Below are 185,561 nucleotides of genomic sequence, written 5' to 3'. Positions count from 1 at the left end.
CCCGCCACTTTGCGGTGTAAAAAGTTGACCACAGCGCCGGGGCTGTAGTGGTTCAGCGAAGCGTGCGGCTCGCCATCCACCTTCGCAAGGGAGGCATCCTCTGGCACACAGAGGACTCCGGCAAGTTGTTGACCATGGTCTGGCTGGAGCGCTGGATCCGCGAGCACGCGCCCGGCGTCGGCGCGCGCAGCGTTTTGCGTCTGCTGATGCTGCTGTATCGGTTTTACGCCCTCCCTCGTGCGCAGGGAACCGCCAAACAACTCGTCGCCTTTCTCGGCCTCGACCCTGTCCCCATCGCAGTGGCTCGTAAGATTCTGGTTGGGCGTGGACGGTCTTTCGCTCCGGTTGACCTTTCCAGACCGCTCTTAAACCCCTTCCTTGAATCTTACTCTCTTGACTTTCACGAGAGAATCTCCAGGTCGCCAGAAGGTTTGTGAAATTCCTTCTCGCTTCCCGAAAGGCTGCACTCTACGAGAAAGCGTCATCGAACTGCGTAACGTGAGTTATAAAGTTGTGAGCGGATCGACGTCGATGCGCCACCCTAGGGGGATGTCAAGCCCGCGCAGCACGGCGGAAGGGTCTGGAGCGCGCAACAGGAGCTGCCACCGGTGGTAGCCGCGGTGACGCTCGAAGAACGCAGGCGCAGGACCGAGCAGGCTGGAGGCCTCTCCCTCCAACCCCATTGCCTTCAGACGATGACGCAGTGCGGCCGCCATGCGTTTTGTCTCCTGTTTAACGCGCTCCAGGCGTTTATCCCAGTAGATCAGGCGCGCCATTCTGCGCAGCGGCGGATAGCCGTGTTCGCGGCGAAAAGCCAGTTCGCGCGCATAAAAACCGTGGTAGTCATGCCGCGCCGCCGCCTGAATGACGTAGTGCTCCGGCCTGTATGTCTGGATGATCACGCGACCGCCGCGCTGACTGCGCCCCGCCCGCCCCGCCACCTGCGTCAGCAACTGGAAGGTGCGCTCGCCGCTGCGAAAATCCGGCAAGAAAAGCCCGATGTCGGCGGCGACGACGCCCACCAGCGTCACCAATGGCAGGTCGAGGCCCTTGGCAATCATCTGCGTGCCGATCAGGATGTCCGCCTCGTGGTTGGCGAACGCCGCCAGGAGCCGCTCGTGGCTGTCTTTGCCGGCGGTGGTGTCTGCATCCCAGCGCAGGATCCGCGCTTCGGGCAAAATCTCTTTCACCGCCTCCTCGATCCGCTCTGTGCCGGCGCCGAAGAAGCGGATGCGCTTGCTCTGGCAGCTCGGGCACTGCACGGGCGTCGGATAGGTCTGATTGCAGTGGTGGCAGACCAACCGCGCAGGGCGCCCTCCCCGTTCGGCGTGATAGGTGAGCGGCGCCGTGCAGCGCTTGCACTCCTCGACGTGGCCGCAATCTCGACACATGACAAAGGTGTGCGCGCCGCGGCGATTGAGAAAAAGGATCGCCTGTTCATGCGCCGCCAGCGTCTCCATCAACTGTGAAGCTAGGCTGCGGCTGAAGAGGCTGCGGTTGCCGGCGCGCAGCTCCTGACGCATATCGACCACTTCGATAGGAGGCAACTCCATATAAGGCGCCCCGTGCGTCTTTCCATGCCCCATGACCCGCTGCGCCATTTCCAGCAAGATCACTTCGCCTTGTTGGGCGGCGTAGTAAGTCTCCAGGCTGGGCGTCGCCGAGCCAAAGATGAGCGGGCAGCCGACCATTTCCGCCAGACGACGCGCCACGGTGCGGGCGTCGTAGAAGACTTTGTCGCCGCCCCACTCCTCTGCATCCTGTTTGTAGGTCGCCTCGTGCTCCTCGTCGATGACGATCAAGCCCAGGTCGGCGACAGGCGCAAAAAGCGCACTGCGGGGCCCGATGACAATGGCGTAACGCCCCTCGCGGACGCCGCGCCAGACGTCGTAGCGTTCGCCTTGACTCAACCCCGAATGGATGACCGTCACCTGGTTGGGAAAACGAGCGGCGAAACGGGCCACCGTCTGCGGCGTAAGGGCGATTTCCGGCACCAAAACGATCGCTCGCCCCCCACGTCGCAGCGTCTCTGCGATGGCGCGCAGATAGATTTCCGTCTTGCCGCTGCCGGTGACGCCATGCAAAAGAAACGCAGCGCCGCCGGGCCGCTCAAACCCTTGCGTCAGGATCGTTCGCCAGACCGCCTCCTGTTCGCTCGTCAACGCAGGCGGCGCATCGCACGGAAAGGTGCGCCCGAGCAATGGATCGCGCACGAAGATCTCTTCCTGCATCGTAATGACGCCTGCTCGGAGCAGATCGCGCAGCCAGGGCAGCGGTGCGTTCGTTTTTGCGCTCAGCTCGTGGCGCCAGACCGGGGCGCCGGCCTCCGCCAACGCCTCCACGATCGGCGCGTATTTATCGGCGCCGCGTATATTGAGCAGGGCTGCAGTCGCTGCCTCCCGGTCGACGGCGAGCGCCGCCTGGCCTTCTGCAATCTGAACGACGCCGCGTTTGGCAAGGGCGCGAATTGCGCCGTCACTGTGCAACCCGCATTCCGTTTGAAGTTGAGCCACGGCGACGGAGCCCCCCTCGTGGTCGAGCAGCCATGCCAGCGCCCTGGCCTGGCCGCTCTCTCGCCCCAGCGTCGTCAGCCGACGCTGCGCCGCCGCCGGCTCCAGCGCCAACGCAATGCGCCACTCTCGACGGGCGCGCGCGCCGCCGGCGGCGCCTGCACGGCTCAATAACCCAGGCGGCAAGAAAAGCCGGATCGCTGAGGCGAACGGGGCTGCATAATAGTCGGCGATCCAGGCCGCCAGCGCAATCTGCGTTGAGGTGAGCACCGGCTCCGGCCGCGCCAGGCGCAAGATTGCCTTCGTAGGCACCGGCGCGGCGGCGCCGCGGCGAATCACGATCGCCTGGATTTCTTGCGAACCAAACGGCGCCCAAACCAGGTGTCCGGGCTGAACGATCTCTTCCAGTTCAGGCGGCAGATGATAGTGAAAGGTCTGAAGCGCCTCGTCGTCTTCGAGGGGCGGGGGCGGCTCCTCGCGGCGATGAAAGGAGCGCCGGATCGGCGCATTGACGACGGTTTCAACGATAACCATGTGAATCGAAAAGTTTCACGGCGATCACCGCACGCCGTACAACCATTCCTGAATCAACCCGAGCGCAAATGCGAGAACGGCCGGCGCCGAGCCGATCCACAGCGCCTGGGGGTCCAGACCGCCGAAGATGCAGACGACCGCCCAAAGGATTGCAAGCATCGTCCCGAACAGGCTTCCGAGAAGCGGCAAGATCAGGCCGCGCAACCCATATTTGCGGTCAAAATACCCATATTCCTTCGCTGCATGACGTTGCATATTATACAAAGCGCCGAGCGCTGCGCCCAGCGCGCCGGCAAAAGCGGCGCCGATCCACATCGGGACGAACTGCACCCAGACCGATTCCTCGCTGCGCCAAAAGAGCGTCTCCAGCAGCGCCAGCAGGTCGGATTGCAGCCAGTAGCGTGCGACCAAGACAGCGGCCGCCAGCGCCGTCCATCCACTCAGATAAATTGTCAGTCGCCGGCGATACAGCGCCGAGTCATTCTGCATCTGACGCGTGCGCTGGACGATTCGCCTGACCTGTTGCAGATAATAATCGACTTCGGCGGTGCGCGAAGGTTCTTCCTGGAGGATATGTTGCGCCTTCTGGAGCAGATGTCGGCTGCGCTGGGCGGCTTCGTGGCCTGCCGGCAGCGCTGCAGAGATCTCTGCCAGCAGCGCCTGGATTTCCTGTTGCGCTTTCTCGGCGTCCGTCTCCAGCTCCCGCGGCAACAGCAGCGAACGCGCCCCCAGACGCCCGCCCACCGTCATTGTGCTTGCCAGCGAGGTGGATTGTCGTCGCACCGGGCTGGCGGATGCGGACGACCGCATCGCCCCGTTGAGGGAGGTCGCCGCTTCCTCGGCGGAGGCGCGTCTGGAGCTTTGCGCATACCGCTGCTCCGCCGGGATCAACGTCGGCTGCTGCGCAGGTTTGGCGACGCCTGCTTCTGCGAGCCACCGCCTATCTATATCTTTCTCCGCATCTCTAGGACTCGTCGAAGATGAAGAAAGGGAAGACGCAGCCTCCGAACGATGCACGGCGAGACGAGCCTCTGGCATCAAATCGCGCCGCGTCAAATCCCGCTTTGATCGGTCTAAGTCGGGGGAGCGCTTCAGCTCGTCGGCGGAAACGCTGTTGTCTGCGGCGTCGATGGCCGATGAAGAAGTTTCATTTTCGATAAAGCCGTTGTTTTCCAGGGAACCATCGTTCCCCGCCCAACCTGCGTCTCCGAAGTCGAGGCCGCCGAGCAACATTTCATCCAACAAGGCGTCGGCGCGACGAAGCAACGCTTCACCGCCTTCGTCGAGAGAGGTGTGCATCGATAGACGCCGAAAATTTTTGCCCGATGGGTCGAGAATCGGAATATCCGTTCTGTTCAAAAACTTCGTCTCCTCTGTTCGGCTGGACGCCTCCAACCCTTAGCAACCAACATAAAGATAGTACCATGCAATCGATCTGCTTGCCAATACAAAAGCAAATTTTTACCACACGAAATCTCGGACTATTCGACAACAAAGCATCGGCGATTGGGCTTCGTTCGATTCGCGCCGGGGTGTAAATAGAGAGAAGCCGCGCCGTTGAACCTGGCAATCGCTAGAGCGGATGGGGCAAACAGGCGGCGCTGATGGATACAGAATTGAAACGCCGAAACTCTACAGCGGATTTGACAGCGCCAAAAGTCGACGCGTATAATGCCGTTTTGACGCAAACGCAAGTGAGTGGACGGAGAATGCTCAGTGCGTCTGGAAGCGGTCATCCATTCGCTTATGCGTTGGCCGGAAAGATCTATTTCTGCGACTGATTACTTAACCTGATCGGTCGCAAAAATGCCTGGCGCCAATGGCGCCACTGGGTTTGAGCAAAAAACGAGTTTGAACAAAAGCATCGAATAGAGAGTCCTGTCTTTGCGTTGGCCGGCGACCCTCTGATCGGATGCTTCCATCGACTTGAGACAGGATGACTTGAAACAGGAGTAGATAAGAAATGGCCACCAAACGAACCTGGCAGCCTAAAGTTCGCAAGCGACTGAAGACGCATGGCTTTCGCATCCGCATGTCCACTCCAGGCGGACGCAAGGTGCTCAAGCGACGCCGCCTGAAAGGCCGCGCCCGTTTAAGTGTACAGCTGAGCCATCGCAAGGCAATCTGATCTTGAGAAGGATCAGCCTGATTTTGGCTGCAGGTGAGGAACGCAATGGCTTACCCGCGGTCGCCAGGCAAGACTGCACACCGTGAAACGACGCTATCGAATCCGCAGCAACGAGCGCTTTCAGGAGGTTCGGCGTCGCGGTCGCTCGTACGTCAATCATCTGCTTGTGCTGTGCGCATTGCCCAACGACCTGCCTTACAGCCGGTTTGGATTCGCCGTCAACAGCCGCATCGGAAGGGCTGTGCAACGAAATCGCATCAAGCGACGCCTACGCGAGATCATGCGCTTGCAACAGCACCGCATTCAACCGGGGTGGGACATCGTCTTGATTGCAAGGCAACCGATCTGCAGCGCGGACTATCACGAAATGGAAGCCGCCTGCGCCCGCCTGCTAGGGCGGGCGCAACTATTCCAGGCGGATGCCGCCCATGCGTCGGCTGTGGCTGAAGCGCCAGAGCAAGTTTCGGAGAGCGATTCTGAACACAACGCTTGAGTTCAAACAAGTCCAGTAGAATCAAGATGCGGCAACTGACGCTTGCGCTCATTCGCTTCTATCAAAAGTTCGTCTCTCCGCTCTTGGGCAACAACTGCCGATTCTATCCGACTTGCTCTTCGTACACCTATCAAGCCATTGAAAAATATGGCGTCGCCAAAGGCAGTTGGATGGGAATGAAACGCATTCTGCGTTGCCATCCATGGAACCCAGGCGGGTATGATCCGGTTCCCTGAGGCCGGGAGGAAAAACCCGCGTAAGGAGAAACCTCGTGAAGTCAAAACACTGGATTGTCCTTGCCATTCTGCTGTTGATTCCACTTGTATTGACGGGCTGCGGCGTCCCTTATGAGGGCGTGGACGTCACCACCACGCCGCCGGAGGGCTTCTGGCAAACCTTCGTCGTCTGGCCGCTCGCCAACATCTTGATCGGGCTGGACTCCATGCTCGAAGGGATGGGCGTGCCCTACAGCTGGGGCTGGTCCATCATCCTTTTCACGCTGATTATCAAGATCGTCACCTTCCCGCTCAATTTGAGCCAGATTCGCGGCATGCAGGCGCAGAAGGAGCTGCAGCCGCTGCTCGCCGAGCTGCAGAAAAAATACGGCAAAGATCGCGAACGCCTGGCGCAGGAGCAGATGAAGCTGTATAAGGAGGCGGGCGTCAACCCGCTCAGCGGCTGTCTGCCGCTTTTGATTCAGATGCCGATCCTTTTTGGACTCTACGCCGCCCTGGTGGCCGTCGGGCCGATGCTGGAAAACTCCGGCTTTTTCTGGATCCCGGATCTGAGCTTTCCTAATTTCGCCCTGGGGCTGAGCTGGATCGTCGACCTGTGGTCCGCAGGCGAATATGGTCGACTGCTCGCCTACCTCATCTTGCCGGTTCTCCTGGTCGTTTCGCAAATTTTTATGCAGAAGTGGATGACGCCATCCACAGGCGATTCAGAACAGGCCAAGATGATGCAAAACATGAGTCTGCTGATGACGCTGTTCTTCGGCTACTTCACGCTCCAGGTTCCCGCCGGCCTGAGCCTCTACTGGGTGACCAGCAACCTCTTGCAAATTCTGCAGCAATGGGTTGTCACCCGCTTCTTCCTGCAAAAGCCGCAGGTGGCGCTGGCGACGGCGACCGCCGGCGACATCAAGGCCGGCGACGTTAAAACAGCCGACATCAAAGCGGCCGACGTCAAAACGGCCGACGTCAAGCCGCAAAGCTCACAGCCCGTAAAGTCGACCACACCGGCGTCCACCACTCCGAAGCGCAGCAGGCAGAAGAGGAAGTAAATCATGGCAGATGCACAGATCTTCACCGGCAAGAACGTCGAAGAAGCTATCGCCGAGGGGCTGCGCGCCCTTGGACTCAATCAGGCCGAGGCGGAAATCGAAATTATCAGTCGGGGCAGTCGCGGCATCTTTGGGCTAGGCAGCGAACCGGCGCAGGTGCGCATCAGGCCGCGTCAGGCGAGTGCGGCGCCCCAGTTTGAGGCGACCACCGTCTCCGCTCCACCTTCCCTGGAAGCGCCTCAACAACACGACGCCGGGGATCGCCCTCCCGCCGTGAGCAGCGCTGAGTCGATTTCTCAATCCCTAAAAGCTGCTGATGTTGTTTTCACGACTGCGGAGGCGGAGGGCGCAGAAGAGTTCGAGCAAGCTGAGACGGTGGAGCCGTCCTCCGCTGAAGAAGAGGAGCAGTTGGCGCAGCTCGCCAGCGAGCTGCTCGGCAACGTCGTGCGCTTGATGGGTTTCGAGGCCAGGGTCGTCGCCGAGTGGCGAGAACCGGACGCCGACAACGAACAACGGTATTTATTGCTCGATTTGCACGGCAAGGACCTGAATCCCCTCATCGGTCGGCGTGGAGACACGCTCAACAATCTGCAATATCTCGTGCGCCTGATGGTGAATCAGCGCCTTCACCGTTGGAAGAACATCGTGGTGGACGTCGAGGGCTATCGCCGGAGGCGCATGGAGCATCTGTCACAGCTCGCCTTGCGCTCTGCACAGCAGGTCGCCCAGACCGGACGTGCGTTGGCGCTCGAGCCGATGCCGGCCAGCGAGCGTCGCATCATCCACCTCACCCTGCGCGATCACCCCGACGTCATCACGGAAAGCAGCGGCGAAGGGGAGCGGCGCAAAGTGCACATTCTTCCTCGCAAATCGGCGTGAAAGAGAGCCGGAATCTGGGCGGCGCCTCCTGCCCCCGATCGCTTTCACCGCCCCGGCGTTCGCCCGATGCGCAGACGGCCCTCGGGTGAATGTTTGTAGGATGCCCAAAATTGATAGGGTTGCCATGACTCAGGAAATTTCTTCTCGCCTCGCAGTGGACATTCTGTTGGTCGGCAACGTCACCCGCGACCTGATCGATGTCCATCATTTCGACGCCTATCGTCTGGGAGGCACGGTCACTTTCGCCGCCGTCGTGGCCGACCGGCTCGGCCGACGTCCGACGGTGATCACGCGCGCGGCGCCGGAGACCGATCTATCGGCCATGCCTCCGTCGACGCAACTGATTGTCCTGCCTTCCCCCTCGACCACCACTTTCGCCAATATTTACACGCCTCACGGTCGCATTCAATACTGTTTCACGCCTGCGCCGCCCATCCGCGCCTCCGACATCCCTGTCGCCTGCCGACGCCCGGATATGGTGCTGCTCGGCCCTATCGCCGACGAGATCGAGCCGGACGTCGCTGCGCTCTTCCCGCAGGAGACGCTTGTCGCAGCGGTCCCGCAGGGTTGGATGCGTCGCTGGGACGTCGATGGCCGGGTGCACAGCAAACCGTGGGAAAGCGCAGAGCAGATTCTTCCACATTTGGATGCGCTGGTGTTGTCCCTGGAAGATATTGACTATGAATGGGAGCGATTGGCCCCGGCGTTCGAGCATGTGCCGCTGATCGTGGTCACGGAATACCGCGATGGCTCCACCGTCTTTCAACGACAGCCGGACGGCGGCATTCTGGAGACGAAGATCCCCCCGCGTCCGGCCGTGGAGGTCGACCCGACGGGTGCAGGCGACATTTTTACGACTGCATTTCTGATTCGTCTCGAAGAGACGGGCGACCCGATCATGGCGGCGCGCTTCGGCAATGTGGCGGCCTCGATGAGCGTCGAACATGTGGGGACGACCGGCATTCCCACTCGTCAAGCAATCCTTGCATACATGGAGGCGCACCCCTTCGAGCCGACGTTCGTGGAACAGACGAAGTTCTGAGCGCGCTGCAATGACCGATTGCATGAAATGCCATGAGATGCATTAATATTCCTTTGCTGAAGATTGAGCTGCAACGCAGTGCGCTGCACGAAGGAGACGCAACCGGCCAACCATGACGGCGCGTATCTACTGCTTTGCAAATCAAAAAGGCGGGGTCGCCAAGACGACGACCGCCGTCAACCTGGGCGCCTATCTGGCGGCGAGCGGACGGCGCGTCCTGTTGGTCGACGCCGACCCGCAGAGCAACGCGACAACCAGCCTGGGAATCAACCCGCGCACGCTGTCGGTGAGCCTCTACGACGTCCTGATCGATGGTCGTCCCGTACAGGAGGCGTTGACGCTCACGCAGTGGATGAACCTCGACCTGCTTCCTTCAAGCACCGACCTGGCCGGCGCCGAAGTCGAAATGGCCGGCGTGATGGCGCGCGAGCGCCTGCTGGCCCGCGCACTGGCGCCCATCGTCGAAAAATATGACTACATCTTCATCGATGAACCGCCCAGCCTGGGATTGTTGACCATCAACGGACTCACCGCCGCCACCCATGGGGTGATCATCCCGGTGCAGTGCGAATATCTGGCGCTGGAAGGGCTGAGCCTGCTGCTCAACACCATTCGTCAGGTGAGAGAGATTCTCAACGAACGGCTTGTGATTGCCGGCGTTCTGTTGACCATGTACGACGCGCGCACCAATCTGGGACAGGAAGTGGTGGAAGAGGTGCGTCGGTTTTTCCCCAAAGAAGTGTTCCAGACGATTATTCCTCGCAACGTGCGCCTGAGCGAGGCGCCCTCCCATGGGCAAACCATCCTGAGCTACGCGCCGATGAGCGCCGGCGCCATGGCCTACCAGGCGCTGGCGCAGGAATTTCTGCAGCGCGTCGAAGGCGTGCGCGTCCAGATTTCGGCTTCATCGCTGCAACGCGTGTCATAAAACGCGTGTCGTAAAGTCGTACAAGATGGAGGCATACGATGGGTGCTGAAGCAAAAAGGCGCGGGCTGGGACGGGGCCTCGGCGCCCTGATCATGGACACCGCCGTCACGCCGGTTGCTCCGGAAGTGGCGGCGCAGGCGGAAGCAGGCGGCGTCCAGCTGATCGACATCGACCGGCTGCTGCCGAATCCGCGGCAGCCGCGCACCTCTTTCGACCCTGCTGCGCTGGAAGAGCTGGCCGCATCGATCCGCACCCACGGCGTCATTCAGCCCCTCGTCGTCACAGCAGCGGCGGATCAGCCGGGGCGCTACTGGCTGGTCGCCGGCGAGCGCCGCTGGCGGGCTGCCCGCATCGCAGGACTGAAGGAAGTCCCCGTCATCGTCCGGGAGGCGACTCCGCAGCAGCTCATGGAGTGGGCGTTGGTCGAAAATGTCCAGCGCGCAGATCTGAACCCGATCGAGGAGGCCACCGCCTTCCAGACGCTCATGGCCGAGTTCGGGCTGACGCAGGCGGAGGTCGCCGAGCGCGTCGGCAAGAGCCGTCCCGCCATCGCCAACGCAGTGCGTCTACTCAGCTTGCCTCTGGAGGCGCAACAGGCGGTCATCGACGGCCAGATCACGGCAGGACATGCGCGGGCGCTGCTTGGACTTTCCGACCCTGAGGCGATCCGTCGCGCCCTGTCCGAAGTGATCCGGCGCGAGCTGTCCGTGCGCCAGACCGAAGCGTTGGTGCGGCGTATGAGCGAGCCGCCGGCCAAACCGGCCTCGCCCGAGGTCGAAGAAGACCCGCAGCTGCGGAGCCATCTGCGCTACATGGAAGACCGCTTTCGCTCGGTCTTGGGGACCAAAGTCAGCCTGAGCCGCAATCCAGATGGCGCAGGCAAGCTCGTCGTCCATTTCTACAGCGACGAGGATCTCGAAGCGATCTTTCGATTGATCACAGGCGAAGAGGATGGCTGACGCACCGGCTCCCACGCTTGCGCTGCGCAGGCTCGATGAACGCTCCGTGGGATTTCTGATCGCGGGCGCCAGCCGGGTCGCCGCCCGCTGGATAATTCCTGCCATTCAACAACAGCCGCCTGCCGTGGGTGCGGCGGATGTCATGAGCGCCTACGTGGCCGCCGTCTACAGCTATAATTTGCGGCGGGCGCAACATTTCGCTGCGATGCACGGCGTCGTTCATGCCGGCGACAACCTGACCTCGTTGCTGGAGCGCCGGGAAGTGCAGTGCGTCTATGTGGGCAATCATCCTCGTCATCACGCGGAGACCGTGCGCGCCGCCCTGATGGCCGGCAAACACGTGTTGTGCGAGCCGCCGCTCAGCGACGATCTCGATGAAAGTCGCGAACTCGAACAGCTGGCGCGTCACCGCAGCGTGGCGCTGGCGGTGAATTACGCCTGGCGGGCGACAGGAGTGGTGCGGCGGCTGCGCGATCTGCTCCAGGAAGACGCCATCGGTGCGGTGCTCGGCGTGCAAATCGACAACACGGCGCTGCCGCCGCTCGATGAGAGGGGCTGGCGCCTCCGTCGGCCCTTCGGCGGCGTTTTATGGGACCGCCTCTTGCACGACATCGACCTGTTGGCCTATCTTTTGCTGAGCGACCCGGTGGAAATCCAGACGCATTCTCTCCAGAATCTGCTGGGCGGTGAGAGCGCAGAGGATGCGCTCAGCGTTGTGCAACTGCGCGGAGGGGCGCCGGCGATTGTTCATGACTCCTTTGTGCTGCCGCACGCGCCGACGCGCATCACCATCTACGGGGAGACCGGCTGTTTAACTGCGCTGCGCTGCCGGCCCGACGACTCGCACAGCCACCTGACGCTGCAGCGCGGCGAACAGATGCAGCCTCTACCGGTTGACCGGATCGATCCATATCGAGCGAGCGTCGCTCGATTTTTGGCGGCTGTCCGTCTCGGCGAGGCGCCGCTTGCCGCTGCGGCGGACGATCGTCGCGCCGTGGCGAGCGTGTTGGCGGCGCAACAATCTTTGCACCATCGAAAGCCAGCAGTTCCGGCGACATTTCGATAAGTCGATGGACAATGAACCCTGTCTCTCAAGGGTTCGGCGTGACCGCGAAGGAGGAAAGCTTTAATCGTTACGTAAACTTCGGCCGAATTGCTCAATCCTAAAGACCGTGCTAAGATTGTAAAAAATCAGTACAATACCTATGCTATAAGCAGCGCGTAGAGCAACGGCGAGCATTGCATGGAAACAATGTCATCTTCGTCGGCGCTGGAATTTTTGACGCAAAAAGAGAACATCAAAAAACTATCGGAAACGAAGGTGAAAGGCGTTGTGGGTGCATCGATACGACTGAGCGATTATTCAACCACTCCGTTATACAACATCAAAGCTGTTGTGCAATCGACCAACATCAGCCCCAGCACGCTGCGGGCATGGGAGCGGCGCTACAACATGTGTCGCCCGCAACGTTCGGAGAGCGGATATCGTCTCTATTCTGATCGAGACATCGCCATCATCCGCTGGCTCAAGGCTCAGGTGGACGCCGGCATGTCGATCAGCCAGGCGGTCGCCTGGCTGCAAACGATCATGGAGCAATCGAACGCAGACGAGCAGGCGACGCTGCCCGATCCGACCGGTCGCGCGGTGGAATTGCAACCGCTTCCGGCGCCCTCGCGCTTCGATCTGGAGAACTTCGCCAACCTTCAAAAGGCGCTGCTCGACGCCCTGCTCAACTATCAGGAGGACGAGGCGGAGGCCATCCTGGCGCGCGCGTTCGCGCTCTATCCGGTCGAACATGTGGGCGAGTACATTATCATGCAGGTGTTGGTGGAGATCGGTGAGCGCTGGCATCGAGGCGAACTCAGCATCACGCGTGAACATTACGCCACCAATTATCTGATTCAACGACTGGCGGCGATCCTGCGCGCAGCGCCCAATGCAACGGATCGTTCGCTGATCTGGGTGGGTTGTGCGCCCGGGGAATTGCATGAAGTCGGCGCCCTGCTCCTGTCCATCTACCTGCGTCGCGCAGGTTACACCGTTCGCTACCTGGGTCAAAACCTGCCGATCGAAGATCTGGTGGCGGAGGTGAAAGCGATCAAGCCGGATATGGTGCTCTTGAGTGCAACGACGGTGGAGGCTGCGCTCAGCCTGCAGCCGCTGTGCGAAATGCTGGCCAGCATCGATCCCCCTCGCCCGATCATCGGCTACGGCGGCCGCGCCTTCAATCTGCGCCCGGAGCTGCGAAACGAGATTGCGGGCGTTTATCTGGGCGCCACCGCTATGGAGGCGGTGGAGAGCATCGATGAGCTGCTTTCGGAGCAAACTCGCTCCTTGCCCAAACAGAATTCTTCCCTCTCAGGTCGCCAAACGACCCCCCAATCCGATCGATGACAACGCTTGGTCGACGACAATGTCTGGTCAATGACAACGCCGCTGTAGAAAAGAGCCGCCATGGACAAAACAAACGTTGCCCTTCAGGAATTAGAAGCGGAGCTCAAGGAGGTGGAGCAAACTCTGCACGAGGCGTTGACGGAGCTGTTTCCGCCCTTCAGCCAGATGGTGGCGCAGGAGCTGCGTCGCACCTATCCTCTACAGCGGGGAGCGCTCGTCCTTGCCGCCGGCATGCCCGCTCAGGACGATGAGGCGGCGCGCCGACGGCGCATCGATCTGGCAGCCGCCCTGGAAATGCTGCATCTGGCGATCAACGTCCATATCCGGCTCGGGGAGGCGGATCGAGGAGGAGCGGCGTATTCATCCGTGCTGGGGAGCACGATCTTAGCCGGCGACTATTGCTTCAGCCGGGCGGCGGCCCTGGCAGTGCGCACCGGCGAGCGGGTCGTGGTCGAAATCTTTTCAGACGTGCTGAAACGCATCAGCGAAGGGCATCTGCGTCAACTGCTGGAGGGCGGCGACGCATCGTTCGACGAAGATCGGGAACTCTTCATCGCTGGCGCCGATGCAGCGATTCATCTGGCGCAGAACGCCCCTCCGGTGCGCACCATGGCGCTCCATCTGGCCGGATTGCTTGCGACTCATGAGGCGTCCGAGCAAGCGGCGCCTTTTTGGAATCACGCCCAGAAAGAACTGCAACCTTTGCTGACGCCCACCCAGTCCGCCCGGTGGAAAGCTTTTCTGGACTGGCGACAGTCCATACAGTAAAGGGAACTCCTCGATCTCTATCCATCTGACCTCACATATTGCACAGCTTTTGTGCAAGATAGATTCGCATCACACCGGATTCAACGCGTTTGTTTCTCCAATCACTAATCGATCGCAAACAATTCTCCAATACCTTTTTAATCTTTATAGCGTATACTTTGTCGGGATCGGGAACCAGGCAAAGCCCTTGGAAAAGAGCCGCCTGCAAGTTCTCACGCGATCCCCGCTTCGACTGCGGATCGATCTCCCGCCGAAGTGAGCCGACAACAGACGCGGCAACCAACAAAAATGAGAAAATTTTAACCTTTAGGGGCTGGACAAATTCGCCAAAGTATGGTTAAATAATTGCAAAGGTTTTGCACCAGACAAATACTCGAAACTGGTGCGCGTTTGCAGGCGGCCAGCCTCTGTCCAACAAATATCCATGTCGGACTGGTTGGCCTGAAACATCCAGAAGAAAATCTCACCGAGCAACAGGCGTTTGCATACAGAGGAAAGCAATGATGAAAACCAATCTGAGAGAACTCCAAAAATCATCCGGCGGCGTTCAAACAGGTGCGAATACAGCGATTCCAACCAATCTGCGCATGACCAGCATGCCGCAGATGCTGACGGCCTTGCGCGAAGAAGATCCCGCGTTCGACAAGGTGATCACCGTGCAGCGGGTTGAACGCGGGGAGGTGGTGGCCTCCCCAGAGGCAATGGCGTCGCACATGTATGTGTTGATGAGCGGCAAGGTGAATTTGCTGTGCACCAACAATGAAGGTCGCCGCCTGGTGATCGCCACCCTCGAACCGGGCGCAATTTTCGGCGAGGGCGCGCTCAATGGCGTCAGCGACCCGAACGTCTTCGCAGAGGCCGCTGAGGATTGCCAGGTGTGGGTGATCCCACGCAGCGAGGCTCGCAACATGACCATGCAATATCCAATCCTGGGCTGGGGCATGTTGCAAACCTATGGCATGCGGCTGATGCAGGTCGAAAACAGCCTTGAAGACGTCGCCTATAAGAAGCTGCCTGAGCGGTTGGCTGCGCTCCTCATCGAGCTGGACGAGGATGGCAGCGGCGTGATCAAAGGCGTCAGCCATCAAGCGCTGGCGGATCGGCTGGGAACCTATCGGGAGACGGTGAGCGCCATCCTGCGCGACTTCAAACGGCAAGGGCTGGTCGAATTGGGCTATCGGCGCATCAAATTGTTAGACGTGGAGGCGCTGCGCGAGATCGGCGGCGTCTGGGAGTGGTGAAACGCTTGCACTCCAAAACTCCGGCATATCGCCTTTGCAGGGCGGGGATTGCAGACAAAATCAGCAATCTCCGCCCTCTGCTTTGGGCTAAAGCGACGCCTCCATTATAATTAAGTATTTGAGTGAGTTGACGGCGAAGCTTACTGTTGATATAATAATAACAGATTCGGGGATGACCCTCTCGCTGGGATTTTCCACTTCCCTGAGTTGTTTCCCTAGTCGTCTGCATTGTCAGTCGTCCACAAGGAAAGACCTGATTACTCCCACCGTAACGCAGCGTTGCTTCACATAACTGCCTTTAGCTCGACGTCCTCTCTCCAGAGGACCGAAATTCGCATCGCGTTGACGGGGAGTGGTTGCGGCAGACGTCGAGCTGTGAGCTCCACAGAATCTGCAACGCTCTGCGACTCGTTATTAGAAACAGTGCACACCGTCAACCGTCGCAAAACGAACGCATAAATAAATTTATACGTTGGGTGTTATCACCCTCACCGGTATTCCATAGTTACATAGAAGGATGAAAGTATGCTGGATACAAGCATTCCACTGGACCAATGGACCATTGGACAATTAGAAGAATTGACCCTCGACGAACTGCGTGAGCTTGCGCGTGCAGCAAACGTGACCGGATATACGCGGCTCAAGAAGTATGACCTGATCATGCGCTTATTGCGCGCCAGCGCAGAACGCGCCGGCTACATCTTCGGCGGCGGCATTCTGGAGATCGTCCAGGATAACATCGGTTTTCTGCGCAGCGACCACCTCTTGCCCGGCCCCGAAGATGTATACGTGAGCCAGAGCCAGATTCGCCGCTTCGGCCTACGCACAGGCGACTTGGTGATCGGGCAGGTGCGGCCGCCGAAAGAGACGGAAAAATATCACGGCTTGCTGAAGGTGGAAGCTGTCAACGGCCTGGACCCCGAGGAGGCTAAGAATCGCCCGCTCTTCGAGAAGCTGACCCCGATCTTTCCGAACAAGCAGATCATCCTGGAAACGCGGCCCAATGTCATTTCCACGCGCATGATCGACCTGCTTGCGCCGATCGGTCGCGGTCAGCGCGGCCTGATCGTCAGCCCTCCCAAAGCGGGCAAGACGACGGTGTTGAAACGCATCGCCAACGGCATCACGACCAACTACAAGGACATCCACCTGATGGTCGTCCTGATCGGCGAGCGGCCCGAGGAAGTCACCGACATGGACCGCTCCGTCGAGGCCGAAGTCGTCAGCAGCACCTTTGATGAACCGGTGCAGAACCATGTGCGGGTGGCGGAGATGGCGCTAGAGCGCGCCAAGCGACTGGTGGAAAGCAAGCGCGACGTCGTGATCCTGCTGGACAGCATCACCCGGCTGGCGCGCGCCTACAACCTGACGGTGCCGCCGTCCGGCCGCACCCTGTCCGGCGGCATCGATCCGGCTGCGCTCTATCCACCCAAACACTTCTTCGGCGCCGCGCGCAATCTCGAAGAGGGCGGCAGCCTAACGATTATCGCCACCTGTCTCGTCGACACCGGCAGCCGCATGGACGACGTCATCTACGAAGAGTTCAAGGGCACGGGCAACATGGAGCTGCATCTGAGCCGCAAGCTGGCGGAGCGCCGCATCTTCCCCGCCTTCGACATCGAGCGCAGCGGCACCCGCGCCGAGGAGAAATTGCTCGACGCCGAAACGCTTTCCAAGGTGTACACGCTGCGCCGCATGATCGACGCCATGGGCGGCGGCAGCGAGGCGATCCTGCCGATCATCGAGCGCATGAGTCGCACGCGCGACAATCGCGAGTTCCTTGAAACGCTTACGAAACGCTGATCGTCAAGATTTTTAATCTACGAAAAACCTACGATTGGGCGACGATCCTTGCACACTTTGCGAGGATCGTCGTTTTTCCCCCTCAAAATAGCCTTTCGCCGCTTGTCGCGCCGCGTACAAAGTGCTAGAATCTTTTTCTGTGCGGCTGTTGTTCTTTTGTCAAAAATGAGCCGCCGATCAGCCGATGCTTGCATCATCCGGCTTAACTCAAAGCAGGTTCAGTCGACGCAGAATTGACGATGCTCACCGGGGCGCCATAAGCAATCCGAGCAAATGCAGCCGACCGGCCTGAACCTGACTCCATGGAGAGAGCATATATGACGAATGAAGCTGGTGTTGGTTTTGAGCAGACCCATCCAAACGGCGCCAGGCATCGCCCAAACAGCGCACAGAACAAAGAAGATTTCTCTCTACTACAACAGCACCTCGACTACCTGACAACCACCCCCGCTTCGACCAATCTGGTTTCCACACACCGAGAGCCCTCCTCTTCGGCGGGTTATACAGCTCTTTCTTCCTTTCCGAACGTGCGAGTCGCTCACCTCAACGCACTTGAACAGGCGTTGCAACGAGTCAACGACCAGATGCAGCGCCTGTTGACCCATCAGGTCACGCCCTTGCGTCTGGCGGGGCATCTGTCGGTGCTGGCGGTGGCAGCGGTTGTCCTGATTCTCAGCCAGGTGACTATACCCGAATGGGAGCTGCGCCTGGAACCCACCCCGCCCGCCCAGTCATTGGGTGGCCCCGCCTCTGAAGCAGGTCTCGCCGGTCAGGCAAATCTCGCTTTTGATTACGGAGGCGACTCGCTGCGTCCCAATATGGTTTGGGGGTTTGTAGAGAGGTCGCCGAAAACGAACGCTCAGGAGTCTGCTCCCGCCACCACCATTTCCTACTACACCGTGAAGGCGGGCGACACCGTGCTGGGCATTGCACAAAGGTTCGGCCTCCAGCCTGAAACGCTCATGTGGTCGAACGACTTTATCGAGCAAAATCCAGACCGGCTGCGCATTGGAGACCAGGTGCGCATCCTACCTGTAGACGGCGTTTTGCACGTCGTCCGACGAGGAGACACGCTCTCGGGCATCGCCAGCCGATACAAAACCGATATGCAGGCGATCGTCGCTTTTGCGGGCAATGGCATCAAGAGCATCAACGATCCTTTGCCCATCGGCAAGGAGATCATCGTGCCCGGCGGCGTGAAGCCGTATGTAGCCCCCGCTGCAGGCGCAGCAGCCTCGACGGCTTATTCCGTCCAGCGTCCTCCCGGCGCTCCGGCCGGTTCAGGCAACTTCAGCTGGCCGGCAGCCGGCTACATCAGTCAGGGATACTGGCGAGCGCATCCCGCCATCGACATTGCCGGCCGGTTAGGTGCGCCGGTGAGCGCGGCCGACTCCGGTTTTGTGGTGACGGCCGGCGGCGGCTGGAACGGCGGTTATGGCAATCACGTCATCATCGACCATGGCAATGGCTTCACGACGCTCTACGCCCATTTGAACTCGGTCTTCGTCAAGCCCGGCGAGACGGTCAGCCGCGGCCAGCAGATCGGCACGATGGGCAGCACCGGCAACAGCACCGGCCCTCACTTGCACTTCGAGATTCGCTACAACGGCGTGCCCTACAACCCGGCCAATTATCTCAAGTAAGATGGCCAGGCGGCTCGGCGACAGCGCAAACAAAAAAGCTCCGGCGTTCACCGGAGCTTTTTTGTTTGGATAGACGCCCTCTATTTAGTCATGGATGCCACCTTCGGTCAGCGCGCGCGGGTCGAGGATGCGGTCCAGCTCCTCCGGCGACAGGTCGGTTTCCTCCAGCGCAACTTCCTTGAGCGAACGCCCCTCGGCGTAGGCGCGCTTGGCGATCTTTGCGCCTTTCTCATAGCCGATGACCGGATTGAGCGCAGTGACCAGGATCGGATTGCGCCCCACCAGGCTGGCGATGCGTTCTTCATTGACCGTAAAGCCGGCGACGGCCTTGTCGGCCAACACGCGGCTGGCGTTCGCCAACAGCGAAATGCTCTGGAGGAGGTTGTAGGCGATCACCGGCAGCATCACATTGAGCTGGAAGTTGCCCGATTGTCCGCCCAGGGTGATGGTGACGTGGTTGCCCATCACCTGCGCGCAGACCATCAGCACCGCCTCCGGGATGACGGGATTGACCTTGCCGGGCATGATGCTGGAGCCAGGCTGCAAGGCGGGCAGCGAAATCTCGCCGAGGCCGGCGATAGGGCCACTGTTCATCCAGCGCAGGTCATTGGAAATTTTGGTCAGACTGACGGCGACCGTATTCAACTGCCCGCTCAGCTCCACGGCGGCGTCCTGCGAGCTCAGCGACTCGAAGTAGTTGGAGCTGGTCACGAAGGGCAGCCCGGTCCATTCAGCCAGCTTCGCGGCGAACCTGCGGCCAAATTCTGGGTGCGCATTGATGCCGGTGCCGACCGCCGTGCCGCCCTGCGCCAGCTCCGCCAGCCGGGGCAGGGAGGACTCCACGCGCGCGATGCCGTGTTGAATCTGACTCGCCCACCCGCCGATGATCTGCCCCATGCGCACCGGCATAGCGTCCATCAGATGCGTGCGGCCGGTGGTGACAATGTGATCGGTGGCGGCGGCTTTGTCCAACAGCGTCTGATGGAGGTGCGCCAGCGCCGGCAGCAGTTGATCATGAACGGCCAGATAGGCGCTGACGTGAATCGCCGTCGGAATCACGTCGTTGCTGCTCTGGCTCATGTTGATATGGTCGTTGGGATGCACCTTGCGGCCCAAGCGCGCGCTGGCGAGCGTCGCCAGCACCTCGTTGGCGTTCATGTTGGTGCTGGTGCCCGAACCCGTCTGGAAAATGTCAAGCACAAACTGATCGTCGTACTTCCCCTCCGCCACCTCTTTGGCGACCGCCTGGATCGCTTCAGCCATGTCGGCCTCCATCAGCCCCAGGTCGTGGTTGACGGCGGCGGCCGCCGCCTTGATCAGGCCAAGCGCGCGGACAAACATGCGCGGAAAACGCAGGTCGCTGATCGGGAAATTCTCCACTGCGCGCTGCGTCTGAGCGCCGTACAGGGCGTTGGCCGGAACCCGAACCTCCCCCATGCTGTCCCGTTCGATGCGATACGCTTGTTCAGTCATAGATTCGACTCCTTTTTTGGGTTTTCGGAATGGCGAGAATCATTTTGCTATGCTTCAAGCGGCTGTCGCCTCTACGGGCGAGCCCTGCAGCCGCTTTCATCGACTCCTCACATCTGTCCAGCGCCCGCTTCGATTGTAGCACCGACCTGTAGACAAAAGGAAAAGCAAGCGTATCAGGGGGAAAACAGCGAATGATTTGACACGCCTCTCAGGCTTGTCTACAATCGAAATGATAGATTCATTCGATCCTTCTTTTGGAAGCCGGATATGGGTGAGCGCATTCTCGTTGTTGAAGATGACCGTCGCATCCGCGATCTGCTGCGTCGCGGCCTGATCTTTGAAGGATACACCGTGGACACCGCCGAAGATGGCGAGACCGCGCTGCGCGTGGCGCGCGAGACGCCGCCGGACGCCGTCATCCTCGACATCATGCTGCCCAAGATGGACGGTCTGGAGGTCTGTCGTCGTCTGCGCAGCGCCTCCAATGTGCCGATCTTGATGTTGACGGCGCGCGATTCGGTGCCGGACCGCGTCACCGGCCTGGACGCCGGCGCCGACGACTATATGGTCAAGCCCTTCGCATTCGACGAGTTGCTGGCGCGGCTGCGCGCGCTCTTCCGTCGCCATCGCATGGAGAACGCGCCGGAGGTCTATCGCTACGCCGATCTGGAGTTGAATCCACGCACGCGCCAGGTCTTCCGCGGGGGGCAGTTGATCGAGTTGACCGCCAAAGAATTCGACCTGCTCGAGCTCTTTATGCGTCATCCAGGGCAGGTGCTCACGCGCGAGATGATTTACGAGCACATCTGGGATTACGACTTTGGCGGCGAGAGCAACATCATCGAAGTGTACGTCCGCTATCTGCGCAGCAAGCTAGAGGCTGGCGGCAAACCGCGTCTGATTCAGACCGTGCGCGGCGTCGGCTATGCGCTGCGCGAAAGTTGAGGGAGGGTCGTAGAACGGCGCAGAGGGGAAATGCGCCGGTTGTTCGCCGATAATACTCCACATGACCATACGCTTACGTCTGACCCTCTGGTACACCGCGCTGTTGGGGATCACGCTGATTCTCTTCAGCGTCACCGTCTACTCTGCGCTGGCCGCCAACCTTCGCTATCAACTTGAACAGAGCGCAGCGTTGCAAGCGCGCAACATCGCCGCGGCTGTGGCCCAACAGTTTCAAGGCGATGTGCTCGTCTTCCGCAGCCGCGCCGGCAACGTCTTTTTTCCTCAGGTGGAGCTTTTCGCCTCCTCCGTGGGCGCCCAACTGCTCGACACCGAGGGCAACGTGCTCAAACGCAGCGAAAATCTGGGCGACATTCTCATTCCTCATCACACCGAAACGATGGCGCGCATCAACGCCGGACTCGACGATCGCTACTACTACATTTCGAGCGACGGCGCGGCGTTCCTGGTCTACACGGTGCCGCTCTTCGTCAACAATCAGTTGATGGGCGCCGTTCAGATCATCCAACCGGTCACGACGGCGCTGACGGCGCTCACCCAGGTCAACCGCTATCTGATCCTGGGCACGACGATCAGCATCGTGTTGGCTGCCATCGTGGGCGCCTTTCTGGCGCGACGCGCGCTGGCGCCCATCGACACCATCACCGAGACGGCCAACGCCATCACGCGCGCCCACGACCTGAGCAAGCGCATCGACATCCGCGACAACGCCAGCGAAGTCGGTCGGCTGGCCGCCACCTTCAACGCCATGCTCGACCGCATTCAACAGCTCTTTCAGGCGCAGGAGCGTCTCATCGGCGACGTCAGCCACGAGCTGCGCACGCCGTTGACCACCATTCAGGGCAACATCGAGCTGCTGCAACGCATGGCGGCTGCGCCGCACGGCAACAACAGCCTGAGCCATGCGGAAGTCGCCGAACTCTTGCAGGAATCGCTGAACGAAGTCAAGGCCGAATCCGAGCGCATGAACAAAATGATCAGCGATCTGCTGTTGTTGGCGCAGGCGGACAGCGGCGCGCTGCAGATTCAGATGGCGCCGGTCGAGATGGACACCTTGTTGCTCGACGTCTACCGGCAGACGCGGCGTCTGGTGGAGCACTACAAGGGCAGGCCGGATGCGCTCGAAGTGCGGCTGGGCAGCGAGGATCAGGCGCTGGTGCGCGGGGATCGCGAGCGGTTGCGTCAGGTGTTGATCAATCTGGCGGAAAACGCCGTGAAATACACGCCGGAGGGCGGCGTCATCACCTTCAGCCTGGAGAACCGCGAGGGCTGGGTGCGCATCAGCGTGAGCGACACCGGCATCGGCATCAGCGAGGAGCAGCAGGCCGCCATCTTTGAACGTTTCTATCGCACCGATAAGGCGCGCAGCCGGGAAATGGGGGGCAGCGGCCTGGGCCTCAGCATCGCTCAGCGCATCGCCCAGGCGCACAACGGCAAGATCACCGTCGTCAGCCAGCTCAACCAGGGCAGCACCTTCACCCTCTGGCTGCCCGAATGGCAGGAAGCGCCCTCCGAGGCGCCGATCAACCTCAAGAATACGGTGATTGCGGGGACGTAGCCGACGAGAGCGTGCTTGTTCGAGCGAAGGCGCTCATGCTCTCTATCCACAACAGCGTCCCTGCACCGGCCACGGCCAGGCTTCCCCACGCAGCGACGTGAAGCCACCCCAACATCGGCGTTCCCAGGTGCGGCGCCAACCCGAGCCCCAGCAGCCCGCCGACCATCACGAGCGCGCCGGCGCTCCATAGCCGGTTCACCCAGCGTCTCAGAAAAACAGAACTCGCTGCATCGATGCGTTGCACCTGTCCGATCAGCGCCGTGCTCACCCAGACCAACAAGAAAAGATGCAGATAGAAGACGCGCATCTGACCGCCCGCGAAGTGCTCCCAAAGCCCCGGCCAGAGCGACAGAAAGGCGATGACCAGCACAGAGGCCAGTCCGCTCAACGCCAGGCCTGTTAAGGGGGGCAGAGCGCGCCGTCGCCGCCAAAGCTGGAGGCCATGGACGCCCAGCGCCAGCGCAGCGCCGGCGTTGGCCAGCGCCGCCACCCAGAAGAGCGCCGAAGGCAGCAGGCTCGGCGAGACGCCCAGCAGAAAAGTCGGGATCAGCAACAGCGCCAAACTGAAAACCGGCGGACGAGCTTGCCCCGAACCCGGCAGATTCGCCCAGAACAAACCGAGCAAGGCCAGGTTGAACCATCCCACGGCGAAGAGATCGAGGAACTGATGTAAAAAAATCTGCTGGAGAAGCGGCTCGCGCACATTCGCCATCACCATGCCGACCAACCCGAGCGCGCCGACCGAGGCCAGCCCCATCAGCGCCAACGCCCAGTCCCACAACTGGATGGGGAGCGGGCGCTCGCGCAGCCCGCGCGTGGCGCGCACATACAGCGCAATGAAGAGAAACCAGGTCAGCCCGTTGAGCGTCGCCGCCATCGAACCGAGGGGCAGCCGCGCGTTCCCGATCGCAGTCAGCCCGTAGCCGTTGCTCCAAAAGGCCGGAAAGCTGAGCAGCGCCAGCACAGCCGTCACCGTCATCTGGCCGGTCACCCCTCGCGGCAGTGGACGCCCGGTCAGCGCAGGCAGCTCCGCCCAGATCAGCGCCATCAACGCCAGCGTCACCCAACCGAAGTACATCAGATGGCTGTGGGCATGGCGCACGGCGCCGAAATTCTGCGCCCACGCCGGCATCCCGTAGATCATGCCAAAACGCATGAGCACGCCCGTCCAGGCGGCGAGCGTTAAAGCGGCCAGAGCGATCGACAGAAAGATGCGCACGTGTGAACGAGACATTGTCTGCAAACCTCATCTTTCCCTATGGACAGCCTATCCAGGCAGGCCACCCCACCGAGAGCGGAGCCTCGCCTGCTGGGCTGCGCCTATCTTCTGCTTCAGGATACCGATGCGGAGGAGAGAGGGTCAGTGACAATTGTCACGTGGTGTGTGGTCCGTCGCTTACACGGCAATCAGCACGATGGCGGTCAGCGCTGCGGCGACGCCCACCATCTGCGGGCGGTTGAGCCGTTGCCCCAGCAGAGCCCAGGCCAGCAGCACGGTTGCACCCGGATAGAGCGAGGAGACGATTGCGGCGACATCGAGCCGACCGGCCAGCGCCGCCAACGCAAAGAAGAGGTTGCCCGCCGCGTCCAGGCCGCCGGCCATGAGGTTGAGCGGCAGCGCGTCGAGTGATGGCCAGAGCGGACGCCGGGTCGCCAGCACGACGGCCAGCAACATGACGCCGCCAGCGGTGCGCGCAAAAGCTAACGTCCAGAAGACGCCGCCCGCCGTCGCCTGATCGATGAGCACGAAGTAGAAGCCGAAGCTGACGCCGGCGAGCAAGGCGTAGCCCAACACCCGGCGGGTGATCACCCCTTCTGCGCCGCCTGTCAGCAACCAGACCGCCGCCAGCGCCGCCATGAAGCCGGCGAGTTGCACGGCGGAGGGCCAGCCGTCGATCCAGACCGCCGCAGCAATTGGGACGACGCCCGCAAGCACCGCCGAAAGGGGCGCCACGACGCCCATGTGCCCCAGCGAGAGCGCCCGATAGAGCGCCAGGAGTCCAACTGCACCGACCAACCCGCCGGCGCCCGCCCACAGCAAGGGTTCGAGGGCGGGCGCCGCCTCCTGGAAGACGAGCGCCAGCGTCGCCAGCCCCACAGCGCCGACAAATTCGGCCACCAGCACCACCGTGTAGGCGTCGGCGCGTTTTGACGCCAGGCCGCCGCAGAAATCGCCTCCGCCCCAGCTCAGCGCGGCAAATAAGCCAAACAGGATGGCGGGCAACTCCACCATATACAGCTCACCTTTGCGCCCTGCGCGATTTGCGCCGCGCCGTCCGGCTCATCTGCAAAATTTCATCCGGCGTCTTGCCCTGCTCCAGCAGCCACTCGCGACGCGGCTTGAGCGCGCCCGTCGGGCAGACGCCCACGCACTGGCCGCAGAAGACGCAGGTCGTCTCCGGCATCGGCAGGTCGAAAAAGGTGCCGATCTGGGTGCGGAAGCCGCGGCCGTCGAAGCTGAGCGCAAAGGTGTATTGGGCGTCTTCGGCGCAGACCTGCACGCATCTCCAGCAAAGGATGCATTTGGCGTAGTCGCGCACGTACATCGGGTTGTCGTCGATGACGGGCGGCGTGCGCCGTTCTGCGCCGGGGAAACGGTTGTGGTTAACGTTGTACTCGGCCATCTGCGCCTGAATTTCCGGCGCATCGGAGAGATCGACGGCGGAGTCGAGCATCTCCAGGATCGTGCGTCGGCTGCGTTCGACGCGTTCGCTGCGCGTGTGCACGACCATTCCCTCGCGCACCTGGACAACGCACGCCGGCTGCAGAAGCCGCTGCTTTTCCACCTCGACCACGCACATGCGACAGATGGCGTTGGCCGTGCACGCTTCATGATAGCAAATGGTAGGGATGTGAATCCCGATCGCCTCCGCAGCTTTCAGGATGGTCGTTCCTTCCGGCGCAGTGACCGTTCGACCGTCGATGGTGAGGGTGACTTCAGGCATGGCGGGCGCTCCCGTTTGTAAAAAGGTCGGGCCAGTGTTTCATGGCGCTCAGCACGGCGCTGGCAGCCGTCTGCCCCAGGCCGCAGAGCGAGGCGTCGGTCATCGTCCAGCCGACGTCCTGCAGGCGGATGACATCGCCTGGAAGGGGCTGTCCTTCGGCCAGTCGATCCAGGATTTCATATTGACGCTGTGTGCCCAACTGGCAGGGATAGCACTTGCCGCACGATTCGTGGGCGAAAAAGCGCGCCAGTCGACGCAGGATGTCGCGCAGGTCTCGCTTGTCGTTGAAGACCATGATGGCGCCGGAGCCGAGCGTCAGCCCCGCCGCGCGCAGGCCCTGGAAGGTGATGGGTGTGTCCAGCTGTGCAGGGGTGGCGAATGTCCCCGCCGCGCCGCCGATCAGCAGCGCCTGCAGCTTGCCGCCGACCACCCCGCCCGCCAGGTTTTCGATCAGATGACGCAGCGTGACGCCGAAGCCGATCTCATACAGCCCCGGCCGCACCACGTCGCCCGAGACGCAGAGCAGCTTCGGCCCGGCGGAGTCGGCCGTGCCAAGGCGGAGAAACGCATCGGGGCCCTGGTTGATGATGTAGGGCGTCTGCGCCAGCGTCTCGACGTTGTTGATGGCCGTCGGCTTGCCAAAGAGACCGTGTGTGGTGGGGAAGGGCGGCTTGACGCGAGGGAAGCCCCGTTTGCCTTCGATCGACTCGAAGAGCGCCGTCTCCTCGCCGCAGATGTAGGCGCCCGCGCCGCTGCGCACCTCGACGTCGATGCTGAAGTCGGAGCCGAGGATGCGTTCCCCCAGATAGCCGGCCTCGCGCAGCTCTTGCAGCGCAGCTTCCACGCGTTCGATGGCGAGGGGATATTCGCCACGGATGTAGATGTAAATGCGGCCGGCGCCGATGGCGTATGCGCCGATGATAGCGCCCTCCAGCACGCGACAGGGGTCGCCCTCGAGCAGCACGCGATCTTTGAAGGTGCCCGGCTCGGACTCGTCGGCGTTGATGACGAAATATTTGGGCTGACCGGGCGCTTTGGCTGCGCCCTCCCATTTGGCCCACGTCGGGAAGGCGGCGCCCCCGCGGCCCAACAGCTCTGAGCGGCGCATCGTCTCGATCACCTGCTGCGGCGTCATTGAGCTTAGAACCTTGCGCAGCGCCTGCATCCCTCCGACCGCCTCATACTCAAAAAGTTTGGTGCGCCGGCCGCGGCCACAGAGCGGCGTAAGGATGCACAGGTCGCCGCCGACGTAGTCTTCGCTCCAGAAGTCGGCGGTCGTGCGCCCGCGGCCATCGACGAGATCGCCCACTGTCTCGGGCGTGACGTGGGCGAAGGTGATATTGCGCACCGGTCGTCCGAAGGAGACGTTGACCGAAACGCCTGAATTGCAATGGCCGAGGCAGGGCGAACGCTCCACCGTGATTGCGCCGTCGGCGGAAGTTCCGCCTTCTTCCACTCCGGCCAGGGCGCAGGCGGCGTGGAGGACCCGCTCTCCGCCGCGCAGCGCGCAGGCCGGGTCGGTGCACACGCGCAGCACGGTGCGGCCGACCGGCTCGTTGTAGAGCAAGGCGTAGAACTCGATCATGCCGTGCACATCCGCCAAGGGAACGCCGAGCGAGCGGGCGATTTCGGCGGCGACGGCGGGCGGGATGTAACCGTAGTGCGTCTGCGCCTCCAGCAGCGTGGGAAGCAGTCCGCTCCGTCCCTGGGGCGCCAAGCGCGTCAGCACAGGACGCAGCGGCGTCAGATCGACTGATTCCTGGGTTTCGACTGACATAGGATTTCAGGCCATTCTTGCCAAAGGTTCGAACAAGTCGCCCTCAGTATATCGAAGACTGGGCCATCCTTCAAGGGAAGCAAAACTTACTCACTCTCAAAGCCGATCTCGAACATGCTTTCCAGATCGTGGCGCGAAAAGACCTTGAAGGCGATCAACGTCTCCGAGTCCAGGATGCCGTCCACCTGCAACATTTCGTTGGTGACGAGATTGGCCAGCGCTTCGTTGGTGCGCACGCGCAGGATCGCCACCAGGTCGTAACGCCCCGCCACGGAGAAGACTTCGGAGATGCCTTTGAGATCGGCCAGCGTCTCGGCTACGGCGTTGATCTTGTTGCGCTCGCATTTGAGCAGCACGACTGCAGAAACCATAGTGCGTCCTCCTTGATGAGATGTTGAATGAAAGAGAAACGTGTTGCGTGTTGCTTGTTGCGTGATGTGTGTTGCGTGACGCGGAAGCGTCGCATGTAGGCGCCCCAGGCGCTTAGGTGACCGTGGCGCGCCCGCTGGAATGGCGCATGTAAATTCGTTCCTCCACCGCGCGTTGCAGTCGTTCGGCGGCAGCGTACACATCGATGAAGGAGGTGTAGAGTGGCGCCACGCCGAGCCGAATGTTGTCGGGCGCGCGAAAGTCGGGCAACACGCCCAGGTCATGGATCAGCGCCTGGTTGATGCGCCATCCCTCTGGATGGCCGAGCGAAATATGGGAACCGCGCCGTTCCGCCTGCCGCGGCGATTTGAGCGTGTATCCCAGCGGCGCCAGTCTCTCCTCCCAAAGGGAGATCAAAAAGGAGGTCTGCTGCACCGATTTGGCGCGCAGCGCCTCCAGGCCCGCTTCCAGCAACAGATCGACGCCCGGCTCGATCATGGCCAGGGAGAGCACCGGCGGCGTGCCGGTTAAGAAGCGTCGGATGCCGACCTCAGGCGCGTAGTCGAGCGCAAAGTCGAACGGCGCGCGCTGCCCCATCCACCCGCTGATCGGATTTTGCAGGCGCTCTTGCAAGTCTCGACGCACGTAGAGAAAAGCCGGCGCGCCCGGCCCGCCGTTGACGTACTTGTAGGTGCAGCCAACCGCCAGGTCGGCCCCCGCCGCGTTTAACGCCACGGGCGCGCTCCCGACCGAATGGCTCAGGTCCCACAACACCAGCGCGCCGACGGCGTGAACAGCCTCGGTGATCGCACGCATGTCGTACATGTAGCCGCTTTTGAAGACGGTGTGAGAGAGCACGACTAGCGCCACGTCCTCGTCCAGCGCCGCCAACAGCGCCTCCACCGGCCCATGCACGCCGTCCTCGGAGTGCACGATCTCGAGCCGATGGCCGGCGTCGAGCATCTCGACGATTCCCTGTAGAATGTAAACGTCGGACGGGAAGTTGAGGTCATCCGTCAGAATCCGCCGGCGGCTGCGCTGAAGGCGCAGGCCTGCGACCGCCAGCTTAAACAGGTTGATCGAGGTCGAATCCGCCACAATCACCTCATCCGCCTGCGCGCCGACCAATTGCGCCAGCTTGCCGCCGACTCGCTCCGGCAGCGTGAACCAGCCCTCGTTCCAGCTTCGGATCAAGCGTTCGCCCCACTGTCGCCTGAGGAGGTCGGCCATCGATGTTTCAGCGCAAAGGGGGAGGCGTCCCAGAGAGTTCCCGTCCAGGTAGATCATCTCCGGGTCGGCGATCAGAAATCGTTCACGAAAATGCGCCAGAGCGTCGGCGGCGTCCAGCGCACGCGCCTGTTCGAGCTTCGATGACATCTTTACGCTTTCTTGTTTCTCTCTGCGCTTTCTTGTCTATAATGGTGAAGAGGTTTCAACCTATGCTGGCTAGACTATCGCAAAAAATTCTTTCTTTGTCCAATGTGGAGCGAATATGATCATCGAGTTCAACGGTGTGCGCCCCAAGATTGCGGAAGACGCCTACATTGCCCCGACCGCAGTGCTGATCGGCAACGTGACGGTCAAGGCCGGGGCGAACATCTGGTTCGGCGCCGTGCTGCGGGGAGATACAGGCGAGATTGTCGTCGGCGAACGATCCAGTATTCAGGACAATGTGGTCATCCACGTCAACGAACGGGAAAACACCGTCATTGGAAACGACGTCTTGATCGGGCACGGCGCAGTGCTGGAGGGGTGCACGATCGGCGACGGCGCGCTGGTGGGGATGGGTGCCGTCGTGCTCAGCGGCGCCGTGGTCGGCAAAGGGACGCTGATTGCTGCCGGTGCGGTCGTGCGTGAAAACACCCGTATTCCGGATGCCGTGTTGGTTGCGGGCGTGCCCGGCGCCGTGCGCGGCTCGCTCAGCACTGCACAGAACGCCCGACTCGACGAGGGGCCGGTGCATTATCAGCGACTTGCGGAAATTTATAAGACGCGGGCGACCCTCGTGGAGACATAAAACGCTTCGTCGATACAAGTCAGCGGTTTCTCTTCCAGGAAGCTCCAAGCTTCCTGGAAGAGAAAAGGGCGTTTAAATCAATCGAAGAGGAGCTGGTCTTTCAAATTTTTCTAGAGTTCTACTTTTTCACAACCAGCGCCAGCGGCGTGTTCGCCTCGACCAGTCGTTGCTCCAGACGTTCAATATCGCCGAAGAAGGCGCGGTTATAGGTCTTGCCGTCGTAGTCGCCGGTGTAGAGCCAGCGTTTGATGTAGTTCAGGTAGACCAGCATGCCGGTGTTGACGTCGTGACAGGTGTTGCCCTGGTAGACGGTTGTCCAGCCGCCCCCTTCTGCGATTTCGACGGAGTGCAGCCCTGAGCAGAAGACCTGAACGCCTTCGCGCTCATTGAGCGGAAAGACGCCGATCGCCTGGCCCGGGTTAGCGCCCAACCAGTAGCCGTAGAGGAAATTCTGCTCCGCCTCGCCGGTGCGCTCCTTGCCCGTCATCTGATTCACCTCAAAGGTCCAGGCGTCGGTGGAGAAGCAGGCGTCATCCCAGACGACGGTGTGCTCGATCGGCAGGAAACTGCCGCTCGGCTGGCGATTGACCGATGCGCTCACCTCGGCGTTGCATTCTTTAATCTGACAGCGCTCCGACTCGCATTTCCAGTGCACAGCCCATTTCACCGCAAGGTCTCGATCGAGGAGCGGCTCCGTGGGAACGTTCGCCACCACCGGCGCCTCCCCTTCGCCGGCGATGCGCACCAGCTCCGCCGCCACCCAGCCGCTTTCGAGCGGCTGACCATCGACGCCGGGGATATTGGCTGCGATCTGATACCAACGCCCGTCTTCGCTCTGGCCGATCACGTCGAAGGTGAGGCCTGGATTGGCCTTGCCAACAATTTCAAAGGATGTCGATGGCCCGCTGCGAATGTTGGCGCGCACCTGACTGACGATGGTGACGCGCAACGGGGCATCCCCTTCTGGCGTAGGGGTGGGCGTCGGCAGGGGGGATAGAGTGTCTTCGTTCGGGGAGCGATAGGCGTCGAGCGGTTCGATGACGGTGTTGATGGCGGGAGGGAGCGCCACTTCGCCGATGGGAGCCGCCGCCGGCACGGTCGCCGCCGAGGCCGCGCATCCGGCGAGCAGCGTCGCCACGACGAGCAACGGCCAGATCATCCACTTTGAAGGCAGAAAGGGCTGCCTGCTGCGGGTCAAACAAGTTTGGGTCGAACAAAATGTCTTGTTTCGCATTTTCCTGTTCATAAACCTTAACTGAACTCAAGCAATCCTGACAAGACAGAGGCGTAAAATCCAGTATAGCATTGAAAATCGGGGACGGAGAAACGAGGGGGACGCGTTGAACTGCGCAATACAACCCAACGGATAAGCAGAAATCGATGGCATTGGTTGTCTCGACCTGAACCGCGTCCTCATTGCAACGTCACCAGGAGCGTCTCCAGCAACCCCATTTCATCCAGTCCTTCATAGGCGTAGGTGCGAACCAGGGGATTGGGGTCGTTCAGCAGCGCGTACAGGATGCTCGCCGCCTTGCGGGTCGCCATCTTGCGCAGCGCGCCCGCCGCGCGCGTGCGCGCGCCTTCGTGACGTTGTTCAAAGAGAACGCGTGCAAGCGCCGGTGCGGCGTCATCGCCGCACATTGCAAGGGCGTCCGCTGCGATTTGACGCACCATGCCCTCTTCATCGGCAAGGTGCGCAGCCAACGGGTCGAGGAGAGGCGTCACTTCCGCCGGGTGGCGCCGGTGCAGGTGCGCCAGCGCCAATGCCGCCGCAGCGCGCACGGCGGGAGCCGGATCGTCGAGGCCTTTGGCGACGGGAGCGACTGCGTTCGCCGATCCGCAGGCCGCCAGCGCGCGCAGCGCCCACCACCGCTCATTTTCCTCAGGCGAAGAGAGAAGTTCGATGAGGGCAGGCTCATCGGCCGGCGTCAGCTTCAAGGCAAGTGGTTCGGTGCGCTCGTCGTCATCTGCGGCAATGGCGGAGCGAAATGCGTCGAATTGTGCGGTCGGGTTCATGGCTTGCGTATGCGAATCGAGTCGATCAGGATGGTCGCAGGCTCCGCTCCACCTGTCTCGGCGCCCACGCCAAAGGAGAGCGTCGAAGCCGGCTCCACCTCGATCCTGTCGAGAAGGACGCCGTTGGCCAGGAAGCGCAGCGCTGCGCCATCGTCCTCCAGGCTGAGGCGATTGGCGAAACCGGCGGGCTGAATCGCCGACAGGGGCGTCGGTGGGCGCAGCGTCGTCTCCACGCCATCTTGGTGAAGCGCCACGGTGAAGCGCCCTCGCCCATCCACCGAAAAAAGGTAAAAACGATCTTCATCCTCGAAGCGTCCAAAAAGGGCGATCTTTCCGTTCGGCGTCTGGACATCGACGATTGCATCGACTTCCAAACGCAGCGGCGGAGCTTCTGCGACGGCGATACGGGTCCACGCCAGATACGCAGGCCAGACGTCGATGCGATAGACGCCTTCAGATGGAACTGCTTGCATTGATGCGACGCCGGGTTTGATGTATGGGATGAAGGTCCCGTCGTCAACGGTGAAGTCTACGAAAAAGCGTTCCGCAGAGAGGGTCGCCGGGACGCTGCGATCGAAAAACGCCAGCGCGTCGCGCCACGAGAGGTCCGCCGGCAAGGCGCGCACGAGCACCAGGGCGCCAACGGTGAGCAATAAAACGCACAGCCAGAAGACCAGCCACCAACCGGATATGCGTCCGCCTGCCTCCGGCGGACGCTGCACCGTCTCCGGCGCCGTAGGACGCCGCGGCGACAGACCGATCGAGGTGCGTTTGTTGAAGGAGGGGTCATCGTCAGGAGATGGGTCTGTCTGCTGTGCGTGGCTTGACGCCATGGTTCGCCTCCGACTTCAGATCAACGGGTTGTTGGGCGTGTGATGTCCTTTGCGCAGCTGCTCCATATCTGCATCCACCATCAGGCGCACCAACTCGCGGAAGGTCACGGTCGGCTCCCACCCCAGCTTTTTCCTGGCTTTGGAGGGATCGCCGACGAGCAGATCGACTTCCGCCGGTCGATAATAGCGCGGGTCTTGCACCACATAGCGCCGCCAGTCCAGGTCGAGATAGCCGAACGCCTCTTCGACGAACTCCTGCACGCTGTGCGTCTCGCCGGTGGCGATCACGTAGTCGTCCGGCTCATCTTGTTGAAGCATCATCCACATGGCGCGCACGTAGTCGGCGGCGTAGCCCCAGTCGCGGCGCGCCTCCAGGTTGCCGAGACGCAGCTCCTTGGCCAGCCCCAGCTTGATGCGCGCAGCGCCATGCGTGATCTTGTGCGTCACGAACTCGAGCCCTCGCCGTGGGCTTTCATGGTTGAAGAGAATGCCGGAGCAGCCGAAGATGTTGTAACTCTCCCGGTAGTTGACCGTAATCCAGTGGCCGTACACTTTGGCGACGCCGTAGGGGCTGCGCGGGTGGAAAGGCGTCGTCTCGCGCTGCGGCGTTTCGACGACCTTGCCGAACATCTCACTGCTGGAGGCCTGATAGAAGCGAATTTTGGGATCGACGATGCGGATCGCCTCGAGCATGCGCGTGACGCCCAATGCCGTGAACTCGCCTGTAAGCACGGGCTGGGTGAAGCTGGTCGGCACAAAGCTTTGCGCCGCCAGGTTGTACACTTCGTCCGGGCGATAGTCGTGCAGGATGCCGATCAGGCTCATCTGGTCGAGCAGGTCTCCCTGGACGATCTCGATCTTATCCTGAATATGCTTGATGCGGTCGAAGTTGATCGTGCTGGTGCGCCGCACCATGCCGACCACGTTGTAGCCTTTTTCAAGAAGAAAATCGGCGAGATAGCTGCCGTCTTGTCCGGTGACGCCTGTAATCAGTGCAGTTGGCATAAAATCTGCTAGCTCCTCAATCTGTTCGCGTCTTCAACCCCGCAGCGCAGGATGAAAACCATAATGCCATCATTAGCCGCTCCTGACAAGATTAGCCGCTCCTGACAAGAGTAGTGTTGTTGATGTTGCGTGTTTCGTGCTTCATGGAAAAAGCGCGACGCATCCCCAACGCGCGCTGCGTTTGCGTGCTGCAATGCGCACACGGTCAACGCACACGGTCAACGACGGAACGTTCGGCGGAACAACGCCAGGAAAGGCATTTGACATATTCCGACGACCTGCGATAATGAACCTCTGCACCTCTGCCCGGTTCATCGGAGGTGCGAGGCGAACATGCCATCCTCCACGCTGAGGCTCCGCGATTTTGATTTGCAGATCGACGTCGGCGACGGCAGGCGCTACGCCGTCGCGGTGCTGAGTTCTCCTGCCGGGGCCGCCCGCGGAAGCATGACGTTTCCATTCGACGCCGCAACGTTCGCCGCGTATCTGGCCGGCCTGGAGCAGGCGCTGCGCAAGCCGACCAACGGAGGCGTCGACGTCGCGCAGGAGTTTGGCGCCGCGATCTTTGACGCGCTCATGCAAGGGGACATTCTCGCCGCCTATGATCGCAGCCGCCAGCTCACGGACGCGGCGGATCAAGGGCTGCGCATCAAGCTGCGCATTCTGGCGCCGGAGCTGCTCACTTTGCCCTGGGAGTTTCTCTATGACGCGCGCGCTCAGGCGTTCATTGCGCTCTCCAGGCACACGCCCATCGTCCGCTACTTGGAGTTGCTGTTGCCCGACCCCGACTTCGCCGTTGCGCCTCCGCTGCGGGTGCTCGGCGTAGCGGCGTCGCCGAGCGATCTGCCCGCGCTCGATGCGATGCGCGAACGCTCTGTGCTGGAGCAGGCGCTTCGTCGCCCTTTGGAGCAGGGGCAGGTGGAGCTGACCTGGCTGGAGCGTGCGACCTGGCGCGAGCTGCAGGATATCCTTCAACAAGGGCCGTGGCATATTTTCCATTACAGTGGCCACGCCTTCTTCGACGCGCGCATGGGCGAAGGCGCGCTGGTGATGACCGATGAGCAGGGCGCCTCCTGGCCGGTGAGCGCCACCCAGCTCGCTCGCCTTCTCGCCGACCACCGCAGCCTGCGATTGGCGGTGCTGAATGCCTGTGAAGGCGCGCGCGGAGACGAGCAATCGCCTTTCGCCAGCGTCGCCGCCGCACTGGTGCAACGTGGATTGCCCGCCGCCATTGCCATGCAATACGCCATCAGCGAGGCCGCCGCCGTCGCCTTCGCCGATCAATTCTACGGCGCGCTGGCCGATCGTCTGCCCGTCGACGCCGCCGTGAGCGAAGGCCGCAAGGCCATCGACCAGGCGTCGCCCGGCTCGGTGGAATGGGGAACGCCCGCACTCTTCAGCCGCGCCGCCGACGGCGTCATCTGGCAGCTCGTCACCGAGGCGGAAACCCATCCGGAGCGCACGTGGATGCGCCGGTTGCTCTATCCGCTTCTGGCCATTTTGCTCGTCGTGCTGGCGATCGCCGGCGCCCTCGCCTATCCTGCGCTGGAGCCGCTCTGGAACGTCTGGCCGATGAAGGGCGACTTCAACATCGCCGTCGCCGAGATCGGCGCGCTTCAGGCGGACGGCTCGATGCTGCCTTCTGAATTCGGCGCGCAGATCAGCGCGGCGCTCTACCGCACGCTGGACGACGCCTACAGGCAGGCGAAGGAAGCGGGGATCTTCGATCGGAATGTGTTGATCTGGCACGACTCGCTCGGACGCGAAAATGGCAAGAATCTCACCTTTGGCGCCATTCCGGGAAAAACGTTGGGTGAGCGCATCGCCAACGCCCGCGCCCTGGCGCGCAAGGTCGAGGCGCAGATGGTCGTCTTCGGCCACCTCACCGACGCCACCGACCCGGAGAGCTTGCAGCTTGAGTTTTTCTTCGACGGTCAGGAGCGAGCCGGAGAGCCGAGCGCGCTGTGGGGCGGCTATCTACTGGGCGAGCCGCTGCAACCGGCGGTTTCCTATCGCCTCAACCCAGATGCAGCCAAACTGACCGTCTCCGAAGCGCTGACCCCGCGCAGCCGGGCGCTTTTTTGGATGACGCAAGGGCTTTCCTATGGCTTGGCCAATTTGCCCGAGCGTGGGTTGGCGATCCTGCAACAGGTGGAGCCGACGGTGGACGCCTGGCCAAGGAGCGAAGGCAAAGAGCTCTTTTATCTTGTGCTCGGCGACCTGGCGCAGAAATCGCGTCAATTCGACGTCGCCATCGAGGCGCTCGACAAGGCGCTGGCGCTCAGGCCGGATTTCACTCCGGCGCTGTTGACGCTGGCCGGCGTCTACTTCGATCGCGCCCAGTTGTTTCCGTATCGCAATCAACCCGTTTCTGCTGAGCTGCAAAACTGCATCTCCCTCGCCAACATCGAAAATGCATCGCCTACATTGGCGGCGGCGATCGAGGACAATCAAAGGGCGCTGGCATTGGCGCAGAGGGCGGCGGCGCTTGCGCAGGCGCAGCCCGGACAGTTCGCCGACCGCAGCCTCCTGCTCTTGGGGCTGGTGCACCGGGGCGACGCTGCGCTGCATTTTTTGCAAGGGGACGTCGCACAGGCCGACCGCGCGCTGGACCAGGCGGAGGCCGCATTGCAGGAGGCGCTGACGAGGCTGAACGCTGCAGACGATCCCGTGTACTACGCCTGGGCGCAGGTGGCGATGGGCACCGTCGCTCGACTGCGCGCACACAGCGCCGCCATTCGACAGAGCCAGGCGAACGACGCCGAAACCCGAACGGCTGCAACCGCCGAGGAGATGCGGTGGCTCAACGCCGCCATTGAACACTATGACGCCTGCCTTGCGCTGCGCGAACGCACGGCGGGCAACGCGCTCTTCCAACAGCGCGTGCTGGGCTGTAGCTGCGAGCCTTTTGCACAGGAGGCGCGTCAAACCTTGAGCAGCCTGCAGGGGGGAGAACCATGAATCGAACATTTACAGGGCAACGGACTCCAGTGCAGCGGACGGCTGCAGCGCTCCTATTGGCGGGAGGATTGCTGGCTGCGCTGTTGCTTTTCACCGTCGCTTTCGCCCAAGATGGTCGCCCGCTCGCTCCGGGCGCGTCTGCGTCCGGTCAAGTCCTCAGCGCAGCGGGAGAAGAATGGACATTGTATGCGTGCGCCGGCGATCAGGTGACCATCACGATGATCAGCACGGCGTTCGCGCCCTACCTGAGCGTCTACACGGATGTCCTGCAGGCGCCTCTGTTCGAGGCGCTTGCGGAGGACGGCGAGCGCGCCCAGGCGCTGTTGACCGTTGAGGCAAGCGGCTTCTACACCGTCGCCGCGGCCGGAGAACGGCGCAGCGACCGGGGGCCTTACACGATCACAGTGGATTTTGGCGATCTTCCGGAGTCGATGCGCAACGAGGCGGCGGGCGTCCTGGTTCACAGCGGCGTCGTCACCGGCGCCGTGCGCTCCAGCCTGGGAGAGCTGTGGGCGTTGCGCGGCTGTGCAGGCGACGTCCTCACCGCCGCCGTGCAGAGCGACCGGTTCACGCCCTTCATCGAGTTGGTCGGGCCGCAGTCGGTGGAGGCGCTTTCCACCAGCGTTCAAATCGATGAGAAAACAGCGCTCATCGGGGGCGTTGCGCTGTCCACCACCGGCGTGTATGAGCTGCTCGTCGCCGGCGCGCGGCGCAGCGACCGCGGGCCGTACACCCTGACCGTGCACACGCTGAACGCAATGGCGGGCGCCCTCCCGCTTGCACCGGACGCCACAACAGCGCGGGCGCCCACTGCAACGCCGACGCCCCAGAGGCTTTGCACGGTGCGCGCGGCGCCGAACCTCAACCTGCGCAGCGGGCCGGGGACGGTCTTTCCGGTGATCGACGTGCTGCCGGTCAATACGCAGCTGCGGCCGTTGGGGCGCAACGCCGACGCCTCCTGGGTGGAGGTGCAGCCGCTGCCCGATGGGCGCATTGGCTGGGTGGCGGCCGCTCCGCGCTTCATCGAGTGCACATTTGACTTAATGACATTGCAACTCGCGGCGTCCCCGCCGACGCCTCGACCGACGGCCACGCCCTCTCCCACACCGACGCCTTCCCCGACGCTGCCACCCGTGGCGGTTCCTACGGCGCCGCCGCCGACCTTGCCGCCGGTCGTGGTGCTGCCCGGTCCGGCCCCGGGCGATGCAAGTTGGAGCGGAGCCTTGGTGACCAGCTTCAACCTGGCGAATCTGAGCGACGGCGTCGCCGTGTTCCGCAATCGCATCTTCTTCCGCGCCGAGATCGAGCGCACGCCCAACAATCAGCGCATCGAGCGCGTTGATTTTCGCATCCTGGATGCCCTGGACGAGGAAATCTATCGGCGCACGGAGCGCGTCTCCGGTTACTGCTCGTTCGGCGGCGGCGAGCCGACCTGCAATGTGCTCGAAATTCGCCGCGGCGCGCGTTGGCCGGACACAGAGCGAGCGTTGTGCAACGGCGATTTCACCGTCGCCGCCACGATTGTGCTTGAAAACGGCGACGCGGCCACCTGGCGCAGCCCGTTCAGGATCGAGCATCCCGACCTACCCCTCTGCGGGCAGGAGACTCCGCGCCGCGAGCTGGTCGTCAGGATTGCGCAGACCGGACCAGACCACGTCGCCGACGTGGTCTACGGCGCTCTGGTCTTTCAGGTGGAGGCGTACGATCCGACGCGCGGCGAAGAGGATGGCGCCGGCGTTCGCAGCGTGGACTTGCGCATCTTCGATCCCGATGGCCGAGAGGTCTATCAGCGCACGGAGCGGAACGCCGCCTACTGCGCCTTCGCAGGCGGGGAGCCGGACTGCAACGTCTGGCGCTTTGGCGAACACGGCGACGCCTGGCCCTCAGGCGAGCCGGTGCGCTACGGCGAACCGCACCGACTGCGCGCCGTCGTGACTGCGGAAGATGGACGTTCGGCCAGCATAGAAATGACGGTGACGATTCAACCGTGAAGCGGAGCAGACGAAGGGCGCATTGGTTTCATCTGGACGGCTGTCCGGCGGGCGGCAGAAAGATTGTCCCGCGCCAGACGCCCTGGATAGTGCGAAGGAGCGTCGCCACCCAGAGGACGAGCAGGCCGATCAAGGTTGCCAGGCCGATCCATAGGAAGAAAAGGACAGGCATAGCCTGATAAAGCATGCCGCTGGCGACGGTGAAAACGCCCACAGGGAAGATGAACGCCCACCAACTCAGCGCAAAAGGCAGCGGAGTCCTGCGATGCGTCTCGAGCGTTGCCAACAGCGCCAGCATCATCCAAAAGAGTGCAAAGCCCCACAACGCTGCGCCGCTGACCTTCGCCAGCAGTGAAAACGTTTCTGCGACCTGCTGGCTAACTGCGAGGTGGCTTTGCACCGGCGCCACGATGCGCAGCGCAACGATTGTAAGAATCGAGGGCGGCGCAACGCCCACCCACAACGTCGGCGCCAAAGGGGCAGGCGGCGGCGCGTAAAAAATGGAGCGCGTGAAGACGGTCGCCATCATCAGCAGAAAGAGCAGGCTGCCTGCACCTAGAAAAAACAGACTGGCGTAGAAGGCGACCTCTCCCCACAGCGCTCCGGCGTAGCGCATTGAAAGACTCAGCCCCAAAACAGGGCTGAGCAACATCGAAACCGGCGGAATCAACCAACCCAGCGTCGAAGCTTCCCAACGAATCTCGGTGTGATGAAAGAAGATAGTTAGAATAACAAGCGCAAAGATCAGAATAGCAAGGGAGCCAATCGCCCACAGCGTCAACAGCAGGGGCCACAGTGCACCCTCGGGCAAAAAGGGCAACGGCGTTTTTTCCAGCGCAATCCCGATGACCAACAGTGAGATGGGCATCGTCGGAAAGAAAGCCGCCGAGACGGGATGCATCAGGTCGCGGCGCACTGCCTGCGGATGCTTGAGCCAGCGGATGCTCCAGGGCGCGAGCAGCACTCCAAAAAGCACCACCGCCAGTGTCAAAAAGATCACCTGCAACGCACCGGCGAAGGGCACGAAGTTCCGCAGCGCAAAGATAGCGACCCCCGTCGCCGCCGTGCCCATGACCGAAGCAAACCAACCCGGCGCAAAATGCTCGACAATTTCCTGAAACGTGATAGGATGACGAGCCATTGGAACAGGGTCAGATTTAGATTGAGACCGGATCATCCAGGAAATCCTTTCTCACCGCTTTCTCAAAGCTTCGCACAACCCACGTGCAAAGGATTGCACCCAGGCTGCTGTTGAATTAGATGCATGGGGAGCAGGTTCGTTACAGGGAGACTTTACGGAGCTATGCCTTTGCGGCTCGGCTGTGCGAGGTAGAAACTGTTTGTCTATTCATTTCATCCAGGTTGAGCAGGTTCGATCCAGTGCGTTTCAGCCTCTGGCCAGCGCGCCAGTGCAAGCCCCAGAAGGTCGGCGCGCACCACCACCAACGCCTCGTCGTAAGCGCGCGTCTCCACGGCGGCAAGCCCTGCCGTCCATCCACGGCCTTGTTCCATCTCCAGCGGACCCAACTCATCGACGACGAGCAGATCGCACGGCGTTGCGGCTGCAAGCGCCTGGTTCGCCCACGCCAGCGCCTCCGGCTCAAAGCGCCAACGTCGAGTGTAGACGCCCTCGCCTGGCCCCATCTCTTCGACTGTGCGCAGATGGGCAAGAGGGCGCCGTTCGCCGCTGCGTAGGTCGACGACGTCGATGCCGGTCTTTACGCCCGCTTCAAAGCGCGCAGGCGACAACACGCCGGCGACGTCTGCTCCGCTGCGCTGCATCTCTTCAACGCGTCGACGGCAGTAAGTCGTCTTGCCGGCGCCAATCGCGCCGGCGACCAGAAAGATGCGCCCACGCCGTTTCATGTCCACAACACCTGGAGACGTCCGTCTACCTGCACCAGACGGATCGGGAGACGGTGGATGCGGCTCAACGCCGCTTCGGTGAAGACGCTTTCAAGCGGGCCGAACTGCGGCGGCTGGCCAGCCTCCATCAGCAAGACGTCGTTGGCGACGGCCAGCACCACCTCCGGTTCGTGATTGGTCATCAGCAGCGTGCATCCCTGGCTGCGCAGATCGCGCATGATGCGGATCAGCTGCGCCTTGTTGTGCAGGTCGAGATGGGCGGTCGGCTCGTCCAGTAACAGCAGCTTCGGCTGTTGCGCAATGGCGCGCGCCAACAGCATCCGCTGTTGTTCGCCGCCGCTGAGCTGCGGCACAGGACGCTCTGCAAGCGCGGCAAGCCCGACCTGCTCGACCGCGCGCAGCGCGATGGCATAGTCCGCCGCCGTCGGCATGCCCAGAGGCGGGAGATGGGGCGCGCGGCCCATGAGCACATACTCCAGCACGGTGTAGTCGAAGGGTGTGTGTTCGCTCTGCGGTGTGAGCGCCAACCAGCGTCCTCGCTCCGCACGGCTGTATTTCTCCAAAGGGCGGCCCGCCAGCTCGATTTCGCCTCGCCAGGCCCGCTGCCACCCCAGGGCGAGCGAAAGCAATGTCGTCTTGCCGGCGCCGTTCGGCCCGACGATCGCCAGAATGCGGCCGGCTTTCAGGTCAAAAGTGACGTCTTTGAGCACGGGAGGCCTGTCCCGGCGGTAGCCAAACCAGACGTGACGAAACGACAGCAAAACGTTGCTCATGATTTGGTGCGATATTGTTGCAAAGTCATCAGGCCAAGGAAGGCTACGGCGCCGAAGAGCGATGTAAAAATGCCCAGCGGAATTTCACCCGGCAGCAGCGTGCGCGCCAGATTGTCGCAGGTGATGCTGGCCAGGCTTCCCAGCAGCCAGAAGGTGATCTCCGGAAGTCGTGTGAGCGGGTCGGCCACGTATTTCAACAGCCCCACGCCCGCCGAAAAGAGCGCCGACACCGCGATCGGTCAAGACGACGCGTTCCGGCGGACGCAGCAGCGTCACAGTGCGCCCTGAGGCGCCGGTCACGACGATCGGCTCGGTGGCGGGGGCGCTTCGGAAGATGGAGGCGATGCAGAGGGTTGGACAGGCGTGCAGGCGCTGAGGGGCAAGAGCAGCGCCATCAACAAAAGAAGGACGCGCGAAACGGTAAAACGTTGAGACGAATCCATATATTTTCTTCTTTCCAAAGATGAGGAGGTCAGGGAGTTTCCTCCCTGGCCCACGACAGAAACCAATTCCTGTCCCGTGGTCTATCCACGGCTTTTGTCCCCAGAAACCTTGGACTTTTCGAATGGCGCTTTTCGCCATGCCATTACTCTGCGAAAAAGTCCATCTCATGTACAATAAAAGACATGAAGCGGACAAAGCATGTCAGGGCGCCCGCCGAGACCACCGTCGTCGTCGCCATGTCGGGCGGCGTGGATTCATCCGTGGCGGCGGCGCTGTTGGTCGAGCGTGGCTACAACTGCATCGGCGTCATGATGCGCCTCTGGGCGGAGGTCGGCGTGGGGGAGGGCTCCACCAATAAATGCTGCAGCCTGGAGAGCGTCCATGACGCGCGCCGCGTGGCCGACGAGCTGGGCATCCCGTTTTATTTGATCAACGTCGAGCGGCCGTTCAAAGAGAAGGTGGTGGACTTTTTCATCGACGGCTACAGCCGCGGGATCACGCCCAACCCTTGTCTCGAATGCAACCGCCACATCCGCTTCGACTATCTGCTCAACTACGCGCGGCGGCTGGGCGCCGATTATCTGGCGACCGGTCACTACGCCCGGCTGCGCTACGCCGAAGATGGCAAGGTGCACCTGCTCAAAGGCGTGGACGAGGCGAAGGATCAGAGCTACGTCCTCAGCGTGCTCGGCCAGGACGAGCTTCACGACGTGCTCTTCCCGGTCGGAGAGTATCCCAAGTCGGAAGTGCGCCGCATGGCCGCCGAGCGCGGGCTGCCGACCGCCTCCAAGCACGACTCGATGGACCTTTGCTTCATCTTCGACGACGACTATCGTCGTTTCCTGCGCACCTGGGCGGCGGAGGCGATGCGCCCCGGGCCGATCGTGGATCGTCGCGGCAGGGTGTACGGTCAGCACAACGGCCTGCCGGGGTACACCATCGGCCAGCGCAAGGGATTGGGCATCGCCGGCGCTGCGGAGCCGCTTTTTGTGCTCGAGTTGGACTATCGCAACAATGCGCTGGTGGTCGGCACGGCGGCAGAATTGGGGCGAGACCGGCTGATCGCCGAGCGCGTCAACTGGACGCTGGACGAAGCGCCGCCGGCCGGCGCGCGAGTGCAGTGCAAGATCCGCTACAAGGCGAAGGCAGTGGAGTGCACCCTCTTCCCGATCGGGGCGGATCAGGTGGAAGTGCGTTTCGACGCGCCGCTGCGCGACATCGCGCCAGGTCAGGGCGCAGTGTTCTACGACGGAGACCTCTGCCTGGGGGGCGGCGTTATTGCCCGCGCGGAGGAGCCGATGAAGACAGAAATCAAGGAGTGAAGCGTGATGGGCGCCGTACGCGATCTGTTGATCATCTTCCTGGCGTTGACCAGCATCGTCGTCTGGGTCTTGCTCGGCATTCTCATCTGGCAGATCTGGCGGCTGACCCGGCTGGTGCAGCAGGAGCTGAAGCCCATGATCGCCGACACCAAGGAAACGATCGCCACGGTGCGCGGCACAGCCCAGTTTATGAGTGAAAATGTCGTTGCGCCGGTGATCCAGACGAGCAGCAAGATGGCGGGTTACCGGCGTGCGATGCAGGCGCTCGTGGGAAATGGCTCTGCACGCAAGGCGACGCCTCCTCGCGGCGCCGCCGCAGCATCCGCTTTCACCTCGTCCGAGTCAACACCTTCCTCCCAGACGCCTCCCTCTGCATAGGTCGCAATGCATCGATTTCTTGAGAAGTCACCCAGTTGAACCTGACCATCGATAGAGTGAATTGAGCAAATAGACGGCAGTGGGCGTAGGTGCGGCTCCCAGCCGCGCAGCCGGCGAAAGACCGCCGGAGGCGCCGAAGAGCAAAAATCCGACGCTGTTCACTCCATCCGAAGAAGGGTCGACAAACAGGTTGAGGATTCTGCGAACGTCCACTGGGCAGAGGGGCTGCCTAGCGCCCTTCGTCGACGTCGCCCAATGCGCGACGCAAATTCTCCTCGGTCTCGCTGTCCAGCGTGGTCTGTAGGACGCGACCGTGATAATTGCGCAACAACGCCAGCGCCGCACTTTCGTCGGCGTCGCGCACGATCAAGAAGAGGGCCGAGGAGTCGGGCTTCAGGCTGTCTTTGACTGCTTTGACGAATCCGCCGTCCACACCCAACCCGGTCAGAGCGCCGACCCCCGCGCCGCCGAGCGCGCCGAGCGCCATGCTTGTCAGCGGGAAAAAGAAATTGCCGAGCAACAACCCCAGCAAGGCGCCCACGCCTGTGCCGATCATGGTGGCGCGACTCACTTCATTCCTGACATGAACTCTGCCTTCCGCATCCCGACTGACGATAGCGGCGTCGTCGAGCGCAACCAGCCCCTGCTTTTGTTGTTGACGAATTGCCTCGCGCACCTTCGCTGCTTCGTCTGCGCCATCGAACGCCAATACAATTAGATGAGACATGTCCACCATTCCCTTCTGTAAAGAAAAAGAATAAGAACATTGTTGAATATTTCAGGTTTTCGGCAAGGGAAGAGATTCTCTGCGCTGCGTTCGTTGAATATTCTGCCTGTGGGGAGATGAACTGTCAAGCGAAAAAAATTTGGTCGCCGGTGACCATCCCACAAATAGCGAGGAGAGAACGCACACCGACAACCTTCGCATGTCGGCGGCCTTCTCCTCCTTGTGGTGTATGGATCGGCGAGCTGTGAACTCCCACAATCTTCGCATGTGGGCAGCTCTCCGATAGGACGAAGGTGTACAGCGCTTCGTCGAAGATTTCGTTATGCAGGATAGACGGGAGACGTTAACGGTCGATGGTTGCAACGTTATGGTGTGTTTAACGCCGCGTCAACATTCAATCCGGCAGCACTGCGATGCAGTCGACTTCGATCAGCATCTGCCCGATCAAGCCGCTCTGCACGGTGGTGCGCGCAGGATAGGGTTCCGGCACAAATTGCCGATACACCTCGTTCAGCTCGGCGAAATCAAGCACATTGGCGAGATAGACGTTTACCTTTACGACGTTCCGCCAGCTTGCGCCGGCCGCCTCGAGGATCAGCTCGATGTTGCGGAAGGTGCGTTCGGCCTGCTCGCGAAACGTCCCGGGCTGGAAAGTGTTCGTGACGGGGTCGAACGAACCCTGGCCGGAAACGTAAAGCATACGTCCGCTGGCGACGATCGCCTGTGAATAGGGAGCGGAGGGGATGACTGCCTTCTCCGAGAAAATCACTTCACGCATGATGAGCTCCTTTTTTTGTCGTCTTGCAAAGTTCTCTGTAAAGGAGATAGATTGCACCGAAGCTTATAGCCGCTTTTCGTGCGTTGTCAGTTGAATAGCGCCTTCTTCGGTGATCAGAAAAGCGTCCTCCAGCCGCACGCCGGTTTCTCCCGGAAAATAGATGCCCGGCTCCAACAAAATCACCATCCCCGGCGCTAAAATTTCCTGGCTGTATGGAACGATGCGCGGGGCTTCATGGCCGGTGACGCCGACGCCATGGCCGGAGTGGTGCGGATAGACGGGATAACCGGCGTCGGCGATGAAGCGCCGCAATTGCCGATCGATTTCTCCGGCGACGGCGCCAGGCCGCAGCAGGCTGGCGCCGAACGCCAGCGCCTCGCCGACCACCTCATGGATGGCTTGCTGGCGCGGCGTGGGCGCGCCGGCGACGTAGGTGGCGCAACTGTCGCTCCAGTAGCCATAGCGAATCGTGCTCAGATCGACGATGATGGAGTCTCCAGGGCGCAACGCATGGTCCAATGGCCATCCGCCGATGTTCTCGGCGCGATAGCCGACGACGCAATCGTTCCCCATCGGCACGCGACAGCCGGCCGCCGCCTCCACCGCCTGCCGAGCCGCCAACCAGACGTCGATCTCGCGAGCGCCCGCCCTCACGGCGTTGCGGGCCGCCACATGGCCGATGTCCGTCAGTCGGAAGTTCTCTCGCAGTTTTTGCACTTCCTCCTCGGTTTTGACCATGCGCAGAGGCGCCAGCCAGCCGTCAATCGGAATCCACTGGACAGCGGCGAAAGGACCGTCGGACAGCGCATCGCGCAGCGCCGCCGGGGCCGCCCAGCTCTCCAGACCGATTCGCCGAAAGGTTCTCGTCACGCTGCGCCCCTCCCAGAGGTTACGCAGCGCTGCACTCAAATGCGTCGCACTGTCGATGGGCGCCTCGATCGTATAGCCCCGGTACGCAAGGACGTCGCCGTCCGGCTCCGCGGCGAAGGACGCCGCCGCCCCCGCCAGTCCGTCGACGACGATCAGAGTGAAGCGCTCACCATCCCACCAGACGAGCGGCGGCGCGGCGGCGAAAGGATGCGGACCGGTCTGGATCGGCGGGGCAAAGCCGGTGAGCCAGGTCACGCTGGCGGGGCTGGCGAAGAGGGCGGCGTCGATTCCTTTCTCGTGCAGTAACTCGCCGGCGCGCTGACGCTGTTGTTCGTGCATGGCGCTTCCTTTCAAGGATGGATCAAGACATGAACATCTTCAGTATACCAAACGGGTGGACATCGCAACGAACGGGGTGGAGGCAGGGGGATTTTCAGGAGTGATTTCGGGGTGGATTCGTTTCAAACGACAAAGCGCCTCTGATGCACAGGGGAAGGTCCCGCCCTGGGCTGGCGCCAGAGCGGGACGGCGTTCCCGGCCGCGTCCGACATCGTTGTCGATCAGGCGGCGACTGGGAGCTTCGCTGTTGCAGAAGGCTGCTTGGCAAGCTGGCGATGAATCGCCGCCGTCAGTTCTGAAACATCCGGGGCGTATTCTATCTCCTCGCTTCCGCTGCGGTGCACTACAAACTCCCATGGCGCTTCGGCGTTGACCCGCCAGGCTCGAATGACAAAGACACAGTGTGCGATCGGTCCCGATTGGCCTGTCATGCGCTTTTTCACCTTCCCATGTTCTGATCCGCGCCTTGATCTGTCATGTGGATTTGTTGCTCATTGTACTCAAAATTCGTCAGCGAATCGTCAAATCCCCTCTTCACTTTTCTTTCCCTCTTCACTCTTCTTGTGAAAGGAATTCTGGGTTTTCCATAGGGGAAGGCTACAATAGAAACAAGGGAGTTCGCTGAAACCAGTTCAACCAAGGCCCAGAGATGTTTGAGCTGCTTATCCGCAATGGAACGATCGTAGACGGACAAAATCGGCCGCGGTACGAAGCCGATATCGGCATCGTGCACGATCGCATCGCCGCCATCGGCCAACTGGGCGATGCGGAGGCGCAGGTTGTCATCGATGCAAGCGACAGGGTGGTGGCGCCCGGCTTCATCGACGTGCACACCCACTCCGACGCCATTCTGTTGTCGCAGCCGCATCTTATCTCTAAGACCCTGCAGGGGTTCACCACAGAGTTTTTGATGCTCGATGGGATTTCGTATGCGCCGGTCAATCGGCGAACTGTGCATGGCTGGATTCACTATTTGCGCTCCCTGAACGGTCTGCGCTTCGAGCAGTATACGGGCTGGGAGAGCATCGGGGATTTCATGAGCTTGCTGGACGGCAAGACGGCGCAAAATGTTGCAACCTTCATCCCATACGCCAACGTGCGCACGCTGGCGATGGACCCAGGCGAGCAGCGCCCGAACGACTATCAGCGGGTCGATCTGCAGAATCTGGTGCGCCAGGGCATGGCGGAGGGCGCGTGCGGCCTCTCCACCGGCCTGGACTATGTAGAGCAATGCTTCGCCTCGACGGACGAGCTAGTTGCGGCGTGTCAGGGGATGCGCGCAGCGCAGGGCGTCTACGTCACCCATGTGCGCTATGCGCTCGGCACGCTCGAAGGGGTCAAAGAGGCGGTGGAAATCGGTCGCCGCGCCGGCGTGCCCGTGCATATCTCCCATCTCAAAGGGCGGAATGAGGAGGAAGTGGAGGCGCTGATCGATTACATCGACCTGGTCGCCGTCAACGAGGTCGATTTCACCTTCGACTGCTACCCATACCTGAGCTCCTCCACGATGCTGCAGTATCTGCTGCCTCAAGAAATCTGGCGCGACGGAGTGTTCGGCGCCTTTGCCCGGCTGACCGATCCAACCCTACGGGACCGCTTTCAGCGCCGACTGGACACGCTCGACCTCTCGTCGATCACCTTCGCCTGGATGCCGGGGCGCCAGAATCGCCAGCTTGCCGGCATGACGCTGGAGCAGTACGCGCGACGAACGAAACGTCGCCCTGCGGACGCGCTGTGCGACCTCTTGATCGAGGAGAGCATGGCCGTGTTGCTGGTCTTTCACAGCGAGGAGCGCGGGTTGGAAGCGGAATTTCTCGCCCACCCCTGCTCCATGGTGGGAAGCGACGGCATCTTTTTCGCCGAGGGCAAGATTCACCCGCGGCAGTACGGCTCCGCCGCGCGAGTGCTCGGCCATTACGTCCGGCGCAAGCGGCTCTTCTCCCTGGAGGAGGCCGTTTACAAATTGAGCGGCTTTGCCGCGGCCCGTTTCAAACTGAAGAATCGCGGCGTGATCCGCAGAGGCGCCTACGCCGATCTTGTGGTCTTCGATCCGGAGACGATCGCCGACAACGCCACCTTCGACGACCCGCACCAGCCGGCGACCGGCGTCGAGCATGTGATCGTCAACGGCGCACCGATCGTGATGCACGGCAAGCCGGTGAGCAGCGCGCTGCCGGGACGTTATCTGCGATTTGGCGCCGAATAGGGCGCTTGGATGAAGCGATTATTTTTTAGGAACAACAGGAAAGGACGCAAAAGAAGATGAAACGTTCTTTGATGGTCTGGGGCGGCTGGGAAGGCCATGAGCCGCTGCAGTGCGTGCAAATTTTTGCGCCGTTGATGGAGGCGGCCGGCTTCAGCGTGGACATCGTCAATTCGCTCGATATTTACACCGACGTGGAACGGCTGCGCAGCTACAACGTCATCACGCAGGTCTACACGATGAGCACGATCACGCCGGAACAGGAGAAGGGGCTGCTCGACGCCATCGAAAGCGGCGTAGGCTTCGCCGGCTGGCACGGCGGCATGGCGGACGCCTTCCGCAACAATCCCAACTACCAGTTCATGGTGGGTGGCCAGTGGGTGGCCCATCCCGGCAACATCATTGATTACACGGTCAACATCATCAACCACGAAGATCCGATCACGGCGGGTCTGTCCGATTTTCAGATGCACTCCGAGCAGTATTACATGCACGTCGATCCCTCCAACGAGGTGTTGGCGACGACGACCTTCAGCGGCGAATATTGTCCCTGGATCGAAGGCGTGGTGATGCCGGTGGTCTGGAAACGCCGTTGGGGCGCCGGTCGGGTTTTTTACGCGTCGGTGGGGCACGTCGCAGCCGACTTCGACGTGCCGGAGGCCAGAGAGATTGTCCGCCGCGGTCTGTTGTGGGCCGCTAAAGAATTTTGAGGCGTTTTATGAGCGAGGTTCAACCTGTCTCCGTAGGCGTCATCGGCTGTGGCAACATCAGCGGCGCCTACATGCGCATGTTGAAAACCCTTCCCATCGTGCGGGTGGTCGCCTGCGCCGATCTGCGGCCAGAGGCCGCTCAGGCGCTGGCCGAGCAATATCAGGTGCCATGCGTGCTCTCCGTCGAAGCTTTGTTGGCCGACCCCCAAATCGAGATCGTGTTGAATTTGACCGTGCCGCAGGCGCACGGCGCAATCGCCATCGCCGCTCTCGAGGCGGGCAAATCAGTCTACAACGAAAAGCCGCTGGCCCTCACGCGCGAGGAGGGACGCCGCATGTTGGCATTGGCGGCGCAGAAGGGGCTGCGCGTCGGCGGTGCACCGGACACCTTCCTCGGCGGCGGGCTGCAGACCTGTCGCGAGCTGATCGACGCCGGCGTCATCGGTGAACCGGTGGCGGCTACGGCGTTCATGATGAGTCGCGGTCACGAGCACTGGCATCCCAACCCGGTCTTTTATTATCAGAAAGGCGGCGGCCCGATGTTCGACATGGGGCCCTATTACCTCACCGCCCTGGTGAGCCTGCTGGGGCCGGTGCGTCGCGTCACCGGCGCCACGCGCATCACGCGGCCGCAGCGCATCATCACCAGCCAGCCACGCTACGGCGAGGTCATCGAGGTGGAGACGCCCACGCACGTCGCCGGGCTGCTCGACTTCGCCGCCGGCCCGATCGGAACGATCATCACCACCTTCGACGTGCAGGCCTCCAACCTGCCCTGGATTGAAATCTACGGAACAAAAGGCACGCTGGCTGCGCCCGATCCCAACACCTTCGGCGGGCCGGTGCGCGTGCGCCTCGCCGGCGACGACGCCTGGAAAGAAATTCCGGTGACGCGACCGTACACAGAGAACAGCCGCGGATTGGGGTTGGCCGACATGGCGGAGGGAATGCGCACAGGGCGACCGCACCGCGCCAGCGGCGAGCTGGCCTACCACGTGCTGGACATCATGCACGCCATTCACGAAGCTTCGGACGAAGGGCGCCACATCGTGCTGGAGAGCACATGCGAACGGCCTGAGCCGTTGAATGTTGCGTAATCCGTGGGGCGTGGTGCGTGGTGTGTGTTGCGTATGGAGCGGAGTGCACTCTCACGCAATATGGAGCGGAGTGCACTCTCACGCAACACGCACCACGTCCCTTTTCGCGTCTCTATCCCAATCCCAGACAGGACGCCAGCTCCTCCATCGAGGCGTTGCCGCCGCTCAAAATCAGGGCAATGCGCTTGCCCACAACCTGATCTCGAAGCCTCAGCGCGGCCGCCAGAGGCGCTGCGCCCGCCGGTTCGGCCAGCGTCTTCGCCTTTTCCAGATAGACGCGCATGGCCTGGAACATTTCGGCGTCTTCGACGAGCACAAAATCATCGAGATGCTCCCACAAGATGGCCTGCGGCATCAGAAACGGCGCGCCCGTGGCTAAGCCGGCGGCGCGCGTGGCGATCGGCGCCGTGCGTTCGTTGCGCGCCTGCCAGGTGAGAAACGCCGCCGGCGCTCCCGCCGCCCCGACGCCGATGACCTGAATCTGCGGGTTGAGCGTCTTCGCCACCAGACATGCGCCGGCGCAGCCGCTTCCTCCACCCACGGGGACGAAAATCATCTCCACATCGGGCTGGCTTTCGAGAATTTCCAGCGTATGGGTGGCGACGCCGGCGATCAGCAGCGGCTCGTCCCCAGAGGAGATGAACCGCAATCCCTGCTCCTGTTCCAGCGTCAGACAATGGCGTTTGCTCGCCTCGAAATCGGCGCCATGAAAAACCACCTCGGCGCCGTAGGCGCGCATGGCGTTGACCTTGACAGGATTGGCGCCTTCCGGCACGACGATGACGGCGCGCACGCCGAAAAGCTGCGCTGCATAGGCGATGGACTGACCATGATTGCCGGTGGAGGCCGTCACTACGCCGCGTCGTCGCTCTTCCGCCGTCAAATGCGCCATGAAGTTGATCCCGCCGCGCACCTTGAACGCCCCGATCGGCTGGTAGTTCTCGTGCTTGACGTACACCGTGGCGTTCAGCAAAGCGTCCAGTTGAGGATAGTGATGCAGCGGCGTCGGCGGCAGATGCGCGGCGATCACTCTGCGCGCGTGAAGCACATCTCGAAAAGTAGGCGACATTTGCGCTTGAATCATATTGGTTCTCGGAATGGATGGATGATTTTTGGGTCATTCTCTTGAAGTTGAGACATTGCAGAGGATCACGGCGAACGGCGGATTTGTCAAGTCATGCAGAGGCGCAGCGAGAGACGCCGTCGCATCGCTGCAGGGGGCGCCATCAGTCCGGTGAGCATCAGACGAGCAGACGCCGGTTCAAAGGCAAGGCCAACCAGAAAGGGGCGGCGCACAGAAAGCGAGTTGTGAATCGCCTCGAAATGCAGTACAATAGAAAGCAGCCGGCTTGTTGGATTTTTCACAATTTGGATTTTTCATAATGCGGAGGCGCCCTTCATGAGAGACATGACGGTGCTCGAGGCGAAGCGCTACGGCGTCATCACGTGCGGGCCGCATCAAAAGTTGCTGGCCGCCGCCTGCACCATGCAGGAGCACAACATCAGCGCGCTGGTCGTCGTCGACGAAGAGGGGTATCTGATCGGCGTCATCACGCGCACCGACCTTGTGCGCGCCTGCTACGAACGGATGGACTGGGAGCAACAGCCGGTGCAGGCCTATATGAACCCCGACGTCGCCACCGTCTTTCTGAACGACTCCTTGCTGAAGGTGATGGAACTCCTGCTCAACCGCCACATCCATCGCGTGGTCGCCGTCGAGGCGGTGGATGGCCGACTCAAGCCGCGAGGCGTCCTGTCGGCGGCGGATATCGTCTACCATATGGCGCGCTGTCATTCTTGATCGAGCATCCGCCATTGGGCGCAAGGATTTTCCATTCAAGGGAACTGACCGTTACTCTGGCCCAGCCCTTTCGTCTTGATCGATAGAGACAAAAAACCCCGAACATGGTGAAACCCGTAGCGTCGTGAGAGAAGACAAGGTTTGCATCTCGATGCAAGGAAGGAGCAGTGAAATGACAAGGCGCAGCGTACTATCGTCTGGCGTGCGGGCTGGATCGCTGCTGTTGGCGTTGGCGATTGTGCTGGCTGCGGCGTTGACGCCGGCTATTGCACGCGCCGCTCCACAGGAAAGTGCGCCCGCCGCCGTGACGGCGAGCGGAGGATGCGTGGCGTATCATTACGTCCGCCCCGGCGAAAACCTGACGCGCATCTCGCGCATCTACGGGGTGAGCGTCTGGCACATCGCTCAGGTGAACGGCATCCGCAATCCCAGCTTGATTTATGTGGGGCAGGTGCTGTGCATTCCCAGCACATACCACCCGCCGGCGCCGCCCCCGCCTGCTTTTTGCGGTCAATATTACACGGTGAAATTGGGAGACACCCTTAGCAGCATCGCGCGGCGCTGCGGCACCACCGTGCGTGCGTTGGTTTACTTGAACGGCATTCCCAACCCGAATTACATCCGGGCGGGTCAGGTGCTGCGCATCTACTAGAGCGCGTCTCGTCCGCAAGAAGCAAAGAGCGTCCCAACCCCCGCCGCAACCCTCTTCCAGGAAGCGTTGGCGCTCCCTGGAAGAGGGTTGCCTGAATCATGTGCATGCGCCGTTGCCATCGGCGAGTGCGTCGCATCCCTGTCAACGTGGACTGAATCATGCGCATCGTCATCACTGCCGACCTGCACTATCGCCCCGCCCATAGACGTCGATATCTTGCTTTCGCCGAACGTATCGCAGGCCAATGTCCAGATTGTCTGATTCTGGCCGGCGATCTCGGCCATCCATTGCGACTCTTTCGACGTGCGTTGGAGCTATTCGAGCCGTTGAGTTGTCTCAAGCTGTTGGTGACGGGCAACCACGACCTCTATTGCAGCGAGCACGACAGCCGCACCTTGTGGGAATCGGTTCTGCCGGCGGTGATTCAAGACGCCGGTTTTCTGTGGCTGGAAGAAGAGACGGTGCAGCTCGGCGATCTGGGCGTCTGCGGCACCATGGGCTGGTATGACTATTCGACCAGCGAGCCGACGCTCGCTCTGCCAGACGCAGCCTATCCGCTGCTCAAGACCCTGGTGAACCACGACGCCGATTACATCGACTGGCCCTGGAGCGATCGCGCCATGGCGCGCTATCTGGCGCGCAGCTTCGAGCGCCGCCTGGCCGACCTGGAGGCGAACCCTTCCATCCGTCGCATCCTGGTGGTCACGCACATGCCGATTTTCGACGAAGCGATTCCTTCGCATCCGGAATGTGAACGGCTGAGCCTTCTGCGCGCCTACATGGGCAACCTGGCGCTGGGCGAAATGGTGCGCTCCTCAGCCAAGGTCACCCACGTGGTGAGCGGCCATCTTCATCGCAGCGGCCGCTATTGCATCGCCGGCGCCTATCGGGAGATCGACCATCGCGTCATCGGCGTCTGTGACGGATTGCCAGAAACCGTCATTCTCAGTTTTGATTAACCCTCGCGCCAGCCCGAGCAGCAGTCCATGTTTCACTTCCTCAGAAGCAGCTCAGACTCCGTCGCAGCGAGAAAGGCGTCGACGGCCTCATAGGCGACGCGCTTCATGCCCCTTCGCTATCCGCCATCTCCCGGTCGTACAAGATCATGTCCAGGTCGCCGGGAGAATGGCCAAGCTGCGTCAACACCTGGGCGATCTCGGCGCGATGCTGCGTGCCGTGGTTGACCACGTGCACCAGAATATGCCAGAGCGTGCTCGAAAACGGACGACCGGCTGTCGTGACGTAGGCCAGCGGTTGCGAAAGGTCATCCTCCGTCAGCGAAGCCAGATAGGCGCGCATGGCGTTTTCCTCTTCGGCCCAGCGCGCTGCGATGGATTCCACCGTAGGAAATTCTCGAGGGTCCAACATGGCGCTGGGCGAACGATGCTCCTGACAGCGGATGCGCCAAAGCCACTCTGCGCCCATCATGTGCACCAGAACATCACGGATGCTCCCCCAGCTCAGATTCTGCGGCGCCACCAATTCTTCAGGAGACAATTGCGCGGCCGCCTCCAGAATTCTGCGATTGGCCCAGTAGTTGTAGTCGTAAAGCGTCATGAGGTCGGAAACGTTCATCAGGAAGTCCTTTCGCCGAGCGCCGGGTTCAATAGGATAGCTCTTTCAGCCACCAACGCCCCTCGCGCAAAACAAATTGCCAGCGGTCGTTGCCGAGCGTCGCCGTCGCCACATCGCCATCCACATCCACCACCGGTTCGAGCGGCTCCGGCAAGGGAGGCGGCGGCGATGGAAAGACGGCCAGCAGATAGCGATCCAGGATAGCGTCTCGCCCCTGCCAGATGTAGGCGGCGGCGGGATCGTCGGATCCTCGGCGGTCGATGATGCGCGCGTCGTCCGCCCACAGCTGCGCCAGCGTCGCCAGGTCGCGCGCCCGGGCGGCATTGCGCTCCGCCAGGATCAGCGACGCCGCGATCTCTTCGATGGCGCCGCCCTCTGCAGCCATTATAACCGACGACAGCAACTGTTCTTGCATCGATGGCGGCGGAAGATGAGCGTCTACAACGGCGGGAAGCGGAGCCGGGGCGCGAGTGCACGCCGTCAATGCGCCGGCGGCTGCAAGAAGCAGCCATAGCATAAAGGCTTTTGCATTTTCTTTCGATGCAGACTATACTAGGCACCTTGGAGCGGCCTTTTAAGCCCGAATGGTGTGAGTTCGGTGGGATTTTCATTGTTGGCGACGCCGTCAAGACATGGCGCCGATGTGAAAAACATGACATAGAAAAGAGCGCATGTATGAACCCGGTCATCTTTCAATGGGGCCCTTTTTCTTTGCACTGGTATGGCGTCTTTATCGTCGGCGGCGCCGTGTTGGCAGCCTGGATTTCCGGCCGCACCGCCGCCAGAGCCGGTTTGGATTCCGACCATATCTGGAACATGCTGGCCTGGGCGCTGATCCTTGGCATCATCGGCGCCCGGCTTTACCACGTCTTCAGCTCGCCCGCCAACGGCGTCGGCTTCAGCTATTATATGCAAAACCCACAGGATATTTTTAACTTCTGGAGCGGTGGGTTCCGCGGCCTGGGCATCTACGGCGGCCTGATCGGCGGCCTTCTGGGAATTGCGATTTACGCGTGGCGCAAAAAACTCGATCTTGTGATGTGGCTTGATTTCATTGCCCCAAACGTCCTGCTCGCCCAGGCGATCGGTCGCCTGGGGAACTGGGTCAACCAGGAGCTCTATGGCCCGCCTACCAATCTCCCCTGGGCCTTTCACATCAATCCGGAATTCCCCTGCCAAGACCCGCCGAACCGCCCGCTCTCCGTGCAGCCCTGCGGCACCGGCCACCTGCAACCCTTTGACCAGCAGTCGCTCGACTGGTACGCCAGCAACGGCTTTCATCCCACCTTTTTCTATGAAGCGCTGTGGAATCTCTTCGCCTTCGCCCTGTTGACTTTTCTGTTCCGCCGCTATGGCGAGCGCTTCCGCAAGGGCGACGGAATTCTGCTCTACTTCATCGCCTACCCGCTCGGTCGGTTCTGGGTGGAGATGTTCCGCCCGGACGCCTGGGTGATGGGCACGCTGCCGACGGCGCAGTGGATTGCGCTCATCAGCATCACGGTCAGCGTCATCGGCCTCATCGTGCGCCATTGGGGGTGGGACTGGCGCGCAGATCGCGCCGGCTCGATGGCCTATATGCAAGGGCCGGTGGAGCCTGTCGCCGGCAAAGCGGCCACAGCATAAGCAAGTTCAAAGTTCTGGATAGGCGCTCTCCAGGGAGCGTTTCAGCCTGAGCACGCCTTCCTGCAACAGCTCGGGCGCGTAATAGGCGAAGCTGATGCGCAAACAGTTGCGCAGGTCGCCGCAGCCGGAGAAGCGCACCCCAGGCCGAAAACCAACTTTGTGAGCCAGCGCTGCGCGCAGCAGATTCTCTGCATCGACCGTCTCCGGCAGGCGCAGCCAAAAAAAGTAGCCGCCCGTCGGCCTCGCATAGTCTACAACGCCCTCGAAATGTTCCTGCAGGGCGCTGTCCAATGCATCGATGCGCTGGCGGTAGACCTCGTGCAGGTGATTCAGATATGCATCCTGCCAGCCTTGCTCCAGAACCACGCGCACCAGGCCGGAGGTGAAGGGGTTGAGGCCGCCGCCGCTGTCGAGCAGGCCGGAGGTCGAGAGGCGGTGCATGTGCTGAGGCGCAGCCTGAATCCAGCCAAGACGCAGCCCCGGCGCCAGAATTTTGGAGAACGAGCCAAGCCCCAACACCCGGCCCGTGGCGGCGAAGGAAGCCAGCGGCGGAGGGGGCGCTGCATCGTAGCTCAGCAGATGATAGACTTCATCGGCGACGATCAAAAAATCGTGCGCTTCCGCCAGCTCCACCAACCGTTGACGCCGTTCCAACGGCAGCGTGAAACCGGCCGGATTCTGATGCGTCGGAATGGTGTAGAGCAGGACAGGACGGTGACGTTGCAGCGCCTCTTCCAGCGCATCGACGTCGAGACCGTCGGCGTCGGTGGGCGCCGGAACCACGGTCAGGCGATGGTCGGCGAAGATGCGCAACGCCAGAAAGTAGGTCGGCTCTTCGACGAAAATTACATCGCCCGGCTGCGTGTAGAGCGTGCAAATGAGATCGAGCGCCTGTGAGGCGCCTGCGCTGACGAAGAGATGCTCCATCTCCACCGGAACGTGGTAGCGACTGCTTAAAAAGTTGGCCAATGCATGGCGGAAATAGCCGTCGCCTTGCTCCCATCCATACTGAAGCAGCGAAGCGTCTGTTTGCGCAAGGCGCAACGCCGCCGCTTCCTGGAGGATGGCGCGCGGCAACAGCTCGTCTCCTGGATGACCCAGGCCAAAGTCAATGACATCCGGATCGGCGTGCGATTGGGTGGTTTGAAATTGCATTTTCATAGGCGCTTATTGTGCCGCAGATCGTCGCCGAGCGCCAGTTGTCACAGGGATAGAAGCGGCGCAGCCAGCCCGCCTCTCTTTCACAAGAAGCTTGGAACTTTCTGGAACACGCCGTCGAGTCGCAAACTGACGCACAAATTGATCAGAATCTGCGCACATTTTGCGCTATACTACGGAAAACACCCGGCTACAGCGCCCTGTTCACAGGAGTCGAACCATGCGCAACCCAATCAATCTCTTATCGCCCGTCTGGACGCACCTGACCCACGTGCAGCCGGTGCGCGGGGAAGGCGTCTATCTCTACGATGCAGACGGCGTTCGCTACATGGACTTCACCTCCGGCATCGGCGTCACCAACACCGGCCACGCCCATCCACGCGTGGTGCAGGCGATTCAGGAGCAGGCGGGCGCCTTGATCTTTGGCCAGATGAACATCGTCATCACGCCGGCGGCGCTGCGGTTGGCGCAGAAGCTGGATGAAGTGACGCCGCCTTCGATTGAACAGTTCTTCTTCTCCAATAGCGGAGCCGAGGCGGTGGAGGCGTCGGTCAAGTTGGCGCGCATGGCGACCAAACGGCGCAACCTGATCGTGATGCAAGGCAGTTTTCATGGCCGCACGCATCAGGCGATGGCGATGACCACCTCCAAATCCATCTATCGCTACGATTATCAACCGTTGCCCGGCGGCGTCTTTGTCACACCCTTCCCCTACAGTTATTATTATGGCTGGAGTGAGGAAGAAACGACGCACTTTTGCCTGCGTCAGCTTGACCAACTGCTCCATAGCCAGAGCGCACCGGACGAGACGGCCGCCATCGTGATCGAGCCGGTGTTGGGTGAGGGCGGCTATGTGCCGGCGCCGAATGCTTTTCTGCGTGAACTACGTTCGCTCTGCGATCGACATGGCATTCTGCTCATCATCGACGAGGTGCAGAGCGGCTTTGGGCGCACCGGCAAGTTCTTTGCGTATGAACACGCAGGCGTCGAGCCGGACATCCTTGTGATGGCCAAAGGGCTGGGCAGCGGCATGCCGATCTCCGCCATCGGCGCGCGGGCGGAGCTGATGGCGCGCTGGAAGCCAGGCACGCACGGCGGCACCTACGGCGGCGGCAACGCCGTCGCAGCCGCCGCGGCGGCTGCCACCATCGACGTCATTCAGGAAGAAGGGCTGGTCGAAAATGCAGCGCAACAGGGCGCGCGGCTGCTCAAAGGCTTGCGCGAAATCCAGGCTGAGCATCCTGTCATCGGCGACGTGCGCGGCCGCGGCCTGATGGTGGGGGTGGAATTCACCGCCCCGGATGGACGCCCCGCCGCCGAGACGGCGACGCGTGTCCAGGCGGAATGCCTGCGCCGCAACCTGCTTCTGCTCACCTGCGGCGCCTACGGCAACGTGATCCGTTGGATACCGCCGCTGGTCGTCGCCGCCGACCAAATCGACGATGCGCTGGCTATCTTCAACGAGGCGATGGCTTCCGTTGGGAAGTGAGCGTTCTTTTGAACAAACCAGAATTATTTTAAGAGGAGTGTCGTATGAAAAAGCACATTGTGATGTCGATGCTGTTGATTGCAGCGCTGTTGGCGCTCAGCGCATGCACGGCGGTGCAGCCCGCTGCACAACAACCCGGCGCTGCGCCGGCGGAGGGCAGCGGCAAACTGGCGCAGATCAAAGCCGCAGGCAAGATCGTCGTCGGCACCTCGGCGGACTATCCCCCCTATGAGTCGATCGACGCCGACGGCAACTTTGTCGGCTTCGACATGGACCTGATCCGCGCCATCGGCGAGCGTTTGGGCGTCGAAGTTGAAATCCAGGACATGCCCTTTGACTCTTTGATCGCCGCCTTGCAGGAAGGCAAGCTCGACGCTGTGATTGCAGCCATGCAGGCCACCGCCGAGCGAGAGGAAAAAGTGGATTTCACGATTCCCTATCGCATGACCAAAGACGCCTTCGCTGCGGCGCAGAATTCCACGTTGGTGATGGAAAAGCCCGAAGACGCGGCCGGCCACAGCATCGGCGTGCAGACCGGCACCGTGCAGGAGCGCTGGGTGCAGGAAAATCTGGTGGCGACCGGGCTGACGCCTGCTGATAAGGTTTTCAGCTACGAGCGCGCCGATCAAGCTGCGCTCGACGTGGCCAACGGACGCATCGAGCTGCTGTTGATGGACGCCGAACCGGCCATGGAGCTGGCGAAACAGACCGGCCTGAAAATTCTGTTGATCACCGAATCCACCGCGGAAGGCGGCAAGAGCATCGCCATTCCCAAAGGCGCCAGCGACCTCAAGGCGGAGCTGGATCGCATCATCCAGGAGATGCTCGAAGACGGCACGATCCAGCGCATTCAGGAGGCGAACGGCCTGCCGTAAGGCTCTGCGATGGACTTTGTTCAAAATCTAGTCACCACCTTCAACTTTATTTTGCAGGGCGTCTGGGTCACGATCGGCGTCACGCTGGTTGCGCTGTCGGTTGGACTGGTCTTCGGCGTGGCGATGGCGATGGCGCGCGTCTACGGCAATTCCTTTCTTCAGGCCGTGGCTGCGGTCTACAGCGTCATCGTCCGCGCCGTGCCGGTGGTCGTGATCATCTTCATCCTGTTCTTTGTGATCGCCCGCTTCGTCAACCTGTCGCCTTTTTGGGCCGGGTCGCTGGCGTTGGGCTTTGCTTCGGGCGCGTATCAGAGCGAAATCTTTCGCGGCGCCTTTCAGGCGGTGCCGCCCGGTCAGATGATTGCAGCCCGCGCCATCGGCATGAGCAAGTTGCAGGCGATCCAAAGCATCATCCTGCCCCAGGCCGTGCGGTTGGCGTTGCCGGCCTGGGGCAACGAAGCGACGCTGGTGCTCAAGGATTCGACGCTGGTCTTCGTCGTCGGCGTGCCGGAGATTTTACGCCGCGCGCAACAGGTCAGCGCCCGCACCCTGGAGCCGTTTATGGCCTTCAGCGTCGCCATGCTGCTCTATCTCATCCTGACGTTGGTGACTACGCAAGTTCTGCAATGGTTCGAGCGCCGCTATCGGCTGCAAATGTAGGAGCGTCCCTTGTCCACAGCCACGGCACCTATTTTGCGCATCGAGAACATCCACAAATCCTTCGGCGAGACGCGTGTGCTGACCGGCATTTCGCTCACAGTGCAGCCCCAGGAGGTCGTCGTCCTGGTGGGGCCGAGCGGCTCCGGCAAGAGCACGCTGCTGCGTTGCATTAACCTGCTCAGCCCGCCCGACTCCGGTCGCATCTGGCTGGAAGAGCAGGAAATCACGGCGCCCGGCGTCAATCCCGACAAGGTGCGCCAGCGCATCGGCATGGTCTTTCAAGACTTCAACCTCTTCAATCACCTGACCGCGCTGGGCAACGTCATGATCGGGCTGACGAAGGTGCGCAAGATGTCCAAGAAAGAAGCGCACGACCTCGCCATGTTCGAGCTGGAGCGCGTTGGGCTCGTGGATCGAGCCCATCACTATCCGGCGCAACTGTCGGGCGGGCAGAAGCAGCGCGTCGCCATCGCGCGGGCGCTGGGCATGGACCCGCACATGATGCTCTTCGATGAGCCGACCTCTGCGCTCGACCCGGAGCTGACGGGCGAGGTGCTCGAGGTGATGCAGCAGCTTGCCAGAGAAGGCATGACGATGATCGTCGTTTCGCACGAAATGGGCTTCGCCCGACAGGTGGCCAGCCGCGTCGTCTTCATGGAAGGCGGGGTCGTCGTTGAGGAGGGAACGCCGACGCAGATGTTCGAGCAGCCGGTGCATGAACGCACGCGCGTCTTTCTACGCAAGATCGCCGACATGGACAGCGGCGGCCGTTGAGGGAGCGACGATGGAAGCGTTTGTGCAGCTGTTGAACAACGTCTTGCCCTCCCTGTTGCAGGGCGTGGGGGTGACGCTGCAGATTGCAGCAGTTTCCCTGCTGCTCGGCATGGCGATCGGTTTGCCGGTGGGCGTGGGGCGCGTCTATGGGCCGCGTTGGCTGCAGCGCGCGTTGGCGGCCTATATCACGCTTTTCCAAGGCACGCCGCTGCTGATCCAGCTCTTCTTGGTCTATTATGGCTTGCCGGACCTGGGGTTAACGTTAGGACGCATGGAGGCGGCCTTTCTGACGCTGGGCCTCAACAGCGGCGCTTACCAGGCCGAGTACCTGCGCGGAGCGTTGCAGTCCGTAGGCGAAGGGCAAATGACCGCCGCGCGCGCCATCGGCATGAGCAAATGGCTGGCCGTGCGCAGCATCATTCTGCCGCAGGCGCTGCGCCTCGTCCTGCCCGCCTGGTCCAACGAGGCGATCGCCATGCTCAAGTACACAGCGGTCGTCTTTCTAATCGCCGTGCCCGACCTCATGGGGCAGGCGAAGATTCTCTCCAGTCGCTACTTTGCGCCGATCCCCATCTACATGATCGTCGCCGTTTTTTACATCGTGTTGGTCGGTGCAACCTATCTGCTTCTGCGGCAACTGGAGCGTAAGCTCCACATCCCCGGCTTGACCGGCGAAACGCACTGACATGGACACATCACCCACGCCTCATGGTCTTTCACAAAATCATCCGACAATCCTCGTAGGTGCGGCTCTCAGCCGCACATCCTCCGCAGACCACAAGATTTTGGATGATTTGAGCAAGCGCAGCTTCTGACAGACCTCCTTCGTCACGCCTCTGGCGCGACCTAGGGCAAACGCTCTATGAAGTGCAACGCGTTCACCGCCGGAGCGTCAATGCGGCTATAGGCGCCGTCCGGCCAACGAATCTCCAGGGCGCGAGGGAGCGCGCCCGACGGGACGCCCAAATGGATACGCGGCGCGTCGCCGCTCAGGTAGCCGCTGCCCACGCGCACATCGCGCATCATCTCCCCTTGATCCGTGACCAGCCGCACCAATGCGCCGATGGCGAAAGGATTGGATGAGCCGGGCTGCCGCAGATCGATAAGCATCGGCGCGCCGCCGCGGCAGAGTTGATTCTCAAAGAGTCGCGCCGGCCCGCGCAGATTGTTGACGACGATGTCGAGATCGCCGTCGCCGTCGAGGTCGGCCATCACCATGCTGCGCCCGCTGTTGAGCGAGTCCAGCCTCCAGCCGGGCATGCGTTCAAAGCGGAGCCCCTGTTCATTGCGAAAGGCCTGGTTTTCCTCCACCAGCTCGTGGTCGGGCAGATGGGCGAAGAGCCGCTCTTCGATCATGCCGTTGACGACGTAGAGGTCTACGTAGCCGTCCAGGTTGAGATCGCCGAATTTGCTGGACCACGCCCAACCTGCGCCGTCGACGCCCCAATCCGGCGCGTGATTCCAGTAGCGGCCATCCGCGCCGCGCACAAGCAAGACATTCTCCATGATCTGCGGGTCGGCGGCGACGCGCGCCTGCACCATGCCGACCATCATGGCCTCCATCATCGGCGTCCAGCCGGCCATCGCCTCGCCCGGATAGGGCTTCATGTCGGCGGCGAAAATCTCGAAGACGCCGTCGTTGTCGACGTCGGCCTGGTCGTAGCTCATGGTGCTGTGCGTCATCGAGACGAGCAAGTGCGTCGCCTCTTGCCAGCCGGCGTCATGGCGCACCCAGGCCATATCGGGCAGGTCGAAGTCATTGCCGACCAGAATGTCCGGTCTGCCGTCGCCGTCCAGGTCTGGGAAGAGGATGGCCAGCGCCTGGGCGGTGGTCGCCAACGCAGTCATGCGGAAACGCCCGCCGATATTTTCGTAGTAGAAGACCCCGCGGCTGACGTCGCCGACGATGTATTCGTTGCCGCGGTCGGTGAGCAGACCGGCGTCGTAGCTGGCGGCGACCAGGTCGAGATCGCCGTCGCCGTCCAGGTCCGCCCAGTTGACGACGTAGGCGGGCGCCGAGACCCCCGGCAGCACGCGACGCGCGAAACGGCCGTCGCCCTCGTTCTCGAAATAATTGAGCGCGCCGGTGTTGCGCGTCAAGACGATGTCCGGCCAACCGTCTGCGTTCACATCCACGATCTTGACGTCGCGCGTTTTTCCTGCAGAGAACGGCTCTTTGCGGAAGCGCAGCCCGCCCTCATTCCAGAAGATGGCGTCGTCGCCGTCGTGATTGCCGAAAACGAGATCGAGATCGCCGTCGCCATCGAGATCGCCCACCGCAAGGCCGGCGCCGTTGGCCTCGAACATCTGCACTACGCCGCTCTCCACTACGGTGACGTGGTCGAGCGTGTGCGTGATAAAACGGTCGGTGCAGCCCTCCGGCTCAACAAGCGAGATGAAGCGATGCGCAACGGGGCGGAGCGAATCCTGCGAAGTCGCCTGAGATGGTGGAATTCCCAGCCACAGCGATCCCACAACAAGAAACGCCAGGAAAGCGTTGCGCCGGCGGCGAAAGCGCCGATTTTCTGAACATGGCTTGAGAGGCGCAAAACTCATGGCGCTATTGTATCATTAGGGGTGGAATGCGCACAGAGGCGCAGAAAGGTAATTTCTTTCAGGACGTTTCGTTTTCATGCAAAGGAGTCGTTTTCATGCAAAGGAGCATACCGCAATGACGCACCTAACGCCGATGACCATGGGGCAACAGTTCGGCCGCCGTTCGTGGGCCGAACCGTGGAAGATCAAGATGGTCGAGCCGATCCGGCTGCTCGATCGCGCCGGCCGCGAGCGCGCCATCGCCGAAGCGGGCTACAACACCTTTTTGCTGCGCTCGGAGGATGTCTACATCGATCTGCTCACCGACAGCGGCACCAACGCCATGAGCGACCGTCAATGGGCGGGCATGATGCTCGGCGACGAAGCCTACGCCGGCAGCCGCAATTTTTATCACCTGGAAGCGGCGGTGCAGAAGCACTACGGCTATAAATATCTGGTGCCGACGCATCAGGGGCGCGGGGCCGAGCACCTGATCAGCAAGGCGCTGATCAAGCCGGGCGACGTCATTCCCGGCAACATGTATTTCACGACGACCCGGCTGCACCAGGAGCTGGCGGGCGGAACCTTCGTGGATGTGATCATTGACGAGGCGCACGACCCCGCCAACCTGCACCCCTTTAAGGGCAACGTCGATCTCGGCAAACTCGAAGACCTCATCAAACGGGTCGGGCCGGAAAAGATCCCCTACGTCAGTCTGGCGGGCACGGTCAACATGGCGGGCGGGCAGCCGGTGAGCATGGCCAACGTCAAGGCGCTGCGCAGCCTGTGCGACCGCTACGGCGTTCGCATCTACCTGGACGCCACCCGCCTGGCGGAGAACGCCTGGTTCATCCAGCAGCGCGAGGAGGGGTATCGAGACAAACCCATCGCCGCCATTGTCAAGGAATTCTGCTCCTACACCGACGGCGCATGGATGAGCGCCAAGAAGGATCACCTGGCCAACATCGGCGGCTGGCTGGCGATGAACCACGAGGACCTTTACGAGACGGCGCGCAATCTGGTTGTCATCTACGAAGGGCTCCACACCTACGGCGGCATGGCCGGCCGCGACATGGAGGCGCTCGCCATCGGCATCGAGGAGGCGCTGCAAGACGACTATATGAGCGCGCGCATCGGTCAGGTGCATTATTTGGGCGAGCTGTTGAGCGACTGGAACATCCCGATCGTGAAGCCGGTGGGCGGCCACGCCGTCTTCCTCGACGCGAAGGCCATCTACGCCCACATTCCGCAGGATCGCTTCCCGGCGCAGACGCTGGCTGCGCAGCTCTATCTGGACTCCGGCATTCGCTCGATGGAGCGCGGAGTCGTCAGCGCCGGCCGCGATCCGGTCACCGGCGAGCATCGCTATCCGAAGCTGGAGCTGGTGCGGCTGACCATCCCGCGTCGCGTCTACACGCAGGCGCACATGGATGTCGTCGCCGAGGCGGTGAAGGCGGTCTACGACGAACGTGAGAAGGTGCGCGGCCTGCGCATGGTCTACGAGCCGAAGTATCTGCGCTTTTTCCAGGCGCGCTTCGAGCCGCTCTGATCCGGATCGACGACGCTCGGCGCCATCTCCTGAAGTCGCCACACCCCACAGCCAGTCGATAGATTGAACGCTCTCATCCTCCAGGAAGCCCAGAGCTTCCTGGAGGATGACGCCCCAAATCTGTGCTCGCGAGAAATTAAGAGGTCTGCTCCCCGATGCGCGACCACGCCCAGTCCATGAAGTCCTCCAGATCGCCGCTGAGGCTTGCCAGCAGGTCGAGCAGGCGCCGGTGCATCTCGTCGTCGGCGTTCCACAGCCCGCGCTGGATCGCCTCCAACAGCCGCCGGACGATCTCCCGCAGCGCCCAGGGGTTGCTGCGTCGCAGGAAAGCCTGCATCTCGGCGTCGAAGGCGTAACGCTCGGCGACCTCGGCGTACATCCAGTCCTCCACGACGTCGGAGGTGGCGTCGTAACCGAAGAGATAATCCACGGTCGCCGCCATCTCCAGCCCGCCTTTGTAGCCGTGGCGAGTCATCGCCTGCAGCCACTTGGGGTTGACGACGCGCGCGCGAAAGACGCGCGCGGCTTCTTCCTTCAGGCTGCGCACGCGCACGCGCGCCGGATCGCTGGAGTCGCCGAAGTAGGCGAGCGGCGGCTTGCCGCTCAGGGCGCGGATGGCTGCGATCATGCCGCCGTGATACTGGAGGTAGTCGTCGTAGGTGAAAAGGTCGTGTTCGCGGTTGTCCTGATTCTTGACCGCCGCCTGGGTGGTGCGCAGCGCCGCAGTGAAATCTTCATAGGCGATCGCCCCATCTTCCCCGCGAGTGTAGGCGTAGCCACCCCAGGCCACGTACGCGCGGGCGAAGTCTTGCACATCGCGCCAGTTGCCTGCCTCGATCAAGGGCAAGATGCCGGCGCCGTATGCGCCGGGCTTGCTGCCGAAGACGCGGTAGCGCGCCCGTCGATCGGCCTCCTGCGGCGGCGCGCCCTCGCGCATCAATTCCGCCCTGCGCTCGAGGTAGAATTTGCGCGGAAAATTCTGCTCCAACGGCTCATCGAGGTCGATCACCCGCTGAGCAGCTTCGTCCAGCAGAGAGACCAGATGCGGGAGACCATCGCGGAAAAAGCCGGTGATGCGCGGGATGACGTCCACGCGCGGGCGCCCCAGCTCCGCCAGCGGGATCACCTCCAACCCGATGACCCGACGATTCTCCTGGCGCCAGACCGGCCGCACGCCGAGCAACGCCAGCGCCTGGGCAATGTCGTCGCCCTGGGTGCGGATGGCGGTCGTGCCCCAGACGCTGAGGCCCACCCGTTGCGGATACTCCCCGCGCTCGCTGTGGTAGCGCTCGATCAGCTCTTCCGCCAGCCGACGCCCCACCTCCCAGGCCGTCGGGCTGGGCAAGCCGCGCGGATCGACCGTGTAAAAGTTGCGGCCGCTGGGCAGAATGTGCGCCATGCCGCGGGTCGGCGCGCCGGCGGGGCCTGCGGGGACAGGAGCGCCTTCGAGCGCATCGAGCAAGTTCAGAATTTCACGGTCGGTCTGGCGCAACGCAGGCGCCACCTGCTCGCAGGCGAAGCGCAGCGCCTGGACCAGCTCGGCGTGATTGTCGGCCTCGGGGAGGGCGCGGCTCACGATGCGCCCCACGCAGGCGGGGTCGAAGTTTGTCTCCGCCAGCTGGTGAAGCAGACCCATGGCCGTCTCCTCCACGCGACGCTCCTCCTGCGTCTTGCCGCGGCGCCAGTCGTCGGTCAGCTCCACGCGCAGAGCGCGCGCCACCGCTGCGCGCAGCCCCGGCGCCGCAAGGTTCGGCAGCCGCAGCAGCGCGTAGAGCATGTCCACCAGCGCCTTCCCTTGCGGAGCCTCGCCGAGGATATGCAGGCCGGCGTGAATTTGCAGACTTTGCAGCTCGCACAGATAGCCGTCCACGTCTTCGATCATGTGGGCGAACTCCGGCCCGTTGAACTCGACCACGCGCACCGGAATGCCCTCCGGCGTGAGGGTTTCGTCCCAGGCGTGGCTATGTTTGGCGTTCTGCCGTTGGAGAATTGTTGCAATTTCGCCGTCTAACCGGGTGCGGCGCACCAGCTCCCAAATCTGCGCCTGGAGCAGCGGCAGCTTGTCCGGGCTGGTGGCCTCACAGGCGTAATATTCGGTCACCAGTTGATAGAGCTCGGCCAGGTCGCCGTACAGCTCGGCGTTCGTCTGCGGCGGGGGCAGGTGGCCGATCAACACGGCGTGCGTTCGCCGTTTGGCCTGCGCGCCCTCGCCGGGGTTGCTCATGATATACGGATAGAAAAAGGGGACGTCGCCGATGAAGGCGTCCGGGAAGCAGTCGGGCGAGGGGCCGACGCCCTTGCCGGGGAGCCATTCCAGCGTGCCGTGGGTGCCCATGTGCACGATAGCGTCCGCACCCCAACCGCCCTCTTCCTGTGGAGTCGTCAGCCAGCGGTAGAAGGCGTGATAGTGATAGGTCGGCGGCAGCTCCGGCGCATGGTAGATGGCGTCCGGGTCTTCGCCGTAGCCGCGCGGAGGTTGGAGCGCCACGAGCACATTGCCCAGCTCCAGGGTTGAAAAAAGCAGGGCGTTGTTGTGCACATAGGCGGGGCCGGGCGGGCCGCCCCAGCGTTGGTCCATTTGCTCTCGCTGGAGCCAGGTGAGGCCGTTGCGCCAGGCGGCGTAGGTCTCCATCGGTGCGCAGCGCGCCTGAGCGAGCTGGAAATCGGCCAGGAAGTCTTTGTCGTAGCTGCCGCGGGCGATGATGGCGTGCATCAGCGCGTCGGGTGTCTCCGGCGCGTTTTCCAGCCGATAGCCGCGGCGCTGCATGGCGTCGAAGATGCGCAGCAGCGAAGCCGGCCCGTCGAGGCCGACGGCGTTGCCGATTTTGCCCGCCTTGGCGCTGCTATTGGTGAGGACGAAGGCGATGCGCTTTTGCGCGTTGGGCTTGCGGCGCAGGCGGATATAGCCAAAGGCCAGCCGCACCACGCGGGCGATGCGTTCGGCGTCGGGTTGGTAGCGGCGCTCCTGCTTGAAGCTGATCGGCGCGGTGATGACGCGTCCGTCGAATTCGGGCAACACGACGTTCATTGCGGTGTCCAGCGGGCCGAGGCCGCGGATGGCGGCCAACCATTGTTCGCGGCTCTCCCCGCTGGCGATGGCCTGGAGGATGGGGAAGCGCGCCTGCGCCGCTACGTCGGAGGCGAGCGTGAAGCTGGTGGTTGCGATCAGGACGTCGAGCGGCTGCGTCTCGCCCAGGCCGTATTGTTGGATGAGCGTGGCCAGGTCGTTGCGACTGCTGACGAAGAAGGGCAATGCAACTGCACCCTGCGCTTCGATTTCGGCGATCAGCGCATCTACGAAGGCAGTGTTGCCGCTGAGCCAGTGCGCCCGGTAGAAGAGCACGCCGATCACGGGGCGCTCCTGAGGCGCCGCGGCGCCGCTGCTTTTCCCCGGTGAGGCGCAGCGACTGAGTGCACCGCAACAGTCGGCGCCGCTGTGGCCGGCTGCATAGGCTTGCCAGTCGGCGAATTCACAGCGGCCCCCCAGCGCGGGGTGATAGAGGCCCAGTTTGGGCTGAGGCTGCGGCGCCGCATAGCCATAGCCGGTGGCGAAATAGTGGTCGCTCAGGAAGAGAAGCAGTTGCGTCAGGTTTTCCACCCCGCCCTCTTGGAAATAGGCATAGACGTCGCGGGCGATGACCGGATCGGTGGAAAGCGCGTCGAGCTGTGGATCGGGGCCAATGGCGGAGACGCAAAGAAAGACGCGGTCGGTTTGCCGACACACCTCGGCGATGCGCCGAAGCTGGGGCGCGCTTTCGAGCCCGCCTTCCACGCGGGCCAGAACCAGTTGGGCGTCGCGCAATTCGTTGCGCTCGAACGCACTGAGCGCCTCGGGCTTGCGCAGCGGCTCCAGCGGCAAGCCGCGCACCGTGGGGAAATCTTCCGGCAGGCGCTCGCCGATGCGTTCCAACGCCAGCAGGTCGGTGTCGGCGTGAGAGAGCACCAAAATCGGCGCCACAAAATCGTCAGGCTGCAGTCTGACGTCTGCAGCGGCGGAGGGCTGAAGGACCTGCGCGAGCTGCTCTTGTTGCCAGGCGTAGAAATTAAAGACGAAGGGCTGGAGCGTCTCCGGCACAGGCAGCAGCGCATTGGCCTCCACCATCTGCTCGATGTAGTCGTAGAGGGCCAGCACCTGCCATTCGGTGTTGAATGACTGGAACCAGATGGAGGTTCCGTCGAACATCAGCATCACGACGTTAGAGAGCGAGCACGGCCCCAGGCAGCCGCCCAGCGTCAGGTGCACGCGATGGCGCAGCTTGCGCCGCTCCCATTCGTTGTGATAGAGCTCCTCCGGCACGGGCGCATGGCCGCGGTCGATGAGGCCGCAGCAGCAGCCCTTGCAGCAGACGAAGAGGTGACCTGTTTTTAGAATGACGTTGATGTACTTGCCGTCGCTGCGCAGAACGCGCGTGTGTGGATATTTGCTCATCGCTCAATACTCGATTCCCGGTTGGGCGCGGATGCCCTGGTCTCGATAGGGGTGCTTGATTTCGCGCATCTCCGTCACCAGGTCGGCGAATTCGATCAGCGCTTCAGGTGCGTCGCGTCCGGTGATGATGACGTGCATCAGCGGCGGCTTGTGGGCGCGCAGCCACTCCACCACCTCGTCGGCGCGCAGCCAGCCGAAGTGCATCACATAGGTGAATTCGTCCAGCAGAAAGACATCGTACTCGCCGCTGGCGATCTTTTGCTTAGCCACCTCCCAGCCGTGCAGAGCTTTGGCCTGCGTCTCGTCGATGTCTTTGCTCGTCCAGGTGAAGCCGTCGCCCATCGGCGTCAGCTCCACTCCCATTTTGGCGAGCGCCTTCAACTCGCCATACGAAGCGTTTTCGTGTTTGAAAAACTGCACTCCGCCGACGCGCAAATTGCGTCCCCAGGCTCGCAGCAGAATGCCGAGCGCGGCGGTCGTTTTGCCTTTGCCTTTTCCGGTGTTGACGATCACCAGCCCCTTGGGTTGATGACTCTGTCGCGCAGCCTTGCGTTTGGCCGCGCGCTCCGGATCGCCGCGGAGCGACGTATTGGCGCGCTCGATGCCAAAGCGATCGACGGTGGGTTGGGTGTCTTCGGTGGGCATGAATTATCTCCGTGTTGAATCTTTTCAAAAAACCGGTGAAACGTCCATATCATGCCAGGTCAATCACCGTAATCTCTGGGCCGAAGCGACCAGGGCGCACTTCAGCCTCCACGCCATACACGCTGCGGAGATTGTCCGTCGTCAACACAGAAGAGGGCGGCCCGCTGGCGAAAATCCGGCCCTGTTCCATTAGCAAAAGTCTATCTGAAAAGCGGGCGGCCAGCGCCAAGTCGTGAAGCACAAGGACCACCAGTTTGCCCTGATCGTGCGCCAGTTTCTGTACAAGCGAAAGCACTTCCAGTTGGTGAGCGATGTCGAGCGCAGCGGTCGGCTCATCCAGGAAAAGCGCAGCCGGCTCTTGCGCCAACGCTCGCGCCAGCATCACTTTTTGACGCTCGCCGCCGCTCAGCTCTGTGACCGGTCGATGCGCCATCTCTTGCAGGTTTAGATAATGCAAGATGGACTCGATGACCGCAAAATCGCGGGCGCGTGGGGCGAATCGAATGTAGGGTTTACGTCCGAGGAGGACCATTTCCATGACGCTTATGCGAAACGTGACGACGGCTTGCTGAGGCACGTAGCCTTGCAAAGTCGCGCGACGCTTGCGTCCAATGGCGCGGATATCGGTTCCTTCCCAGCGCACCTGACCTCGCCGAGGTTTCAGAAGCGCCAACATGCACTTCAACAAGGTGCTCTTACCGGCGCCATTGGGGCCAAGGATGCTGATGACTTCTCCTGGCTGCATTGTGCAAGTGACGCCCTGTAAAACAGGTCGACGATGATAGTGAAAGTGCAGTGAGTCCACCTCAAGACTCATGGCTTTTTCTCCGTCAGCTCCACATGCCCTGCTCGCGCGTGACCAGAATGTACAGGAAAAAGGGTGCGCCAAAGAGTGCAGTGATGATGCCCACCGGAATTTCGGTGGGAGCGATGAGCGTGCGTGCGATGGTGTCGGCCGCCAGGAGCATGAGGCCGCCCGTGAGCGCCGAGCCTGGAATCAAATAGCGATTGTCGGCGCCGACAAAGCTACGGGTGATATGGGGAGCCACCAGGCCGATAAAGCCGATGACGCCGCTGAAGGCAATCGCCGCAGACGCCGCCAGCGTGACGGTCGCCAGCGTGACCAAATGCACCCGCTTGACATGGACGCCCAGCGTCTCCGCCACCTCTTCGCCGCTGCCGATGGCGTTCAACTCCCAGGCGTGGAACATCAAAACGGCCAACGTCAGTAAGGTGATAGGCGTCAGAATCGCCAGCGCGCCCCAGTTGACGCCCCAAAAGCCACCCATGAGCCAGACGGTCAGATTGCGCAGCGCTTCGTTGTTAGAAAAATAACTCAACGCTGACACGCCCGCCCCGAATAAACTGCTGAGCGCCACCCCCGCCAACAGCAGCACGGTGGTGGATCCTTCCCTGAGCTGCGCCACAGCGTATACAAACGCCAAGGAGAGACAACCAAACAGAAAAGCGTTGATTGCGATCAATGTTTGTCCGGATTGCGCGAGCCTCACGCCGAACAAAGAGGTTCCCAGCACGATGGCCAAAGCGGCGCCGAACGCTGCACCGCTGGAGACGCCCAGCGTGTAAGGGCTCGCCAGTGGGTTGCGAAAGATCGCCTGCATTATGACGCCTCCCATCGCCAGCGCCACGCCGGTGATCACAGCCGCCGCAATCCTCGGCAGCCGAATCTGCCAGACAATGTAATGATTGAGTTCATAGTGGCCCGAGGCGTCTGAAAAAACTTGTCGCCAAAGGATGGCGAAAATTTCTGCGAGCGAGATCGAGACGGTGCCCACGGAAATAGCATAGAAAATCGCTGCGCACAACAATAACACCAACACAAGGAGGATAAGCCGTTTGCTGCGGCCAGCGCGTTGATAGGCGGTTCGAAAATTAACGATTGTCGAGGATGTCTGAAGCGTTTCGGTCATAATTGCGTTTTATCAATCTCTAGAGCATACCATTCTGCACCAGGAAGCTTGATGATGTTCAACAAAGTCTCTGGCAAAGATGGTAGCCGCACGTTCTCACCAGACTGCAAGGTCTTGGAGCCTTTGAAAAAGTGCAACTACGGGTAGCGCCTCCAGATTTATTTGCCTGGTCCCATCAAGCTTCCTGGAAGATAGTGCAACGCCTCTCTTACTGCATATTCTTCAGGCTGAAGTGCCAGACGCCTGCAAACGGCGTTTTCAGCCATTCCTCAAAGTACTGACGATGATAGGCGTCCACATCGACGTCGGCGAAGCGATCCGGGTATAGGTACTTCGCAAGCTGCAAGACGCCGATGAAGTTGCGCGCAGCGCCCAGAAAGTCGGTGTGGAAGATATACACATCGCCGGTGTCCACTGCTTGGATTTGGGGCAGCGATGTTGTATTCAGAATGTTGGCCATCACTTCACGGAACTGCGAGTCATCCTCCGCTTTGTAGCCGCCCAACCAGGTGCCATGCAGCGTCACCACCTCTGGGTTCCGCTGAAGTACGTACTCTGGCTCGACCAAAACGGTGGTGCCAGACTGCTCTGGCGGCCAGACGATGTCGGCGGCGGCGTCGATGCCGCCTGCCAGGATGGTGGCGTATCCTTCGCCTGGCCCCATCGAGCCGTCCGCCGAGCGGCTTGGGAAGACGCGATACCCTCCCTGGGAGTTGAGAAAGCCCACGGAGAGCGCAATCACCGTGCGTCGCTCTTCCTCCGTCAAACCGGCCAGCCGCTCTTTGCGTAAGGACTCAAGCGATTCCTGCCAGGCGATGAACTTTTCAGCGCTTTCCTCAACGTCCATGATTTTGGCGATCAAGCGCAGCTCATCTTTCTGCCGGTCAGGGCGGTAGTAGTCGGCGCGAATCACCTGGATGCCTGCAGGCTCCAATTTTTCTTCCAGAATTTCGACGTCGCGGTTCGTGTGTGCAAAAACGATCTCCGGCTGTAGACTTAGGATCAGTTCCAAATTCACCTCGCCCGTCTTCCCTACGTCTGGCAGCCCCGTAAACGGCAAGAACGGATTGTTCTCGATCGTCGTGTCGCCGGTGCCGACGACGCGTTCGTGAGCGCCGAGCAGCGTCAACGCTTCGGAGATCTGGCGATTAAGCGAGACCACGCGGCTGACAGGACGCTTGATGGTGAACTCTCTCCCTGTGGAGTCGACTACCTGAATGACGTCCGCAGCGCCGCTTGCACTTGCTCCCACGCTGGCGGCCGTCGGCGTGGCAATAGGCTCGACGACAGGCGCCACGCAGGCGCTCAAGACCAACAAAGCCCCAAACAGGGTTGCCAAAATTCGTTTCATGGATCCCTCCGAAATTTAGCCAATGGATACAGGTTTCTCTTCTTGTCTATCTCTGAACTCACTCCGCACGAGCGTCTTTGCAGTGAGGAGCAGGCTCATTCAAGAACAGGGTCGAGCGCATCCTCCTGGCGGTGGACGATCAGCCCGGCCAGACCCACCTGAACGTAGGCGTAGTCCTCGCCCATGCGCTGCAACTTTGGTCGAAGCAGCGCAGTGAAGCGTCTGATCTCCTCCGGCGAGGCATGTTCAGGAGCAAGCTTGCGCGCAAGCGTTTCCACAACCTTGGCTCGATGACAAACTATTTCACGCACCACAAAAGCTTCGGCGTTTAGACCGACCTGGTGCATGACGCCTAGAATATAGAGGTACGCCGGGAATGCGTCTTTGGGTGGAAGATTCCAGATTTTTTCCATCAAAGGGCGGTGCGGCGGCGTGTACGGATGCCCTGCCACGATGATCAGGAGCCGGCGGGCAGCCGCCGCCAGACGGCGCAGCGTTGCGGGCAAGTCCAGTTGACGATAGAGCGACCAAGCCGCCAGCACAACATCGTGCTCCGGCAGCGGGGCGCTTTCCATTGCGCCGTGAAGCAATTGGACGTTAGATACGCCTTGCGCTTCGATTTTTTGCGCCAGCACGCGCAACATGTCCGGTGAATCGTCCAGCGCCGTGACCGAGGCCACTTGGGCGGCGAGAGGGAGCGTGAAGCGCCCCGTGCCTGCCCCTACATCCAGCAGCGTGTCGGACGGGCGCAGCCACCGACCGATCATTTCCAGAGTGCGCTTGCAAGAACCTGACGCTTCAATCTGGCGATCATAGTCGTTTGCAATCGACGCCCAGAATCGGCGGTCGATTTCTGGGTCTAGACGCCCTTTGGGATTGTCCGCAATCAAGCGCTCTCTCCAGACTTTGGCAAAATCGACGGATGGCAACGGCTGTATCTGCGCACAGGTGACTTGCGTTTGCTCTTCAGCGACCAGTTCCACGACAGCTCTCCTTCCTCGAATGATTACTGCGCTCGAGCGCCATACTCGACGCACGCCTGCACGAAGCGCTGCGCCATCTTCGGCATGGCGCCGAAGTGTAGATGCACGTAGGAGGCCAGCACGTTTCCCTGGGCGAAGCCCTCTCGTCGCGTCGCCTCTGCATTCCTGGGGCGAATAGCGTAGGCGGCAGGCAGATCGTCCGGCCGCTCGACCCAGTCCGAATAATGGAATTCATGGCCGCGCACCGACTCGCCTGCCTGCAGAAGCAGCGAGTCGCGCACGGCCGTGACTTCGCGGTAGCCCAGGGTCAACCGACCGACCATCACGGCGCGCCCGGGGGCTACGCCGAGCATGGGATGCGTCCTACCTTCCAGGTCGGTGATGCTCTCGGTCAACACCATCAGGCCGCCGCACTCGGCGTAGGTGGGCATGCCGGCGTCGATGGCGCTGCGCAGCGAACGCATCATGCTCCGGTTGGCGGCGAGCCGCCCTGCATACAGCTCCGGATACCCGCCGCCCAAGTAGAGGCCATGCACGCCCTCCGGCAGCGCAGCGTCGTGCAGCGGGCTGAAGAAAACCAACTCGGCGCCGGCCGCGCGCAGATGGTCGAAGTTGTCTTCGTAGTAGAAGCAGAACGCCGCATCCTGCGCCACGGCAATGCGCACCGGTTTGGCAGCCGCGGGAGGCGCCAACGCTTCCGGGATGACCAGCGTCGAGGCGCTGCGAGCAATTTCCCATATTCGGTCAAGGTCGATGTGCTGGCGAACCACTTCCGCCGCGTTGTGCAGAAACGCAGTCGCTGCTTCGAGGCGCTCCACCGCCGTGTGCAGGCCGAGGTGCCGCTCCGGCGTCTTCAGCGCAGGCGTGCGGGGCGCGCAGCCGAGCACCGGCAGCCCGGCGGATTCGACTGCCTGGGTCACCCAAAGCGCATGATTTGCGCTCGCCACGTTGTTGCAGATGACTCCGGCCAACCGGACGTGCGGATCGAACATGCGGCAGCCCAACGCAATTGCGCCGGCGCTGCGCGCCATCTTGCTCACGTCGATCACGAGCACGACCGGCGCGTCGAGCAATTTGGCAACCTCGGCGGTGCTGCCTGCCTCCGAGCGGCCGTCCACACCGTCGAACAGCCCCATCACGCCCTCGACGACGGCGATGTCCGCATCGCTCGCCGCGCGGGCGAAAATGCGCAGCACTTCATTGCGCGGCGTCATCCACGCGTCCAGGTTGCGAGAGATGCGGCCGGCGGCCAGCGTATGATAGCCGGGATCGATGTAATCCGGCCCCACCTTGAAGCCTTGCACATTGTGCGTCTGCGCCAACGCCGCCATCAGGCCGCCGGCGATGGTGCTCTTGCCGCTGCCGCTGTGAGGGGCTGCGATGACCAACCTGGGCGTTGCAAGCATAGTGCGCTCCTCAGTCCAATTTTTGATGGTGGAAGGGTCCTTGCTCGGGAAGCAGCCGACCCAGCATCTCAGTGATGCACAAGGTGACAAAACCACCTGTTCGAGAGCGGCCACTGCACAGAAGCGTCCAACAGCTCGGTGCGCAGCAGCGCCGACAGACGTTGCGCCTGCTCGAACGACGCACGCGCCGCGCACTCGGAGAGAAGCCCCAGCCCGCAACTTGCCGTGATCAGGCTTTGCTGAGCCAGTGCGTTGGGTTCGCTGCTTGCCGTCGCCTCTTGCCAACGGCGAAAGAGCGCTTCTACCGAGACCTCCAGCGGATCGGCCAACGTAGGGATCAGCCCAAACGCCATTCCGCCGCCTTGGGCCAAAAAACGCGGCGCCCCCGGCGTCGCCATGTAAACTTCTAGCTCGCTGTAGGCGTCGAATGAAATGACGTCCGGCGCCGCCTCGAACAGCGCAGACGCTGCGCCGGAGGCGCAACAATGCACGCCAGCGAGCGCGCCGGCCTGACGGATGGCCTCGAGCACGCGGCGCAGATAAACGATCTGCTGCGACGTTGAGAGCGCCGGCGAGAGCGCCGGTTCGTCGACGAAGAGCATCACCGGTCGCCCAAAGCGCGCCAGACGCTCCACCTGCCACACGGCGAGTCGGGCCAGATAGTCGGTCAGGTCGTTCATCAACGCCGAATCGAGCATCAGCGGTTGCGGTCGTTCATCTCCGATGAACAGACAGCGCCCCAACGTCAGCGGGCCGGAAAGTTGCCCTTTCAAGATGCGTGCGTTGTCGAAAAGGCCGGCGGCGCAGCCCTCTTCAAAGGCGAAAAAGCCCGCCGCGCTCGACGCGTCGAAAGCGGCTTCCGCGGTGCGCAGTCGCCTCTGAAAGAGTGCGCTTGACCGAACCTCGATGCGCGCCGCAGATTTGGACTGCAACAGATCGAGCAAGGGCGTCATCATCTGCAAAAGCATGTATTCGCCGGCGTTGCGGCGAGGTAGCTGCGGCCAAAAAGGAATTTCCGGGCAAAGCTCTGCGATGAAGCGCACCGCTTCCTCGGGGTCGGTGTGCGGCAGGCTGCCGATGCCGGTGACGCCCGCCTGGAATTGTGCGATCGCACCCAATCGACTTTGCATAGCCGCAATTGCGCCGAGCGACGGCGAATGATTGCAATCAGAGTTGGACATCTTTTCACCTTATCCGTTTGTGATGCGATGCATCTCTTGTAGCCAGGAGGGATCTCTGTTTAAGATGTAACAGAGACATAGGAACAACTTCTGCATCAGACGGCGATTTCGTTTTTTCATTCCATCTTTTTTACGGACCCACTCAATTGTTGGATACAAAAAATGCGATCCCGTGGACGCACGGGATCGCATCGAAGCAAAAAACCCGCCGAACCGGCGGGTCGAGCGCAAAGTAGTTGCTACAATGCGTTCGCCCTCCTTTGTCCACGAAGGTGGTCACGAACCCGGCCATGCGATCTACATGGCCCGTGTGAAGGCGGGTAATCGGACTTGTCAGGCCGAGAAACTGCGTCGCTCACGCTGACTTACCGTTGCGGGACAGTGCCGGACTGGTCATGACGACTTCACCGGTCTTCCCCCATTGTGCACCACGCATCCGGGCGGCTGGTGCACCTTCACACAATTCAATTGTTCAACAGCAGAATACCAGACGGTTTGCGATCAGGCAAATCAAGAAAATCCATGCTTCTGAGCCGCGTCGCATGCGTCCAGAGCAACGTCGTCCGTGTCGCCCACTGTTTAGGGCCTGGACTCAAGGTCGCCGGTGCAAAATCATCCGGGACGACGGTGCGCCGGACGGCGTCATGGACCGGCGCACCGTCGTCATTCCCCGCTTCAGCCTCTAGAAAGCTTCACCGCAACGCCTCGACGATAATCTGCACGTTGGTGCGGATCATGCCGATGTAATCCTCGGCGCCGGAGCCGGCCGGGCCCAGACCGTGCGTGTAAAGCGGCGGCGCCAGTTTTACGCCCGCTTCCTCGGCGATGCGCGCCATCAAGGCCGGATTGCCCACGTTCTCTACAAAGATGGCGGGCACGCCGGCCGCCCGAATCTCTTCCACCAGCGCCGCGATCTGGCCTGCGCCGGGGTCGGCGGCTTCGGTCGTCGCAGCCCCCAACGCCGATCCCACCACCTCAAAGCCGTAATCGCGGGCAAAGTAGCCAAAGACCTCGTGCGTCGTCACAAGCTTGCGTCGCTCCGCCGGGATTTCGGCGATCAGCGCCCGAATTTCGGCGTCGAGCTGTTGTAACTTTTCGATGTAGGCGGCGGCATTGGCGGCGTAGAAATCGGCGTTGGCGGGATCGGCGGCGACCAACGCATTGCGGATGTTTTCGACCATCACGACGGCATTGCGCGGGGACATCCAGATGTGTGGATCGAATTCGCCGTGCGCGTGGTCATGCGCAGCCGTTTCTTGAGCCGCGTCTTGCATCTTTTCCTCCGCATGCGGGTCCGCCAGGGCGCCGAAGGCCGCCAGCGCAAAAGGCGCCTCCCCCACCGGGATGCGTCGCTCCACCGCCATTTCGATGAGATTGACTTCGATCACGTCGCCGGCGTCCGGATCGCTGATGTAGGCCACGTCGCCGGCCGCAACCATCAGCGGCCGCAGTGCGCCGTGTTCGCCCTGCTGCGGCAGGCTGAAGGGGTTCATGACGTTAAGGCTTTTCAAAAGCTCGCCGCTTTCCCCGTCCATCACATGCAGGACGCCGTCGATGGTCAGCGCCAATATTTCGTGCGGATCATGCTCGCTCCATGTAAAGGCCCACATCGGCGCAGGCAACCGCACCGGCGTCATCGCTCCGACCTCCAGATCAAAGAGCGCGACGCCCTCCCTGCTGAAGTTGCCGACGAGCAGCCCAGAGCGTTCATTGTAGGACAACGTTCCAACGCGGGCATTGTTCGGATTGTCGGTCGGGTTGTCGATCTTGCGGCTGCTCCAGCCGTCGCCGTCGCGTGCAACGATCAATACGCCGTCGGCGCAGCCAAAGGCTACAGCGTCATGGCCGATGCTCGCCTCGCCGTGCAGCCGCGGGCAGTTGTCGAAGACGGCGATCTCCTCGCCGTCTAGAGTGCGCACGCTCACACCCACCGGCAACGTCGCCTCTGGGTCGTTAGGATCGGGCAGCGAAATGAGAACCACATCCCCCAGCGGCACAGCCACGCCGTGATGAGGACGGCCGCTGTCGATCCGCGTGGCCTCGCCGCCGCTGCGCACGATGCTCTCCTCAAAGACCGCCGCTGCGCCGTCACCGTCGTAGAAGATGGCGATCCTGCCGTCATGCGCAACGAAATGGATGGGCCGAGTCCCCTCCAGCGCAAAGTCAAGCAACGCCGGGTCGGTCAAGACAAGATGATCATGATCGTCATGAGGTTCAAAGCGAACGCCGACGTCAATCACGTCGACGCGATTGCCGTCCATCTGCACGGCGTAGGCCAGCGTCCCATCGGCGCCGGCGTAGACGCGCGCCGGGCTGGCCACTTCATAGGTGGCGATCACCTCGCCGCTTTTCACATCGAGCAGATGTACAAGCGCCGCTCGACCATCCGCCACCGCCAGCCGCGCCGGCGCAACGCCCATCGATGCGTCGTGAGTGTGCTCCGCGTGATCGTGTTCATGGTCTGCAGCGTCATGCCCATGTTCGCCGAACAGCAACACATCGACGCCATCGCTCACCGCCACGCGCTTTGCCTGCGACTGCGACGCTGCATACAGGCTTTCCAGCCAGGTTTCAAACTCTAGTCCGTTCTCGAACAGAAGATCCGCCTCGGCCAGAGCAATTGCGTCGCGTGGCGTCGGCTCGTAGACGTGCGGGTCGCCGTCTGGGCCAACGAGCACGGTCAGATCGACGCGATCGCCCGCCACCTGCTGCACCAGGTCGCCGAGCACGCTGTACGTCGCCACGACTTTGAGCGGGCGGGCGTCGTTTTCAGCTTGGGGCTGCGCCGGCGTCCCTGTCGCACACGCCGACAACAACAGACTCAAAATGAGAAAAACACCGATCCATGATGTATGCAAGGTTGACTGTTTCACACGGCTCTCCTTTCTTTGTCAGGAATCGTTCGTTGACACATTGAGATTTTATTTCATTTGATAGGAAAGCGCAAACGGAAATGAGATAATTTCTCAATTAAAATGGCGTTTGTTCACTTTACTCCTCATCATTGACTCACTTTTTAAGGGAGTTAAGCCACGTAATCGCCGGCATTTAAGCATTATGAAATCTCCTATGCGGTCGCACCGCAGGTGCTCGAGGGACGGATTGACTTGCGCTCCCCTTGATTCTGACCGGTCAGCGTGAAATACTAAACTCCTGGTCGGGCGACAACCTGTTGCGGGGAGATGTCGCTTGACCTGTGGATGAAGCGTTTGATGGGCCCATCAAAGCGCCGGTTTGTAAAAATATTGCAAGGAATGGTGAAAATGCAAAGGATTTTTGCGTTTGTGATGGCGGCGTTGCTCCTTGTCGCCGGTTGTCAGGCTGCAACCTCCCCTTCAGCAGAAGCCCCAGGGAGAAGCGCCGTCGAAACGGTGGATTTGAGCGAAATCAAGCGTTACCTGCAGGCCAACGTGCAGGCGCTGGAAGAGGCGGCGTCTGCTCTGGCCGCAGCGAGCGATCGTTACTACGCCCTGGCCTCTGAAGCAAACTTCGACTACGCCGCTCTCTGGCAGCGGCGCAGCGCGGAAGCGGTCGAGGCGTTGATGGCGGCGCGCACGGCGTGGATGACCGCCAGCCCTTTGTACGAGAAAGTGGAGGGCATCGTGGCCGGCACGCCCGCCCTCGCAACCTTTGATGTGATTCTGGACGCCGGCGCCAGCGGTGAGGAGGATCCCGAAAATGCCGCGCCGATTGACCTGACGTTGCCCGATGGCCGCATTTTGCCGCGTCCGGGCAATCTGTTCGGCGTCACCGAGAGCACGCTGTGGGGCACCGATCCGGATTACGTCCTCGCCGACGTCACAGCCGACTGGGATGGCGACGGCGCGCTCGGCTTTGGCGAAGTGGCGCCGGACGCCAATGTGCTCAAGGGCGGCGCGGATGCGCTCTATCAGTACGTTGTCGAACTCTCTCAGGCAGTCGAAGCCTGGGAGCCCACTACAGCGGAAGCCTTCACCGCCCTGATCGTAATGACGCCGACCATGAGCGAATATTTCGCTTCCTGGCGCGACTCGCGCTTCGTGGCGAGAGAAGCGTCGACGCAGCGGGACTTTGTAGCGATTTCGCGGTTGGCCGACATTCAGGATATTCTCGGCGGCCTGGAGGTCGTCTACGCGCAGGTGCGCCCGCTGGCGGAGACTGCCAACCCCGAACAGGCGGCGCAGATTGCCGCCGGCCTGAGCGCGTTGAAATCTTTCGTCGCCGACATCTACGCGCAAGAGCAGGCCGGGCGTCGCTACACGCCCGAAGAGGCGGATATCCTGGGCGCAGAGGCTCAGAATCGAGCGACGGCGATCACCGGTCAGATCAGCCAGATTGCTGCGGAGTTGGGGATTGAACTGGTTGAGTGAAGGATGAACGATGATGCGAACTCTTTGGAGAGCGTCATGGAGGTGGGTGCTGATCGTCGGGCTTCTCTGGACAGGCGTCTCGCCGGCTTCGGCGCAGACGTCCAATGTCGCCGAACAGGTGGAGGCGCTTCGCATCCATCTGTTGACGGCGCAATTGCAGCCTGACGAGGCGACGGCGAATCTTTCTCGCGCCGCCCAAATCTATCAAACAGCGCTGGAGGAGAGCATCGCTGCAGCTGCGCCGGACGTGAACGCCCACATCCTTGGGGCTTTCGACGATGCACGCAAGGCGTTGGAGGCAGGCAACATGGTCGCATACGCTGCGGCGCGTGCACAAATCTGGACCGGTCTGCTTCACGCTGCGTATCGAATGGCGACCGAGGCTGTTGACGCCGGCGACAAAGCAACGGCGCAGCAGTGGCTGCCGGTGCGCGAATTTCGTCACGCCACGCGTTTTTCTCACCCTCGGGCAGACGCCACGCTGGCGATCGTCAGGCTCGGGGAGGGGGGAATGGACGCCGCTTCTGTGCGGCAAGCCGTCGACGCCGACCTGCTCGACGCCTATCAAGCCCGGCTGCGCGAGGCGTTGACCGCACTGACGGCAGCCGAGGCGCAGGCTCACTCCGTGCGCCGAGCGGAGTTGGCGGGGCTGGCCGCCGGTTATTTCGCCATTCTGACGCCGGCGTTCGCCAAAGCGAAAGGCGAAGTCGCAGCAGAGGAGACTGCTGCCCTCTTCGCAAAGTTGCTTGCAGCGGCGCGCAACGGCGAGTCCATCCAAGCCTTTACGCCGCTCGTTGAAAAGGCGCTGGAAAACTTTCAGGCGGCGCCTCTCACTCCTGCCGAGCAAGCGCGTCGCGCGGCGCAGATGGTGCGGTTCCTGGCCTTGGTTCCGGTGGAATACCGTCGCGGCGTCCGCAACGGCGAAGTGACCGTCGATTTGGAGATCCGTGAAGCGATCACCTTTCTTGAGGGTGCACAGGCGGCGTTCAACGACCTCTCCGCCGATCTGGCCGCCCTGAACGCCGACCTGACGATGCAGGCGCACAAGGGCTTCGAGCATCTCCATGCGCAGTTGACGGCGGCGGCGATGCGACAGGCAGTTGCGGAGCCAGACGCCATCCAACAGGCTGTAGACCGACTCGACGCCGACCTGCGCACCTTGCTGCCCCCCGCCTGGCAAAAGCAAGACAGCCAGGCGGATTTCGATATGATTCAGGCGGCGCTCGATCAGATGGAGCGCGCCGTGGCTGCAGGGGACTATCGTGCGGCGGCTTCCGCACACCTGGATGCATACGCACTGCTGGAAAGCGGGCCGGAGGCGCGACTGCTCGCCTTCGCGCCGCAGTACATCATTCCGCTGGAAGATCTCTTCTGGTATGGTCAGGGAGAGCATCCTGGCCTGGCGCATCTGCTCGAGCGACAAGCCTCGCTGCAGGAGATTCGAGCCACGCGCAGTGCGCTGGACGCCCTGCTGGCCGAGGCGCAGGATGCTTTGAGCGGCCAATCGTCTCCTCTCGCCGTTGCGCTGAACGCCTCGATCATCGTCTTTCGGGAAGGGCTAGAGGCAGTTGTGATCCTGGCGGCGCTGATGGCCAGCATGGTGGGACAGCGCCGCATTTATCGGCGTCCGATGGCCTGGGGCGTGGCTGCGGCGCTGGTCGCCTCCGCTCTCACCTGGTGGCTGCTGCAGACGGTGCTCGCCGCCTTCCGCGGCTACGGCGAACGACTGGAAGCGATCGTCTCATTGGTGGCGATCGGCGTCCTGTTGTTAATCACGAACTGGTTCTTCCACCGCGTCTATTGGACGGACTGGATGGCCGATCTGCACGCCCGCAAGAGAAGCCTGCTCGGCGGCGCCGTCGCCGGCCAGTTTCTAGGGTTTTTGACCCTGGGCTTCAGCAGCGTTTATCGAGAGGGCTTTGAGACGGTGCTCTTTCTTCAGGCGCTGGTGTTGGAGGCGGGCGCCTGGACGGTGTTGCAAGGCGTTGCGTTGGGCATGATCGGGGTGCTGGGCGTAGGTTGGTTGACCTTCCGGCTGCAGTCTCGGCTGCCTTACAAGCGGATGCTCGTGGTCACAGGCGTCTTGATCGGCGCTGTGCTGCTGGTGATGGTGGGCAACACGGTGCATGTGATGCAGTTGGTGGGCTGGATGCCTCTCCATCCCATTCAAGGAGTGACGTTGCCTTACTGGAGTGGACTGTGGTTCGGCCTCTATCCCACCTGGGAGGGAGTCGGCCTGCAATTCGCCGCCGCCGCCTTTGTGATCGGCAGCTATTTCCTGGCCGAAGCCGGCCGCAAGCGGGCGGTCGCCGGCGGCAATCCACGCGCCTCCGGCTCTGGCGCACCTCATCAGGCAAGCCGCCCTGTCTCCGGCAACCCGTAAAGGTTGTTGGGGACAGGGGCTCCTTCAATTTAAACCCCGTTCATCTGCGTCTTGGTTATGAGCCTCGGCTTCAAGCTGATAGACTGCCAGGATGCAGTGAAAATTCTGCGGCGCACAGCGTTCAGCATTCACCGATATTAATTGATGCGCTGCGTCTGTGAGAGGAGGCGCTGTGAATCTTCATTCCCTCAACCTCGGACTTCGTTTTTTACTGGAGATAGCCGCTTTGATTTCTTTCGGATTTTGGGGATGGCAGAAGGGGGAAAACTGGGCCAGATTCGTTCTGGCGCCAGGGATTCCCATCATCGCCGCCGCTGTGTGGGCTACTTTTCGGGTTCCAAACGATCCTGGGCCGGCGCCGGTTGCAATCCCCGGCGCCTTGCGGCTTCTGCTCGAATTGGTGTTCTTTGCATTGGCCGTTTGGGCGCTGCATGATCTGAAATTCACGGTTCAGGCCTGGGTTCTTGGCGCGCTGATATGCTTGCATTACGTTCTTTCATACGAGCGCGTTTTGTGGATGGTCAAACGATGATTTCCCAGCTGGGATGAACCGCTCCTGATGCTTCGCAGTAAAAGGATGCAGATCGGGCGGGCCGTCGGCTCCGGAGACGGCGAGCACAGGCCGATCGACGAGGCGCTTGTGCTAAAATAGCAAAGTCACGATAAAATTTGTAGCGTCTAGCGAGTGCTCTCCTGATTTTGAGCTGCGCTCATTTTTCCTTTGGGTGTGACCTTCGTGAGAGGAGTCGAAAAATCGACGCAGGCGCACGAAGCGCGTTTTGCAAGGAGCCGCCGCCATGATCACGCCGGATCGCATTGTCTCGACCACCTGCCCCTACTGTGGAGTGGGCTGCAATCTGCAACTTCATGTCAAGGACGATTTCATCTATCGTATCACCTCGCCGCACGACGCCGTTGTGAACAAGGGCAACCTCTGCGTCAAGGGGCGCTTCGGCTATGATTTCATGTATCACCCCGACCGCGTCACGACGCCGCTCATCCGCAAGACGCCGCAAGCGCCGGGACGACGCACGCAGGCCTTCGACCGCAGCGAGTGGCGCGAGGTGAGCTGGGACGAGGCGCTCGACTACGTCGCCGACCGGCTGGTGGAAATCTATCGCCGCGACGGTTCCAAGGCGATGGCCGTCTACTGTTGCGCCAAGGCCACCAACGAGGACAACTACCTGCTCCAGAAGATGTTCCGCGCCCTCTTCCGCACCAACAACGTCGATCACTGCACCCGGCTCTGCCACGCAGCCAGCGTCGTCGCCTTGCAGATGGCGCTCGGCACCTCCGCCATGAGCAACACCGCCGCCGAAGTCATCGATAGCGATTGCTTCATCGTCACCGGCTCGAACACGACTGAAAATCACCCGATCATTGCGCTGCAGATGAAAGAGGCGGTGCGCAAACATGGCGCTAAGCTGATCGTCATCGACCCGCGTCGGCTGGAACTGTGCGACTACGCTGCGCTCTGGCTGCCGCTCAAACCGGGGACGAACGTGCCGGTCTTTTCGGCGATGGCGCATGTGATCGTCAAGGAGGGGTTGATCAACCGGCAGTTCATCGAGCAGCGCACGACCGGCTTCGAAGAGTACGCCCGCTCGCTGGAGCCATTCACCCCTGAATACGCCGAAAAAATCTCCGGCGTCGATCGCAACCTGATCATCGAGGCGGCGCGCATGTACGCCACGGCGCGCAACGGCGCCATCTACTGGGGCATGGGCATCTCGCAGTTCAGCAACGGCACAGCCAGCGCGCTGGGATTGATCCACCTGGCGCTCCTCACCGGGCACATTGGGCGTCGCGGCACCGGGCTGAACCCGCTGCGCGGACAGAACAACGTCCAGGGCGCGTCCGACGCCGGCGCCATGCCTTTCCACTATCCGGGCTATATGGAGGTGGACAAAGAGGAAAATGCGCGCAAGTGGGAGCAGGCATGGAACATCGAGCCGGGCGGCCTCAGCCGCCAGCGCGGGTTGACCACCACCGAAATTCTCTCTCACGCACATCCCGGCGGCGTGCGCGCCCTCTATATCATGGGCGAAAACCCGATGATGACCGAGCCAAACCTCAATGTCACCCGCAAACACATGGAGCAACTCGAATTTCTGGTGGCGCAGGACATCTTCATCAACGAGTCCGGCGCATTCGCCGACGTCTTCCTGCCGGCGGCTTCCTGGGCGGAGAAGGACGGCACCTTCACCAACACCGACCGACGCGTGCAACGCGTGCGTCGCGCCATCGCCCCACGCGGCCAATCGCGCCCCGACTCTGAGATCATCTGCGACCTGGCGAAACGCATCGAGCGCCGGTTAGGGCGGCCAACGAGCGCGGGTTGGGACTACGCCAGTCCGGAGGAGGTCTTCCGCGAGATGGCCAGCGTCGCCACCATGTTCAAGGGCGTCACCTACGCGCGCATCGAAAACGTGGGGCTGCAGTACCCTGTCCCCGACGAGACGCATCCCGGCACACCTTTTCTCTTCGCCGAAAGTTTCCCCTCCGGCCGCGGGCGCTTCTTCCCGCTGGAATATGTGCCTGTCGCCGAAGAGGCCGATGAGGAATATCCTTTTATCCTGACGACGGGCCGGCTGCTTGAGCACTGGCACGGCGGCACGATGACGCGCCATTCTCAGCTCAACGACCTTTCGCCAACGCCAAAAGTGGAGATCCACGAGATCGACGCCGCGCGGCTGGCCGTCAAGACGGGGGACGCAGTGCGCGTCTCCTCCCGTCGCGGGTCGGTTGTGTTGCGCGTAGAGGTCTCGCCCAAGGCGCGGCCAGGCGTCGTCTTCATCCCCATGCACTTCGCCGAGGCCGCCGCCAACCTGCTGACCATCGATGCGCTCGACCCTCGGGCCAAAATTCCGGAATACAAGGCGTGCGCCGTCAACATCCAAATTGCAGAGCCAGAGAAGGCGATGCAAATCCCCGAGCTTGAGCCGCGCGGACGCTATTGAATCTCAGCGAGCGCCCGAACACTGCGTGCGTCGGCGGCGTTAACTCTCTCTTTACAGGGGCGACGGCCTTTGTAGAACAACCGTTAATCTCTACAGCGTACCCTTCCCTCTAGAGGAGCATTAGAGCAATGTTCAACGGAGGTGAAGGATGCGCGCAATTCGTACGCCAGAAGGTCGGCGGCTGGAGGATTTTCTGGAACGCTGTCGCGCGGCCACGCTGCGACGCGCGTTGAGCGAAGAATGGCTGAACGCGTTGATCCCTGGCATCCGACTTCTCATCGGCTGCAACCAGGGCGACGATATGCACCTTGAGGGGGACGCCGCCACGCACACGGTCATGACCTGCATGGCGTTGCCGATCTTCTCCCGCCGCTATCTCGACCGCGAACCCGATTTCGTCGAACGATTGGCGGCGCTGATCCACGACTGGAAAAAGCCCGCGTGTCGTAGGAATTTCGTACAAAAACCGCCTTTCCCCGATCACGAGGCGGAGGCGGCGGCGGAGATTCCAGCGCTGGCTCGACGCATCGGCCTGAGCGCCTCTGAGACGGAGCGGCTGCACTTTGTCGTCGCCAACCACGGCCTTGCCCATGAGTTTCCCCGCCTCCCCAGCGAGGAGCGCAGACGCCTGGCGACGTCGCCATTCTGGATGTCGCTTGGACTGCTGCAAGCCGCTGATGCGCACAGCTGCTGGTTGCCAGGAGGCGGGCATCTTCCGATCCACTGGGAGCTGCTGGAGTGGGAAGCGCTGAACGCCAGCGGCGAAATAGAAAGCCTCACGGACGATGCACTTTCATTTTCTCGACGACCCACTGCTTTGCCTTTTTCGATCTTCTCATTTGCAGTTGTCTCACCTGCACTGAATCGTGCGCAGCAGTTGTGACAAATTGCACAATTGGGGATCTCAAATTTTGTGCATTTTGTCCGATGCGGTATACTAGTGTCCATACTACAATAAGTGTGAAGTTTACTGGGGAGCAAACTTCGCACACATTCTCACCTCTCCCGGCAACGGGAAACCTCCTTTTTCCTCCGGGCGCCAATCGCCGGGTTCACCCCGGCGATGGCCCCACCACCTCGCAAAGATTGCTTGCGAAGCTCAATCGGATGAAGGAAAAGACTCACCGATTTCTGGGATCGGGGGCAAAGTTTCATCGTATATCCACGACCGGAGAAAGTCTGTAAGATCCTGCTCGCTCACCTCATTGGCGAGAGCGATGAAATCTTCCGTGGATGCAACGCCGTCTTTGAAGCGGGCGTAGTAGGTGCGCAGAAATCGGCGGAACAGTTCATCTCCGATGCGGAGACGCAAGGCGTGCAGCACCCAGGCTCCTCGTTCATAGACGGACATAGAGAAGAGATTCTGCGCATCGACCGTCCCAGGCGCAGGCGTCTTCATCGCCGCCAACATCTCGTAGTAGCGCCGCATTCCGCTTTCCAGGAATGCTCGTCCCAGTTTGCGCTCCAGCCAGAGCCGCTGCAAATAGGTGGCGAACCCTTCGTTGAGCCAGGTTTGGTCCCAACTGGCCAGCGTCACGGCGTTGCCAAACCACTGGTGCGCAAGCTCATGGGCGTTGACGCCTTCCATCACCGTGTCCAGACCGAAGATCGGAAGCGTCTGCGTCTCCAGGGCAAACCCCAGCGGAAAGGGCATGACCGCTGCGCCGTAGGCGTCGAAGGGATATTCGCCGATCAGGTCGCTGTAGAAGGCGATCATCTCGTCGGTGGCGGCGAAAAGCTGCGTCAATCGATCGGCATCTTGGGGCGGAAAATAATGGCGAATTTCCACGCCTGTCGACGTCGCCTTCGTGATGCGCACAAAGTCCCCGATCACCACCGTCGTCAAGTAGCTCGCCATCGGCTGCGCCATCTCCCACGTGTATGTGCGTCGGTCGCCGTGGTCGATCTCCTCCCTTAACACGCCGTTGGCGGCTACGATGTAAGATTCCTCCACAGTGATGCGCAGCGTATACGTTGCCTTATCAATCGGATGATTGTTGACCGGATACCAAGTCATTGCGCCCTGCGGCTCGCTGACCACGAAGATGGCGTCGTTTCGTTGGTTCCAGCCCTGGTCAACGAAGTCCAGGTGCGCATCTCGGATCGGGGCCGGGGTCCCGGCGTACGTCACGACGGTGGTGAACAGGGCGCCCGCCGCCAGCGGCGCAGTTGGAACGATGGTGAGCTCCTGTCCATTGCGTGCGAAGTGAGCAGGCGCTCCATCGACGGTCACCTCTTCAACCGTCAGCCCAAGCAAATCAAGGTTAAAAGAGCGCAAGGGTAGGGTCGCCTCTGCGCGAATCGAGGTTGCGCCCATGATTTCATTGCGCATGACGTCTACGCTCAGTTCGATTGTGTAATGTTGGACGTCGTAGCCGCCGTTGCCGAGCAACGGGAAGACAGGGTCGCCTACGCCAGGGGCTCCCTCGATCCACTCATCGAGAACGGCCGCTGGCGCCGACGGCGCCGGGGCTGCAATCGGTTGGCAAGCGACCAGTGCAATTGTCAGCCAGACCAACCAGATTGGCCTGCGCATAAGCGTCACACTCCCATCGGCTCCAGCACCCAGCGGCGCAGTGCAACCGCTGCGCCCTCTTCGTCGATTGAAGGCGCCACCCAGTCCGCCACGGCCTTGACGCGTTCGTTGGCGTTGCCCATGGCGACGGCGAAACCGGCGACCTTCAGCATGGGAATGTCGTTGTCGCTGTCGCCGATCGCCAGCACGCGCCGTGGGTCAACGCCGAGCAGCTCGCACAGGCGCAGCAACCCGCTGCCTTTGTCCGCGCCGGGCGCAGTGGCCTCGACTAGCCACTCGTGCGTGCGCGTGACGGTCAGCGGCGGGCAAAAGCGCCGTTGATATTCGTGGAGTAAGTCCACTGCTTCGGGCAGGTCATGATTGAAGGCGATCACTTTGATCGGCGGGTGGGCGTCCTCGTCGGCCAACAGCGGCGAAAATTCCTCCACCAGAGCGGTTGGAACCCCTAAGAGGTGATGCAGCAGCGCTTCTTCTTCAGGCGTGGCGCCGGCGGCGTTCTGGTAGATGACGGTGTGGCCGTCCGCCGTATTGAAGTAAAAGGCGGTCGTATAGCGATGGGCGTCGACGAATGCGGCGATCGCGCGCGCCTCTGCGAGCGGCAGCGGCGTTTCGACCAGGATGCGCCCGCTCACCGGATCGCCGATCACCGCACCCTGCGTTGCGATGACCGGATGGGTCAGACGCAAGTCGCCGGGCAGGTGATGGCGAATGTAGTCGAGCGTGCGGCCGGTGCCGATCGTGACCGGCACGCCCGCCGCCTGAACCGCCTCGATGGCGTCGTGCACCGCCTCACTGATGCGCGTGCGTTGATAGGCGTTGAGAATGGTGCCGTCCAGGTCAAGGACAACCAGATCGAATGGACGCATAGGTGCGCAACCCACTTTCAAAGAAACGCCGCCTGCTCGACAGGCGGCGTCTGATCGTTACAACAGAAATGAGATGATGCGATCGCGTCCCTGATAGTCCCGGTGCAGCTCAAGCTGCGTCGCTTGGGGGAGCAGCGTCTCCACCATCTCCAACAGGAGCGCCCCCTGGTTGTGGCCGATCTCCAGCACAATCAACGCGCCGGGGGTGCAGCGGCCAGGCAACTGCGGCAGCAAACGGGCGATCACGGCCACCCCCTGCGGTCCGCCGAGCAGGGCCTGCGCCGGCTCATAGTCACGCACATCCGGCTCCAGGGTCCAGTAGTCATCTTCGGCCACGTAGGGCAGATTGGCGACTACGATGTCGGCGCGCTCGGGCAACGCCGTCAGCAGGTCGCTCTGCAGCAGTTGAATGCGTTCATTCAGGGCGTAGGTTTCTACGTTCCGGCGCGCTACGGCCAGTGCGTCTTCGCTGAGGTCAAGCGCATAGATGCGGACATTCTCTGCGTTCATTGCAACCGCCACGGAGATGGCGCCGCTGCCGGCGCCGACATCCGCCACAATCACCTCCTGCGGCGCGCGGATAGCTGCTTCGGTCAACACCTGATCGACCAGCATCTCCGTCTCGGGGCGCGGAATTAACACGCGCCGATCCACATATAGGTCGATGCCATAAAATTCTTTGCGATGGGTAAGATAAGCGACGGGTTCATGCATCACGCGGCGCACGATCAGCTCGGTGTAGGCCTCCGCCTGCTGAGGTGAGAGCGTTTGCTCGTGGTGGGCGAACAGCCAGCTCCGGTCGACGCCGAGCACGTGCGCCAGGATGACCTGCGCATCCAGGCGCGCGGTGGAGATATTCGCTTCCTCCAGACGTTGGGTGGCGGCGTTGATCGCTTGCCCGACGGTCACGTCGTCGGATAGCCTCCAGATCACCTCCTGCCACACCTGGGCGTCCTCAGACGGCGCAGCGTCTTGCATGTGTGCGCCGCCGTTGCGATAAAAGGTTGCAGATACGAGCTCCTGTGGCTGGTCTCCATTCGGGCCGGCCGCCACTCGCCATCGAGCGCGTCGATTCCGGCGTTCGCCCTTCCTTGGTCGAACTTCCAACGGTAAGATAGCCAAACAATGCCTCCTGGGATGAACTGTGTTTCGTTGCGTTCTCGATAAAAATCCGACGTTCTGCTGAACAAAACGCCAATGATTGTATCAGAAAAGCGTTGCTTTGCAACTGATTTTGTACTGACAATTTTGCGACGCATAGACAGTCTACTTCTGTACGCTGGACGACGCTGCGGGCGACGATTCTTCATCAAATCGTTTACGCCAACTCTGCGCTCATGGCTTCGAGGCGCTGCGCCTGGTCGGCGGCCGCCAGCTCTTCGATGAACTCGTCGATGGCGCCGTCCAGCACGGCGTCGAGCTGATAGACCGTCTTGTTGATGCGGTGGTCGGTGACGCGATTCTGCGGAAAGTTATAGGTGCGTATCTTTTCGCTGCGGTCGCCGGAGCCGATCTGGCTGCGCCGCGCTGCGCCGAGCTCTTCCATTCGCTTCTGCTCTTCCATCTCGTACAAGCGGGTGCGCAAAATGCGCATCGCTTTCAACTTGTTTTGCAGCTGGCTCTTTTCATCCTGGCACGAGATGACGATGCCGGTCGGGAGGTGCGTGATGCGCACCGCCGAGTCGGTGGTGTTGACGCTCTGGCCGCCGGGGCCGCTGCTGCGGAAGATGTCGATGCGAATGTCGTTCTCGTTGATCACGACGTCGATCTCGTCCGCCTCCGGCAGCACCGCCACGGTCGCTGCGCTGGTGTGGATGCGGCCGGCGCTCTCCGTCACCGGCACGCGCTGCACGCGGTGCACGCCGGATTCGTACTTGAGTTTGCTGTAGGCGCCTTTGCCTTTGATGGCGAAGATCACCTCTTTGACGCCGCCCAGGCCGGTCTCGTTGATGCTGAGCAGCTCCACTTTGTAGCGATGCGCTTCGGCCCAGCGCGTGTACATGCGATAGAGTTCTGCGGCGAAAAGGCTCGCTTCTTCCCCGCCGGTGCCTGCGCGAATTTCGACGATGACATTCTTCTCGTCCTTGGGGTCCTTGGGGAGCAGCAGGGTTTTCATCTGTCTTTCGAGCGCCTCTAACTCTTCTTCGAGCGTCTCGATTTCACTCTCCGCCAGCTCGCGCATCTCCTCGTCGGCGTCGTGAAGCAGGGAGCGATTCTCTTCGATCTGCTTCTGCACGCGCTCATAGCGTCGGTAGGTCTGGGCAAGCTCCTCGATCTCCTGTCGCTCGCGGTCGAGCTCGCTCAGCCGCGCAAAGTCGGCCGCCACGGCGGGATCGGCCATCAGCGCAGTTAATTCATCATATCGATCGGCGATTCTGGCGACGCGATCGAGAATCATGGACATAAAACACCTTTAATCTGTAAAGATGGGCAGATGACCGAGCGCAATCACGTGGTTCCAGTCGTCCGCTTTCCCTTCTGTGAAGACCGCCATCTCGGCGACGACGGTGGCGTTGGCTTGCGCCATCAATTGACGCAGGCCGCGCAGGGTGCTGCCGGTGCTGATCACGTCGTCGACCAGCGCCACGCGCTTTCTCTGCAACAAGGGCACATCCTTGCCGTCTACATAGAGCGTCTGCGGTGCGCCGGTGGTGATGCTGAGCACCTCGGTTTCCAGGCAGTTGACCATGTAGGGCTTGCGCGCCTTGCGCACGACGACATAGGGCAGCTTGCTGCGCGCCGACAGCGCATGCGCCAGCGGGATTGCCTTGACTTCTGGAACGACCAGCACATCGGTTTCCGCCGGCAAGCGAGTGCAGAGCGCCGTCGCCGCCGTCTCCACCACCTCGGTGTCGCCCAGCATGTTGAAAATCGCGATCTTCACCCCCGGCGCCACCTGAAAGATGGGGAGATGACGCTCAACGCCGCCGATTTGAACCGTGTACATGCGCCCGTCGTAGCTCATGACCTTTCCTTCCGTGTACAAATCTTTGAATTACATGCAGCCTGTTATTGTAACACAATTCGTGGAGACGCCCCGAATTTTTCGGGAAGAAACAGCGGTCAAACATGTTTGAAGTCATGCGACGCGTCCGGTAGAATGCATTTGCTGCGGCGTGCATGCGCAAGGAGTGTGCGGCGATGACTCCATCTTCCACCCCACCGATCGATCCATATGCAGTGCTTGGCGTGTCGGACACGGCGTCCGACGAAGAGATTCGACGACGCTATCGTTTTCTGGCGCTGGCTTTTCATCCTGACCGCTATCAGCGCAATCCAGAGCACTACGCATTGGCCGAACAGCACATTAAGCGTCTCAACGAAGCCTATCGCGTGCTTTCCGACCCGAATTTGCGCGCGGCGTTCGACGGCGCCCAGCGACTTTCGGCAAGATATGGACGACCCTCGGCGTCGCTTTATTCACACACATTTCAGGAGATGGCGCAGGCGACGCGGCGAGTTCAACAGCTTGAACAAGAGCTGGCCTCCCTGCGTGCGAAGCTGGCGCAGAGCGACCTCGCCGCTGAAACGCTTCAAGCAAAGGTGGCGGAGATGGAAAAAGTGCACGCGGAAGAGCGCAGTCGCTTCAACGCCGAACAAAATCGGTTGCGCCAGCAGCTCGAGGAGAGGATGCGTGAATACGCTGAAACTGAACGCACATTGCGCAATCAAATGGAGCGAGCGGAGCGAAAGATCGAGCGGCTCAGTCAGGAAATCGAGCGCAAAAATGCGTTGATCGAGCAGCTGAAACACGCCAAAGCGGAATGGGAGACCACCGGTCAGCGTCGCGTCGAGCAGCTTACGCATCGCCTTGAACGGCTGCGCGCGGAACTAGAAGAAGGCGAGCGACGATTGCGCGAGGAAGTCGCCCAGAGAGAGAAACTTCAACAAATAATGCAACAGGAGCGACGCAACACCCAACACGCCGCCCAACTCTACTCCAGCGCCCTTACCTTCAGCGAAACTGAGGCGGCCCGCCTGCAGATCGAACTGGAATCACTGCAGGCGAGTCAACGGCGCAGCGGCGCCCTGATCCGCCTCTGGCAGATCGCCGCCGTGGTCGGCGTCGTCAACACGGTGATTCTGCTGACGCTCGCATGGTATTGGCTGCGCCACGGCTAACCTTTACACCGGCGCGCCTTCACGCGTCTCCAAGGCTTGAATGAAATTGCAGCTGAACGAAACCATCTCCTCCAGAAGCTCTGGGCTGATCGTGTAAATCGTGTCGGAAGGCCGGTGAAAGTGCGGCCTCTCGACCTGCGCCGTGAACGCCAACGCCGGAACGCCGCGCTGAACGAAGACCATGTGGCAACTCTGCGGCCACGGCTCCGCCCAGAGCACTTCAGGAAACCGTCTCATCACCTGCTCGACGACGCGCTGCAGGTCGTCCGTCAGGTGAAAGCCGGCGACTGTGTTGGGCCCTGCGCACAGCCCCACCCCGTCGAAATGAAGCGCTGCCGCAATTTGTTCAAAAGGCTCGCGGCGACGACGCACATACTCTTCATGTCCGGGCGGCAAGTACTCTTCATTGGTGAAGGCGACGAATTCTAGCGAATAGAGCCGTTCCCGACGGCAGAGCTGCTCGGCCAACGTCAACAGCACGGCGACGCCGCCGGCGTCGTCGCCTGCGCCGGGCGTGTCTACTTTGGTGTCATAGTGCGCTGAGATGACAATCTGTCGCCGCGAGGCGCCGGGCAACCGCCCGATGACGTTCGCCGTGACGCCCTCCGTTCTGCGCGCGTCGATGCGCACGCGCGCCATCTCGCCCGCCCGTTCGATCAACAAGGCGCCGATTTCGGCGGAAACGGTCGCAGAGGGCGCCAGAAAGTCCGGATCTTCGATCAACCGTTCGACTTCCCCTGGGTAGGCGTACACGGTGAGCACGGCGGCCGGGCGCTTCTGCTCCAGCAATTCAACGAGGCGCGCTTCGTCCTCGCTCTTGTAAGGCCAGGCTTTGGGCGCCAACGGGCTGCGCATCCACTCTCCATGCAACACGGCCAGCTTGCCTTCCAGATCAGCCGTCTCCAGTTCGGCGAGGGAGGCGAGGGGCGCAATCGGCGCCGCCACCAGGCAGGAAGGCGAAAAAGGATTGGCTGCAATCGGCAGAGCGGCGTCCTCCAGGCAAAGCCAGGCGCCTAGCTCCTCCCAAACGGGACATGCAAATTCCTGCACCTCCACCGCCATGCCGCAGCTGCGAAACACGGATTCGATATAAGCGGCCGCTGCACGGTTGCCGACCGAACCTCCAGGTCGCGGCCCGATCTCCTTGCACAAGGTTCTAAGATGGCGAATGGTTCTCCCTGGCACAATAGCATCCATAACCTTTCGATTGAAGTCTTATCGCCGACATAGCTCTTATCCAATGCATAGATTTCATTTTCATTTTAGTATGGAGACATTCCGACGGAATCCTGAGGAGGTTCTGCAAAGTTCTGCTTTGCAGAATGAAGGAGGGACAACCCGCGTTAAACTCGACGGCAACGGCAGTTGGTGGATGGCGAGGCGGAGCGATTGCTGCAAAACGTCGATTCAGCCCACGGCCGATTCTGGCCGTCGCTTCCCTCGCGCGCCGCCTGTTCCGGTGAATTCATCGGCTCTGGATGGCCGACTTTGGGGGGTCCCCTTCCAGGAAGCTTCAAGCTCCCTGGAAGGGGACGCAGACGGCGGTTCAGTTGCCTTTGAGGATAGCGTCGATCTGCGCCATCACATCGTCGGTCAACTTGGGAACAACTTCGAGCGCCTTCATGTTTTCGTGCACCTGCGAGACGCGGCTGGCGCCGGTGATGACCGTGCTCACATGGGGGTTCTTGACGCACCAGGCGATGGCGAGCTGCGACATCGTGCAGCCAAGATCATTGGCGATCGGCTGCAGCGCGCGCACGATCGCCAACCGCTTGGGATCGGTCAGCATTGCTTTTAGCCATTCATAGCCGGGCAGATTGGCGCGGCTGTCCGCCGGAATGCCATCGTTGTACTTGCCGGTGAGCAGGCCGGAGGCAAGCGGGCTCCACGTGGTCAGCCCCAGCCCGATGTCTTCGTAGAGGCGGGCGTACTCTTTCTCCACGCGATCGCGGTGCAGCATGTTGTACTGCGGCTGCTCCATCTGCGGCTTGTGCAGATGATGGCGCTCCGCAATCTCCCAGGCCGCTCGAATCTCATCGGCGCTCCACTCCGAGGTGCCCCAGTAGATTGCCTTGCCTTGACGGATGATGTCGTCCATCGCGAAAACCGTTTCCTCGATCGGCGTGTTGGGATCGGGGCGGTGACAGAAGATCAGATCGACGTAATCCAGGCCAAAACGCTTCAACGAGCCGTCGATGGCCTGCATCAAATACTTGCGGTTGAGCGTGTTGCGCTCGTTTGGACCATCGTGCAGGCCCCAGTAGAACTTGGTGGAAACGATGTAGCTGGAGCGACGCCAACCTGCGCGGCGCAAAATTTCTCCCATGATCACTTCAGCCTGTCCGCCGGCGTAAGCCTCTGCATTGTCGAAGAAGTTCACCCCTGCGTCATAGGCGGCGACCATGCAGTCGTAGGCGGCGTCGACGTCCATCTGCGTGCCAAACGAAACCCAAGCGCCGAACGACAGTTCGCTGACTTTCAAGCCGGCTTTGCCGAGACGACGGTAATTCATAGCCTGTTCCCTTTCTTCAGCTGAATCTTTGCGGGACAATTAAATCGTTTTACACAACATAGTATATCATGGGAGCATCGAAATGCACGTCTTGAGCCGTTTGTGTTTCAAATATTTATATTGCCTTAACCAAAGTGGGGCGCCGCGCGGCGCCCCACTTTGGTTGCTGATTTATAGAGAGCGGTGGAAAGTTCAACCGCTCTGCAAGCTTCACCGCTGCGTAATCGGCAGATAGAGCCGGTGTTCTGCATCCATACCTTCTTCCATCGCCATACAGGCCTCCACGTCCTGGACGCCGGCGACAGTCACGCAGCGGTGAGAGGTGCGCACCAGCACCGAGCCTTGTGCGCTCCAGCGATTGCCGCGGATGTCCGTTCCATAGGCTGTTACGACGTTGCGTGTGCGTTGGGTGATCGTCATCGAGCACTTGTACACCCAGCTCTCGCCCGGATCAAGGACGGCGTTGCCGTTGTCGCCGATCGGGTGGCCGAGCGTGCACGTCGGTTGATTGTCGATGACCTCGATGTTGGCCAACGGCGTGTCGCCCACGTTCTTGACGCGGATGGTAAAGTTCACCACCTCGCCCGGCGGCACGACGGTTTTGTTGGCCTTCTTTGTCACGCTGAGGCCGGGGCGGATCAGGTCGATGAAGACGCTGTCCTCCGCCCGCAGCGTCCTGCCACGCGGATCGCGCGCCGTCACCTTGCCGACGTTCGTGACGTCCCTGCACACGCCGGGCATGATGCAGGCGGCGCCGAGCTCTTCGGCGTAGCCGCTGGGCGTGACGTTTTCACCCTGGCAGAAGGTGACGCTGCAGGTGTAGACCCACTCCTCGCCTGGATCGAGCCTGCCGTTGCCGTTGTCGCCGACCGGCCTGGAGAGCCTGCATTCCGGCATGCTGTCGGTGACTCTCACCTGGCTGAGCGGGGTGTTGCCCCAGTTGCGCACGCGCAGGGTGAAGCGAACCGTCTCGCCTGGGTAGATCACCGTTTTATCCGCTTCCTTGACCAACTCCAGGGCCGGTCGAATCACCTCCACGGCGGCGCTGTCTTCGTCCGTCCAGAGGTTGCCCAGCGGATCGCGGCCGGAGGCGCGCGCCACATTGGTCACGCTGGCGTTCGGCGCCATCGAGCACGCATAGCTCCACACTTCGGCCGGGTCGAGGACGCCGTCGCCGTCATCCCCGGTCGGCCCGGAAAGGACGCATTGCGGCAGCGAATCCTCCACCGTCACGTCGGTCAACGCTACGTCGCCTGTGTTTTTCACGTTGACGGTGAAGTTGACGACTTCGCCCGGCGCAATTTCGCTTTTGTCCACATGCTTCGTGACTTCGATGCCGGGATGGATCAGGTCGACAAAGACGGAGGCGCTGTCGCTCACCTGCCGGCCGGCGCCGTCCCTGGCGGTGACGTGCGCTTCGTTGGTCACGTCGCCGCACAACGGCGGAGGCGTCGGGTCTTCAGGGCAGAGATGCCCTTTCGCCACATGACCGGCGATGCTCAGGGTGTGGGTGCCGCCCAGCCGCTGCCAGTTGGAGACGCCGGTGGCGCTGATGTACTTGCGCAGCACGCCTTCCTGCGTCACGACGAAGACGCTGCGCTGCCCTGGGTCGAAGCGTCCGAGATTGCGGAACGAGTTCGCCACGCGGTAGAAGTCATAGCCGATGTAAGCCGCCATCGAAGAGCGATTGACGACGGTCAGCTCGAACCACTGGTTTCGTGGGCTCCAACAGCTGCCGAAGGAGGGTTCCTTTAACATCGGCGCTTTGCAGGCCGGCGCAACCTCATCGATCGCCGTCTCTAGATTCCAGCTCATCATTTCATCGCCCGCCATCGCCGCACCCAGGGGAATGCCGCTGGCGGCGGCGTGCGTCTCTCCTGGACAGACGGTGAGGACGCATGTGTACGTCCACTCTTCGCCGACGGCCAGCCGTCCATCGCCGTCATCGCCTGTCGGGCCGCTGAGCGCGCATTGCGGCAGGGAATCCGTCACCTGGACGTCCATCAGCGGCGTGTTGCCGACGTTGCGCACCTTGATGGTGAAATTCACCGTGTCGCCGGGATAGATGAACTCGCGATCGGCGAGCTTGACGATCTCAATGTCCGGAGCGCGCACCGCCACCTTGACGCGATCTTCTGCACGCCAGGGGGAGCCGAGCACGTCGTAACCCGTAGCTGCGGCGACGTTGACCGTGTCTGCTGTGATTGCCACGGCGCACGCATATGTCCAGACCTCGTCAGGAGCCAGCACGCCGTCGCCGTCGTCGCCCTCAGGCCCGGACAACGTGCATCCCTCCAGGCCGTCCTCCACGACCACGTTGAAGAGCGGCGCGTCGCCCGTGTTGCGCACGACGATCTGGTAGTGCACCGTTTCGCCGGGATCGACCAGCATGGGATCGGCGCTTTTGGTCAGCGCGATGCGGGGTGCAATGACGTCCACCGTGACGCTGTCGCTGGCCCAAACCGTTTCTCCCCACGGCGCTTCGGCCAGGGCGGTCGCCACGTTGGTGGTGTCTTGCGAGAGGACGTTTGTGCAGAGGAATCGCCACTGCTCGCCGACATCCAGTAGATTATTCTGATCGAGATCGCCGACGTTGAAGGCGCCGTTCAGCGCCGGCGTCACCGTGCATCGGCCATCCTCGACGCGCACGTTCTGGAGTGGGACCTGCCCGGCGTTGCTGACCAGGAACGTGTAGGTGACGACCTCGTTGGCATAGATGATCTCGGCGCTGGCCTGTTTCTCCAGCCCAATGGCGGGTCGGCCAGGCGCATTGACGAAGGTGCAGGTGATGTCCTCGTTGGGGTCCAGGTCAATAGACGCGCTCCCTGCGATCGGATCGACGCTGGTTCCGCCGTCCGGGTCGTTGCAGACGATTGACGCCACATGCCAGAGTGGTTTTACGCTCTCGAAGACGTTGTAGACGCCCGGAGCCACATTCTCGAAGACCTGCTGTCCTCCTGCGGCGGGCAAGGTGAAGGCGCCCAACCCGCTGTTAAACTCCCATGGCGAATCCGCCGCGCCGTTGACCTGCTTCACGATGGTGATGCGACCTGCATTGGCGACGTTGGCGAAGGTGCAGACCACCGTCTCGCCGGGATCGAGATCGATCGTCGCCGCGCCGCTCGCCAGATCGACAGTGGTTCCTGCGTCCGGATCGTTGCAGCTCAGGGCCGCCAACCCCCAGTTCGGGACGGCGGGCTCGGCGACGATGTAAGCGCCGGGCGTCAGCTGCGTGAACTCGCGCTGCCCGCCACCCGCCGGCAGGGTGAAGTCGCCCAACTGCGCGCTGGTGAAGAGCCAGTCGGCGACGGCGGGGCCATTCACCTGCTTGACGATGCGGATGGCGCCGCGTCGGATGTTGGTGAAGGTGCAGACGATGTCGTCTCCTACATTGACGGTCACCTCGCCTGTGGGGGCAGGCGTCCACGTGGCGCCGCTGTTGCGGTTGGTGCAGCTCAACGTGCGCACGTAATCATCCAGGTCCGTCTGCGTTCCACCGCCCTCGCCGACGGTGTGCACGCCGGCGGTCACCGTCTGTCTGCCGGTCGTGCCGCCGTTCTGCACGTCGGCCGCCAAGACGACTGAATCGATGGCCAGGTTGAAGAAGCCGCTGTCGTTGGCGGGAATCACCACCTTGCGCACTTCAAGCTGACCGGTGGCCGGCGCTGCGGAGGCGTTGCCGAGCAGCACCGGTTCATTACAGGTCGGGCCTGCGATGGCGGCGACGGCGCCGAGCGGTGAATTCGCTCCGATGACGACGCCGGCCGAAGCGGCGCCGGTGGGATAGGGTTGCAGCAGCGCCAACGTGAAGCTCGCTCCCTGGATCGGGTTGACGCCGCCGGGCGTCTGCCATTGGACGCCGCGCAGGCCGGTCACCGGGTCTTGGACGAGGCTCCATCCCGGCGTGGTGGCGTTTGCATCGATCTGAGCGGCGTCGATGCAGGCAGGCAACGCCAGCGTCCACGCCTGCACGTTCTGGCTGTTGAAGTATTGGTAGACGTTGTACGTCCAGCGCAGCTCATCGGCGCTTTTCTCCAGGAATTCGACGCCGTAAAAATCGTTTGTCGTCGGATATAGCTCGGCATAGAGCGGCGCTTGGGTGACGGAGAAGGGCTTGCAAGCGACGGCGCCGCCCGGATCGGTGTTGAGCCAACCCGGCTGGAGCGTCTCGCACAGCAGGAAGTCGCCCGCCTGGTTTGGGGCCAGCGTGGCGCGGCCGTTGGGATCGGTCACCTGGCAAAAGCCGACCGTCTCCCCCTCGCTGTTGCGGACGCACAGCTCCCAGCCGTAGAGGCCAGGCTCGCCGGGGTCGCGCTGTCCGTTGCCGTTGAGATCGTGGTACTTGAGGGCGTGCACCGTCGCCGTGTCGGGCGCAAGCACATCGACGCGCGCGACGTCGACGTCGGTGTATTCATTGCCGTCATACGTTGCGACCACTGTAGCCACGTTGTCAAAGTCCTGTTGCACGCCGTAGGCTGTGCACAGGTAGGTCTCCACCGCGCCGCTCTTCAGGCCGGTGAGCGTGCGCTCGCAGTCCGGCGTCAAGGGGTCGAGCACCAGCGCCGCATCGAAACCGATGTTGCCCGTGTTGGTGACGGTGATGGTGAAGTCGGCGATGTCGTCGATCGGCACCGTTTGGTAGTCCGGTGATTTTTCGATGGCGATCGACGGCTCCGGTGTGACGAACTCGGCGAAGATGCAGGCGTCGTTGCGCATCAGCTCGCCGGTGATGAAATAGTCCACGATGTCCGGCGAGTATTGGCAAGCGTCCATCGTGCCCGGGACAAAGCCGACGATGTTCAGCGTGTAGGTCACGCCGTCGATGACGATGGTTTGGGGCGGCGTGTTGTTGAAAAAGTCAACGCGATCGTCGCACAGATCTTCATTGGTGGAGCCGTAGGGACAAAAGCCATCGTTGAGCGTTTCATCGAGGCGCATCGTGTAGGAAAATTGTGCGCTGAAAGGTGGATTGGCGCTTTCGATAGTGATCGTGAGATCGACGAGCTGCATCGGCGTCAACGGCGTGACGATATTGGCGTTATAGTGGGTGAACTGCCCTAACAAGAAGGGAACGCCGGGTGTAAAGGGCGCGCTGTTGGCGCCGTCAAAGCCGAAGCCGCTGCGGAAAATCAGCTCCCCGCAGTCCGGGGCGCCGAGCGGCTGTCCGTAGCGCACCACGTTTTCGTTCGTTGGATCTTGCGGTGAATTGTTGATATGTTGACAGGTGACGGGAGTTTCTCCCAGATCATTGCGTGGGTTGCTCCACACTCCGTCCACGTTTCCATCGGGATCGCTCTGCGCCCATGCGGTGGCGGGAGGAGGAATGAAAAGCCAACCAATCGCCAGGATGGCTGCGGCGAGCGCCACGCCAACGGCCTGGCCGCGCCGATTTTTCCAAGAATTTATGTTCATACTTCTTCCTCCCTGGAGGGATGATTCAAAATGGCCTTGTCTCTGCGAAAAAATCTTCTACGCTGCGCCACTGCCATCTTATGACTTCTTTGCTGAATCCATCATCGGGCAATTGTTTCAAGCCCTGTTCGAGCGGATGACGGCTTTTCCAGTCGTTTCCGTCGCCATTGTGCTAGAATGAATCAAACTTTCGATCCGCATCAGGGAGGAACGAGGCACCTATGGCGCATGTCGTAGTCACCGGCGCGGCCGGGTTTGTAGGCTCTCATCTTTGCGAACGCTTGCTGGCCGAAGGCGACACCGTGGTCGGCGTCGACGCGTTTATCCCGTACTATCCGCGCGCTGTGAAAGAACGCAATTTGGCGGGTTTGCTTAAGACGCCCGGCTTTACTTTTTATGAAGCCGATCTGCGCAGTGCGGGGCTCGAGCCGCTTCTGGAAGGCGCAGACATCGTTTTTCACACAGCGGCCATGGCCGGCCTCCTGAAGAGCTGGCGACAGTTCAACGAATACATGACCTGCAACGTGCTGGCGACGCAGCGTCTGTTGGAGGCGGCGGTGAACGTCGGCGTGCGCCATTTTCTTCACTGCTCCACTTCCTCGGTGTATGGCCGTTTCGCCACCGGCGACGAAAATGCGCCGCTGGCGCCCGTCTCGCCCTATGGCGTCACCAAGCTGGCGGCGGAGCATCTCTGCCGCGCCTACGGCGAGAAAGACGGCCTGCGCTTCACGATCCTGCGCCTCTTTTCCGTCTACGGCCCGCGTCAACGGCCGGACATGGGATACCACATCTTTATTCGCAAGCTGCTGGCCGGCGAAACCATCGTCGTCGACGGCGACGGAACCGACAGCCGCAGCAACACTTACATCGCCGACTGCATCGAGGGCCTGCTTTTGGCCGCGCGCCAGCCGGAAAAGAGCGCCGGGGAGACCTTCAACATCGGCGGCGGCGAGGAGGTGAATGTGTTGCAAGTGTTGGCCATGTTGGAGGAGCTGTCCGGACGCAAAGCGCGCATCGAACATGGCCCGCCGCGACCGGGCGACCAACGGCGCACGGCGGCCGACATCACGAAAGCGCGCACATTGCTCGGCTACAACCCCAAAACGCGCATCATAGATGGATTGGCGGCGCAGCTGGCCTGGCAGCGCGAACAACTCTCGATGCTATAAAATAAAGAGTCAACCCTTCTCTGCGCTTTGCCATTCATCGGAGGAAAACACGGATGACGCAACAGGATGAGCGCACGAGCTTATGGAGCCTTCTCGGCGACCTGCCTCCGCGCGACCGCCCGATTGCCGCTCGCCTTGTCTGGCGTCGCGATGGCGGCGCCTATTGGCTGGAGCGCCTGACGCTCGATCTGAACGGCCAGGAGCCGGTCCCCGCCTACTTCGCCCACCCGAAAGGGGACGGGCCTTTCCCCGCCGTGCTCTACAATCATGCGCACGGCGGCGAATATGAGATCGGCAAAGAAGAGCTGGTGGCAGGCCGCGCCGCCCTGCAAAAACCACCCTACGTCGAGGCGTTGACGAGGCAAGGCTACGCCGTTTTGTGCATCGACCACTGGCTCTTTGGCGAACGCCGCGGCCGCAGCGAAAGCGAGCTCTTTAAGCTGATGCTTTGGCGCGGGCAGGTGCTGTGGGGCATGATGGTCTACGATAGCATCCGCGCCCTCGACTATCTCTGTGCGCGGCCTGAGGTGGACGCCGGCCGCATCGCCACGCTCGGCCTTTCCATGGGCAGCACGATGGCGTGGTGGGTGGCGGCGCTCGACGAGCGCATCAAAGTCTGCGTCGATCTCTGTTGCCTGACCGACTTCGACGCGTTGATTGAAAGCCGCGGCCTGGACGGGCACGGCATCTATTACTATGTGCCTTCCTTGCTCAAGCACTTTACGACCGCACAGATCAATGCGTTGATCGCCCCGCGTCCACATCTGGCGCTGGCGGGAGACCTCGACCCTCTCACCCCGCGCGCCGGCCTCGATCGCATCGACGCCGAGTTGCGACGCGCCTATGCCGAAGCCGGCGCACCCAAAGCCTGGTCGATGGTGCGCTATCCCATTGGACATTACGAGACGGCGGAGATGCGCGCCGAAGTGCTTGCGTTTTTGAGCCAATGGCTGTAGCTGCGACGCAATCGGAATCCGCTCTGAACATCAAACGACCATGATGGATGAGCGTTTGGAAAAGATTGTTGTCGCAACATTTCTGAAAGCGGCGGCTCCATCGCTCCGTTTCGCCACAAAACCAATTTCACAATAGAGTAAAGGAGGGCATATGCGCCTCGGTTTGATGGTGGGCTATTCCGGCTCGACGATTGCGCTGCCGATGGAGATGATCAAGGAGGCCGACCGCCTTGGCTATTACGCGGTTTGGACAGCCGAGGCCTACGGTTCAGACGCTGTGACGCCGCTGGCGTGGATCGGCGCGCAGACGCAGCGCATCAAACTGGGCACCGCCATCATGCAGATGCCGGCGCGCACGCCCGCCATGACCGCCATGACCGCCATGACGCTCGACCAACTCTCCGGCGGGCGCATGTTGCTGGGGTTGGGGCTTTCCGGGCCGCAGGTGGTGGAGGGCTGGCATGGCGTCCCCTACGGCAAGCCGCTGGGACGAACTCGAGAGTACGTCAGCATCCTCCGCGCCATTTTCGCCCGCGAGGCTCCGCTTGTCCATGAGGGCGAGCATTATCAGATTCCCTACCGCGGCCCCGACGCCACCGGCCTCGGCAAGCCGCTCAAAAGCATCCTGCATGGCCGTCGCGACCTGCCGATCTATCTGGCGGCGATTGGACCCAAAAACGTCGAGCTGGCCGCCGAAATCGCCGACGGTTGGCTGCCGATCTTCTTTTCACCGGCGCACTACGCCGCCACCTACGCGGCTCAGGTCGAAGCAGGCTTTGCCAAAGCCGGCGCCGTCAAGAACCTGGACAATTTCGACATCGCCCCCTCCGTCCCTGTTGCGCTCGGCGAGGATGTAGATGCATGCCGCGCCAGCGTCAAACCTTTTCTGGCGCTTTACATCGGCGGCATGGGTGCGCGCGGCAAAAACTTTTATCACGATCTCGCCTGCCGCTATGGCTTTGAGGAAGCCGCCGACCGCATCCAGGAGCTTTATCTGAGCGGGCAGAAAGATGCGGCGGCGCAGGCTGTCCCCGACGCACTGGTGGACGCCGTCGCCCTGTGCGGCCCCAAAGCGCGCATCGCCGAAAAGCTGGAGCTGTGGCGAGAAAGCCCGATCACGACGCTCAACATCACCACGTTCGACCCAGCCGCGGTGCGCGTCCTGGCCGAACTGGTGTTGGAAAAGGAAGCCGGTCGCCCCGAGCGTGCGTTTTCGCTTCCCCCTGCTGCAGAAAAACCGCCCACCGCGCGGACGCCCGCCGCCATTTTTGAGCGCATGGCGCAGCGCATTGCAACCAATCCCGATCTGGCGGCGAAAATCGGCGCCTGCTTTCTCTTTCGTCTGAGCGGCGCACAGGGAGGAAGCTGGGTCGTTGACATGCGGGAGGCGGGAGAGGTGCGACCCGGCGAGGTCGAAACGCCCGATTGCACGCTCTCCCTCAGCGACGACGATTTTGTCGCGCTCGCCGCCGGCGAACTCAACCCAATGGCGGCGTTCTCTAGCGGGAAACTCAAGATTCAAGGCAACCCCATGTTGGCGATGAGGTTGCAAAGTTTGTTTTGAAAAGAAAATCTCCAGCCTCTATCTCCTGCGTCTATGCGGAAGATAGAGACTGGAGCTCGATCATTGCTGATGCGCCCACTTCACGAAGGCCCACATGGCGACGCCGTAGGCCACGAAGTGCATGACGATCAGCACGAACACACCGGCTGCCGTCGGCGTCCCCACCGGCAGAGCGGACGGATTCACCAGCAGCATCAAATTCGGGATCAGACTCAGAACCAACGCAACGCTGGCTACAATCGTCCACACCCGCACCGGATCGGCGGCCTTTGCATTGATCAGCGCGTAAACTCCTGTGGCGATCGCCAGGAAAAGCGCTGTAAACAGGATCGTCGGCGCAGGCGAGGCCAACGGCTGAAAATCAGCCGGCGGCTGTGCGAGCATCTTGCCGATCCAATAGACAATCAGGTTGGCGATCACCGACCCGACGATGGCGACGCCCCCCGCCTGCATGAGGCGCGACGTCGACAGTTTCGCAGAGGGTTGACTCGTCATCACGTTGGCCATACGTCCTCCTCCTTAAACTCTTTCCCCAGAAAGCCTTTCTGTAAAGACGAGAATGCTGAAGCGAAAGGTCAGTCCTGACGCTTAGCCCTGGCTTGCGTCAGGAGTGTGCGCAGCGCAGCCCGCACCTGCTCCATGGGCGACGTTGACTGCTGGGTGCGGCTGAGGATCACGGCGCCCTCAATGCTGGCGACGATGGTGGTCGCCAATGCCTGCGCTTGTTGCAGCGGATAACCGGCCTGAGTCAGTTTCTGCGCAAATGCATCGATCAACCCTTTATAAGCGTCGGCGCAAGTGGTGCGCAGCCGTGCGCTGCTGGCCGACGTCTCCAGCGCCACCGCCGCCAACGGTGCGCCGCCGCAATGCTCGCTGACGCTGAAGAATTCGATCAGCCTCTCCACGACTCGATCGACTGCTTCGACGGCGTCTTCAATCTCGCTCAGAATCGTTGCAGTGAAGCTGCGCATCCGATCGCCTTGCTCTGCGATCGCCGCCGCCACCAACGCTTCTTTTCCTTCTGGGAAGTAGTAATACAGTGAGCCGCGCGGCGCACCGCTCTCGCGAACGATCTGGTTCAGGCCGGTGCCGTGATAGCCTTGCCGCTCCAACAGACGCGAAGTCGTCTCCACGAGCTGCTGTCGCGTCCTATTGCTCATGCTTCAATTATACCGAACGGTCTATATATTTTTTTGTAATAAAAATTCCAATGCTTTTCCGGAAACCAACCCTTCAAGCACAACGTTGCATGGAGGTGTGTTTGCAATTCTTTTTTGCGCGTACACAAAAAGTGGGCTATTGTTCACAAAAAATTCAACCTGAACGATCAAACACAAACCTTTCGGAAGCACGCATGAAACGCCTGATGCGCGGGATGCCCTGGTTCACGCCGGCGAGCACGCAACAAATTCCTCCTCCTGAATTGAGACGTCGTTTTCACCATCTGTACTGGGACATCGCCTGGTTTGGCCTCGTGGCGGGCACCACCCTGGCTTTCCTCAACGTCTATGCCGCACGCATCGGCGCCAATGCTTTTCAGATCGGCATGTTGACGGCCGGGCCGGCGTTGGTGAACTTGATCTTCACCCTGCCCGCCGGACGCTGGCTGCAAGAGCGTCCGATGGGGAAATCTGTCCTTTGGACGGCGGTGGCGACGCGCGGGATGTATCTGATCTATGCGTTGTTGCCGCTGCTTTTGCCGCGTTCGGTGCAGGTGGATGTGCTGATTTGGAGCACGCTGCTGTTCACCATCCCCGGCGTGGCGCTGGTGATCGGCTTTAACGCGCTCTTTGCAGCGGCCGTGCCTTTAGAGTGGCGCGGCTATGTGGTGGGGCGTCGCAACGCCCTGCTCGCCGTCGTCTACGTGATCACCTCGTTGGCGGCGGGCTACATTTTGCAGGTCACGTCGCTGGAGGTGGGCTACACCCTCGTCTTCGGCATCGGTTTTATCGGCGCGGCGATGAGCACCTATCATCTCGCACAGCTGCGCGATGTGAGTGAGCGACCTGGCGACGCCCCTGCGCGCATTCGCCAGATCATCGGCGACGCGGCGCAGCCTGGGGGCGTGCGCGCCGGCCAGGGCGTGGGTCAACGCGTGAGCGTGGCCCCGCGCATCTTCGCCCGTGGTCGCGACCTATTGCGCGCGGACGTCATCCAGGGACATTACGGCTGGGTGCTGCTGGCGCTGTTCAGCTTCCATCTGGCTCAATTTATGCCGGTGGCGCTCTTTCCGCTGCGCTGGGTCGAAGAGCTGGGCTTCAGCGACATGGAGATCGCGATCGGCACGGCGGTTTTCCATGGCAGCGTGCTGGTGACCTCGCTGCAGCTAGACCGTCTGACGCGTCGCTATGGCAATCACCTGCTCACCGTGGTCGGCGTGGCGCTGCTGAGCACCTATCCGCTCTTCACGGCTTTCATGCCGAACCTTTTCTTTTACGCCGTCACGTCGTTGATCGGTGGTCTGGCGTGGGGGCTGGCGGGCGGAGCGCTGCCAAACTACCTGCTCGAAAAAGTGCCGCCGGACGACCGCCCCGCCTATCTGGCCTGGTACAATCTGGCGCTCAACGCTGCGGTCTTTTTAGGCGCGCTGCTTGGCCCGCTGACAGCCGACTGGCTGAACTTGCAGATGGCGCTCGTGCTGGCGTTTGTCCTCCGCTTTGGCAGCGCTGTTTTCATCTGGGCGGTTGACCGGCGCCCCATGACTTCAAATGTGCAGGCGTAGCGATTCAGTCCCGGACAGGTTTCTGCGACGGTCGCGACCTCTGGTACCATTGAACTGGCGTCATTGAGAACTGGCGCCGGGAAAGTCGCAGGATTGAACGCTTCGGCGAAAGAAGTCATCTCGCAACCAGATCGGACCTTATGAACGCCGTCACACCGACCGCCAATCTCTTGATCTTGCTCGCCGTCTTGCTGCCTCCTAGCGCGCTCGATGTTTTGGGCGAAGTAGTCGAAGAGCGCACCTATCTGACGCCATACGGCGAGGCGGGGCCGATTGCGTTGCGCAGATGCAGCGAAGCGCAATCGGTGTGGGTGCAGCCCTACACCGGTCTGCCGACGCGCACCGACCCGCGCGCCACGCTCTTTGCGGCGCGCCAGCTCGGCGTCCAGCGCATCTTGAACTGGGACATGGGCATTGCCATCAATCCGGTGTTGCAGCGTGGGCAGCCGGTGCTCGTCGAGGACTACATCGGTTACACCAGCCATCAGGCGGACACCTTTTTCGCCGATGCGCACACCGGTTTGGACATCAACTACGGCGGCGTGCGCGCACCTTTCTGTCCGGAAATGAACGCAGCCATCCGCCAACTGCTCCCGGGCTTGCCGGAGGCGGTGGCGATCGGCGTCGATTTTTTGCGTCGCGAGACGCGCGCCGAGGCGCGCATGTTTCGCAGTTGGGGCGCGGATGTGCTCACGTATAACCTGGCCCCCGAGGTCTCGCTGGCGCAGGAGATGCGCATCTGCTATGCAGGGCTGGTCACGATCAGCGGCTACGCGGCCGACCGCGCGCAGCCGGAGCCGATGGGTGAAGTGCGCGCCAGCCTCAACACGACGCTTCAGCTGCTGCCCGCCTTTGTCGAGATGGTCGGCCGCGAACGGCGCTGTCCGTGCGGTGCGTGAGCTTCTTCTACAACCGGTCGGAGGGTTACAGGAAATTAATCGGCTTTGCGGCTAAAATGGACTTATACGCGCAAATGACATTGAAAATCGAAGAACATGAGTGAATTGCCTTTGTTTAGTCCCATCAAATCAATTGAGATAACCTTCAAGCCAGACGCCGAAATCGTTCTCTTCTCTGGCGACGTAGGCGAATTTGTCACACAAATTCCAGACAATTCTATTGCGCTGATTGTGACCTCGCCGCCCTACAATTTGGGCAAAGAATATGAGGATCGCGTCTCGATTGAAAAATATCTAAAAACACAAGCACAATTGATTGCCCAGCTTCATCGAATTCTACGGAATGATGGGAGCCTTTGTTGGCAGGTGGGCAATTTTGTTGAAAATGGAGAAATTTATCCACTCGATATTTTGTATTATCCAATATTCAAAGAGCTCGGCATGAAATTGCGCAACCGAATTATCTGGAAATTCGGGCACGGGTTGCATGCATCCAAACGATTTTCAGGTCGTTACGAGACGATTTTATGGTTTACGAAGTCTGATCGCTACATCTTCAATCTTGATGCAGTCCGAGTGCCAGCAAAGTATCCAGGCAAACGTCATTTTAAGGGTCCTAACAAAGGGAAACCTTCTGGCAATCCTCTTGGGAAAAACCCTTCTGATGTATGGGAAATTCTGGTTCAAGATTGGGAAGAACTGGTGTGGGATATACCTAATGTGAAATCTAATCATCCAGAGAAAACAATTCATCCTTGTCAATTTCCAATCGAACTTGTTGAGCGCTGTGTATTAGCATTGACCAATGAAGGAGATTGGGTGTTTGATCCATACATGGGGGTTGGCTCCTCTCTTATTGCGGCTATTATGCATGGCAGGCGAGCTATGGGATGCGAAAAAGAAGCAGAATATGTAGCGATAGCCCGCCAGCGCCTTTTTGACTATTTTAATGGCGTCCTTCGATATCGTCCTATAGGGAAGCCGGTTTATCAACCGACTGGAAATGAGAAAGTTTCTCAGATTCCAGAAGAGTGGAAAAATTCTGCTCAGGCGCGGCTCCTAGACAAACCTGGTGAATACACATGATCGTTGCAGGGATATATTCGTTTAATCATGGCAAAGACGTGATTGCATCGCATTATTCGGGAGAGTTGCGAGAGGTTGAACAAATTATTGCTGCTGTTGACAGCGAGCGTTATAAAACAAAAATCAGCCAGGAAAAGACAATGCCCGGCCGTGCCTTATACAGTCCGCGAGCCTTGAATAAAGCATTCACAAAAGAGTTTGAGCGGCAAGGCTGGAAAAAATACAAAGTGCAGTGCAACTATTCCTCCGAATATTATTTGCCGGGATTTACCCCCAATAGAGCAACAAAAGGCGCCTTCCGTGAAATAGATTTCGTCAAAAATCGTGTAGGCGTTGAAGTGCAATTCGGGAAATATGCGTTCATGGTTTACAACGTCTGCGCAAAGATGACCATCTTTCATAAGTTAGGCGTGATTGACGTGGGGATCGAAATTGTGCCCATTAAGCTTTTTGCAGAAGAGATGTCTACAGGGGTTTCATATTTCGAGCAATTTGTCTGGGATCTAGAGCATCGTGGCGTTGCAGACATTGATATTCCTGTGCTCGTGCTTGGAGTGACAGCGTAAATGATTCGGACCTTTCGAGTGTGTTTTCGCAGGGTTGCATTTGGCAGTGTTGCGTCATGGATGTTTCGTCATCCCCGATGCGACCATGCAACCTGGGATGATGTTTATTCAGCAATGTGAACTTATAGAAGAGCAATGACCCACACCATCATTCACGGCTTTGAATTGACTCGGGATGAAACCATCGTCGAACTGAAGACGCGCGCGCGCCTCTATCGACACGTCAAAACCGGCGCGCAGGTGCTTTCGCTTGAAAACGACGACGAGAACAAGGTCTTCGGCGTCAGCTTTCGCACACCGCCGGCAGATTCGACGGGCGTCGCCCACATTTTGGAGCATTCCGTGCTGGGCGGTTCGCAGAAGTACCCGCTCAAAGAGCCCTTTGTGCAGTTGCTCAAAGGCTCTTTGCACACCTTCCTGAACGCCTTCACCTCGCCCGACAAGACCACCTATCCGGTGGCCAGCACCAACCTGAAGGACTTCTACAACCTCATCGAAGTCTATCTGGACGCCGTCTTTCACCCGCTGCTGACGCCCCATCACCTGGACCAGGAGGGCTGGCATTATGAGTTGGAAGACCCTGATGCGCCGCTGACCTATCGCGGGGTGGTCTTCAACGAGATGAAAGGCGTCTACTCTTCGCCCGATGCGATCCTGGGCCGCGCCGCCATGCAAGGGCTGTTCCCGGAGAACAGCTACGGCCATGACTACGGCGGCGATCCGCGGGTGATCCCGCAGTTAACCTATGAGCAGTTCGTCGCCTTTCATCGCCGCTACTATCACCCCTCCAATGCGCTCTTCTTTTTCTACGGCGACGACGACCCGCTGCGGCGCCTGGAAATTCTCGACGCCGTGTTGCGCGAATTTGAGCCGGCGCCGCCGGCGGACATCCCGCCGGTGCATCCGCCGTTTGCGCAGCCGCGCAAAATGACCGTCCCCTTCGGCGTCGACGGCGAAAGCGGTCTATCGCGCAAGAGCATGGTCAACGTGAGCTGGGCGCTGCCGGAGATCGCCGACCCTTCGCTGCGCATGGCGCTGAGCGTGCTCTCTTACGCCGTCATCGGCGCGCCGGCCTCTCCCCTGCGCAAGGCGCTGGTCGACTCCGGCCTGGGCGAAGATGTGATGGGCGGCGCCAGCGGCTCCATCCGTCAGCCCATCTTCAGCGTCGTGATGAAGGGCATCGCCGGCGCCGACGCTGAAAAAGTCGAGCGACTGATTCTAGAGACGCTGGAGAAGCTCTCCAGCGAAGGCATCGACCCGGAGATGGTCGAGGCGGCCATCAACTCCATCGAGTTCAGCCTGCGCGAGAACAACACCGGCTCCTACCCACGCGGCCTCAGCCTCTTTATGCGCGCGTTGCAAAACTGGAACTACGGGCGCGACCCGTTGGAGCTGCTGCGCTATGAGACGCCGCTGGCCGTCGTCAAACGCCGCATCGCCGCCGATCCGGATTTTCTGGGGCGGCTGATCCGCATCTACCTGCTCGACAACCCGCACCGCCTCACCGTGCTCGCCGAACCGGACCCGACCTACAATCAACGGCTCGCCGAAGAGGAGCGGCGGAAACTCGACGCAGCCAAAGCCGCCATGACGCCGGAAGCGCTTCAGCGCATTGTCGAAAACACGCGTGCACTGAAGGAGCGCCAACAACGCCCCGACGCACCCGAGGAGCTGGCGAAATTGCCGACGCTCAAGCTCAGCGACCTCGAGCGCACCAACAAGCCGATCCCGCTTGCGGTCAGCGAGCTGGCGGACGGAGGCGCATTGCTTTATCATGACCTTTTTACAAACGGCATTCTCTACCTCAACCTGGGTTTCGACCTCAGCCGCGTTCCCCAGGAGCTGTTGCCCTACGCGCCTTTCCTGGGGCGGGCGCTGCTGGAAATGGGCACCGAGCGCGAGGATTACGTCAAATTCTCTCAGCGCATCGATCGAAAAACGGGCGGCGTCTGGTGGTCCGACTATGTTTCGGAGATACGCGGCCAGGAAAAGCCGGCGGCGCGCTTTTTCGTCTCCGCCAAGGCGACCGTCGCACAGGTTCCCGACCTGCTTGACATTCTGCGCGAGATGCTGCTCACTGTGCGGCTGGATGACCGCGAGCGTTTTCGCCAGATTGCGCTGAAGACCAAGGCGCGCTGGGAAGCCAGCCTGATTCCTTCCGGCCACGCCTATGTGCGCAGCCGTCTGCAGGCCGGGCTGACCACCGCCGGCTGGGCCGATGAACAGTTGGACGGCATCGAGGGGCTTTTCTTCGTGCGCAAGCTGGTGGAGCAGGTGGAGCAGGACTGGCCCTCGGTGCTGGAAAAGTTGGAGGCGGTGCGCCGCGCCTTGCTTGGGCGTCAAAACCTTGTCGTCAACGTCACGCTCGACGCCGACAACTGGACGACCGTGCAGCCGCAATTGCTCGCCTTTGTCCAGGAACTGCCGAAGGCGACGCAGACTGGGGCGGAGTGGCGGGCGCCCCTCGCAAACAATGACGAAGGGCTGGCGATCCCGGCGCAGGTGAACTACGTCGGCAAGGGGGGCAGCCTCTATGCGCTCGGCTACACCTATCACGGCTCGATCCACGTCATCAATAATTTCATCCGCACGGAGTGGCTGTGGAACAAAGTGCGCGCCGAGGGCGGCGCATACGGCGCGTTCGTCAGCTTCGGCAAGCAGTCGGGCGTCTACAGCTTCCTCTCCTATCGAGATCCCAACCTGGAAAGAACGCTCGCCATCTATGACCAGACGGCCGAAATGCTGCGCACGGTTGAACTGAACGAAGATGAACTCACCAAGAACATCATCGGCGCTATCGGCGACGTCGACGCCTATCAGCTTCCCGACGCCAAAGGCTTCACCTCGATGGCGCGCTGGCTGATCGGTGAAACCGACGAAATGCGCCAGCAGATGCGCGAGGAAATTCTGGCCACGACCGTGGCGGATTTTCGCAGACTGGGCGAGGCACTGGCGGAGCTGAACCGCCGGGCGCGCGTGGTGGTGATGGGGTCTCCTGACGCTCTCAACAACCTCAACAGCGATGGGCGCCGTCTGAGGATGACAAAAGTGATGTAAGTCTCACCCAGGAGCTTATCCGGCTGCGTCTATGGCGTCTCTCTCGACCTCCTTCGCACTCCAGTTGATGCGCGCAGGGGCCAGTGCAGCCAACCTGACCTGGCCTCTGAACGGCCGCATCTTTCGCGAACGGCTCGAAATCGACCCCAACTGCTCGCTCTGGGCGAGCAAAACGCCGGGGTATCGCCCACGCCCTGCGCTGAAAGGCGCCATCCACGCCGATCTCGCCATCATCGGCGGCGGCTTCACCGGCGTCAGCGCCGCCTATTATGTCAGCAAACGTTTTCCGAACCGGCGCGTTGTGTTGCTGGAAGCGGCTGCGCTGGCGAACGGCGCCAGCGGTCGCAACGGCGGCATGATGCTGAATTGGGTGAACGGCTTCGAAGACGCGCCGCCGGAGCTGGCGGCGCGCATCTACCGGACGACAAGCGCAGGCATCGAAGCCCTGTGCAGGCTGATCGAAGAGCATCATCTATCGGTGGATTATCGCCGCGATGGCACGGTCGCCATCTACACCTCTCCGGCGCGCGCCGAGGCCGCGCACGCCGAAGTCGAGGCTCAGAACGCCCTCGGCATTCCTACGCGTTTCCTGAATTCGTCTGAACTGCGCGCCTATCTTCGCATCGAGCACGGCTGTGGCGCCGTGCTCGACCCGGGCACAGGGCAAATTAACGGCGCGCAGCTGGTGCGCGGGTTGGGGCCGGTGCTGGAGGCGCGGGGCGTCCAAATCTATGAGGGGACGCCGGTCATCCGAATCGAAGAGGGCCGGCGCATCACACTGACGACGCTAGAGGGTTCGGTGCGCGCCGACGCCATCGTACTGGCGACGAATGGATATACGGGGGCGCTCGGCTATTTTCGCGATGCGCTTTTCCCGCTGCATTCGCATGTGTTCGCCACGGCGGCGCTTCCTGTCGACGCGCGCGAGCAGTTGGGATGGCGCGGACTGGCGGGCTTCTCCGACGATCTGGATCGCATCTCTTACGCCTCTATGACGTGCGACGGCCATCTGGTCTTCGGCGGCGGTGGGAATCACGCATACAGCTACCTGTTCAACAACCGCACCGTCTTCCCTGGCGGCGCAGCCGCTGCGCGTCGCGCCCACGCTGCAATGGAGCGCACGCTGCAGCGCTACTTTCCATCCACCCAAACGCTTCCGATTACGCATCGGTGGGTTGGAACGCTGGGCGTCACCTTCGACCGTCGCCCGCTGATCGGCGTGCGCGGAGAACATCGCAACGTCTACTACGCGCTGGGCTACTCCGGCCATGGCGTCACGCTGGCCAACCTGGCGGGCGAGATTCTGTGCGATCTGTACAGCGGAGATGACAGCCGCTGGCGAGAGCTTCCCTTCGTGCAGCGCAGCTATCCCCGCATCCCGCCGGAGCCATTTCGGTGGATCGGGTATCACATTTTCACGCGTTTGACAGGGAAATCTCCGCGCGTCTGATTCGACGTCTCATGGGAGGCGCCATATCGACCATCGGCATTTGCCGAAAGCCTTCCGTCGACCTTTGCCGGATTCACCGCCCCAGAGATCGACGGCGCGCAGCGCCGGCCTCCGCCTCCCCCATCCGATCCAGCAATTTGTCTCGCCTTTCCTGGATCAAGAGGCGCACGGACAAAGCCGTGCGCCTCCTTCCTGACGAGTAAAATTTTTAGAAAACGGCTGCTCTACCCGATATCGTCAAAAAACTCCATCTCTTCTGTGCTCCACTTCTCCGGTGAGCGCCACAATCCAGACAGCAAGAGTTCCCGGATGAACATCATCTCTTTCGGCAAGCGGTCATACAGTTTGAAGAACAGATCGTCGTGGGAAGCGATCTCCTTCACCCACTCATCGCGGTCGATGGACATGATGGCGTCGAAATCCTGCCGCGTGAAGTGTTCAAGGCCGCGCCAGTCGATGTGCTCGTAGCGGGGCACCCAGCCGAGCGGACACTCGACGCCCAGGCTTTTGCCGCGCACGCGCTCGACGATCCATTTCAGGACGCGCATGTTTTCGCCGAAGCCCGGCCACAGGAAGTTGCCCTCTGCATCACGGCGGAACCAGTTGACATTGAAGATGCGCGGCGGGTTCGGAATGTGGCGACCGAAGTCAAGCCAGTGATTGATGTAAGCGCCCATGTGATAGCCGGCGAACGGCAGCATGGCGAAGGGATCGCGGCGCACCTCGCCGACCTTGCCGAACGCCGCTGCGGTCATCTCCGAGCCCATGGTGGCGGCGCTGTAGACGCCGAACGCCCAGTTGAAGGATTGATAGATCAGGGGCACGACGCTGCTGCGACGGCCGCCGAAAATAAAGGCCGAGATCGGCACGCCTTGGGGGTCGTCGTAGGCGGGATCGACCGAAGGACACTGGCTGATCGGCGCCGTGAAACGCGCATTGGGATGCGCCGCCTTGCGTCCGCACTCCGGCGTCCAATCCTGCCCCTGCCAGTCGATCAGGTGGGCAGGCGGCTCCTTCGTCATCCCCTCCCACCAGACGTCGCCGTCGTCGGTCAAGGCAACGTTGGTGAAGATGGTGTTGGCGCGGATCGTCTCCATGGCGTTGGGGTTGCTCTCGTAATTGGTGCCCGGCGCCACGCCGAAGAAACCCGCCTCCGGATTGATGGCGTAAATCTTGCCGTCGTGGTTGGGCTTGATCCAGGCGATGTCGTCGCCCACCGTCGTCACTTCCCAGCCCTCCTCGCGGAACGGCTTCGGAGGAATGAGCATGGCGAAGTTGGTCTTGCCGCATGCGCTGGGAAATGCGGCGGCGACGTAGGTCTTCTCCCCTTCAGGGCTCTTCACGCCCAAGATCAACATATGTTCGGCCAGCCATCCCTGCTCGCGCGCCAGCACTGAAGCGATGCGCAAGGCGAAGCACTTTTTGCCGAGCAGTGCGTTGCCGCCATAGCCGGAGCCGTAGCTCCAGATGGTGCGCTCCTCCGGGAAATGCACAATATATTTCTGCTGCGGGTCGGGGTTGCAAGGCCAAGGCACGTCTGGCTGGCCCGGCTCCAGTGGCATGCCGACGGAGTGGAGACAATGGACGAATTCACCGTCGCCGAGCGCCTCGAGCACGGGCTTTCCCATGCGCGTCATGATGCGCATATTCACCACCACGTAGGGCGAGTCGGTCAGTTGCACGCCGATATGAGAGATGGGGGAGCCGATCGGCCCCATGCTGAACGGAATCACGTACATCGTGCGGCCGCGCATCGAGCCATCGAATTTTGGGCGCAACTCCTCCTTCATCTTGCGAGGATGCATCCAGTTGTTGGTGGGGCCGGCTTCCTTGCGGCTCAACGAGCAGATAAACGTGCGATCCTCAACGCGCGCCACATCGCTGGGATGAGAGCGAGCCAGAAAACTATTGGGGCGCTTCTCCGGGTTAAGGCGAATGAAGGTGCCTTTCTGCACCATCAACTCACAGAGCGCATCATACTCCTCCTGAGAGCCATCGCACCAGTGAACGCCGTCGGGCTTGCACAGCTCGACCATCTCCTCGACCCACTTGCGCAACGCCTGATTTTTCACATACTCCGGAATGGCAAGGTTCATGTGTCTGCTCCCCTGTTGGTTGTGTACTGAAGACGATCTTTCTTCACCGGGCCAGCCTCTGTTTGCTCGACGTCTATACTATATCGAGCCAAAACTAGGTGTACAAGTGACACTTATCCCTTCGATGACAGGGACACGCGCCCCGACATCGATGGAGAGAAAACGGGGCGCCGGAAAGCTTGCTTTCCTTCCAACGTTCGGAATCCGACCTACGTGCAACGGCGCCCCCTGATGGTACAGTTACCACTATATGATTGACTATATGATTGATTGTGGGAAATAGGCCGTGCACTTCAGGTTCGCCCATGTCGACGCAGCGCAAAGCCACATTAATTTACAACCCACACGCCGGATTCAACGACTGGCTGCAAAATATCAAAGCCACCGTCGCATTCTGGCGTTCGCACGGCTGGGAGGTGAGCTTGCGAGAGACGGGGCGACCTTCTCACGCCACCGAGCTGGCCATCGAGGCGGTGCGCAACGGGCATCAGCTTGTCCTGGCGGCGGGCGGCGACGGCACGATCCATGAAGCGGCGAACGGCTTGCTCGGCTCGCAGACCATTTTGGCGACGTTGCCGGCCGGCACGACGAATTGCTTCGCACGCGACCTTGGCCTCCCCTCGCCGAACGGGGCGAACCCCTACTGGTTAATTGAAGCGTCTGAGCGGCTGATGGCGGGAACTGTGCACGCCATCGATGTAGGGGAGTGTAGCAACGGACGCTCGTTCATCCTGTGGGCGGCGGCGGGCGTCGACAGCCGCATCGTGGAAAGCGTCGAGCCGCGCTCCCGTCTCCTGAAGCGTTTCGGCGTCGCGGGTTATTTCGCCAAGGCGACGCTGCCGTTTCTTTTATATCAAGGGGAAGAGGTGCGCGTTAGCGTGGATGATGTCGTGCTCGAAGACGAAGTGTTGGATGTGATCGTCGCCAATTCACGGCTTTACGCCGGTGGACTTTTCAACCTCAGCCCGCGCAGCATGCTCGACGACGGCTTGTTTGATGTGTGGATTTTACGAGGACGCTATTCTCCGCAGATGCTGGCGCACAGCCTGCGCATTATGACGGGAAGACACCTCGGTCGGTCGGATATTCTGCATCTTACGGGCCGCCGCATCGTGATTGAGACGAAACGACCCCAACCCTTTCATTTGGACGGCGAGCTGCACCGCTCCACGCCGGTCGAGATTACGCTGGAGCCAGGCTTTCTGCATGTGCTGGCGCCGCAGGGCGCGCCCAAAGATCTGTTCGTGCGGTCCGGCGCGCCGCTGCAACGGGCGATTGAGGACAAATGCGCCGGGCGCGACTTTTAAGGGCAATGCCGGCCCCTCGAACATAGCGCGCACCTCACCATTGAGCCTGATTCAACGTACAGACCGGCTACGCCGTTTTCGCCACTGATCAAAGGTGACGGCCAGCAGGATCACTGCACCGATCGCCGCAGGTTGCCAGTACGTAGGAAAGCCAAGCAGATTGAGTCCGGTGCGGATGGTCTGCATCAGCGCAGCGCCGATCAACACGCCGAGAATCGTCCCCTCACCGCCGAAGAGGCTGACGCCGCCGATGACGGCGGCCGCGATGATGTCCAACTCGTACCCTTCGGCGGCGGTCGGCGCAGCCACGCCTAACCGTGCGGTCATCAGGATGCCGCCGATGGCGGCCAACACCCCGCAACTGACATAGACGAAAAGCTTGACCGACTGCGTCTTGATGCCGGAGACGCGCGCCGCCTCCTCGTTGCCACCCACGGCGTAGATGTGACGCCCTGTCACCGTCCTGCTCAGAAAAAGCGAAACCAACGCCGCCAGCACAAGCATGACAATGACCGGTAAAGGCACCGGCCAGGAGCCGACCATAATGTCTAGCTGCCCAATCTGGTTGAATTCCGGCGGCAGCTGGCGCACAGGCCAGCCGCCGGTGACGCCATAGGTGACGCCGCGAGCGATGCTGAGCATGCCGAGCGTGGCGATAAACGGAGGCAAGCGCAAGCGCGTCACCAACAGACCGTTGATCAGGCCGATCAGGCCACCGGTTACGAGGCCGCCCAAGACCGCCAATGGCACCGGAACGTTATTCACCGCCAACATGGCCGCAGCCAGCCCGGAGAGCGCCATATTCGAGCCGACGGAAAGATCGATGCCTGCGGTCAGGATCACCATGCACTGCCCGAAGGCTGCAATGGCAATCCACGAAAACGCGCGCAACATGTTGAATACATTGCGCGTGGTCAAGAAGGTGTCGGTGGCCAGCGAAAGAAAGATCACCCACAGGAGAAAGATAACCAAAATCCCAAGTTCCTGGACATTGATGCTTCTGCGCCACGCCGGGCGCTCTCGGGTGATCTGGGCAGAGGGGGCGCTTTTCCCAGCGCCTGCTGCGCGTTCTTGCATGGAGATTCTCGTCTACAAGGCCTGGAGTTTGGTGATTTGTCAAAGATAAGTGCAAGCGTTCTGGCGGCTTGGGGCGCCCAGAGCCGCCAGAACGCAACGTCAACGCCAACCCATTCGTGCAGACATCGTGCAGGCCACGGCGTCATTCTGACAGGAAGCCTGCAGCCCGAGTGGACGCAATTAGAAAGGATCGGGCAGCGGCTTGGTGAAGTCGCTGGTCTCCCACGCCTCGATCATGGCGTCCACATTCTTGGCCGTGACGATGTCCATGCCCGAGTCGGTCCAAGAGTCGAACTCCTTTCCGTGCACGATGCGATCATAGATCATCTGCACGGTGTCGTACCCCCAACCCCAGTATTTCTGACCAACGAGGCCATGGAGCAGCCCTTCTTTCAAGTACTCGAGCTCGACCGGCAGCGTGTCGAAGGCGACGGTCTTCAATCGACCGGAGCGCGCCGCCTCCTCCCACAGCGGCATAGAGCCGCGCTCGGCGAAGAGCGGCCACAGGCCGACGAAGAACCAACCGTCCAGGTCGGGATAGGCCTGCATGGTCTCCTCCACCACCTGGACGCCGCGGTTGATGTCGTCGTAGCAGGCGACGGTGGCGACGATCTCGATGCCCGGATATTTGGCGATGCCGTCCTTGAAGCCGCGGATGCGCTCCTCCAGGTTGAAGGCGCCGGGCACGCCGGTCAACAGCGCCACTTTGCCCTCCTCGCCCATGGCGCGCACCAGCAGGTCGGCGGCGGCCAGGCCACCGTCATAGTTGCTCACGCCCAGGTAGGTGAAGCGCTTGCTGTTGGGCGAGTCCGAGTCCCAGGTCATCACCTCGATGCCTGCTTCGACAGCTTTGTTGATCGGGTCGATGCAGCCATCCGGGTCATTGCAGGAGACGCCGATGGCGTCGACGCCGCGCGCGATCATGTCTTCCATCACGCGCGCCTGCTCCGCCATGTCCGAAGCCACGGAGCCGACATACAGCACTTCGACCTCATAAGGCCCTTGCTCGGTCAGCTCTCTGGCCTTGGCGAAGGCGCCGTCGCGGCCCAGTTCAAAGACCGGATTGTTGAGGGCCTTGGGAATCCAGGCGATTGTGATCTTGCCGTCGGCCAGCGCCGGATGCATGGCTTGAGGCGCCGGCGGCGTGAAGCGGAAGGCGTCGGCGGGCGGCTCCCAGCCCTCGGTCGTCCACTCGTGCGGGATGCCTTTGGCATCCAGCTGCGCCTCGTACTCTTTGAGGGTGGCGGCGGTGATGACGTCGACGCCTGTGTCGATGACGCCGTTGACAACGCCCATGTCGGCGAAAGCTTTTTCCTGACCTTCGGTGGCGATCTTGTAAATGAGCTGGACGGACTTATAGCCCATGTCGAATTCGCGCTGGGCCACCGTCGCCTGGATGACGCCCTCTTTGATGCCGTTGATGATGTCGGTGGTGGCGTCGAAGCAGACGATCTTGATTTCGCCCACCTTGCCGGCCTCCTTCACGGCCGTGGCCCAGGCCGGCCCGTTGTAGGCGTAGACGCCAAAGGCGCCCGCCAGATCAGGGTTGGCTGTGATCACCGAATTCGCCAGCTCGAGCGCCCGCGCTGCGTCCTCTCTGTCGTTGACCGGCTCCAGCGCTTCGATTGCCGAACCGGCGATGGCGTCGAGGAAGCCGTCGGTGCGCTGCAGCGCGTTGAGCGCAGTGTCGGAGCCGCGGCCGATGCCGACCTTGCCACCCTCCGGCAACAGCTGCAACATGACCTGGCCTGCAACCTGACCGGCGGTGTAGTTGTCTGTGCCGATGTAGACCAGCGACACGGAGTCCTCCACCGGCGGCGTATCCAGGGTGGTGACGATGATGCCGGCGTCCGCAGCCTTCTTCATGACCGGCTCCAGGGCGTTGGGGTCCGAAGGCGCAATTGCAATTCCGGTCACTCCTTGCGCAATGTAGGTCTCCATCGCTTCGATCTGGCGAGCGACATCCTCCTGGGGCGGGACGAAAAAGATCACCTGATCGTCGCGCAGACCCAGGTCAGCTGCGGCTGCTCGCACGCCTTTTTCAACATTGCTCCAATAGGGGTGGACGGATTTGCCGATCACGACCACCTGGAATTTTTCCATATCCACGGCTGGCGCTGCAGGAGAGGGCGCCTGTGTAGGCGCAGGCGGGCAGGCGGCCAGGACGAATGCGGCAATCAAGGAAAAAATAAAGAGAAGTCGAAACCGTTTCATGGCGCTTTCCTCCACTGGTCTAAAAAATGAATATTGTCCCGTGAGTTCCAATCGCACGCTCAAGACTCCGACTCCAAATACAGCCGCCTTCGAGACATTGTTCGCGACATTGGTTGCATCTTACAAAGGTTTGCATCTTGTTGACAGGCATCACCTCCTCTTCGCAGGGCGCAACGGACATTGCTCTAAAACCAGAATCGGTCGAACGCTTTGCGGCCTCCTCAATCTTCTTCCGCCACGACTTTAGAAAAATCGTCTCTGGCGCCCACCATGTAGGAAACCACGCGCTCGCGGAAGCTCTGCACATCGCCTGTGACGGGATAATCCGCCACTTTGCGACCATGGCGCAACACGACCACGCGATCGCCCACCTCGTGGATATCCTCCAGACGATGGCTGATGATGATGATCGACGCCCCCTGCGCCTTCAACTCGCGGATCAGATCCAGCACCTGGCCGATCGCCGAGACGCTGAGCGCAGCGGTCGGTTCATCCATGATGATCACCTTAGCGTTGAACGCTGTGGCGCGACCGATGGCGACCGCCTGACGCTGACCACCGGAAAGATGCTCCACCTTCAAGCGCACCGAGCTGACGTTGATGTTGAGTCGCCGGAGCAACTGCTGAGATTGGATCTCCATGGCGCGTTTGTCCATCACGCGGATCGGCCCCAACGCCCAGCGCACCACTTCCCTGCCCAGGAAGATATTGGCGGCGACGTCCAGATTGTTGGCCAGCATAAAATCCTGATAGACCATCTCGATGCCCAGCCGACGCGCATCGTCTGGCCCGGTGATGTGCACGCGCTTGCCTTCCAGGTAGATTTCCCCTTCGTCGGGGATGTAAGCGCCGCTCAGCACCTTCATCAGCGTCGATTTCCCGGCGGCGTTGTCCCCCACCAACCCCAACACTTCGTTGTGCATCAGGGTCAGATCGACCCCGCGCAACGCCTGCACTGCGCCAAAGCTCTTCTTGATGTTGCGCATCTCCACAATGGGCGTTGTTGCCGTCGTCGCCGTCATTTTCGCCTCACCTGTCCCAATTGTCGTCGCCTGCGCCATGTGTCATAGGTCACCGCAATCACCAACACGGCGCCCAGGACGACGTCCTGCAAATAGGAGGATAGATTGATCAGAACCATGCCGTTGACCATCACGCCCATGATGGCGGCGCCTAAGATGGCGCCCTGCACGGTGCCTTCGCCGCCGAAGAGACTGGTGCCGCCGATCACCGTCGCAGCGATGGCCCAAAGCTCATAGGCGGCGCCCACCGTGGGCGTGCCTTGTCCCAGCCGTGAGGCCAACAACAGCCCCACCAAACCCGCCATCAGGCTACTCACAATGAAACAGAAGATTCGCACCCGATTCACCTTAATGCCAGAGACGCGCGCCGCCTCGATGTTGCCTCCGACTGCGTAAATATGGCGTCCTAGCGTGGTGCTGTTGAGCAGGAAGAAGACCAGCGTCGCCACGATGACGAGCACAATAAACATGATGGGAATTCTGGCGATCTCTCCCTGACCAAACCAGAGAAATGGGTGGTTGGAAGGAAAGACGATGGGATAGCCCTGCGTCATAAAGGCCGCCAGCCCACGCGCCATCAGCCAGGTGCCGAGAGTAATGATAAAGGGCGGAATGTGCAATTTGGTGACGCAGAAGCCATGCCAGGCGCCCACGAGGCCGGCGACGATCAGCACGATGACGACCGAAGGCGCAATCCCCAACGGCGGGATCGCGCCCACGCCCTTCATCATAAGCGTGGCAAAGAGCACGCCGGTCAACGCCGTCATGGAGCCGACGGAAAGGTCGATGCCGCCGCTGATAATCACCAGCAGCTGACCGATCGCCAGCAGTCCAAAGGTGGCGATGAAACGCATGATCACGGCGAGGTTGGCTGGATTCAAGAAGACGTCGGGACGCTGCCACCAGAAGTAGAGACACAACGCCACGAAGGCGATCACAATCCCCGCTTCGCGAATCTGAACGATGCGAGTGAGGAAACCCGGCCCCTCGAGCGCCCGCTGCTCCTGCGCGCCTGTCATGTCCATGGTCAACGGCGCCTCCTGTAGAGTATATTTAGAGGATTGTGGTTGTCTTTGGCTTTTTTCATTATAGCACAACACTTTCCAAACCGCTAACTGCAAAAATTTGCCGCCGGGACGGCCATATCACGGTGGCTGCGGCTCGCAGCCGCAGTCCTTGGCAGGCCCAAAAGCCGTGGGAAAATCGACGAAGCGCAGGCTCTCGGTGGGCCCTCACCCCCTGCCCCCTCTCCCAATGTTGGGAGAGGGGGAGTTGCGGCTCGCAGCCGCAGGCCCTTGGCAGGCCCGAAAGCCGTGGGAAAATCGACGAAGCGCAGCCTGCAGCTACGATTCTTGGCTCTCACGAAAGAATCTACGAGTTGCCAGCATCATTTCTTCAATTTCACAGAGCTTCCTGAACAGTCCTATTCCACGAGAACGCTTCAACCCCACTGCAGGCATAATCAAGTTGCAATAGCTTCCGTCAATCGCAACGGAATTTGCGGAGAGCGTTCACAATACCGAAAGCCACTGGGTAGAGTGTTCCAGCCTTCGACACGTAGCAAGGTGGCGATAGCGTTGCGCAAGGCTGCAAGTGCTTGCGGTGCATTGCCGGTGCGAATTGTGGAGCGGTCTTCATCAAAGCTAACATCACGAGGATACAGAAAACGCTGCAGCAATATCTTCATAGATGACCTGTTGGTTGCGCTTGACCACAACCAGGTAGTCGCCACCCCTTTGCCGAATCTGTTTTGCGCGCTCCTGGCAAGGATGCAAGGCGTCCATCGTGAGCACTGTGTCTTGTCAGTCGTTGTGCGCCAATATCTTTTCGGCGACGCAGCTTTCATGCAGTTTCTCGCTGGTCTTGTCTTGGTCGAACACGAGGCCGGAACTGTGATGCATCAAACTCACTGAGTGGACTGTTTCGCCGTACGCACTGGCTCCACGCACGGTCTTGCCATCCAATGCCAGCCCATGCAATTTGCGTCCATCCTGCGTCACCACGGCGGCGACATCACCGGTTTTATGGCTCAAGTCCCGTTGGAACTTGCTCAGCGTTGCTTCCAGCGTCGTAATCTCGACATCCCGAACCACGCGCTGCAGGGTGGCAAGACTGGGTATCCGACCCTTTTTCGGCTTCAACGTCGTTTTCAGCTCCTCACCGTGCATTTGCACCCAGTTGTTGATCTCAAGCATCGATTTCTTTCCGCTCATGAGGGCGGCGCCGATCAAGATCAAAAGAAACTGCCATTCGCAGCTCTGACCGCGCGCTGACCGTGAATCCGAGATGTGCGCCAGCGCCTCTGCCAATGTGCTTAGGAGTGCTCATCGTGTATTTTCCTTGCTTGTCACAAGTAAAGAGTGCGCAATGAGCAAGATTTTGTACATCACTGCCTGGACTTAGAACTGCTGCCAGCTGTGGGGCAGCCAACCGCCAGCGCCCAATTCCTTCGATGTGCTCTCACGGCGATAACTTGCGCATCACAAACAGCAAACTTTCATTGCGTGAAATGTCAAAATTACAACTTGATTATGCCCTACAAAGTTTGATAGGTGAGTTGTCAATAACCACAGCATGTGTACAATTTCTGGCAACCGTACTAGATCTCCCTTGGTGTTGTGGGAAGCTGCGTCTCATCGTCACATCGATTAGGAGGATGTTTTGCCATGGCATTTATTTACGTCACGAAGACGGCCGACCGGAAAGCCCGTGGATACGGTTTCGATCTCTATGAATGGATTGCTCGCTATGAAGAGCGATCAAACGAGGAGTTGAACCAACTGCTCGATAAGCGTCCTCCTTATCTTTATGACAAAGTGGGGACAAGCGGCGGTAGATTGCGTTTGGTAATTAAACCGGTCGAGCTGGCGACTCCCTCCCAATTGCAGGCTTTTTGTGTGCTCACTATCTTCAAGTGCGGCGATGATGACTACGAGAGGTTCAAAGACGGTTCCGTAAACCAGCGGCGAGAATGGCTAGAGCCTTTACTGGACATGGCAGATCTCCAACAAGAGGCCGCCCAGTTTCTCGCTGAACAAAATAAGGGCCGGAACGAGATTAAACAAGCTTTGCCGTCGAGTTTAGCATCGTGGTTGGAGCCATTTGCGGACTCGGCTGATGATGAACTCGTAATGGAAAGTCGGTTGTGGGTGGAGAGGCTGGCTCATAAGAAGTATAAAGACCAATGGAAAGATTACTACAACCTAGTTCAACGTCTCGCTCAGGATCGGCAAGCTGGAGAACTGCTGAGCGACAGCGCCCGAATTCGTCGCATGCTAGACAACGGAACAGGCCGGTCTGTTTATGGGGTTCATCTCTCGGTTGAGGGGCCTGAAGATATACTGCTCTTACTTAGCCCCTTCGATCCTAGACAGGAGACCAAAAGCCGGGATGAGTTCGAGAAAGACATTCGCAGACGCTTTGCAGGGATTTCAGAGGAAAGAGAGACTGTTAAATTAGACGATGTGGCTCGATATGCCCGCCGAAGTTATCCGGCGTATCTTTTGGCCGATGATGAGGTCTGGAAACAGCTACAACAAGATGAAGAGGCAAACCTGGCTCTCTCCACAGAGGAAGCTCAGCTTCTAAAACGAGTCCGCTGCGAATGGCCCCGGGACCGAGCAGTTTTGCCGCTGTTCATCAATGGTCGCGCCGGCAGCGGCAAATCTACGATGCTCTATCATCTTTTCGCAGACTATGTGTCTAGAAAGACACAAGAGACTCTAGACGGTGAGATCATCTTCTTGACTTATACACCGCGACTAAGAGATCTGGCCAGGGAAAAGATTGATGAGTTGCTGCGCAGTCGAGCGGACTTTATTGCAAAACGTCAAGGAACTAGGTCGGAGTTTGACAGTGGGCACTCAACCAGGTCCGTCCCCGTCCTCACCTTTCGTGAGTTCTTGTTAGATAGAGTCCCCCTCGATCAGCGCACGCAATACGAAGCAGAGCGATACTTGAGCTACAGCCTGTTTTCGCGCCTTTACACGAACGAGCGCCTGCCCCCTACGCTGAAAGGCTCTGGCTTTCGCGGCTCTAGGAAAGTTCCACCTGCCATGGCCTGGCACATCGTGCGTGCCCTAATTAGAGGATGGCGCTACGACCATGACATGGAGCCTGATGATTACGCTGAAGTCCCAAAGAAGGAACAGAGCGTTACCTTGGAGGAGTTCAAGACGGTCTATGAAGAAGTATGGAGAAGCTGGCTTCAACCGTTGATGGAGGAACAACGTCTCTGGGATGAGGTAAAGATTGCTTCTAACTTGCTTAGCCAGAGTGCGCTTTCGCCCGATTTTGCGGTGATCTTTTGCGATGAAGCCCAAGATTTTACGCGGCTAGAGCTCAACTTTCTCGTTCGCCTATTGCTCTATCATCGGTATGACCTGGGTCGGGAACGGTACATCAGATTACCGTTTGTCTTGGCTGGCGATCCCTTCCAGACAATTAATCCAACGGGCTTTCGTTGGGAATCTGTAAAGGCCTCCTTCTACAGTGAAGTTGTCCTGGGGCTAGACCCATACGGAAGAAAAACCATAGGTTTCGACTATCAGCCGTTAACCTATAACTATCGCTCTCAACCTAACATCGTGGGCTTTAGCAATTTGGTCTTGCTGTGGCGCCACCTGTGCGTGGGTGCCGATGTAACGCCCCAGCAGGGCTGGTTCGACGACGACGAGAGCGAAAGCGCACCGATGCTTTTTACCCTCGGGAAAACGCTTTCTGAATCGCAAATTCACGACATAATTGAAAAGAACCCGGTGATCATAGTGCCTTGCGAGCAGGGCCAGGAGGAGGAGTTCATAGAGAACGACAGTTTGCTACGGTCTCTTAAACAACACATTGAAACGTTGACCGTGCTGAGCCCTATGGAAGCAAAAGGCATGGAGTTCGGGACCGTGGTAGTTTACAAGTTTGGCGAGTATTGTCCAGAGGGTTTGATAGATAAAAGGTCGGACGACGATTTGACCCATCATTACTTCCTCAACAAGCTCTATGTGGCCGTGACACGGGCAAAGCGCAACTTAGTGTTGATTGACACGGTGTCGGGTGAAGAACGCCTATGGAAGTCTGCGTTAAAGCAGGGGGAGGTAGGCCAATGGGTCAAGCAAGCATCGAGGCCCGAAGAGTGGAAAGACCGCGTGTCTCCAATCCAGCCAGGAAATTTTCTGCTTCTAGCATGGGAAAAGCAAGACCCGTTGACCGTTGCGGAGACGCTCCGAAACAGCGGCAAGGCAGAAGGTAATGCTAGGTTGTTGCGACAGGCAAAGGCCCAATATCGCCGCGCCGGACGTGATGACTTGGCGAAAGTCTGTGAGGCGGAAGCTTTGGAAATCGAAGGCCTGTACAGGGAAGCGGGACAAGCCTACTGTGAGTTGGGGCAGTGGCAAGATGCTGAGCGGTGCTTTTGGGCAGGAAAGCATTATGATGACCTTCTGAGCCTGGCCAAAAGCTACGAGCGATTAAATCCACGCTACCGTGTTACAGCTAAATTCATGCAATCACCCAAGTCTGCCAATGACGCGACCGCTTTTCTGGAGTATTATCTGGACAGCTTGAAGAAAGGAGACAACGTTTCCTACTCGGAAGCACAGTTCTTGGAGGCGATGCGAGCTGCTTTGAAGGTGGCGAGCCGCGATTGGAACCGAGAGCGCATGTCGAACATTGCGTCTCTGGCAGCCGAGGTTCTAGACCACCTACGTCACCTTCACAATGACCTCGATCTTGAAACCGTCGCCCACATTTACTATGCGAGCGAGCGCTACCGCGAAGCTGTTGCTGCCTGGGAAAAGCTATCTGGTGCGCCTCCAGCCCATCGGGAATACGCACGGGCGAAAGCGCAAATAGCGACTTATCCGGAGAACCTGAAGTGGTGGCATCGGGCAGGAGATATGCAAACAGTAGTGGAAGAATTTCAAAGCAGAAGATCGGGCGATGTCCCTCCTGACATCGGCAAATTAGTTGCCGACGCTTACCGCCGTCTAGGCTATTGGAAACACGCCATTGAAATGTACCTGAAAACAAAGGAGCTGGGAAAGGCCATCGAACTGCTGCGCAATGCGATTTCGGACAGGCCGCAGGATATTTTCCCAACGAGTCGCACGCTAGTAGACGAAGTCTACCGGGCACTAGTTGAGGTGGAAAACTATAACGAGGCTCGAAAGTTGGTAGAGAGGATAACCGAGCGATGGCCGGAGAAAGAGGGTTATGAGTATGCACGACAGCTGCTTGTGGACCTAGCTCGAGGTCGAAGGTGGGAACTTGCGATTAGGCTCGTATCCGCTGGCGGCAACGTAGGCGCCAAGATCATCGAGGCGCGTTCACCCTGGACGCCATTACGGCTTTCGTCTAGTAAATTGACTGAGCTGCAGATGGGATTAATCGAGGAGCTAGCTCGTTCTGATGCCCTGACTGCGTTTACTCGAAAAGAAAGGGAGGATATTACCGAGTATTTGTCGCACTTCGTGAGCGAAACTGACGAGAGGTGGCGTCAATATTTAAGTCTACCAACCTTGGCCGCTGCATTAGAGCGAGTGTTGCTAGACAAGGATCTCTTGCCGCTGTACGAGAGAATGGAACAGAACTCGCGCAGCCGCACGGAGCGCCGCTTTGTGCGCGAGCGTTGGCTAAAGGTTAAGACGCGTCAAATCGAACGTCTCCAGAAATCAGAACCGCACGAAGCCGATAGTGCAAGGCTCATAAGCCTGCGTACGGACGAGCTCAACAAGAGGGCCGACGAGTGGGGAATCGCTCTGAGCGAAATAAGCAGACTACCAGAGTACCCAGACCCTGGTACACCACTGCCACCTGAAATTCCCAGCGATTTCAGCGTGGCTTGGAGAGATCCCTATTGTCGCATTACAAACATTCCTACAGGTTCGGACCTCACAATTGATGTGGCTACTGGTAAAATGAGCTCATTCGGCGCGCCAAATCCGCACCAGCGGCGGGAGACCGATGGGACCATGAGTTTTGTTCTCAAAGAGTGGCGTTTGAAGGGACGCCTCCGAAAGGGCGAGTGGATAGAATTCACCCTGAACGACGAGAGGTATCGTTACGAGCTTCACCGTGCTTAACCTGAGGATCGGGGCAGCCTGAAGAAGAGATGAATAGACACATCGTAAACATTGGACAAACGTGATTGTACCTACAGATGTCGAGCAAGGGAGAGGGAAAACGAGTCTTGGAGAGATAGGACAAGAATTGGTCGGACAAGAATTCCAGACAAGCAAAGTGATGGTTGTGGCTGATGGTGGTGCGGGCCGCTTTCCAGACATGCTCTTGGGGATTAAGCTCAGGCGGGGCGGGAGGGAAGTACATCAGTTGGAGTCTGGGATTGGCCGCCAGGAGCGCGATCTTACAGGAGCAAGAGCAGTGGTTGCGGATAGGTGAGCAAGAGCTTTTGCAGAAAAAGCACGGTTGTCTCGCCATTCATGGCAGGTGACCTCATTGCAATGATTGTCGTAGCTGCGGCTCGCAGCCGCAGGTTCTCGGCGGGCCCGAAAGCCGTGGGAAAATCGACAAAGCGCAGCCTGCAGCTACGATTCTTGGCTCTCACGAAAGAAGCTACGAGTTGCCAGCATCATTTCTTCAATTTCACAGAGCTTCCTGAACAGTCCTATTCCACGAGAACGCTTCAACCCCACTGCGTCCCCTATGTTAAATCGCTTCCAATCTGCTAGAATGTACAATCATTGAAAAATGACCGCTCCGCCAGCCCAATGGAAAATGCTTGATTGAAACAAAACGAAAAAGGAAACGCTATGAAAGTCTTCGTCACCGGCGGCGCCGGCTACATCGGCAGCATCACCGTTGAACAATTAATCAAGGCGGGCGATGAAGTCATCGTCTTTGACAACCTGTACCAGGGACATCGCGACGCCGTCCATCCTGCAGCTATCTTTATTCAAGGCGATCTCAAAGACCGCGCGGCGATCGATGCGGCGCTGGCCGCCCATCGCCCCGAGGCCATCATGCACTTCGCCTCCTACACGCTCGTCGGCGAGTCGATGGAGCGCCCTTTCCTCTATCTCGGCGACAACGTCGTCAACGGCGTCAACTTGCTGCAGAGCGCGCTGGCGCACGGGGTGAAGAAATTTATCCTCTCCTCCACCGCCAACCTGTTCGACAAGCCGGAGCGCATCCCGATCGACGAAGACGAGCGCATCATCCCTGGCAGCCCCTACGGAGAGTCGAAAAACATTCTGGAGCGCATCCTCTACTGGTTGGATCGCACGCAAGGGATGCGGTACGCTTGCCTCCGCTATTTCAACGCGTGCGGCGCCAGCGAAGAGCGGGGCGAGCATCATGAGCCGGAGACGCACATCATCCCCCTCGTCTTGCAGGTGGCGCTCGGGCAGCGCAAGGAATTCTGCATCTTCGGCGACGATTATCCCACGCCGGACGGCACCTGCATTCGCGACTATATTCATGTCATCGATCTGGCGAATGCGCACATCCTGGCGCTGCGCGCCCTCGACGGCGGCAGCCGCACCTACAATCTTGGCAACGGACGCGGCTTCAGCGTCAAGGAGGTCGTGGAGACCGCGCGCGCCGTCACCGGCCACCCCATTCCCACGCGCGTCGTCGGACGCCGCCCCGGCGATCCGGCCGTGCTCGTGGCCAGCAGCGAGAAGATTCGTCGCGAGCTGGGATGGACGCCTCAATACCCAGATCTGCGCACCATTATTGAGACGGCGTGGAGGTGGCACCGCACCCACCCGCACGGCTACGCAAAGTGATTCGCTCGCCGCAGGCGCCGCGCTCAACGTTGTGGCTTTGCCAGCAACGCGTCGATGCGCTGACGGACGCCGCCCGGGTCATCCGCCAGGACGGCGTCGACTTCCCAGGCGAGATAGAAACGCAGCCGCGGCTCCGGCGTCGGGTCCAACGGCGCCACGATGGCGCCCCTGCGATGAGCAATGGCCGTGTAAAACGGATTCAGAAACATCAGCGGCCAGAAAGGCCCCAGCAGTTGGGCGTCGCGCCGCGGCCATGGATTTTTGAGCGTAATGTGGCCAATGGGGATGTCGGGATGCACCGCCCGCACTGCCAGCACATGCTCGAAGCGAAACGACACCAGCGCCGAACGGCGGAGAACGCCCCCTTGCTCCAGGACATCGATCAAAATCTGGGCGTATTTGCGCTGTAGAAAGAGCGGGTCCTTCAACTCGAGCAGCAGCGGCGTCTGCCCTCCGGTGGCCTTGATCAGCTCTGCCAGCGTCGGCACGCGCGCGTCGGAGAACCCTCCGTCTGGGCGACGCGTCCGCAGCGCCTGAATTTGCGCCAGCGTATGCTTCCGCACCGGCCCGGCGCCCTCCGTCATTCGCTCCAGTGTGGGGTCGTGGAAGAGGATCAACTCGTCATCGGCGGTGAAACGCAGGTCGGTCTCCAGCGCGTCGGCGCCCTGCGCCAGCGCCAGCAAAAAGGCGCGCAGCGTATTTTCCGGCTCCAGCAGCCGTGCGCCGCGATGGGCGATGACGAAGGGCCGGCCTGCGCAACGTCGTTCTTCGCGAAATGTATCCCAATCCATGGCGCCCCTCTTGTCTCCACTATTCGAGGACAATCCAACGTGAACTGAGCGGCTCCAAGTGGATCGTGCGCAGCCTCGGCGCGCGCATCGATTCGACCCATCCGGACGGCGGCGCCACCGTCCTTTGCTGCTCGCTGAAGTTGAATGCCAACAACATCCGATCGTCTGCGCTGCGACGCTCCACCAGCCAGACGCCGCTTTCATCATCCAATACATGCGTGATGACCTCGCCGTCGACCAGCGCCGGATGCGCGCGTCGCAGGCGGATTCGTTGCTTTGTATGGGACAGCAGCGAGACGTCTTGCGCAGCGCCCCACACCATGGGATGCCGCGCCTCCTCGCGCCAGGGGCCTTTGGGGCGCGGTTGACTCAATCCGACCTCCGTGCCGTAATAAAGGCAGGGAGCCTCTCCCAATCCGAACAACAGGTCCAGCGCCAGTCGCAGCCGCCGTTTGTCGTCGCCGGCGAGCCACAGGAAACGATTCATGTCGTGGTTGTCGATGAAGGCGGGGCGCAAAAAATCGCGGCGAAAAAAGGCGCGGCTGGCCTGAAGTTGATTGGCGAACCGGCTGGGCGACATTTCGCGGGCGGCGGAGGCGCAAAGCTTGCGCACCGCCCGACAGAACGCAAAGTCGAGACAGCCGTCCAGCCGCCCCGTATAGGTGCGCAGCAGAGCGCCGGTGCGCGTCACCTCGCCGAAGAGCCAGCAGTCCGCCTTCACCTGACGACACGCTGCGCGGAAATGGCTCCAGAAGACATGACTCGGGCCGGCAGCGTAATCGAGCCGAAAGCCATCGGCGCCCGCCGCCAGCCAGTGCTGAGCGGCGCTGCACAGAAAGGTGCGCACGGCCGGCTCATCGGTGTTGAGCTGCGGCATGCCGGCGACGTCGAAAAACGTCCGATAGCCATGTTTGTACATGGGATCAAAGGTGAACCAGCGACGATAAGGGCTGGCCGGATTGCGCAGCGCCTGTTGAAACGGAGGAAAGTTTGCGCCGGTGTGATTGGCCACGAAATCGAGCAGGACGCGCAGCCCGCGTGCATGCGCCTGGGCGAAGAGCTCCAGCAGATCGGCGTTGGTTCCAAAGCGAGGATCGACGTTGAAAAAGTCGATCGGATCGTAGCCGTGATAGGACTCACAGACGAAGACCGGGCTGAGCCAGATGGCCGTGACGCCCAGATCGGCGATGTAGTCGAGCCGCTCGATCACCCCGCGCAGCGAGCCTCCGGTGAAACGCTCCATCTCCTCCGGCGCCAGCCAGCGATGCTCACCGCCGGCGAAACGGTCGACCAAAATGTGATAAATCACCGCCTCTCGCGCCCAGTCCGGCGCAGTCAGCGCATCGACGTGATAGCCATAGAGCGTGGGCGTCTCCGGGGTGCGATCCAGGTTGATCTCGCTGCTCCAGACGGAGCATGGGGGCGAAGCGGTGCGCCACGCCTCGATGCGATATTGCACCAGCGTCCCGGCTGGCTGTGCGGGAATCTCTCCCTGCCAGAGCGTCACATAATCCCAGAGCAACGGCTCCCAGCGCACCTCCACCGGCTGCAACGGAAGGGCAAGGCCCCGGGTTGCTTTTCCCTGGCCGCCTTCTGGAAAGGAGCCGTCAAAGGTGACGTAGGCCGTCACCCGGTCGACAAAAATTTCGGGGCCGGTCTGAACGGTGATGCGCACCGGCTGCCCGGGAAGAGGGTCCAGAGGCTCGATGGCGTAAAAATGGCGGACGCCGCTGCGCGCTGCTCGCTCCGTCGCCAGCAGGCGCTGCTCGTCCGCCTCGATGCCGCCGAAGACGAAATCATCCATGACAGGGTGGAGCGGTTCAGCCATGGGCGAAGCGCGCCCAGGACGCTGCGCTAGCCTTTGACCGAACCTGCGGTGAGGCCGCTCACCAGATAGCGCTGCAACGCCAGGAAGATGACGACGATCGGGATGGCGCCGATCAGGGCGCCGGCGGCGAAGACGCCCCAGCGGTTGGCGAACTGGTCGGCGATGAACAAGCTCAGCCCGACGGCGAGCGTATAATTCTCGGAGCGGGTCAACATCACGCGCGCAAGCACAAACTCCGAGTAGGTGCCGATGAAGATCAACAGGCCGATGACGGCCAGGATGGGTCGCACCAACGGAAGGATCACCATCCAGAAGGTCTGCCAGTGGGAAGCGCCGTCGATGATGGCGGCCTCATCCAGGTCGCGCGGAATGGAGTCGAAATAGCCCTTGGCCAGCCAGGTGTTGACGCCCAGGATGCCGCCCAAATAGAGCAAGATCAGGCCGCCATGGGTGTTGAGGCCCAGCCAGGGAATGTAGGCGCCCAGCTGTTGCAAGATCAAAAACAGAGCGACCATGTTCAGGAAATTGGGGAAGACCTGGATCAGCAAGATCGTCTGAAGCAGCGTGCGCCTGCCCCGGAAGCGAAAGCGCGAGAAAGCGTAGGCCGCCATCGCCGTGAAGATCACGCCGAAGACGGTGGTGATGGTCGCAATCTTCAACGAGTTCCACATCCATGTCCGGAACGGGAACATTCGGCTCTCGAAGAGATTCACGTAATTGACGAAGCTGGGATTGTCCGGAATCAACTTCTGATTGACGAGCGAGTTGCTCGGATTGATGGAGGCCGAGAAGATCCAGACGACCGGAAAGAGCGCGAAAATCAGCATCACGATGGCCAGCGCAATGCGAAAGAGCAGCGCGATGCGACGACGTCGCGAGATGGAGCCGACCTTTTTCGTTCGGACGGAGAGGCTTGCGCTAGACATTTTCGGATCGCTCCTCCAGCATATGCGTATACCGGAACTGGAAGTAGGTGATGATGACCAGGATCAGGAAGATGGCGACCGTGATGGCGGCGGCGTATCCCAGATCGGCGCCGCGGCCGCTGGCGAACGCAATGCGATAGGTGTACGTCACCAGAATGTCGGTGTGGCCGACCGGCGAAATCGTGCCGCTCATGGGCGGACCGCCCTTGTTGAAGAGTTCGATCACGACAAAGTTGTTGAAGTTAAAAGCGAACGAGGCCACCAACAGCGGCCCCATCGTAATCATCAGCAGCGGCAAAGTGATGTTCCAGAAAGCCTGAATCGGGCCGGCGCCGTCGATCTCGGCCGCCTCGTAGACATCTGAAGGCAGCGCCTGCAGCGCGCCGGTGGAGATCACAAACATGTAGGGGAAGCCCAGCCAGAGCTGGATGAGCAGGATGCCGATCTTCGCCCAGAACGGATCGCTGAACCAGGAGGGCGCCGAGCCAAAGACGCCGGCAATCATGTTGCTGACGACGCCGTACTGCGGATTGAGCAGACCGACCCAGATCGGCACGCTGATGAAGGCCGGAATGGCGTAGGGAATCAGCAGCAGCGAGCGCAACAGCTTGCGCATCGGCATCTCCGGCACGTCGAACATGATGGCCAGAAAAAGGCCCAACGCAAAGGTGATGAAGACGCTGGCGGCTGCGAAGATCACCGTCCAGATAAAGACGCTCACAAAGGGTCCGCGCAGCGCCGGGTTGGTCAGCAGGCGCTGAAAATTGTCCAATCCGATCACCACCCGGAATCCTGGCCGCAAGGTGGAGCCATCGTCGGCCGTAAAGGTGCCTCGAATCGGGCGATAGACCTTGCCGGTGGCGTTGTCGATCAGCACATCCTGGCTGCTGTCATAGGTGTAGCGCTGTTCATATTCGGCTGCGCGTCCAATCTGGCGCTCACTCACCCGAAAAACCTGGGGGGGCTGACCGAATTCCAGCGCCACCAGGTTCTGCGTATGACGCAGCCGCTCTGCGCGCGACAACTGTCGAAAACCATCGATCTCGGCAGGGGGCTCCCCCTCGGCGGGCTCGACGGGCTGCCCGGGGCGGGCAATGAACTTCTCTCCGGTCTCGGGCGATTCCAGCCAAAGCAAGTATTCCCCTTGCGGCGAGACGTAGGCCGTCCACTCGAAAAGGGGGGCCCCTTCGGGCAGATACATTTCCCGCTCCAGTTGTCGAATCGCCACCTGCTTGGTCAGTAAATGGCCGTCGCCGTAATTCGTGAAGGCCGTGTAGATCGTGGAGAAGATTGGATAAATGACAAAGACGCCCAGCAGCGCCAGGCTCGGCCCGATCCATTGCAGCGGATAAAGTTCAGAGCGCAGATAGATGGCGTTCAACAGCAGCGTGACAGCCCCGATGACGATCGCCAGCGCATATGCACCATCTCGCAGCAGGTTGTACATCAGCCAGATAGCGCCTGCGTCGAGAAGGGCGAGGATGACGAGTCGCAGAATCAGGGCGAGAGGGCTGGAAATTGAGCGGCGAGGGGGAGCCTGGGCTCCCCCTGCCTTTGCAACGACTGCGCTGCTCATCTGCTGCCTGCGATTGCCGCTCGAATCTGCTCAGCCGCGTTCTTGAACGCGACATCCGGCGCTTCGCGCTGCTGGCTGATCAGCACGATGGCGTCGCCCCAGGCCGACCAGACGACCGACATCTCTGGGATGGCCGGCATCGGCAGGCCGTTCTCGCCCGCCGCGGCGAAGGCGGCAATGTCCGGATCGGTGATCTTTTCGCGCACCGGCACGAAGGCGGAAGGCCGCGGGTCGGCGTCGAAGATTTCCTGCATCGCCTCCTCGGTGGCGACAAACTCCTGGAGGAAGGTTTGCGCCAGGAGCGGGTTCTTGCTGAAGGCGTTGATCATGAAGCCCTGGACGCCGAGGAAGGGCTGGGCGGGCTGCACCTCGCCGGGGATGGTGGTGACGACGTACGGAACGCCCGACTCTCGGATGCGCGGCAGCGCCCACGGGCCGGTGATGATCATGGCGGCGTCGCCGTTCTCAAAAGCGGCGTGCATGATGTCGTAGTCGACGGCCGAACCCGCCTTCAGATGCCCGGCCTTGTACATATTGTCGAGCCAAACGGCCGCAGCAATCGAGCCTGGGCTGTCGATGCCGACGTCGTTCGGGTCATACCCCTGTTCAGTCAGGCCAAAGACATAGCCGCCGAACGCCGTCTGGATCGGGAAGAAGTGATAGGGATCGCCTTCCTGGCGAATGTACGCCTGTTTGACGACGCCGGCGCCCTCGAGTTCGGCCGCCAGCTCGGTCACTTCGCTCCAGGTGGCCGGGACCTGCTCGACAATGTCCGGGTTATAGACAAAGGCGACGTTCTCGGTTGCGTAGGGCATGCCGTACAGTTTGCCGTCATAGATAAACGCCTGCACAGCCGCCGGCAGGAACTGATCGGCGGCGGCGCCCAGCTCAATCTCCGCCAGGAGACCGTTCTCCACCAGCTCGCCCAACCAGTCGTGCGCGCCGATGATGATGTCCGGGCCTTCGCCGGCCGGACCAGCCACCTTCAAGTCGTCGCGAATGTTGCCGAACCCTTTTTCGGTGACCACGACAGGGATGCCGTACTCCGCTTCAAACTTCTTGCCAAGCTCCTCCAACACTTTGGCGCGCGTGTCGTCGGCCCAGATCGTCAGCGAAACCTCAGCGGCGGGCGCCGCCTCTTCAGCCGGGGCTTCGGTGGGGGTTGCCTCTGCGGGCGCCGCCTCTGCAGCCGGGGCTTCGGTGGGCGTCGCTTCCTGAGCAGGAGCCGGCGGCGCAGGCGTCGGCGCCGGCTGTCCAGGGCACGCCGTCAACATCAAGGCAACGACGACGAGCAGAGACAACAAGATTCCTTTGTTGCGCATACAACTCTCCTTTTGATTTTGTTGTTGCTTACAACGAGAAACGAGAGATTTCTGCAAACTCCGAATCTCTTCAGATCAAGAAATCCGGAGATAGCATACATGGCTATAGGCAGCGAGATATGCTGTACTCCGGAGATGTAGACAGATGAGCGGCGTAGGCTGAGCATAGAGGTTCGTGGAGAACTTTTTCCGTAACGCCCATCAAAACGATCGCCAACCATTATAGCCGATGACGCCGGAAATCGACAAGTCGCCTTCAAAGGCTGGAAGTCGGCGCTTTGCAGACCAAAGCCAGAGAGACGCCGGAGAGCAGCGCAGGCCGCCTTCAGCGTCTCTCTGACGCAAATTCTGAGAAATTTCGAGAGGAGGAGCGGCTAAGCGAGCCGCTTCGGCAGGCGCGGCAGCGCCCGGCTGGGACGCGTGCTGCGGTCGGGCTTCGGGATGGGCTGTTGGGCCAACAACCGCAGCGCCTCCTCGATGGCGCGTTCCAGCTGAGGATCGCGCCCCGCCACGTAATCTTGCGGCGTCACCTCCACCTCGATGTCCGGCTCGGTTCCGTAGTTTTCCACCATCCAACCGACGTCTTGGAACCAGAAGCTGTATTCCGGCTGCGTCGTGATCGTGCCGTCCACCAGCGAATGGCGTGGGGCGATGCCGATCACGCCGCCCCAGGTGCGTTTGCCGATCAGCGGCCCCAGTTTCAGCAGCTTGAAGCTGTGACAGAAGATGTCGCCGTCGCTGCCGGCCAGCTCATTGGTGACCGCCACGATCGGCCCCGCCACCGACTCCAACGGATAAGGCGCGACGCCGCCCCAGCGCGAGGCGTCGTAGCCGATGCGCCGACGCGCCAGTTTTTCCAGAATCAACTGGCTGACATGGCCGCCGCTGTTGTAGCGCACATCCACGATCAGCCCTTCGCGCATGACTTCGGCCAGAAACCCGCGGTGAAATTCGGCGTAGCCGCTGGGGCCCATGTCCGGGATGTGCACATAGCCGATGCGTCCTGCCGTGGCCTCGTGCACGCGGCGACGGTTGCTTTCCACCCAGGCGCGATAGCGCGCGTCGCTGTCGTTGGCCAGCGTCTTGACGACGACATAACGCAACTCGATTTTTTCGGATTTCTGCGTCTTTGTCGAGTTGTTTTCTTCACCGGCGGCGGTCATCGCGTCGCTCCTTGGCGCTGGCCGCGGCGCCAGCGTCAGGAGCACCTCCTGATTGGCCTGATTGACCAGCAGGTGAGCGGGCGAGGTGTTTTCATCCAACCGCTGGCCGTTGATAGCCAACAGAATATCCCCTTCGCGCACATCGACGCCCGGCGCCGCCAGCGGTGAAGTCGCCTTCGGGTTCCACGGGTCTCCTTCGATGATATTTTCGATGCGATAGCCGCCCGCTTCGGCGTCCCAGAGGAAGTCTGCGCCCAACATGCCCTGGCTATAGTAGGGGGAAGGACGATAGTCGCCGCCGAACTCGTAGGCGTGGCTGGTGCCCAGCTCGCCCTGCATCTCCCACACGAGATCGCTGAATTCGCTGCGCGTGCTGATGCGCTCGAGGAGGGGACGATAGCGCTCGTAGACGGCGCGCCAGTCGACTTCCGCCATGTCTTCTGTCCAGAAATGGTCGCGCTGGAGCCTCCACGCCTCGCGGTACATCTGCTCCCATTCGCTGGGTGGGGAGACCGACACCTTGATGCGGGACAGGTCGATCCAGCCGCTGCGTCGCCCTGGGCCACTCTCGCTGGGCGCTTTCTCCGTGGCGGAAATCACGCGCAGCCGCTTCCCGCTGAAATAGAGCAACTTTTTTCGATTGCGGGAGAGGTCGAAGTTGGACACATTTTCGGCGATCGTTTCGCTTTTGTAGTCCTTAAAGATCCAGGCGCGCAGTGCGCCGCTTTCGTTGTCTTCATTGTTCCAGCTCTGCTCATCATCGAGCGCGCCGTGCAGGTCGAAGACGGTGAAGAGCGCTCTGCCTGGCGCGCCCATGATCTGCCCATAGCGTCCGTCCTCCACCGGGAAGGCCAGCACGCGACGCTCGATCCCTTCGAGGTCGATGAGGACGGGGCGCGGCTTGCGACGAGCAGGCGGCTTTGGCTTTTCCGTTTTCGGAGTGAACGCGCGTTGGGCCTGTTCCTGAACGGCGGCGAGCAGGTGTTCCGGCTGCGGTTCAGGCGCCGCCTGGTCAAACCGTCGACGGCTCACCTCTTCTCCAGCACGAGCGTGAACCCACCCCAGAGTCTCTTCGCCATCTGAATCATCGTCTTCCAGATCATCGAGCGCTTCGTCATCCGCATCCTCTTCGTCATCCGCCTCGATTTCCTCTTCTTCTTCCACCTCTTCTCCTACGTCTTCCGCCTCTGCCTCTGCGTCCTCCGTTTCCTCTTCCGCCTCCTCGTCAGGCTCCTCTTTGGACTCGGCTGCGTCTTCCATCTCTGGCCAGGGCACAAAGGGATTGGGCAGGTCGTTGCGCAGCAGGATCAGATAAGGGCGCATTCCCCAGGGAAAACCAAGGTCGAAGTGGAGATTGTCATAGACCGGGTTGAACTCCCGATAGCTCAAAAAGTAGAGATAGTTGCCGTCAGGATCGAAGGAGGGCGCCACATCGTGCAAGATCGGCCGCGTGACGGCGATCGGATTGGGCCATTGCGCAGAGGTCGATTCGACGGAAGGCGAGGAGGCGTTGCCCTGCGCCTGGCTTGGCGCCTTTGCGCCTGCAGCGTTCTGAGGCGCTTCCTGCGCTTCCGGCAGGCGATAGAGTCGGATCTCGGTTGCGTTCAGGCCGACGCCAAATCCATAGGCCAGCCAGCGACCATCGGGCGACCAATCCATGCCGGCGATGGGGCGCCACTCGCTGCGGTCGACGCGGGTCAGCTCGCCGGTGTTGAGGTCGACGATCAGCAGCTCCTGGCGATGGTTGCTGATGGCGACCTTGTCTTCAGTCGGCGACACTTTCAACGCCACCGGTCGACCGATGTCGAGTCCGCTCAAACGTCGCGGCGGCTCCGCGAGATCGGTGGAGAAGATCACCAGCTCCTCTTCGCCGTTGGCGTCGTCCACCATTACGATGCGTTCGTCGTCGTTTAAAAAGTCGGGCAGGCGATAGCGGACGCCGTCGCGTTGGCCGAGTTGGACCACCGGGCCTTCATGGTTGAAGAAGGTGAAGGCTTTGCCGCGCGTGGTTACAGCGAGGGCGTTGCCGACCGGATTGAGCCGGGCGCCGTCCAGATAGATGATCGCAGGGGAGAACTTCCGGTTGCGCTGCACGCGCGGGCTGCGATATTCAACCTCCACTTTTTCCACGCGCTCGGTCGCCGGGTCATAGACATACAAATCGGCGCCGGCGTGATAGACGATGCGCCGACCGTCGGTGCTGGGATTGCGTGCGTAGAAATCTTCGTGGTCGGTGTGGCGGCGCAAATCTTCGCCGGCCGGCGTCACGCTGTAAAGGTTGCCGATGCCCTCATGGTCGCTGATGAAGTAGATGCGCCCGCCGTCTTCGCCCGGCAGCCACATCGGCGAAGCGATGTTGCCACGGATTTCGGGGAGGAAACGTTCAAACTGACCGTCGCCGTTGCGGTCGATCCAGAGATGGCCGGTGGTGCCGCCGCGGTAGCGTTTCCAGCGGGCAGGGTCTCCGGTGTTGCGACCGATCACGACGCCGCCGTTCGGACCAAAGGCGATGGAGCGCGCCGGCCCGACGGGGATCTGCGTCACCCTGCCGCCCGTCTCCTGCATTGAGATGGCGTAGATGGCGTATTCCTGAGGATGAAAGTGGCTGGCGTTGGAGGAGAAGAGAATCTGCGTCCCGTCCTGCGTCCATCCCAGCACCTGACAATTGGCGTTGAGATAGGTCATGCGCCGCGCGCTGCCCCCGGCCGCCGGCATCAGGTACACCTCCGGCATGCCTTCCTCTCGACCGACAAAGGCCAGCCATTCGCCGTCCGGAGAGAGCGCCGGATAGTTCACCTGGCCCAGGTTGCTGGTCAGCCGCCTTGCCAGGCCGCCCTGTCGCGGCACGCTCCACAGGTCATCTTCAGAAACAAAAACGATGGTGTCCTGGTGAATCGTGGGGAACCGATAATAGCCGTCATTCATAGGTCTGCTTCTTTGCGTTCTCCTGACCCTACCCTCTTGCAATTTCGAGGTCTCAGCCCATCTTGTGCAGCCTTTGCACATATCCCGAGAAACTAAAGAGGCGCAGGAAAAGCCCAGCGCCCCTCATCATCCCAGATCAGTATACTCTTATGGCCGACGCACACCAAAAAAAGCGAGGATGTCCAGGACGCTCCTTGTGGTGATGGACGTTGCGGCGGGTGTTGGAATGGTTGCGCAGCTACGCTACTCAGACTCTGCCTCGGCGGCGCGAAGCAGGACATAAAAGCGATGGTTGCGGATTTCTCCGCTGACAAAGCTATGCAGAAAGTAAAAACCTGCGCCCTGAAATAGACGAAGGGAACGCCGATTGACCTCGGCGACGGTGACGCGGAAAAATCGGGGCTGGAAGACAGCGGCGCCGAACGCCAAAATCTGCTCCAGAAATGTGCGGCCAAGGCCGCGGCCGGTGAGGGCCGGATGCAGACCCAGGCCGACATCCAGCGCCGGCAGCGAATAATCTCCGCCGGGCACCTGCGCGTCTTCGCCGAAGCAGCAAAAGCCGATCAAGCGTCCGGCTTCATCGTGGGCGGCGTAGTAATGAAAATCCGGCCGCAGCAAGGCGGCGACGTCGTTTTCAAATTCTTCTGCGTCGGGTTCGTCGAAAGGCGGCAGATCGGCGTAGCGCCAGCGCAAGACGGCGCGCGCTTCCTCTTCCGTGATCGGGGCGAATGAGATGCGCATGGTTCTGTGCTATCTTGCCAACGCTTGCGCTAAATCGGCGATAAGATCGTCGGGGTGCTCCAGTCCGATCGAGAGGCGCAGCAGGTTCGCCGGCGTCGTCGTATGCGCGCCCTCCACCGAAGCGCGGTGTTCGATCAGGCTTTCGACCCCGCCCAGGCTGGTGGCGCGCGTAAACAGGCGCACGCGCGCCGCCACGGCCATCGCCTCCTCTGCGCCGCCGCGCACCTGGATCGAAAGCATGCCGCCATAGAGCTTCATCTGGCGTCGGGCGACGGCGTGACCTGGATGGGTGGGGAGGCCAGGATAGTGCACCGCCGCCACGGCCGGATGTTCGGCCAGAAATTCGGCGACGCGCTGCGCATTGGCACTGTGACCGCGCATGCGATAGGGCAGCGTGCGAATGCTGCGCAGCAATAGCCAGCAATCAAACGGCGAAGGAACCGCCCCACCGATCGTCTGCACCAGCCGGATGCGTTCAAAGAACTCGTCAACTTCTCTGACAACGACGACGCCGCCGAGCACATCGCTGTGGCCGCCCAGATATTTGGTGGTGGCGTGCATGACGAGATCGGCGCCGAGCGCCAGCGGCTGTTGACCGACCGGCGAGGACCACGTGTTGTCGACCGCGCAGCGTGCGCCGGCGGCGTGCGCAATTTCGGCGACGGCGGCGATGTCGGTGATCTTGAGCAAGGGGTTGGACGGCGTCTCCACCCACACCAGTCGCGTCTGAGGACGCACGGCTGCGCGCACGGCGTCCAGGTCGGCCATGTTGACGATGCTGTAGCAGAGGCCCCACGGCGCCATCACTTCGCGCAGCAGACGACCGGCGCCGAAATAGACGTCGTCGGGGAACAGGACGTGATCGCCTGGAGCAAGCGCCTGGAAAATGGCGCCGGTGGCCGCCAACCCGGACGCAAACGCCGCCGCAGCGGCGCCTCCCTCCAGCGCCGCAAGCGCCGCTTCCAACTCATGGCGGTTGGGATTGGCTGTGCGCGTATACACATAACCGGAAGGATAGCTCCCATCCGCCGCGCGTTCGAAGGTGGTGGAAAGGTGAATCGGGGACATCACTGCACCGGTGGCTGGATCAGGCGTATGACCGGCATGGATCGCAAGCGTTTCGATGTGCATCTCTGTGCTCACCGCGGAATCCCCGTGATGCGAATCCCGCTCCCCTGCACTTTATAACGAATGTTGACGCCGATCAAGACGGCGGTCAATCCTTCAACCACCGAGGAGTTGGCGAGCGGACCGGCATCGACGCCGAAGAAACCGGCGGCCCGGATCAGCTCCAGCGCCACGGCTTTGGCTTCTTTGCTGTCGCCTGTGTAGAGGACGTCGCAGTCCGGCTGCCAGCTCAGATCGCGCAAGTGGCCGGCCGCAATGTTCTGAAATGCAGCCACCACCTGGACGCCTTCGCCCAGCTGACGTTGCAATTCCTCCGCCGCCGAGCCTGCCTCCGGACGCCATGCGACGGAAACGCGCGGCGGCTTGAGCGGGACGACGACCGTGATCACCACTTTTCCCTGCGCTCCTTCGGCGATCTGGGCCGCCATGTCCGCCTGACTGCTGTAGGGAACGCTGAGCACGATGACGTCGCTGGCCGCCGCTGCGCCGGCGTTGTCCTCCCCGCGGATCTCGGCGGCGCCGGCAGGCAACAGGGACGCCAGCTCAGCTGCGACGGTCTGCGCCTTTTCCCGGCTGCGGCTTCCGATGATCACAGGATAGCCGGCGGCCGCCCATCGCACCACCAGTCCAGAGCCTTCTGCGCCGGTGCCGCCGATCACGCCGATCACAGGTTTCGACATACAAGCTTCTCCATTCCGCGCTGTCGTATGGATTATTGCTGGGTGAAGTACTGATCGAGCAGACGATCGAGCTCCGCCAGGTCGATCGGTTTGTTCAGAAAATGATTGGCGCCCGACTGGCGCAAGCGTTCGTTGTCGCCGCTCAGCGCCGTGATCACCGCAATCGGGAGGTCGACGAACTGGTCAACGGCGCGCAGACGACGAATGACCTCAAGTCCATCGAGTCGAGGCAGGTTAATGTCCATCAAAACAAGTCCTGGGCGCTCTCTGATGGTGAGATCGAGCGCTTCCGGCCCTGTGCGCGCCACGACGACCGGCACGCCATACATCGAAAGGTACTCCGATAGCGCGTAGACGTTCGCCTCATTATCCTCCGCTAGCAGCACAAGCCGGCGTCGCTGCGGCGCCGACGCCTGGACGGCGGCTTGCTTCTCGGCGGCCACCGCCACCGCTGAAACGTCGGAAGGCTTCCACGGCAACTCGAGGGTGAAGCGGCTGCCGACGCCGGGCTTGCTCTCCACCAGAATGTCGCCCCCGTGCTGGCGCGCCAGGCGTTGCGAAAGCGCCAGCCCCAAACCGGAGCCGACGTTTTGCTGAGAAAGTTCATTGTCAATTTGAACAAAAGGTTTGAACAACAGGGGCATGTCCTCTTCGGCGATGCCGACGCCGGTGTCCCATACGACGAATTGAACCTGCTCGCGCTCGGGGGCGCCGAGAATCTCGACGCCGACCGAGCCGCCTTCCGGCGTGAACTTGACGGCGTTGCTCAACAGGTTCACCAGAATCTGTTTGACGCGCAACCGATCCGCCTGGATGGCGCCGACCCGCTCATCGCGTTGCACAGAAATTTGTAGACGCTTCTGTTCTGCGAGCTGTCGCACGAGGTCGATCACCTCAGCGCAGAGCGGCTCGACTTCCACCGATTCGATCTTCAAGCGCATTTTGCCGGCCTGAAGTTTGCTTAAATCCAGGATTTCGTTGATCAGTTCCAGAAGATGCTGCCCGCTCGCTTCGATGACGCGAAACGACTCGCGCTGACGCTCGGTCAAGACGCCGTCCAGCTGCTCTTGCAAAATGTGCACAAGAGACAACATAGCGTTCAGCGGCGTGCGCAGCTCATGGCCGATGGTGGAAAGAAGATCGTCTTTTATCCTGGAGGCGTTCTCCAGGTCGCGATTGGCGGCCTCCAGTTCAGCGATGCGCTGCTGTTGTTCGACGAGCTGTGCGTGCAAACTGTCCAGCCGATCTTGCAGCTGCTCCAGTGTAGTCGAGGTCGTTGTCGGCATTTGGGCTATTCGTGTTTCTGATCTTGATCACAAATTAAACAATCGTCAATCCAGATAAATCAAAACACCCCCAAAAGTATAGGATTTTCTGGTCGATCTGTCGAATAAGCCTTCAAGCCTGAAGGAACTTTTATCAAAACATCGCCCAATAGCGCTCCCAGGTCGCCTGCGCATGGCGACGGCTGCGCGCTGCGATCTCGGCCTCATCGAGCGTGAGCAGCTCGCGGTTGCGCATCAGCGTTTCCCCCTGGACAATGGTACTGTGCACATGCGTCCCGCTGATTCCGAACAGGATGTGCCACGGCAGGTTGTCGGGCGTCAGCGGCGTGGTGGGATGATAGTCCAGCAAGATCAGGTCGGCGTAGGCGCCCGGCGCAATCACGCCGAGCGGGCGCTCGAAGAAGACGGCGGCCAGACGACGATTGTTGAACACCGCCATCTGAACCACTTTGTCGGCGCCCAGGTAGCGAGGATCGCTGTGCGCCGCCTTCTGGAGCAGATCGGCGACCTTCATCTCCGCAAACATATCGTTGCTGAAGCCGTCATTGCCCAGGCAGACGGCCATCCCTTTGCGCAGCATGGGGGTGATCTCTGCAGCGCCGACGGCGTTGTTCATGTTGGAGCGCGGCTGGTGACTGACGAAGGTGCTCGTCTCGGCGAGCAGCGCCATTTCCCAGGCGTCGATGTGCACGCAGTGCGCCATGATGCTCTCCGGCCCGGTGACGCCGAACGCATGCAGGCGCTCCACCACGCGCTGACCCGACTTTTGCAGGCTGTCGTACTCGTCGGCGGGATGTTCGGCGACGTGAATGTGGAAGCGGTTCGATTCGCTGACGCAACGCTCCAGTGTGGCGTCGGAGAGGGTCAGGCTGGCGTGCAGGCCAAAGGTGGCGGCCAGCCGGCCTTGATGCGCCGCCCGGTTCGCCTCGACCCATCGGCGAAAACGCACATTTTCGCGAATGCCGGCCTGCGCTGCATCCGGCCCGTCGCGATCGGTCACTTCATAACAGAGCGCCGCGCGCAGCCCGCTGCGTTGCACCGCTTCGGCGATCGCGTCCAGGCTGCCGTCGATGGCGCGCTGACTGGCGTGATGGTCGATCAGGGTTGTGGTTCCATTGCGGATGGCGTCGACGAGGCAAACCTCCGCCGAGCTGCGCACGCCCTCCAGATCGAGCGCCTTATCGAGCCGCCACCACAGGGTTTGCAGAATCTCCGGGAAATCCTTAGGAGGCGGCCCTGGAATGTACATGCCGCGCGCAAATGCGCCGTAAAAATGCGTGTGCGCACAGATCTGTCCGGGCATCAGAATCAATCCGCCGGCGTCCCAACGTTCATCGTCCGGGTAGGCGGTGAGCACAGAGGGGCTATCGCCCACCATGTCGATGACTCCATCCGCGTAGCGCACTGCACCGTCATCGAGGATGCGGTTGTTCTGGTCAAACGTGATCACTTTGGCGTGATGAATGATCATGGCAGGCAGTTCACGTCGATCGTGCAGGGTTGCTTTAGTTGCGAAATTTTCAGCAGGAAAAGTATATCACGGCTTGAGATCGGCTTTCAACAGCTTGAGAAACGTGCGACTGCGCACCGCAACAAATTTTCACAGCTCCACTTCCTGACCGACGCCCTGCTCCTTTGCGCGGCGATAGACGAGCGCCGCCGTCATCGCATCCTGCAGCGCCAGGCCGACCGATTTGAAGAGTGTGATCTCCTCCGGCGAGGTTCGTCCGGCGACTGCGCCCGTGACAACTTCAGCCAGCTCGGCAACGACGTGCGCCGGCCCGATGGCGCCCTCCTGCATGGGGATAAGGATGTCGCCCGCCTCCACCTGCGCAGCCTGCCGACGGTCGACGACCACGCGACTGCGGCGCACCGCCTCCGTGTCGAGCTCGCGCGTGGTCCGGGTGTACGCGCCGATGGCGTTGATGTGCACGCCGGGTTTGAGCCATTCGCCCGGGAAAAGGGGCGTAGGGCTATTGGTGGCGGTGCAGAGGATGTCCGCCGCCTCGACGGCGCTGCGTATATCAGGGGGCGCGGTCACGGGAATGCGAAGCCGGTCGGCCATGTGCGCTGCAAAGGCGCGCGGATCCTCGCGCGCAATGACGTAGACCTGCTGAATTGGGCGAACGGCGGCCATCGCCAACAGTTGCGGACCGGCCTGCACGCCGGCGCCGAAGATCGTCACGACGCGTGCATCGGGCCGCGCCATGTAGCGAGTGGCGACGCCGCTGACTGCGCCGGTGCGCATGGCCGTAAGATATTCAGCGTCCATCAACGCCAACGGCTTGCCCGTGCGTGCATCGTGCAAGAGCAGCACAGCGTGGATCGTCGGCAAGTCATAGCGGCTGCGATTGTCGTTGTAGACGGTGACCACCTTAACCGTCAGCGCGGCGGGGTCGCCGGCCACAAATGCGGGCATAGACAGATGAATGCCGTTGTATGGCGCGATGGGGGTCGCCAGTCGCTGCGGCATCTCCACTGCGCCGACGGCGAGCCGACGAAAGCCCTCTTCCACTGCAGCGATCGCATCGGGCATCGTGAGCAGGTTTTCGACGTCGCGACGGGTCAAAATCAGCATTGCGGTTCCATCTCCATTCTTCAGAGCCGACCTCTACGCCTCCAGTCTTTCCAACACAAACACCGGAATTTCCCGATGCGCGGCGCGGCGACGATAGGCGGCGTAGCCGACGTAGATGGCGTCGGCAAGCAGCCAGTAGCGCTCCCTCTCCTCCGGCGTCGCCTCGCGGCTACGATAGGTCGCCGAACGCCCCTGGTAGGTGACGGTGGCCACGGGATGGGCGCGCAGGTTGTAGCTCCACGCCGGTGCTTTCGGCCCGCCAAAATTGGTGGCGAACAGGATCAATTTGTCGCCGTCCACCCCGGCGATGAGCGGCGTCGTACGCGGTTGGCCGCTCTTTGCGCCGGTCGTCGTCAGCTCGATCACGGGCAGGCCGGTCAACAACGTGGTGGCGGTGGTGCGTCCGCCGGACAGGACGGCGACCGCGTGGTCGAGATGGCGCAACGTTTTCGACAGCAGCCAGGCGATCGGCGCCGTGGAAGCCAGGCGCTTGATCCCGCGTTGCAGGGCATTGGGCGGTCGAAAATCGAGCGTCATGTGGGAATTGTATCACCCGGTTGCGGAATTTAAACTTTGCTTGACCCTTGAGTGTTCGATCAGATTGTGCTACACTGAAAAGCGGATTCCAAAGCGATTTTCTTCAGAAAGCTCTGGAGCTTCTGAACGGCGAAAGGTTGAACGAGCACTTTTAGTTTAACAGGAGGCGCATCTGGAGAGCTTGCAACTTGCCCACCGGCTCGTGGACATCATCGAGGAAAAACAGGCGACCGACATTGTGTTGCTGGATGTTCATGAGCAGACTTCCCTCGCCTACTACTTCATCATCGCCACTGTAGACAACGAACGCCAGGCCAAAGCCATCGAAGACGACCTTCTGGAGAAGCTGCGCTTGCAGCAGAACCTGCGGCCGTTGACCGTCGACGGCGTCGATGGCCAGGGTGGCGGCTGGTCGGTGCTGGACTACGGCGACGTGATTGTGCACCTCTTCACAGAGGAAATGCGTCGTTACTACCGGCTTGAGGAACTTTGGAGCAAGGCGCACGTCGTCGTCAAAATGCTGTAGCGCAGTTCACGCTGTGCAACGCATGCGTTTTTATCACATGCGTTGATGTCTGCACCGTGCACAACGCAACACGAAATCCGGAATACGCACCACCTTTTAGCAGCCTGATCGGGAAGGAAGCGAGAACGTATGGTTGGTGGAGGGAAAACCGTCGGGTTGGTCTTAATGATCGTCAGCCTGGTGTTGTTGCTGGCCTTTGGCGGATGGCTGCTGACGGCGTTCTCCGCCAACGAAACGACGAGCGGCGGCGCCATCCTGGGGCTGTTGCTGGCGCTGATCGTGATTGCGCCGCTCTTCGGGATCGGCGCTTATCTCTTCCGCAAGGGCGCCCAAGAGGCGAAAGAGTACGCGCAGGTTGCCAAGGAAAAGCAGATCCTCAACGCCGTGTTGACGCGCGGACAGGTGACGATCACAGAATTGATTGCGGAGTTGCAGATTCCCCGCGAAGAGATTGAGAGAATGATCCAGGACCTGGTCGGCAAACAGCTTTTCAGCGGCGCCATCAACTGGGACAAAGGCGTCCTCTACAGCGTCGAGAGCCAGAAGCTGGCCGGCGACCACAAGTGCCCGAACTGCGGCGGCGATCTCCAGTTCGCCGGCAAAGGTCTGATCGTCTGTCCCTACTGCGGCAGCCAGGTCTTCCTGACCAAGCGCGCGGCGGCGCAGACCGCCTGAGGGCCAGGGATGCCTCTGCGAGCGAACGCACTCACCGCAGAGGCGTTAAGTGCGCAGCGTTTGACGCCTGTAAAGCCGCGGTGACCTCTGCGTCTCGGCGGCGAAACTTGTTTGCAAATAGAAGAATCAAGGGGTTCGGGAGGGGATCATGACCGAAAATTTTGTAGAGTTCGCCAAGAGTCAGATGGGGGCGGTGGAAAGACTGCTCAAGGGGTTGCCCGGCGTCAAGGGCTATATCGACAAGGAGCTGCGGCGCGATGCAGACAAACGGGTGCGCGACGCTATCGCAGCGTCCTTAGAACAAAGCAAAGCGGCGCTCACCGCTGCGCAAAGCGCGCTGCTCAAGAGCGGCGGGCTGGCCAAAATGGCGGACGTCAATGAAGCCATCGTCGCTTTGCAGACGCTCGCCGACCGCGTCAAGACTGCCACCTACGGCTACGCCGGTTTCTTTGATCCGGTGCGTATCAAAGAAGAGCAGTTGGATGCGCTCGTGCGCTTCGACCGCTCGCTGGCGCAGAAGGTCGGCGCCATCAACGAACAGATTGCAGCGCTGGCGCAGGCCGTCAAAGATCGCGCGGACATTGGACCGGCGCTCGATAGGCTCAACCAGACGATCGCGGAGCTCAACGCTCTCTTCAGCAAGCGTAGCCAGGCGATCGAGACGCCCGGCCTGCTCGATGACCCGAATTTTGCGCCGTCGGTCGATGCAGGCGGCGAGACGTCGGACGCGTCCGGCGCTTCCTCTTCAACGAATGGCTGACGGGGAGCCTGGCTCCGCAGCAAAATCTTTTTCCTCAAAAGGAGACAACTATGGCAAGAGTCATCGACGTCATTGAAGCGCCCAATCAGGGGCCGAACGACATGGTGGTGCGCGTCCCGGAGGTCGGCTCCGGCGACTTCCGGCTGGGAAGCCAGGTGATCGTACGCGAAAGCCAGACCGCCGTCTTCTATCGCGACGGCAAATCGCTGGACGTCTTCGGGCCAGGCCGTCACACGATCACGACCGCCAACCTGCCGATCATCAGCTCGATGATGAACTTTTTCACCGGCGGCAACAACATCTTCACCGCCGAAGTGTACTTCGTCAACATGCGCGAGTTCACCGATCTCAAGTGGGGAACGCCACAACCCATCAGCCTGCGCGACAGCGAACTGGGCTTTGCACGCGTGCGCGGCTTCGGCCAATACACCATCCAGATCGCCGAACCCAAGCGCTTCGTCGATCAGATCGTCGGCGCCCAAGGGCTGTATCGCACCGGCCAGATCGAGGACTACCTGCGCAACGCGATCGTCAGCAGCCTCACCGACGTGTTGGGCGAGAACATGAAGAGCATCTTCGATCTGCCTGCTTTGACGGATGAGCTGAGCGCCGCCATTCGTGCAAAGGCCGCCCCTGCGTTCGAGGCGATGGGCATCAAGCTCAAACAGTTGATGGTCGTCTCGCTCACGCCCACCGAAGAGACCGCCAAGGCCATCGACGAGCGCGCGGCCATGGGCGCCATCGGCAACATGGACGCTTACCTGAAATTCAAGGCGGCGCGCGCTATGGGCGACGCCGCTGCCAGCCCGGCGGGCGGCGGCGCGTCCGAAGGCGTGGGGCTGGGCGCAGGCCTGGGATTGGGGGCAGGCATGGCCGGCATGATCATGCAGTCGATGCAGACGCCCTCGCAGCCTGCCGCCGCGCCTGCGCCATCGTCATCGGCGGCGACGCCCTCCGTCATGACGCTGGAGGAAGCCGCCGCCTACCTCAAAGTTTCCGTGGCGGACGTCGAGGCGGCTATCAACGCCGGCGAGCTGAAGGCGCGCAAGATCGGCAATCAGTATCGCATCTCCAAAGAGGCGATCGACGCCTTCCTGGCGGGCTAAGGAGGCGAGACCTTTCCATTCTCCAGGCAATCTGGAATGGTTCTTATGGCGCTTGATTCGAGGAGACGAGAAGACAATCGAGTGCGCGGCTGGGAGGTTGCACTCGCGCTCGTTGTGCTGGCGGCCTGTCTGCTCGGCGGGCTTGCGTTGGCGGAGCAACGAGCGCCCGGCCCTGTGATCGGCGTGTTGCAATTTTCCGCGCCCATCAATTTTACGACCGCCGATCAGCTCGTGAGGCTCATGGAAGCCGCGCAGCGCGATCCGTCCGTCGCCGGCGTAGTGCTGGAGATCTCCAGCCCAGGCGGGTACGCCACCAGCAGCGAAACGGCCTATTACACCCTGCTGAACTTTCGCAAACACAAGCCGCTGGTCGTCGTCGTCAACGGATTGGCGGCCAGCGGCGGCTATTACATGGCGGCCGCCGGCAACCGCATCTACGCCTCGCCGAGCAGCTACGTCGGCAACGTGGGCACGCGCGGCAGCCGCCCCACCGATCCGACGCTGGCGCCCGACGAGATGACCAGCGGCCCCTACAAGTTGGAAGGAGGCAGCCGTTTCGAGCAGATCCGCCAGCTTGACCTGGTGCGCAACGCCTTCCTCAACAACGTCGTCACGCAACGCACCCATGCCGAAGTCAATCCGCTGAAGATCAGCGCGGCGGAGATCGCGGAGGCGCGCATCTACCTGGGCAGCGAGGCGCTGGCGTTGGGGCTGATCGACGGCGAAGGCAGCCGCATCGAGGGCGTCGAGGCTGTGGCCGAGCTGGCCGGGCTAGAGCATTATGGCGTCGTCGATCTGCCTGCCTACCTGAATCTGGAGCCCGTTGCCACCTCCGGCGATCTCTTCAGCGCAGCGCAATCGTTGCTGGCGGAAGCGCCTCCCGGCGCAGTTCTGATGCTGGATTCTCGCATCCCCTTCCCAGAGCGCGCGCCTGCGGCCGGTCGGGAGCATCTGCGCAAGCCGCGCCCAGGCGTAGAGGCGCTAGGGTCAGACAGGCCATGAGCTGCACAGGTGGAGTCGCCCCATGAGACGAAGCGCGTTCTGGCTGTTGACCTTCCTCGTTGGCCTGCTGTTGCTGATCGGCCCCACCGCCTGGCGCTACCTGGAGAGTCGATCTCCGGCCAGCAACTATGCGCCGCCGGAGATCCCCACCGCCGCCATCGCTGCGACGCCCATTCCGACGCCAACTCCTGCGCCTGCACCGGTCGCCGGAGAGCTTCCGGAAACGCCGGTCAAACGCGGGCCGGTCGTGGTCGACCTGGCGCACTACTCCGCCATCCGCCGCGATCGCTTCCAGCCGCTGGCCGGCGCCCTGGCGGAGCGCGGCGTCGATCTGCGCTTCTGGCTGCCCACCGTCCCGCTCGAGAGCGTGCGCTCTTTCATCGAATTTCCCGATCAGTCCGAAGCGTTGCAGAAAATTTTGGCCGACGCCAGCGCTTTGGTGGTCGTCAGCCCTTACTTCCTCTACAGCGAAAAAGAAGTCCAGGTTGTCGAGCGCTTCCTGGCCGACGGCGGGCGGCTGCTCGTGATCAGCGATCCTGACATCGAAAGCGACGCTGCGCGCGACACCAACAGCCTGGCCAACGCCTTCAACATCGTCTTTCACGAGGACTACCTCTACGACACCGTCGACAACGACGCCAACTACATCTTCTTCTTTCAGGGCGATTACTTCGACCAGGCGGCGGGGCTGAAAGGCAGCCGCATCGCCTTTTACGGCGGGCGCAGCATCGGCGGCGCCATGACGCCCCAGGCGCGCAGCGCTTCCACCACGCTCAGCAGCCTGCGCATCGGCCAGAGCAACTTCACGACGGTCGCCATCGGCGGCGCGCCGGCCACCGACACCGCCGGTCGCGTGCTGGCGCTCAGCGATTTCGACGTGTTGACCGATCCTTATGTGACGCGGCACGACAACCGGCGCATGCTCGAATTTGTCGCCGATTTTCTCGCCGGCGGCGCACGCATCCAGACGATCGCCGATTTCCCCGCCTTCTTCGGAAAGACGGTGGCCCTGGTCGTCGACAGCAGCGATCCGGTCGGCGCGCAGGCGATCGCAAAGGCGGCCGAACTGCAGCGTCTGCTGGAGCTTTCCGGTCGCTCCTTGCAGTTGGGCGCCACGCGCTGGCTGACCGACAGCGCAGCGGGCGACGCCGATCTGCTCTACGTGGCCCGCTATCAAGACGCCGACCGCTCCACCACGCTGCTTGCAGACATTGGCTTCGCGCTCGAAGAGCGGGTCATCACTCCCACGGTCAGTGCGCCGCTTCCCACGCCGACCGTCGCCGTCACACCCGAACAGGAGCCTTTCCCCGTGCTGCCGCCGGAGGACAAGACGCCGCCGACGCCGGAAGGGACGCCGGAGCTTCCTCCGGTGACGCCCGCCCCCGATGCGCCGCCGGCCCCGACGCCGGTCTCCACCCCGCTCACGCTGACCATGGCGCCTGACGTCGCAAGAGGCGCAGGCGACGTCGTTGTGCAGGCGCCAACGCCCGGCGCAACGACGTCGCCGACAGAGGAGCCGACGGCTTCGCCCGATGAGGCCGGCGAGACGAACGGTCCGGCGGATGCAGAAGCCACCGCCTCGCCGGAGGCTACGCCGCAGCCGCCAAACGCACAGACGACGCCGGAGGCTACACCGTCCCCTGAGCCGACGCCTACGCTTCAACTCTTCCTCGTGCGCGCGGACGGCATCCAGCTGCTGGCGGCGGAGACGCAGCTCTTCATCCAACGCATCGAAGAAGACAGCCGAAAGATCGTGGCCGTGCTTGGCGCCGACGCCGGCGCCATCGAAGCGGGGCTGACGCGTCTGCTCAACCGCGACTTCTCCGGCTGTCTTATCCAGAATGAGCTGGTCATCTGTCCCTATCGGGCGGAGGCGGGAGCCACGCGCGGCGCCGCTGCACCTGCCCCCACCCCTGCAAGCGCAGCGCGCCCCGAACCTGGTGCACCGAGCGCAGGAGAGGGCGGCGACGTTCTGATTGTGGACGACAATCGCAACGCAGGCGAGGGGGAAAGCGGCGAAGCGGAGCTGTACGCAGCGCTGCTCTCCCGCGCGGGCTATGCGGTCACGCTCTGGTCGACCCGCGAGCGGGGCTATCCGACGCCGAACACGCTCCTCTCGTTTCGTTGGGTGATCTGGAGCGACGCGCTTTATGAACGCAGCGGGGTGCGCGGCGAGGCGCTGCAGGCCATCGGCGCCGTCATCAACAGCGGCGGCAAGGCGACCATCAGCAGCCGCATGCCCTTCTTCGGCGTGGGCGCCGAGCCTCCCTCGCCGATCGCCGACGTCATCGTCGATCCGGCTGCGCCGGAGCTGGTGCAGGGGCTGCCGACCGATCCGATTGCGCTGCCGGAGGGGTTGCCTCCGGTCGTTCCACTCACCCGCAATCCGGAGCAGACGGCCAACGCCACGATTGCCCTGCGTCGCGGCCCGGCCAGCGCCGCCGCCGAAGCCCCCGTGATGATGCTCTTCACCGACGCCGCCGCCGACGAGCCGAAGGGCGCCAAACTGCTGATCTTCGGCATGTCGATCGCCTGGCTGCCGGACGACGTCGCCGAGCAGCTGGTCAAGAACATGGCGCAGGTGATGCTGACGGAGGCGGGGCCGTAGATTTTCTCATCAGCAAAATCGAGCAAAACAACGGTTTCCATGTCTCTGGCCTACACAAACTTCGACCTTCTCGCCGACCCGCTTTCAGAAACAATCTATCGCATCCGCGTCATCGGTTCGCCGGCCGGACAGGCGCAGGCGACATGCGCGCTGACGCCAGAGCTTGAGGCCATCGCCGCCGAGGTCGCCGCAGGGCTGAAGGCGGAGCGGATGGACGGAGACCAGGCGAAGCGGTGGGGGAGCGCACTCTATGCGGCGCTCTTTTGCGGCGAGGTTGAAACTTGCCTGCGTCGCAGCCTGGACGCCGCCCAACGCGAAGGGCGCAACCTGCGCATCCGCCTCAATCTGACCGACGCACCGGCGCTTGCCTCGTTGCCCTGGGAGCTTGTCTACTCTCCTACGCTGGAGCGTCATCTGGCGCTCTCAAACCGCACGCCCATCGTGCGCTATCTGGCGCTCGGCGAAGCAGAGCCGCGCCTCGCCGTTGAGCCGCCGTTGCATCTCCTGTGCGTGCTTGCCGATCCCTCCGACCTGACCCCGCGGCTGGATGTGGAGCGAGAATGGCGCACCCTCCAGGAGGCGGTGGCGGCGCCGGTGAAGGCCGGCGCGCTGAAGGTGGAGCGGCTCTCTGCGCCGACGCTGGCCGGGCTGCGCAGCGCTCTGCGCCGCGACAACGTCCATCTGTTGCACTTCGTCGGGCACGGCTGGTTCGACGCCGCCGGCGATCGGGCGGGGCTTGTGCTGGAGGACGAAGCAGGCCAGGCGGCTCTCGTCGATGCGGAGACGCTGGGCGTGCTCCTGGAAGGCCACCGTTCGCTGCATTTGGTCTTCCTCAACGCCTGCGAAGGCGCGCGCAGCGATGACCGCAGCGCGTTTCAGGGAACGGCGCAGCATCTGGTGCGCATCGGCGTTCCTATCGTGATCGCGATGCAGGCCGCCATCGGCAACGAGCGGGCGCTGGCGCTGGCGCAGGAGTTCTATCGCGCCCTGACCGATGGCTACCCTGTCGAAGCCGCCGTCACCGAAGCGCGCAAAGCGCTCTTCGATGCCCATCGCTCGCCTGACTGGGCGACGCCGGTGCTCTTCACCCGCAGCGCCGAGCCTCTTCTGGCGCCCAAAGCGCAGGAAGAGAGCGCAACTGCAGCGCCGACCGTCGCAACGCCTGCGGAGCGATTGACGTTTGAACCGGAGACGGTGACGATCCCGGCGGGCGCTTTCTGGATGGGGGACGTTGATGCGCCGACGGAGTGGCGCCGCCACGAGGTTGCGCTGCCCGCCTACGCCATCGGCAAATACCCGGTCACCAACCAGCAGTACGCCGTCTTTGCGCAACGCTTTCCGCAACATCGGCCCCGAGGAGTCAACTGGTTCTTCACCACGCCGCCGGCGGATCGCCTCGACCATCCTGTGACGGGCGTCTCCTGGCATGACGCCGTCGCCTATTGCGCCTGGCTTGCGCAGCAGACGGGGCGGCGCTATCGGCTTCCCAATGAGGCGGAATGGGAGAAAGCTGCGCGCGGGGTGGATGGTCGCACCTATCCCTGGGGCGAAGCGCCGCCGACGCCTGCGTTGTGCAACGTCGCCGGCGATCGCACGCGCGCAGTCACCGCCTCGTCGGCGGGGTGCAGCCCTTACGGAGTCTGCGATCTGGCCGGCAATGTGCGAGAATGGACGACGACGCGGTGGGGAGAGGACGCGCGACGGGCGACGTTCACCTATCCGTACCGCCTCGATGCGCGGGAAGCGCAGAGCGAACGCGCCAATGAGCTAAGGATCTGTCGCGGGGGAGCTTATGACGACCCGCCGGCGTTGTTGAAGTGCAGCGCTCGAACCATTGTCCATTCCGACGCGCGACTGCCCACGGTGGGCTTTCGCGTCGCCTGTGATCTCTAAAGCCGCCCTGCGGAGAGTTGCGATGCCCGGCGCCATTGCGTGGAATTACATTGCAGAGCAGATCAATCGCAAGAAATGCACGCCTGTGGTGAGCGACCAGCTGATCCTGGAGACGCTCTTTCCGCGGCGCGCGCTTTCTACGGAATGGGCGCGCTCCAGCCAATATCCGCTGGCGGACACTTCGCTGGCGCTGGTGGCGCAATACCTCAGCGTCACCTACCGCGACGCCTACCGCGCCAAAACCGAGTATCTTCAGTTTCTCATGCAGCGCTATCTGGAAGCCGCCGAACAGGATGCAAACTTCAACCGCGCGCTGCTCGACCAGGTGCGCCGCGAGCGCGGCCTCAGCTTTTCCCGTCTGATCGGCGAGCGACTTGGCTATCCGGCGCCGGGCGACATGGAAAACCCACTCAACCTGCTGGCGGCTTTCGACATGCCGATCTTTCTGACCACCAGCCCTCATCTGCTGCTGGAGACTGCCCTGCGCAACTTGAACAAACGCCCGCGCACCGAAGTCTATCTCTGGCATCCTTCGCTGGAGGCCGTCATCCCGCCGGAATTTCATCCTGACCCCGATTTTCAGCCGACGGTGGATGAGCCGCTCGTCTATCACCTGCATGGATTGGACGAGTTTCCCGACTCGCTGGTGCTTTCCGAGGAAGATCACTTTGATTTCATCGGCAACGTCATCCACGACTTCCGCGAGATCGGCAAGATGCCCAACGCCGTGCGCAACGCCATCTCGAGCACGATCCTAATCCTCCTCGGCTACAACATGCAGTCGTGGGAGATGCGCATCATCTTGCAAGAGCTCATCCGCGATCAGCCGCGGCGCCCCCGCAGCGTCGCCATTCAGCTCGACCCGCGTCATCTGCCGGACATTCTGGACGCTGAGCGCTTTCAGGAGTACGTGCAGCTCTACCTCTCGCAGGATAAGTTTCGGTTCGACATTTACTGGGGCGATGCGCTGAGCTTTCTCAAACAACTCTGGCAGGCCTGGCAAGGTGAATAAACGTTCATGAGTGCAAAGGCAACGAATGCTCCGGACGCTGCGTCGGAGGGCAGGGTGGAAGGCAACCCCTACATTGGCCCACGCCCTTTTGAAGACAATCCGCGCGAGCGTCGTCTCTTCTTTGGGCGGGAACGCGAGAGCGCCGACCTCCTGTCGTTGGCGATGGCGGAGCGGCTGGTGCTCTTTTATGCGCCTTCCGGCGCGGGCAAAAGTTCGCTGATCAACGCCCGCCTTCTGGATGGGCTGCGCAACGAAGGCTTTGGGGTGTTGGGCAAGGCGCGCGTCGGGGGCAACTTGCCGGGGTCGGTGCGCGTCGACGCCATTAACAACATCTATATCTTCAACCTGCTGCGCGACCTGGAGGGCGAACGCGTCGACCTCGAACGCCTGGCCTCCTGGCGGCTGCCCGACTATCTCAAGACGCGCTTCCCGCCCACCGAGGCGCCGGATCGGGTGCTGATCATCGATCAATTTGAAGAGCTTTTCACAACCTACGCCGACCAGTGGCAAAAACGGGAGGATTTCTTCCGCCAGCTCAATCAGGCGCTGACCGAGGACCCGCGGCTGTGGGTGATCCTCTCCATGCGCGAGGACGCCGTCGCCGCGCTCGACCCCTACGCCAGGCTGCTCTTCAACCGGCTGCGCGTGCGCTATCGCATGAACTATATGGGCTACGCCGCCGCCCTGGAGGCCGTGAAAAGTCCTGCGGAGGCGGCGGGGCGTCCGTATGAGGCGGGCGTGGCCGAAAAGCTGGTGGACAACCTGCGCCAGATGGCCAGAGGCGAAGAGACGACGGAGGCGCCCCGGCTGGGCGAGCACGTCGAACCGGTGCAGCTCCAGGTCGTCTGTATGCAGCTCTGGGAAAACCTGGCCGCACGCCCCGGCGGAAGCATCACGCTGGAGGATGTGGAAAGCCTGGGGCGCGGGGCGGGGCTGGGCGAGTTCGTCGATCACGCACTGGCCAGCTTCTATGAGCAGACGCTGGCCGCCGTGCTGCAAGTCACCGATGAGGTCAGCGAGCGCGAGCTGCGCGACTGGTTCAGCCACATCCTCATCACGCGCGACGGCACGCGCAATCTCCTGTACCAGTCGGAAAGCGAAACGGGCGGCATGCCCAACCGCGTGGTCTATGAGCTGGAGCGTCGCTTCCTCCTGCGCGGGGAAACGCGCGGGGGCGGGCGCTGGGTGGAGCTTGTCCATGACCGCCTGGTGGAGCCGATCCTGGAGGCCAACGAGGCCTGGCGGCGCAACGACCCGTTGATCCTGGCGGCGGACCTCTGGCGCAACGAACGCAGTTCGACGCTGCTGCTCAGCGGCGGCCTTCTGGCCGAGGCGCAGGCTTCGTTGGAGCGCAACCCGCGGCGCTACGGCGCGCTGGAGCGCGAGTTCGTCGCCGCCAGCGCTGAAGCCGAGGCGAAACGGCTGGAGCAGGAGCGGCTGGAGCAAGAGAAACGCCGCAAAGAAGCGGCGCGCGCACGCGTTATCGCCGTGGCCGCCGCACTGACGGCGTTGATCATGTTTGCGCTGGCGCTGACGACCGCATGGTTCGCCTGGCGCTCTTTCGCCAGCGCGTTGCAGCAACAGGCGGCCGCCCTCAGCGCAGCGCTGGAAGCGCAGCGCGCCAGGGAAGCCGAAGAAAGGGCGCAGCTTGCCGCCGAACGCGCCCAGGTGGAGGCCGCCGCCGCCGAAGCTGCACGCGCCGAGGCCGAACAGCTCAACCGACGCATCCGCGCCGATCAACTGGCCAGCCAGGCGGCGCTGCTGCTCACCGGCAATCCGCAGCAGGCGCTGCTGCTGGCCGTGGAGGCCATGCGTCTCGGCGCCGCGCCCGACCGCCCCCTTTCGCACACCGTCGAGCAGAGCATTTACGAGCTGCTCAACGGGGTCGGGGGCCTGCCGCTGCCCACCATCGGCGGCGATCCGGTGGCGCTTGTGCTTAGCCCGGATGCGCAATGGTTCGCCCTGGCGGATGCACGCGGCGCAGTGCAGCTCTGGCGTTTTGGCCAGGACAGGCTGGAGCAGATGCAGTTGGCGCCTCCCGGCGCCGCTTTAACCTGGGCGCTCGCAGCCGCGCCCGATGGGAAACGGCTGGCGGCTGCGGACGACGGCGGAGCCGTGCGCCTCTGGCGCATCGACGCCCTCGACGCGCCGACGACGCTGCCGACATCTGAAGACGCGCTGGCTGCGCTCGCCTTCAGCCCGGACGGCGCGTCGCTGGCGACGGCGGGCGCAGACGGCGTCATCTATTTGTGGAGGCTTGACGAGGGAAAGCCCACGCTCCGGCGGCTGGGGCGCCATGAGGGCGGCGTCAACGCCCTGGCCTACGGTCCGCGGGGAGAATGGTTGGCCTCCGGCGGGGCGGACGGATCGGTGCAGATGTGGTCGCCGGAGCAATCCGGTCGGTCATTTCTCGCCGCGCGCCACGAAGCGCCGATCTCTGCGCTCGTCTTCAGCCTTGACGGCCGTCGGCTGGCCTCTGGAGATGACGCCGGCGGCGTCTCCGTCTTCACCTTTGTCGACGGCTTGCCGCCTGCTCCAGGCGGTGCGCAGCCTCTGCCCGGGCACATGGCCCGCGTGACCGCCATGGACTTTTCCTCGAACGGCGATTGGCTGGCGACAGGCGACGCCAACGGCGTGATGCGCGTTTGGAGCTTCAACAACCCGGCGCAAAGCTACGTGACGCCCGCCCACGAAAGCTATCTGAGCGGCCTGGCCTTCGTTCCCGGCGCCGCCGGCGACCGCCTGGTGAGCGTCGGCTACGATGGGCCGCGCATCAGCAGCGTGCGGCTGTGGGATTACGCTAATTTTGGCCTGGCGCCCACGATTTTGCGAGGCCATGAGGCCGAAATCAATCTGCTGGCGACGTCGCCGGGCGTGCAGGGTTTTCTCACCGCCGGCTATGACCGCAGCCTGCGCGTGTGGGCCATCGACGACCTCCATGCACAGCCACAGACGCTGGTCGCCGCCGCCGGGCCGGTGAATGCGCTGGCCGCGGCGCCGGATGCGCGCAGGCTCTTCTCGATCGGCGCCGGTTCCCCCTTCGTCCAGGCCTGGAGCATGGACGAAGGCGCCGCGCTGGAGTCATTCATCACTGCACAAGAGGGCAGCTTGAGCGCGCTTGCGGCGAGCAAGGACGGCGCCGTTGTGGCGGCCGGCGACGCAGGCGGGTTCGTTCATATTTGGACTCAAGGCGCCGGCGCCCCCGCGCTCTCTTGGGCCGCGCATTCTGGCCGGGTGAACAGCGTAGCGCTGGCCGTAGACGAACGTCTGCTCGCCACGGCGGGCGACGACGGCGCAGTGCACCTGTGGCGCTTCACAGAAGATTTCAGCCAGGTCGCCGAAAACGAAACGATCGCAACGCAAAAGACGCCGGTGAGTGTCGTTCAGCTCGGCCGGGATGGGAGTCAGCTTGCCTATGCAAGCGCAAACGCTGTCATCTTGCAACGTTTGGACGCCAGGGAGGCGCCCCCGATCCGCTGGATGACAGGGAGCGCGGAAGCGACCGCGCTCGCCTTCAGTCCAGACGGCGGGACGCTGGCGGCGGGAGATGCGCAAGGACGAATCTGGCTTTGGAGCCTGGAGCAGCCCGCGCGAGCGCCGCGGCGATGGAACGCCCATGTCAACGAAATCAATGCGCTCACGTTCGGGGCGGATGGCGCTCGACTCTACACGGCCAGCGCCGATCGGACGGTGCGGCTTTGGGATCTCTCGTCCTCTTTGTTGACGCCGGTGGTGTTGCGCGGCCATGCGGCGAGCGTGAGCGACGTCGTCTTGGCGAAGGATTCACTCTTCACGGCCGGCGCCGACGGCGCAATTCGCCGCTGGCTGCTGGCGCCTGGGGAATTGGCGCAGCGCGCTTGCATTGCGGCGGGGCGCAACCTCTACCGTGACGAGTGGGAACGCTTTTTCCCGAATGAACCATGCCGTCCCACCTGCCCCGAACTGCCGGATCGATGTCGAGAGACTTCGCCATAAGGAAAGCTCAGGGCGCCTTGACCGCCGCGCTTTCTACAACGGCTTGATCGACGCAGGAGGTCTCGTTCTCGACCACGCAGATGCGATAGACGTAGGTGGAGCCGCTGACAAGCCCCGTATCCAGACAGCGGTGGCGCTCCGCCTCTGGCTCATCCGTCTCTGGCTCATATGGCAAGGCGCAGGCCGAAACGGCGCGCCAAACCCCGCCGTTCACCGAGCGCTCCACCCAGAACGAACCCTCAAACGGCTCGCCTTCGTATCGCCACGAGAGCTGAATCTGACCACGCAGGCGCAGCGGCGCAGCCATGAAGTCGACGATGTTCAACGCTTCACCATCCTCTTCATCATCCTCGTCGACGGTGAGCGGAACGAGTGTAGGCGTCGGCGTTGCAGGCGGGACGGTGCGGGTGGGCGTCGGCGTGCGCACGGGCGTGACGGCGAGGGGGCGCGTCGGCGTCAGCGCAGGCGTCGCCGTGACGGTGCGCGCGGGCGTCAGTTCGATCGTGGGAAGGGGGAGGATGCGTAGGGGTGTCGGAAGCGATAACGTCAAGGCCGGCGTGGGCGTCGCCCGCTGCAAGGGGAAGGCGTCCGGCTGTGAAAATGCCGAAGCGCCGCCGACCATGGCGGCGGTCCACGTCACCCCTACGCCGATCAGCAACAACCACCATCGCTTCACCGTTCTCAAATCATCCCTCCTTTTCTCCGCGGGCGTCTTAAGCATAGCATACTCTGCACCGGTGCGCCATGTTTGACAGAATCCCCCTTCGATGCAAAGATTGCAAAGAGAGACGCTCATGGAATGCGGTCGAGGGCTTTCCCTGATGCAGGCCAGAAATTTGCCTGGAACGGAAGATTCGCCTCCCCAAACCACAACCGCCGCCGAACGAAATGAGGTCTACGACGTGAAACCCCTGAAATCGCAGTCTGCAATCGATCTCACGCTCATCATCATCGGAGGAATGTTCGTCGGCGCCAAGGGGATTGTGTTGACGCAATTCGTGCTTGGCAACATTCTCTTTGAGTTTTGGACGTTCCGCTGGATCGTCTCTCTATTGTTGATCTGGAGTCTATTCATGACCGGCATTGGCTTGCTCAACTGGGGCGGCGGCAGACCCGCAGCGGAGCGTTTGATGCTGTTGTTCGGCGTACTCTATTGGGCTGCCAGCCTTGCTTTTTATGTATATCTGAGTTATCAACAGATCTGGCGCGGCCTCCCTTTGGAAAGTTTCACCGGTCTCCTTTTGCTGTTTGTCGCATGCGCAGGCGCCGGCTTTTGGTGTCTTCTGGCGGTGAATGCGAAAGCTTTGCGACAGGCGGCCTACTTTTATGGGTTCGCCAGTTTGTTGATCGTGCTCCTGATCATCCACAAATATTTGTTTCAAAATGCAGAAGGCGCGGCGGGCGTTTTCCTCGTAGAGGCGCTTTTATTTTTCATCGGCGCGCTCATGTTCATCGGGCTGCTGGTCTTCAGCAGGCAAGTTCGGGCGCCATAAGTTTATCCGGCTTTGATCTCAGGCTGATGTATGCACATTGTCGCTGACCTTCACATCCACTCTTATTACTCCTGCGCCACCAGCAAAGACCTGACGCTGGAGCATCTCTGGAAGTGGGCGCAGATCAAAGGCGTCACTGTGGTGGCGACGGGCGATATCGCCCATCCCGGCTGGTTCGCCGAGATTCAGGAAAAGCTCGAGCCGGCCGAGCCAGGACTGTTTCGCCTCAAGGCGGAATTCGCCGCGCCCATGGCCGAAGACGTTCCACCTGCATGCCGGGGAGAAGTGCGTTTCCTGCTCGGCGGCGAGATCAGCAACATCTACAAGCGGCACGGCAAGACGCGCAAGGTGCACAATCTCATCTTTGCCCCCGACTTCGACGCCGTAGGACGCATCCAAACGCGGCTCGAACGCATCGGCAACATCCGCGCCGATGGACGGCCGATCTTAGGGCTGGACTCGCGTGACCTGCTGGAGCTGGTGCTCGAGATCGATCCCCGTTGCCATTTCATCCCCGCCCACATCTGGACGCCCTGGTTCGCCATGCTCGGCTCGATGTCCGGCTTCGATTCGGTCGAGGAGTGTTTCGGCGACCTGACGCCCTACATCTTTGCGCTGGAGACCGGGCTTTCCTCCGACCCGCCGATGAACTGGCGCGTCTCCAACCTCGACCGCTATACGCTCGTCTCTAATTCAGACGCCCACTCGCCGCAGAAGCTGGCGCGCGAGGCGACGCTCTTCAACTGCGAGCTTTCCTATGACGCCCTCTTTGAAGCCATGAAGAGCGGCGACCCGGCGACCTTTCAAGGCACGATCGAGTTCTTCCCCGAAGAAGGCAAATATCATGTCGACGGCCATCGCAAGTGCGGCGTGCGCTGGCATCCGCAGACGACGCTGGCGCATGGCGGCCTCTGCCCCGTCTGCGGCAAAGAGGTGACCGTCGGCGTGCTTCACCGCGTCGAGCGGCTCGCCGACCGCCCCGAAGGGGGGCGCCCCGCCCGCACGCATCCCTACCTCAGCCTGGTTCCTCTGCCGGAGCTGCTCGCCGAGCTGTATGAAGTGGGCGAGACCTCGCGTCGCGTGCAGCAGGAGTACTGGAAATTGCTCGGCAAACTGGGGCCGGAGCTGACCATTCTGCGCGAGACGCCGATTGAGGCGATCGCAGCAGCCGGCGGCGAGGCGCTGGCGCAGGGCATCGACCGCATGCGCCGGGGACAGGTGGAGACCGAACCCGGCTACGACGGCGAGTACGGCGTCGTGCGCGTCTTCAGCCGCCGCGCCCTCGGCGCCGACGCGCCGCAACTGGCGCTGCTGGACGACGCAACGGCGCAGCCATCCCTTCCAGGCGGAACCGGGCCTGCCCAAAGGTCGTCCACTGCGAGACAACAGCCCGACCTCTTCGCCGTCGCGCCGGCGGACCTTCCGACGCCCTCTCCGTCATCGTCGCTCCAGGAAACGCCGGCTCCTTACACACCTCCGGCTTCTCCCTCTCGTTCTCAACCTCTCCCCTCTCAACCTCTCCCCTCTCAACCTCTCCCCTCTCAACCTCTCCCCTCTCAACCTCTCCCCTCTCAACCTCTTCAGCTCTCTTACTCTCCCCTCCTCGCCGACCTCAACGACGAGCAACGCGCCGCCGTGCTCTGCACCGACGCGCCGCTGCTCGTCGTCGCCGGGCCAGGCACGGGCAAGACGCGCACCCTCACCGTGCGCATCGCCCATCTGATCCGCAATCTCGGCGTTGCACCGGCGCACGCGCTGGCGATCACCTTCACCAACAAGGCGGCGCAGGAGATGCGCGAACGGCTGGCCGCTTTGCTGACGCCGGAGGAGGCTGCAGCCGTCACGGTGAAGACCTTCCACGCCTTCGCCGCTCAGTTGCTGCGAGAGCACGGCGGCGCGATCGGCCTTGAAGGCAATTTCGTCATTTTGGACGAAGCAGATCGGCGAAAACTCTTTGCGCAGGCCGTCCCCGATTTGGACGCGCGCAGGCTCGAGGATGCGCTGGCGACCATCAGCCTTGCTCGCAATGCGCTGGAGCCGTTGCCGTCGTCGCTGACGCACGCCTTCGAGGCGTATCAGGCGGCGCTGCGCCGCGCCAACGCCGTCGATTTCGACGATCTGATCGCGCTGGCTGCGCATCTGCTCGAGACCGCCCCGGCTGTGGCGGCGGCGGTGCACGCCCGCTATCGCTGGATTTCGGTGGATGAGTATCAGGACGTCAACGCTGCGCAGGTGCATCTGTTGCGTCTGCTGACGGCGGGCGGCGCCAACCTCTGCGCCATCGGCGATCCCGACCAGGCCATCTATGGCTTCCGAGGCGCAGATCGCCGCTATTTTCTGCTCTTTCAGAAGGAATTTCCCGGCGCCGTCGTCGTGCGGCTGACGCAAAATTACCGCTCAAAACAAGGCATCCTCGACGCAGCGCTTCAGGTGATTGCCCACAACCCCGATCGCCAGGCCTTGCCGCTGCTGGCGCGCTTCGCCGAAGCCGTGCGGCTCGACGTGCACGCTGCACCGACCGACAGGGCCGAAGCGGAAACGATCGTGCACCAGATCGAGCAAATGGTGGGCGGCACGAGCTACTTTTCGCTCGACAGCGGTCGCGCCGATGGTCAGCCCCCGGCGTCGCGAGATTTTGGCGACTTCGCCGTGCTTTACCGGCTCAGCGCGCAGGCGCGACCGTTGATCGAAGCCTTCGAGCGCTCCGGCATCCCCTATCAGGTGGTGGGACAGGCGTCGTTCTGGGCGCAAGAGGCTGCACGCCAGGCGCTGGCCTTCCTGTGGCTGCTGGAAAATCCGCGCTCCGCTGTGCATCTGGAGCAGATGCTGGCGGCCGCCGACGTTGCGACTCCAGAGGCTCTGGCGCCCCGTCTGTTCGAGTTGTCGCCCGACGACGGCGGGAATCTGTCCAAGGCGCTGACCGGTCTGACTTCCACCTTGCCCGAACGCCAGCGCCCCCGCCTCGAACGGTTGGCCGCCTTCTGGGCGGAGCTAGTCCGGCGCAAGGAGACGACCTCGGTCGGCGAGCTGCTCGGCGCCGTGTGCGACTTTCTCGGCGTGGAGCCGGAGCGCCGGACGCAGATCGTTCAGCGCGCATACAGCTATGGAATGCGGCTGCGCGAATTTCTGGAGGCGGCCGCGCTTGAGCGCGAGGCGGATGGCTACGATCCGCGCGCCGACCGCGTCGCCTTGATGACCTTGCATGCAGCGAAGGGGCTGGAATTTCCGGTGGTCTTCCTGGCCGGCTGTGAGGAAAATCTGCTGCCTTATCGCCGTGAGGGGGAAGCGCCCAACGTGGAGGAGGAGCGTCGGCTCTTTTACGTCGGCATGACGCGCGCGAGAGAGAAGCTGATTCTCACCCACGCCCGACGGCGCTTTCTCTTCGGTCGCGCCATGGAAAACCCGCGCTCGCGCTTTGTCGGCGAGATCGAAGAGGCGCTGCTCGACCTGCAACGCCGCGAAGGGCGCGCCCCGCGCAAAGCGCAGGCGGCGCAACTCGGCCTTTTTGAATAGAAACGAAAACCTATGCCTGTCTTTCAAGCCATTCTGTTCGATTTCGACGGCGTCATCATCGACTCGGAGGCGCTGCACAACGCTGCGGTGGCGGCGGCGGTCGCCAGACGCGGAGTTTCCGTGCCGGACGCGCTCTTTGAGGAATTTATGGGAACGCCGGACGCGGCGCTGCTCGACTATATCAACCGCCGTTATTGGGGCGGGCGCTATAGCGTCGAGGAGCTGCTGGCGGAGAAACAAGCCGCCTTCCTGGAAGTCGCCGACCAGGTGAGACCGATTCCCGGCGCGCTGGAGTTCATCCAGAAGGCGCGGCCGCATTTTCGCTCCTTCGCCCTGGCGACCTCCGCGCTGCGCGCCAATCAACAGCTCATCTTCGACCGGCTCGATCTCCACCGTTTCTTCGACGCCGTCGTCACCGCCGACGATGTGGCGCGACCCAAGCCCGCTCCGGAGCCGTATCTGCTCGCTGCAGAGCGGATTGGCCTGCCCACCGGCGCCTGCGTCGTCATCGAGGATTCGCTCAACGGCGTGCGCGCCGGCAAGGGCGCCGGCTGTCAGGTTATCGGCTTGACGACGAGCCTCTGCGCCGCCCAGTTGACGGAAGCCGGCGCCGACCTGGTGTGCACTTCGTTCGAGGAGATCGCTGCGCATCTGCTGAGGCCATCCTCTTCCAGGGAGCTTCAAAGCCTCCTGGAAGATAGATAGGGCTTCACCTGAAGGTTATTTGAGCGAAGCTGCGCCGCATATTTGGACATCCAGCAACAGACCTGATTCGTCTCTCCCATTCGGCATTCGAAGTGGATAAGCGGACAATCAAAAAGCAAGCTTCCAGGGGCGTTTCTGTTGCAGGAATACAGAATGGTGTTACACTAAATGAGAATCGTTTGCGGCGATGTACGCGGCTTTTGCGCCGCAACCGCAACAAGCATCGCAACTCTTTGTAAAGGACACTATCAATCATGACTGTGAAACAGTGGAGCGCTCCTCCTCCGATGGCAATCGATCCGAAAAAGACCTACCGCGCCACGATCCAAACCGATCGGGGGGACATCACGCTGGAGCTTTATCCGCAACATGCACCCAAGACGGTCAACAACTTTGTTTTTCTCGCGCGCGAGGGTTTTTACGATGGCGTCGCCTTTCACCGCGTCATCGCCGATTTCGTCATCCAGGGCGGCGATCCGACCGGCACCGGTCGCGGCGGCCCCGGCTATCGCTTCGAGGACGAGGTGAAGAACAACCCATTGCGCCACGAGACCGGCGTCATTTCGATGGCGAACGCGGGCCCCAACACCAATGGCAGCCAGTTCTTCATCACGCATTCACCGCAGCCGCATTTAGATGGGCGACACACGGTCTTCGGGAAAGTGGTGAGCGGCATGGATGTCGTGAACGCCATCCGCCAGGGCGACAAGATGATCAAAGTGGTGATCACAGAAGAATAGTGCAAGGGGTTGCTCGCTTCCTTTGGAGTCCGTCACGAGGAGACGAGCGGCCCCAACACCCTCAACGCAAAGGTTCGTCTCAATGGGCGAGTCTACATTCACACTGCTTCGCTCCGACGTCGGGTATGGCCAGCCGCCTTCCGTCACCTGGCGCCCGATTGCAAGCCGTCCGCTGTTGGTGTTGGTGGGCGTCACCGGCGTCGGCAAGAGCACGACCCTCGAGGCGCTGCGTCGCGCCGGGCTCTCTTTTCGTCTGCTTCCAGACCGCCGTGAACTGACCGATCGGTTGCTCATCCCTGAAGCGCAAAGGGCGGCCGGCGAGCCGGTCGGCCCCGTCGCGGATCGCGGCCAGCGCTTCGCCTACACGCGCGCCTATCGGGAGCGCCACCCGGGCGGCATGGCGGAGGCGCTGAGCAGCCTCTGGATCGACGTTGCGCAGACGCCGGGACTGTTGCTCTTTGACGGCCTGCGCGGGGAGAATGAGGTCACCTACGCGGTCCAAACGCTGCCGCTTGCCTATTTCGTCATGTTGGATGCGCCGGACGTCGTGCGCGTGATTCGGCTGATGGGCCGTCAGGACCCCTTCGACGTGATCGCGGCGCGCTCCGCACACGCCCCTCATGAGCTACAGCGATTCACCCGGCTGGACGTCGAAGGCGCCGAGGCGCTTTTCACGCCCGAAGAGCAGCACATCCTCGTCGATCTGGTGAGCATGGGCGAGGTGACTGCGGAGGAGCTGCGCAAGGCGCTGTCGATTGTCGTCGAGGAGCGGCGCAACTACGACCCGGCGGCGACGCGGGCGGCGTTGGAGAAGCTGGCGCCTGAACGCACCTTAATCGTCGACACCGTGGCCGATGCGCCCCAGACTGTGGCGATGAAAATTTTAGAGCTTTTGCGCATGAAGAGGCCATGAACCCTGTCCCCACCGTCGCTGCGATTGAAACCACCGTCTTCCGCCTGCCGATGCACGGCGAGCTGCGCTGGGGAAGCCAAAGCTCGCTGGCCGAAGCGCGTCATGTGCTGGTGCGCGTGACCTTGAGCGACGGCAGCACAGGCGTCGCCGAAGCGCCTCCGCGCCCCACCATTTACGGCGAAACCGCCAGCACCATCGTCGCCATCATCCGCGAGGAGTTGGCGCCCCGTCTGATCGGCCAACCTGCGGACAAGGCCTGGGCGCGCATAGCGCCGATCCGCAACAACCACACGGCGCGCGGGGCCATCGATATGGCGATCCACGATGCGCTGGCGCAGGGCGCAGGGCGGACGCTGGCCGAACAGCTTGGCGCCGTGCGCACGAAAGTTCGCGTGAGCTACATCCTGGGCATCGGCGACCGCGAGGAGGTGTTGGCCGAAGCGGAGCGAGTCGTCGCCGAAGGAGTGCGCGTGCTCAAAGTGAAGGTGGGGCGCGACTGGGAAGAGGACGTCGGGCGCATCCGCGACCTGCAAGCGATGTTCGGAGGGCGCGTCGAGCTGTACGCCGACGCCAACGAAACCATGGATGATGAGAACGCAGCCGCGCGCCTGGCCGCGCTGCGCGACCTGGGGCTGCGCTACTGTGAGGAGCCGCTGCCGATCGAACAGGTGCGCGCCCGCGCGTCGCTGCGCAGCCGTCAGACTCTGCCCATCATCGCCGACGACAGCGCCTTCACCCTGCGCGATCTGCAGCGCGAGCTGGAGCTGGACACCTTCGATATCTTGAACATCAAGACTCCGCGCACCGGCTACACCGAGTCGCTGGCGATGGCGGCGGCGGCGTGTAAGGCGGGCAAAGGCGTGATGGTGGGCTCGCAGGCGGGCAGCACGATCGGAACGGCGCGCGCCGCCGTCTTCGCCGCGCGCGCGGAGGTGGAACATCCTTCGGAACTGTCGTTTTTCTTGAAATTGCGCGAGGAGATCACCGACCGACGTCTGAGGCTCGTCGACGGCTGGCTTTCTGTGGAGGAGGCGCTGGCCGTGCGCGTCGACCCGGATCGGTTGCGCGAAATGGCCGTGCAACCCTGATTCCCGAGACTTATAGGTGCGTAAGGCGCACCTTGACTCAAATTCAATTTATAGAAAAAAGATCGACAAGGAACGTCCCTATGACCAAAATCAGCTTTCTAGGCGCAGGCAGCACCGTCTTTGCCAAGAACCTCATCGGCGACATCCTCAGCTATCCAGAGCTGCAGGACGCCACGATCAGCCTCTTCGACATCGACCCGGAGCGGCTGCGCACCTCCGAGATCGTCGCCCATAAGATCGCAGAGTATTTTGGCATCTCCCCCCGCATCGAGGCGACGACCGACCGCAGGCAATCCCTCAAAGACGCCGACTTCGCCATCAGCATGTTTCAGATCGGCGGCTACAAGCCGGCCACGGTGATCGACTTCGAGATCCCAAAGAAGTACGGCCTGCGTCAGACAATCGCCGATACGCTGGGCATCGGCGGGATCATGCGCGGTCTGCGCACGATCCCGGTCTTTCTCGACATCGCACGCGACATGGAGGAGCTTTGCCCGGACGCCGTGCTGCTCCAGTACGTCAACCCGATGGCGATGAACTGCTGGGCCTTGAGCCGCGCCACCGGCGTCAAGACGGTCGGCCTATGTCACAGTGTGCAGGGAACCGCCGAACAACTGGCGCACGACATCGGCGTCCCGATCGAGGAGATCAACTATGTGTGCGCAGGCATCAACCACATGGCCTTCTATCTTCGCTTTGAACGCAACGGCCAAGACCTCTATCCGTTGATTCGCAAGGTGATCGAGGAAGGTCGCGTGCCTGATTGGAACCGCGTGCGCTATGAAGTCTTCAAGCGCGTCGGCTACTTTGTCACGGAATCGAGCGAGCACTTCGCCGAATATGTGCCCTGGTTCATCAAGCGCGACCGACCCGATCTGATCGAAAAGTTCAACATCCCGCTCGACGAGTACATCCGTCGCTGCGAGGTGCAGATCACCGGCTGGGAGTTCATGCGGCGCAAGCTGAAAAACCCGGAGCTGGATCTGTCGAAGGAGTTCGCCGAGGCGATGGCCAAAGCGGGCGTCTCACCGGAGCACCTGCCGCTGGTCGTCCATCACTTCGAGCGGATCAACGAGGTGGAGCGCAGCAACGAGTATGGCTCGCTGATCGTGCACAGCATCGTCACGGGCCAGCCGCGCGTGATCTACGGCAATGTGCCCAATCACGGCCTGATCGACAACCTGCCCCAGGGCTGCTGCGTGGAGGTGCCCTGCCTGGTCGATAAAAACGGCGTCCAGCCTACGAAGATCGGCGCGTTGCCGCCCCACCTGGCCGCCTTGATGCGCACCAACATCAATGTGCAGGAGATGGTCGTCGAAGCCGCGCTGACGCGCAAGCGCGAGTACATCTACTACGCCGCCATGCTCGATCCACACACGGCGGCCGAGCTCGATCTGGACCAGATCTGGCGTTTGGTCGACGACTTGATCGAGGCGCACGGCGACTGGCTGCCCCAATACCACTGAGCGAGGAGCGGATGACCCACAAAATCGTCCTGATCGGCGCCGGCAGCGCCAATTTTGGCCTGAGCATCCTGGGAGATCTCTTCAAAAGCGAAGTGTTCACCGGCGCCGAGATCTGTCTGCATGACATCAACGCCGAAGCGCTGGCGCGCACCGCCTCCTTTGGCCGGCGCCACATCGAGAAGCACAACCTGCCCTACAGACTGGAGGCGACGACCGATCGCCGCGCGGCTCTGCAGGGCGCCGACTTCTGCATCATCTCCATCGAGGTCGGCAATCGCTTCGAGCTGTGGGAGCAGGACTGGCGCATCCCCCAGCAGTTTGGCATTCGCCAGGTCTATGGGGAAAACGGCGGGCCGGGCGGTCTCTTCCATTCCTTGCGCATCATCCCGCCCATCCTCGACATCTGCGGCGACATCATGGCGATCTGCCCAGACGCCTGGGTGCTCAACTTCAGCAATCCGATGAGCCGCATCTGCACCACCGTGCAGCGCAAATACCCAGACCTGAAGCTGATCGGCGTCTGTCACGAAGCGGCGTCGCTGCCCGAACATCTGCCTCACATCCTGGAGACGCCGCTGGAGAATTTGCAATTTCAGGCGGGCGGCCTCAACCACTTCAGCGTACTGTTGAACGTCTTCTATCGGGACACCGGCGCCGACGCCTATCCCGATGTGCGCGCCAAAGCGCCGGCCTATTTCGAGCGCATCACCAACGTGCTGGACTGGGCGTTGCCCAGCCTGCCGGCGGAGCATGTCGCCACCGTCGGCCATCGCCCCTGGGCGGAGCGTGGACTGTTCAAGGTGATCCTGGAGCGCTTCGGTTACCTGCCGGTGACGGTGGATTCGCACTTCGGCGAATACATCCAGTGGGCGCACGATGTGGTCGATCACGCCGGCATCCTCGACTTCTACCGCACCTACAAGCTCTGGGTGGCGCAGAAGGTCTCCGAGGAGACGCTGCTGCGCGGTTCGGGCGACGACTGGGTGACCTCGCAGGTGCTGGAAAGCATCGCCGCCGATCGTCCCACCGAGGTGCTGGCGCTCAACCTGCCCAACCGAGGCCTCATCGACGATCTGCCCTCGGACATGACCGTTGAGACACCTGCGCTGGTGGATGGCGACGGCGTGCATGGCGTGGCGTTGGGGCGCTTGCCGCGCGGCATCGCGGGCCTCTTGCGCAATCAGATCGCCGTGCACGACCTGACGGCGGAGGCGGTGCTCACGCGCTCCAAAGCGGCTGCGCTACAGGCGCTGCTCGTCGATCCGGTGGTGGACAGCGTGCGCGCCGCCGAGCAGACGCTGGAGATGATGCTGCGCGTGCAACAGCGCTGGCTGGGGTACCTGGAGTAGGCCGGAACAGGCGGCGGAGAGCCACACAGAAAGAAGCCTTGCGCAGGTCATCGCCTCTGGAGGAGCACAGCTGCGGCGTCGCCTTGGAAAGACGCCACCCAGGGACTCAGGGATTTGTCGAAGCGCTGATCGGCTCCGGCTCTGCGTAGGCCGCCGTCTGCAATGTTTCGGCGGCGGAAGGCGAGCCGGTCAGGTGGTGCATCATGCGCCAGGCGTGATAGCCCACGCGATCCACCCAGCGCATCGACTCCAGTCGGCGCTGCGCCTCGTCGGGCTGGATGCGGCCGGCCGCGGTCTCCAGCAACACCTGTTCACGTTGGAGGCGTCGCGCCTCCGCCTGTCGGGTGGAGGCCTGTGCAAGGCGTTGAACGAGCGTCGACGCGTCGCCTTTTCTCGTTTCCAACCAATCCAGCGCCGGCGCCAGCGCCTCGGCCAGCTGCGCGGCCGCCGTGCGCACCTCTTCGCCGTACAGGGGAGAAGGGGACTCCAGGCAGGCTTCGATCAGGCGATCGGCGTGGTCGCCAGCGTGGAGCAGCGCCAGCCGGCGTGCAAAAATCTCTCCATCATAGCCTGCGTATTGAATTCGCCCTAAAAAGCGGCTGGTTTCATCCATCGCCGTCTGCGCCAGGTGAAGCCGGTGTTCGCCGGCGCGGTCGAGCGCGCCGTTGTGCAACAGGTGAACGGCCTCCTTCAGCGCAACGGCGGCAATTTCGGTGAGCGCGCGCGCCGCGGCCTCAGTCGCCACCTCGGGCAGATGCAGCACCGAGTCGTCCAGATGGCGAGTGAGCACAGGCCCGCGCTCCGGGATCAGGCGCTCGATCAGGCGGGCGAAGGGTGTGATGAAAGGCAGGAAGAGCGCGGCGCCCAGCAAGTTAAAGAGGGTGTGGAAGAGCGCAATGACGACGGACGGGTCGCTGTCGCCGATGAACTCGCTCCAGGCAATGGCAAGCGCCAGCAACATCGGCGCAAAGAAGAACGTCAGCGCGCCGGTGACGCCGTTGAAGAGGATGTGCGCCAGCGCCGTGCGTTGCGCCGGCATCGAAGCGCCCATCGCCGCCAGGATTGCCTTGACCGTAGTGCCGAGGTTCTGGCCGATCACCAGGTAGGCGGATTGCTCCAGCCCGATGGCGCCGCTGTTCAGGGCGGTCAGCGTCAGCGCCACGGCTGCGCTTGACGACTGCAGCAGCACGGTCATCACGGCGCCGATCAACACCAGCCAGAGATGGTTCATCAGTGAAGGTTGCGAAAAGGGCGAGAGGTCGATGTGATGCGCCAACCCGCCCATGCCTTCCTGTAAGAAGTCGATGCCGACGAAGATCAGGCCGAATCCCACCAGCGCCATGCCCAGCGAGGCGCGTGCGCCGTGCAGCAGCAGACGCATCAGCGCGCCGACGCCGATGAAAGGCAGCGCAATCGCCCCCACGTTGAGTTTGAAGCCGAGCAGCGCCACGATCCAGCCTGTGCTGGTCGTGCCCACGTTGGCGCCGATGATCACCCCGATCGCCGAAGAAAAAGAAAGCAGCCCGGCGCTGACGAAACCGATCGTGGTGATGGTGGTGGCGCTCGACGACTGCACCAGCGCCGTCAGCGCCACGCCGGTGAGGAAGGCGCTGAGCGGCGTGTGCGTCGTCCGCTCCAGAAACCATTGCAGCCTTCCCCCCGCCGCCGCCTTCAGCCCGTCGGACATCAGGATCATGCCGGCCAGAAAGAGGCCGACGCCCCCCAACAGGGAGGGAAAGATCGCCAGGAAACTCATGCTTGCGTCATTCATGCATCTTATTCATGAGGTTTTGTGAAGCGTTTCAGAAAACAATTTTCCGAGGCGACCGTGCCGATCAGCACCATTTTGGCGTGCGCCGGCAGCGGCGTATGCGGGTCGGGATTGACGGTCATGACGCCATCTTGCTCCAGGGCGACGACCGTGCAGTCCGTGAGCTGCCGAATGTTGGCCTCGGCGATCGTCTTCCCCACCAGGCTTTCGGGCGTCTCCACCTCGAAGACGTCCAACCCTTCCGTCACCATCAGGATGCTATCGCGGTTCAACAAATTCATGATGGTGCTGGCGCCCATCGATGCATAGGAGAGGACGAAATCGGCGCCGGCGCGGTGCAGCGTGGCGACGTTGCGCTCCAGCCGCGCCCGGCTGATGATCTGGACATCTGGGCGCAACCTTCGGCAGTAGATGGTGAGATAGATGTTGGTGTCGTCGTCATGCGTCGTCACCAGCACTGCGGGCGTTTTGCGGATGCCGGCGGCGATCAGCACTTCGAGGTTGGCGGCGTCGCCGAGGACGTATTTGGCCGGGTCGCGCACGCGCTCAGGCAACAGCTCAACGATGCGATAGTCCATGCCGCGCTCGGCCAGCGCCCGTCCGGCGGCGCGCCCCACGCGTCCGCCGCCGATGATCACCACCGGCTCGCGGCTCGGCGGTTCTGTGCAAAGCAGAGCGTTATAGTGCTCGATCTGTTGTTCGGAGCCGGCCAGCACCAGCACGGTGCCCGGCTCGATGCGCGTGGTCGGCCGCGCCAGTTGAAACTGCCCCCGCTCCCATACGCCGAGCACGGTGACGCCCACGCGGTCGCGCAGACGGCTTTCGGCGAGCGTCTGGCCCACCAGCGGCGAGTTGCGCGCCGTGGCTTCGGCGATCACCAGGCCTTTGAGCCGGCCGATGACATGGGCGCGGGCGTCGCCGCCGGTGACCCGTCGCACCAGCGCCTGCCCCATCATCTCTCCTAATTGCAGCACGTGGTTGCAGCCGGCCAGCTCCAGAATATCCACCGACGCCGCCGCATTGGCCGTAGCGATGATCGGCACGTTTTCGGAGACCTCGCGCACGGTGAAGGCGACGTTCGTGTTGAGGCGGTCGTTGGCCGTCGTCACCACCAGCGCCGCCTGCTCCACATGCACGCGACGATACGTTTCGGGATTGTCCAGGTCGCCGCGCACGACCTTGACGCCGAGATCGTGCAGCCGCAGCGCATCTTCCAGCTCCGGCGTCAGCACGACATAGCGGTGATGGAACTGTTTCAGGCGTTCGATCAACGCCATGGTGACGGCGTCGTACTGCGTCAGGATCACGTGCCCTTTCACCGTGTCGGGCAGGCTTCGCGGCGCCCGCGCCGCCTCCTGCGCCCGCAGCCAGGGCGCGTAGAAGAGGTTGATGAAGGTGAAGGGCAGGATGACGAGCATGAAGATGATGCCGCTGAGGAGGACGATCGACGAAAAGATGCGTCCCAGATCGCTTTTGAAGGTGATGTCGCCGAAGCCGAGCGTCGACATCACGGTGAGCGTCCAGTAAAAGCCGGTGACCCAGCTCTCCTCGCGGCCCTCGTAGGCCATAATGAAGTGGAAGAGGATGCTGTACAGGGTGATCATGGCCGCCAGCAGCGCCAGATAGCGCAGCAAGGCGTAGACATTGGTGCGGCTATGGCGATCTTGCCAGAAATAAGAGAGTTGGGAGATCAGAAATTTCATCGTGCGTTGGTCAGTTGTGCAGGCGTCAAATCATCCGCCGGGTGCGTCGCCGGCCTTCACAAGCAGAGGAGCAGATCGTCCTGGCTACAGTTTGTTTTAACAGCTTCTTCCGAATCGGAGTTGCTCGGCCAGATGAAGTTTTTTCGTAGAATGCGACCTTCCAGGTCGCGCGATGAAATCCAACATCACTCACGTTACGCAGTCCGGCGACTCGGTCGGGGTCAGCGCTTGCGAATCCCTCATCCCCTCGCCCCGGCCTCTTTGCGTCGATGTTTAACCACTAGACACAAAGGCGTAAAGGGCGTTCAAAAGAGGAGGGGAAAAGCCGTCAAATCTTCATGTTGCTTGGTTTCTTTGCGCCTTCGCGCCTCTGTGGTGATATTGAAGCGCCTGGCCGCCAGGCCCGCAGCGTCTCTTTTGAATGTACCACAGGTGAAGGGAGTGTCCAAAGTGGGCGCCGGGAGCTTAAAGACGGGTGCATAGGAACACGGAGAGGCAGAATGAACGGATCGGCCAATCGCCCTCCATTCCACTCCGTCAGTCCGTGTTCACTCTGTCAATTGGGGTTCTACGTTCATTCGGCCTCTTCGCGCACGATCCCGATCAGATCGTCCACGCTGTGAATGGAATGGCGCTCCATCACCCAGCGGCTGCCGATGCGGATGGCGAGGCGTTCGGCGACGGCGCGTTGCTCCAGATCGGCGATGGAGGTGATGTCCCACACGCTGACGATGCCCATCATGCGGCGCAGCATCTTGGCGCCGCCGTGTCCGGCCGTCTCGCGCAGGATGTGGGCGAGCGTGCGGCGGCGAAATTCGGCGAACGCCTCGTCCCCGCCGGGATAGTCCCAGTACTTGGCAGGCATCAGCTCCCCGCGGTTGTTTTCCACCCACAGCGCCTCGAATTTGGCGGCGAACTGCGTCCAGATGTCACGAATCAGGTCAAGCAGATAGGCTTGATAGTCTCTGCGCACTTCAGGGTCTGGCGTATGCGCGAAGTGAGAGAGGTAGTTGAGCACCAGATTTTCGAGCACTGCGCCGACGTCGAAGCCCATCGGACCGTAGAAGGCGAACTCGGGGTCGATGACCTTGGTGAGCTCTTCATTCGCCATGATGCTGCCGGTGTGGAGGTCGCTGTGAATGAGCGCCTCGGCGTGCGTCATGTAGCTCGCCTTCATCTCCGCCAACGCCAGCTTGAGCGCGCTGTTGCGGCGCACCGCCTGCACCTCGGCGTCGAGCAGAGGATTCCAGCGGTTTTCCGGCGAATCCATGAAGGGGTTGGTGAAGACAAAATCCTCCTGAATTTTGCAGAGGTGCGGGTTGATGAATTTCGCCTGGAGCTCTTTCTTTTCCAGGCCGGTCAGATAAAAGTCGGAAGTGAAGAAAAGCGTGCGCGCCAAAAAGGTGGAGATGTGGTCGGCGAACCTGGGGAAGCGTTTGCGCGCCACCAACGGCTTGCGCATGACCTCCAGATGGGAGAGGTTCTCCATGACGACCAGCGACATCTCTTCATCGTAGTGATAAACCTGCGGCGCCAGCCCCGGCGCCAGCTCGTTGTGCTTCAGCAGCGCCTGCGTCTCGAAGCGCATCCGCTCGCGCGTCAGCGGCCAGGATTCGCCCGCCACGCGCAGGTAGGGCAACGCCTGTTTAACCACGAGCGACTTGTCCGAGGCGCCGTTTTCGACGATGAAGACCAGGTTCAGATTACCGTCGCCCACCTCGCGCGCGTGCATGGGCGCGTCGAGGTCGAGCACGTTCGCAAGCGACGGCGTGGCGCGCAGATAGTCGATCACGCTGTGTGGATCTAAGGCGCGATAGGCCATGACACACCTTCCTTTAAGCTTTCTTCCGTTTTTCTGGATACAGTCCGAAAACGCCTTCTTCCGAGGCGGGGCAGATGCCGCGCTCGGTGATCAGCCCGCTCACCAGCCGCGCAGGCGTAACGTCGAACGCGTAATTGGCGGCGCGACTCGTTTCCGGCATGATCAGAATTTCCCGAATCTCCTCGCCGCTGAGTCCATCCATGATGCGCACTTCGGTGGCGTCGCGTTCTTCGATGGGAATTTCGGCCAGCCCGTCGCGCATCTCCCAGTCGATCGTGCTGGAGGGCAGCGCCACGTAGAAAGGGACGCCGTTGTCGCGCGCGGCCAGCGCCTTGAGGTAGGTGCCGATCTTGTTGGCGACGTCGCCGGTGTAGGTGGTGCGGTCGGAGCCGACGATCACGAGATCGACCATCCCGTGCTGCATCAGGTGACCGCCCACGTTGTCGACAACGACGGTGTGCGGAACGCCATGCTGACCCAGCTCCCACGCCGTCAGCCGCGCGCCCTGGTTGCGCGGTCGCGTCTCATCGACCCAGACGTGCACAGGGACGCCGCGGTCGTGCGCCGCGTAGATCGGCGCGGTGGCGGTGCCATAGTCGACGAAAGCCAGCCAGCCGGCGTTGCAATGGGTCAGCACATTGACCGGCTCCCCCCCTTTGCGCGCTGCGATCTCTTCGATCAGACGGACGCCATGCTCGCCGATGCGGCGGCAGAACTCGGCGTCTTCGTCGGCGATCTCCTGAGCGGTGCGCTGGGCGGCCTCAATCTGCGCCTCGATGTCGTCGCCGGCCGCAGCGATGGCGGCCAACTGACGATCGACCGCCCAGGCCAGGTTGACCGCAGTCGGACGCGTCGCCTTGAGCCTAGCCGCCGCTGTGTGCAGCGCCGCTCGAAACGCCTCCAGCGACGTGCGCGGAGCCGTCAGCGCGGCGATGTACATGCCGTAACCCGCCGTCGCGCCGATCAGACCGGCCCCGCGCACATGCATGTCTTTGATGGCGGTCGCCACCTCTTCGACGGTGCGCAGATCTTCGATGACGAAACGAAAGGGCAGATGACGCTGATCGATGATCTGCACCACCGTTGGGTCGTCCGGCCGCAGCCAGATGGTGCGATAATGTTGACCATGGACATTCATGGGCTTGTCCTCTCTGATTTTTTGTTCTGGAGGTGCACAAATTTTCAAATATCTTCAATGATTTTGAAAAGATTGTCAAAAAAGGGGCGATCAATGGATAATCAGTTGCATTGAATCAAACACCAAAGGAATTGATATATGGCGTTTATTTTATTGTTGATGATCGGCGGGTTAATCACCCTGGTCGCAGGCGCAGAACTTTTGGTGCGCGGCGCAAGTCGACTCGCCGCTGCGCTGGGCGTTTCACCGTTGATCATCGGTTTGACGATCGTCGCCTTTGGCACAAGCTCGCCGGAGCTGGCGGTCAGCGTGCAATCTGCGCTGAGCGGGCAGGCCGATGTCGCCGTCGGCAACGTGGTCGGCAGCAATATCTTCAACGTGCTCTTCATTCTGGGCCTCTCTGCGCTGATCACGCCTCTGGTGGTGGCGCAACAACTTGTGCGCATCGACGTGCCGTTGATGATCGTGGTCTCCCTGGCGGTCTGGCTGTTTGCATTGAACGGCTATGTGGAGCGATGGGAAGGCGCGCTGTTATTTGCAGGCATTGTGGCCTATACAGTGTTTCTGGGCATCCAGAGCCAGCGCGAACGCAACGCTGCAGTGCTCGCAGAGTATGAAGCAGAATATCACCCCAAGCGCCCCCACTCGTGGTTGCAAGGATTGCTCGACGCCGGCATGGCGGGCGTTGGATTGGCGCTGTTGGTGCTGGGGGCGCGCTGGTTTGTCGACGGCGCTGTCGGCGCAGCGGAAGCGATGGGAGTGAGCGAGCTGGTGATCGGGTTGACGATCGTGGCGGCCGGCACCTCTCTGCCGGAGGTGGCCACCTCGATCGTAGCTGCGCTGCGCGGCGAGCGCGATATTGCAGTGGGCAACGTCGTGGGCAGCAACATTTTCAACATTCTGGCTGTGCTGGGATTGACGGCCCTGGTTGCGCCTGACTCTGGCGTGCCCGTCTCGACCAACGCCCTCTGGCTGGATATGCCGTTCATGATTGTGGTGGCGATCGCCTGTTTGCCGATCTTTTTCACCGGCTATTTGATCGCCCGATGGGAGGGATTGCTTTTTCTCGGATATTACATCGTTTACACGGCGTTTCTGATCCTCGGTTCAATTCACTATCCTCATTTGGTGGAATATCGCAACCTTTTCTTGCTCTTTGCCGCGCCGCTCACAGTCATCACGATTGGGGTGAGCGTGGCTCGCGATCTGCGACAGCGCAGGGAAATGCGCCGTTCCGGGATGTCGCGATAAACGGCGCCGGAACGGACCGGAAAGTTAGGAAGGGACGGCGGCATGGTTGGCATCCTCTTGTTAATTCTCGGTGGATTGGCGATTTTGGTTGCAGGCGCGGAGCTGCTGGTGCGCGGAGCCAGCCGGCTGGCGGCGGCGCTCGGCATTTCGCCTTTGGTGATCGGCCTGACGGTGGTGGCCTTTGGCACGAGCGCGCCGGAGCTGGCCGTGAGCCTGCAATCGACCTTCAACGGGCAGCCTGACCTGGCGGTCGGCAATGTCGTAGGCAGCAACATCCTCAACGTGCTCCTCATTCTGGGGTTGTCGGCGCTGATCACCCCGCTGGTCGTGTCGCAACAGCTGGTGCGACTCGACGTCCCGATCATGATCGGCGCCTCCGTGCTGGTGTGGGTGTTGGCGCTGGATGGCGCCATCGGCCAACTGGAGGGAGGGCTGCTGTTTGCGCTGATGATCGGCTATCTGTTGTTCCTCTTCTGGCAGGCCCGTCGCGAGCAAAACCCCGCAGTGGTTGCCGAATATAGCCAGGAATTTGTCGCCGATGAGCCAAAGAGCGCGGGACGTTTCCTGCTGAATGGCTTTTATGTGGTCGCCGGGCTGGCGATGTTGACGGTTGGCTCGCGGCTCTTTGTGCAGGGCGCGAGCGAGCTGGCGCGGCTGTTCGGCGTCAGCGAGCTGGTGATCGGCCTCACCATCGTAGCGCTGGGGACTTCTCTGCCGGAGGTGGCGGCGTCGATTGTAGCGGCGATCAAGGGGGAGCGCGACATCGCCGTCGGCAACGTGGTCGGCAGCAATCTTTTCAACTTGCTCTCTGTGCTGGCGCTGACCGCACTTTTTGCAAGGGGCGGCGTGCCGGTCTCGCCGGGCGCGCTGGCGCTGGACATCCCGTTCATGGTGGCGGTGGCGATCGCCTGTCTGCCGATTTTCGTCACGCGCAACCTGATCGCCCGCTGGGAAGGCGCCCTCTTTTTTGGCTATTACATTGCTTACACCGCCTATTTGCTGCTCGACGCCACCGGCCATCCCAGCGCTGCCCGCTATTTCGATTTTATGTTGATCTTCGTGGCGCCGCTGACCGTCATTACGCTGATGGTGAGTCTCTGGCGAGAGTGGCTGCGCCGCCGCGAACGCAAGATGGCTGTGCAGGCTACACGATAGCGACGCCGAAAAATTGAAAGATGACGCCCTCTGGGAGTACAATGCCACGCCATGGAAACATTTGCATTGACGCATTACGACGAGGCGGCTGACTACATTCGTCGTCGCACCCGACAGCAACCGCAGATCGGATTGATCCTGGGCAGCGGGCTGAGCGAGCTGGCGGCGCAGATCGAGGAGGCCGATATCATCCCCTACGCCGAGATTCCTCACTTCCCCGTCAGCACGGTGGCCGGGCATGCCGGCCGTCTGGTGATCGGTCGGCTAGAGGGATGCGTCGTCTGCGCCATGCAGGGGCGCTTCCACTACTACGAAGGTTACTCGATGCAGCAGGTGACGCTGCCGGTGCGGGTGATGAAGCGCCTGGGCGTGCAGACGTTGATCCTGACCAATGCCGCCGGCGGGCTGAACCCCCGCTTCCGCGTCGGCGACATCATGGTGATCGAGGACCACATCAACCTGATCGGCATGGCTGGCGTCAACCCGCTGCGCGGCCCCAACCTCGACGACTTCGGCCCGCGCTTCCCCGCCGCCAACCGCATCTACACGCCCCGCTTGCGCACGCTGGCGCATGAAGTTGCAACGGAGCTCGGCGTGCCGGTGCAGCGCGGCGTCTATCTGCAACTGAGCGGCCCCAACTTCGAGTCGCCGGCCGAGGTGCGCATGTTGCAACGCCTGGGCGCCGACGCCGTCGGCATGAGCACGGCCGCCGAAGCGATGGTCGCTCATCACGCAGGCATGGAGACGCTGGGGTTGAGCACGATCACCAATGTCGCCATCGGCGACCTGGAGGCGACCGGTCAGCCTTCGCATGAAGAAGTGATGGAGGCGGGCAAGGTCATCGTGCCCCGGCTGAAGGCGTTGTTATTGGGCGTCTTACAGCGATTGGCGGGCGAAGGTTCAAACCGACAGGCAGTTGCAGCCAATCAGGCCAGACCCACGGAGGGAGGTTGAGACGATGCAACTCCTTAAAAAACTCTTCGGACCGAAGCTGGACGGCATGACGCTGGCGAAATCGCAGGAGTTGAAGGAATATTCACAGATCGGTCTGCTGGCGGAGTTTGCACAGCCGAGGCCGCTGCACGACGCAACGCAGCAGCGCGCCTGGAGCCGCGTGCTGCCCAAACCCTATATGGAGATGATTGCGCTGTTTCAAAAACAGGGCTGGCTGGCGGCTCGCGGCGAGCATTATCAGGTCACGGAGGTCGGACGGCCCTTCGTCGCCATCTATCAGGAGCGCATGGAAGCGGAAAAACAGGCTGCGCTGGAGGGCGTCCGCAGGGCGCTTGCGCAGATGATGACGAGCGAAGCGCTCACCATTCGCCGGCGCTACGAGAATCGCACCCCGCTCGGCAAGGCCGACTGGACCGGGCCGGAGCCGCAGATGAACCACAGCGCAGTGACGCGGCGCATCTTTTTCCTGGAGCACTGGCTGCTCGACGGCCTGAGCGAGGAGACGGTGAAATGGCTCAAGCTCTACGCCGCCGAGCAGCACCTGTGGGGCGTGCACTGGCGCCTTTCCCCTGACCAGATTCCGCCGCACGCGGCGCAGGAGCTGGCGCGGCCGGACATGGACGCCGTCGAAGCCGCCTACTGGCGCGCCCACGCCATTGCGCTCTACGTCGACAACCAGGAGACCTGGCAGCGCGTCAAGGGAGGCGACCACGTGCGGCGGCTGGAGATCGTCGGCCCGGACGATGAGCACACCTGCGAGCACTGCCGGCAGTATCTTGGCAAGCAGTTTTTAATTACGCGCGTGCCGGAGCTTCCCCATCGCGAGTGCACCTCGCCCTATGGCTGTCGCTGCCGCTATGAGCCTGTGCTCGAGGCGCTTGAGGAGATTCCGCTGACCGCCGGGTAACCGTCGTGCGGCCTGGGAACGAACGTTGCAGCCTCGATAGGGCGTTTCTTTGCCGGCTTTGGTTGGCGAGAGACAGCGGCAATCAAAGCGGAGGCTTTTTCCGGTGTTCACCTTCACCGAAAGCGATATTCGCGGCCTGAGCACCGACCAAAGTTTCACCCGCGGCCGGCGCTATTACCAGAGCGGCGCCGTCCGCCGTTTGACATTGCGCAGCAATCTTCTGACGGCGGAAGTCGCCGGCAGCGACTATGAACCCTATCAGGTCCGCGTGGCGCTCACAGAAGCGGGCCAAATTGCCGACGCGATCTGCACCTGCCCATACGACTGGGGCGGCTTTTGCAAGCACATCGTCGCCGTGTTGCTGGCTGCGCTGCACGAAGCCAGGATCGAGGTTAGACCGGCGCTGGAGACGCTGCTAGCCGACCTGACCGCCGATCAACTGCGTGCGCTCTTGCTTCGCCTCGCCGAGGATCGCCCTGACCTGACCGAGCAGATCGAGGAGACGGTGGAGGCTCTTGCTGCACAGCCGGAAGAGACCGTTCAAGCCAGCGCTTCTTACGACCCGAGTAGGATTCGGCGCACAATACAAAGCGCCTTTTGCGCAGCAGTAAGAGCAGCCACGGGCCAAGGCGACCATTCCAGAGGCGGCTATTCGGACTACTGGGATGAAAACGTCGGCGAGATCGACTTCCACCAGATTTTTGAGCCGCATTTGCAACTGGCTTACGAGCCGCTCGACGCCGGAGAGGCTGCCGCCGCAGCCGAAGTCCTCGAGACGGTGATCGAGCAATGGGTTGTAGAGGTCGAAGACCTGGAAGACTGGATTTATGAAGTAAACGAGCTCGCACTTCACGA

At 61.6% G+C, this 185,561-nt stretch carries 148 protein-coding genes, 1 pseudogene and 1 riboswitch; of the genes and pseudogenes, 75 read left to right on the top strand and 74 right to left on the bottom strand.

The features are described from left to right. Positions 1-47: 47 nt before the first annotated feature. Positions 48-437, top strand: a complete 390-nt coding sequence (locus Q0367_RS03970; protein WP_363325829.1) for a hypothetical protein — start codon at positions 48-50, stop codon at positions 435-437. Between the two features lie 66 nt (positions 438-503). Here Q0367_RS03970 and priA read toward each other — a convergent pair whose 3' ends face one another. Both priA and Q0367_RS03960 read right to left on the bottom strand, forming a co-directional pair. Further along, complete coding sequence (gene priA, locus Q0367_RS03965; RefSeq protein WP_298981029.1) at positions 504-3,044, bottom strand: primosomal protein N'; 2,541 nt, start codon at positions 3,042-3,044, stop codon at positions 504-506. A gap of 24 nt (positions 3,045-3,068) precedes the next feature. Beyond that, positions 3,069-4,403, bottom strand: coding sequence for a hypothetical protein (locus Q0367_RS03960; RefSeq protein WP_298981027.1), 1,335 nt, complete (start codon positions 4,401-4,403; stop codon positions 3,069-3,071). Between the two features lie 604 nt (positions 4,404-5,007). Here Q0367_RS03960 and rpmH point away from each other — a divergent pair. The 11 genes from rpmH (at position 5,008) to Q0367_RS03905 (ending at position 13,918) form a co-directional block, all read left to right on the top strand. After that, the gene (gene rpmH / locus Q0367_RS03955; protein ID WP_297630890.1) at positions 5,008-5,172 is read left to right on the top strand and encodes a 50S ribosomal protein L34; all 165 of its coding nucleotides are present in this window, start codon (positions 5,008-5,010) and stop codon (positions 5,170-5,172) included. Positions 5,173-5,254: 82 nt separating this feature from the next. Then, entirely contained in the window at positions 5,255-5,665 is a 411-nt protein-coding gene (rnpA, locus tag Q0367_RS03950) for a ribonuclease P protein component (RefSeq protein WP_297630893.1), read from the top strand. A gap of 26 nt (positions 5,666-5,691) precedes the next feature. Then, entirely contained in the window at positions 5,692-5,901 is a 210-nt protein-coding gene (yidD, locus tag Q0367_RS03945; protein ID WP_297630895.1) for a membrane protein insertion efficiency factor YidD, read from the top strand. Positions 5,902-5,936: 35 nt separating this feature from the next. After that, positions 5,937-6,947 carry a YidC/Oxa1 family membrane protein insertase gene (locus tag Q0367_RS03940; protein WP_297630897.1) on the top strand — a complete coding sequence of 337 codons (1,011 nt, stop codon included), beginning with the start codon at positions 5,937-5,939 and terminating at the stop codon, positions 6,945-6,947. Between the two features lie 3 nt (positions 6,948-6,950). Further along, entirely contained in the window at positions 6,951-7,826 is an 876-nt protein-coding gene (jag, locus tag Q0367_RS03935; protein ID WP_297630900.1) for an RNA-binding cell elongation regulator Jag/EloR, read from the top strand. A gap of 124 nt (positions 7,827-7,950) precedes the next feature. Continuing rightward, positions 7,951-8,868 carry a PfkB family carbohydrate kinase gene (locus Q0367_RS03930; RefSeq protein ID WP_297630903.1) on the top strand — a complete coding sequence of 306 codons (918 nt, stop codon included), beginning with the start codon at positions 7,951-7,953 and terminating at the stop codon, positions 8,866-8,868. A 112-nt stretch (positions 8,869-8,980) separates the two neighbouring features. Beyond that, positions 8,981-9,796: a ParA family protein gene (locus Q0367_RS03925; protein ID WP_297630906.1), complete on the top strand. Its 816-nt coding sequence runs from the start codon at positions 8,981-8,983 to the stop codon at positions 9,794-9,796. A gap of 38 nt (positions 9,797-9,834) precedes the next feature. Further along, entirely contained in the window at positions 9,835-10,755 is a 921-nt protein-coding gene (locus tag Q0367_RS03920) for a ParB/RepB/Spo0J family partition protein (protein WP_297630909.1), read from the top strand. Beyond that, complete coding sequence (locus tag Q0367_RS03915) at positions 10,748-11,821, top strand: Gfo/Idh/MocA family protein (protein ID WP_297630912.1); 1,074 nt, start codon at positions 10,748-10,750, stop codon at positions 11,819-11,821. Before Q0367_RS03920 ends, Q0367_RS03915 begins: the two co-directional genes overlap by 8 nt. 267 nt (positions 11,822-12,088) lie before the next feature. After that, a complete protein-coding gene (locus tag Q0367_RS03910) occupies positions 12,089-13,150 on the top strand; it encodes a MerR family transcriptional regulator (RefSeq protein ID WP_297630915.1) in 1,062 nt (353 codons plus the stop codon). Between the two features lie 60 nt (positions 13,151-13,210). Beyond that, positions 13,211-13,918: a polyprenyl synthetase family protein gene (locus tag Q0367_RS03905; RefSeq protein WP_297630918.1), complete on the top strand. Its 708-nt coding sequence runs from the start codon at positions 13,211-13,213 to the stop codon at positions 13,916-13,918. A 306-nt stretch (positions 13,919-14,224) separates the two neighbouring features. Here the strand turns inward: Q0367_RS03905 and Q0367_RS03900 are convergent, their stop codons facing one another. Further along, on the bottom strand, positions 14,225-14,494 hold the full coding sequence (locus Q0367_RS03900) for a hypothetical protein (RefSeq protein WP_298981024.1): 270 nt from the start codon (positions 14,492-14,494) through the stop codon (positions 14,225-14,227). An 11-nt stretch (positions 14,495-14,505) separates the two neighbouring features. Between Q0367_RS03900 and Q0367_RS03895 the strand changes: the two genes are divergently transcribed. The 3 genes from Q0367_RS03895 to Q0367_RS03885 all read left to right on the top strand — a co-directional run bounded on the left by Q0367_RS03895 (position 14,506) and on the right by Q0367_RS03885 (position 18,605). Continuing rightward, on the top strand, positions 14,506-15,159 hold the full coding sequence (locus Q0367_RS03895) for a Crp/Fnr family transcriptional regulator (RefSeq protein ID WP_298981023.1): 654 nt from the start codon (positions 14,506-14,508) through the stop codon (positions 15,157-15,159). Between the two features lie 525 nt (positions 15,160-15,684). Further along, entirely contained in the window at positions 15,685-16,962 is a 1,278-nt protein-coding gene (rho, locus tag Q0367_RS03890) for a transcription termination factor Rho (protein ID WP_297630925.1), read from the top strand. A 317-nt stretch (positions 16,963-17,279) separates the two neighbouring features. Then, entirely contained in the window at positions 17,280-18,605 is a 1,326-nt protein-coding gene (locus Q0367_RS03885) for a M23 family metallopeptidase (protein WP_298981022.1), read from the top strand. 84 nt (positions 18,606-18,689) lie between these two features. On the opposite strand, the gene Q0367_RS03880 is transcribed toward Q0367_RS03885, so the two are convergent. Further along, positions 18,690-20,078, bottom strand: a complete 1,389-nt coding sequence (locus Q0367_RS03880) for an aspartate ammonia-lyase (protein ID WP_297630933.1) — start codon at positions 20,076-20,078, stop codon at positions 18,690-18,692. Between the two features lie 267 nt (positions 20,079-20,345). Here Q0367_RS03880 and Q0367_RS03875 point away from each other — a divergent pair, with 267 nt between their 5' ends. Then, on the top strand, positions 20,346-21,023 hold the full coding sequence (locus tag Q0367_RS03875) for a response regulator transcription factor (RefSeq protein ID WP_014431721.1): 678 nt from the start codon (positions 20,346-20,348) through the stop codon (positions 21,021-21,023). A 61-nt stretch (positions 21,024-21,084) separates the two neighbouring features. Further along, positions 21,085-22,599 carry a cell wall metabolism sensor histidine kinase WalK gene (locus tag Q0367_RS03870; protein ID WP_297630942.1) on the top strand — a complete coding sequence of 505 codons (1,515 nt, stop codon included), beginning with the start codon at positions 21,085-21,087 and terminating at the stop codon, positions 22,597-22,599. Here the strand turns inward: Q0367_RS03870 and Q0367_RS03865 are convergent. The 6 genes from Q0367_RS03865 to kynU form a co-directional block, all read right to left on the bottom strand. Beyond that, positions 22,571-23,833 (bottom strand): hypothetical protein, encoded by a 1,263-nt coding sequence (locus Q0367_RS03865; RefSeq protein WP_297630945.1) that lies wholly within the window; start codon positions 23,831-23,833, stop codon positions 22,571-22,573. The genes Q0367_RS03870 and Q0367_RS03865 overlap by 29 nt on opposite strands. 162 nt (positions 23,834-23,995) lie before the next feature. After that, positions 23,996-24,832 carry a DMT family transporter gene (locus Q0367_RS03860; protein WP_297630949.1) on the bottom strand — a complete coding sequence of 279 codons (837 nt, stop codon included), beginning with the start codon at positions 24,830-24,832 and terminating at the stop codon, positions 23,996-23,998. Positions 24,833-24,839: 7 nt separating this feature from the next. Continuing rightward, positions 24,840-25,544: a 2Fe-2S iron-sulfur cluster-binding protein gene (locus Q0367_RS03855; protein WP_297630952.1), complete on the bottom strand. Its 705-nt coding sequence runs from the start codon at positions 25,542-25,544 to the stop codon at positions 24,840-24,842. Beyond that, entirely contained in the window at positions 25,537-27,321 is a 1,785-nt protein-coding gene (locus Q0367_RS03850) for an NAD(P)H-dependent oxidoreductase subunit E (protein ID WP_298981021.1), read from the bottom strand. The genes Q0367_RS03855 and Q0367_RS03850 overlap by 8 nt, the downstream gene beginning before the upstream one ends. 86 nt (positions 27,322-27,407) lie before the next feature. Next, positions 27,408-27,692, bottom strand: coding sequence for an Lrp/AsnC family transcriptional regulator (locus Q0367_RS03845; RefSeq protein ID WP_297630957.1), 285 nt, complete (start codon positions 27,690-27,692; stop codon positions 27,408-27,410). A gap of 112 nt (positions 27,693-27,804) precedes the next feature. Further along, positions 27,805-29,067 (bottom strand): kynureninase, encoded by a 1,263-nt coding sequence (kynU, locus tag Q0367_RS03840; protein WP_297630960.1) that lies wholly within the window; start codon positions 29,065-29,067, stop codon positions 27,805-27,807. A 115-nt stretch (positions 29,068-29,182) separates the two neighbouring features. Between kynU and Q0367_RS03835 the strand changes: the two genes are divergently transcribed. After that, positions 29,183-29,707, top strand: coding sequence for a gamma carbonic anhydrase family protein (locus Q0367_RS03835; protein ID WP_297630963.1), 525 nt, complete (start codon positions 29,183-29,185; stop codon positions 29,705-29,707). Positions 29,708-29,825: 118 nt separating this feature from the next. On the opposite strand, the gene Q0367_RS03830 is transcribed toward Q0367_RS03835, so the two are convergent. From Q0367_RS03830 to gmd, 4 genes are all read right to left on the bottom strand, one after another. Then, the gene (locus Q0367_RS03830; protein ID WP_297630966.1) at positions 29,826-30,866 is read right to left on the bottom strand and encodes an SH3 domain-containing protein; all 1,041 of its coding nucleotides are present in this window, start codon (positions 30,864-30,866) and stop codon (positions 29,826-29,828) included. Positions 30,867-31,120: 254 nt separating this feature from the next. Then, positions 31,121-31,723, bottom strand: coding sequence for a HEAT repeat domain-containing protein (locus tag Q0367_RS03825; protein ID WP_297630969.1), 603 nt, complete (start codon positions 31,721-31,723; stop codon positions 31,121-31,123). Beyond that, positions 31,720-32,556 (bottom strand): hypothetical protein, encoded by an 837-nt coding sequence (locus Q0367_RS03820; RefSeq protein WP_297630971.1) that lies wholly within the window; start codon positions 32,554-32,556, stop codon positions 31,720-31,722. Before Q0367_RS03820 ends, Q0367_RS03825 begins: the two co-directional genes overlap by 4 nt. Before the next feature lie 15 nt (positions 32,557-32,571). Further along, entirely contained in the window at positions 32,572-33,561 is a 990-nt protein-coding gene (gene gmd / locus Q0367_RS03815; RefSeq protein ID WP_297630974.1) for a GDP-mannose 4,6-dehydratase, read from the bottom strand. A 333-nt stretch (positions 33,562-33,894) separates the two neighbouring features. On the opposite strand from gmd, the gene Q0367_RS03810 reads away from it, so the two are divergent. Together Q0367_RS03810 and Q0367_RS03805 are read left to right on the top strand one after the other, a co-directional pair. Further along, entirely contained in the window at positions 33,895-36,522 is a 2,628-nt protein-coding gene (locus Q0367_RS03810; protein WP_297630976.1) for a CHAT domain-containing protein, read from the top strand. After that, positions 36,519-38,513, top strand: coding sequence for an SH3 domain-containing protein (locus Q0367_RS03805; RefSeq protein WP_297630979.1), 1,995 nt, complete (start codon positions 36,519-36,521; stop codon positions 38,511-38,513). The genes Q0367_RS03810 and Q0367_RS03805 overlap by 4 nt, the downstream gene beginning before the upstream one ends. A gap of 28 nt (positions 38,514-38,541) precedes the next feature. On the opposite strand, the gene Q0367_RS03800 is transcribed toward Q0367_RS03805, so the two are convergent. The 4 genes from Q0367_RS03800 to Q0367_RS03785 all read right to left on the bottom strand — a co-directional run bounded on the left by Q0367_RS03800 (position 38,542) and on the right by Q0367_RS03785 (position 41,382). After that, a complete protein-coding gene (locus Q0367_RS03800) occupies positions 38,542-39,654 on the bottom strand; it encodes a hypothetical protein (protein ID WP_297630982.1) in 1,113 nt (370 codons plus the stop codon). A gap of 212 nt (positions 39,655-39,866) precedes the next feature. Further along, the gene (locus Q0367_RS03795) at positions 39,867-40,379 is read right to left on the bottom strand and encodes a nucleoside-triphosphatase (protein WP_297630986.1); all 513 of its coding nucleotides are present in this window, start codon (positions 40,377-40,379) and stop codon (positions 39,867-39,869) included. Next, the gene (locus Q0367_RS03790; protein ID WP_297630989.1) at positions 40,376-41,152 is read right to left on the bottom strand and encodes an ABC transporter ATP-binding protein; all 777 of its coding nucleotides are present in this window, start codon (positions 41,150-41,152) and stop codon (positions 40,376-40,378) included. Before Q0367_RS03790 ends, Q0367_RS03795 begins: the two co-directional genes overlap by 4 nt. Continuing rightward, complete coding sequence (locus Q0367_RS03785) at positions 41,149-41,382, bottom strand: hypothetical protein (protein ID WP_297630992.1); 234 nt, start codon at positions 41,380-41,382, stop codon at positions 41,149-41,151. The genes Q0367_RS03790 and Q0367_RS03785 overlap by 4 nt, the downstream gene beginning before the upstream one ends. Before the next feature lie 396 nt (positions 41,383-41,778). Between Q0367_RS03785 and mnmA the strand changes: the two genes are divergently transcribed. Next, entirely contained in the window at positions 41,779-42,918 is a 1,140-nt protein-coding gene (gene mnmA / locus Q0367_RS03780) for a tRNA 2-thiouridine(34) synthase MnmA (RefSeq protein ID WP_297630995.1), read from the top strand. A gap of 6 nt (positions 42,919-42,924) precedes the next feature. After that, positions 42,925-43,296, top strand: a complete 372-nt coding sequence (locus Q0367_RS03775; RefSeq protein WP_298981019.1) for a hypothetical protein — start codon at positions 42,925-42,927, stop codon at positions 43,294-43,296. Between the two features lie 27 nt (positions 43,297-43,323). Here Q0367_RS03775 and Q0367_RS03770 read toward each other — a convergent pair whose 3' ends face one another. The 5 genes from Q0367_RS03770 to Q0367_RS03750 form a co-directional block, all read right to left on the bottom strand. After that, positions 43,324-43,509, bottom strand: coding sequence for a hypothetical protein (locus Q0367_RS03770; RefSeq protein ID WP_298981018.1), 186 nt, complete (start codon positions 43,507-43,509; stop codon positions 43,324-43,326). A gap of 16 nt (positions 43,510-43,525) precedes the next feature. Beyond that, positions 43,526-44,023, bottom strand: coding sequence for a DUF1269 domain-containing protein (locus tag Q0367_RS03765; protein WP_298981017.1), 498 nt, complete (start codon positions 44,021-44,023; stop codon positions 43,526-43,528). A gap of 394 nt (positions 44,024-44,417) precedes the next feature. Continuing rightward, the gene (locus tag Q0367_RS03760) at positions 44,418-44,801 is read right to left on the bottom strand and encodes a RidA family protein (protein WP_297631007.1); all 384 of its coding nucleotides are present in this window, start codon (positions 44,799-44,801) and stop codon (positions 44,418-44,420) included. Positions 44,802-44,864: 63 nt separating this feature from the next. Beyond that, entirely contained in the window at positions 44,865-46,010 is a 1,146-nt protein-coding gene (locus tag Q0367_RS03755) for a Xaa-Pro peptidase family protein (protein ID WP_297631009.1), read from the bottom strand. Positions 46,011-46,231: 221 nt separating this feature from the next. Then, positions 46,232-46,441 (bottom strand): hypothetical protein, encoded by a 210-nt coding sequence (locus Q0367_RS03750; RefSeq protein ID WP_297631012.1) that lies wholly within the window; start codon positions 46,439-46,441, stop codon positions 46,232-46,234. A 218-nt stretch (positions 46,442-46,659) separates the two neighbouring features. Between Q0367_RS03750 and Q0367_RS03745 the strand changes: the two genes are divergently transcribed. Genes Q0367_RS03745 through Q0367_RS03735 form a run of 3 tightly spaced genes read left to right on the top strand, consistent with a single transcriptional unit; the run spans position 46,660 to position 50,020 of the window. Continuing rightward, positions 46,660-48,216, top strand: a complete 1,557-nt coding sequence (locus Q0367_RS03745; protein WP_297631015.1) for an amidohydrolase family protein — start codon at positions 46,660-46,662, stop codon at positions 48,214-48,216. Positions 48,217-48,272: 56 nt separating this feature from the next. After that, positions 48,273-48,923 (top strand): ThuA domain-containing protein, encoded by a 651-nt coding sequence (locus Q0367_RS03740; RefSeq protein ID WP_297631019.1) that lies wholly within the window; start codon positions 48,273-48,275, stop codon positions 48,921-48,923. Positions 48,924-48,931: 8 nt separating this feature from the next. Further along, positions 48,932-50,020, top strand: a complete 1,089-nt coding sequence (locus Q0367_RS03735) for a Gfo/Idh/MocA family protein (protein ID WP_297631029.1) — start codon at positions 48,932-48,934, stop codon at positions 50,018-50,020. 112 nt (positions 50,021-50,132) lie between these two features. On the opposite strand, the gene Q0367_RS03730 is transcribed toward Q0367_RS03735, so the two are convergent. Together Q0367_RS03730 and Q0367_RS03725 are read right to left on the bottom strand one after the other, a co-directional pair. Then, positions 50,133-51,104: a threonine/serine dehydratase gene (locus tag Q0367_RS03730; RefSeq protein ID WP_297631030.1), complete on the bottom strand. Its 972-nt coding sequence runs from the start codon at positions 51,102-51,104 to the stop codon at positions 50,133-50,135. A gap of 86 nt (positions 51,105-51,190) precedes the next feature. Then, the gene (locus tag Q0367_RS03725; RefSeq protein ID WP_297631034.1) at positions 51,191-51,385 is read right to left on the bottom strand and encodes a hypothetical protein; all 195 of its coding nucleotides are present in this window, start codon (positions 51,383-51,385) and stop codon (positions 51,191-51,193) included. Between the two features lie 34 nt (positions 51,386-51,419). On the opposite strand from Q0367_RS03725, the gene Q0367_RS03720 reads away from it, so the two are divergent. The 3 genes from Q0367_RS03720 to Q0367_RS03710 all read left to right on the top strand — a co-directional run bounded on the left by Q0367_RS03720 (position 51,420) and on the right by Q0367_RS03710 (position 53,432). Continuing rightward, positions 51,420-51,821: a cyclic nucleotide-binding/CBS domain-containing protein gene (locus Q0367_RS03720; protein WP_297631036.1), complete on the top strand. Its 402-nt coding sequence runs from the start codon at positions 51,420-51,422 to the stop codon at positions 51,819-51,821. A gap of 172 nt (positions 51,822-51,993) precedes the next feature. Next, positions 51,994-52,473 (top strand): LysM peptidoglycan-binding domain-containing protein, encoded by a 480-nt coding sequence (locus Q0367_RS03715; protein WP_297631039.1) that lies wholly within the window; start codon positions 51,994-51,996, stop codon positions 52,471-52,473. 158 nt (positions 52,474-52,631) lie between these two features. Further along, the gene (locus tag Q0367_RS03710; protein ID WP_297631042.1) at positions 52,632-53,432 is read left to right on the top strand and encodes a metallophosphoesterase; all 801 of its coding nucleotides are present in this window, start codon (positions 52,632-52,634) and stop codon (positions 53,430-53,432) included. 103 nt (positions 53,433-53,535) lie between these two features. On the opposite strand, the gene Q0367_RS03705 is transcribed toward Q0367_RS03710, so the two are convergent. Both Q0367_RS03705 and Q0367_RS03700 read right to left on the bottom strand, forming a co-directional pair. Beyond that, entirely contained in the window at positions 53,536-54,048 is a 513-nt protein-coding gene (locus Q0367_RS03705) for a DinB family protein (protein ID WP_297631044.1), read from the bottom strand. A 28-nt stretch (positions 54,049-54,076) separates the two neighbouring features. Continuing rightward, the gene (locus Q0367_RS03700) at positions 54,077-54,565 is read right to left on the bottom strand and encodes a hypothetical protein (protein WP_297631047.1); all 489 of its coding nucleotides are present in this window, start codon (positions 54,563-54,565) and stop codon (positions 54,077-54,079) included. Between the two features lie 158 nt (positions 54,566-54,723). Here Q0367_RS03700 and lgt point away from each other — a divergent pair, with 158 nt between their 5' ends. Next, positions 54,724-55,671: a prolipoprotein diacylglyceryl transferase gene (lgt, locus tag Q0367_RS03695; protein WP_297631052.1), complete on the top strand. Its 948-nt coding sequence runs from the start codon at positions 54,724-54,726 to the stop codon at positions 55,669-55,671. A 6-nt stretch (positions 55,672-55,677) separates the two neighbouring features. Here lgt and Q0367_RS03690 read toward each other — a convergent pair whose 3' ends face one another. After that, positions 55,678-56,832, bottom strand: coding sequence for a PLP-dependent aminotransferase family protein (locus Q0367_RS03690; RefSeq protein ID WP_297631055.1), 1,155 nt, complete (start codon positions 56,830-56,832; stop codon positions 55,678-55,680). A 217-nt stretch (positions 56,833-57,049) separates the two neighbouring features. On the opposite strand from Q0367_RS03690, the gene Q0367_RS03685 reads away from it, so the two are divergent. From Q0367_RS03685 to Q0367_RS03665, 5 genes are read left to right on the top strand one after another with little or no spacing between them, the layout of a single operon-like run. Then, positions 57,050-58,318 (top strand): aspartate aminotransferase family protein, encoded by a 1,269-nt coding sequence (locus Q0367_RS03685; protein ID WP_298981015.1) that lies wholly within the window; start codon positions 57,050-57,052, stop codon positions 58,316-58,318. Between the two features lie 44 nt (positions 58,319-58,362). Beyond that, complete coding sequence (locus Q0367_RS03680; protein ID WP_297631061.1) at positions 58,363-59,193, top strand: ABC transporter substrate-binding protein; 831 nt, start codon at positions 58,363-58,365, stop codon at positions 59,191-59,193. 9 nt (positions 59,194-59,202) lie between these two features. Next, complete coding sequence (locus Q0367_RS03675; RefSeq protein WP_297631064.1) at positions 59,203-59,853, top strand: amino acid ABC transporter permease; 651 nt, start codon at positions 59,203-59,205, stop codon at positions 59,851-59,853. 9 nt (positions 59,854-59,862) lie between these two features. Beyond that, the gene (locus tag Q0367_RS03670; RefSeq protein ID WP_297631075.1) at positions 59,863-60,627 is read left to right on the top strand and encodes an amino acid ABC transporter ATP-binding protein; all 765 of its coding nucleotides are present in this window, start codon (positions 59,863-59,865) and stop codon (positions 60,625-60,627) included. A gap of 10 nt (positions 60,628-60,637) precedes the next feature. Then, entirely contained in the window at positions 60,638-61,312 is a 675-nt protein-coding gene (locus tag Q0367_RS03665) for an amino acid ABC transporter permease (protein ID WP_297631078.1), read from the top strand. A 161-nt stretch (positions 61,313-61,473) separates the two neighbouring features. On the opposite strand, the gene Q0367_RS03660 is transcribed toward Q0367_RS03665, so the two are convergent. Then, positions 61,474-63,183 carry a CRTAC1 family protein gene (locus Q0367_RS03660; RefSeq protein WP_297631081.1) on the bottom strand — a complete coding sequence of 570 codons (1,710 nt, stop codon included), beginning with the start codon at positions 63,181-63,183 and terminating at the stop codon, positions 61,474-61,476. 115 nt (positions 63,184-63,298) lie between these two features. On the opposite strand from Q0367_RS03660, the gene Q0367_RS03655 reads away from it, so the two are divergent. Then, a complete protein-coding gene (locus Q0367_RS03655) occupies positions 63,299-64,711 on the top strand; it encodes a tyrosine phenol-lyase (RefSeq protein WP_297631085.1) in 1,413 nt (470 codons plus the stop codon). A 136-nt stretch (positions 64,712-64,847) separates the two neighbouring features. On the opposite strand, the gene cobN is transcribed toward Q0367_RS03655, so the two are convergent. The 9 genes from cobN to Q0367_RS03610 all read right to left on the bottom strand — a co-directional run bounded on the left by cobN (position 64,848) and on the right by Q0367_RS03610 (position 79,510). Further along, a complete protein-coding gene (gene cobN, locus Q0367_RS03650; RefSeq protein ID WP_298981012.1) occupies positions 64,848-69,140 on the bottom strand; it encodes a cobaltochelatase subunit CobN in 4,293 nt (1,430 codons plus the stop codon). Between the two features lie 3 nt (positions 69,141-69,143). Beyond that, positions 69,144-69,785: a cob(I)yrinic acid a,c-diamide adenosyltransferase gene (gene cobO / locus Q0367_RS03645; protein WP_297631090.1), complete on the bottom strand. Its 642-nt coding sequence runs from the start codon at positions 69,783-69,785 to the stop codon at positions 69,144-69,146. 49 nt (positions 69,786-69,834) lie between these two features. Further along, a complete protein-coding gene (locus Q0367_RS03640; RefSeq protein WP_297631093.1) occupies positions 69,835-70,602 on the bottom strand; it encodes an ABC transporter ATP-binding protein in 768 nt (255 codons plus the stop codon). Between the two features lie 13 nt (positions 70,603-70,615). Beyond that, on the bottom strand, positions 70,616-71,716 hold the full coding sequence (locus tag Q0367_RS03635; RefSeq protein ID WP_297631095.1) for an iron ABC transporter permease: 1,101 nt from the start codon (positions 71,714-71,716) through the stop codon (positions 70,616-70,618). Between the two features lie 208 nt (positions 71,717-71,924). Further along, a complete protein-coding gene (locus Q0367_RS03630; protein ID WP_297631098.1) occupies positions 71,925-73,067 on the bottom strand; it encodes an ABC transporter substrate-binding protein in 1,143 nt (380 codons plus the stop codon). A 95-nt stretch (positions 73,068-73,162) separates the two neighbouring features. Next, positions 73,163-74,050, bottom strand: a complete 888-nt coding sequence (locus tag Q0367_RS03625) for a class I SAM-dependent methyltransferase (RefSeq protein ID WP_297631100.1) — start codon at positions 74,048-74,050, stop codon at positions 73,163-73,165. 23 nt (positions 74,051-74,073) lie between these two features. After that, complete coding sequence (locus tag Q0367_RS03620) at positions 74,074-75,456, bottom strand: cobyrinate a,c-diamide synthase (RefSeq protein WP_297631103.1); 1,383 nt, start codon at positions 75,454-75,456, stop codon at positions 74,074-74,076. Between the two features lie 68 nt (positions 75,457-75,524). Then, positions 75,525-76,637: a hypothetical protein gene (locus tag Q0367_RS03615; RefSeq protein ID WP_297631106.1), complete on the bottom strand. Its 1,113-nt coding sequence runs from the start codon at positions 76,635-76,637 to the stop codon at positions 75,525-75,527. A gap of 297 nt (positions 76,638-76,934) precedes the next feature. Next, a riboswitch (cobalamin riboswitch) is annotated at positions 76,935-77,109 on the bottom strand. A gap of 220 nt (positions 77,110-77,329) precedes the next feature. After that, the gene (locus Q0367_RS03610; protein ID WP_297631109.1) at positions 77,330-79,510 is read right to left on the bottom strand and encodes a metal ABC transporter solute-binding protein, Zn/Mn family; all 2,181 of its coding nucleotides are present in this window, start codon (positions 79,508-79,510) and stop codon (positions 77,330-77,332) included. A gap of 390 nt (positions 79,511-79,900) precedes the next feature. On the opposite strand from Q0367_RS03610, the gene Q0367_RS03605 reads away from it, so the two are divergent. The 5 genes from Q0367_RS03605 to Q0367_RS03585 all read left to right on the top strand — a co-directional run bounded on the left by Q0367_RS03605 (position 79,901) and on the right by Q0367_RS03585 (position 87,212). Continuing rightward, positions 79,901-80,986, top strand: coding sequence for an imelysin family protein (locus tag Q0367_RS03605; protein ID WP_297631111.1), 1,086 nt, complete (start codon positions 79,901-79,903; stop codon positions 80,984-80,986). A 10-nt stretch (positions 80,987-80,996) separates the two neighbouring features. Continuing rightward, positions 80,997-83,369, top strand: a complete 2,373-nt coding sequence (locus Q0367_RS03600; RefSeq protein WP_297631113.1) for an FTR1 family protein — start codon at positions 80,997-80,999, stop codon at positions 83,367-83,369. A gap of 172 nt (positions 83,370-83,541) precedes the next feature. After that, the gene (locus Q0367_RS03595) at positions 83,542-83,901 is read left to right on the top strand and encodes a YrdB family protein (protein WP_297631114.1); all 360 of its coding nucleotides are present in this window, start codon (positions 83,542-83,544) and stop codon (positions 83,899-83,901) included. A gap of 265 nt (positions 83,902-84,166) precedes the next feature. Next, entirely contained in the window at positions 84,167-86,329 is a 2,163-nt protein-coding gene (fdhF, locus tag Q0367_RS03590; RefSeq protein WP_298981010.1) for a formate dehydrogenase subunit alpha, read from the top strand. Between the two features lie 148 nt (positions 86,330-86,477). Continuing rightward, positions 86,478-87,212, top strand: a complete 735-nt coding sequence (locus tag Q0367_RS03585; RefSeq protein ID WP_298981009.1) for a hypothetical protein — start codon at positions 86,478-86,480, stop codon at positions 87,210-87,212. 216 nt (positions 87,213-87,428) lie between these two features. Here the strand turns inward: Q0367_RS03585 and Q0367_RS03580 are convergent, their stop codons facing one another. The 5 genes from Q0367_RS03580 to Q0367_RS03560 all read right to left on the bottom strand — a co-directional run bounded on the left by Q0367_RS03580 (position 87,429) and on the right by Q0367_RS03560 (position 92,696). Continuing rightward, the gene (locus Q0367_RS03580; RefSeq protein ID WP_297631121.1) at positions 87,429-88,865 is read right to left on the bottom strand and encodes a M1 family metallopeptidase; all 1,437 of its coding nucleotides are present in this window, start codon (positions 88,863-88,865) and stop codon (positions 87,429-87,431) included. A 5-nt stretch (positions 88,866-88,870) separates the two neighbouring features. Further along, the gene (locus Q0367_RS03575) at positions 88,871-89,731 is read right to left on the bottom strand and encodes an HAD family hydrolase (RefSeq protein WP_297631124.1); all 861 of its coding nucleotides are present in this window, start codon (positions 89,729-89,731) and stop codon (positions 88,871-88,873) included. 57 nt (positions 89,732-89,788) lie between these two features. Beyond that, positions 89,789-90,853, bottom strand: a complete 1,065-nt coding sequence (gene prmC / locus Q0367_RS03570) for a peptide chain release factor N(5)-glutamine methyltransferase (RefSeq protein ID WP_298981007.1) — start codon at positions 90,851-90,853, stop codon at positions 89,789-89,791. Positions 90,854-91,049: 196 nt separating this feature from the next. Beyond that, positions 91,050-92,135, bottom strand: a complete 1,086-nt coding sequence (prfA, locus tag Q0367_RS03565) for a peptide chain release factor 1 (RefSeq protein ID WP_297631129.1) — start codon at positions 92,133-92,135, stop codon at positions 91,050-91,052. A 9-nt stretch (positions 92,136-92,144) separates the two neighbouring features. After that, a complete protein-coding gene (locus Q0367_RS03560; RefSeq protein ID WP_297631132.1) occupies positions 92,145-92,696 on the bottom strand; it encodes a phosphoribosyltransferase family protein in 552 nt (183 codons plus the stop codon). A gap of 176 nt (positions 92,697-92,872) precedes the next feature. Between Q0367_RS03560 and Q0367_RS21030 the strand changes: the two are divergent. Beyond that, a pseudogene (locus tag Q0367_RS21030) lies at positions 92,873-93,100 on the top strand (J domain-containing protein); the annotation flags it as partial. A gap of 756 nt (positions 93,101-93,856) precedes the next feature. Here Q0367_RS21030 and Q0367_RS03550 read toward each other — a convergent pair. From Q0367_RS03550 to Q0367_RS03540, 3 genes are all read right to left on the bottom strand, one after another. Continuing rightward, entirely contained in the window at positions 93,857-95,038 is a 1,182-nt protein-coding gene (locus Q0367_RS03550) for a M28 family peptidase (RefSeq protein ID WP_298981001.1), read from the bottom strand. A gap of 361 nt (positions 95,039-95,399) precedes the next feature. Then, entirely contained in the window at positions 95,400-96,365 is a 966-nt protein-coding gene (locus Q0367_RS03545; RefSeq protein WP_297631141.1) for an aldo/keto reductase, read from the bottom strand. 210 nt (positions 96,366-96,575) lie between these two features. Then, positions 96,576-101,777 (bottom strand): choice-of-anchor K domain-containing protein, encoded by a 5,202-nt coding sequence (locus Q0367_RS03540; protein ID WP_298980999.1) that lies wholly within the window; start codon positions 101,775-101,777, stop codon positions 96,576-96,578. Positions 101,778-101,998: 221 nt separating this feature from the next. Here Q0367_RS03540 and Q0367_RS03535 point away from each other — a divergent pair, with 221 nt between their 5' ends. The 3 genes from Q0367_RS03535 (at position 101,999) to Q0367_RS03525 (ending at position 105,466) form a co-directional block, all read left to right on the top strand. Continuing rightward, positions 101,999-102,946, top strand: coding sequence for an NAD(P)-dependent oxidoreductase (locus Q0367_RS03535; RefSeq protein ID WP_298980997.1), 948 nt, complete (start codon positions 101,999-102,001; stop codon positions 102,944-102,946). Positions 102,947-102,999: 53 nt separating this feature from the next. Next, positions 103,000-103,902 carry a dienelactone hydrolase family protein gene (locus tag Q0367_RS03530; RefSeq protein ID WP_297631150.1) on the top strand — a complete coding sequence of 301 codons (903 nt, stop codon included), beginning with the start codon at positions 103,000-103,002 and terminating at the stop codon, positions 103,900-103,902. Positions 103,903-104,053: 151 nt separating this feature from the next. After that, the gene (locus tag Q0367_RS03525; protein ID WP_298980996.1) at positions 104,054-105,466 is read left to right on the top strand and encodes an LLM class F420-dependent oxidoreductase; all 1,413 of its coding nucleotides are present in this window, start codon (positions 104,054-104,056) and stop codon (positions 105,464-105,466) included. A 60-nt stretch (positions 105,467-105,526) separates the two neighbouring features. Here Q0367_RS03525 and Q0367_RS03520 read toward each other — a convergent pair whose 3' ends face one another. Together Q0367_RS03520 and Q0367_RS03515 are read right to left on the bottom strand one after the other, a co-directional pair. After that, entirely contained in the window at positions 105,527-105,973 is a 447-nt protein-coding gene (locus Q0367_RS03520) for a DUF6069 family protein (RefSeq protein WP_297631156.1), read from the bottom strand. Positions 105,974-106,041: 68 nt separating this feature from the next. Then, entirely contained in the window at positions 106,042-106,626 is a 585-nt protein-coding gene (locus tag Q0367_RS03515) for a TetR/AcrR family transcriptional regulator (protein ID WP_297631159.1), read from the bottom strand. A gap of 194 nt (positions 106,627-106,820) precedes the next feature. On the opposite strand from Q0367_RS03515, the gene Q0367_RS03510 reads away from it, so the two are divergent. The 6 genes from Q0367_RS03510 to Q0367_RS03485 all read left to right on the top strand — a co-directional run bounded on the left by Q0367_RS03510 (position 106,821) and on the right by Q0367_RS03485 (position 115,246). Continuing rightward, positions 106,821-108,188, top strand: coding sequence for an MFS transporter (locus tag Q0367_RS03510; protein ID WP_297631162.1), 1,368 nt, complete (start codon positions 106,821-106,823; stop codon positions 108,186-108,188). Positions 108,189-108,328: 140 nt separating this feature from the next. Next, positions 108,329-109,087 carry a hypothetical protein gene (locus Q0367_RS03505; protein WP_297631165.1) on the top strand — a complete coding sequence of 253 codons (759 nt, stop codon included), beginning with the start codon at positions 108,329-108,331 and terminating at the stop codon, positions 109,085-109,087. Positions 109,088-109,183: 96 nt separating this feature from the next. Beyond that, positions 109,184-110,173 carry a site-specific DNA-methyltransferase gene (locus Q0367_RS03500; RefSeq protein ID WP_298980993.1) on the top strand — a complete coding sequence of 330 codons (990 nt, stop codon included), beginning with the start codon at positions 109,184-109,186 and terminating at the stop codon, positions 110,171-110,173. Then, entirely contained in the window at positions 110,170-110,739 is a 570-nt protein-coding gene (locus Q0367_RS03495) for a BglII/BstYI family type II restriction endonuclease (protein WP_298980991.1), read from the top strand. The genes Q0367_RS03500 and Q0367_RS03495 overlap by 4 nt, the downstream gene beginning before the upstream one ends. A gap of 135 nt (positions 110,740-110,874) precedes the next feature. Further along, complete coding sequence (locus Q0367_RS03490) at positions 110,875-113,796, top strand: insulinase family protein (RefSeq protein WP_297631182.1); 2,922 nt, start codon at positions 110,875-110,877, stop codon at positions 113,794-113,796. Positions 113,797-113,827: 31 nt separating this feature from the next. Further along, positions 113,828-115,246 carry an FAD-binding oxidoreductase gene (locus tag Q0367_RS03485; protein WP_298980988.1) on the top strand — a complete coding sequence of 473 codons (1,419 nt, stop codon included), beginning with the start codon at positions 113,828-113,830 and terminating at the stop codon, positions 115,244-115,246. Positions 115,247-115,470: 224 nt separating this feature from the next. Here Q0367_RS03485 and Q0367_RS03480 read toward each other — a convergent pair whose 3' ends face one another. Then, entirely contained in the window at positions 115,471-117,342 is a 1,872-nt protein-coding gene (locus tag Q0367_RS03480; RefSeq protein ID WP_298980987.1) for a phosphoenolpyruvate carboxykinase (GTP), read from the bottom strand. A 305-nt stretch (positions 117,343-117,647) separates the two neighbouring features. On the opposite strand from Q0367_RS03480, the gene Q0367_RS03475 reads away from it, so the two are divergent. After that, positions 117,648-118,649: a diacylglycerol kinase family protein gene (locus Q0367_RS03475; RefSeq protein ID WP_298980984.1), complete on the top strand. Its 1,002-nt coding sequence runs from the start codon at positions 117,648-117,650 to the stop codon at positions 118,647-118,649. Between the two features lie 51 nt (positions 118,650-118,700). Here Q0367_RS03475 and Q0367_RS03470 read toward each other — a convergent pair whose 3' ends face one another. From Q0367_RS03470 to Q0367_RS03445, 6 genes are all read right to left on the bottom strand, one after another. Next, complete coding sequence (locus tag Q0367_RS03470) at positions 118,701-119,621, bottom strand: ABC transporter permease (RefSeq protein ID WP_298980982.1); 921 nt, start codon at positions 119,619-119,621, stop codon at positions 118,701-118,703. 285 nt (positions 119,622-119,906) lie between these two features. Beyond that, entirely contained in the window at positions 119,907-121,940 is a 2,034-nt protein-coding gene (locus Q0367_RS03465; RefSeq protein WP_297631197.1) for a sugar-binding protein, read from the bottom strand. 221 nt (positions 121,941-122,161) lie between these two features. Then, positions 122,162-122,962, bottom strand: a complete 801-nt coding sequence (locus Q0367_RS03460) for an ATP-binding cassette domain-containing protein (RefSeq protein WP_298980979.1) — start codon at positions 122,960-122,962, stop codon at positions 122,162-122,164. Then, positions 122,959-123,987 carry an ABC transporter permease gene (locus tag Q0367_RS03455; RefSeq protein WP_298981032.1) on the bottom strand — a complete coding sequence of 343 codons (1,029 nt, stop codon included), beginning with the start codon at positions 123,985-123,987 and terminating at the stop codon, positions 122,959-122,961. Before Q0367_RS03455 ends, Q0367_RS03460 begins: the two co-directional genes overlap by 4 nt. A gap of 437 nt (positions 123,988-124,424) precedes the next feature. Continuing rightward, the gene (locus Q0367_RS03450) at positions 124,425-124,649 is read right to left on the bottom strand and encodes a hypothetical protein (RefSeq protein ID WP_298980977.1); all 225 of its coding nucleotides are present in this window, start codon (positions 124,647-124,649) and stop codon (positions 124,425-124,427) included. A 115-nt stretch (positions 124,650-124,764) separates the two neighbouring features. After that, a complete protein-coding gene (locus Q0367_RS03445; protein WP_298980975.1) occupies positions 124,765-125,271 on the bottom strand; it encodes a transposase family protein in 507 nt (168 codons plus the stop codon). 357 nt (positions 125,272-125,628) lie between these two features. Between Q0367_RS03445 and Q0367_RS03440 the strand changes: the two genes are divergently transcribed. Further along, entirely contained in the window at positions 125,629-130,035 is a 4,407-nt protein-coding gene (locus Q0367_RS03440; RefSeq protein WP_298980973.1) for a hypothetical protein, read from the top strand. On the opposite strand, the gene Q0367_RS21025 is transcribed toward Q0367_RS03440, so the two are convergent. After that, positions 129,989-130,390 (bottom strand): transposase, encoded by a 402-nt coding sequence (locus Q0367_RS21025; RefSeq protein ID WP_363325828.1) that lies wholly within the window; start codon positions 130,388-130,390, stop codon positions 129,989-129,991. The genes Q0367_RS03440 and Q0367_RS21025 overlap by 47 nt on opposite strands. Positions 130,391-130,722: 332 nt before the next feature. Between Q0367_RS21025 and galE the strand changes: the two genes are divergently transcribed. Then, positions 130,723-131,700, top strand: a complete 978-nt coding sequence (gene galE / locus Q0367_RS03435; protein WP_298980972.1) for a UDP-glucose 4-epimerase GalE — start codon at positions 130,723-130,725, stop codon at positions 131,698-131,700. A 23-nt stretch (positions 131,701-131,723) separates the two neighbouring features. On the opposite strand, the gene Q0367_RS03430 is transcribed toward galE, so the two are convergent. The 13 genes from Q0367_RS03430 to Q0367_RS03370 all read right to left on the bottom strand — a co-directional run bounded on the left by Q0367_RS03430 (position 131,724) and on the right by Q0367_RS03370 (position 149,181). Beyond that, on the bottom strand, positions 131,724-132,491 hold the full coding sequence (locus tag Q0367_RS03430; protein WP_298980971.1) for a glycerophosphodiester phosphodiesterase family protein: 768 nt from the start codon (positions 132,489-132,491) through the stop codon (positions 131,724-131,726). Between the two features lie 19 nt (positions 132,492-132,510). Beyond that, positions 132,511-134,319, bottom strand: coding sequence for an alpha-amylase family glycosyl hydrolase (locus tag Q0367_RS03425; RefSeq protein ID WP_298980970.1), 1,809 nt, complete (start codon positions 134,317-134,319; stop codon positions 132,511-132,513). A 26-nt stretch (positions 134,320-134,345) separates the two neighbouring features. After that, positions 134,346-135,245: a sugar ABC transporter permease gene (locus Q0367_RS03420; protein WP_298980968.1), complete on the bottom strand. Its 900-nt coding sequence runs from the start codon at positions 135,243-135,245 to the stop codon at positions 134,346-134,348. Next, positions 135,238-136,821, bottom strand: a complete 1,584-nt coding sequence (gene malF / locus Q0367_RS03415; RefSeq protein WP_298980967.1) for a maltose ABC transporter permease MalF — start codon at positions 136,819-136,821, stop codon at positions 135,238-135,240. Before malF ends, Q0367_RS03420 begins: the two co-directional genes overlap by 8 nt. Beyond that, positions 136,818-138,143, bottom strand: a complete 1,326-nt coding sequence (locus Q0367_RS03410; protein ID WP_297631226.1) for a maltose ABC transporter substrate-binding protein — start codon at positions 138,141-138,143, stop codon at positions 136,818-136,820. The genes malF and Q0367_RS03410 overlap by 4 nt, the downstream gene beginning before the upstream one ends. A 374-nt stretch (positions 138,144-138,517) precedes the next feature. Next, entirely contained in the window at positions 138,518-142,231 is a 3,714-nt protein-coding gene (locus Q0367_RS03405) for a S41 family peptidase (protein WP_297631229.1), read from the bottom strand. Positions 142,232-142,474: 243 nt separating this feature from the next. Further along, positions 142,475-142,972 (bottom strand): GNAT family N-acetyltransferase, encoded by a 498-nt coding sequence (locus Q0367_RS03400; protein ID WP_297631232.1) that lies wholly within the window; start codon positions 142,970-142,972, stop codon positions 142,475-142,477. 9 nt (positions 142,973-142,981) lie between these two features. Continuing rightward, on the bottom strand, positions 142,982-144,103 hold the full coding sequence (locus Q0367_RS03395) for a PLP-dependent aspartate aminotransferase family protein (RefSeq protein WP_363325830.1): 1,122 nt from the start codon (positions 144,101-144,103) through the stop codon (positions 142,982-142,984). Positions 144,104-144,111: 8 nt separating this feature from the next. Beyond that, on the bottom strand, positions 144,112-144,780 hold the full coding sequence (gene npdG / locus Q0367_RS03390; protein WP_297631236.1) for an NADPH-dependent F420 reductase: 669 nt from the start codon (positions 144,778-144,780) through the stop codon (positions 144,112-144,114). 32 nt (positions 144,781-144,812) lie between these two features. Then, positions 144,813-146,066, bottom strand: a complete 1,254-nt coding sequence (locus Q0367_RS03385) for an ATP-binding protein (RefSeq protein WP_297631238.1) — start codon at positions 146,064-146,066, stop codon at positions 144,813-144,815. A gap of 133 nt (positions 146,067-146,199) precedes the next feature. Beyond that, positions 146,200-147,537, bottom strand: a complete 1,338-nt coding sequence (gene ssnA / locus Q0367_RS03380) for a putative aminohydrolase SsnA (RefSeq protein WP_297631240.1) — start codon at positions 147,535-147,537, stop codon at positions 146,200-146,202. A gap of 129 nt (positions 147,538-147,666) precedes the next feature. After that, positions 147,667-148,644 carry an ornithine cyclodeaminase family protein gene (locus Q0367_RS03375; protein ID WP_297631243.1) on the bottom strand — a complete coding sequence of 326 codons (978 nt, stop codon included), beginning with the start codon at positions 148,642-148,644 and terminating at the stop codon, positions 147,667-147,669. Between the two features lie 33 nt (positions 148,645-148,677). After that, positions 148,678-149,181, bottom strand: a complete 504-nt coding sequence (locus Q0367_RS03370) for a nitroreductase/quinone reductase family protein (RefSeq protein ID WP_297631245.1) — start codon at positions 149,179-149,181, stop codon at positions 148,678-148,680. Between the two features lie 181 nt (positions 149,182-149,362). Here Q0367_RS03370 and rsfS point away from each other — a divergent pair, with 181 nt between their 5' ends. The 9 genes from rsfS to Q0367_RS03325 all read left to right on the top strand — a co-directional run bounded on the left by rsfS (position 149,363) and on the right by Q0367_RS03325 (position 162,738). Continuing rightward, positions 149,363-149,707: a ribosome silencing factor gene (gene rsfS / locus Q0367_RS03365; RefSeq protein ID WP_297631247.1), complete on the top strand. Its 345-nt coding sequence runs from the start codon at positions 149,363-149,365 to the stop codon at positions 149,705-149,707. Positions 149,708-149,836: 129 nt separating this feature from the next. Beyond that, positions 149,837-150,382 (top strand): TFIIB-type zinc ribbon-containing protein, encoded by a 546-nt coding sequence (locus Q0367_RS03360; RefSeq protein ID WP_297631250.1) that lies wholly within the window; start codon positions 149,837-149,839, stop codon positions 150,380-150,382. Positions 150,383-150,530: 148 nt separating this feature from the next. After that, complete coding sequence (locus tag Q0367_RS03355) at positions 150,531-151,142, top strand: hypothetical protein (protein ID WP_297631252.1); 612 nt, start codon at positions 150,531-150,533, stop codon at positions 151,140-151,142. Positions 151,143-151,192: 50 nt separating this feature from the next. After that, positions 151,193-152,248 carry an SPFH domain-containing protein gene (locus Q0367_RS03350; RefSeq protein ID WP_297631255.1) on the top strand — a complete coding sequence of 352 codons (1,056 nt, stop codon included), beginning with the start codon at positions 151,193-151,195 and terminating at the stop codon, positions 152,246-152,248. Positions 152,249-152,293: 45 nt separating this feature from the next. Next, the gene (locus tag Q0367_RS03345) at positions 152,294-153,250 is read left to right on the top strand and encodes a S49 family peptidase (RefSeq protein ID WP_297631258.1); all 957 of its coding nucleotides are present in this window, start codon (positions 152,294-152,296) and stop codon (positions 153,248-153,250) included. Positions 153,251-153,272: 22 nt separating this feature from the next. Continuing rightward, positions 153,273-155,858: a hypothetical protein gene (locus Q0367_RS03340; protein WP_297631261.1), complete on the top strand. Its 2,586-nt coding sequence runs from the start codon at positions 153,273-153,275 to the stop codon at positions 155,856-155,858. A gap of 39 nt (positions 155,859-155,897) precedes the next feature. Beyond that, complete coding sequence (locus tag Q0367_RS03335) at positions 155,898-157,751, top strand: SUMF1/EgtB/PvdO family nonheme iron enzyme (protein WP_297631265.1); 1,854 nt, start codon at positions 155,898-155,900, stop codon at positions 157,749-157,751. 22 nt (positions 157,752-157,773) lie between these two features. Then, the gene (locus tag Q0367_RS03330) at positions 157,774-158,763 is read left to right on the top strand and encodes an SIR2 family protein (RefSeq protein ID WP_297631268.1); all 990 of its coding nucleotides are present in this window, start codon (positions 157,774-157,776) and stop codon (positions 158,761-158,763) included. A gap of 6 nt (positions 158,764-158,769) precedes the next feature. Beyond that, the gene (locus Q0367_RS03325; protein WP_297631271.1) at positions 158,770-162,738 is read left to right on the top strand and encodes a hypothetical protein; all 3,969 of its coding nucleotides are present in this window, start codon (positions 158,770-158,772) and stop codon (positions 162,736-162,738) included. A 7-nt stretch (positions 162,739-162,745) separates the two neighbouring features. Here Q0367_RS03325 and Q0367_RS03320 read toward each other — a convergent pair whose 3' ends face one another. Beyond that, on the bottom strand, positions 162,746-163,423 hold the full coding sequence (locus Q0367_RS03320; RefSeq protein WP_297631274.1) for a hypothetical protein: 678 nt from the start codon (positions 163,421-163,423) through the stop codon (positions 162,746-162,748). 109 nt (positions 163,424-163,532) lie between these two features. Here Q0367_RS03320 and Q0367_RS03315 point away from each other — a divergent pair, with 109 nt between their 5' ends. From Q0367_RS03315 to Q0367_RS03280, 8 genes are all read left to right on the top strand, one after another. Further along, entirely contained in the window at positions 163,533-164,231 is a 699-nt protein-coding gene (locus Q0367_RS03315) for a hypothetical protein (RefSeq protein ID WP_298980963.1), read from the top strand. Between the two features lie 30 nt (positions 164,232-164,261). Next, positions 164,262-167,744, top strand: coding sequence for a UvrD-helicase domain-containing protein (locus Q0367_RS03310; protein WP_298980960.1), 3,483 nt, complete (start codon positions 164,262-164,264; stop codon positions 167,742-167,744). 12 nt (positions 167,745-167,756) lie between these two features. Next, on the top strand, positions 167,757-168,449 hold the full coding sequence (locus tag Q0367_RS03305) for an HAD family phosphatase (protein ID WP_297631281.1): 693 nt from the start codon (positions 167,757-167,759) through the stop codon (positions 168,447-168,449). A gap of 254 nt (positions 168,450-168,703) precedes the next feature. Next, entirely contained in the window at positions 168,704-169,189 is a 486-nt protein-coding gene (locus Q0367_RS03300) for a peptidylprolyl isomerase (protein WP_333889090.1), read from the top strand. Positions 169,190-169,271: 82 nt separating this feature from the next. Further along, positions 169,272-170,102: a hypothetical protein gene (locus tag Q0367_RS03295; RefSeq protein ID WP_297631284.1), complete on the top strand. Its 831-nt coding sequence runs from the start codon at positions 169,272-169,274 to the stop codon at positions 170,100-170,102. Next, entirely contained in the window at positions 170,099-171,190 is a 1,092-nt protein-coding gene (locus Q0367_RS03290; protein WP_297631286.1) for a mandelate racemase/muconate lactonizing enzyme family protein, read from the top strand. The genes Q0367_RS03295 and Q0367_RS03290 overlap by 4 nt, the downstream gene beginning before the upstream one ends. 80 nt (positions 171,191-171,270) lie before the next feature. Beyond that, a complete protein-coding gene (locus tag Q0367_RS03285; RefSeq protein WP_298980958.1) occupies positions 171,271-172,656 on the top strand; it encodes an alpha-glucosidase/alpha-galactosidase in 1,386 nt (461 codons plus the stop codon). An 11-nt stretch (positions 172,657-172,667) separates the two neighbouring features. Beyond that, on the top strand, positions 172,668-174,005 hold the full coding sequence (locus Q0367_RS03280; protein ID WP_298980957.1) for an alpha-glucosidase: 1,338 nt from the start codon (positions 172,668-172,670) through the stop codon (positions 174,003-174,005). A 106-nt stretch (positions 174,006-174,111) separates the two neighbouring features. Here the strand turns inward: Q0367_RS03280 and Q0367_RS03275 are convergent, their stop codons facing one another. The 4 genes from Q0367_RS03275 to mtnA all read right to left on the bottom strand — a co-directional run bounded on the left by Q0367_RS03275 (position 174,112) and on the right by mtnA (position 180,439). Beyond that, the gene (locus tag Q0367_RS03275) at positions 174,112-175,776 is read right to left on the bottom strand and encodes a Na/Pi cotransporter family protein (RefSeq protein ID WP_298980955.1); all 1,665 of its coding nucleotides are present in this window, start codon (positions 175,774-175,776) and stop codon (positions 174,112-174,114) included. A gap of 5 nt (positions 175,777-175,781) precedes the next feature. Next, complete coding sequence (locus Q0367_RS03270; RefSeq protein WP_298980953.1) at positions 175,782-177,479, bottom strand: TrkA family potassium uptake protein; 1,698 nt, start codon at positions 177,477-177,479, stop codon at positions 175,782-175,784. A gap of 574 nt (positions 177,480-178,053) precedes the next feature. Then, on the bottom strand, positions 178,054-179,301 hold the full coding sequence (gene mtnK, locus Q0367_RS03265; RefSeq protein ID WP_298980951.1) for an S-methyl-5-thioribose kinase: 1,248 nt from the start codon (positions 179,299-179,301) through the stop codon (positions 178,054-178,056). A gap of 13 nt (positions 179,302-179,314) precedes the next feature. Further along, positions 179,315-180,439 carry an S-methyl-5-thioribose-1-phosphate isomerase gene (gene mtnA, locus Q0367_RS03260; protein ID WP_298980946.1) on the bottom strand — a complete coding sequence of 375 codons (1,125 nt, stop codon included), beginning with the start codon at positions 180,437-180,439 and terminating at the stop codon, positions 179,315-179,317. Positions 180,440-180,577: 138 nt separating this feature from the next. Here mtnA and Q0367_RS03255 point away from each other — a divergent pair, with 138 nt between their 5' ends. From Q0367_RS03255 to Q0367_RS03235, 5 genes are all read left to right on the top strand, one after another. Continuing rightward, positions 180,578-181,690: a calcium/sodium antiporter gene (locus Q0367_RS03255; protein WP_298980943.1), complete on the top strand. Its 1,113-nt coding sequence runs from the start codon at positions 180,578-180,580 to the stop codon at positions 181,688-181,690. 42 nt (positions 181,691-181,732) lie between these two features. Continuing rightward, positions 181,733-182,845, top strand: coding sequence for a calcium/sodium antiporter (locus tag Q0367_RS03250; RefSeq protein WP_298980941.1), 1,113 nt, complete (start codon positions 181,733-181,735; stop codon positions 182,843-182,845). A 51-nt stretch (positions 182,846-182,896) separates the two neighbouring features. Beyond that, positions 182,897-183,799 (top strand): purine-nucleoside phosphorylase, encoded by a 903-nt coding sequence (locus Q0367_RS03245; RefSeq protein WP_298980940.1) that lies wholly within the window; start codon positions 182,897-182,899, stop codon positions 183,797-183,799. 4 nt (positions 183,800-183,803) lie between these two features. Then, the gene (locus Q0367_RS03240) at positions 183,804-184,706 is read left to right on the top strand and encodes a hypothetical protein (protein WP_298980939.1); all 903 of its coding nucleotides are present in this window, start codon (positions 183,804-183,806) and stop codon (positions 184,704-184,706) included. Between the two features lie 103 nt (positions 184,707-184,809). Continuing rightward, the coding region (locus tag Q0367_RS03235) for an SWIM zinc finger domain-containing protein (RefSeq protein ID WP_298980938.1) at positions 184,810-185,561 on the top strand (752 nt) is incomplete at its 3' end.

Source organism: uncultured Caldilinea sp. (genome assembly GCF_937128415.1).
Taxonomy (GTDB): domain Bacteria; phylum Chloroflexota; class Anaerolineae; order Caldilineales; family Caldilineaceae; genus Caldilinea.
This window is presented reverse-complemented; position numbering and strand designations above follow the sequence as displayed.

What these genes read in the sequence shown, in the direction of transcription:
- priA (WP_298981029.1), bottom strand. Translation starts at nt 3,044, where the DNA reads ATGGTTATCGTTGAAACCGTCGTCAATGCGCCGATCCGGCGCTCCTTT.
- rpmH (WP_297630890.1), top strand. Translation starts at nt 5,008, where the DNA reads ATGGCCACCAAACGAACCTGGCAGCCTAAAGTTCGCAAGCGACTGAAG.
- yidD (WP_297630895.1), top strand. Translation starts at nt 5,692, where the DNA reads ATGCGGCAACTGACGCTTGCGCTCATTCGCTTCTATCAAAAGTTCGTC.
- jag (WP_297630900.1), top strand. Translation starts at nt 6,951, where the DNA reads ATGGCAGATGCACAGATCTTCACCGGCAAGAACGTCGAAGAAGCTATC.
- Q0367_RS03930 (WP_297630903.1), top strand. Translation starts at nt 7,951, where the DNA reads ATGACTCAGGAAATTTCTTCTCGCCTCGCAGTGGACATTCTGTTGGTC.
- Q0367_RS03925 (WP_297630906.1), top strand. Translation starts at nt 8,981, where the DNA reads ATGACGGCGCGTATCTACTGCTTTGCAAATCAAAAAGGCGGGGTCGCC.
- Q0367_RS03920 (WP_297630909.1), top strand. Translation starts at nt 9,835, where the DNA reads ATGGGTGCTGAAGCAAAAAGGCGCGGGCTGGGACGGGGCCTCGGCGCC.
- Q0367_RS03915 (WP_297630912.1), top strand. Translation starts at nt 10,748, where the DNA reads ATGGCTGACGCACCGGCTCCCACGCTTGCGCTGCGCAGGCTCGATGAA.
- Q0367_RS03905 (WP_297630918.1), top strand. Translation starts at nt 13,211, where the DNA reads ATGGACAAAACAAACGTTGCCCTTCAGGAATTAGAAGCGGAGCTCAAG.
- Q0367_RS03895 (WP_298981023.1), top strand. Translation starts at nt 14,506, where the DNA reads ATGACCAGCATGCCGCAGATGCTGACGGCCTTGCGCGAAGAAGATCCC.
- rho (WP_297630925.1), top strand. Translation starts at nt 15,685, where the DNA reads ATGCTGGATACAAGCATTCCACTGGACCAATGGACCATTGGACAATTA.
- Q0367_RS03885 (WP_298981022.1), top strand. Translation starts at nt 17,280, where the DNA reads ATGACGAATGAAGCTGGTGTTGGTTTTGAGCAGACCCATCCAAACGGC.
- Q0367_RS03880 (WP_297630933.1), bottom strand. Translation starts at nt 20,078, where the DNA reads ATGACTGAACAAGCGTATCGCATCGAACGGGACAGCATGGGGGAGGTT.
- Q0367_RS03875 (WP_014431721.1), top strand. Translation starts at nt 20,346, where the DNA reads ATGGGTGAGCGCATTCTCGTTGTTGAAGATGACCGTCGCATCCGCGAT.
- Q0367_RS03870 (WP_297630942.1), top strand. Translation starts at nt 21,085, where the DNA reads ATGACCATACGCTTACGTCTGACCCTCTGGTACACCGCGCTGTTGGGG.
- Q0367_RS03865 (WP_297630945.1), bottom strand. Translation starts at nt 23,833, where the DNA reads ATGTCTCGTTCACACGTGCGCATCTTTCTGTCGATCGCTCTGGCCGCT.
- Q0367_RS03860 (WP_297630949.1), bottom strand. Translation starts at nt 24,832, where the DNA reads ATGGTGGAGTTGCCCGCCATCCTGTTTGGCTTATTTGCCGCGCTGAGC.
- Q0367_RS03855 (WP_297630952.1), bottom strand. Translation starts at nt 25,544, where the DNA reads ATGCCTGAAGTCACCCTCACCATCGACGGTCGAACGGTCACTGCGCCG.
- Q0367_RS03850 (WP_298981021.1), bottom strand. Translation starts at nt 27,321, where the DNA reads ATGTCAGTCGAAACCCAGGAATCAGTCGATCTGACGCCGCTGCGTCCT.
- Q0367_RS03845 (WP_297630957.1), bottom strand. Translation starts at nt 27,692, where the DNA reads ATGGTTTCTGCAGTCGTGCTGCTCAAATGCGAGCGCAACAAGATCAAC.
- kynU (WP_297630960.1), bottom strand. Translation starts at nt 29,067, where the DNA reads ATGTCATCGAAGCTCGAACAGGCGCGTGCGCTGGACGCCGCCGACGCT.
- Q0367_RS03835 (WP_297630963.1), top strand. Translation starts at nt 29,183, where the DNA reads ATGATCATCGAGTTCAACGGTGTGCGCCCCAAGATTGCGGAAGACGCC.
- Q0367_RS03830 (WP_297630966.1), bottom strand. Translation starts at nt 30,866, where the DNA reads ATGATCTGGCCGTTGCTCGTCGTGGCGACGCTGCTCGCCGGATGCGCG.
- Q0367_RS03825 (WP_297630969.1), bottom strand. Translation starts at nt 31,723, where the DNA reads ATGAACCCGACCGCACAATTCGACGCATTTCGCTCCGCCATTGCCGCA.
- Q0367_RS03820 (WP_297630971.1), bottom strand. Translation starts at nt 32,556, where the DNA reads ATGGCGTCAAGCCACGCACAGCAGACAGACCCATCTCCTGACGATGAC.
- gmd (WP_297630974.1), bottom strand. Translation starts at nt 33,561, where the DNA reads ATGCCAACTGCACTGATTACAGGCGTCACCGGACAAGACGGCAGCTAT.
- Q0367_RS03810 (WP_297630976.1), top strand. Translation starts at nt 33,895, where the DNA reads ATGCCATCCTCCACGCTGAGGCTCCGCGATTTTGATTTGCAGATCGAC.
- Q0367_RS03805 (WP_297630979.1), top strand. Translation starts at nt 36,519, where the DNA reads ATGAATCGAACATTTACAGGGCAACGGACTCCAGTGCAGCGGACGGCT.
- Q0367_RS03800 (WP_297630982.1), bottom strand. Translation starts at nt 39,654, where the DNA reads ATGGCTCGTCATCCTATCACGTTTCAGGAAATTGTCGAGCATTTTGCG.
- Q0367_RS03795 (WP_297630986.1), bottom strand. Translation starts at nt 40,379, where the DNA reads ATGAAACGGCGTGGGCGCATCTTTCTGGTCGCCGGCGCGATTGGCGCC.
- Q0367_RS03790 (WP_297630989.1), bottom strand. Translation starts at nt 41,152, where the DNA reads ATGAGCAACGTTTTGCTGTCGTTTCGTCACGTCTGGTTTGGCTACCGC.
- mnmA (WP_297630995.1), top strand. Translation starts at nt 41,779, where the DNA reads ATGAAGCGGACAAAGCATGTCAGGGCGCCCGCCGAGACCACCGTCGTC.
- Q0367_RS03775 (WP_298981019.1), top strand. Translation starts at nt 42,925, where the DNA reads ATGGGCGCCGTACGCGATCTGTTGATCATCTTCCTGGCGTTGACCAGC.
- Q0367_RS03765 (WP_298981017.1), bottom strand. Translation starts at nt 44,023, where the DNA reads ATGTCTCATCTAATTGTATTGGCGTTCGATGGCGCAGACGAAGCAGCG.
- Q0367_RS03760 (WP_297631007.1), bottom strand. Translation starts at nt 44,801, where the DNA reads ATGCGTGAAGTGATTTTCTCGGAGAAGGCAGTCATCCCCTCCGCTCCC.
- Q0367_RS03755 (WP_297631009.1), bottom strand. Translation starts at nt 46,010, where the DNA reads ATGCACGAACAACAGCGTCAGCGCGCCGGCGAGTTACTGCACGAGAAA.
- Q0367_RS03750 (WP_297631012.1), bottom strand. Translation starts at nt 46,441, where the DNA reads ATGACAGGCCAATCGGGACCGATCGCACACTGTGTCTTTGTCATTCGA.
- Q0367_RS03745 (WP_297631015.1), top strand. Translation starts at nt 46,660, where the DNA reads ATGTTTGAGCTGCTTATCCGCAATGGAACGATCGTAGACGGACAAAAT.
- Q0367_RS03740 (WP_297631019.1), top strand. Translation starts at nt 48,273, where the DNA reads ATGAAACGTTCTTTGATGGTCTGGGGCGGCTGGGAAGGCCATGAGCCG.
- Q0367_RS03735 (WP_297631029.1), top strand. Translation starts at nt 48,932, where the DNA reads ATGAGCGAGGTTCAACCTGTCTCCGTAGGCGTCATCGGCTGTGGCAAC.
- Q0367_RS03730 (WP_297631030.1), bottom strand. Translation starts at nt 51,104, where the DNA reads ATGATTCAAGCGCAAATGTCGCCTACTTTTCGAGATGTGCTTCACGCG.
- Q0367_RS03720 (WP_297631036.1), top strand. Translation starts at nt 51,420, where the DNA reads ATGAGAGACATGACGGTGCTCGAGGCGAAGCGCTACGGCGTCATCACG.
- Q0367_RS03715 (WP_297631039.1), top strand. Translation starts at nt 51,994, where the DNA reads ATGACAAGGCGCAGCGTACTATCGTCTGGCGTGCGGGCTGGATCGCTG.
- Q0367_RS03710 (WP_297631042.1), top strand. Translation starts at nt 52,632, where the DNA reads ATGCGCATCGTCATCACTGCCGACCTGCACTATCGCCCCGCCCATAGA.
- Q0367_RS03705 (WP_297631044.1), bottom strand. Translation starts at nt 54,048, where the DNA reads ATGAACGTTTCCGACCTCATGACGCTTTACGACTACAACTACTGGGCC.
- Q0367_RS03700 (WP_297631047.1), bottom strand. Translation starts at nt 54,565, where the DNA reads ATGCTATGGCTGCTTCTTGCAGCCGCCGGCGCATTGACGGCGTGCACT.
- lgt (WP_297631052.1), top strand. Translation starts at nt 54,724, where the DNA reads ATGAACCCGGTCATCTTTCAATGGGGCCCTTTTTCTTTGCACTGGTAT.
- Q0367_RS03690 (WP_297631055.1), bottom strand. Translation starts at nt 56,832, where the DNA reads ATGAAAATGCAATTTCAAACCACCCAATCGCACGCCGATCCGGATGTC.
- Q0367_RS03685 (WP_298981015.1), top strand. Translation starts at nt 57,050, where the DNA reads ATGCGCAACCCAATCAATCTCTTATCGCCCGTCTGGACGCACCTGACC.
- Q0367_RS03680 (WP_297631061.1), top strand. Translation starts at nt 58,363, where the DNA reads ATGAAAAAGCACATTGTGATGTCGATGCTGTTGATTGCAGCGCTGTTG.
- Q0367_RS03675 (WP_297631064.1), top strand. Translation starts at nt 59,203, where the DNA reads ATGGACTTTGTTCAAAATCTAGTCACCACCTTCAACTTTATTTTGCAG.
- Q0367_RS03665 (WP_297631078.1), top strand. Translation starts at nt 60,638, where the DNA reads ATGGAAGCGTTTGTGCAGCTGTTGAACAACGTCTTGCCCTCCCTGTTG.
- Q0367_RS03660 (WP_297631081.1), bottom strand. Translation starts at nt 63,183, where the DNA reads ATGAGTTTTGCGCCTCTCAAGCCATGTTCAGAAAATCGGCGCTTTCGC.
- Q0367_RS03655 (WP_297631085.1), top strand. Translation starts at nt 63,299, where the DNA reads ATGACGCACCTAACGCCGATGACCATGGGGCAACAGTTCGGCCGCCGT.
- cobN (WP_298981012.1), bottom strand. Translation starts at nt 69,140, where the DNA reads ATGAGCAAATATCCACACACGCGCGTTCTGCGCAGCGACGGCAAGTAC.
- cobO (WP_297631090.1), bottom strand. Translation starts at nt 69,785, where the DNA reads ATGCCCACCGAAGACACCCAACCCACCGTCGATCGCTTTGGCATCGAG.
- Q0367_RS03640 (WP_297631093.1), bottom strand. Translation starts at nt 70,602, where the DNA reads ATGAGTCTTGAGGTGGACTCACTGCACTTTCACTATCATCGTCGACCT.
- Q0367_RS03635 (WP_297631095.1), bottom strand. Translation starts at nt 71,716, where the DNA reads ATGACCGAAACGCTTCAGACATCCTCGACAATCGTTAATTTTCGAACC.
- Q0367_RS03630 (WP_297631098.1), bottom strand. Translation starts at nt 73,067, where the DNA reads ATGAAACGAATTTTGGCAACCCTGTTTGGGGCTTTGTTGGTCTTGAGC.
- Q0367_RS03620 (WP_297631103.1), bottom strand. Translation starts at nt 75,456, where the DNA reads ATGCTTGCAACGCCCAGGTTGGTCATCGCAGCCCCTCACAGCGGCAGC.
- Q0367_RS03615 (WP_297631106.1), bottom strand. Translation starts at nt 76,637, where the DNA reads ATGTCCAACTCTGATTGCAATCATTCGCCGTCGCTCGGCGCAATTGCG.
- Q0367_RS03605 (WP_297631111.1), top strand. Translation starts at nt 79,901, where the DNA reads ATGCAAAGGATTTTTGCGTTTGTGATGGCGGCGTTGCTCCTTGTCGCC.
- Q0367_RS03600 (WP_297631113.1), top strand. Translation starts at nt 80,997, where the DNA reads ATGATGCGAACTCTTTGGAGAGCGTCATGGAGGTGGGTGCTGATCGTC.
- fdhF (WP_298981010.1), top strand. Translation starts at nt 84,167, where the DNA reads ATGATCACGCCGGATCGCATTGTCTCGACCACCTGCCCCTACTGTGGA.
- Q0367_RS03585 (WP_298981009.1), top strand. Translation starts at nt 86,478, where the DNA reads ATGCGCGCAATTCGTACGCCAGAAGGTCGGCGGCTGGAGGATTTTCTG.
- Q0367_RS03580 (WP_297631121.1), bottom strand. Translation starts at nt 88,865, where the DNA reads ATGCGCAGGCCAATCTGGTTGGTCTGGCTGACAATTGCACTGGTCGCT.
- Q0367_RS03575 (WP_297631124.1), bottom strand. Translation starts at nt 89,731, where the DNA reads ATGCGTCCATTCGATCTGGTTGTCCTTGACCTGGACGGCACCATTCTC.
- prfA (WP_297631129.1), bottom strand. Translation starts at nt 92,135, where the DNA reads ATGTCCATGATTCTCGATCGCGTCGCCAGAATCGCCGATCGATATGAT.
- Q0367_RS03560 (WP_297631132.1), bottom strand. Translation starts at nt 92,696, where the DNA reads ATGAGCTACGACGGGCGCATGTACACGGTTCAAATCGGCGGCGTTGAG.
- Q0367_RS03545 (WP_297631141.1), bottom strand. Translation starts at nt 96,365, where the DNA reads ATGAATTACCGTCGTCTCGGCAAAGCCGGCTTGAAAGTCAGCGAACTG.
- Q0367_RS03540 (WP_298980999.1), bottom strand. Translation starts at nt 101,777, where the DNA reads ATGAACATAAATTCTTGGAAAAATCGGCGCGGCCAGGCCGTTGGCGTG.
- Q0367_RS03535 (WP_298980997.1), top strand. Translation starts at nt 101,999, where the DNA reads ATGGCGCATGTCGTAGTCACCGGCGCGGCCGGGTTTGTAGGCTCTCAT.
- Q0367_RS03530 (WP_297631150.1), top strand. Translation starts at nt 103,000, where the DNA reads ATGACGCAACAGGATGAGCGCACGAGCTTATGGAGCCTTCTCGGCGAC.
- Q0367_RS03525 (WP_298980996.1), top strand. Translation starts at nt 104,054, where the DNA reads ATGCGCCTCGGTTTGATGGTGGGCTATTCCGGCTCGACGATTGCGCTG.
- Q0367_RS03520 (WP_297631156.1), bottom strand. Translation starts at nt 105,973, where the DNA reads ATGGCCAACGTGATGACGAGTCAACCCTCTGCGAAACTGTCGACGTCG.
- Q0367_RS03515 (WP_297631159.1), bottom strand. Translation starts at nt 106,626, where the DNA reads ATGAGCAATAGGACGCGACAGCAGCTCGTGGAGACGACTTCGCGTCTG.
- Q0367_RS03510 (WP_297631162.1), top strand. Translation starts at nt 106,821, where the DNA reads ATGAAACGCCTGATGCGCGGGATGCCCTGGTTCACGCCGGCGAGCACG.
- Q0367_RS03505 (WP_297631165.1), top strand. Translation starts at nt 108,329, where the DNA reads ATGAACGCCGTCACACCGACCGCCAATCTCTTGATCTTGCTCGCCGTC.
- Q0367_RS03500 (WP_298980993.1), top strand. Translation starts at nt 109,184, where the DNA reads ATGAGTGAATTGCCTTTGTTTAGTCCCATCAAATCAATTGAGATAACC.
- Q0367_RS03495 (WP_298980991.1), top strand. Translation starts at nt 110,170, where the DNA reads ATGATCGTTGCAGGGATATATTCGTTTAATCATGGCAAAGACGTGATT.
- Q0367_RS03490 (WP_297631182.1), top strand. Translation starts at nt 110,875, where the DNA reads ATGACCCACACCATCATTCACGGCTTTGAATTGACTCGGGATGAAACC.
- Q0367_RS03485 (WP_298980988.1), top strand. Translation starts at nt 113,828, where the DNA reads ATGGCGTCTCTCTCGACCTCCTTCGCACTCCAGTTGATGCGCGCAGGG.
- Q0367_RS03480 (WP_298980987.1), bottom strand. Translation starts at nt 117,342, where the DNA reads ATGAACCTTGCCATTCCGGAGTATGTGAAAAATCAGGCGTTGCGCAAG.
- Q0367_RS03475 (WP_298980984.1), top strand. Translation starts at nt 117,648, where the DNA reads ATGTCGACGCAGCGCAAAGCCACATTAATTTACAACCCACACGCCGGA.
- Q0367_RS03465 (WP_297631197.1), bottom strand. Translation starts at nt 121,940, where the DNA reads ATGAAACGGTTTCGACTTCTCTTTATTTTTTCCTTGATTGCCGCATTC.
- Q0367_RS03460 (WP_298980979.1), bottom strand. Translation starts at nt 122,962, where the DNA reads ATGACGGCGACGACGGCAACAACGCCCATTGTGGAGATGCGCAACATC.
- Q0367_RS03455 (WP_298981032.1), bottom strand. Translation starts at nt 123,987, where the DNA reads ATGGACATGACAGGCGCGCAGGAGCAGCGGGCGCTCGAGGGGCCGGGT.
- Q0367_RS03450 (WP_298980977.1), bottom strand. Translation starts at nt 124,649, where the DNA reads ATGAAGATATTGCTGCAGCGTTTTCTGTATCCTCGTGATGTTAGCTTT.
- Q0367_RS03440 (WP_298980973.1), top strand. Translation starts at nt 125,629, where the DNA reads ATGGCATTTATTTACGTCACGAAGACGGCCGACCGGAAAGCCCGTGGA.
- Q0367_RS21025 (WP_363325828.1), bottom strand. Translation starts at nt 130,390, where the DNA reads ATGGCGAGACAACCGTGCTTTTTCTGCAAAAGCTCTTGCTCACCTATC.
- galE (WP_298980972.1), top strand. Translation starts at nt 130,723, where the DNA reads ATGAAAGTCTTCGTCACCGGCGGCGCCGGCTACATCGGCAGCATCACC.
- Q0367_RS03430 (WP_298980971.1), bottom strand. Translation starts at nt 132,491, where the DNA reads ATGGATTGGGATACATTTCGCGAAGAACGACGTTGCGCAGGCCGGCCC.
- Q0367_RS03425 (WP_298980970.1), bottom strand. Translation starts at nt 134,319, where the DNA reads ATGGCTGAACCGCTCCACCCTGTCATGGATGATTTCGTCTTCGGCGGC.
- Q0367_RS03420 (WP_298980968.1), bottom strand. Translation starts at nt 135,245, where the DNA reads ATGTCTAGCGCAAGCCTCTCCGTCCGAACGAAAAAGGTCGGCTCCATC.
- malF (WP_298980967.1), bottom strand. Translation starts at nt 136,821, where the DNA reads ATGAGCAGCGCAGTCGTTGCAAAGGCAGGGGGAGCCCAGGCTCCCCCT.
- Q0367_RS03410 (WP_297631226.1), bottom strand. Translation starts at nt 138,143, where the DNA reads ATGCGCAACAAAGGAATCTTGTTGTCTCTGCTCGTCGTCGTTGCCTTG.
- Q0367_RS03405 (WP_297631229.1), bottom strand. Translation starts at nt 142,231, where the DNA reads ATGAATGACGGCTATTATCGGTTCCCCACGATTCACCAGGACACCATC.
- Q0367_RS03400 (WP_297631232.1), bottom strand. Translation starts at nt 142,972, where the DNA reads ATGCGCATCTCATTCGCCCCGATCACGGAAGAGGAAGCGCGCGCCGTC.
- Q0367_RS03395 (WP_363325830.1), bottom strand. Translation starts at nt 144,103, where the DNA reads ATGCACATCGAAACGCTTGCGATCCATGCCGGTCATACGCCTGATCCA.
- npdG (WP_297631236.1), bottom strand. Translation starts at nt 144,780, where the DNA reads ATGTCGAAACCTGTGATCGGCGTGATCGGCGGCACCGGCGCAGAAGGC.
- Q0367_RS03385 (WP_297631238.1), bottom strand. Translation starts at nt 146,066, where the DNA reads ATGCCGACAACGACCTCGACTACACTGGAGCAGCTGCAAGATCGGCTG.
- ssnA (WP_297631240.1), bottom strand. Translation starts at nt 147,537, where the DNA reads ATGATCATTCATCACGCCAAAGTGATCACGTTTGACCAGAACAACCGC.
- Q0367_RS03375 (WP_297631243.1), bottom strand. Translation starts at nt 148,644, where the DNA reads ATGCTGATTTTGACCCGTCGCGACGTCGAAAACCTGCTCACGATGCCC.
- Q0367_RS03370 (WP_297631245.1), bottom strand. Translation starts at nt 149,181, where the DNA reads ATGACGCTCGATTTTCGACCGCCCAATGCCCTGCAACGCGGGATCAAG.
- Q0367_RS03360 (WP_297631250.1), top strand. Translation starts at nt 149,837, where the DNA reads ATGGTTGGTGGAGGGAAAACCGTCGGGTTGGTCTTAATGATCGTCAGC.
- Q0367_RS03355 (WP_297631252.1), top strand. Translation starts at nt 150,531, where the DNA reads ATGACCGAAAATTTTGTAGAGTTCGCCAAGAGTCAGATGGGGGCGGTG.
- Q0367_RS03350 (WP_297631255.1), top strand. Translation starts at nt 151,193, where the DNA reads ATGGCAAGAGTCATCGACGTCATTGAAGCGCCCAATCAGGGGCCGAAC.
- Q0367_RS03345 (WP_297631258.1), top strand. Translation starts at nt 152,294, where the DNA reads ATGGCGCTTGATTCGAGGAGACGAGAAGACAATCGAGTGCGCGGCTGG.
- Q0367_RS03340 (WP_297631261.1), top strand. Translation starts at nt 153,273, where the DNA reads ATGAGACGAAGCGCGTTCTGGCTGTTGACCTTCCTCGTTGGCCTGCTG.
- Q0367_RS03335 (WP_297631265.1), top strand. Translation starts at nt 155,898, where the DNA reads ATGTCTCTGGCCTACACAAACTTCGACCTTCTCGCCGACCCGCTTTCA.
- Q0367_RS03330 (WP_297631268.1), top strand. Translation starts at nt 157,774, where the DNA reads ATGCCCGGCGCCATTGCGTGGAATTACATTGCAGAGCAGATCAATCGC.
- Q0367_RS03325 (WP_297631271.1), top strand. Translation starts at nt 158,770, where the DNA reads ATGAGTGCAAAGGCAACGAATGCTCCGGACGCTGCGTCGGAGGGCAGG.
- Q0367_RS03315 (WP_298980963.1), top strand. Translation starts at nt 163,533, where the DNA reads ATGGAATGCGGTCGAGGGCTTTCCCTGATGCAGGCCAGAAATTTGCCT.
- Q0367_RS03310 (WP_298980960.1), top strand. Translation starts at nt 164,262, where the DNA reads ATGCACATTGTCGCTGACCTTCACATCCACTCTTATTACTCCTGCGCC.
- Q0367_RS03305 (WP_297631281.1), top strand. Translation starts at nt 167,757, where the DNA reads ATGCCTGTCTTTCAAGCCATTCTGTTCGATTTCGACGGCGTCATCATC.
- Q0367_RS03300 (WP_333889090.1), top strand. Translation starts at nt 168,704, where the DNA reads ATGACTGTGAAACAGTGGAGCGCTCCTCCTCCGATGGCAATCGATCCG.
- Q0367_RS03295 (WP_297631284.1), top strand. Translation starts at nt 169,272, where the DNA reads ATGGGCGAGTCTACATTCACACTGCTTCGCTCCGACGTCGGGTATGGC.
- Q0367_RS03290 (WP_297631286.1), top strand. Translation starts at nt 170,099, where the DNA reads ATGAACCCTGTCCCCACCGTCGCTGCGATTGAAACCACCGTCTTCCGC.
- Q0367_RS03285 (WP_298980958.1), top strand. Translation starts at nt 171,271, where the DNA reads ATGACCAAAATCAGCTTTCTAGGCGCAGGCAGCACCGTCTTTGCCAAG.
- Q0367_RS03280 (WP_298980957.1), top strand. Translation starts at nt 172,668, where the DNA reads ATGACCCACAAAATCGTCCTGATCGGCGCCGGCAGCGCCAATTTTGGC.
- Q0367_RS03275 (WP_298980955.1), bottom strand. Translation starts at nt 175,776, where the DNA reads ATGAATGACGCAAGCATGAGTTTCCTGGCGATCTTTCCCTCCCTGTTG.
- Q0367_RS03270 (WP_298980953.1), bottom strand. Translation starts at nt 177,479, where the DNA reads ATGAAATTTCTGATCTCCCAACTCTCTTATTTCTGGCAAGATCGCCAT.
- mtnK (WP_298980951.1), bottom strand. Translation starts at nt 179,301, where the DNA reads ATGGCCTATCGCGCCTTAGATCCACACAGCGTGATCGACTATCTGCGC.
- mtnA (WP_298980946.1), bottom strand. Translation starts at nt 180,439, where the DNA reads ATGAATGTCCATGGTCAACATTATCGCACCATCTGGCTGCGGCCGGAC.
- Q0367_RS03255 (WP_298980943.1), top strand. Translation starts at nt 180,578, where the DNA reads ATGGCGTTTATTTTATTGTTGATGATCGGCGGGTTAATCACCCTGGTC.
- Q0367_RS03250 (WP_298980941.1), top strand. Translation starts at nt 181,733, where the DNA reads ATGGTTGGCATCCTCTTGTTAATTCTCGGTGGATTGGCGATTTTGGTT.
- Q0367_RS03245 (WP_298980940.1), top strand. Translation starts at nt 182,897, where the DNA reads ATGGAAACATTTGCATTGACGCATTACGACGAGGCGGCTGACTACATT.
- Q0367_RS03240 (WP_298980939.1), top strand. Translation starts at nt 183,804, where the DNA reads ATGCAACTCCTTAAAAAACTCTTCGGACCGAAGCTGGACGGCATGACG.